Origin of the sequence: Caballeronia sp. EK (genome assembly GCF_014384845.1) — a bacterium.
Taxonomy (GTDB): domain Bacteria; phylum Pseudomonadota; class Gammaproteobacteria; order Burkholderiales; family Burkholderiaceae; genus Caballeronia; species Caballeronia jiangsuensis.
This window is the reverse complement of record NZ_JACSUE010000005.1, coordinates 394,661-622,688: the sequence shown is the minus strand read 5'-3', so window position 1 is coordinate 622,688 and position 228,028 is coordinate 394,661. Positions and strand designations below refer to the sequence as shown.

The following is a 228,028-nucleotide window of genomic DNA, read 5'->3' as shown; positions in this document are numbered from 1 at the left end:
TCTTCGCGCTGACGGTGTGCGGGATGCTGACGATCCGGACTGGTGGCCTGGGCGTGCTGATCCCGAATCCGCGCGATATCGCCGGGACCATCAAGGAATTGAAGGGCATTCCCATCAACACGTTCCCGGCGGTGAACACGCTCTACAACGCGCTGCTGAATCATCCCGATTTCGGCAAGCTCGATTTCTCCAAACTCATCGCGGCGAACGGCGGAGGCATGGCGGTTCAGGAGGCCGTCGCAAAACGCTGGTTTGCCGCGACCGGTGTGCCGATCATCGAGGGTTATGGCCTGTCCGAGACTTCGCCGTGCGTGACCTGCAATCCGGTGACCGCGACCGAATATACGGGGACGATCGGCTTGCCGCTTCCATCGACGGAAGTCTCCATCCGCGACGATGACAACCGCGAAGTGCCGCTCGGCCAACCCGGCGAAATCTGCATTCGCGGGCCGCAGGTGATGGCGGGCTACTGGAACCGTCCCGACGAAACGGCGAAGGTGATGACGCACGACGGCTTTTTCCGCTCGGGCGATGTGGGCGTGCTGGACGAGCGCGGCTACGTGAAGATCGTCGATCGCAAGAAGGACATGATCCTCGTGTCGGGATTCAACGTGTATCCGAACGAAGTCGAGGATGTCGTCGCCATGTTGCCGGGCGTGTTCGAAGTCGCCGCGGTCGGGGTGAAGGACCAGGCGTCCGGCGAGGCGGTGAAGCTATTCATCGTGCGCAAGGATCTGAGCCTGACGGAAGCCGACGTCATCGCATTCTGCAAGGAGCGGCTCACCGGCTACAAACGCCCGCGCATGATCGAATTCCGCGACGAGTTGCCGAAGAGCAATGTCGGCAAGATTCTGCGACGCGAATTGCGCGACGGCCGCGCGTAGCGTTCGAATCGTCCGAAGCGAAAAAGCCATCGTGTCGTGAGACGCGATGGCTTTTTTGTTGGGCGCGCGCGACGCGCCGATGCGCAATGTCGCGGTCCCGAACGAAAAAAAGGCGCCCGAAGGCGCCTTTCAGAGGATACCGCTTTGTTACGACTTATTAGAACTTGTGACGGATACCGACAACAGCAGCAACCTGGTTCGACGTCGACGACGGCGACAGACCGTTGATGTTTGCAACCGCCGTGCGGTTCGTCGAGTCCGTGCCGCTTGCGTGCTGATAGATACCGTCGATGTACACGTCGGTGCGCTTCGACAGGAAGTAGTCGGCGCCGAGCATGCCTTGATGGTACTTGGCATCGGTCAGGCCGTAACCCTTCGTGTAGTCGTATGCGACGCCGAGCAGCAGGGCCGGGGTCAGCTGATACTTGAAGTTGATTTCGGCGTTGTGGAACTTGCCCGAGCCGCCCGTGAAGCCAGCCGGGTTCAGGCCAGCGCCTGCTTCGTTGTTGACGTCCTTGAACTGCGTGTTGCTATACGTTGCGCCGATGGTCGCTGCGCCGAACGTGTAAGCACCGCCAGCCGAGATGACTTGCTGCGTCTTGGCCGATGCGAAGCCCGAGTACACGCGGCTCGTCATGTTCGAAGCCGTAGGCGTCGTGGCTGCGTTGCGGCTCGTCGCGTTGTTGCCGAAGAACGAGTAGTTCGGATCCTTGACGTTCAAGTAGCCCGCGCCCAATTGCAGGGGACCTTGCGAGTAGCCGAGACCAACCGACCAGATCTGGTTGCGGTTGAACTGACCAGCCTGGCCGCCGAGGCTATACAGGCCGCCGAACGTGAAGCCGGCGTAGTTTGCGCTCGTGTACTTGACCGCGTTGTTCACGCGATTCGAGTTGTTCATGTTGTCCAGGTCGCCCGGGTGCGCGCCGAAGTACGACGCCCACTGGCTACCGACTTCGAATGCGCCGGTGTAGTCAACCACGGAGTCGTACTGGCGACCCAGGGTGACCGTGCCGAATTGCGCCGTCGACAGACCGACATAAGCCTGACGGCCGAACATGTCGCCGCCTTGGCCCAGCTGACCGTTGAACACGTTGAAGCCGTTTTCCAACACGAAGATGGCCTTCAGACCGCCACCGAGGTCTTCCGTGCCGCGCAGGCCCCAACGGCTACCTTGCAGGTTGCCGCTGTTCATTGCATACAGCTTCTGGCCGTTGCTGTTGTTGTTGTAGGCGAAGCCTGCGTCGATGATGCCGTACAGCGTCACGCTGCTCTGCGCATGTGCGGCGCCTGCGAATGCGCCCAATGCGGCGAGAGCGAGAAGCGACTTTTTCATTGAATAGATCTCCAGGGAGTGTTTGCGACTTTGTGGCAAGGTCACTGTTCTAGCGCCAGTGTGTTGACGGTCCCTGCCGGGCTTCTAAATTGAAGTTGAGACGTAATGTAACAAAGAGACTTTGGCGGACAAAGGAAAAGGGGGTGATCCGCCGGACTAATGTGACGTTTACGCAACAGCGCTAAAATGTTGGTTTTGCAGGAGTTTTGCGACTCGTGTTTGCCCTAATTACCAAAACTGGTGCTTGCGAAGGGGCGATTTGGGTGCAGTTGCGTGGGCGGAAAGTGCTTCGTCAAAATTTGTCGGCACGCTGAACCGCGATGCATTCGCAACGGTTTCCATCAAGAAACCTGCACGATCTCCAGACTGCCGCAAACCTGTTCTGGCAAGCCTGGGCGGCGTCGCGGCCTGTCGATGTGCGCTAGAATCCGCGTTTTCCCTCGCATGCTCGCTCGGCCATTGGTCGCAGCACGAAATCAGTTTCGACGAGCCTGCGACTACGGTTTGCCGCAACGTGCAAACGCCGTGACCACGGACTATGAAGAGAGGTGACAACATGACGCTCGATGAAGTCATCAGCGAGTTCGATCGAGGCTTGCGCTCCATGACCGGCGTAAGTCGCATGTCGCGGCCGATTCCCGAATCGACGATCTCCGGCTCCGACCTGCAAGGCGGAGATCTCGCCGAAGAATCGCAACTCACCGAGAAAGAGCGCGCTCATTCGGCCGGCTTGATGCGTGTGAACCACGTGGGGGAAGTCTGCGCACAGGCGCTTTATCAGGCGCAAAAGCTCGCCACGAACTCGCCCGAGCTCAAGGCGGGCTTCGAGCGAGCGGCTCGCGAGGAAGAAGATCATCTCGCGTGGACGTCGACGCGGCTGAAGGATCTGGAGTCGCGGCCAAGCTTGCTGAACCCGCTGTGGTACGCGGGCGCGCTCGCGATCGGTTTCGTCGCGGGCCGCTTTGGCGATCGCGCGAGTCTCGGCTTCATGGCTGAAACCGAGCGTCAGGTCGAGCAGCATCTCGATGGCCACATGAAGACGCTGCCGGCGAACGATCACGCGTCGCGCGCGATCGTCGAGCAGATGCGTCTCGATGAAAGCGCGCACGCCGCCGCGGCGATCGGCGCGGGTGGAAGCGAAGTGCCGTTTCCGGTTCGCGCGCTGATGCGCGCGGCTTCCAAAGTGATGACCGGCACGGCCTATTACATATAGAGCATTGAACGCCTCGACCGATCGCGCAGCCGGTCGGCCCGAGGCGCATCCCGCCGGAACCCGACAGCAGACCACGAAACGGCTCGAAGAACCGTTACATTTCCCTCATTTCGCCTGCTCATTTCACGTACTACCTTCACATCCCGCACTAGCTCTCTAATTCATAACGGTTTTCTCTTTCACCGTCACTTCAAGCTCCCGCGCTAAGTCCTTGTTCTAGCGAATAAAAAGCACTCGAAAAAAAGTTACGCGTCTTGACCGAGGAAATGCGTTCCTCTAAAGTGGGAGACAGTGTGAGAAAGTGGTCTTTTGTGTGATTCAGAAGCCATTTTCGAGCAAAACTGGGTGGGACGGGCGTCAGGGTGGGCGTCCGAAACGGGGAGAGGGTGAGTGTTCCAAGGGGCGTCGGCGCTGACGCTCGATGCGAAAGGACGGATGTCGGTTCCGTCTCGCTATCGGGAAGCGCTGCAAGGGCAGGCAGAAGGCCGGGTGACGCTCACGAAGAGCCCGGATGGATGCCTGTTGCTCTTTCCTCGCCCGGAGTGGGAAGTCTTTCGCGCCAAGGTCGCCGCGCTTCCGATGGAAGCCATGTGGTGGCGGCGCATCTTTCTCGGTAATGCAATGGATGTCGAACTCGACAGCGCCGGGCGCGTGCTGGTCTCGCCCGAGCTGCGCGCTGCCGCGTCGCTGGAAAAAGAAGTGACCTTGCTCGGCATGGGCGCGCACTTCGAGTTGTGGGATTCGCAGACATACGCGGCGAAGGAAGCAGCGGCGATGGCGCAGGGCATGCCCGACGCGCTGAAGAATTTCACTTTCTGACGCGGCGCTGAAGAACATGGCGAAGTCGGGAAATGAGCTGCAGCACCGGACGGTGTTGCTGAACGAAGCGGTGGACGGGCTGATCACGCGCACGGATGGCATCTATATAGATGGCACGTTCGGGCGCGGCGGTCATAGTCGGGCGATCTTGCAGCAGTTGGGGGAAGCGGGGCAGCTCATCGCCTTCGACAAGGATCCTCTTGCAATCGCCACGGCGCAACAGATTCAAGACTCGCGTTTTTCGATCGTGCACGACAGCTTCGCGGCGTTGCGCGATGCGGCGAGCGAGCGTGGGATCGGGCGGGTGTCGGGCGTGTTGCTGGATCTTGGCGTGTCGTCGCCGCAGGTGGACGACCCGGAGCGCGGCTTCAGCTTCCGCGCAGAAGGTCCGCTCGACATGAGGATGGATCCGACTCGCGGCGAGTCGGCGGCTGAGTGGCTCGCACGGGCCACGGTGCAGGAAATCACGGAGGTCATCAGAGATTATGGGGAAGAACGGTTTGCTTTTCAGATTGCAAAGGCGCTTGTTGCTCGCCGGGCAGAGTCCGACCGTCTTGGGCCTCTCGACAGCACGAGCGAGCTTGCCGAAATCGTGGGTCACGTCGTCAAAACCCGTGAAAAGGGCAAGGACCCGGCAACTCGCACCTTTCAGGCTATACGGATTCACGTCAATCAAGAGCTTGCGGAGCTGCAGGTAGTACTTGAGTCGGCATTGGCATTGTTGGAGCAAGGGGGGCGGCTGGTCGTGATCAGCTTTCATTCACTCGAAGACCGGATCGTCAAGCGGTTCATGCAGGCGCACGCGAACGCGCCGGCGGTGGATCGTCGCTTGCCGATCCGTGCGGTCGATCTTCCCAGCCCGCCGCTGCGCGTGGTGGGACGCGTGTTTCCGAGTGATGCCGAAGTCGCCGACAATCCGCGCGCGCGGTCCGCTGTGATGCGTATCGCTGAGCGGATCGCGCCATGAACCGTCTCAATATCTTCCTGCTGATCATCGTGCTCGGGTGCGCGCTGTCGGTCGTCAGCTCCACCAATCAGCAGCGGGAGATATTCATCGACCTGCAGCGCGCGCAGTCGCACGAGCGTCAGCTTCAGCAGGATTACGCGCAGTTGCAGTATCAGCAGAGCGCGCTTTCGAAGACGTCGCGCATCGAGCAGTTGGCCACTAACTCACTGAAAATGCAGCCCGTGACGACCGGCCGCACGCAATATCTCACCTACGACACGGCGACCGGCAAGGCCGCCGACGCACCCATGCCGCCGCCGCTGCCGGCGTCGGCGCCGCCTGCCCGCGGAGCCAAGCGATGAAAAAATCCGCGAAGCAGAAAGACATCGCTCATACGCCGAACCCGCTTCTCGCCGTGCGCCTGCCGATGTGGCGCTCGAAGTTCGTCGTGTTCCTGCTCTTCATGGCGTTCGTCGCGCTCGCCGCACGCGCGTTCTGGATTCAGGGTCCGGGCAACGCGTTCTTCAAAAAGCAGGGCGAGAGCCGCTATCAGCGCACGCTCGAAATGCCGGCGACGCGCGGCCAGATCCGCGACCGCAACGGCCTCGTGCTCGCGACGAGCCTGCCGGTGAAGGCCATCTGGGCGATTCCCGAAGCCGTGCCGAACGATCTCGGCGCGGACAAATTCGCGCAATTGTCCAAGCTGCTCGAAATGCCGGAAAAAGAGCTGCGCGCGAAGCTCTCGATGGACAAGACCTTCGTCTACGTGAAGCGCCAGGTGTCGCTCGAAGTCGCGCAGAAAGTCGCCGCGCTCGATATTCCCGGCATTTATTCGCGCGGCGAATACAAGCGCTTCTATCCGGAAGGCGAAATCACCGCGCACCTGATCGGCTTTACTAATATTGAAGACAAGGGCCAGGAAGGCGTCGAACTCGGCGACCAGAACGTCCTCGCCGGCACGCCGGGCATGCGTCGCGTCATCAAGGACCGCATGGGCCACATCGTCGAGGACGTCGACGAGCAGGTCGTGCCGCACAACGGTACGGATGTCGAACTCTCGATCGACAGCAAGATTCAGTACATCGCGTACACGAACCTGAAGGCGGCCGTCGAGAAGTCGAAGGCGAAGGCAGGCGCGGCGATCGTGATCGACGTGAAAACGGGCGAGGTGCTCGCGCTCGTCAACTATCCCACTTACAACCCGAACGACCGCGCGCGCATGACGGGCGAGCAGTTGCGCAACCGCATTCTCACGGACACATTCGAGCCGGGCTCGATCATGAAGCCGTTCACCGTTTCGCTCGCGCTCGATCTGCACCGGGTGACGCCGAATACGCTCGTCGAAACGGGCGGCGGTGTCTTCGTGCTCGACGGCGCGCGCATCACGGACGATTCCGGGTTCGGCACGCTCACGGTCGGCGGCGTGATTCAGAAGTCGAGCAATATCGGCGCGACCAAAATTGCGATGCAATTGCGCCCCGAAGAAATGTGGAACATGTACACGAGCATCGGGCTCGGTCAGGCGCCGAAGGTCGGTTTCCCGGGCGCGGTGACGGGGCGTTTGCGGCCGTGGAAAAGCTGGAGGCGTATCGAGCAGGCGACGATGTCCTACGGTTACGGCTTGTCGGCGTCGCTGTTCCAGCTCGCGCGCGCGTACACGGCGATCGCCAACGACGGCACCATCCTGCCGGTTTCGATTTTCCGCACGCCCGGCGATCAGCCGCCAATCGGTCAGCAGGTGTTCGCGCCCACAACTGCGCGTCAAGTGCGCGCGATGCTCGAAACCGTGACGGCGAAGGGCGGCACGTCGCCGGATGCGGCCGTGCCGGGCTATCGCGTCGGCGGCAAGTCGGGCACGGCGTACAAGCACGGCGGTCACGGCTACGACCATTCGAAGTACCGCGCATCGTTCGTCGGCATGGGGCCGATGCCGAATCCGCGCATCGTCGTGGCGGTATCGGTCGACGAACCGACGGTCGGCAGCCACTTCGGCGGTCAGGTGTCGGGTCCGGTGTTCTCGGGCATCGTCGGCGATACCTTGCGCGCGCTCAACGTGCCGCCCGACATGCCGGTCAAGCAGATGGTCGTGACGGACGACTCGAATTCCGCAGCACAACCGGCCGCCCAGCAGCCGGCGAACAGAAACACCGCGAACACCGCGAAGAAAGTGGCGGTGTCGAGCAACACGAAGACGCACCCGGGAGTCGTGCGATGAGCGCGCAAGCCCGACAGAGCAAGATGCAAAAGGACGTATCACATGCCGTTCAATGGCTGCGCGCGCACGCGCAGCCCGAGGCGCAACTGCACGCCGACACGCGCTCGCTCAAAAGCGGCGACGTGTTCCTCGCCTATGCGGTCGACGGTGCGGACAACCGCCGGTATCTCGACGCCGCGCTCGCCGCGGGCGCGGCTGCGGCGCTGTATCAGCCGGAGAAGTTCGCGGGCAAGCCCGATGCATCGAAGACGCTCGCCGTGAAGGCGCTGAACGAGCTTGCGGGCCCGATCGCGTCCGCGTGGTACGGCGAGCCCACGGCATCGATGCTGACCGTCGGCGTGACGGGCACGAACGGAAAGACCTCGTGCAGCCAGTGGATCGCCACGGCGTTGACGGCGCTCGGCCGTCCGTGCGCGATCGTCGGAACGCTCGGCATCGGCATGCCGGGCAAGCTCGTGCATAGCGGTTTCACCACGCCCGACGCGCCGCAGTTGCAGCGCAATCTCGCGCAACTGAAGGTGCAGGGCGCGGAAGGTGTCGCGATGGAAGTGTCGTCGCATGCGCTGCATCAGGGCCGCGTGAATGGCGTCGATTTCGACATCGCCATTTTCACGAATCTCACGCAGGATCATCTCGACTATCACGTCACCTTCGACGCTTATGAAGCCGCGAAGGCGCGTCTCTTCTCGTGGCCGTCGCTCAAGACCGCGATCGTCAATCGCGACGATGCTGCGGGCCGACGTCTGATCGAATCGCTGCGCGGCAACGTGCGCACGATTGCCTACGGCGTCGAAATGCCCGTCGATGCCGTGCCGAGCGCCGACGCGATGCTGCTCGCGACGCAAGTCCGCGCGACCGCGACGGGCACCGCGTTTCATCTGTCGTCCGACTGGGGCGAGGCCGATGTCGAAGTGGGCACGCTCGGCACGTTCAACGTGAGCAATCTGCTTTCCGTGCTCGGCGTGCTGCTCGAAGTCGGCGTACCGTTTGCCGCCGCCATCGCGCGCATCGAGAAGCTCGAATCCGTCAACGGCCGTATGGAGCGTCTCGGCGGACGCGTTCAGAGCGATGAACCGCTCGTCGTGATCGACTACGCGCACACGCCCGATGCACTCGACAAAACGCTCAGCGCGCTGCGCCCGATCGCTCAGGCGCGCGGCGGCGAGCTCGTCTGCATGTTCGGCTGCGGCGGCGATCGCGATGCGACCAAGCGTCCGTTGATGGGCGCAATCGCGGAGCGCCTCGCTGATCAGGTCGTCATCACGAGCGACAACCCGCGCAGCGAAGACCCGCAAGCCATCATCGATCAGATCGCAATCGGCATGACCGATGCCGCCAAGGCACGCCGCATCGAAGACCGCGCGAGCGCGATCCTGCAGGCGATCCGCTCGGCGGCGCGCGAGGATGTCGTCGTGCTCGCGGGAAAAGGACACGAAGCGACGCAGGAAATCATGGGCAAGAAGCGCGCGTTCTCGGATCAGGATCACGCGAGGCTCGCACTTGCCGCACGCGCCACGCAACAGCGCGGAGGTGGCGAATGACGATGTTCACCTTGCGCGAAGCCGCCGCGATGATTCCCGGCGCCGTCCTGAAGGGCGAAGAAAACGTGGCCATCGAGCGCGTCGTCACGGACAGTCGCGGTGTTCAGGCCGGAGACCTGTTCGTCGCGGTGCGGGGCGATCGGTTCGATGCGCATGATTTCCTGGATCAGGTAGCGAAGAGCGGCGCGGCTGCGGCGCTCGTGTCACGCGACCCGAGCAACGTCGATGCCTGGTCGCTTCCTGTCATCAAGGTAAAGGACACGCGCGCCGCGCTCGGTGCGCTGGCGCACGGCTGGCGCAAGCGCTTCACGATGCCGCTCGTCGCTGTCACGGGCAGCAACGGCAAGACGACAGTCAAGGAGATGATCGCGTCGATTTTCGCGGCTGCGGTCGGCGAGGAATCGCGTCTCGCGACGGCTGGCAACTTCAATAACGACATCGGCTTGCCGCTCACGCTGTTCCGTCTGAATGCGTCGCACAAGCTCGCGGTGGTCGAGCTCGGCATGAATCATCCGGGCGAAACGGAAGCGCTCGGCAAGATCGCCGCGCCGGATGTGGCCGTCGTCAACAATGCGCAGCGCGAGCATCAGGAGTTCATGGCGACGGTCGAAGCGGTCGCGCTCGAACATGCGTCGGTGATTCACGCGATCGGCGAAACGGGGACCGCCGTGTTCCCCGCCGACGATCAATACGCCGTCTTCTGGCGCACGGCCGCGACGGACAACGCAATCATCGACTTCGCGCTGACGGACGACGCGTCGAAAGCAGCCGTCACCGGCACGCTCGAAGGCACGACGGTGCGCATGCAGACGCCGCAAGGCGCGCTCGACGTCGCGTTGAACGTGCTCGGCGAACACAACGCGCGCAATGCGATGGCCGCGACCGCAGCCGCGCTCGCCGCGGGCGTCTCGCTAGATGCGATCAAGCGCGGCCTCGAATCGTTTCAGCCGGTGAAGGGCCGCCTGCAGGTGAAGCGCGCGATCCTCGGCGCGCTCGCGGGCGCGACCGTCATCGACGACACGTACAACTCCAATCCCGATTCGATGCGCGCTGCAATTGACGTGCTCGCATCGCAGGCAGCGCCCCGCGTGCTCGTGATGGGCGACATGGGCGAGGTCGGCGAAGAAGGTCCGGCGTTTCATCGGGAAGTCGGCGCGTATGCAGCCGAGCGCGGCATCGATGCGCTCTTCGCGCTCGGCGCCGCCAGTGTCGATTCGGTGAACGCATTCAACGCGCAAGCATCGAAGCAAACCGCGCAGCATTTCGGTGACGTCACCGAAATGGTCGCAGCGCTCGAACGCGCAGGTTACGGCAACAACGCAACGTATCTCGCCAAAGGCTCGCGCTTCATGAAGATGGAGCGTGTGGTGGACGCCTTGACGACTCCACAACAACCCGCTGCGGGCAATGCGCCCGCGGCACATTGATTCACTGAAAGAGAAGGACCCGTATGCTACTCGCACTCGCGCAATGGCTTCAGAATGACGCCAGCTTCATGCGCGTGTTTACCTACATCACGTTCCGCGCCGTGGGAGCCACGGCGACGGCGCTTTTGATCGGCCTCGTTTGCGGCCCGTGGGTCATCCGCAAGCTGACCTCGCTCAAGGTCGGCCAGGCTGTGCGCAAAGATGGCCCGCAGACGCACCTCGTCAAATCCGGCACGCCGACGATGGGCGGCGTGCTGATTCTCATCGGCATCGCGGTATCGACGCTGCTTTGGGCCGATCTCACGAACCGCTTCGTGTGGATCGTGATGCTCGTCACTTTCGGCTACGGCGTGATCGGCTGGGTGGATGACTATCGCAAGGTCGTGCATAAGGATCCGCGCGGCATGTCCTCGCGCGAGAAGTATTTCTGGCAATCGGTGATCGGCATTTTCGCGGCCGTGTATCTCGCGTTCAGCGTCTCCGAGGCGAACAACGCGCGCGTGTTCGATCTCTTCATGGCATGGGTGAAGAGCGGCCTGTCGATGGGCCTGCCCGCGCGCGCGGACCTGATGCTGCCATTCCTCAAGTCGATCACCTATCCGCTTGGGGTGTGGGGCTTCATCGCGATGACGTATTTCGTGATCGTCGGTTCGAGCAACGCGGTGAATCTCACCGATGGCCTCGACGGCCTCGTCATCATGCCCGTCGTGCTCGTGGGTGCGTCGCTCGGCGCGTTCGCGTACGTGATGGGCAGCTCGGTCTACTCGAAATATCTGCTGTTCCCGCACATTCCCGGCGCAGGCGAACTTTTGATCTTTTGTTCCGCAATGGGAGGCGCGGGTCTCGCGTTTCTCTGGTACAACACGCACCCCGCGCAAGTCTTCATGGGCGATGTCGGCGCGCTCGCGCTCGGCGGCGCGCTCGGCACGATCGCGGTGATCGTCCGTCAGGAGATCGTGCTCTTCATCATGGGCGGCATTTTCGTCGCGGAAACGCTCTCCGTGATGTTGCAGGTCTTCTGGTTCAAGTTCACGAAGCGCCGCTACGGCGAAGGCCGACGCTTCTTCAAGATGGCGCCGCTGCATCACCACTACGAGTTGTCCGGCTGGACCGAGACGCAAGTGGTCGTGCGCTTCTGGATCATCACGTTGATGCTGTGTCTCTTCGGCTTGTCGACGCTCAAGTTGCGTTGATCTTTTTGCGTTTTCGCGGTTTCAGGTTTTTGGGAAAGGTAAAGCGATGTTTGGCGAGAAGTTTGTCGGTCGGCAAAGTCCGATGGTGCTCGTGCTGGGACTGGGTGAATCCGGTCTGGCGATGGCGCGCTGGTGCGCCAGGCACGGTTGCCGCCTGAAGATCGCCGATACGCGCGAAACGCCGCCGAATCTTTCCGAGCTCGCGATCCACAAGATCGATGCGGATTTCATCGGCGGCGCGTTCACGCCCGCATTGCTCGACGGCGGCATCGAACTCGTCGCGATCAGTCCGGGGCTTTCGCCGCTCGCGCCCGATCTCGCGCCGTTGATCGCCGCAGCGAACGAACGCGGTATTCCCGTGTGGGGCGAACTCGAACTCTTCGCGCAGGCGCTCGCCGGATTGAGCCTGAACGGTTACGCGCCGAAGGTCATCGCGATCACCGGCACGAACGGCAAGACCACGACCACCGCGCTCACCGGCCTTTTGTGCGAGCGTGCGGGCAAGTCGGTCGCGGTTGCGGGCAACATCAGCCCGTCGATGCTCGACAAGCTGACCGAAGCCATCGATCAAACCGCGCTCCCGGATGTCTGGGTGCTCGAACTGTCGAGCTTCCAGCTGGAAACCTCGCATACCTTCGCTCCGCACGCGGCCGCGGTGCTCAACATCACGCAGGATCATCTCGACTGGCACGGCGGCCTGGACGCGTATGCCGCCGCCAAGGGACGCATCTTCGGTCTGCGCACGACGCGTGTGCTGAACCGTGACGACGCCCGCACGATGGCGCTCGCGAAAAACATCGCGCAGGACCGCGTCGTGACGTTCGGGCTGAACGAGCCGTGTCATGTCGGCGATTATGGTTTGCTGCGCGACAACGGCATGACGTGGCTCGTCATCGGTGTCGATCGAGATGCCGCCGACGAACCCGCGCCGTCGCGCCGCCGCAAGCAGGAATTCAGCGAGCCGAACGTCGTCTCGAAGCGGCTGATGCCGGTCGATGCACTGCGTATCCGCGGTCTTCATAACGCGGCGAACGCGCTTGCGGCGCTCGCGCTCGCGCGTGCGATCGATCTGCCGCTCGCCGCGCTGTTGCACGGCCTGCGCGAGTATCGCGGCGAGCCGCATCGCGTGGAAGTGATCGCGCAAATCGATGGCGTCGATTACGTCGACGACAGCAAGGGCACCAACGTCGGCGCGACGGTTGCAGCGCTCGATGGCCTCGCGCAACGCATCGTGCTGATCGCCGGCGGCGACGGCAAGGGCCAGGACTTTTCGCCGCTCGAAGCGCCTGTCGCACGCTGGGCGCGCGCGGTCATGCTGATCGGTCGCGACGCGCCGCGCATCCGCGAAACACTCGCGTCTACAGGTGTCGTGCTCGAAGACCACGCGACGCTCGAAGCCGCGACGAACGCCGCTGCGCGCATCGCGGAAGCCGGCGACGCCGTGCTGCTCTCGCCCGCGTGCGCGAGCCTCGACATGTTCAAGAACTACGCACACCGCGCCGATGTGTTTCGCGGCGCGGTCGAAGAAATCGCCGCCGCGCGGGGAGTGATGCTATGAGCTGGTCGGACCGCTTCGGATCGAAACTCACGGGCCAGCGCAACGCGATGCCGGGCGACTCGCTCGCGGGCCGCTCGAATTCCGGCTCCGGCACGCGCGGCGGCATTTCGAGCGCGGTGAACGGCGTGCGCCCCGCGCGCTCGCGCATGCTCGACTACGACTATTCGCTGCTGTGGGTGATGATCTCGCTGCTCGGCCTCGGCATCGTGATGGTGTATTCGGCGTCCATAGCAATGCCGGATTCTCCGAAGTACGCGAGCTATCGGGACTATCACTTCCTCGTGCGCCACCTGGTCTCGATCACGACGGCGCTCGTCGGCGCGATCATCGCGTTCAAGATTCCGATCAAGACCTGGGAGAAGTACGCGCCCAAGCTGTTCCTGTTCGCGCTGGTGCTGCTCGTCATCGTGCTGATCCCGCACGTCGGTAAAGGCGTGAACGGTGCGCGCCGCTGGATTCCGCTCGGCATCACGAACATGCAGCCGTCGGAAATCATGAAACTCGCGGTGACGATCTACGCCGCGAACTACACCGTGCGCAAGCAGGAATTCATGCACAGCTTCGGCAAGGGCTTTCTGCCGATGGCCGTCGCGGTCGGCGCGGTCGGCGCGTTGCTGCTGCTCGAACCCGACATGGGCGCGTTCATGGTGATCGCCGCCATCGCGATGGGCGTGCTGTTCCTCGGCGGCGTCAACGGCAAGCTGTTCGGCGGACTGGTGGCGACGGCGGTCGGCACGTTCACGCTGCTCGTGTGGGCATCGCCGTGGCGCCGCGAGCGGATCTTCGCTTACCTCGATCCGTGGGACGACCGTTACGCGCAAGGCAAGGCGTATCAGTTGACGCACTCGCTGATCGCGTTCGGACGCGGCGAGTGGCTCGGCGTCGGCCTCGGCGGGAGCGTCGAAAAGCTCAACTATCTTCCGGAAGCGCATACCGACTTCATTCTCGCGGTGATCGGCGAGGAGCTCGGATTCGTCGGCGTGATCTGCGTGATCCTGCTGTTCTACTGGATCGTGCGCCGCGCGTTCGAGATCGGCCGCCAGGCGCTCGCGCTCGATCGCACGTTCGCCGGTCTGATGGCGAAGGGCGTCGGCATCTGGTTCGGCGCGCAGACCTTCATCAACATGGGCGTGAATCTCGGCCTCCTGCCGACCAAGGGTCTCACGCTGCCGCTCGTCAGCTACGGCGGCTCGGGCATTTTGCTGAACTGCGTCGCGCTGGCTGTCTTGCTGCGCGTGGATTACGAGAACCGGGTGCTCATGCGCGGAGGAAAAGTATGACCGCGCAACGCGACCGCACCTTGATGGTGATGGCGGGCGGCACCGGGGGCCACGTGTTCCCGGGGCTCGCGGTCGCGCACTGGATGCAGGCGCACGGCTGGCGCGTGGTGTGGCTCGGCAATGCGAACGGCATGGAAGCGACGCTCGTGCCGAAGCACGGCATTCCGATGGAATACGTGCGCTTCGGCGGCGTGCGGGGCAAGGGCATCAAGACGAAGCTGATGCTGCCGGTAAATCTGCTGCGCGCGTGCTCGCAGAGTCTCGCCGCGCTGCGTCGCGTGAAGCCGGATGTCGTGCTCGGCATGGGCGGCTACATCACGTTTCCGGCGGGCATCATGACGAAGCTCGCGGGCTGCCCGCTCGTGCTGCACGAACAGAATTCGATCGCGGGACTCGCGAACAAGGTGCTCGCGCATCTCGCCAAACGCGTGCTCGTCGCGTTCCCGAATGCTCTGCCGAATGCCGAATGGACGGGCAATCCGATCCGCGCGGAACTAACGAGCGCGTTGCCACCCAAAGTACGCTACGCCGCGCGTTCCGGGCGTCTGAATGTGCTCGTCGTCGGCGGCAGTCTCGGCGCGGCCGCATTGAACGAAACCGTGCCGAAGGCGCTCGCGATGCTCTCTCCGGAAGAGCGTCCGCGCATCGTTCATCAGGCGGGCGCGAAGCATATCGAAGCATTGGAAGCGAACTACGCAGCGGCCGGTCTCACACGCGGTGAAGACCTGCAACTCGTGCCGTTCATCGAGGACATGGCGCTCGCGTACGCATCGGCGGATCTCGTCATCTGCCGCTCGGGCGCGATGACGGTGTCGGAGATCGCCGCGGTCGGCGTGGCCGCGCTCTTCGTGCCGTTCCCGTTCGCCGTCGACGATCACCAGACGACCAACGGCGCCTTTCTCGCGAAGAACGGCGCGGCTGAATTGATACAACAACGCGATTTGTCGGCGCAGAAGCTCGCCGACTGGCTACGCGCACAGTCGCGCGCATCGCTCGAGCAAATGGCCGAGCGCTCGCGCGCACTCGCGAAACCGGACGCGACCGAGAAGGTCGCGAGCATATGCGCCGACGTGGCCGGCGCGCGTGTGAACGCGCAAGCTCGGGAGGCACATTAAATGAAACATATCGTCAAGCATATTCACTTCGTCGGGATCGGCGGCGCTGGCATGAGCGGCATCGCCGAGGTGCTCCTCAATCTCGGCTATCACGTGAGCGGTTCGGATCTCGCGAACGGCGCCGTGACCGAGCGGCTGCGTGCGCTCGGCGCGCGTGTCGAAATCGGCCATCACGAGCAGAACATCGAGGGCGCTAATGCGGTCGTCGTGTCGACGGCCGTGCGTTCCGACAATCCCGAAGTGCTCGCCGCGCGTCATCGTCGTGTGCCGATCGTGCCGCGCGCCGTGATGCTCGCGGAGCTGATGCGTCTGAAGCAGGGCATCGCGATCGCCGGTACGCACGGCAAGACCACGACGACTTCGCTCGTCGCAAGCGTGCTCGCCGCGGGCGGGCTCGATCCGACCTTCGTGATCGGCGGCCGCCTGAACAGCGCGGGCGCGAACGCACGGCTCGGCACGGGCGATTTCATCGTCGCGGAAGCGGATGAATCGGACGCATCGTTCCTGAATCTCTTCCCGGTGATCGAAGTCATCACGAACATCGACGCCGATCACATGGACACCTACGGCCACGACTTCGCGCGGCTGAAGCAGGCGTTCATCGAGTTCACGCATCGTCTGCCGTTCTATGGCATCGCGGTGTTGTGCGTCGACGATCCGAACGTGCGCGAGATCCTGCCGTTCGTGTCGAAGCCGATCATCCGCTACGGCCTGGGCGCCGAAGCGGAAGTGCGCGCGGTGAACGTCGAGGCGCGCGATGGCCGCATGCATTTCACGACGCTGCGCGCGGATGCGCCGTCGCTCGACATCGTGCTGAACCTTCCGGGCACGCACAACGTGCAGAACGCGCTCGCGGCAATTGCGATCGCGACTGAACTCGAAGTCGCCGATGCCGATATCCAGCGTGCGCTCGCCGAATTCAACGGCGTGGGCCGGCGCTTCCAGCGTTACGGCGAAGTGAACGCGAGCACCGGCGAAGGCGCATACACGCTGATCGACGACTACGGTCATCATCCGGTCGAAATGGCCGCGACGATCGCGGCGGCGCGCGGCGCATTTCCCGATCGCCGTCTCGTTCTCGCGTTCCAGCCGCATCGCTATACGCGCACGCGCGATTGCTTCGAGGATTTCGTGAGAGTGCTGTCCACCGTCGATGCGCTCGTGCTCACCGATGTCTACGCGGCAGGCGAAGCGCCCATCGTCGCGGCGGACGGCCGGGCATTGGCGCGTGCGATTCGCGTCGCGGGCAAGGTGGAGCCGGTGTTCGTCGAAACGATCGACGAAGTGCCCGACGCGGTGACGACGATCGCGCGCAACGGCGATGTGGTGATCACGATGGGCGCGGGTTCCATCGGCGGTGTGTGCGGAAAGCTGGCCAATGTGGCCAACGGCCAGAACTGAAATGACAGACGTAACGAGCAATCAAGTGAATCAAATCGATCCGGCCGTGTTCGGCAAAGTCGCGGTGCTGCTCGGTGGAAATTCCGCCGAACGCGAGGTCTCGCTCAATTCCGGGCGCCTCGTGCTCGAAGGTCTGCGCGACGCGGGCATCGACGCGCATCCGTTCGATCCGGCCCGGCATCCGCTTTCGGATCTGAAGGCGCAAGGCTTCGTGCGCGCGTTCATCGCGCTGCATGGCGGCTACGGCGAGAACGGGCAACTGCAAGGCGCGCTGGATTTCTACGGCATCCGTTATACGGGCAGTGGCGTGCTCGGCTCGGCGCTCGGCATGGACAAGCTGCGCACGAAGCTCGTGTGGCAGCAGACCGGCATTCCGACGCCGCCGTTCGAAACCGTGTTCCGCGGCGAAGACTACGCGGCGCGCGCGCAGGACATCATCGCGAAGCTCGGCCTGCCGCTCTTCGTGAAGCCGGCCAGCGAAGGCTCGAGTGTCGCGGTCATCAAGGTGAAGAGCGCGGAAACGCTCGTGCCCGCGCTCGCCGAAGCGGCGAATTTCGACAAGATCGTGATCGTCGAGAAGAGCATCGAGGGCGGCGGCGAGTTCACGTGCTGCATTGCGGGCGATCTCGACTTGCCGGTCATCAAGATCGTGCCGGCGGGCGAGTTCTACGACTATCACGCGAAGTACGTCGCCGACGACACGCAGTACCTGATTCCGTGCGGCCTGACCGAAGCCGAAGAAGCGCGCATGAAGCAACTGACCAAGCGCGCGTTCGAGATTCTCGGCTGCACCGACTGGGGCCGCGCCGACTTCATGCTCGACTCGGACGGCAACCCGTATTTCCTCGAAGTGAACACGGCGCCCGGCATGACCGATCACTCGCTGCCGCCGAAGGCCGCGCGCGCGGTCGGCATTAGCTACAAGGATCTCGTCGTGAAGGTGCTGTCGCTCACGCTGAAGAATTAGGTCGATCACACACAGGACACGAAGAAGCGAAACCATGTGGAACAACGTTCGCCAACTCAACCTCGCCGCCAATGCGCTGCACGTCGTGCTCGTGCTGCTGCTTCTGGGCGCCGCGGGTTACTGGGCGATCCAGCGTCCCGAGTTTCGCCTGCGCGAAATTCAGATCGACGGAGACACCACGCACGTCAGTTCGCCGGTCGTGCGCGCGAGCGTGGTCGGTCATCTGAAGGGCAACTTCTTCACCGTCGATCTCGATGCGGCGCGCGCCGCGTTCGAGCAGGTGCCGTGGGTGCGCCACGCGAGCGTGCGGCGCGTGTGGCCGAACGCGCTCGCGGTGACGCTGGAGGAATACAAGCCGCTCGGCACGTGGGGCAACGATCAACTGGTGAGCGTCGACGGCGATCTCTTCACGGCGAATCAGGGCGAACTCGACGACGATCTGCCGGCCTTCGACGGTCCCGAGGGCACGGCGAAGGAAGTGGTCGCGCGGTATCGCGATTTTCAGAAGTGGTTCGCGCCGCTGGACGCGAAGCCGGAGGAAGTGACGCTGTCGCCGCGCTTCGCGTGGACGGTCAAGCTCTCGAACGGCACGCAGATCGAACTCGGCCGCGAGCGCAATCCGGACACGCTGAATGACCGTTGCAAGCGTTTTGTCGCGTCGTGGACGTCCGTTACGGGACGATGGGGGAAAGACATCGAATATGCGGATTTGCGGTACCCGAACGGCTTCGCCATACGAGCCGCGAACATGCGCTTCATCAACGACACCGATAAGGCCAAGAAGTAAGCAGACATCACAGGCATGAGCACGCTATGAGCAAAGACTACAAAGACCTGCTGGTTTCCCTCGACATCGGAACGTCGAAGGTGGTCGCGATCGTCGCCGAACTGAAGGGCGAAGGCCACTACGAGGTGATCGGACTCGGTCAGAGCGACTCGAAGGGGTTGAAGAAGGGCGTCGTGGTCAACATCGAGGCCACGGTGCAGTCCATCCAGCGCGCGCTGGAGGAGGCCGAACTAATGGCCGATTGCAAGATCACGAACGTTTTCACCGGGATCGCGGGCAGCCATATCCGCAGCTTCAATTCGAGCGGCATGGTCGCGATCAAGGACAAGGAAGTCACGCAGGCAGACGTCGCGCGCGTGATCGAGACCGCCAAGGCGATCAACATCCCGACCGATCAGCAGGTGCTGCACATCCTGACGCAGGAATTCATCATCGACGGTCAGGAAGACGTGCGCGAGCCGATCGGCATGAGCGGCATCCGCCTCGAAGTGAAGGTGCACATCGTGACGGGTGCGGTGAGCGCGGCGCAGAACATCGTGAAGTGCGTGCGCCGCTGCGGGCTCGAAGTGAACGACCTGATCCTGCAACCGCTGGCGTCGTCGCTCGCGGTGCTGACCGAGGACGAGAAGGAACTCGGCGTGGTGCTGGTCGATATCGGCGGCGGCACGACCGACATCGCCATCTTCAGCGAAGGCGCGATCCGTCATACGGCCGTGATTCCGATCGCTGGCGACCAGATCACGAGCGACGTCGCGATGGCGCTGCGCACGCCGACGCCCGACGCGGAAGACATCAAGGTGAGCTACGGCATCGCGAAGCAGGCGCTCGCCGATCCGGACGAAATGATCGAAGTGCCGGGCCTCGGTGAGCGCGGTCCGCGCACGCTGTCGCGCCAGGCGCTGGCGGCGGTCGTGGAGCCGCGCGTCGAAGAGCTGTTCTCGCTGGTGCAGCAGGTCGTGCGCGAGTCGGGCTACGAAGAGCTGCTGTCGAGCGGCGTCGTGCTGACCGGCGGCGCGGCGATGATGCCCGGCATGGTCGAGCTCGGCGAAGACATCTTCCTGAAGCCGGTGCGCATCGGCGTGCCGGAATACGCGGGCGGTCTCGCCGACGTGGTGCGCAATCCGCGCTACTCGACGGCAATGGGCTTGCTCGCGGAAGGACGCTCGCAACGCATGCGCGGCCGCAAGGTCGCGGTGCAAAACGGTTCGATGGGACAAGTCTTCTCGCGGATGAAGGACTGGTTCCTCGGAAACTTTTAAGCAACAGGCAATAAAAAGAATTACGCGCTGGTACCGGCGGCTGGCGCGCGACGAGAGGTTGCCCGATCTTTCATCGAATAACGCCGATCTTCATTCTTGACGGAGGCAACATGGATTTCGAAATGCTGGAAACGGAAACCAACGGAACGATCATCAAGGTCGTGGGCGTTGGTGGTGCTGGCGGCAACGCGGTTCAGCACATGATCAACCGTGGTGTGCAGGGCGTCGACTTCATCGTGATGAACACCGACGCTCAGGCGCTCGCGCGTTCCCGCGCGCCGGCAGTTCTGCAACTCGGCATGACTGGTCTCGGCGCAGGCGCGAAACCGGATAAGGGCAAGGAAGCCGCGGAAGACGCGCGCGAGCGCATCGCCGATGCACTGCGCGGCGCGCACATGGTGTTCATCACCGCGGGTATGGGCGGCGGCACGGGCACGGGCGCGGCGCCGGTGGTCGCGCAGATCGCCAAGGAAATGGGCATTCTGACCGTCGGCGTGGTGAGCAAGCCGTTCGAGTTCGAAGGTGGCCGCCGCATGCGCGTCGCGGAAGCCGGCTCGCAGCAACTGGAGGATCACGTCGACTCGCTGATCGTCGTGCTCAACGACAAGCTGTTCGAGGTGATGGGCGATGACGCCGAGATGGACAAGTGCTTCCAGTGCGCGGACGACGTGCTGAACAACGCAGTGGCCGGGATCGCGGAAATAATCAACGTCGATGGTCTCGTGAACGTCGACTTCGAAGACGTGAAAACGGTGATGGGCGAGCAGGGCAAGGCGATGATGGGCACGGCGACGGTCGCCGGCGTCGATCGCGCGCGACTCGCCGCCGAGCAGGCTGTCGCAAGCCCGCTGCTGGAAGGCGTGGATCTGTCGGGCGCGCGTGGCGTGCTGGTGAACATCACGTCGAGCCGTTCGCTGCGTCTGTCGGAAACGCGTGAAGTGATGAACACCATCAAGAGCTACGCAGCCGATGACGCAACCGTGATCTTCGGCGCCGTGTACGACGACGCAATGGGCGATGCACTGCGCGTGACGGTGGTGGCAACTGGTCTGGGCCGCGCGGCCAAGAAGCAGCAGCAAGCGCCGATGACCCTGCTGCGCACGGGCACCGACAATCAGCCGATCGCGCACGGCCATCAGCCTTCGCACAACACTTACGGCGCGCAGCATGGGCAATCGACGACGGATTATGGTCAGCTCGACACCCCGGCCGTGTGGCGTTCGACGCGCGAAACCGCGGCATCGCACGTGCAGGCGCTGCAGGAAAAGGGCGTCGATACGTATGACATTCCGGCGTTCCTGCGCAAGCAAGCGGACTGAGCAGGCGCACGTTATTTGCTGCTGAGTGAGGTATGACGACGCGGCACACCGCGTGCACGCGCTGAACATGTCGTGCGGATGATGCAGGCTTCGCGTGGGGCGACTGTCCAAGGCCGCGTCCTGGATGCACAATGGACGCCGGGCCGTGGCCAGCCGACCCCCACGATTCTGCCCCTGACGTCGAGGAAGGCAGATTGAAGCCGAAATCGCCGCAATGATGTTCGGCACGGTTGCGGGACGATGCAATCGCGAGGATGTCCGCGAGCACTGATGAGGGAAGGACCGAGCATGATCAAAGTGGGTGATACGTTGCCCGACGTGCGTCTCTTCGAGTTCATCGAGGAGGCCACCGAGGGCTGCGCCGTGGGACCGAATGCGTTCCCGGTGCGCGAGCGGTGCGCCGGCAAGCGCGTGGTGATCTTCGGATTGCCGGGCGCGTTTACGCCGACATGCTCCGCCAGACACGTGCCTGGCTACGTCGAAGCCGCTGCGGATCTGTCCGCCGCGGGAATCGACGAAATCTGGTGCGTTTCCGTCAACGACGCGTTCGTCATGAGCGCGTGGGGACGCGATCTTCAAGCCTCGGGCAAGGTGAAGATGATCGCGGACGGCAGTGCGCGTTTCACTCAGGCACTCGGACTGGATCAGGATTTGTCCGAGCGTGGCATGGGAATTCGTTCCCAGCGCTACGCGATGGTGGTCGACGACGGCGTGGTCAAGACGTTGTCAGTCGAAGCGCCTGGCAAGTTCGAAGTCAGCGACGCTCAAAGCATCCTGGCGACGTTGCGCTGATTGCAGCGGCGCGGCGTTGCCTTTGCGCAACGCCTGAAGCGCCCTCGCATTGAGTTGCAGCTTGGGGCCGATGACCGGAAATGCCTCCATTCCGGGCATCGGCCCGTTCTACTTCATAATCTGGCCGCCGCGACGTAACACAGGGAAACAGTTGATACCACCTGGATCAGGACGACGCGCGACGAATGGAGTATACTTCGAGCTATTAGAATTTAACGCACGATTGATTCTCTTTATAGGGAACATAAATCGGAAAGAACATCATGTTGAAGCAGCGAACAATCAAGACCGTCGTCAAAACCGTGGGGATCGGGCTCCACTCCGGTAGCAAGGTCAATCTGACTCTGCGCCCCGCACCCATTGGCACGGGCATCGTATTTTCGCGCGTCGACCTGCCGGAACCCGTCGACATTCCGGCGTCCGCAATGGCGATCGGAGATACCCGTCTCGCGTCCGTGTTGCAGAAGGACGGCGCGCGCGTGTCGACCATCGAGCACTTGATGTCGGCGTGCGCGGGTCTCGGCATCGACAACCTGTACGTAGATGTGACCGCCGAAGAAATTCCGATCATGGACGGCAGCGCGGCTTCGTTCGTGTTTCTGATCCAGTCGGCGGGTATCGAAGAGCAGAACGCACCGAAGCAGTTCATCAAGGTAACGAAGCCTGTCGAAGTGCGCGACGGCGACAAGTTCGCGCGTCTCGAACCGTACTTCGGTTTCAAGCTGAGCTTCACAATCGATTTCCGCCATCCGGCCGTCGACAAGACCGGTCAGGCGCTCGAAGTGGACTTCGCGACGACTTCCTACGTGCGCGAGATCGCACGCGCCCGCACGTTCGGCTTTGCGCACGAAGTCGAGATGATGCGCGAACTCGGACTCGCGCGCGGCGGCAGCATGGACAATGCGATCGTGCTGGACGAATACCGCATCCTGAACAATGACGGCCTGCGTTACGACGACGAGTTCGTGAAGCACAAGATGCTCGACGCGATCGGCGACCTTTACGTGGTCGGCCATCCGTTGCTGGCGTCGTACAAGGCGTACAAGGGCGGCCACGCGATGAACAACATGCTGCTGCGTGAATTGCTCGCGAACGAAGACGCGTATGAAATCGTCACGTTCGAGGACACGCAAAAGGCGCCGCGCGGTTTCGCATTCGATACGCAGACGGCATTTGCCTGATAAAACGCAATTATTCGGCAGTCAGAGATGAGCGGCAGCGAAAGCGCCGCTCATTTTTTTTGCGCGCGCCCTTGATGACGCGATGCCATTCGCGCGAGCGCTTCCTGCAGCGGCGACGGTTCCAGCGATTCGGCCAGTTCCTGTAGCGCGGACGCGCCCGCTGGCGACATGCGCGCCTGCTTGGGCGGCACGGGCTCTTTCATCGATTGGGGACGCACGCGAATTTTCAGCGCGTTGACGGCCCAGCCGCGCTGCTGAAGATCCGAAAGCAGACGCGGCTCCAGATGCCGCAAACGCGCGGCGAGCGCGTTATGCGCCGCAAAGAGCGCGAGTACGCCGTCCTTGATGAATCCCGGTTCCACGTTCGACGCCAGATAATCCGGCAGGAGCGAGCTCAAATCGCGCTGCAGCGCCGCCACCTGCTCGACCCCGGCACGCAGCGCGCGAAATGCATCGGTGCGATCGAGCACGTCGGCGACGGCTTGCGGCTTGCGTGGATCGAAACGCGACCTTGAATTTGTAGAAAAGCGGCTCATTTTTGCTTAGGCGGACGCCCGATGGAACGGCTCGATTGTACGCGAGGAGAGCCGCAGTGCCCGGTCGTTGGCCGTTTCGGGCGATGTTTGCCGAAAAGCTTTCACCCCGTTGACTGTCGCGCCGCGCCGACGCCCGCGCGGGCACGCCAACGCAAGGTCTGCCAAACTCGCGTGCTAAAATTCCCGATTCGAATTTCACCTTATGGACTTAAGTCGCCGAGGTTCTCCGAGCCCGGACGCAGCTTGCACATGCGCCCGTCCGAAGCCGCGACGCAGACACTGATCCGATGACGACCGGTTTCCTTCAGAAGATTTTTGGCAGCCGCAATCAGCGGCTGGTCAAGCAGTATCAAAAGACCGTTGTGGCGATCAATGCCCTTGAGCCGACCGTCGAGAAGTACTCGGACGACCAGCTGCGCGCCAAGACCGACGAGTTCCGCCAACGTGTCGCGGGCGGTGAATCGCTCGACGTGATCCTGCCCGAGGCGTTCGCCGTCTGCCGCGAAGCGAGCAAGCGCGTCCTGAAGATGCGCCACTTCGACGTCCAGCTCATCGGCGGCATGGTCCTGCACTACGGCAAGATCGCCGAAATGCGCACCGGCGAGGGCAAGACGCTCGTCGCGACGCTCGCCGCGTATCTGAACGCGCTGTCGGGCCGTGGCGTGCACGTCGTCACGGTGAACGACTACCTCGCCCAGCGCGACGCCGAATGGATGGCGCGTCTCTACAACTTCCTCGGGCTCTCGTGCGGCGTGAATCTGTCGCAGATGGAGCACTCGCAGAAGCAGGAAGCGTATGCGGCGGACATCACTTACGGCACGAACAACGAGTTCGGCTTCGACTATCTGCGCGACAACATGGTCTACGAGACCACCGCGCGCGTGCAGCGGCCGCTCAATTTCGCGATCGTCGATGAAGTGGACTCGATCCTCATCGACGAGGCGCGTACACCGCTCATCATCTCCGGCCAGGCCGAAGATCACACCGACCTCTACGTGCGCATGAACGCGCTGCCGCCGCTGCTCGAACAGCAGATCGGCGAAGAGAAGGCGGACGGCACGGGCGTCGAGAAGCCGGGCGATTACACGCTCGACGAAAAGGCGCGCCAGGTGTTCCTGACGGAATCGGGCCACGAGAAGGCCGAGCGCCTGCTCGCGGAGTGGGGCCTGATCGGCGAAGGCGAGAGCCTCTACGCGCCGCAGAACATCACGCTGATGCACCACATCTATGCCGCGTTGCGCGCGCATACGCTCTTCCTGCGCGATCAGCACTACGTGGTGCAGAACGGCGAAGTCGTGATCGTCGACGAATTCACGGGCCGCATGATGAACGGCCGGCGCTGGTCGGACGGTCTGCATCAGGCCGTCGAGGCGAAGGAACACGTCCAGATTCAGGCGGAGAACCAGACGCTCGCGTCCATCACGCTGCAGAACTACTTCCGCATGTACGCGAAGCTGTCCGGCATGACCGGCACCGCGGACACGGAAGCGTATGAATTCAACGAAATCTACGGCCTCGAAACGGTCGTGATCCCGACCAACCGTCCGCCGAAGCGCGTCGACAAGCAGGACCAGATCTACAAGACGTCGAAGGAACGCTATGACGCGGTGATTCGCGACATCCGCGATTGCGTCGAGCGCGGTCAGCCGACGCTCGTCGGCACGACGTCGATCGAAGCGTCCGAACTGCTGTCCGGCCTGCTCGGTCAGGCGGGCGTGAAGCACGAAGTGCTCAACGCGAAGCAGCACGCGCGCGAAGCGGCGATCGTCGCCGAAGCGGGCCGTCCGGGCGTCGTCACGATCGCGACGAACATGGCCGGCCGCGGCACGGACATCGTGCTCGGCGGCAACGTCGAGAAGCAGGCGTCGTTCATCGAGGCGGATCTGTCGATCCCCGAGGACGAGAAAGCCACGCGCATCCAGAAACTGCACGACGAATGGCAGACGCTGCACGATCACGTGAAGGCCGCGGGCGGTCTGCATATCATCGGCACCGAGCGTCACGAGTCGCGCCGTATCGACAACCAGTTGCGCGGCCGCGCGGGCCGTCAGGGCGATCCGGGTTCGTCGCGCTTCTATCTGTCGCTGGATGATCCGCTCCTGCGCATTTTCGCGGGCGACCGCGTGCGCGCGATCATGGATCGCCTGAAGATGCCGGAAGGCGAGCCGATCGAAGCGGGCATGGTCACGCGTTCGATCGAAGGCGCGCAGCGCAAGGTCGAAGCGCGCAACTTCGATATCCGCAAGCAACTGCTCGAATACGACGACGTCGCCAACGATCAGCGCAAGGTGATCTACCAGCAGCGCAACGAACTGCTCGAAGCGAACGACGTGCAGGAAACCATCGCCGCGATGCGCCAGAGCGTAATCGGCGACGTGGTGCGCACGTTCGTGCCGGCAGGCAGCATCGAAGAGCAGTGGGAAGCGCCGGAACTGGAAGAAGTGTTGCGCAACGACTGGTCGCTCGATCTCGCCGTTCAGGAGATGATCAACGAGTCGAACTCGATCGACGCCGAAGAGATCTGCGAAGCCGTGCTCGCCGCCGCCGACGAAGCGTACGAAGCGAAGGTCACGCTCGTGGGCCGCGAGTCGTTCAGCGCGTTCGAACGCTCGATCATGCTGCAGACGCTCGACAGCCGCTGGCGCGAGCACCTCGCCGCGCTCGATCACCTGCGTCAGGGCATCCACCTGCGCGGCTATGCGCAGAAGAACCCGAAGCAGGAATACAAGCGCGAGGCGTTCGAACTTTTCGCCGCGATGCTCGATGCCGTCAAGCAGGAAGTCACGCGCGTCGTGATGAACGTGCAGATCCAGTCGCCCGAACAACTCGAGGAAGCCGCCGAGCAGTACGAAGAAAAGGGCAGCCATCTCGAGAACGTGTCGTTCACGCACGCGGACTTCAACGCGCCGGCCGCGGAGCCGACGCCCGCCACCGCGGCGGCGAGCGCCACGGCACAGATGGTCAGTCAGGCGATGGCCGCCGGTGACGATATCAGCGTCGCGACGCGCCCCTCGGATGACGTGCCGAAGGTCGGCCGCAACGATCCGTGCCCGTGCGGCAGCGGGAAGAAGTACAAAAACTGTCACGGCAAGCTGGCTTAATCGGCTACTGACAGATGAACAGGCGACGCAGCGATGCGTCGTTTGTCTTTGCAGGTCTCACTTTTCACGGCGCCGGTCTCGCTCAGCGAAAGCGGCGTCAGTCTTTCAAAGCGTGCCGGTTCGAAAACCGGCACTCGCCACCTTCAGCGAGACGCGAACATGGCCGTCAACTTCCCTTCGATCGATCCCGCAGCGCTTCATCCCGTCGCCGGCGTCACGCTTGGCTGGGCCGAGGCGAATATCCGCAAGCCCAATCGCAAGGACGTGCTCGTCATTCGCGTCGATGAAGGCGCGAGCGTCGCGGGCGTGTTCACGCAGAATCGCTTCTGCGCCGCGCCCGTCACCGTGTGCCGCGAGCATCTCGCGGCTGTGGGCAAGGGCGGCAAGGGCATTCGCGCGCTCGTCGTGAACACCGGCAACGCGAACGCCGGCACGGGCGAGCCGGGCATGGCGCACGCGCGCGAGACTTGCGCGGAGCTCGCGCGCCTCGAAGGTCTCGATGCGCAACAGATTCTGCCGTTCTCGACGGGCGTGATTCTCGAGCCGCTGCCGATCGATCGTCTCAAGGCCGGCCTGCCCGCCGCGCTCGCGAATCAGCAGGCCGCGCACTGGTTCGACGCAGCGCAAGCCATCATGACGACGGACACGCTGCCGAAGGCGTCGTCGCGTCAGGTGACCATCGATGGTCACGTCGTCACGCTGTCGGGCATCAGCAAGGGCGCGGGCATGATCAAGCCGAACATGGCGACGATGCTCGGCTTCCTCGCTTTCGATGCCAAAGTCGCGCAGCCGGTGCTGGACCAGCTCGTGAAGCATGTCGCGGATCGCTCGTTCAACTGCATCACCATCGACGGCGATACGTCCACCAACGATTCGTTCATCCTGATCGCGTCGGGCAAATCGAGCCTGCCTGCGATCACGTCGACGGATTCGCCCGCGTACGCCGCACTGCGCGACGCGGTGACCGACGTGGCGCAGGAACTCGCGCAGCTCATCGTGCGCGACGGCGAGGGCGCGACCAAGTTCATGACGATTACGGTCGAAGGCGGCAAGGACGCGGCGGAATGCCGCCAGATCGCGTACGCGATCGGCCATTCGCCGCTCGTGAAGACGGCGTTCTACGCATCCGATCCGAACCTCGGCCGCATTCTCGCGGCGATCGGCTATGCGGGCGTGACGGATCTCGACGTCGGCAAGATCGATCTTTATCTCGATGACGTGCTCGTCGCGAAGGCGGGCGGACGCAATCCCGAGTACAAGGAAGAAAACGGCCAGCGTGTGATGAAGAAGAGCGAAATCGCGATTCGCGTGCTGCTCGGACGCGGCGACGCGAACGCGACGATCTGGACCTGCGATCTCTCGCACGACTACGTGAGCATCAACGCCGACTATCGCTCGTAAAAGCGGCGCGCATCGATACGAACATGGACAAGCTCGAACAATTTCTCACGCGCGCCGAGGCAGTGCTCGCGCGCATCGAAGGCATGTTGCCGCCGGCGGCGCCCGATATCGACTGGGAATCCGCGGTGGCGTTTCGCTGGCGCAAGCGTCAGGGGCGCGGTTTCCTGCAACCCGTGCCGGCGATCTCGCCAATCTCGCTCGACGACCTTCGGAACATCGACCGTCAGAAAGGCCTGATACAGCAGAACACGCAGCAGTTCGTGAACAAGCTGCCCGCGAACAATGTTTTGCTGACGGGCGCGCGTGGCACGGGCAAGTCGTCGCTGATCAAGGCGTGTCTGAACGCGTATTCAAAGGATGGTCTGCGTCTCATCGAAGTCGACAAGGACGATCTGCACGATCTCGGCGATATCGTCGATCTGATTTCGACGCGGCCCGAGCGCTTCCTCGTGTTCTGCGACGACCTTTCCTTCGAGGAAGGCGAGTCGGGATACAAGGCGCTGAAGGTCGCGCTCGACGGTTCGGTCGCGGCGCAATCGGACAACGTATTGATCTACGCGACGTCGAACCGCCGTCATTTGTTGCCTGAGTACATGAGCGACAACGAGACGTACAAGCACACCTCCGACGGCGAGATTCACCCCGGCGAAGTGGTCGAGGAAAAGATCTCGCTGTCCGAGCGCTTCGGCCTGTGGGTCAGCTTCTATCCGTTCAAGCAGGACGACTATCTGTCGATCGTCGGGCATTGGCTGAAGCACTTCGGCTGCGATGAAGCGGAAGTCGAAAGCGCGCGCGGCGATGCGCTCGTGTGGGCGCTGGAACGCGGGTCGCGGTCCGGACGCGTCGCGTGGCAGTTCGCGCGTGACTGGTCGGGACGCAAACAATGACCGAATCGCAGACCGACATCGCGCCCGACGGCCGCAAGGTGACGGAAGTGGCCGTCGGCGTGATGGTGCAGCACGACGGGCGCTATCTGCTCGCGCAGCGGCCCGCCGGCAAACCGTACGAAGGTTACTGGGAGTTTCCCGGCGGCAAGCTCGAGCCGGGCGAAAGCATCGAGGCGGCGCTCGGGCGCGAATTGCACGAAGAACTGGGTATCGACGTCACCGCGTGTCAGCTCTGGCGCACGCTCGAACACGATTACCCGCACGCGTACGTGCGTCTCTTTTTCTGCAAGGTGACGGACTGGAAGGGCACGCCGCTCGGACGTGAAGGTCAGGCGATTGCCTGGCAGACGCTTCCCGTCGACGTCGCTCCGCTGCTGCCCGCGGCGATTCCGATCCTCGAATGGCTCGAAGAGGAAGAGCGCGAATAAGCGCGAGTGAAAGTCAGTTCAGGCCGCCGTGCGAATCGTCGTCCGGCGGCGTTTCCTGTGAATTACCCGAAATCTTGTACTTCTCGGCCGCCCACGCGCCGAGATCGATCTGCTTGCAGCGTTCGGAGCAGAACGGGCGAAAGCGGTTTTCCGGAACCCAGCGGACATCCTTGCCGCAGGTCGGGCATTTGACGACAGTGGTCATGACGGTAAGACGTGGCGAATCGCGCCGGCGTTGATCAACATCTGATCCATATTGGGCCGGCTGATTCTATTCAAAGGCTGCAAAGCGTCAGATGAAACGGGACGTCCACATCGACGGCGCGCGGCTTCAGATCGCCGTCCTGCACCGTGAAGCGTACCCACAGCATGTACTTGTTCGCGCTCGCTTCGGGAATCACGCGCGTGTCCGGTGAAACGCGCACCTGCATCAGTTGATAGGTGCGGCCGGACAACATCTGCTGATAGCTGCCCTGCATGGCCATCACTTTCGATGCCTGACCCGATTCACGCGCGAGCCGCAATACGATGGCCGCCGCGTCGCGCAACGCGAGCATCGGCATGACCCATTTCGCGATGTCCTGACGCCGTTCTTCCACAGGCAACTGCTGCCAGGCGTAATACGACGGCAGATCGAACTTGCACGTGCCGCCGGGAATGATCGTGCGGCTGCGGATGCTCGCGAGCCATTCGTTGTCGGCGAGATGCTGACCGGTTTTGCCGTGCATGTCGGTGAGGCCGCCGAGCGTCTGCTCGATTTCACCGAGCACGGCTTCGAGCGCTTCCTGTTCGATTCCTGGATTGCCACGGAACGGCGCGAGCGTCTGACGCTGCCGCTCCAGTTCCTTCATGAGGTCGGCCTTGAGATCCGTGCGGCCTGCGACTTCGGCGATCTCAAAGAGCGTCGTGAGCGCGACGTGGTGTTCTCGCGCGTCTTCCTGAGTCAGAAAGAACGTGAAGCGCTCGAACAGGTCTTCGAGGCGCAACAGCGTCCGGATTCGCTCGTTGAAGGGATACTCGTAAAGGATCAAGCGCGCTCGCCTCAGCGTGGGTCGGTTGCTTCCATGAGCGGAAGTGAGCACATTCTAATGCCGCATCCTCACCCTAGCAAATCGCGGCATAATCGCTCGCCAAACTGCTTGTTTCGGCGCAAATCAGGGAACTTTTCGACGATTTGGCCAACTCAGGCGATCAAGCCTTTTCATGCCGATGACAGCGACAGATAACGGGCGTGCAACGCGTCGACTTGCTGCGCGAGGGCGTCGTGCGTGGCGGTTTCGTCGTTGATGACGATATCGTCCGCTGCCGCAAGCCGCGCTTCGCGGGACGCCTGCTTAGCGATGATCGCGAGCACCTGTTCGCGCGTGAAGCCATTGCGCCGCATGACGCGCGCAATCTGCGTTTCGACCGGACAGTCCACCACGAGCACGCGTGACACGCGCGCGGCCCATTCGCCCGATTCCACCAGCAGCGGCACGACCACGATGTGATACGCGCCTTGCGCCGCAAGTCTCTGGCGCTCCGTTTCGGCGCGAATCAACGGATGGACGATGCGTTCGAGGCGCGCTTTCGCGGTGTCGTCGGCGAAGACTAGCGCGCGCATCTTCGCGCGATCGAGCGAACCGTTTGCTGCGATGAAGTCGTCGCCGAATTCGCTCGCGATGAGCGGCATCGCGACGCCGCCCGGCGCAGTGATCCGGTGCGCGATCAGGTCCGTGTCGATCAGCGGCACGCCGCGCGCCGCGAACAGATCCGCGACCGTGCTTTTGCCGCTGCCGATGCCGCCGGTGAGACCAATGCTGAACATCCGTTGCTCCCTTCGGTCATCCCAACAAAGAATAAAGCGGTGTGCCGACGAAGAGCGTGAGCGCGCCGCCCGCCGCGAGAAACGGCCCGAAAGGCAACGGCTCCTCGAAACGCATGCGCTTGCGCCACGTCGCTACGATGCCGAACGCAGCGCCCGCGACGGCCGCGATCAGAACCACTTGGGCGAGCGCGGACCAGCCGAGCCACGCGCCGATCGCGGCGAGCAATTTGAAGTCACCGTAGCCCATGCCTTCCACGCCGCGCACGAGCTTGAAGAGCCAGTACACGCACCACAGAAAGAGGTAGCCGACGATCGCGCCTGTCACGGCGTCGTGCAGCGTCGCGAATCCGCCTTCGCCGAAATTCACGATCAGCCCCGCCCACAGCAGCGGCAGCGTCAGCACATCGGGAAGATAGCGCGTGTCGTAGTCGATGAGACCGGCAGTCAGCAAGGTCGCGCACAGTCCGAACGCCGCCAGCGCGGGCCAGGTGGGACCGTAGGCGTACAGCGAGAGCGCCGCGAGCGCACCGCTCGCGAGTTCCACCAGCGGATAGCGCGGGCTCACGCGCGCGCCGCACGCCGAACATCGCCCGCGCAACGCGAGGTAACTGATCACGGGAATGTTTTCCCACGCGCGCAGCACATGCTTGCAATGCGGACACGCGCTGCGCGGCACGGCGAGATTGAAGCGTTCGGGGTACGGATCGGCAGCGGGTTTCGGCGCCTCGGGCATGGCCGAATCGACTTCCGCGCGCCACGCGCGTTCGAGCATGACAGGCAGGCGATGCACGACGACGCTGAGAAAACTGCCGATCACGAGACCGAACACGACGGCGAACCCGTACTGCACGGCGACGGGAAGCGTGGCGAACGTCGCCAGATAGCGGCTCGCGAAATGCGCGGCGGACGGATCGAACGAAGGCTGCATGATGGACGAACGGTTGCTTTGGCCCGCGATGCTACACCACGTTGCCGAGCTGAATGATAGGAAGATACATCGCGATGACGAGTCCGCCCACGAGCGCGCCCAGCACTGCGATGACGATCGGCTCGCAGAGGCTCGCGAACACGCCGATGCGCTCGTCCACCTGACGATCGGCTAGCGTGGCGAGATCGAGGAGCATCGCATCGAGCGAGCCCGATTCTTCGGCGACCGCAATCGGCTGCACGACGTCTTGCGGAAAGCAGCCGGCGGCGCGCATGGCGACCGCGAGGCGCTCGCCGTTGCGCAGCCGCGCGGCGATGTCGACCGTGGCGCGGTCGAATACGCGATTGCCCGTCGCGTGCGTGAGCGAGTCGAAGGCATCCGACAGCGACGTGCCTGCCGAGAGCAGCGTGCCGAGCGCGCGGCTCCATCGGGCGACAGCGAGGGAGCGCAGCAGCTTGCCTGCGAGCGGCATGCGCAACGCGGCGCGATCGGCGGACTGGCGGGCATCGGGTGATCGCTTCATCCAGCGCGACACGACGATCACCGCGCACGCACACGCGATGACGAACGGCACGCCGGCATGCGCGACGCCGTCGGACAGCGCGAGCACGAAGCGCGTCGGCGCGGGCAGCGCGGCGCCGAAGCCATCGAAGATCGTCTTGAAGGTCGGCACGACGCCGATCAGCAAACCCGCGGTGATCGCGAGCGAAAGCAGCAGCACCATGACCGGATAGGTGAGGGCGGCGCGCAGTCGGGCACGTTGCGACGCCGCGCGCTCGCGATCGTCGGCGAGGCGGGCGAGCACGGCCGGCAGTGCGCCCGCCACTTCACCGACCGAGACCAACTGGCAGTACAGCGCACCGAACGCCGCGGGATGCTGCGCGAGTGCGGCTGAAAACGACACGCCGCGCGTGATGTCGCGGGCGAGCGCGCGCACGATGCGCGGCAGTCCGCCGCCTGTCGCGCTGCCAGCCAGCAATTCGAGCGCGCCCGCGAGTGGCAGGCCCGCTCGCAGCAGCCCGGCGAGTTGCCGTGTGAAGACGGTTACATCGGCGGTCTTCGCTTTCGGCAACGGCGCGGCGCCGAGCGTTTCGAGTCCGGTGACGATTACGCCTTCCCGACGCAGCGAAGCGCGAGCCGAAAGCGCATCGGCGGCGATGATCTTTCCCTGCTTCGGCCGGCCTTCGGCGTCCATTCCGCGCCAGGCGAATCGCAATTCGAGCGCGTGACTCATCATTCGATCTCCGTTGCTTCGGCTGCCTCGGCGACGCTCGTCACGCCCTCGCGCACGCGGGCGAAGGCCGCATCGCGCAATGAGGGCATGCCACGTGCCTGCGCCGCTCGCGAGATTGCATGCGTTGCCGCGCGCGAAACGATCAGTTCGCGTAGTTCATCGGATACCGGCATCACCTGATGCACGCCGACGCGCCCGCGATAACCGATGCCATGACAAGCCGCACAGCCGCGCGCTTCGAACGGATGAAACCCGTCCGCGAGCGGCAACGCCGACGGCGCGCGGCAAATCTCGCACAGCTTGCGCACGAGCCGTTGCGCGGTCACGAGCCTCAGCGCGGACGCGAGGTTGTAGGGCGCCACGCCGATATCGATGAGCCGCGCGATCGCGGCCGGAGCGTCGTTGGTGTGCAAGGTCGAGAGCACGAGGTGTCCCGTCTGCGCCGCCTTCACCGCGACATCGGCGGTTTCAGCGTCGCGAATTTCGCCAACCATGATGACGTCCGGATCCTGTCGCATGAACGCGCGCAGCGCCACGGCGAACGTCAGCCCCGCTTTTTCGCGCACGCTCACCTGATTGATGCCCGCGAGCTGAATCTCGACGGGATCTTCGACGGAGCACACGTTGCGCGCTTCGGCATTGAGCATCTGAAGGAAGCAATAGAGCGACAAGGTCTTGCCGCTGCCGGTCGGTCCGGTCACGAGGATGAGACCGTGCGGCGCGCGAATCGCCGATTCGACCGCGCCGCTTTGCAAATCGTCGAGGCCGAGCGCGGCGAGCGACAGGTCGGGCGGCAGCGCGTCGAGCCGTCGCAGCACGAGCTTTTCGCCGAAGAGCGTCGGCAGCGAATTGACGCGATAGTCGCCGATGCGCCCGCCCGGAAGCTTCAGACGCAGCCTGCCGTCCTGCGGCACGCGCCGCTCGGCGATATCCATGCGCGCCAGCACCTTGATGCGCGTGATGAACGCATCGCGCAAGTGCGGCGGCGGACGCTTCAACACATGCAGCGCGCCATCGACGCGCAGCCGGATGCGCCAGTCGTGCTCCGACGGCTCGACGTGGATATCGGATGCGCCGCGCTCGGCGGCTTCGCGCAAGGTTTCGGCGAGCAGCGAGACGGCGGGCGTTTCTTGATCGGATGCGTTGTCGCGTGCGGATTCGGCCGCACGGGCCGGGCGTGCGAAGGTGTCGAAAGCGTCGCGGGAAGGGGCGGTCATGGGCGTCGGGACGTCGGAGTCGAGATGATCCGATCATCGCGCCCGCGATCGCTCGCGCCCAGTCGTCCGAATGGCTAACGCAGCGCGCGTTTCGGCGGCCCGAGCGGCTTGAAAATCTTGACGGTGCGGATCGCCTGATCGTCGCTGCGCATGACTTCGACGGTCACGTCCGCGATGCGCACCGACACGTCGCCGTCCGGAATATCTTCGAGCGTTTCGAGAATCAGGCCGTTGAGCGTCTTCGGGCCGTCCGTCGGCAGCGTCAGATGCAGCCAGCGGTTCAGTTCGCGCAGCGGCATGCTGCCCGCGACGATGCACTCGCCATTCTCGTCCCAGCCGCCGCGCGAGCCGGCGCCACGCGGAATCGTCGTCGTGAACTCGCCGATCAGTTCCTCGATGATGTCCTCGGGCGTCACGAGCCCCTGCAACTCGCCGTACTCGTCGACCACGATCGCGATGCGGTGACCGCTTTCCTGGAAGTACTGCAGTTGCTGGAACACCGGCGTGCCGGCCGGCACGAAATAAGGCTCGGTGAGCAGTTCGCGCAGCGTATCGCGCTCGAGCTCCTGGTTATGCAGCGCCGACAGCGTCTTGCGCACATGCAGGATGCCGAGCACCCGGTCGATATCGCCCTGAAAGACGACGAGCTTGTTGTGATAGCACGTCTCGAGTTGATGCAGGATCTGCTCGAAGGGCGCGTCGAAATCGAGCGCTTCGATGCGCCTGCGCGGGATCATCACGTCATCGACGGTGATGTTTTCCAGATCGAACAGATTGAGCAGGATGCTGCGGTGCTTGGTCGGCATGAAGCTGCCGGTTTCCAGCACGATGGTGCGCAGTTCTTCGGGCGAAATCCGCTGATCGCGCTTGTTTTTCGTGTTGATGTGGAGCGCTGCGAGAATCGCGTTGGCAAACAGGTTGACGAACCAGATCAGCGGCCGCCCGATGCGCATGAGCGGCGCGAGCACGAGGCTCGCGGGAAGCGCCACTTTCTCGGGATACGTTGCGCCGACGATCTTCGGCGCGATTTCAGCGAACACGATGATCAGAAACGCGATGACACCCGTCGTGATCGAGAGGACGAGATTGTTATGACCGAAGGTGCGCAGCGCGATCGATGTCGTGAGCACCGGGATGATCGTGTTGATCAGGTTGTTGCCGATCAGGATCACGGAGAGAAGCTGGTCAGTCTTTGCGAGCAGCCCTTGTGTCGTGCGCGCGCGTAGCGACCCCTGGCTCGCAAGATATTTCAAGCGATGGCGATTGAGCGCCATCATCGACGTTTCGGAAATCGAGAAGAAGCCGGAAAGGAAGAGAAGCAGAAAAATGGCGCAAATTTGCGCCCATAAGGGAAGGTTGTCCACGCGGTGATCGAGTAGGGGCGGAGATGGGAGGCAATATATCAGACGGGGCAGGAAAGCCCGCTCTGGCCGTTCGGCAAGCGTACGCGGTTTCGTTGCCGGAAATAAAAAACCCGCATGGCGGACCATGCGGGTTTTTGCAATTCTGGTCGGGGTGAGAGGATTCGAACCTCCGGCCTCTACGTCCCGAACGTAGCGCTCTACCAGGCTAAGCTACACCCCGAATTCGACCAACTTGGACTCTTACGTTGTTTCAGTCCCGTTTAAGACTGCCTCGACGTCGAGTAAGAACATAATTCTAGCAGGCTCTCTTTATAGATGGAAGAGGGAAATAAAGAAATCGCCTTCGCCGCTGCCTCGGCTTCCGTTCGCGCGCGTTCCAGCGTGTGATCGAGCGCGCCGGACGTGGTGATCGCGTCGAAGATCGTTTCGAAGCGATCCGTGCCGCCCTGTTCGATCGCCTCGCGCGCGAGCGCCGCCTGTTCCGGCGTGCCGTGCTCCATCAGATAGATGAGCGGCAAAGTGGGTTTGCCTTCGCGCAGATCGTCGCCGGCGTTTTTTCCCATCGATTCGGGCGTGCCCGTGTAGTCGAGCCAGTCGTCCATGATCTGGAACGCCGTGCCGATGCGCCGGCCGAATTCCGCCGCCGCCGCTTCGGTACGCGCATCCGCGCCCGAGAGCACCGCGCCGAGCTGCGCGGCCGCTTCGAACAGCTTCGCCGTCTTGTAGCGGATCACCTGCATGTAGCGCGCTTCGTCGACGTCCGGATCGTGCATGTTGAGCAACTGCAGGACTTCGCCCTCGGAAATGATGTTGGTCGCGACGGAGAGAATTTCCATCACGCGCATCTTGCCGACGCTCACCATCATTTCGAACGAGCGCGAGTACAGGAAGTCGCCGACCAGCACGCTCGCCGCGTTGCCGAACAGCGCGTTCGCCGTCTTGCGGCCGCGGCGCAGATCGGATTCGTCGACGACGTCGTCGTGCAGCAAAGTCGCCGTATGGATGAACTCCACCACGGCAGCCAGTTCGTGGCGATGTCCGGTCGTGTCGCCCAGCGCGCCGGAAACCAGGAGCAGCAGCGCCGGACGCAGCCGCTTGCCGCCCGCGCCGATGATGTACTCCGAAATCTGGTTGATCAGCATCACTTCTGATGCCAGGCGCTGCCGGATGACGCGATTGACGTGCTGCATGTCCTCGGCAATCGGGGCGAGCAGCGCGGCGGCGTTGGGGGAGGAAGTGGCGGTGGACGACATGATCGGCAGTAAAGGTAATCCGGCGGATTATAAGGCGAATCCGACAGACGACGGGACTCGGCTGTGTCGATTCGCGCGACGTCGGCGGAATTCGGACACGATTCGCTTCGTTTTCGCCGAGGTTGGGATCCGGATCGCGCGCCGCTCCCCGCGCGCGGGAGACGTCACAGGACTTTGACGTCGAGCGTAACCCTATGTATAATCGCGTGTTTTCCCCGCGTGGTGCGTGGAAAAAGAATTTTGAGTGAGGTTCTCAATGTACGCGGTCATAAAAACCGGCGGCAAGCAGTATAAGGTTGCCGTTGGCGAAAAATTGAAAGTAGAACAGATACCGGCAGACATTGACGCTGAAATCACGCTCGACCAGGTTCTCGCAGTAGGCGAAGGCGAATCGATTAAGTTCGGTACGCCGCTGGTGGGTGGGGCTTCCGTCAAGGCTACCGTCGTGTCGCAAGGTCGTCACAAGAAAGTGACCATCTTCAAGATGCGTCGCCGGAAGCACTATCAAAAGCACGCTGGCCATCGCCAGAACTACACCGAACTGCGCATCGACGCGATCAACGCCTAAGGCGTGATCGGGTTCGCACAGATATCGGTTAAGGAGCTAATGAAATGGCACACAAAAAAGCAGGCGGGTCTTCCCGCAACGGCCGCGACTCCGAGTCGAAACGCCTCGGCGTGAAGGTGTACGGCGGCCAGGCAATCAACGCGGGCGGCATCATCGTTCGCCAGCGCGGCACGCGCATGCATCCGGGTGAGAATGTCGGCATCGGCAAGGATCACACGCTGTTCGCGCTCGCCGACGGTCACGTCAAGTTCGTGACCAAGGGCGCTGCGAAGAAGCACACGGTCGTCGTCGTCCCGGCAGCGTAAATTTTACGCACGGGCTTCAGGACCGAAAAAAGGCCCCGCGAAGTTCGCGGGGCCTTTTTCATTTGATGCACTGAAAAGAAGCGCATCGGGTGAATTCAAGGATATCGGTGACCGGCAACGTCAGGTCACGGCAAAATAGCTGCAATACACGGGACGGAGCAACGCATGAAGTTCATTGACGAAGCGAGGATCGAAGTCATCGCCGGCGACGGAGGAGATGGCAGCGCGTCGATGCGCCGCGAAAAGTTCGTCCCGTTCGGCGGGCCGGACGGCGGCGACGGCGGCCGCGGCGGCAGCGTCTACGCGGTCGCCGATCGCAATATCAATACGCTGATCGACTATCGGTTTTCCAAGAAGCATCAGGCGCGCAACGGCGAAAACGGCCGCGGCGCGGATTGCTACGGCAAGGGCGGCGACGACATCACGCTGCGCATGCCGGTCGGCACCATCATTTCGGATCAGGAAACGGGCGAAATCATCGCCGATTTGACCGAGCACAATCAGCAAGTGCTGATCGCGCAGGGCGGCGCGGGCGGCCTCGGCAACCTGCATTTCAAGTCGAGCACGAACCGCGCGCCGCGTCAGAAGACCGACGGCAAGCCGGGCGAGCGCCGCATGCTCAGGCTCGAACTGAAAGTGCTCGCCGACGTCGGCCTGCTCGGCATGCCGAACGCGGGAAAATCCACGTTCATCTCGTCGGTGTCGAACGCGCGGCCGAAGATCGCGGATTATCCGTTCACGACGCTCGCGCCGAATCTCGGCGTGGTGCGCGTCGGGCCGAGCAAGAGCTTCGTGATCGCGGACATCCCCGGCCTGATCGAAGGCGCGGCGGAAGGCGCGGGACTCGGGCATCGTTTCCTGCGTCACCTGCAGCGCACCGGCGTGCTGCTGCATCTCGTCGACATGGCGCCGTTCGATGAAAACGTCGATCCGGTCGCGGAAGCGAAGGCCATCGTCAACGAACTGCGCAAGTACGACGAGGCGCTCTACGAGAAGCCGCGCTGGCTCGTGCTGAACAAGCTCGACATGGTGCCGGAGGATGAGCGCGAAGCGCGCATCGCCGATTTCGTCGAGCGCTTCGAGTGGGACGGTCCGGTCTACGAGATTTCGGCGCTGACGGGCCAGGGCTGCGAGGCGCTTACGTACGCCATCTACGACTACATCTCGCAGCATTCGGACGCATCGCGTGCGGCGGAAGCGGAAGATCTCGCAGCCGACGTGCGCTTCCGCGACGACGCAGCGAAGGAATAAAAGCAACCACGAGGAGAAAGCGCACGATGCGTTCCGTCATCGCCGCTGCGAAGCGAATCGTAGTGAAAGTAGGGTCCAGCCTCGTCACCAACGACGGACGCGGACTCGACCATGCGGCCATCTCGCGCTGGGCGTCGCAGATCGCGGCACTGCGCGAGCAGGGCAAGGAAGTCGTGCTCGTGAGTTCGGGCGCGATCGCGGAAGGCATTCATCGGCTCGGCTGGACCAAGCGGCCGCGTGAAATCGACGAATTGCAGGCCGCGGCCGCCGTCGGACAGATGGGCCTCGCACAGGTCTACGAAAGCAGCTTCGGCGCGCACGGCATCCGCACCGCGCAGATTCTGCTGACGCACGCCGATCTCGCCGATCGCGAACGCTACCTGAACGCGCGCTCGACGCTGCTCACGCTGCTGCGCCTCGGCGCGGTGCCGATCATCAACGAGAACGACACGGTCATCACCGACGAAATCAAGTTCGGCGACAACGACACGCTCGGCGCGCTCGTCGCGAATCTGATCGAAGGCGATGCGCTCGTCATCCTCACCGATCAGCGCGGTCTCTTCACCGCCGATCCGCGCAAGGACCCGAACGCGACGCTCGTCGAGCAGGCAGATGCCGGCACGCCCGAGCTCGAGCAGATGGCCGGCGGCGCGGGTTCAAGCCTCGGACGCGGCGGCATGCTGACCAAGATTCTCGCGGCGAAGCGCGCGGCGCACAGCGGCGCGAACACGGTGATAGCGAGCGGTCGCGAAGCCGATGTGCTCACGCGCCTCGCATCGGGCGAGATGATCGGCACGCAGCTCATCGCACGCACCGCGCGCATCGCGGCGCGCAAGCAGTGGATGGCGGATCACTTGCAGGTGCGCGGCCACGTCGTGATCGACAACGGCGCGGTCCAGAAGCTCACCGCCGACGGCAAGAGCCTTTTGCCGATCGGCGTGATCGACGTGAAGGGCGCGTTCGATCGCGGCGAGGTGATCGCCTGCGTCAACGATCAGGGGCAGGAAGTCGCGCGCGGCATCACGAATTACAGCAGTTCGGAGGCGCGGCTGATTCATCGGCGGCCGAGCGGCGAGATCGAAACGGTGCTCGGTTATATGCTGGAGCCCGAGCTGATCCATCGCGACAACCTGGTGCTCGTCTGATACAAAAAAGCCCGCTGATCCAGCGGGCTTTTGCATTCTGGCGCGACCTGAAATCAGCGCAGATTGATCGAGGTCTGCGTGCGCTTGTACTGGATGTTGTTGACGATCTGCTTCGCATCGCCGGCCGGCAGCTTGCTTGCGCAGAAGTAGTCCTGATAGAGCGCCGCCTGATACGCGTTCAGCTCGCCGTTCTCGATGCGCTTGAAGTCGAACGCGGAACCCTGATCCCAGCCGTTCTGATCGTCGTTGATGCTCGCGTAGCGGCGCCATTCATAGGTGTCGCAACGAATGCCTTCGTAGTTGACGTTTCGCGCGCCCGCCGGACTTGTCGCGACGATCACATAACGCACGACGCCATCCTTGCCGACCGTGAGCGTCGTCTTGTCGACGGCGAACGTGAGCGGCGTGTTCTGCGATACGTTGAACGCGATCAGATTCGACGTTTGCGGCAGAGGCGGCATCGTGTCGATCTTATCTTCGGCCCAGGTCGACTTGCGGTCGAGCAGATAGGTGAAGACGCCGTCGTCCTGCGTGGACGGGCTCTTGTTGCTGGAGCAGCCGGCGAGCACGGCAAGCGCTGCCGCGGATGCCGCGATTACCGCGAGTGAGGCATTCACTTTCAATTGGGTCTTCCCGGAAACATGCGCGCGGGACGCGAAGCGCCCGCCCGGCGGAACAAAGCGAGACGGCACGGCGAGAAGTTCGCCGTGCCATCGATCGAAGTCGTGCTGAGTGTCAATGTGCGCGATAGACCGCAGCGATCAGTCGTACGCCCGGTTTCACGATGAGCGCTGCACGATCAGATGCACTTCTTCGCTGACCGTGCATTCTGCCTGAACCGCCGCGCCGGAGGCAGTAACGGCAGGTGCTTCGATGGTCATCGTCTGGAGCACGCGTGGATAGCGCGGCCCATGATGCGTGGCTCGCTCGCCGCGTTCGCCGCGGGAGTTGGTTCGCCGCAGAAAGCGGGACAGCTCGGTGAGAGCCATTTGATAAACGTCGCGCTTGAACTCGATGACCGCGTCCAGCGGCACCCAATACTCGTTCCAGCGCCAGGCATCGAATTCCGGATGGTCCGTCGCACGCAGGCAGATGTCGCAATCGCGTCCAACCATGCGCAGCAGAAACCAGATCTGTTTCTGACCGCGATAGTGTCCGCGCACCTCGCGCTTGATGAACTTGTCCGGCACCTCATAACGCAGCCAGTCGCGCGTGCGACCGACAACTTTCACATGCTCCGGTAACAGGCCGGTTTCTTCGTGTAACTCCCGATACATCGCTTGCACAGGGGTCTCACCGTATTTGATGCCCCCTTGCGGAAACTGCCAGGAATGTTCACGCAGCCGCTTGCCCCAAAACACTTCGTTGCGCGCGTTCAAGAGGATGATGCCGACGTTCGGGCGAAAGCCTTCACGATCCAGCATACAGCCACCTTCAAATCCTTTAAAATTGCTTTGATTATAAACAGTTAACGGACCCCGCGCACCGGCACGAACCCGAATTCGGGGCACGTTTCCCGAGCAGGGTGCAAGGCGCTTTGCCAGGCCACGAGGAAGACGGCAAAATCTTCTTCCTTGCATAGCCGTCGACCGTTTCCGTCGTTCACCCTCGTTTGGCCTGCTCCGGCGCCGCAACGGCTCCGAAGCGCGCGCCGCATTTGGAAAATTTGAATGAAAGCATCCCGTTTCTTCATCGGCACCCTGAAAGAAGCTCCCGCCGACGCCGAGATCGTCAGCCACAAGCTGATGATGCGCGCCGGCATGATCCGCCGTGTCGCGGGCGGCATCTACGATTACATGCCTATCGGGCTGCGCTCGGTGCGCAAGGTCGAAGCCATCGTGCGTGAAGAGATGAACCGCGCGGGCGCGCTCGAACTGCTGATGCCCGCCGTGCAGCCCGCCGAACTGTGGCAGGAGTCGGGCCGCTGGGAGCAATACGGCCCCGAACTGCTGCGCTTCAAGGATCGCCACGAGCGCGATTTCGTGATGGGCCCGACGCACGAGGAAGTCGTCACCGATATCGCGCGCCGCGAGATCAAGAGCTATCGCCAGTTGCCGGTGAACTTCTACCAGATTCAAACGAAGTTCCGCGACGAGATCCGCCCGCGCTTCGGCGTGATGCGCGGCCGCGAGTTCATCATGAAGGACGCCTATTCCTTCGATAAGGACCGCGACGGTCTCGCCGAGTCGTATCGCAAGATGTACGAAGCCTATGTCCGCATCTTCACGCGCATCGGCCTGGAGTTCCGCGCGGTGGCGGCGGACAACGGCTCGATCGGCGGCAGCGGCTCGCACGAGTTCCACGTGATCGCGGACACGGGCGAGGACGACATCGCCTATTGCCCGAGTTCGGACTTCGCGGCCAACGTCGAGGCCGCGGATGCGTTGCCGCTCATCGCGCAGCGCGCCGCGCCCACGGAAGAACTGAAGAAGACGCCGACGCCCGGCGCCGCGAAATGCGAGGCGGTCGCGCAGCTTCTGAACATTCCGCTCGAAAAGACCATCAAGTCGATCATTCTCGCAACTGACAACGAAGGCGCCGAGCCCACGATCTGGCTGCTGATGCTGCGTGGCGATCATTCGCTCAACGACATCAAGACGGGCAAGCTGCCCGGCCTCGCGGGCTATCGCTTCGCGACGGAAGCCGAGATCATCGAATGGTTCGGCACGCCGCCGGGCTATCTCGGTCCGATCGGCACGAAGAAGCCGGTGCGCGTGATCGCGGACCGCACGGTCGCGAACATGAGCGACTTCGTCGTCGGCACGAACGAGGTCGATTACCACACGACCGGCGTGAACTGGGGCCGCGATCTGCCCGAGCCGGAAGTGGCGGATATTCGCAACGTCGTCGCGGGCGATCCGTCGCCGGACGGCAAGGGCACGCTCGAAATCTGCCGCGGCATCGAAGTGGGCCACGTGTTTCAGCTCGGCACGAAGTATTCGGATTCGATGGGCGCGACGTTCCTCGACGAAAACGGCAAGCCCGCGCCGATGCAGATGGGCTGCTACGGCATCGGCGTGACGCGCGTGCTGGGCGCGGCGATCGAACAGAACTTCGACGACAAGGGCATCATCTGGCCGGAAGCCATCGCGCCGTTCGAAGTCGTGATCTGCCCGATGGGCTACGATCGCAGCGACGCCGTGCGCGAGCAGGCCGACAAGCTCTACGCGACGCTGCAGCAAGCGGGCATCGACGTGATCCTCGACGATCGCGGCGAGCGTCCGGGCGTGATGTTCGCGGACTGGGAACTGATCGGCGTGCCGCATCGCATCGTGATCGGCGATCGCGGGCTGAAGGAAGGCAAGCTCGAGTATCAGAGCCGTCGCGATACCGAAGCCACGCTGCTGCCCGTCGATGAAGCGGCCGACGTCGTGATGGCCAAAGTGCGGGCCGCGCTCGGGAAGTAATGCAGTACAACTTCCTGTCGGCGACGATCCTTCTGCTGCTGATCACCGATCCGCTCGGCAACATTCCGATCTTCATCAACGCGCTGCGCGGCGTCGCCAAAGAGCGGCGCCGCGTCGTGATCCTGCGGGAAGTCGCGATCGCGTTCGTGATCCTGCTGGTGTTCATGCTGGCGGGCGATCGCTTTCTGCGCGCGATGAACCTCACGGATCTGTCGTTGCGCATCGGCGGCGGGATCGTGCTGTTTCTCATCGCGCTGCGGATGATCTTTCCGCATCCCGACGGCCCGATGGGCGGCGATTCGCGCGGCGGCGAGCCGCTGATCGTGCCGCTCGCGATTCCGGCGCTGGCGGGTCCGTCCGCGCTCGCGACGGTGATGCTTCTGACTTCGCAAGCGCCCGGCAAGATGCTCGAATGGATCGGCGCGCTGACGGTGACGATGATCGTCTGCGCGATCGTGCTGATCCTCGCGGAGAAGATTCAGCAGTGGCTCGGCGAGCGTGCGGTCACGGCGTTCGAGCGGTTGATGGGACTCGTGCTCGTGGCGATTTCCGTAGAGATGATTCTCACGGGAATACGCACTTTCGTGCATCAACTATGAAAAAAGCGGCCGAGGCCGCTTTTTTTACGTCGCTTCGAAGAGCGATTACGCGCCTTCCGTCAGCGCGCGAATCGTCGGCAAATTCCGCCAGTAACCCTTCGCATCCATCCCGCATCCGAACACGTAGCGATCCGGCACCTCGAATCCGCAGAAATCCGGGCGCAGCGGCTTCGCCTTCGGGATGATCTTTTCGCACAGCACCGCGGACAGGAACGTCTTCGCGCCCATCGCCATGATGCGGTCGCGGATCGCGGCCATCGTTTCGCCTTCGTCGAGGATGTCGTCGAGCACGAGCACGACGCGATCCTTCACCGATTCCGCCGGCGCCACGCGCCATTGCATCTCGCTGCCGCCCTTGATGGCGTTGCGATAGCGCGTCAGGTGGATGTAATCGAACTCGAGCGGGAAGTCGAGATGCGGCAGCAACATGCCGGTGAACACGGCCGCGCCTCCCATGACCGAGAGCACGAGCGGGAAGTCGTCTTGCGTCGCCGACTTGATGGCCGTGGCCATCTTGCCGATCGATGCGTTGACTTCGTCAGCCGTCACGATCTCTTCGGAGTGGCTGAAAATATGGAGAGCTTCTTCGCGATTCATAGGGAAAGCGGGGGAGAGGCTGACTTCTTAGTGTGGAAAAAAACGGCGGCGTGCGCCATATGATAAACCCGCGCTTCCTTCGCGTCGGGCGACGCGCGAAAACGCGGGTTCGAGGTACTACGATCAGCGCATGCCAGGCAACATGCCCTTCATGCCGCGCATCATCTTCTGCAGATTGCCGCCCTTGAGCTTCTTCATCATGCCGCGCATCTGTTCGTACTGATTGAGCATGCGGTTGACTTCCTGAACGTGCACGCCCGCGCCCGCGGCGATGCGGCGCTTGCGCGCGGCCTTGATGAGTTCCGGCTTCGCGCGCTCCTGGAGCGTCATGGAGTTGATGATGCCTTCCATGCGGCGCATCTGCTTTTCCGCGTTGTTCATGTCCGCGCCTTGCGCGGCTTGCTGAAACTGCGCGGGCAGTTTGTCCATGAGCGACGAGAGGCCGCCCATCTTCTTCATCTGCGAGAGTTGTGCCTTGAAGTCGTTCAGGTCGAAGTCGCCGCCTTTCTTGACCTTGTCGGCGAGCTTTTGCGCCGCCTGGCTGTCGACGCCGCGTTGCGCTTCCTCGACGAGCGCGAGAATGTCGCCCATGCCGAGAATCCGGTTCGCCATGCGATCCGGATGGAAGACTTCGAGCCCGTCGAGCTTTTCCGCGACGCCGACGAACTTGATCGGCTTGCCGGTGACGTGCCGCACGGAAAGCGCCGCGCCGCCGCGCGAATCGCCGTCGAGCTTCGTGAGCACGACGCCGGTGAGCGGCAGCGCGTCGTTGAACGCCTTCGCGGTGTTGACCGCGTCCTGGCCGAGCATGGCATCGACGACGAAGAGCGTCTCAGCGGGCTTGAGCAGCGCGTGCAGTTCGCTGATCTCGTTCATCATCGCTTCGTCGATACCGAGACGGCCGGCCGTATCGACGATCACGACATCGTGATAGTGGCGCTTCGCCCAGTCGATCGCCGCGCGCGCGATGTCGGCAGGTTTCTGATCCGGCTCCGACGGGAAGAAGTCCGCGCCGACCTGCTCGGTCACGGTCTGCAACTGACGGATAGCGGCGGGGCGATACACGTCGACGGAAACGGTGAGCACCTTCTTCTTGCTCTTCTCGCGCAGAAGCTTGGCGAGCTTGCCGGTCGTGGTGGTCTTGCCCGCGCCCTGCAAACCGGCCATCAGGATGACGGCGGGCGGCGCGACGGCGAGATTCAGTTCGGCGGCCTTGCCTTCGTAATCGCCGCCGATTACCGCCGTCAGTTCCTTCTGGACGACGCCGACGAGCGCCTGACCCGGCGAGAGGCTCGACACGACTTCTTCGCCGAGCGCCTTTTCCTTCACCTTCGCGATGAACTCGCGCACGACCGGCAACGCCACGTCCGCTTCGAGCAGCGCGAGCCGCACTTCCCGCAACATCTCTTGCGTATTGGCCTCGGTGAGCCGGGCCTCGCCGCGCAGCGTCTTGACGACGCGCGCCATCCGTTGAGTGAGATTATCGAGCATGGGGGAAAGGTAGAGAATGCGGCCCTTTTTCAGCGCAAAACGACTCTGCGCCCCGCGTCGCCGCAAGGGGGAAAACGTCGCGATTCAAGGGCCTAGTGTAAACTTCGAACATGGATATTGTACTGTATGCCCTCACTGCGCTTCTCTACGGCGGACTTGCCGTAGCGGGGTGGCGCGCGCATCGCCACACGGCCGTGGAGCCGGCGCTGGCGGGCGTGCCTTCGGGCATGGCGCCGGCGCGGAAAATGTCGCCGGACATGGGCGGACTGGGCCGCGCTCTATTATTAGTAGCGCTGCTCGTCCACGGCCTCTTGCTGCACACGACGATCTTTCCCCAGAACGCGATGGTCTTCGGCTTCGCGTTCGCGCTCTCCGCGATGTTCTGGCTCGGCGCGGGCATCTATTGGATCGAAAGCTTTTTCTTTCCGCTCGACGGCCTGCGGCTGCTCGTGCTGCCGCTCGCGTGCGTTGCGTCGCTGCTGCCGCTCGTCTTCGGCGGCGTGCGCGTGCTGTCGTACTCTGCCGCGCCGATGTTCAAGCTGCACTTCCTGATCGCGAACGTCGCGTACGGACTCTTCGCGATCGCCGCGCTGCACGCCGTGCTCATGCTGATGCTCGAACGCCGTCTGCAGCGCATGCGCGGCATGGCGACGCGTCATACGGGCAACGGCTGGCTCACGAGCTGGCTCGATACGCTGCCGCCGCTCCTGACGCTCGAAAAGCTGCTGTTCCGCCTGATCGCGGCCGGCTTCGTGCTGCTCACGCTCACGCTCGTGTCGGGTATCGCGTTCAACGAGCAACTGGTCGATCGCGCGCTGCGCTTCGATCACAAGACCGTGTTCGCCTTCGTCTCCTGGCTGATGTTCGGCGCGTTGCTCACGGCGCGCCGCATCTCGGGATGGCGCGGACGCGCGGCATTGCGCTGGGTGCTGGCCTCGTTCGCCGCGCTGCTGCTCGCGTATGTCGGCAGCCGCTTCGTGTTCGAAGTGCTGCTGCATCGCGCGGTCGTCTGAGCGCGTACTTTCTATCGGCATGAATCGATGCGAAATTTCTTCTTTCTGATCGTCCTCTTCTTCGTGAGCCAGTGGCTCCTGAAGAAGCTGCGCCGCGCCAACGAGCGCGCGCAACAGGGCGAGGCCCAAGCCGGCGGTGCGACCGCGGGCGGCGCCAGCGGCGCGCATCGGGCGCGCAATGGCAACGGCAACGACAATGGCGCGGCCGCGAGCGCGCCGCAACTTGCTGATCCGCTCATCCGTTGCGCGCAATGCGGCGTGCACACGCCGCGCAGCGAGTCGATCGTCGTCGCGGGCGAGCGCTTCTGCTGCGCCGATCACGCGCGCCATTACGCGAGCCGTCCGACAGGCCGCGACGCGCGATGAACATGCACGTCGTCAGGAAAGGCGATCCGCATATCGACGCGCAAGGCTGGCTGACGAGCGCGACGCGACTGCCGTCGCCGAACTTCGAGGCGCGTCCCGGCGACGCGGTGCCGACGCTCATCGTCGTGCACAACATCAGCCTGCCGCCCGACGATTTCACGACGAACTCGATCGCCGATTTCTTCCTCAACAAACTCGATCACGATGCGCATCCGTACTTCGATCATCTGCGCGGCATGCGGGTGTCGGCGCACTTCGTGATTCGTCGCGACGGCGCGGTCGAACAGTTCGTCTCCTGCGACGAACGCGCGTGGCATGCGGGCGTTTCGTCGTTCTGCGGACGCGAGCGCTGCAATGATTTTTCGATCGGCATCGAGCTCGAAGGCAGCGATCGCATGCCGTTCGAAGACGCGCAGTACGACGCGCTCGTCGCGCTCGTGCGCATCGTCGTGAAGCGTTATCCGATCGACGCGCTGGCCGGACATTCCGACATCGCGCCGGGCCGCAAGACGGACCCCGGTCCGCACTTCGACTGGCCGCGCCTGCGCCACGACAGCGCGCTGCCGCCTTCATTCTTCCCGTTTCAGTCCAACATCTGAGCGCTGCGTAAGGTCTTTCTCGTTGCGGCGCAGCAGGGTCGCGCGCGATGCCTTGCCGTGCTTTGCGCTAGCAAAAGTCAACCCCGCAACGCCGGACTCGAGGCAAATAAACCTTTTTGAGACTGCGCGGATGTCCACTATACTTGGTGCCGAAAGACGTACTTTGCACTATATCTTGTGTTGTTGAAGCGGCGCCCGCTCCCATGAGCCGGCGCCGCCAGCTTTCCGGCGTAGAGAAGTTTGGCTGGCCCGGGGCGATGCGCGAGACGGTTTCTCTTTGCGAGGAGAGAGGCGTCGGGCGCATCGGGCGCCAGCGAGCAGCACCGTGAAGAAGGCATGCAAGCAAGCGCGAATTGCGTCGACCGACACCGCGCGCCAACGCGGGCACCGCATGAGACGCCAAAAACAATGCGGGCCGTAAGCGCCGCGATTCGTGTTTCCAGCCTGCTGTATTCACAGCCTGGCTTACCGCCAAAACACCGCGTGACCTTCACGACGAACTCGTGACGCGCGCGGCATAAGTGATAAATCCGCGGATCATCCGCACCATTCGAACACCAGGAGTTTTGCACATGCAAACCACCGACAACGCCACGACTTCATTCGAAGGCGCATCCGCACAGCCGATGGGCGGTGCGCAGGCCACGGGCGCAGCACAAGCGCTCGCGCCGAACACGACGTATGCCGACTACAAGGTCATCCGTCGCAACGGAAGCGTGGTGTCGTTCGAGCCGACGAAAATCGCGATCGCCGTGACGAAGGCGTTCATCGCCGTGAACGGCGGCCAGGGCGCGGCTTCGGCGCGCGTGCGCGAACTCGTCGAGCAACTGACGCAAGCCGTCGTGCGCGCGCTCGTGCGCAGCCGTCCGCATGGCGGCACGTTCCATATCGAAGACATTCAGGATCAGGTCGAGCTCGCGCTGATGCGCGGCGGTGAGCACAACGTCGCGCGGGCGTACGTCCTGTATCGCGAGAAGCGCACGCAGCAGCGTTCGCAAGAGCGCTCGGAAGCGCAGAACGCGCAGCCGCACGAAGGCGCGATCAACGTGACGGACAACGGCGTCACGCGCCCGCTCGATCTCGACGCGCTGAAGGCGCTGATCGTCTCCGCGTGCGCGAACCTCGGCGACGCGGTGTCCGCCGAGCCGATCGTCGCCGAAACGGTAAAGAACCTGTACGACGGCGTGCCAATGAGCCAGGTCTACGACTCGGCCATCCTCGCCGCGCGCACGATGATCGAAAAGGATCCGGCGTACAGCCAGGTCACCGCACGCATCCTGCTGCACACGATCCGCCGCGAAATTCTCGTCGATGAAGTGACGCAAGCCGAAATGGGCGAGCGTTACGCCGAATACTTCCCGCTCTTCATCAAGCGCGGCGTGGAAGCCGGCCTGCTCGACGACAAGCTCCAGCAATTCGACCTGAAGCGCCTCGGCGCCGCGCTCGACGCGAACCGCGATCTGCAATTCGGCTACCTCGGCCTGCAGACGCTCTATGACCGCTACTTCCTGCACGTCGAAGGCACGCGTATCGAACTGCCGCAGGCATTCTTCATGCGTGTCGCGATGGGCCTGTCGCTCAACGAAATCGACCGCGAAGCGCGCGCGATCGAGTTCTACAACGTACTCTCGTCGTTCGACTTCATGTCGTCGACGCCGACGCTGTTCAACTCGGGCACGCATCGCTCGCAGTTGTCGTCGTGCTATCTGACAACCGTCGCCGACGATCTCGACGGCATCTACGAAGCGCTGAAGGAAAACGCGCTGCTCTCGAAGTTCGCGGGCGGTCTCGGCAACGACTGGACCCGCGTGCGCGCCCTCGGCTCGCACATCAAGGGCACGAACGGCAAGTCGCAGGGCGTCGTGCCGTTCCTGAAGGTCGTGAACGACACGGCTGTCGCGGTGAATCAGGGCGGCAAGCGCAAGGGCGCGGTGTGCGCGTACCTGGAGTCGTGGCACCTCGACATCGAGGAATTCCTCGAACTGCGCAAGAACACGGGCGATGACCGTCGCCGCACGCACGACATGAACACGGCGAACTGGATTCCCGATCTGTTCATGAAGCGCGTCGTCGAAGGCGGCGACTGGACGCTGTTCTCGCCGTCGACCTGCCCGGACCTGCACGATCTGTTCGGCGCGGACTTCGAGAAGGCCTATGTGGCTTACGAAGAGAAAGCCGCACGCGGCGAGATCAAGCTGTTCAAGAAGCTGCCGGCCGCGCAACTGTGGCGCAAGATGCTCGGCATGCTGTTCGAGACGGGCCATCCGTGGATCACGTTCAAGGATCCGTGCAATGTGCGCTCGCCGCAACAGCACGTCGGCGTCGTGCATTCGTCGAACCTGTGCACGGAAATCACGCTGAACACGAGCGAGACCGAAATCGCCGTCTGCAACCTCGGCTCGGTGAACCTCGTCGCGCACATGGTGAAGCAGGCCGACGGCAGCTACGCGCTGGATCACGCGAAGTTGAAGCGCACCATCAGCGTGGCGATGCGCATGCTCGACAACGTCATCGACATCAACTACTACGCGGTGCCGAAGGCGCGTAACTCGAACCTGAAGCATCGTCCGGTCGGCATGGGCATCATGGGCTTCCAGGACTGCCTGCATCTGCTGCGCACGCCGTATGCGTCGGGCGAAGCGGTCGAGTTCGCGGATCGTTCGATGGAAGCCGTCTGCTACTACGCGTACTACGCGTCGACGGAACTGGCGGAAGAGCGCGGCCGTTACGCGACGTATCGCGGCTCGCTGTGGGATCGCGGCATTCTTCCGCAGGATTCGCTGAAGCTGCTGGCGGACGCGCGCGGCGGCTACGTCGAAGTGGATTCGTCGGAGTCGATGGACTGGGCGCAACTGCGTTCGCGCATCTCGACGTACGGCATGCGCAACTCGAACTGCGTGGCGATCGCGCCGACGGCGACGATCTCCAACATCATCGGCGTGTCGGCGTGCATCGAGCCGACCTTCCAGAACCTGTACGTGAAGTCGAATCTGTCGGGCGAATTCACGGTCGTGAACGACTACCTCGTGCGTGACCTGAAGGCGCGTGGGCTGTGGGACGAAGTGATGGTGTCGGATCTGAAGTACTTCGACGGCACGCTCTCGCGCATCGACCGCATTCCGGCGGATCTCCGCGCGATCTACGCGACGGCGTTCGAAGTCGATCCGAAGTGGCTGGTCGAAGCGGCGTCGCGCCGGCAGAAGTGGATCGATCAGGCGCAGTCGCTGAACATCTACATGGCGGGCGCGTCGGGCAAGAAGCTCGACGAGGTCTACAAGCTCGCGTGGATTCGCGGCCTCAAGACCACGTATTACCTCCGTACGATGGCGGCGACGCACGTCGAGAAGTCGACCGTGGCGCACGGTGCGCTGAATGCTGTGCCGTCGGGCGATGGCGGGTCGGGCGCATCGGGTGCGCAGGGCGGGTTCGGTGGCGTGTCGGGCGGTGCGTCGAACGCGGGTGGCTTCAATGCAGCGGCGGTGGAGGCAGCGCCGGCTGCCGAAGCGGATGGTCCCGTTTGCATGATGCGTCCGGGGGATGCTGGCTTCGACGAGTGCGAGGCTTGCCAATAAGCGTGGGTTGAAGCGGTCTCTGAGGACCGGTGCCGGGTGCTTTCTTCTTCGTGAAGGGAGTGGTCGGTGCCGGTTTTTTTTCGCCGTTGGTTTCGGTGTTGTTTTCGCTGTTGTTTTCGCCGGATCCCGTTTTCGTGTCGGTCTATTAGCACTGCCCCTGTGCGGGGCGGCAGTCACTTTCTTTGCTGCTGCAAAGAAAGTAACCAAAGAAAGCAGCTCGTTCAGGCCCGCGGTCACACGCAGTTTGGCCATGCTTGCCAGCCGGAAGTGGCACTCGCCTAAATGTCGCCCCCAAAGGCCCAACCGGGCTTGGCTCGCGCACGGTCTGCCGCGCCAGTTGTTTTAGGGCGCTGGTTCAGCACCAAATAGCTTCGGCACAGCGCTGCGCGCTGCCGTTGGGTATGCGAGGGCAACCGACGAAGAAGAAGCACGCGCAGACCCGACTAACCCATCGGCCGCGAAGCGGGCTGGAGCTATTTGGTGCTGAACCAATGAAGCACGCGGCGCGATGAGTCAGACCGTGCGCGGTCCAAGCCCCGCGAGACCTACGAGGGCACTCGCTACTGCCGGGCCATTAGGCCAATCGCCTGTGCCGCGGCCGGTGTGAAGTGCTTAGGCTGGGGATAGCTGCTTTCTTTGGTTACTTTCTTTGCAGCAGCAAAGAAAGTGACCCCTCCGCCGGGGAGGCGGCTACTGAACAAGCGGCGAGATAACGGAAGAAGCAGGACAGCAGAAGCAACAACCTCACCCCCGCGTGCCACGCGAAATCTCCGTCCCTGCATCATGCGCGAGCCGCGCGGTAATCGGCATCGAAAGAAAAGAGAACAACCCGACGACAACGAACGCAGGCCAGAAGTCGGACCATTGCACGCTCGCATGACCGTTCAGATATTGCGAGAGTTCGAGCGTGATCCCCGCGATCGTCACGCCAAGACCAAGCGACACCTGTTGCACGAAGCTGGCAAGGCTGGTCGCGCGCCCGACATCGCGCGTTTCGATCTCCGCATACGCGAGCGAGTTGAGGCTCGTGAACTGCAACGCAGGGAAGAAGCCTCCGAGCAGCACGACAGCCCAGATCACCCAGGTCGGCGTGCCGGGAAAGAACGAGCCGCACGCCGCGATGGCGATGCCCGACAGCGCCGCGTTATAGAAGAGCGTCTGACGGAAGCCGAAGCGATGCAGCACGCGCGACGCGAGCGAGCGCATGAACATGCCGCCGAACGCCGACGCGCAGGTGATCGCGCCGGACTTGAACGCGGTCATGCCGAGACCTTCCTGCAGCGCGAGCGGCAGAAGAAACGGCACCGCGCCGAGCCCGATGCGAAACATCGAACCGCCGAGGACGCTCGCCTGAAACGTCGGCACGCGGAAGAAGCGCAAGTCGAGCAGCGGCTTCTCCGAGCGGCGCGCGTGGATGCAGTACAGCACGACCATCAGCGCGCCGGCCACGCACATCGCAAATGCCGTGCGTTGCGGAATCAGTTCGCCGCCGACGAGCGAGAGCCCGAGCAACAGCAGCACGCCCGCGCTCGCGGAGAGGAAGAAGCCGAACCAGTCGAGCCGGCCCGGATGGTCCTCGTGCGAGTTGGCAATGTAGCGGTTGGTCAGATAGATGCCGGCGATGCCGATCGGAATGTTGATGAAGAAGATCAGGCGCCAGTGCAGATAGGTGGTGATGAAGCCGCCGAGCAACGGACCGACCGCGGGTCCGAGCATTGCGGGCACCGAGAGGTAGTTCATCGCGCGAATGAACTCCGAGCGGCGCACCGAGCGGAAGATGATGATGCGGCCGACCGGCACCATCATCGCGCCGCCGACGCCCTGGATGAAGCGCGCGACGGTGAAGGGGCCGAGCGACGTGGAGGCCGCGCAGAGCAGCGAGCCGACGACGAACACGCCGATGGCCGCGCGGAACACGGCGCGTGCGCCGAAGCGGTCAGCGACCCAGCCGCAGATCGGTATGAAGACGCCGAGCCCGAGCACATAGCTCGTGACGGCGACTTTCAATGTGACGGGATCGCGTCCGAAGGCACGCGCCATTTCAGGAATCGCGGTGACGATCACGTTGGCGTCGACGCTTTCCATGAACATCGCGCACGCGACGATGAGAGGGGCAATGAAAGCTTTGACGGCAAGCGGCATGGTGAATCGCGATCAACTCTTGGCGGCAAGAGCGGCGATTATGGCACCGATATGGAGCAGTCGCTGAGCGATCGAAGCGCGTTGCGTGCTGCGATGAACATTGAACGAGGAGTGAAGAAACGATGGACCCGCAGGATCTGCAACGGCTCGTCACGCAGACGATGCCCTATGGCAAGTACAAGGATCGGCTCATCGCGGATCTGCCCGGTCACTATCTCGCGTGGTTCGCGCGTGAGGGTTTTCCAGAGGGCAAGCTCGGCAAGCTGCTCGCGTTGATGCATGAGATCGACCATAACAACCTGCGCTCGCTGCTCGATCCGTTGCGAGGTCGATGAGTTTTTTTGTCGAAACGGAACGCCGCGTAAACGCGCTATAGGTTGTATCGACACGTTTTGCAAGCACAAGATATTGTGGAAACAAGAGACGCCAAATGCTAAACTTCGGCAACGAATTCGAAGCACGCGGCAGGCAAGAGCAGGCGCCTCGACGTACTCGTCCGAGGGTGTTTCGAGTGACGCGGCGCGTGTTCGATGAACAGCATCGAAGCTCATCGAAGAGCGCGAGTGAACGTAGCAAGCCGCTCGCTTCTCGACACATGTTTTGCATCGCATCGAGTGTCGTCGAGAGACATCGATCGATGAGCGAAGCGAGCCACGCTTCGATGCGTTCGAGATCGCACACTCGTCATCGCGCTCATGCTCGCAGCAAAACACGACGTGCTTCGCATCATGCATCGCACGTCGGCCGCAAAGCACCGTGGGACAAGGCTTTCAAGACATCGATGAAGTCACGCGCAAGCACGTTGCGATGCCTTCGAAGTCACTCGATCAGGACCGCTTCACACACGATTCAACAGATGCCGCATCGAGCTTCACACACACGGCTGCGAGCCAAGTGTTGTATGCAGGTAGCAACGTCGAATCTAAATCGCATGAAAACGAGAATTTTCATGAGCAAACTCTTTTATCGCTCATGAAAAGATGGTACAAACCGATCTAAATTGATGGTGAGAATTTATGCTCAACTGGGATGACGAGACCACTGCCGTAGCTCCCTCGAGCGCTTCGCAACAGAACACGTTGCGCAACGCTCAAGGCACGGCGCAATTCGCGCAAGCTCATCAAGCTACCCATCAGACTGCTCAGGCTAACTCGACGAACATCTTCTCCGATGGCTTCGTTCCGCCCGCAGCCGCTACACCGTCCGCCGGCGTGATCGCCGCGCAGAGCGAAGCGCGCGTCAATGTCGCCGACAAGCGCATCATCAACGGCAAGACCGACGTCAATCAGCTCGTGCCGTTCAAGTACAAGTGGGCGTGGGAGAAGTACCTCGCCGGCTGTGCGAACCACTGGATGCCGCAGGAAGTGAACATGTCGCGCGACATCGCCCTGTGGAAAGACCCGAACGGTCTCTCGGACGACGAGCGCCGCGTCGTCAAGCGCAACCTCGGCTTCTTCGTCACGGCGGACTCGCTCGCCGCGAACAACATCGTGCTCGGCACGTACCGTCACATCACCGCTCCGGAGTGCCGCCAGTTCCTGCTGCGTCAGGCCTTCGAAGAGGCGATCCACACGCACGCGTATCAGTACATCGTCGAATCGCTGGGTCTCGATGAAAGCGAGATCTTCAACGCGTATCACGAGGTCAAGTCGATTCGCGACAAGGACGAGTTCCTCATTCCGTTCATCCAGACGCTGACCGATCCGGCATTCACCACCGGCACGCTGGAAGCGGACCAGAAATTGCTGAAGTCGTTGATCGTGTTCGCCTGCATCATGGAAGGTCTGTTCTTCTATGTCGGCTTCACGCAGATTCTGGCGCTGGGTCGCCAGAACAAGATGACGGGCGCGGCGGAGCAGTATCAATACATCCTCCGTGACGAGTCGATGCACTGCAACTTCGGCATCGACCTCATCAACCAGATCAAGCTCGAAGAGCCGCAACTGTGGACCGCCGAATTCAAGGCCGAGATCCGCGAGCTCTTCAAGGAGGCGGTGGAGCTCGAATATCGCTACGCTGAAGACACCATGCCGCGCGGGGTGCTCGGCCTGAACGCGTCGATGTTCAAGAGCTACCTGCGCTTCATCTGCAACCGGCGTTGCCAGCAGATCGGGCTTGACCCGCTCTTCCCGAACGAGGAAAACCCGTTCCCGTGGATGAGCGAAATGATCGACTTGAAGAAGGAACGCAACTTCTTCGAGACACGCGTGATTGAGTATCAAACCGGCGGCGCGCTGACCTGGGAATAATAAAAATCCAGGACGTGTTGCAGACGAAATCGATGGGACGGTCAGGCAGCAGCGTGTCGCTCACGCGCGCCTGATCGACAAGGTTTAGGAGAACGGTCGCCCGATGCAAAGTGCGCCTACTGACTTGGCGAGCCGATTATCGGCACGAATGAAAGACAGGCGTTTTGCGATCCCTTCAATGGGATGGGCAAACTTCCCCCCGGAAAATGCCAGCGGCATGCGCGCTGGCTCGATCAAGCGATGGCCGGCGCCGCGAAGATGCGGTGCTGACTCAATTTGGCGCGCGGTGCCTCGGGGCACGGCGCGCCTTGCCGTATTCATTAGCGTAAGCAGGTGGGATCAGCGTACGCCGATGAATAATCCGCTTCGTAGCGTGCGCTGTGAGAGGCGACGCGTGGGAAGCGGGTTTTGACGAAGGGTGTAGTTTGAACTGACTCTCATCTGAAAACCTGAAGGAGAAAAACCATGGCAGTTGCCAAGAAAAAACCCGCCGCCAAAAAGGCTGCAGCGAAGAAAGTCACCGCAAAGAAGGCCGCACCGGCGAAGAAGGTTGCCGCCAAGAAGGTCGCTGTGAAGAAGGTTGCAGCGAAGAAAGTAGCGGCCAAGAAGGTCGCGGCGAAGAAGGTTGCAGCAAAGAAAGTGGCAACCAAGAAAGTCGCAGCAAAGAAAGTAGCGGCGAAGAAGGTTGCAGCGAAGAAGGTCGCGGCGAAGAAGGCGCCCGCGAAGAAAGCCGCTGCGAAGAAAGTCGCGACCAAGAAGGTAGCCGCGAAGAAGGCCGCAGCCAAGAAGGCGCCTGCGAAGAAGGCCGCGGCGAAGAAGGCGCCCGCGAAGAAGGCCGCAGCGAAGAAGGCCGCTGCGAAAAAGGCTCCTGCGAAAAAGGCTGCTGCGAAGACCGCAGCCGCTGCGCCTGCCCCTGCTGCCGCTCCTGCTGCGAAGAAGGCCCCCGCGAAAAAAGCTCCGGCCAAGAAGGCCGCTGCTGCGAAGAAGACTACGGCTGCTGCTCCTGCAACGACGGCAACGACCGTATCGGCGCCTGCTCCGGCTCCGGCCGCTGCAGTCAAGACGGCGTTGAACCCGGCAGCGGCATGGCCGTTCCCGACGGGCAGCCGTCCGTAAGCTCTCGCAGTACGCGACACCCAGGCACAGTGCGCTGTGCCCTTAGTCCGGGTAAGCCTACCCGGCCTGAACCCGTCGCCGGAAATCTGGCGGCGGGTTTTTCGTTTCGGCGAACGAATTTCATCGCGCGCCTGCCGCTCGTTTCGCGCGGCCAAAGAAAAAGCGCATGCATCTTTCGATACATGCGCTCGCGCCGGACGAAGTGCTCGCCTTGCGGCGGCTATTCGTCCGCCGATTACGTCAGTGCCGCCTCAGTTCAGTGAGTCACGCGCGTGACGCCGCCGCTCGACAACAGACGCACCCGCTCGCCCGCCTGGAAGACTTCGCCGTTCGCGGTCTGCGTGATCGCGCGCATGTCGCCGTTATCGAGGCGCACGGTGATCTCCAGACCGTTCTTCATCGCGACGCTGTTCTCGACCGCGTTACCCGCAACAGCGCCGGCCAGCCCGCCGATGATGCCCGCGATGATCGAGCCATTGCCACCGCCGATCGCGCTGGCCGCCGCGACGCCGCCGAGCGCGCCGCCGCCGATCGTGCCGAGGCCGGTCGGCTGGCCATTGTTCGAACTGATCTTCACGCCGCGCACGCTTTCGACGGTGGCCATACGCACCGTTTCCTCGCGCTGCGCCTGCGACGCCGTATAAACGTCCGAAGAACTGCTGTTGTAGGCGCAGCCCGTCAGCGCGACCGAGCCGACGAGCGCCATTGCCAGCGCGATACGACTTACCGTTTTCATTCCTTCACTCCAATCACTCAGAACAGGCTGTTTCCGAAGGCCTGTTTGAAACGTTCTTCGATTTCGGCGCGCGTCGGCGCGTAGGTTTGCGGTCCCTGATGTTCGATTTTCAGCGAACCCATCAGACTCGCGAGACGACCCGTTTTCTCCCAGCCAAGCTTGTTCTCGATGCCGTACAGCAGGCCGCCGCGGAACGCATCTCCGCAGCCGGTCGGATCGACCACCTGATGCGCCTTCACGGAGGGAACGTCGAGCACGCCATCGTCATGATAGATCTGCGCGCCGTGTTCGCCACGTGTGACGACGAGGGCATCGACACGGCTCTTGATGTCTTCGATCGACCAGCCGGTCTTGTTGCTCAACAGCTTGGCTTCGTAATCGTTGACCGCCACGTAGGTGGCGAGTTCAATCATGCGACAAAGTTCGACACCGTCGAGAATCGGCAATCCCTGGCCCGGATCGAACACGAACGGCACGCCGGCGCGGGCCAGTCCTTCGGCGTGTTCGCGCATGCCTCGCGCACCGTCGGGGGCGACGATGCCGAGCGAGATGCCGCGCGTTTCATCGGCGCGGTTCAGGTGCGATTCCATCATCGCGCCGGGGTGGAACGCGGTAATCTGGTTGTTCGCGAGATCGGTGGTGATGAAGCATTGCGCCGAGTGCTGATCGGGCAGCACGCGCACGTATTCTGTCGACAGACCCAGCGCGTCGAGCCGGTCGACGTAGAGCTGCGAATCCGCCGCGCCGAGCGTGGCCATGATCTTCGGATCGCCACCCAGGAGCTTCAGCGCATAGGCGATATTGCCCGCGCAGCCGCCGAAGTTGCGCCGCATCGTCGGCACCAGGAAGCTGATGTTCAGCATGTGCACCTGATCCGGCAGGATATGGTCGCCGAAGCGGCCCTGGAAGGTCATGATGTTGTCGTAGGCGAGCGAGCCGCAGATGAGCGTAGCCAAGGCGAACGTCCTTAAGAATAGGTGCCGAGGAAAAAAATGCGCATACGAGGCGCGGCGAGCTTTTCCCCGCGCCTCGTATGCGCGGACCGCTCCGGTCGAGAGCGGTCCGCCGAAAGAATTACTTCAGTGCGGCGAGCGCTGCGTCGTAGTTCGGCTCGTTCTTGATTTCAGGCACGAGCTCCGAGTGCAGCACTTTGTTGTTCTCGTCCAGAACGACCACCGCGCGGGCCGTCAGGCCCTTGAGCGGGCCGCTTGTCACGTCGACGCCGTAGGCTTGTGCGAACTCGTGGCCGCGGAACGTCGAGGCCGTCACGACGTTTTCGATGCCTTCGGTCGTGCAGAAACGCTTCGCCGCGAACGGCAGATCGCCCGAAACGACGACCACCACCGTGTTGTTCAGGCCGGCGGCTGCTTCGTTGAACTTGCGCGTCGACGTGGCGCAGGTCGGCGTGTCGAGGCTCGGCACGATGTTCAGCACCTTGCGCTTGCCCGCGAAGTTGGCGAGCTTGATGTCGCCGAGATCGGCGCCGACGAGCGTGAATTCGGACGCTTGCTGGCCTGCGCCCGGAAAGGTGCCGCTGACGTCGATGGGATTGCCGCCGAGGGTAACTTGACTCATGTTGCGCTCCAGAGAATTGTCAGATGCTGACGGGAAAATCGCGCGTGCCGAGCCGTGAGGACAGGGACGCGCGTCGTGTGGCACTCGGTTCGGAGCCTTGCGCGTGATGAACGGCGCGAGGCCGTGATCACGGATAAAAGACCTGAACCCGGTAATTCGCGGCGACTGCGTCGCCGGTATCCAGCCGGACGACGACCGGCTGCGCGCTTTGCGGCGGAAGGCCGACGGCGAATATCGTACCCGCTCGCGCGTAATCTTGCGGCCAGAGCACGCGACGGATCGCGACGTTGTTCTTGTCGTCGAGCAGTGTGAGTTCGAGCGCCGGATACGCAAGCGCGACATCCAGCCGATTGCGCAGCGACAACTTCAGTTCGAGCTTGTGCGGACCGTCGACCTGACGCAGACCGGAGCTCTCGATCTGCAATCCGTCGATGTCGCGCGGCGGCGAGATCGTGCAGCCGATCTGATCGCAGACGTCCGAATAGAGCGCGTGCGAGGCGGGCACGAAGACCATCACGGATTCGCGTTGCCACCACGCGAGCTGCACGAGCAACAGCAACGCCAGCAGCACGGCGACGATGATGCCCACGACGCGCATGGCTTTCCCCGAGCCGACACGCGCCGGCGCGCGCAACTCTCGCTGCTCGCGCGATTCGCGGATGACCGGAAACGCTTCGTTCGCGCTGACACGGCGAACCGGCGCGGGCGGTTTCTTGCCGACGAAGCCCGGTTCCGCGTCGTCGCGCCATGCGGGTGCCGCGGGCGGTTCCGGCGTCGGCTGCACGGGCGGTGTGTCCTGCTCATGAACCGGTCCGATGAACGGCTCGGCGCGATCGTCTACAGGAGCGAACGGCGCAACGGGCGCGACGGGCGGCTCGCCGAGCGGCGCATCGACGCCGGCTTGCGCGGAATTCGCGGCATCGGCATGCGGCGCCCCCACGCGGATGAACTGCTTCAGGCGTCCCGCTTCGCCGGGCAGCGCGGACGGCTCGTTCGCGGCATCGGATTGCGCCGGCTCCGTGCGCGGCGGTGTGGGCCGCGTCTGCCCCGAGGCACCCGCGAACGCGGGGGAATCGCCGTAGATCGTGCGTTCGCTATCCGCGCCGGAGGGTTTGGCGCCCGCCGGCAGAGAAGGCGTAGCGGCATGTCTCGCCGGCCCGGTTGCGCCGAGATCGAGATTGCGCGGTGCGAACGGCCGCGGTTTCAGCGGAGCGTCGGGCAAGGCCGTCACGTGCGTCGGCACATCGGGAGCGGGGCCGGCGCCCGAACTGGTCGTGGGGCCGACGGCGACATCATCGTCGATGATCGCGGCATGCTGAGCGACACTTGCCGCAGCCGTCTCATCAGGAAGCTCGAAGCGATGATGCGCGGCATCGAAAACTTCCTGGCAGTGGCCGCAGCGCACGCGGCCGTCGTGCGGCGCGAGCAGGTGCGGGTCCAGCTTGAACACGGTTTCGCAGTGAGGGCAGCGGGTTGCCAGCGCCATATAGAAGTGCCGTTGGCCTGACGGCCTATTCGTGGAAGATGGCGCTATTCTAAAGGCTTTCGCGCCGCGTTCCCGCGAGGCATACCCAGCCTTCGTGCTCGCGCCAGACGCCGATGTCGATCCACTTGGCGTAGACCGCCGCGACCTCGTCGGCCTGCCGTGCGAGCACGCCCGACAGCGCGATTTTGCCGCCCGGCTTCACCTTCGCGGAGAGCATCGACGCCATCAGCTTGAGCGGATTCGAGAGGATGTTCGCGACGACGATATCGAATTCGCCGGCGGGGCACGCGTCGGGCAAACCGTAGGTCACGTCCGCGCGATTGCGCTCGCTGTTCTGACGCGCGGACTCGACCGCCTGAGGATCGATGTCGATGCCCACGACCGGATCCGCGCCGCACTTCTTCGCGAGAATCGCGAGGATGCCCGAGCCGCAGCCGTAATCGAGCAGCGATTGCCCCGGACGCACGGATTGCTCCAGCCATTCCATGCACAGGCGCGTGGTCGGATGGCTGCCGGTGCCGAATGCGAGCCCCGGATCGAGTTCGAGCACGAGCGCGCTCGGGTCGGGCGCGTCGTGCCACGAAGGCACGACCCAGATACGCTCGCCGATGGAAATCGGATCGAACTGCGCCTGCGTGAGACGCACCCAGTCCTGTTCCTCGACGTCGCGCACGGTGAAAGAGGGCGTCGCCGCCAGGCTGATTTCGTTCGCGGCCGCGGCGAGCAGCACGTCGGGATCGGCGTCCTCGGCGAGCAACGCCACGACGCGCGAGCGGTTCCACGCACGCTTCTCGGGCACGAGCCCCGGCTCGCCGAAGAGCGGCTGCTCGTCGGGCGTGTCGGCGTCAGCGTCCTCGACGGACACCGACAAGGCGCCGACGTCAAGCAGCGCGTCCGACAGCGCTTCCGCGTGCTCTCGATCCAGCTCGGCGATCAATTCCCGGTAACTCATGCTCGTGTCTCGTGCTCTCTTGCTTCGCTGTACTTCAGGACTCTTCGGCGACCGCCGCCTGACGCGCGGCCAGCTTGTTCTCGAGATAGTGGATGCTCGTGCCGCCTTCGACGAACTTCGCGTCGATCATCATCTCGCGATGCAGCGGGATGTTGGTCGAGATGCCTTCCACGACCATTTCCGACAGCGCGATGCGCATGCGGTTGATCGCCTGCTCGCGCGTCGCGCCGTAGGCAATCAGCTTGCCGATCATCGAATCGTAGTTCGGCGGAACGAAATAGCTCGCGTACGCATGCGAATCCACGCGGATGCCCGGGCCGCCCGGCGTATGCCACGACGTGATCCGTCCCGGCGACGGCGTGAACTTGAACGGATCTTCCGCGTTGATCCGGCATTCGATCGCGTGGCCGCGGAACTGGATGTCCTTCTGGCGGATCGACAGCTTTTCGCCCGCCGCGATGCGAATCTGTTCCTGAACGATATCGACGCTCGTGATGAGTTCCGTCACCGGATGCTCGACCTGAACGCGCGTGTTCATCTCGATGAAGTAGAACTCGTTGTTCTCGTACAGGAACTCGAAGGTGCCCGCGCCGAGATAGCCCATCTTCTTGCAAGCGTCGGCGCAGCGGTCGCCGATACGCTCGATGAGACGTCGCGCGATGCCCGGCGCCGGCGCTTCCTCGATCACTTTCTGGTGACGGCGCTGCATCGAGCAGTCACGCTCGCCTAGCCAGATCGCGTTGCGGAACGAATCCGACAGCACCTGGATCTCGATGTGGCGCGGGTTCTCGAGGAACTTCTCCATGTACACCTGCGGGTTGCCGAAGGCGCGGCCCGCTTCCTCGCGCGTCATGTTGACCGCGTTGACGAGCGCCGCTTCCGTGTGCACCACGCGCATGCCGCGCCCGCCGCCGCCGCCCGCCGCCTTGATGATGACGGGGTAGCCGACCGTGCGCGCAATCTTCACGATCTCGCGCGGATCGTCTGGCAATGCGCCTTCCGAACCCGGCACGCACGGCACGCCGGTCTTGATCATCGTTTGCTTGGCGGTGACCTTGTCGCCCATCAGGCGGATGGTCTCGGGACGCGGACCGATGAACGTGAAGCCCGATTGCTCGACGCGCTCGGCGAAATCCGCGTTTTCGGAGAGGAAGCCGTAGCCGGGATGGATGGCTTCGGCGTCGGTGACTTCGGCCGCGCTGATGAGCGCCGGCATGTTCAGGTACGAGAGGTTGGACGGCGCCGGTCCGATGCACACGGCTTCGTCGGCCAGCCTGACGTACTTCGCTTCCTTGTCGGCTTCCGAGTAGACGACGACTGTCTTGACGCCCAGCTCGCGGCACGCGCGCTGGATGCGAAGCGCGATTTCGCCGCGGTTCGCAATGAGAATTTTTTCAAACATAGTGGGTCGGCTCATCAACGGGCTCGCGCGAGCGGCCCTCGGGGATCCAATCGGCGGCGCGCTTCTCGACGGATCGATGCTGCTCTGCGCGCCGGCGCGGTGAAGCTGTGCGACGGCGATGCAGACCGCATCCGCCGCACGGCCCGATGCGCCTTCAGTCGCCGATCACGAAGAGCGGCTGGCCGTATTCGACCGCCTGTCCGTTCTCGACGAGGATTTCCTTCACGACGCCGGCCTTATCCGATTCGATTTCGTTCAAGAGCTTCATCGCTTCGATGATGCACAGGGTCTGGCCTTCCTTAACCGTATCGCCGACCTGGATGAACGGGTCCGCGCCCGGCGACGGCGCGCGGTAGAACGAGCCGACCATCGGCGAGGTCACGATGTGACCTTGCGGCACGGCTGCCACCGGCGCGGCCGCTGCGGCCGGCGCACCTTCTCCCGCGCCCGCGAAGTGCGGCGCGGCCGGCGCCTGCATTTGCGGCGCGTACTGTTGCGGCGCCTGCATGTAGACAGGCGCGGCGTTCTTGACGATGCGAACCTTGCCTTCGCCTTCCGTCACTTCCAGCTCCGAGATGCCGGATTCCGAGACGAGGTCGATCAGCGTTTTCAGTTTACGAAGGTCCATCGAAAAATCCCCTTTCAATACTTGGAGACCGGGGTTGCCCGGTGCTTGACTTGATTTGTGGGTGTTCTGAACTGCTCAGCCGCGAGGCTGCGCGGCCAGCAGGCCGACGCGCGCACGCACTCCCGCGCCCGTGCAAGCGCCGACGGAAACGACGGCGGCGGAATCGGTCGGCACACCGCGGGCGTTCATGTCGAACGCTTCGGCGTGGTCGCTTTGATGTGCGCGCCCGAACTGCCAGCGCACGACGCCTGCGGATGCCCTGCGGCGACCGTCATCGTTTTCACGGATGTCGGACTTGACGGCGAGGTGGCCACGCGGCACCGGCAGAGTTGTCATAGTCGCTTCGGGTTGTGCGGAATTCGGCGCACTTTAGCGCCGTTTAGAGAATTTTGTCTAGTTTTACCGTGCGGCGCGTTCCGAAACTGTGGGACAAATTACCGCTCCACGCCGCATGACCGACTCAATTTCCCGCAAGATCGGTGTACTGTACCCTAACTTGCGGCTTACTCAATGCAAGTCGCAGCCTACAGACAGCGAATTTTTACAGGCTGTCGAGTGTGTGCTTCAACTCCGCCGGATCGACTTCGCCCAGTTTTGTCGAGCGGATCTGCCCTTTGGCGTCGATCACCACCGTAAAAGGCAGGCCACCCGCGTTATTGCCGAAGCTACGCGCAAGATCCGCGCCGCCGAAACCGGTGACATAGACGGGATACGCGACCTGTACCTTCTTCAGGAAGTCGTTGACGTTCTTCTCGCTATCCACGCCAAGTCCGATGAACTTAATGCCTTTCTTCTCGTAGTCGCGCTGCATGGCGGAGAGTGTGGGCATTTCCTTCACGCACGGTCCGCACCACGACGCCCAGAAATTGACGACGACCGGTTTGCCCTTGAACGACGCGAGCGGCACGGACGTGCCCGAAGCGCCCGGCGGCGTTGCTTTCCAGAGTTGGTCGACGGCGTTCCCGCTCGCCGGGGTCGCGGCGACGCTATCGCCGCCGGTAAATACGTGACCCGCGTAAAAGCCGCCGACGGTCGCGACGACCGCGACCACGAGGGCCGCCAGAATGCGTGTGCTTTTCATGAGCGTCCAAAAGAAAGATCAGCCGCCGATTTCCAGCGGCGGGGCATCATCGCGATGATCGAGCAGCGTGCGCACCGCCGCGGCGTTCGCGCGCGCAAGGCGTCCGCGACCGTCCGCGCGCACGGCGCCACGGAGATCATCGGTGCCATAGAGCGCGATGTGTACGCCAGTCGGCTCCTCGTTGCGCACCCGATGCAGAAAACTCAGCGTCTCGACATAGCCGCGACCGGCGAAATGCCGCGTCTCCGATACGTCGTACTGTATGTTCGCGTTCAGCAGGTAAATCGCGACTTCCTTCGGATTGTCGCAGAAGCATTGCAGATGGACGTCGGAATGCTCGCCCGCCGTGCCGTTGAGCACCGCGCCCGTCAGATACGGGTCGAAGGGTTTCAGGCGTTCCATCCATTCGAGTGCGACTTCGCGCATGCGCCGCAGCACGACCGGCTGGCTCTCGCTCTGGAAAATGGCCTGATATTCGCGGATTTCCTCTTCGATCTGATCGTTATCGGGCAGAAACTCGCCGCCGATCTTCGCCTCCCCGACGACCTGCCGCGCAGCCTTGCGCTTGGCGGTCGAGTAGTCGAGCCCGTCCTCGGCGATCATTCTCGCGGCGGCAATCGCGATTTCCTCGCGCACGCGCTGCGGATCGAAATGTGATTTGCGAACCATGCCGGAATGATACTAGATAAGCTCGGACGGCCCTTTTGCGGACTCGGTGCGGCACGCTCGCGCCAGCGAAAGAGCGCCAGGCGTGCTCGGTTACAATATGCGCCTTCAGGCGCCTTTCTGCACGGGTTTGCCCACGAACGGCGCCGTTCCTGTTTTTGCCTCTCAATCGCCCGCGCGGCGCGACACGGTTTATGCACATCCACATCCTCGGCATCTGCGGCACCTTCATGGGCGGACTGGCCGTTCTGGCGCGCGAGGCGGGCCACAAGGTCACCGGCTGCGACGCAGGCGTCTACCCGCCGATGAGCACGCAGCTCGAAGCGCAGGGCATCGAGTTGATCGAAGGTTACGGCGTCGAGCAACTCGCGCTCGAACCGGACTTGTTCGTCATCGGCAATGTCGTGACGCGCGGCAATCCGTTGATGGAAGCCATTCTCGATCGCGGGCTGCCGTACACGTCCGGCCCGCAGTGGCTCGGCGAGCACGTGCTGAACGGCAAATGGGTGCTCGCCGTCGCGGGCACGCACGGCAAGACCACGACGAGTTCCATGCTCGCGTGGCTGCTCGAAGACGCGGGCATGAACCCCGGCTTTCTGATCGGCGGCGTGCCGCTCAACTTCGGCATCTCGGCGCGTCTGACCGATTCGAGCTTCTTCGTCATCGAAGCCGACGAATACGACACCGCATTCTTCGACAAGCGCTCGAAGTTCGTCCACTATCGGCCGCGCACGGCGGTACTCAACAACCTCGAATTCGATCACGCCGATATCTTCCCCGATCTCGCCGCCATCGAAACGCAATTCCATCACCTCGTTCGCACCGTGCCGGGCGTCGGGCGCATCGTCACGAACGGGCGCGAGACCGCGCTCGAGCGCGTGCTCACGCGCGGCTGCTGGTCGGGCGTCGAGCGCTTCGGCGTCGACGGCGGCTGGCAGGCGTTGCCCGTCGAGCAGGGCGCGCCCGTCGATGAGCATTTCGCCGTGTACTGGGAGGGCGAGCGGCAGGGCGTCGTCGACTGGCAGGTCCAGGGCGAGCACAACCGCATGAACGCGCTCGCGGCGATCGCGGCGGCGCGCTCGGTCGGCGTGCCGGCGGCGCAATCGGTCAAGGCGCTTTCTAGCTTCCGCAACGTGAAGCGGCGCATGGAAGTGAAGGGCAGCGTGGACGGCGTCACCGTCTACGACGACTTCGCGCATCACCCGACCGCGATCGACACCACCGTCGCCGGACTGAGGACGCGAATCGGCGATGCGCGCATCCTCGCCGTGCTGGAGCCGCGCTCCAACACGATGAAGCTCGGCACGATGAAGGCGCAATTGCCCGCGAGTCTCGCAAGCGCGGATCTGGTATTCGGCTACGGCGCGCGTGAAGGCCGCGACAAGCTCGGCTGGGATCTCGCGGAGGCGCTGTCTCCGCTCGGCGACAAGGCGCGGGCATTCAACGAGATCGAACCTCTGGTGAAAGCGGTCACGGCCGCCGCGCGCCCCGGCGACCACGTGCTCGTGATGAGCAACGGCGGCTTCGGCGGCGTCCATCAGAAACTGCTCGACGCGCTATCCGCGCGTGGCGCGGGAGGACACTCGTGATTCTCTATCTGCACGGCTTTCGCTCGTCGCCCGGATCCTTCAAGGCGCGCGTGATGCACGCGCGTCTCGCGGAACTCGGGCGGCTCGGCGAATGGCAGTGCCCGATGCTGCCGGTGTCGCCGTTCGATGCCGTCGCGCTGGCGGAATCGCTCGTCGCGGACGAGAAGCCGGGCGATGTGACCGTCGTCGGCAGTTCGCTTGGCGGCTATTACGCGACGTATCTCGCCGAGAAGCACGGCTGGCGCGCCGTGCTGCTCAATCCGGCGGTGATGCCCGATCGCGATCTGAGTCACTATCTCGGCGAGCAGCCGTTGTGGCACGGCGACGGCAGCATCACCGTATTGCCGAGCCATCTGGATGAACTGCGCGCGCTCGCGATCGCGTCGATCACGCGGCCGGAGCGCTACTATCTGATCGCGGCGACGGGCGACGAAGTGCTCGATTACCGCACGATGCTCGACCACTATCCCGGCGTGCGGACCACGCTGATTCAGGGCGGCGATCACGCGATCAGCGACTTCCCGGCCTATCTCGCCGATGTCATCGCGTTTTGCGATCAGGCGCCGCCACCGCTCGTCGCGCCGGCGGCGGCGTGAGCGCGCGGCGTCACACCAATTCAACCACCGGCGCAAATCACGCGGCCCGGTCCACCGTCTTACGAGAGTATTGAGTGAACGTTTTCTTCGAGGAATCGGGTAGTTTCAAGGCCGGATCGGTGTTGTCCAAGCAGGGCGACGCGTTCCAGGTCGAGTTGCCGGGCGGGCGGCGCGCCAAGGTGCGCGCGAAAGACGTGCTGATCGAATTCGACAAACCCGCAGCCGGCGACCTGATGCAGGAAGCCGACGCCATCGCGCAGGAAATCGATCTCGACTTTCTGTGGGAATGCGCGCCCGAAGACGAGTTTCCGTTCGCGGCGCTCGGCGCGGATTACTTCGGCGACAAATTCGGTCCGACCGAACGCGCGGCGCTCGTCCTGCGCATGCACGGCGCGCCGGTCTATTTCCGGCGCAAGGGGCGCGGCCAGTATCAGCGCGCGCCGCAGGAACAATTGCAGATGGCGCTCGCAGGGCTGGAGCGCAAGCGTCAGCAGGCGCTCGTGCAGCAGGGTTACGAAGACGACCTGAAGGCGGGCAAGCTGCCCGACGCGCTGAAGGACAAGGCGCTCGGCCTGCTCACGAAGCCCGACAAGAATTCCATCGAGTACAAGGCGCTCGAAGCAGCGGCGGCCGCGCGCGGCATTTCGCAGGCGCGGCTGATGCTCGAATGCGGCGGCATCGCGTCGCCGCGCGCGTTGCACGAAGCGCGCTTTCTGTCGGAATACTTTCCGCATGGCACCGGCTTTCCCTCGGTGCAGCCGGGCCCGTTGCCGGAAGATCTGCCGGAAGCGAATGTCGAAGCCTTTTCCATCGACGACGTCACCACGACCGAAATCGACGACGCCTTCTCCGTCCAGCATCTCTCCGACGGCCGCGTGCGCGTGGGCATCCACATCGCGGCGCCGGCGCTCGGCATCACGCGCGGCGACATGATCGATGCGATCGCGCGCGGGCGTCTCTCCACGGTCTACATGCCCGGCGACAAGATCACGATGCTGCCGGACAACGTCGTGGATGTGTTCACGCTCGGCGAAGGCGGTCTGCGCCCGGCGCTGTCGCTGTACATCATCGTGAAGCGCGAGACGCAGGAAATCGTCGCGACGGAAACGCGCGCGGAACGCGTGTTCGTGAAGAGCAACCTGCGCCACAACCATCTCGATGCGTTCGTCACCGAGGAAAGCCTCGCCGCCGGCACGGGCGATTACGCGCACAAGGACGACATCGCGGTGCTGTGGCCGCTCGCGCAGGCGCTCTTCGAAAAGCGTCAGCAGGCGCGCGCGAGTTACGGTCTCAAGCGCGAAGTGCAGCGCAACAACGACTTCAACTTCTATGTCGATGGCGAGCACATCACGATCACGCCGCGCCGTCGCGGTTCGCCGCTCGATCTGATCGTCGCGGAACTCGCGATTCTCGCGAATTCGTCGTGGGGCGCATTCCTCGACGATCACGGCGTGCCGGGCATCTATCGCTCGCAGCGCGGCTTCGGCGGTCCCGGTCCGAAGCGCACGCGCATGCAGACGACGCCCGCGCCGCATGAAGGGCTGGGCGTCGCGCAATATGCGTGGAGCACGTCGCCGCTGCGCCGCTACGTCGATCTCGTCAATCAATGGCAACTGCTCGCGTGCGTGCAGCATGGCGTGACGGCCAAGCTCGCCGCGCCGTTCAAGCCGAAGGACGCGGATCTCTTCGCCGTCGTGCAGGGCTTCGACGACACCTACACCGCGTACGCCGATCATCAGCGCCGCATGGAGTATTTCTGGTGTCTGCGCTGGCTGAAGCAGGAGAACCGGAAGCAGGTTCCTGCGTCGGTCATCAAGGACGATCTCGTCCGGCTCGAAGAAATTCCGCTGATCTTGCACGTGCCGGGGCTCGGCGTGCATGCGCGCGGCACGCGTCTGATGCTGGAAGTCGTATCGATCGATGAACTGACCGTCGAAGCGTCCTGCCGTCTGCTGCATGTCATCGATGCGCCGTCCGCGAGCGCGCCGGTCGAGGAAGAGGAAGCCGAAGAGGAAATCATCGAGACCGACGATCTTTCCGCGGAAAGCGAAGCCGAAGCGCAGGCGGAAGCGTCGGTGGAACAGCCACAACCGGAAACGCCGGACAACGCGCAGGAACCGACGCCATGAAAGACCAGTACGCGGTGATCGGCAATCCGATCGAGCACAGCAAATCGCCGTGGATTCACGCGAAGTTCGCCGAGCAGACCGGCGAGCCTGTCGAATACGGGCGCATTCTCGGGCCGCTCAACGGCTTCGAGCGTGAGGTGAAGAACTTCGTCGCGTCGGGCGGACGCGGCATGAACGTCACGGTGCCATTCAAGCTCGAAGCGCACGCGCTCGCGGATTCGCTGTCGCCGCGCGCGGCGGCGGCGGGCGCGGTGAACACGCTGGCCTTCGGTCCCGACGGCGTGCGCGGTGACAACACCGACGGCGTCGGCCTCGTGCGCGACATCGAGGTGAATCTCGGCGTGAGCCTGAAAGGCGCGCGCATTCTGCTGCTCGGCGCGGGCGGCGCGGCACGCGGCGTCGTGCTGCCGATCTTCGATCGCGCACCGGCGGCGCTCACCATCGTCAATCGCACGGCGGCGAAGGCGAATCAGCTCGTCGAGCAGTTCGCGCAAAACGCGGCCGAATGCGGCGTGCGCTTCGCGGGCGGCGGCGCCGACAGCGCGGAAGCGGGCCGCTACGACGTGATCGTCAACGCCACCGCGGGCAGCCTCGACGCCGCCTTGCCCGATTGCGACGACAGCGCGTTCGGCGCGGGCACGCTCGCCTACGACATGATGTACGGCGCGCAACCGACCGTCTTCATGCAGCACGCGTCGAAGCTCGGCGCGCGCGCATCGGATGGCCTCGGCATGCTGGTCGAGCAGGCCGCCGAATCGTTCTTCATCTGGCGCGGCGTGCGCCCGGACGGCGGCGCGGTGCTGCGCGAATTGCGCCAGACGCTCGCAGCCAAAGCCTGATATGACCACCGCGCCGATCGGGAGCCGCGCGCCACGCGTGCACAAGGCGGTGCGGCTCGGCCCGGCGCGATGGATCCTGTACGGCGTGTCGGTGCTCGGCATCGCATTCATTGCGACGCAACTCTACTTCTTCGCGCAGATCGGCATCTGGACGGTCGTGAATCCCGGCCCGACGGCCTTCATGCGCTCCGATGCATGGACGCTCGCGAAGACGCATCCCGGCGTGTCGCTGCAGCGCACCTGGGTGCCGTACGACCAGATTTCGCGCAACCTGAAGCGCGCGATCATCGCGTCGGAAGATGCCAACTTCGTCAACAACAACGGCTACGAAACCGACGCCATTCTGCAGGCGTGGGAGAAGAACAAGGCGCGCGGAAAAATCGTCGCGGGCGGTTCGACCATTTCGCAGCAGCTCGCGCGCAATCTCTTTCTGTCGCGCGAGAAGAGCTATGTGCGCAAGGCGGAGGAGCTCGTCATCACGTGGATGCTCGAATTCTGGATGGACAAGGAACGCATCTTCGAGATCTATCTGAATTCGGTCGAGTGGGGCAACGGCGTGTACGGCGCGCAGGCGGCGGCGCAGTATTACTACAAGACGTCGGCGGCGAATCTGTCGGTCGGGCAGAGCGCGCGGCTCGCCGTGATGCTGCCGCGGCCCAAGTATTTCGACGACCATCGCAACGCGCCGTATCTGTCGCAGCGCTCACGCGTCATCGCGCGCCGAATGGGTGCGGCGGAGTTGCCGCAATGAGATTCAGTTTGCGAAACTAAACAATGTAAAGCCCTGATATATCAGGGCTTTTTTGTGTTTGGAGTGCTTTTGGCGGTCAGGTTTTCTCCCATTATCTGAGCATGACGATCACATATTGAATAATTCGAAGAGCCCGAACTACAATCCGACCAAAGCCTGAACGGCACATGCGAGCGACGACCGGAGAGACTCTGCGGCGCGCACGACCAGAACAACGGAGACACGTCATGCACTCGATCGCCTGTCCGCGCTCGCGGGCCTCTTCACACGATTCGCACGTTCGTCCGGCAGTGCGCGCCACGGCGCCCGCTAGCGCCAGCCGACGCGCATCGTGATCGAGAACCGCGCCATGACCAAATTCCAGAACCCTGAAACCGATGCCGCCGAAGCGCAATCCGCGCACGCGAGCGGCCCGAACGTGAAGCGCAACGGCGCAAGCGGGACGAAGCACACGCCCGATCCCGATGCGATCGCATTGCCGAGCGCGCTTGTCGACGTCACACCGCAGCAGGCCGGCACGCAAACGCTCCTGCGCGGTCTCGCGATTCTCGAAGCCGCCGCGAACGGCGCGCGCGATCTGCGCTCGTTCGGCGCGGCGCTCGGCACGACGCGCAGCACGACGCATCGGCTCGTGAGCTCGCTCGTGCAGGCGCGCTATCTGCGCCAGGTGCAGGGCGGCTATCTGCTCGGGCCGAAGCTCATCGAACTGGGCACGATCGCGCTCGAACAGATGCCGCTCACGGCGGTCGCGCGGCCGCACCTTCAGGTGCTCGCTGAACACACGCACGACACCATTCACCTCGGCGTGCGCGACGGCGACGACGTCCTCTATATCGACAAGATTCCCGGCACGCGCGGCCTGGAGATGCGCTCGCGCGTCGGGCATCGCATGCCGCTCGCATCGACGGGCATCGGCAAGGCGATGATGCTCGACCTCGAATCGAACACGTGGAAGAAGCTGCTCGAAGCGTCGCATCGCGTGCTCGCGAAAACGAGCTTCAAGCCCGACAACCGCCCCGACTTCGACACCTTCCTGCAGCGCATGACGCGTTATTCGCAAGGCGGCTTCACGTTCGATCTCGAAGAAAACGAGGCATCGATCCGCTGCGTCGCCGCGCCGGTGCGCGATGCGTCGGGCGCGATCGTCGCGGCCTTGTCGGTGGCGAGCACGATTCCCTATATGCCGCATGAACGCATGGAAGAACTGATTCCGGTCGTGCAGCGCGAGGCGCGCGCGATTTCCGAGGAACTTGGCTGGCGCGCCCCGCTGGCGGCCCGCAGGATCAAGCGATGAACGCATCTGTTTCCACGCCCGCGCTCATCGCGCTCGACTGGGGCACGACATCGCTGCGCGCCTATCTGCTGGGCGCGGACGGCGCCGTGCTCGACACGCGCGCATCGCCGGCCGGCATCATGAATCTGCCCGCGGGCCGCTTCGATCAGGCGTTCGAGGAAACCTGCGGCGCGTGGCTCGATGCGCATGCGACGCTTGCCGCGCCGTTGCCCGTCATCGCGGCGGGCATGGTCGGCAGCGCGCAGGGCTGGGTGGAAGCGCCGTACGTCGAAACGCCGGCCGGCGCGGATGCGCTCGTCGCGGGCATCGTCACGGTGAAGGCGGCGCGCGGCGTCGAGGTGCATGTCGTGCCCGGCGTGCTGGAGCGCGGCGTGTTGCCCAACGTGATGCGCGGCGAAGAGACGCAGATTTTCGGCGCGCTGGCGAGCGAGCCGTCGCTCGGAACGTCGGGCGGCGCGCTGATCGGCCTGCCGGGCACGCACGCGAAATGGGCGTTCGTGAGCGACGAGCGCATCGAGCGCTTCTACACCTTCATGACGGGCGAGACCTTCGCCGCGCTGCGCGATCACTCGATTCTCGGCCGCACGATGCAGCCGGGCGCGACGCACGACGAACAGGCGTTCATTCGCGGCGTCGATACGGCGCGCGATGCCGGTCACGCAGGCGTGCTCGCGACGATCTTCACCACGCGCACGCTCGGCCTCACCGGTCAGCTGACGGGCGAGCAGCAGCCGGATTATCTGTCGGGACTGTTGATCGGCCACGAGCTGCGCGGCCTGAACGAAGTGCTCACGCGCGAACGATCCGCGCTCGCGGGCAAGACCTTGCGCCTGATCGGCAACGACGCGCTCTGCGACCGCTACCGCGCCGCGCTCGCGCGCTTCGGTTGCCACGACGCGCCGACCGTCGCGCAGGCCACCGAGCGCGGTCTTTATCGAATTGCAGCGCGTGCCGGGCTCGTCGCCGCGCCCGTGCGCACGGCCTGAGAAGGAGCCAACACAATGCAGCCTCCCATCAATTTGCCCGCGCCGTACGGCATGCACGGCGGTCTCGCGAAGGCGTTCGCCGCGTGCCCGCTGATCGCGATTCTGCGCGGTGTCACGCCGGCCGATGCCGCCGATCAGGGCCGCGCGCTGTACGAAGCGGGCTTTCGCATCGTCGAAGTGCCGCTCAATTCGCCGCAGCCGTTCGACAGCATCGCGGCGATCCGTCAGGCGCTGCCCGCCGATGCGATCGTCGGTGCGGGGACCGTGCTGCATCCGAGTTACGTCGACAGCGTGAAAGCCGCCGGCGGCGAACTCATCGTGATGCCGCACAGCGACGCCGATGTCGTGCGCGCCGCGAAGGCGCAAGGTCTCGCGTGCGCGCCGGGCGTCGCGACGCCGAACGAGGCGTTTCTCGCGCTGAAGAACGGCGCGGACGTGCTGAAGATGTTCCCCGCCGAACAACTCGGCCCGAACGTGACGAAGGCATGGCGCGCGGTCATCGCGCAGCAAGTGCCGCTCGTGCCGGTCGGCGGCATTTCTCCGGACAACATGGGCCCGTTTTTGAGCGCGGGCGCGAACGGCTTCGGCCTCGGCTCCGCGCTGTACAAGCCGGGCCAGAGCGCGGAGGTGACGGCGTCGCACGCGAAGGCGTTCATCGACGGACTCGCGAAAGCGCGAGGCGAAATCAAATGAACCGGCTCGCCGGCAAAGTGACGATGGTCACGGGCGCGGGACGCGGCATCGGCGCGGCGATCGCGCTGGCGTTCGCGCGCGAGGGCGCGTCGGTGGCGCTGGCGGAACTCGATATCGATACGGCTCGCGCGACGGCCGAGCGCATTTCGTCGGAAGTGGGCGGCGCGCGTGTGATCGCGGTGCAGACCGACGTCACGCAGAGCGCGCAGGTGAAAGAGGCCGTCGGGCATATCGAAGCTTCGCTGGGACCGCTCGACGTGCTCGTGAACAACGCCGGCATCAACGTGTTCTGCGATCCGCTCACGATGACCGACGACGACTGGCGTCGCTGTTTCGCCGTCGATCTCGACGGCGTGTGGAACGGCTGCCGCGCGGTGCTGCCGGGCATGATCGCGCGCGAGCGCGGCAGCATCGTGAATATCGCGTCGACGCACGCTTTCAAGATCATTCCCGGCTGCTTTCCGTATCCGGTGGCGAAGCACGGCGTGATCGGACTGACGCGCGCGCTGGGCATCGAATACGCGCCGAACAACGTGCGCGTGAATGCGATCGCGCCGGGTTACATCGAAACGCAATTGACGCTGGATTGGTGGAATTCGCAAGCCGATCCGAAGGCCGCGCGCCAGGCGACGCTCGATCTTCAGCCGATGAAGCGCATCGGCCAGCCGCAGGAAGTCGCGATGACGGCGGTGTTCCTCGCATCGGACGAGGCGCCGTTCATCAACGCGAGTTGCATCACGGTCGATGGCGGGCGCTCCGCGCTCTATCACGACTAGGCACAAAAGAATGACGCACTGGCCGCGGTGCGACATCACGACAACAAGACGCGGCCACACACCTTCGTAGCGCCCGCATACGGGCATCTTTGAGATAACGGAAAAAGTCGGGAGACAAAAGATGAAACGCAGACTGTTCCTCACGCTGATCGCCGCGGCCACGGCCACGAGCGCGTCCATGATCGCGGCGCCCGTCGCGCAGGCCGCAGACGACGTCAAGATCGGCTTCCTCGTGAAGCAGCCGGAAGAACCGTGGTTCCAGGACGAGTGGAAATTCGCCGAAATGGCCGCGAAGGAGAAGGGCTTCACGCTCGTGAAGATCGGCGCGCCGTCGGGTGAAAAGGTGATGAGCGCGATCGACAACCTCGCCGCGCAGAAGGCGCAGGGCTTCATCATCTGCACGCCGGATGTGAAGCTCGGGCCGGGCATCGTCGCGAAGGCGAAGGCCGACAAGCTCAAGATGATGACGGTCGATGACCGCCTCGTCGACGGTTCGGGCAAGCCGATCGAAGCCGTGCCGCACATGGGCATTTCGGCCTACAACATCGGCAAGCAGGTCGGCGACGGCATCGCCGCCGAAATCAAGAAGCGCGGCTGGGACATGAAGGATGTCGGCGCGATCGACGTGACCTACGAGCAGCTGCCGACCGCGCATGACCGCACGAGCGGCGCGACCGATGCGCTCGTCGCCGCCGGCTTCCCGAAGGCGAACATCGTCGCCGCGCCGCAGGCGAAGACCGACACCGAGAACGCGTTCAATGCCGCGAACATCGCGCTCACGAAGAACCCGCAGTACAAGCACTGGGTTGCTTACGCGCTCAACGACGAGGGCGTGCTCGGCGCCGTGCGCGCGGCGGAAGGCCGTGGCTTCAAGGCGGACAACATGATCGGCATCGGCATCGGCGGTTCGGACTCGGCGTTGAACGAGTTCAAGAAGCCGAATCCGACGGGTTTCTACGGCACCGTCATCATCAGCCCGAAGCGCCACGGCGAAGAGACGTCCGAGCTGATGTACGCGTGGATCAAGGACGGCAAGGCGCCGCCGCCGCTCACGCTCACGACCGGCATGCTGGCTACGCGTGAGAACGTGGCCTCGGTCCGCCAGCAAATGGGTCTGGCGTCGAACTAAAAGTGCAATGGCGGGCCGCGTCTCGACGATGCGGCCCGCAAGAAACCAGGAGGCGATGTGTCAGCGACGCTGCGTTTTGACAATATCGGCAAGGTGTTTCCAGGCGTGCGCGCGCTCGACGGCGTGTCGTTCGACGTCAACGCCGGCGAAGTTCACGGCTTGATGGGCGAGAACGGCGCGGGTAAATCGACCTTGCTCAAGATTCTCGGCGGCGAGTATCAGCCCGATTCGGGGCGCGTGCTCATCGACGACAACGAAGTACATTTCGCGAGCGCGGCGGCTTCGATCGCGTCGGGCATCGCGGTGATTCACCAGGAATTGCAGTACGTGCCGGACCTGACCGTGTCCGAGAACCTGCTGCTCGGCGCGCTGCCGAACCGGCTCGGCTGGGTCGACAAGCGCGCGGCGAAAGCGCACGTGCGCGAGCGGCTGACGGCGATGGGCGTCGATCTCGATCCGAACGCGAAGTTGCGCAAGCTGTCGATCGCGCAGCGGCAGATGGTGGAGATCTGCAAGGCGCTGCTGCGCAATGCGCGCGTGATCGCGCTGGATGAACCGACGAGTTCGCTGTCGCATCGCGAGACGGAAGTGCTGTTCAAGCTCGTGCGCGATCTCAAGGCGGACAACCGCGCGTTGATTTACATCTCGCATCGCATGGACGAGATTTACGAGTTGTGCGATGCGTGCACGATTTTCCGCGACGGCCGCAAGATCGCGTCGCATCTGGCGCTTGCGGACGTGCCGCGCGAGACGCTCGTGCAGGAAATGGTCGGCCGCGAAATCAGCGACATCTACGACTATCGCGCGCGGCCGCTGGGCGAGGTGCGTTTTGCGGTGAAGAACGTGCTGGGTGACGCATTGAGCGCGCCCGTGAGCTTCGAGGTGAAGCGCGGCGAGATCGTCGGATTCTTCGGTCTGGTCGGCGCGGGCCGCAGCGAACTGATGCATCTCGTCTACGGCGCGGACAAGAAGAAGGACGGCACGATCACGCTCGACGGCCAGCCGATCAAGGTTCGCAGCACCGGCGAGGCGATCCGCCACGGCATCGTGCTGTGTCCGGAGGATCGCAAGGAAGAAGGAATCGTCGCGATGGCGACGGTCGCGGAGAACATCAACATCTCGTGCCGCCGTCACTATCTGCGCGGCGGGTTGTTTCTCGATCGCAAGAAGGAGGCGCAGACGGCCGAGCGCTTCATTCAGCTTCTGAAGATCAAGACGCCGAGCCGCAAGCAGCGCATCCGCTTTCTGTCGGGCGGCAATCAACAGAAGGCGATTCTTTCGCGCTGGCTCGCGGAGCCGGATCTGAAGGTCGTGATACTCGACGAACCGACGCGCGGCATCGACGTCGGTGCGAAACATGAAATCTATAACGTGATCTATCAGCTCGCCGAGCGCGGCTGCGCGATCGTGATGATTTCGTCGGAGTTGCCGGAAGTGCTCGGCGTGTCCGACCGGATCGTCGTGATGCGGCAGGGGCGGATCGCGGGCGAACTGCCGCGCGACAAGGCGAATGAACAGGCGGTGCTGAGTCTCGCGCTGCCGCAGAGCGATAGCGTCGCCGAAGCGGCGTAAGGACAAGAGGAGCGAATCATGGAAGCAAGAGAAAACATCGTGGGGCAGGCGACCGAGACCGTCGCGAACGCGCTGATCCCGCAGAAGAACGACAAGCAGAAGTGGTGGCAGCAGATCACGGAATACAGCCTGATTGTGATCTTCGTCGTCATGTTCCTGACGATGTCGCTGACCGTCGATCACTTCTTCTCGATCGAGAACATGCTTGGTCTGGCGTTGTCGATCTCGCAGATCGGCATGGTCGCGTGCACGATGATGTTCTGTCTCGCGTCGCGCGACTTCGACTTGTCGGTCGGTTCGACGATCGCGTTCGCCGGCGTGCTCTGCGCGATGGTGCTCAACGCGACCGACAACACCGCGATCGCGATCGTCGCGGCGGTGGCGGCGGGCGCGGTGATCGGCTTCGTGAACGGCGCGGTGATCGCCTATCTGCGCATCAACGCGCTGATCACCACGCTGGCGACGATGGAGATCGTGCGCGGGCTCGGGTTCATCGTGTCGCATGGGCAGGCGGTGGGTGTTTCGTCGGATACGTTCATCGCGCTCGGCAGTTTGTCGATGGTCGGGATTTCCCTGCCTATCTGGGTGACGCTTGCGTGCTTCATCGTTTTTGGCGTATTGCTCAACCAGACGGTGTATGGACGTAATACATTGGCGATCGGCGGGAATCCTGAGGCGTCGCGGCTCGCGGGTATCAATGTCGAGCGCACGCGCGTGTGGATCTTTTTGATTCAGGGCGCGGTGACGGCGCTGGCGGGTGTCATTCTCGCTTCGCGGATCACTTCGGGGCAGCCGAATGCTGCTCAGGGTTTTGAGCTGAACGTGATTTCGGCTTGCGTGCTGGGGGGCGTTTCGCTGCTCGGCGGGCGGGCGACGATTTCGGGCGTCGTGATCGGGGTGCTGATTATGGGCACGGTCGAGAACGTCATGAATCTTCTGAATATCGATGCGTTCTATCAGTACCTCGTGCGGGGGGCGATCTTGCTTGCTGCCGTGTTGCTCGATCAGTTGAAGAATCGTGGGTCGAGGGATTGAGGGTTTTTGGTTTTAGTGTGCTTCGGGTTTCGTGGAAGCTTGCTTTCGTGTCGGTCTATTAGCGTTGCCCCTGTGCGGGGCGGCAGTCACTTTCTTTGCTGCTGCAAAGAAAGTAACCAAAGAAAGCAGCTTCTCACCGCCCGCGGTCACACGCAGTTTGGCCACGCTTGCCAGCCGCCCGTGGTACTCGCCTAAGTGTCGCCCTCGAAGGACCCATCGGGCTTGGCTCGCGCACGGTCTGACAAGCTAGACGTTTAGGCGCGCTGGTTCAGCACGAAACGGCTCCGGCACAGCGCTGCGCGCTGCCGCTGGGTTTGCAAGGGAAACCGTCGAAGAAGAAGCGCACGCAGACCCGATTGACCGGTCGGCCGCGCAGCGGGCTGGAGCTATTTGGTGCTGAACCAGTTTGTTGTGTGGTGCGATGAGACGGACCGTGCGCGATCCAAGCCCGGTGGGGCCTACGAGGGCGACACTTAGGCGAGGGTCACCGTGGGCTGGCAAGCATGGCCAACGTGCGTGTGACCGCGGGCGGTGAGAAGCTGCTTTCTTTGGTTACTTTCTTTGCAGCAGCAAAGAAAGTGACCCCCGCCCCGGGGAGGGGCAGTGCAAATAGACCGACACGAACGCAGGACTCCACAGAAGCGCAAGCAAAGAGACGAACCCCAAATGGCATCCATCAACAAGTCATTAGCAAGATACCCAAGCCTGGAAGGCAAAACAGTCCTGATAACGGGCGGAGCAACCGGCATCGGCGAGGGCTTCGTCGAACATTTCTTCGATCAGGGCGCGAAAGTCGCCTTCTTCGACATCGACACTGACGCGGGCGAAGCGCTGGCCGACCGTCTGGGCGCAGCCCTGACACCAAACCAGACCCGCCCGATGTTCCTGCGCGTCGACCTCACCGACATCGACGCATTGAGAAAAGGCATCGCCGACGTCCGCGCAGCATTCGGCCCAATCGGCGTGCTCGTCAACAACGCCGCCAACGACAAGCGCCACGCGATCGAGGATGTCACGCCCGAATCGTACGATGCAGCCATCGCGGTCAACATCCGCCATCAGTTCTTCGCGGCTCAGGCCGTGATCGAAGACATGAAGCACCTCGGCGGCGGCTCCATCATCAATCTCGGCTCGATCAGCTGGATGCTCAAGCAAGGCAACTTTCCCGTTTACACGACGTCGAAATCGGCGGTGCAGGGCATGACGCGCGGCCTCGCGCGCGATCTCGGCAAGTTCGGCATCCGCGTAAATACGCTCGTGCCGGGCTGGGTGATGACCGAGAAGCAAAAACGTCTGTGGCTCGACGACGCCGGCAAGGAAGCGATCAAGCAGGGCCAGTGCATCGGCGGGGAACTGCTGCCCGTGCATCTCGCGCGCGCGGCGCTCTTCCTCGCTTCGGACGACAGCAGCATGATGACGGCGCAAGACATCGTCGTCGACGGAGGATGGGCCTGATGAACTCGACTCTCGCGCAGCTTCTGATCGACAGCCAATGCTCGCTCGGCGAGGGCGCGACATGGTGCGCCGCGAGCGACACGTTCTGGTGGACCGATATCGAAGGCGAGAAGCTGTGGCGCTACGATCCGCGCGACGGCGCGAGCGAATCGTTCGCGATGCCCGAGCGGCTCGGCTGCTTCACGCCCTGCGCCGATGCGCGTTTTCTGCTGCTCGGCCTCGCGTCGCGGCTCGCGTTCTACGAGATCGCGACGGGTAACATCGACACCATCATGGAAGTCGAAGCCGATCTGCCGACGCGTCTCAACGATGGCCGCTGCGACCGCGAAGGGCGCTTCGTGTTCGGCACGAAGCACGATATCGACGATGCGCAGGCGGTCGGCGGGTTTTATCGGCTGAACGGGGATCTGTCGCTGGAGCGCCTGCCGCTCGGCAATTGCGCGATTTCGAACAGCATCGGCTTTTCGCCCGACGGCGCGACGATGTACTACTGCGATTCGCCGACGCGCCAGATTCGCGTCTGCGACTATCCGACGTTCGCCAACGACCGCGTGTTCGTCGAGCTGACGGATGCCACTGGCGTGCCCGACGGCTCGATCGTCGATGCCGATGGCGGCCTGTGGAACGCGCAGTGGGGCGGCGCGCGCGTCGTGCGCTATGGACCCGATGGCCGCGAGACCGCGCGCATCGATGTGCCGACCGCGCAGCCGAGTTGCGCCGCGTTCGGCGGCGCGGACTTCGGCACGCTGTTTATCACGAGCGCGCGCATCGGACTCGCCGATGACGCGCTGAAAAGCGATGCGCACGCAGGCGGCGTGTTCGTCGCGACGCCCGGCGCACGCGGCATCGCCGAAGCAGTATTCGCAGGCACGGCGTAACGAAAAATAGCGAGGCGGCGCGCGACCGACGCGCCGCCCGGCACACCCCGGCGACGCCGGGTTCTTCGCCTCTCGATGGAGCACGAGTCATGGCTGTTGCGCGCACAGAGCAAAGACCGAATCCTGCATCGAAGTCCAAGGCACAGGCGAACGCACGGCGTTCGAGGCTCGCCGCCGCAACCGAACCACCGATCCGCCCCGGCCCCGGCACCGCGATGGTCGCAATGGGCGGCCGCGATGTCGATGGCTGCATCACGCTCGCCAACGCGCATCTGCGGCTCGAACTCGCGCCGTCGCTCGGCGGCGGGATCACGCGTTTCGACTGGCGCCATCAGGGCACGCTGGTGCCGATCTTCCGGCCGTGCGTCGATCCCGGTCCGGACACGGACCCGAATCAGCTCGCGTGCTATCCGCTTCTGCCGTACTCGAACCGTATCGGCAACGGGCACTTTCAGTTTTCAGGACGCTCGATCGACGTGCCGTGCAACCGCGCCGGCGAACCGCTGCCGCTACATGGCGATGGCTGGCTCGGCGCGTGGGAAGTCGCGGAGGAAACGTCCGCGCGCGTGCGTCTCACGCTCGATCGCAGCGACGGCAAGCCGTATGCCTTTCGCGCCTCGCAGACTTACGCGCTCGACGAAGCCGCGCTCGCCGTGACGCTCGACGTGGAAAATACCGGCGACGAAGCGCTGCCGTTCGGCCTCGGGCTGCATCCATTCCTGATGCGCGAGGCGGACACGGAGTTGTCCGCGGCGGCGGGCGGCGTGTGGCTCTGCGGCGACGACTGGCTGCCGGTGCGGCACGTGCCCGCGCCGCCCGCGTGGCAATTCGGCGTCGCGTATCCGATGCCATCGGAGATGGTCAACAACGCGTTCACCGGCTGGAGCGGCCGCACGAGCGTGCTGTGGCCGAAGCGCCGCCTGTCGCTCACGATCGCCGCCGACACCGATTACTACGTGCTCTACGCGCCGCCCGGCGAGAGCTTTTTCTGCTTCGAGCCGGTCGATCATCCGATCAACGCGGTGAATCTGCCCGGCGGCGGCGAAGCGCACGGGATGACCGTGCTCGAACCGGGCGAGCGGCTGTCGCGCGAGTTTCGGTTCACCGTCGAGCGCACCGGGGAAGCGGCGCGGCGCTCGAGGCCGCGCACGCGAGCCGGAGCGAAGGCGCGGGCGCGGGACGCTGCGCGCTGATCGCGAAAGGGAAGCGATGCCGCGCACGTTAAAATGCGTGGCATCGACGTTCAACGAAATCCCGCCATGTCCTTCATCCAGACCCTCAACGCCGCGTGGTCGCGGACGCAATCGCTTCTTTGCGTCGGCCTCGACCCGGAACCCGCCAAATTCCCTGGCGCCCTGAACGGACGCGCCGATGCGATCTTCGAGTTCTGCAAGACCATCGTCGATGCGACCGCGCCGTATGCGTCGTCGTTCAAACCACAGATCGCGTACTTCGCGGCGCATCGCGCGGAAGATCAGCTCGAAGCGCTGATCGCGCACATCCACGAGAAACACGCCGGCATTCCGGTGATTCTGGATGCGAAGCGTGGCGACATCGGCAGCACGGCCGAGCAGTACGCGAAGGAAGCGTTCGAGCGCTACGACGCGGATGCCGTGACGGTCAATCCGTATATGGGCTTCGATTCGATCGAGCCGTATCTCGCGCATGAAGGCCGTGGCGTGATCGTGCTGTGCCGTACGTCGAACGCGGGCGGCTCGGATCTGCAATTCCTCACGACCGATGGCAAGCCGCTGTATCAGGTCGTCGCGACGCTCGCGGCGCAAAAGTGGAACGCGAGCGGCCAGCTCGGGCTGGTCGTCGGCGCGACGTTTCCGAAGGAAATCGAAACGGTGCGCGGGATCGTCGGCGATATGCCCTTGCTGATTCCGGGCGTCGGCGCGCAAGGCGGCGATGTCGAAGCGACCGTGCGCGCGGGCCGCACCGTGAGCGGCGCGGGCATGCTGATCAACTCGTCGCGCGCGATCATCTACGCGGGCAAGGGCGACGACTACGCGCAAGCCGCCGCCGAAGCGGCGAAGAAGACACGCGACACGATCAACGCCTACCGCTGAGCGCCGGTTCAGGCATCGGGAATCGGCGCGAGCAGCGCGTCGATGTCCTCGGCTGAGAACTTCTCCACGGCGCGCGCGTCCTCTGACAGGATGCCCGCCGCGAGCGCTGCCTTGCGTTCCTGCATCGACAGTATCTTTTCTTCGATGCTGCCGGTCGCGACGAGCTTGTACACGAACACCGGCTTGTCCTGCCCGATGCGATGCGCGCGATCCGTCGCCTGATTCTCGGCGGCAGGATTCCACCACGGATCGTAGTGGATGACGGTATCGGCGGCGGTCAGGTTCAGTCCGACGCCGCCTGCCTTCAGGCTGATCAGGAAAATCGGCGCCTCGCCCGCCTGAAAGCGCTGCACGGGCGTCTTGCGATCGGCGGTCTCGCCGGTCAGCGTGACGTACGTTAGCCCGGCTGCATCGAGCGCCGCGGCGATGATCGCGAGCATGCCCGTGAATTGCGAGAACACGAGCACGCGCCGCCCTTCCTCGATGAGATTCGGCAGCATATCGAGCAACAGCGCGAGCTTGGCCGATTCCTGCGTCTTCTTCGCGCCCGGCAGCTTGACGAGCGACGGATCGCAGCACACTTGCCGCAGCTTCAGGAGCGCGTCGAGCATCAGGATATGGCTGCGCGCGAAACCCTGCTTCTCGATGGCGTCCCGCACTTTCTTCTGCATCGCCGCGCGCACGGTCTCGTAGAGATCGCGCTGCGCGCCTTCCAGTTCGACGCTGCGCACGATCGTGGTCTTCGGCGGCAGTTCGGTGGCGACATCGTCCTTGCGGCGACGAAGCACGAAGGGGCGAATCCGGCGCGCGAGCAGGTCGCGGCGCGTCGGGTCGTTGTACTTCTCGATCGGTTTGCGCCAGCGGGCCGCGAAGTCCTTTTGCGTGCCGAGAAAACCGGGCAGCAGGAAATCGAATTGCGACCAGAGCTCGCCCAGATGATTTTCGAGCGGTGTGCCGGTAAGACACAGGCGATGCCGCGCGCGTAACGTGCGAATCACGCCCGCCGCCTTGCTCGAAGCGTTCTTCACGTACTGCGCTTCGTCGAGTATCAACAGGTGATAGTCGTGCGCGGACAGCGCCTCGTGATCGCGCCAGACGAGCGGATACGTCGTGACGATGAGATCGTGCTCGGCGATGCTCGCGAAACGTTCGTGCCGCTGCGGCCCGTGCAGATCGAGCACCTTGAGTCCGGGCGCGAAACGCCGCGCTTCTTCCTGCCAGTTGTTGACGAGCGTGGTCGGGACGACAATCAGCGCCGGCTGCGTAAGCCGGCCGGCTTCCTTTTCGACGAGGATGTGCGCGAGCGTCTGCACCGTCTTGCCGAGGCCCATGTCGTCGGCGAGCACGCCGGCGAGTTCGTGCTCGCGCAGGAACTGCATCCAGTCGACGCCCTCGCGCTGATAATCGCGCAGCGTCGCTTGCAGGCCGCGCGGCACGTCGATCCGGCGCGGGCCAGCGGCTTTGCGCAGCCGTTGCACGAGTCCGACCATCGATGCGTCGCCGTCGAATTGCCAGCGCAGCTTTTCATCGGCGTCGGTGAGACGGCCGGCTTCGAGCGCCGAGATCCGCAACGGCGTATCCGCGTGAAAGTCGGCGCGGTCGAACAGATCGATCAGCGCGCGCACGAGCGGCTTGATCCGCGCGGCGCGCACGCTGAAGCGCCTGCCCGCGTGCGTGCGGAATTCGACGGCGTGCGCGTCGTCGATCTTGTCGATCGCGCCGTCGAGCCAGCGGCGGTCGCGGGCGAAGAGTTCCGCGAGGAGCGGTTCGAGCCGCACGCGTTCCGCCTCGACCATGATGCCCAGTTCGAGATCGAACCAGCCGTTCTCGGCGGCGCGCGCGGCCGCCTCGATCTCGTCGATCTCGACGACATCGAAACGCGAATTAGGCACGATGACGACACGCCAGCCCGCCTCGCGCATTGCGGGCAACTGTTCAGCGACAAACGCGGGCCATGCGTCGCGCGCGGGCATGATGAAGCCGCCGGCGTCGGGCGAATCGTCGTGAAGGTCTTGCACGCCACCAATGAACTTCAGCCCGGCCTTGGCCAGACGATTCCAGCACGCGTTCTCGAAATCGTCCCGGCGCGCGACGTGAACGCGCTGGCCGTCCGGCAGCCTCAGGATCTTCTCGGAACTGTCCGCCGAAATCGTGATGCCGTCGTAGTCGAAATCCAGTCGTGCGATGTCGAGTTCCGCCGGCGGCGCGTTCAGCCTGCGAGGCGCGTCGAGCAGAAGCGTGGCGAGCGTGAGCACGGGCACCGGCGCGACGTCGATCATGCGGGTTCCCGTGTCGCCGTCGCCGGGCGGCGCGGGCAACTCAGGCGCGAAGTCGGCGAGCGTCGCGCGCACGATGTTCGCTTCCTCGAGCGTCAGCATCGGCATCGCCAGATAGTCGGCGAGCAGTTCATCGGGAATCTGCGTTTCGACGAGTCCGCTTTCCTTCGCGATGCCGTCGAAATACCACGGCGGTTCGGTCGGCAGCACGATGCCGCCTTCCGGCTCGGTTTCGAGCGCCGCGAAAATCATGTCGTCGTGGCGCGGAATCCATTCGACGGTCCCGCGACGGCGCGCGCCTTCGCGCAAGGGCTGTTTCAACTGCAGGGCATTCGCGTTCGGCTCGAAGTAGAGACGGCCCGTCGCGAGCATCATCTGCCAGACCACCGCGCCGCGCTTCCCGAGTAGTTCGTAGCAGTTGCTCGAAAAGCCGCGCTCGGTTCTGAGCGCGCGAATGATCGCTTCGTCTTCCGCGTTCACGAATTTCGGCGGGCTTTTCCAGGCGGCGTAGTTCGGGTACCAGCTTTCCGTCGCGCGAATCTCACCATTGACGTTGAGCCGCGCCTTGAGCGTCACCAGTTCGAAACCGAAGCTACCGCGCAGGGACGGCACGAGCGCGTAGACAATCTGATACACCGCGCCGGTTGCGGGCCGCGCCGCTTTCGCCTGCGCCAGCCGCGTCGCCTCGACCTTGGCGCGAACGCCCGACAGCCACCGCTCGACGCCCAGGCTCAAGCCGCTTCGCTCGGCGGCTTCCTTTCGCTCCAGCCAGGCGAGCAACGTCGCCGCGATATGCTTGCACTCGTATCCGACCGGGCAGGAGCAGTAGCCGTACGGCCGGCTCTTCCTCAATTCGATCTCTACCTGATACGGCTCCGGTTGCGTCCCCTGTACCTTCGCTTGCAGGACGTTCCCCATCAAGACGATATCGCCGACATCGCGGACATAGCCGAGCGCCTTGCCGATGGTCTTCGGGCCCATCCAGCGGGCCACTTGGTCTCTGGTGTATGTGGCCGGATCGGCCATCTCGCTGTTTGATCTTGTCATGCGATGTCGCTGCGTTTCACCGTTCGTTTCGATCCAGAAACTCCAGCAGCTTGCGCAGCGCATGCGCCGCCGCCTGCGCGCGCACCTGTTCGCGATCGCCCTTGAACAGTTGCGTTTCGACGCCGGTGTCCAGCCGGTTGCTCCACGCGAACGACACCGTGCCCACCGGCTTCGCTTCGCTTCCTCCCGCCGGACCCGCGACGCCGGTGATCGCGACCGACACCTGCGCGCGGCTGTTGCGCAGCGCGCCTTCGGCCATCGCTTTCGCGACGGGCTCGCTCACCGCGCCGTGCTGCTCGATCAACGCGGCCGGCACGCCGATCATCTCGACCTTCGCGAGATTCGAATAGGTGACGAAGCCGCGCTCGAACCACGCGCTGCTGCCGGAAATATCGGTGATGGCGGTCGCGACCATGCCGCCCGTGCACGACTCGGCGGTGGCGAGCATCAGCCGTTCGTCGCGCAGCTTGTTGCCGACGCGAATCGCAAGTTGGTGAACGACGGTGTCGGTTGGCATGGCGGTCTTCTCGAAAAATTGAAATATCAGGCGGTCATGCGCCAGAGCGCGATCACGAGCAGCGTGAAGAACGCCGCGACGAGGTCATCGAACATGATGCCGAAACCGCCTTTCAAATGGCGGTCGAAATAGCGGATGGGCGGCGGCTTCACCATGTCGAAGAAACGGAACACGATGAACGCCCACAACTGACCGGTGAAGGTCGCGGGCGTGACGAGCAGCAGCACGAGCCAGAACGCGACGATCTCATCCCACACCACCGGCGACGGGTCCGCGATCCCCATCTTCTTCGCGGTGAAGCCGGTGAACCAGCATCCGGCGATAAAACCGGCGACGATCAGCGCGCCCCACTCGGCGACCGTCAGATGCGGATTGAACACGACGAACGACACCCACGCGAACAGCGTGCCGACCGTTCCGGGCGCGATGGGAGACAGGCCGCTGCCGAAGCCGAGCGAAAGAATATGAAGCGGATGGGTGAGCATGAAGCGCGCGCTCGCCTTGCGCGGCGCGGCGCGCGGCGGGTTGCGCGAATCGTTCGATTCGCCCGCGAGTGTCGGGTCAGTCTGCATGAAAATGATCGAAGCCTTGCAACGTCAGAGAGAGCGGGGCGCCCGAGGCATCGCGCCAGGCGATACACGCGTTACCCGGCGCACCGGATGATTCGATTGTACCGATGCGGGTCAGCGGCACTTTCACGCTCGTCGCGATATTCGCGAGCGTGTCGCGCCCATCGACGGGCGCGGTGAAGCAGAGTTCGTAGTCGTCGCCGCCCGCGAGCGTGCAGGCGCGGCGCGCGGTGTCGGGCAGCGCGCGCACGGCGTCCGAGCACGGCACGGCATCGGCATCGACGACGGCGCGAACGCCCGAGCGCTTCAGGATGTGCATGAGATCGCCGGCGAGGCCATCGGAGATATCGAGCGCCGCGTGCGCCACGCCGCGCAACGCGAGGCCCAGCGCGACGCGCGGCTCGGGCCGCTCCAGCGCGCGCTTCCAGTCCGCGGCGGCGGCGCCGTCGGGCGCGCGCCATTCGCCGCGAATCGCGCCGAGTCCCGCGCGCGCATCGCCCAATGTGCCCGACACCCAGATGTCGTCGCCGGGCCGTGCGGCGTCGCGGCGCAATGCCGCGCCATGCGGCACGTCGCCGAACACGGTGATGCAAAGGTTGAGCGGACCGCTCGTCGTATCGCCGCCGATGAGCGCGCAATCGTGACGTTCCGCGAGCGCGAAGAGGCCGTTGCTAAATGCTTCGAGCCACGCTTCATCGGCGCGCGGCAACGCGAGCGCGAGCGTGAATGCGTGCGGCTTCGCGCCCATCGCGGCGAGGTCCGACAGATTCACCGCGAGCGCCTTGTGGCCGAGCGAGTATGGATCGACATCGGCAAAGAAGTGGCGGCCTTCGACCAGCATGTCCGTCGAAATGGCGAGCTGATGGCCGGCGGGCGGCGCGATGAGCGCGCAGTCGTCGCCGATGCCGAGCGGAGTCGCGGCCTCGTCGTCATGACGTGGCGAGGGCGCCGTCGCGCGGCGTGCGAAGAATCGGTCGATCAGTGAAAACTCGGAGAGCATCGTCGGCGATGGATAGGTTTTTTGTGCGCTGCAAGAGAAAAGCGCGGGACGTGCAGGAAAGCCCGAAAGCCTCCGTCCCGCATCTCGAAAAAATCGAACGATGTGCCGCGAGCCTTGCCCCACGAGGCGATCAGACCTTTTCCGGTCATGGCACTTGTAGCCGAAATGCATGGAGCGCGGTCCGAAACCGTCTCTGAATGGCGCTACAATGCGTTCGAACTTCCATTCTAAATCCCGCACTGCTAGCCCGCCTTATGACGACTGACGCCAATACCAAGTTGCGCGAAGCTGCACTCGACTATCACGAATTCCCGGTCCCGGGAAAGATCGCGATCGCGCCCACCAAGCAGATGATCAACCAGCGCGACCTCGCGCTGGCCTATTCGCCGGGCGTCGCGTTCGCGTGTGAAGCGATCGTTGAAGATCCGCTGAACGCCGCGCGTTTCACCGCGCGCAGCAACCTCGTGGGCGTCGTGAGCAATGGCACGGCCGTGCTCGGTCTCGGCAACATCGGGCCGCTCGCGTCGAAGCCGGTGATGGAAGGCAAAGCCGTGCTCTTCAAGAAGTTCGCGGGCATCGACGTGTTCGATATCGAGCTGAACGAAAGCGATCCGCACAAGCTCGTCGATGTGATCGCCGCGCTCGAACCGACCTTCGGCGGCATCAATCTGGAAGACATCAAGGCGCCGGACTGCTTCATCGTCGAGCGGGAATGCCGCAAGCGCATGAAGATTCCCGTGTTCCACGACGACCAGCACGGCACCGCGATCGTCGTCGCGGCAGCGGTCACCAATGGTCTGAAGGTGGTCGGCAAGAACATCGGCGAAGTGAAGCTCGTCGCCTCGGGCGCGGGCGCGGCGGCGCTGGCCTGCCTGAATCTGCTCGTCGATCTCGGCATGAAGCGCGAGAACATCTACGTGACCGATCTCGCCGGCGTGGTCTACAAGGGCCGTGCCGAACTCATGGATCCGGACAAGGAACTGTTCGCCCGCGAAACCAGCGCGCGCACGCTCGCCGAAGTGATGGAAGGCGCGGACGTGTTCCTCGGTCTCTCGGCTGGCGGCGTGCTCAAGCAGGACATGGTCAAGCAGATGGCCGCGAAGCCGCTGATTCTCGCGCTCGCGAATCCAACGCCTGAAATCCTGCCGGAGCTTGCGCTCGAAGTTCGGCCGGACGCGGTGCTGGCCACCGGCCGCACGGATTATCCGAACCAGGTCAACAACGTTCTGTGCTTCCCGTTCATTTTCCGCGGCGCGCTCGATGTCGGCGCGACCGTGATCACGAAGGAAATGGAAATCGCGGCGGTGAATGCGATCGCGGAACTCGCGCGTCAGGAGCAGAGCGATATCGTCGCGACCGCGTACGGCATTCAGGATTTGTCGTTCGGTCCGGAATATCTGATTCCGAAGCCGTTCGATCCGCGCCTCATCGTGAAGATCGCGCCGGCGGTGGCGAAGGCCGCGATGGATTGCGGCGTGGCGACGCGTCCCATCGAGGACATGGAAGCCTACGAGCAGCATCTGCAGCAGTTCGTCTATCACAGCGGCACGACGATGAAGCCCGTGTTCCAGCTCGCGCGCAGCGTCGAGTCGGAGAAGAAGCGCATCGTGTTCGCGGAAGGCGAGGAAGAGCGCGTGCTGCGCGCGGTGCAGATCGCCGTCGATGAAAAGATCGCCAAGCCGATTCTCATCGGGCGGCCGGCGGTCATCGAGCAGCGCATCCAGAAGTTCGGGCTGCGTCTTGCGCCGGGCGTCGATTTCTCGGTCGTCGATACGGATCACGACGAGCGTTACCGCGACTTCTGGCAGTCGTACGCGAAGATGATGGCGCGAAAGGGCATCAGCCAGCAGATGGCGAAGCTCGAAATGCGCCGCCGCACGACGCTCATCGGCGCGATGCTGGTGCAAAAGGGCGAAGCCGACGGCATGATCTGCGGCACGGTGAGCACGACGCATCGCCATCTGCACTTCATCGATCAGGTCATCGGCAAGAAGGAAGGCGCGAAGGTCTACGCGGCGATGAACGCGCTGGTGTTGCCGGGCCGCCAGATTTTCCTGGTCGACACGCACGTGAACGTCGATCCGACGCCCGAGCAGCTCGCCGAAATCACGATGCTTGCGGCGGAAGAAGTGAAGCGCTTCGGCATCGTGCCGAAGATCGCGCTGTTGTCGCATTCGAACTTCGGCACGAGCAACGCGCCGACCGCGCAGAAGATGCGCGACGTGCTCGCGATCCTGAAGGAGCGCGCGCCTGACCTGGATGTCGATGGTGAAATGCACGGCGACGTCGCGCTCGATGCGCGGCTGCGTAAGGAGGTGCTGCCGGAATCGACGCTCGAAGGCGACGCGAACCTGCTGATCCTGCCGAACATCGACGCGGCGAACATCTCGTACAACCTGCTGAAGACGGCGGCGGGAAGCGGCATCGCGATCGGGCCGATCCTGCTCGGCGCGGCGAAGCCGGTTCACGTGCTGACGTCGTCGGCGACCGTGCGGCGGATCGTCAATATGACGGCGTTGCTGGTGGCGGATGCTTCGGCGGCGCGCTGATCGGGGCTCGGGTAAGAGATGAAACGCGGCGGGCTTGCCCGCCGCGTTCTTTTTGACTGGGCGAAAAAGAAGCGTGCCGTGTGTCCACGGCACGCCCGAGAAAAAGCAAAAGGGGGTATCTGCTTTAACCCGCGAAACGCGGGATCGTCGGCGGAGCGCAATGCCGTGAAGCTGGCGATGAGTGAGGCGGCTCATCCAGAGGCTTCAAGATCCCACGAGCAAAGTATTATCCTATTTAAGATAAAAATCTCTCAGATTTGGGCTAAATTGTCGAACGGCAGATTGGCCGGAAATGGCAGGCTTCCGCCAAACTGAGAAAAAAATTCCGATTTTCCGCCCAACGTTGCTTCGCCCTGTCATTAGCGATACCCTTACATCTTTCATGGTCGCCGGATTCTGGTGCAACGCGAGGGCAGCCGTTTGGTGACACGCGCGCGAGGACTCTCCTTTTTCGTCGCTCTAAGCGTCCTTTTGGGCGCGTGCGGCAAGGATGAACCTCGAAGCGGCGATCAGGAACCGGTTGCGTCCACGAGTGCGGCGCCGGTTTCGCCGGCAGAGCCGGTCCGGGAGGCGCAGGTACGGCAACCGGACGCGACCGGCGAGCGCAAGCGTGACGGACTGGCCACCGTCCAGATTGCGCAGTTGCCGAGGCAGGCGGTCGCGACCTTGCGGCTGATCGAAACGGGTGGCCCATTCCCTTACGAGAAGGACGGCGTCGTGTTCGGCAATCGCGAGCGTTTGCTTCCGCGGCATCCACGCGGCTACTACCACGAATACACGGTTCCGACGCCTCGCGCGAGGGATCGCGGCGCGCGCCGGATCGTGTGCGGCGGCCCGAAGAAGCAGGTCGATGACTGCTACTACACAGACGACCACTACGCCACTTTCAAACGGATTGCGGATTAACTACAGGATTTACGGCATGAGCGACAACATCTACGCGCACGACCACAGCGTCGCGAGTGATCTTTTCGCCACCGGCGATGGCAACCTGTTTCAGCGAGTACTGCGGCTACGCATGACAGAACACGACAACAGACCGGACGACGAGACAAGGCCTGAGGAGGGCCATCCGCACGAGGATCCGGAAACGATGTTCGCCACGGTGAGGCCGAATATCGTTCAGTCGATTCGCGCGTTCCGCGTGCAGGATCTCGCGGACGAGGCGAACCGCCTCGGCCAGCATTTCCTCTACGCGTATCTCGGGCAGGCGCAGAGCAAGCAGGAAGTGCTGGAGACCATCGCCACGTCGTTTCTGTTTCCGAAGCACTTTGGCAAGAACTACGACGCGCTCTACGATTCGCTCACCGATCTCGTCCACAAGGCGGGCTCGCAACCGGGTTTCGTGATCGTGCTCGAACAACTGCCTATCGCGCAGAAGTTCGATAAGGAAGGCCGCGAAGTCCTGCTCGACGTCTTCCGCGACGCGGCGGAATTCTGGGCCGAACGGAAAGTGGCTTTCCGCGTTTTCTACTCATTCGTCTGACCAGCGCGGCCGGCGCGAGCGCGCTGGTCGAGACAAGCAACAGCCCGATGGACGCGGCGACGCGCGTCCATCGGGCTGTTTTCGTTTGTGTGCGCCGGGCGGATCACCATCCGCCCCAACGCGCGGCCAGCGCCGCGAGCACCGCGATGCCCGCCGTTTCAGTGCGCAGCACGCGCGGGCCGAGTCCGAGCGCGGAGAATCCCGCATCGATGATCGCGCTTTCTTCACCGGGCGAGAAACCCGCTTCCGGTCCGATCAGTAACGTGACGGGGCCGCGCGGCGCATCGGCCGGCAGCGAGGCGAAGCTCACGTCGGCGCGCGGCGAGAGCAGCAGGCGCAGTTCGCCATCGATGGCGGCGGGGAGATCGGCGAGCCAGGCGTGGAGATCGCGTGGCGGCGCGACATCGGGCACGCGGTTGCGTCCGCACTGCTCGCATGCCGCGCGCGTAAGCGCCTGCCAGTGAGCCTGGCGCTTGAGCGCGCGTTCGCCGGATAGGCGCACGACACCGCGTTCGGCGGTGATCGGCGCGATGGTCGCCACGCCCAGTTCCACCGCCTTCTCGATGAGCCAGTCCATCTTGTCGCCGCCTGCGACACCCTGCGCGAGCGTCAGGCGATACGGCGGCTCGGCTTCGCGATCGCTGTGTTCGTCGATGCGCGCGGTCGCGGCGCGCTTCGCGATATCGATCAGCTCGCCGCGATATTCACCGCCGCGTCCGTCGAAGAGCGTGACGGGATCGCCGATTTGCAGGCGCAGCACCTGCACGTGACGCACGACGTCATCGGGAAGAGAGAGGGTTTGGCCCACGAAGAGCGGACCGTCGACATGAAAACGTGGCATGAATGGTCGATCGCGAACGTTCTGTCCGCGGATAGTGGTGACGCCTGCCGGCGACGCGGCGCTTCAGCGCAGATGCCGCGCGATCGCCCAGCGATAGCCGTCCGGGTCTTCGATCTGCGCGAAACGGTCGCCCCAGAACTGATCCTGCGGCTCGATGAGCGGCTTCGCGCCGACGGCGAGCGCCTGCTGAAAAGTGGCGTCGACGTCATCGACATAAAGATAGAACGACTGTGGCGCCATCTGCCCCGAGCTCTTTGGCGTGCGCGCCTGCGAACCGTAGGCGCCTTCGGGCGCGAACATCACGATCAACTGCCCGCGATACGTCATCTCGACATGGATGACAGTGCCGTCGTCGTTCACGCTGTCGCGCACCGCGAAGCCGAGCGCCTTCTCGTAGAACGCGATGCTCAGGCGTGCGTCGCGCACGGTGAGATACGGAGTCAGCCAGGGGACGTCGGCGGGGCGAGGGTCGGTCATCGAAAGCACTCCTTGAAGCCTTGCTGCACATGGGAAACATTTTGCCATGAAGCCGTACGAACAATGGAGCGGCAGGCAACTTGCAAAAAGTCGGCGCGCCGGACGGATTTCGCCGGATGAACGTCCGTTGGCGGCGCGCGTTACCGTGTAATGTCACGCGTTGTCACGATGTCGTGACACTGTGGTTTCGCTTGCGACGCACGCGACGCGCAGCGGTTCCCGCAAATCGCCGACGGTGTTTTGCACGGAACATGCCAGCGCGCCGGGCCGTCCGGCCGCACCGGACTCGCGCCTTACAGGCGCGTGTCAATCGGACCGGTCTGTTAGAATGACGGCCTCCCGATCCTCGTCGTTTCTCGTCGTTCCGGTCCTGAAAACGTTGTGTCCTGCGGGTCCGGCTCGTGTGAGAAGTACTGCCAGAGAAGCACCGCGGATCATTTCAGGACCTGCCCAGACTCGACATGACGCTCCCGACCTCCAGCCAGACCGCCCTCATGGCCAACGCAATCCGCGCGCTCGCCATGGACGCCGTTCAACAAGCCAATTCCGGTCACCCCGGCATGCCGATGGGCATGGCCGAAATCGGCGTCGCGCTGTGGTCGCGCCATCTGAAGCACAACCCGACGAACCCGCACTGGTTCGATCGCGACCGTTTCGTTCTTTCGAACGGTCACGGTTCGATGCTGCTGTATTCGCTCCTGCACCTCACCGGCTACGATCTGCCGCTCGCCGAACTGAAGAACTTCCGCCAACTGCATTCGAAGACGCCGGGCCATCCGGAATACGGCATCACGGCCGGCGTCGAGACGACCACCGGCCCGCTCGGCCAGGGCGTCGGCAATGCGGTCGGCATGGCGCTCGCCGAAGCGCTGCTCGCCGCTGAATTCAACAAGGCTGACGCGAAGATCGTCGACCATTACACGTATGTGTTCCTCGGCGACGGCTGCCTGATGGAAGGCATCTCGCACGAAGCCTGCTCGCTCGCAGGCACGCTCAAGCTGAACAAGCTGATCGCGCTTTACGATGACAACGGCATTTCGATCGACGGTCACGTCGAGCACTGGTTCCACGACGACACGCCGAAGCGCTTCGAAGCCTACGGCTGGAACGTGATCCGCGCGGTGGACGGCCACAACGTCGATGCGGTCGATGCCGCCATCGCCGCCGCGAAGAAGTCGGACAAGCCGACCTTGATCTGCTGCCGCACGGTCATCGGCAAGGGCGCGCCGACGAAGGCGGGCGGCCACGACGCGCACGGCGCGCCGCTCGGCGACAAGGAAATCGCGGCGACGCGCGCGGCCATCGGCTGGAACTATGGTCCGTTCGAAATTCCGCAGGAAGTGTATGCGGCGTGGGACGCGAAGGAACAGGGCACGCACGCCGAAGCCGAGTGGAACAAGGCATTCGACGCATACAAGGCGAAGTACGCCGGCGAAGGCGCCGAATTCGCGCGTCGCATGACCGGTGAGCTGCCGGCGAACTGGGCGGAAGCGGCGGCGAAGATCATCGAGGATGCGAACCAGAAGGGCGAAACGATCGCGACTCGCAAGGCGTCGCAGAACACGATCGAAGGGCTGGCTGCGGCGCTGCCGGAACTGCTTGGCGGCTCGGCCGACCTGACCGGCTCGAACCTCACCAACTGGAAGGCTTCCAAAGCGGTGCGTGCCGCAGGAGACGCGGAAAACGCGAATCCTTCGGGCATCCAGTGGGGCAATCACATCAATTACGGCGTGCGCGAGTTCGGCATGAGTGCGGCCATCAACGGCATCGCGCTGCATGGCGGCTATCGTCCGTTCGGCGGCACGTTCCTGACGTTCTCGGACTACAGCCGCAACGCGCTGCGCGTCGCCGCGCTGATGAAGTCGCGCTCGATCTTCGTGTACACGCACGATTCCATCGGCCTCGGCGAAGACGGCCCGACGCACCAGTCGATCGAGCACGTGTCCAGCCTGCGCCTGATCCCGAATCTGCAGACGTGGCGCCCGGCCGATACCGTCGAAACGGCTGTCGCGTGGACGCATGCAATCGCGCATCACGGTCCGTCGACGCTGATCTTCAGCCGCCAGAATCTGCAATTCTCGACGCGCAACGACATTCAGATCGCCAACATCGCGAAGGGCGGCTACGTGCTGCGCGACTGGAACGACGATATCCCCGCGCGCAAGATCATCCTCATCGCGACCGGCTCGGAAGTGCAGCTCGCGATGGAAGCGGTCGAGGCGCTGGCGAAGGAAGGCATCGGCGCGCGCATCGTATCAATGCCCTGCACGAACGTCTTCGACAAGCAGGACGCCGAATACCGCGAGCGCGTGCTGCCGAAGGGCGTGGCGCGCGTGGCGATCGAGGCGGGCGTGACGGATTTCTGGCGCAAGTACGTGGGCCTCGAAGGCGGCGTGGTCGGCATCGACACGTTCGGCGAGTCGGCCCCGGCGGGTGCGCTGTTCAAGCATTTCGGCTTCACGGTGGAGAACGTGGTCAAGACGGCAAAGGCCGTTCTCGCCGCGTAAGCATTGATCTCAGCGAAGCAAGGTTTTTTTAAGCCAAGGAGATAGACCATGACGATTCGCGTTGCAATCAACGGCTACGGCCGTATCGGCCGCAACACGCTGCGCGCCCTCTATGAGAACGGCAAGAAGCATGACATCGAGATCGTCGCCATCAACGACTTGGGCGATGCCAAGACCAACGCGCACCTGACGCAATACGACACGGCGCACGGCAAGTTCCCGGGCGAAGTGTCGGTGGACGGCGATTACCTCGTCGTCAATGGCGACAAGATCCGCGTGCTGGCGAACCGCAACCCGGCCGAACTGCCGTGGGGCGAGTTGAAGGTCGACGTGGTGATGGAGTGCACGGGCTTCTTCACGACGAAGGAAAAGGCGAGCGCGCACATCAAGGGCGGCGCGAAGAAGGTCATCATCTCGGCGCCGGGCGGCAAGGATGTGGACGCGACCATCGTGTACGGCGTGAACCACAACGTGCTGAAGGCGTCCGACACGGTCATCTCGAACGCATCGTGCACGACGAACTGCCTGGCTCCCTTGGTCAAGCCGCTGAACGACAAGATCGGTCTGGTGAATGGCCTGATGACCACGATCCACGCCTACACGAACGATCAGGTTCTGACCGACGTGTATCACGAAGACCTGCGCCGCGCGCGCTCGGCCACGCACAGCCAGATTCCGACGAAGACGGGCGCGGCTTCCGCGGTCGGCCTCGTGCTGCCGGAATTGAACGGCAAGCTGGATGGCTACGCGATCCGCGTTCCGACGATCAACGTGTCGGTGGTCGATCTGTCGTTCATCGCCGCGCGCGACACGACGGTCGAGGAAGTCAACAAGATCATGAAGGAAGCGTCGGAAGGCGCGCTGAAGGGCGTGCTCGGCTACAACGATGCGCCGCTCGTATCGATCGACTACAACCACAACCCGGCTTCGTCGACGTTCGACTCGACGCTCACGAAGGTCTCGGGCCGTCTCGTGAAGGTGTCGAGCTGGTACGACAACGAGTGGGGCTTCTCGAACCGCATGCTGGATACGGCTGTCGCGCTCGCCAACGCCAAGTAAGGCCAGGTAAGTTTCAGCCCGCTGAAGCGACAAAGCCGCTCTTCGGAGCGGCTTTGTTTTTTGCTGCGTCAGTTTGCGTTACGCCAGTTTTTCCCGAAGGAACGACACGACATACGGCGTCGCCGCTGCTGCAACCGTCGATGCCGTGCCGGGATCGATTCCCATGCGCGCCGCGATCGATTCGGCGATGCGACCCGTGAGCACGCCCTCGCCACCTTCTTCCATCGATTTCAGAAAGCCGTCGCCCCGCACGAGCCCTGCGGCGAACGCGGCGAAAAAGCTCTTGCCGGGATGATCGCCCAACAATCCTTGGCTCTGCTCTTCGGCGTGCGCGTGCGCGGTTTCCGCAGCCGTGCCGAGCATTTGCTGGCTGTCTTCGGGGCTGAAGCCCTGATCGGTCAGCGCTTGTGTGGCCTGCGCGCCGTGCTCTGAAGATAGAAATTCTGAAACGAGTTGTTGCATGTCCATCGACGCTGCTCCTCTTGATGTTCGCCAATTGCAGGGCAGCGCAAGCGGATAGAAACCTCCATCACGCACGGCCCTTGCTGAGACCGCGAACCCATCGGGAAGTGCCGTGCTTTATCTGTTCGGCACAGGAAAATGCACGCCCGCACGCTGCGCCGCATTGACGATGTGCCCTTCGATCGCGCGGCCGGCCTTCTCTCCGTCGCGCGCCTTCAACGCTTCGATGATGATCGCGTGCTCGTGATACGTCGACAGCACCAGTTCGCGCCGATAAAACGGCAGGCGCTGGCTCTCTTTCATGATGTCGGCGCTGCCGCGCAGGATCGATTCGATCGCCGCGTTCCCCGCGAGGCTCACGATGCGCATGTGGAACGCGAAGTCCAGTTGCGCGGCTTCCTCGAGCGCCGATTCCGTTAGCGCAGCGTGCAACGAATCGAGATTGTCGTCGAGCCAGTCGATGTCCGAATCGCCGATCGAATGCGCCGCGAGCCGCGCGACAAATCCTTCCAGCGCGAAGCGCATCTGATACGTGTCGGGCAGCGATGCCTGATCCGCGAAACGCCACGGATGCGCGGTGCTCGCCTGCGCGTTGTTGACATACACACCCTTGCCCGGCCGGATATGCAGCATGCCGAGCGCTTCGAGCGTCGAGAGCGCTTCGCGCAGGGACGCCCGGCTGATCGACAGTTCCTCGGATAGTTGCCGTTGCGCCGGCAGCAAGCTCCCGACCGGGTACATGCTCGATTCGATGCGCTCGCGAATGGTCGCGATCGCGGCGTCGGTCACGGTATGCGGAACGTTTTTCATAAGAGGAAAACAGTATTGGCCGGTCTGACCGCCATTGTATGCGCGTGCCGCGCGCGCGTGTGAACGACCGTTTCGCGCGCATTTTCGTGCCCGGATCGAACAGGGTATACCGCTACGAATGCTTCCTTGACGGGGATATATCGGCTTTCTAATATTCCACATCACAGCACTGGTCCGACCAGTCGGAACAGTTGCTCGGGTCCTGAGACATTACACGAGGAGACGGTCGTGTCGAGATTTCTAAATTCGCTGTTCGGCAGGGTAATGATTGCGCTGGTTATCGGCATCGTGGTGGGCGCGCTGTTTCCGCAGTTCGGCCAATCGTTGCGGCCCTTGGGCGACGGCTTTCTGAAGCTCATCAAGATGGTGATCGGGCCGATCGTGTTCTGCGTGGTCGTGAGCGGCATGGCGAGCGCGGGCGATCTGAAGAAGGTCGGGCGCGTCGGACTGAAGGCGGTCATCTACTTCGAGATCATGACGACCATCGCGCTCGTGATCGGCGCGATTCTCGCGTGGGTGACGCGTCCGGGCGTCGGCATGAATATCGATCTGCATACGCTCAACGCGGCGTCGCTCGCCACGTACACGGAGCACGCGAAGAGCCTGAAGGACACCGCGGGTTTCCTGCTGAAGATCATCCCCGACACCGCGATCGATGCCTTCGCCAAGGGCGACATCCTGCAAGTGCTCGTGTTCGCCATCCTGTTCGGCGCGGCGCTCTCGATGCTCGGCGACAAGGCGCAACGCGTGACGGTTTTCATCGACGAACTGTCGAACGTGTTCTTCCGCATCATGGCGTTCATCATCAAGCTGGCGCCGCTCGGCGTGCTCGGCGCGATCGCGTTCACGACCGGCCAGTACGGTGTCGCGTCGCTCAAGCAACTGGGTCTGCTCGTCATCGTGTTCTACGCGAGCTGCTTCCTGTTCGTGTTCGTCGTGCTGGGCGTGGTGATGCGCCTCGCGGGCTTCTCGATCTTCAAGCTCATTCGCTATCTGCGTGAAGAACTGTCGATCGTGCTCGGCACGGCTTCGTCGGATGCCGTGCTGCCGCAGATCATGCGCAAGCTCGAATGGATGGGCGTGAAGGATTCGACCGTCGGTCTCGTGATTCCGACCGGCTACTCGTTCAACCTCGATGGCTTCTCGATCTATCTCACGCTCGCGGTGATCTTCATCGCGCAGGCGACCAACACGCCGCTGTCGCTGCATGACCTGATCGTCGTCGTGCTCGTGTCGCTGGTAACCTCGAAGGGCGCGCACGGCATTCCCGGCTCGGCCATCGTGATCCTGGCCGCGACGCTCTCCGCGATTCCCGCGATTCCCGTGCTCGGCCTCGTGCTGATTCTGCCGGTCGACTGGTTCGTCGGCATCGCGCGTGCCGTGACCAACCTGATCGGCAACTGCGTGGCGACGGTGGTCGTCGCCGTGTGGGAGAAAGACATCGACCGGGCGCGCGCCAAGCGCGTGCTCGACCAGGACGCCGAATACCGCTTCGTGCCCGCCGCGCCGGAACCCGCGCACGGTCACGGTCATGAAAACGCACACGCAGTTTGATTCACCGCAACCGAAGGAAACTGAAATGGCCAACCCGATTCTCGACGCAGACGCTCCCGCTTTCGCCCGCCGCTACATGAACCTCGCGGACCCGCGGCTCGGCGCGCAGGCGCTCTTCGCCACCGACGAATTCTTCGCGCCGAAGGAGCGCATGCTGGAGCCGCAGCCCGCGGTGTTCATTCCCGGCAAGTACGACGAGCACGGCAAGTGGATGGACGGCTGGGAGACGCGCCGCAAGCGCACGACGGGCTACGACTACTGCATCGTCAAGCTCGCGCGCGCGGGCGTGATCCACGGCATCGATATCGACACGAGCCACTTCACCGGCAATTTCCCGCCGGCTGCGTCGATCGAAGCGTGCTACAGCGAACGCGGCAATCCGCAGGAAGACGGCGACTGGCGCGAGATCGTGCCGGCGACGACGCTGCAGGGTAATCATCATCACTATGTCGAGATCGGCGATACGCGCGCATACACGCATCTGCGCGTGAACATCTATCCCGACGGCGGCATCGCGCGGCTGCGCGTCTACGGACAGCCGAAGACGGATTTCTCGCGCGTCGAACGCGGCACGCTGCTCGATCTCGCGGCGATCGAAAACGGCGCGTATCTCGTCGCGGCGAACAATCAGCACTTCGGTCCCGCGTCGCAGATGCTGATGCCGGGACGCGGCGTGAACATGGGCGACGGCTGGGAAACGCGCCGGCGTCGCGAGCCGGGCAATGACTGGGCGATCGTCGCGTTGGCGAATCCCGGCGTGATCCGCGCGATCGAAGTCGATACGGCGCACTTCAAGGGCAACTATCCGGACCGCTGCTCGCTACAGGCGGCGCGCGTGGAAGGCGGCACGGATGAGTCGCTCGTCACGCAGGCGATGTTCTGGCCCGTGCTGCTCGGCGAACAAAAGCTTTCGATGGACAGCGTGCATCGCTTCGAGAACGAGATCGCCGCGCTCGGACCGGTGACGCACGTGCGCTTCAATATCTATCCGGATGGTGGGGTGTCGCGGCTGCGCATCTTCGGGGAGATCGAATGAGAACGCTGACGCTGGAACCGCTGACGCGCGAAGCCTTCGCCCCGTTCGGCGATGTCATCGAACTCGAAGGCGCGCGCCATTTTCCGATCAACGCTGGCACGACCGAGCGCTTTCACGATCTTGCCAACGTGGAGGTCGGTTTCGAGAGCGGAGGGCGGCCGCTCATCAACGTGTTTCGCGGGCAACCGCGCCCGCAGCCTGTCGTGATCTCGATGATGGAGCGGCATCCGCTCGGCAGCCAGGCGTTCGTGCCGCTCGCGGACGTGCGCTATCTCGTGGTCGTCGCGCCCGCGGGCGAGTTCGATCCCGCTGCGATGCGCGCGTTTTACGCACGGGGCTGGCAAGGCGTGAACTATGCGCGCGGCGTCTGGCATCACCCGCTGATCGTGCTCGACAAGGCGGCGGATTTCATCGTCGTGGATCGCGGCGGCGATCTTCCGAATTGCGACGAGATCGATCTGCCGGAGCGATACACGCTGATCGAACACGAAATGCACGCCGCTTGAGGCAGGTCGCGCGAATCGTAATGCAACTGCGAATCGATCGCAGACGCAGGACACGAAACGTATAGACGAAACGAAACCGCCGCCCATCGAGCCGATGGACGGCGGTTTTTGCATCCACGCGCCGAAGAGCGGCGCGCGAACCTCAATGCTTGCGGTGCGGACAGTTTTCCTTCGTGCATGCGCCGTACAGCGCGAGCGCATGCTCGTGGAGCTTGAAGCCGCGATCCTTCGCGATCGATTGCTGACGGCGTTCGATCTCGGCATCGAAGAACTCTTCCACGCGGCCGCAGTCGATGCACACGAGGTGATCGTGATGCGATCCCTCGTTGAGCTCGAACACGGCCTTGCCCGATTCGAAATTGCTTCGCGACAGCAGGCCGGCTTGCTCGAACTGCGTGAGCACGCGATAAACCGTCGCGAGACCGATATCGAGCTCTTCGTTGAGCAGGCTTCGATACACGTCTTCGGCGGTCAGATGGCGCACCGGACTATGCTGAAAAATTTCGAGAATCTTGAGGCGGGGCAGGGTCGCCTTGAGCCCGATATTTTTGAGATCGGCGGGATTGGTCATGGCTAGGCATCCCTAGAGTACAATTCAAGGTTCTCATAGTAATGCGTTTTTCCAATTCCCGACATCCCGTGCGGACGCAAGGCGAATTGGATGAAAAGAGCGCGACCTCGGAGCGCCTCGCGTGAAAGGTGAAATGTTTTCCAAATCTTTATCGAATTGCAGGGAGAGCCGTCGCATGCGGGGAACCGTGATCGCAGCAACCTTGGCCGCATTGCTCGCCGGCTGCTCGGCGTACGACAGCGTCACGCAGAAGATCGCGCAAAGCATCACACCGTATCGGATCACGGTCGTGCAAGGCAATTTCGTTTCGCAGGAAGCGGCGAGCCAGATGCAGGTCGGCATGTCGCGGGATCAGGTGAAGCAGCTTCTGGGCACGCCGCTTCTGACCGACATGTTCCACGCCGATCGCTGGGACTATGTGTTCTATTTCAAACGCGGATCGACATCCATCGTCCAGCAGCGTGACTTCGTCGTGAACTTCGCGAGCGATCGCGTCGTGAGCTGGTCGGGCGGCGAAAATCTGCCGTCCAACCTCGAACTGCTCGCGGAAATCGACGGCGACAAGGGCGTCAAGGTCGCGAAGGCGGCCGCGCCCGCGGCGGCATCGGCGGCGGTGGCGTCGACGGCGGCGGTGACCGCGCCTTCCGGCGAGCCGTCCACGCAGCCGAATACCGCGGCCGCGTTTGCGGGCGACGCCAATCAGCAAGCCGCGCAGGCAGCCAATCGCGCAACGGCGCAGATCGACACGCCGACGGGCCGCACGCAGTCGTCGGTGCGCGTGAACGTGCCGCAGACGGCGGGTGGCGCGCCCGGATCGAGCGGCCAGAGCGGCAGCAACTCGCAGATTCAATTGCAGCGCCGCCCGCAGACGATCAACATTCCGGACAGCAGCGCGGTGGGTCCGGCGGGTACATCGCCGGCGCCGGCCAACGCGGGCGGCCAGGCGCAGTTTTATCTGCCGCAGCAAAGCCAGTAAGCAGTTCAGCCGTTTGAAGCTGAAGCCGCGCTACGCGTTTTCACGCCGCGCCGCTTCAGCCGCATCGCCAATCCGCATCATCCATCGCGCGTGTTGCGCGCGGTTCAACACGAGACTGCCATGAAGATCGCCATCGCCGGGGCGTCGGGCCGCATGGGCCGGATGCTGATCGAAACCGTTCTCAACGATTCCGAAGCGCAACTCGCCGGCGCGCTCGACCGGCCCGGCGTGCCGCAACTCGGGCAGGACGCGGGCGCTTTCCTCGGCAAAACCACGGGCGTTTTGCTGACCGACGACATCGAGCGCGTGTTCGCCGACGCCGATTATCTGATCGACTTCACGCGCCCCGAAGGCACGATGGCGCATCTCGAAGCCGCGCTGCGCCACAGCGTGAAGATGATCATCGGCACGACGGGTTTCTCGGACGAGCAGAAAGCGCAGTTGAAGCAGGCGGGCGAGAAGATCGGCGTCGTGTTCGCGCCGAACATGAGCGTCGGCGTGAACGTCACGCTGAAGCTGCTCGAATTCGCCGCGAAGCATTTCGCGCAGGGCTACGACATCGAAGTCATCGAGGCGCATCACCGGCACAAGGTCGACGCGCCGTCCGGCACCGCGCTCGCGATGGGCGAGGTGATCGCCCACGCGCTCGGCCGCGATCTGAAGGACTGCGCCGTGTATGCGCGCGAAGGCGTGACGGGCGAGCGCGATCCGTCGACCATCGGCTTCTCGGCGATTCGCGGCGGCGATATCGTCGGCGATCACACGGTGCTCTTCGCGGGCATCGGCGAGCGTATCGAGATCACGCACAAGTCGGCGAGCCGTCTGTCCTATGCGCAAGGCGCGCTGCGCGCCGCGCGCTTCCTGCAAGGGCACGACAAAGGCTTTTTCGACATGCAGGACGTCCTCGGCCTGCGCTGATTCATCTTCGCGACGATGGCCGCAACGGGCGTAATCCACTATCTGCAATCCGGCGATGCCGTGACGCACGCGGTCGCGGGCTTGCTGCTCGCGATGTCGCTCGCGAGCTGGTGCTTCCTGCTCGTGAAGGCGTGGATTCTCGCGCGTGCGAAATGGCAAGGCCCGCGTGCGCTGCAGCGTTTCTGGCAGGCGCCCAGTCTGAAAGACGGGATCGGCGCATTGCAGCGCGCCGATCGCGAGCGCGTGTTTCTGCCGCTCGCCGAAGCCGCGTGGCGCGCATCGGAAGCTGAAATGCCGGGCGCGCTGCTCGCTCGCGTGGAGCGCAGCGAACGCGTCCTGCGCGCGCTGCGTCACGCGTTGCTCCGCTCGCAACGCAGACTCGAATTCGGCCAGGTTCTGCTCGCATCGGTGGGCAGCACGGCGCCGTTCGTCGGCCTGCTCGGCACCGTGTGGGGCATTTATCACGCGCTGGTCAGCATCGCGTCGAGCGGGCAGGCGATGATCGAAAACGTCGCCGGGCCGGTCGGCGAGGCGCTCATCATGACGGCGTTCGGGCTGGTCGTCGCGATTCCCGCCGTGCTCGCGTACAACGTGCTCGGCCGCTACGTGCGGCAGATTTCCGAGGAGCTCGACGGCTTCGCGCACGATCTGCACGCGTTCGTCTGCGGTTCGGCCGACTAGGAGCGCGCGGCGATGGCCTTCGGCGGACTCGACAAGAAATCCAACGGCCAGCCGATGGCCGACATCAACATGACGCCGCTCATCGACGTCATGCTTGTACTGCTCGTCATCTTCATCATCACGGCGCCGCTTTTCACGCACGCGATCCGGCTGGATCTGCCGAAAGTCGCGTCGCAGCCCGCGCGCGAGACGCCGCAAACCATCACGCTTTCCATCGACGACGCCGGCAAGCTCTTCTGGAACGACACGCCCGTCAGCTTCGATCAGATGCGCGCGCGTTTCGCCGATGCGGGCAAGACGGCGCAAAAGCCCGAGTTGCATTTGCGAGCGTCGAGCGCGACGCGCTACGAAATCATCGCGCAGGTGATGGGCGCGGCGCAGCAGGCGGGGCTGGAACGCATCGGCTTCGTCACGCAGCCCGCGCGGTCGCAGGCACAGGCGCCCGCGCGATAAGCGCGCGAGTTGCCGCGCATCGAACGGTATAATCGCGTTTTTCCCCGTTCGGCGGGCCTTGCAGAAGCCGGCAGACCCGAATTCCGACGCCGCGCCGTGTCAGCAATGCCGCAGCGCCTGGACTCGCCGCTCATATCGATGCGGCTGATTCCAATGTCCGTTCCCAGCATTTGCCGAAAGCCAAACCACACCATGCACGATAAATACGTACCCGCCGACGTCGAATCCGCCGCGCAGAGCAACTGGCGCGCGAACGACGTCTACCGGACGACCGAGACGTCGGCCAAGCCCAAGTTCTATTGCGTCTCGATGCTGCCGTATCCGTCGGGCAAGCTGCACATGGGTCACGTGCGCAACTACACCATCAACGACGTGATGTACCGTTACCTGCGCATGAACGGTCACAACACGCTGATGCCGATGGGCTGGGACGCGTTCGGCATGCCCGCCGAGAACGCGGCGATGGCGAACAACGTGCCGCCGGCGAAGTGGACGTACGAGAACATCGCGTACATGAAGAAGCAGATGCAGTCGATGGGCCTCGCCATCGACTGGTCGCGCGAAGTCGCCACGTGCTCGCCCGACTACTACAAGTGGAACCAGTGGCTGTTCCTGAAGATGCTTGAAAAGGGCATCGCGTACAAGAAGACCGGCACGGTGAACTGGGATCCGGTCGATCAGACCGTGCTCGCGAACGAGCAGGTCATCGACGGGCGCGGCTGGCGCTCGGGCGCGCTCGTCGAAAAGCGCGAAATCCCGATGTACTACCTGCGCATCACCGATTACGCGGACCAGTTGCTCGACGATCTCGAAGGCCTCGGCTGGCCGGAGCGCGTCAAGATCATGCAGCAGAACTGGATCGGCAAGAGCTTCGGCGTGAACTTCGGCTTTCCGTATGAAATCGACGGCGAAGCGAAACTGCTGCGCGTCTTCACCACGCGCGCCGACACCATCATGGGCGTCACGTTTGCGGCAGTCGCGGCGGAACATCCGCTCGCCACGCGCCTCGCGCGCGACAACGCGGAGTTGCAGGCATTCATCGACGAATGCAAGCGCGGCGGCGTGGCGGAAGCCGATGTCGCCACGATGGAAAAGAAGGGCGTGCCCACCGGCTTTTTCGTCACGCATCCGTTGACGGGCGCGCAGGTCGAAGTGTGGATCGGCAATTACGTGCTGATGTCCTACGGCGAAGGCGCGGTGATGGGCGTGCCGTCGCACGACGAGCGCGATTTCGCCTTCGCGAAGAAGTACAGCCTGGCCATCAATCAGGTGATCGACATCGAAGGCAAGACCTATTCGACCGATGCCTGGGAAGAGTGGTACGGCGACAAGACCGCGGGCCGTCTCATCAACAGCGGCAAGTACGACGGCATGACCACCGAGGAAGCGATCGACGCGATCGCCGCCGATCTCAAGGCGAAGGACTTCGGCGACAAGCAGATCACCTGGCGCCTGCGCGACTGGGGCATCTCGCGCCAGCGTTACTGGGGCACGCCGATTCCGATCATCCACTGCCCGAGCTGCGGCGATGTGCCGGTGCCAGAAAAGGATCTGCCCGTCGTGCTGCCGGAAGACCTCGTGCCGGACGGCTCGGGCAATCCGCTCGCGAAGTCCGAAGCGTTCCTGAACTGCGCGTGCCCGAAATGCGGCGCGGCGGCGAAGCGCGAAACCGACACGATGGACACCTTCGTCGATTCGTCCTGGTACTTCTCGCGCTACAGCGCGCCGGACGCGCAGACGATGGTGGACGAGCGCACCGATTACTGGATGCCGATGGATCAGTACATCGGCGGCATCGAGCACGCGATTCTTCACCTGTTGTATTCGCGTTTCTGGACGAAGGTCATGCGCGACATGGGCCTCATCAAGTTCGGCGAGCCCGCGAAGAATCTGCTCACGCAGGGCATGGTGCTGAACGAAACGTTCTATCGCGAAGACGCGGCCGGCAAGAAGACCTGGTACAACCCGCTCGAAGTCACCGTCGCGCACGATGACAAGGGCCGTCCGACCGGCGCGACGCTCAACGCCGACGGTCAGCCGGTCGTGCTCGGCGGCGTTGAGAAGATGTCGAAGTCCAAGAACAACGGCGTCGATCCGCAAACGCTGATCGATCAGTACGGCGCGGATACCGCGCGCCTGTTCGTGATGTTCGCAGCGCCGCCGGAGCAGTCGCTCGAATGGTCGGGCGCGGGCGTGGAAGGCGCGAGCCGCTTCCTGCGCCGCGTGTGGCATTTCGCGCACGACAACGCCGATGCGCTGCGCCAGCACGCGAAGCTCGATGCATCGGCGCTCAATGATGCGGACAAAACGCTGCGCCGCGAAATCTACACCGTGCTCAAGCAGGCCGATTTCGACTACGGCCGCCTTCAGTACAACACGGTGGTGTCCGCGGCGATGAAGATGCTCAACGCGGTCGATGGCGCGAAGAACGCGGGCGTCGGCGTGCTGAATGAAACCTTCGGCGTGCTCCTGCGCGTGCTGTATCCGGTCGTGCCGCACGTGACGTTCCAGTTGTGGTCGGAACTCGGCTACGAGAAGGAATTCGGCCCGCTGCTCGACGCGCCCTGGCCGAAGGTCGACGAGGCCGCGCTCGAGCAATCGGAGATCGAGCTCGTGCTGCAGGTCAACGGCAAGGTGCGCGGCGCGCTGACGGTCGCGAAGGATGCATCGCGGGAAACCATCGAGAAGGCCGCGATCGCGCACGAAATGTTTGCGAAGTTCTCGGAGGGCCGCGCGCCGAAGAAGGTGATCGTGGTGCCGGGGCGTCTCGTCAACGTGGTCGTCTGATGCGCAAAACCAGGGGAGTCGATGTGACCGGGAAAGCCGTCGAGAAAGGCGTAAGCAGGCGCTCGTTCCTTGCGCTCGTGGGCGGCGCGGCCGCGCTGTCGGCATGCGGCTTCCAACTGCGTGGGCAGCAGGACTATGCGTTCAAGCGGCTCGCGATCACGGGCGGCGCGCCGCAGATGGTCGCGCGCCTCGAACGCATGGTTCAGGGCGGCAGCGACACGGTGATCGTCAAGCCTTTCGAGAAGCCGGACGCGACGCTCAATTTGTCCGAAGGGACGGGCCTGCGTACGCTGAGCCTGAACGCGCAGGGCGTCGTGCAGGAATATGAGCTCGTGTACAGCGTGAATTACTCGCTGATGGGCGCGGACGGCACGCTGCTGATTCCGCCGAGCGCCATCGTATTGAATCGTTCGATGACCTACAGCGACCAATACACGCTTGCAAAGGGCCAGGAATCCGTGCTGCTGTACAACGACATGCGCAACGACGCCGTCGACCAGTTGACCCGCCGTCTCGCGACGGTGCGCTCGCTGCATCCGGCGCCGGGCGAGCAGACGCCGGGCGTCGCGCCGCGCGCGCCGCTGCCGGTGCCGCCACTCTGATCGCGCGCTCGTCAGCATCATGCAACTGAAGCTCGACGCGCTCGAAGCGCACCTAGCGAAAGGCCTGAAGGGGCTGTACGTCGTCTACGGCGACGAGCATCTGCTCGCGCAGGAAGCGTGCGATCGCATCCGGGCCACCGCGCGCGCGGGCGGCTTCACGGATCGCACAGTGTTCACTGTCGAGCGCGGTTTCGACTGGAGCGCGCTCATCGGCGCAACGCAGTCGATGTCGCTCTTCGGCGACCGTCAGCTGATCGAACTGCGTATTCCGACCGGCAAGCCCGGCAAGGAAGGCGCGGAAGCGCTGAAGACGCTCGCCGGCGCCGATAATCCGGACGCCGTGACGCTCGTCACACTACCGCGTCTCGACGGCGCGACGCAGAAGTCAGCGTGGTTCACCGCGCTGCTCGGCGCGGGCGTCGCGCTGAAGATCGATCCGGTCGAACGCGCGCAATTGCCGATGTGGGTCGGCCAGCGGCTCGCGCAGCAAGGGCAGCGCGTCGCGCCCGGCGAGGAAGGGCGGCGCGCGCTGTCGTTCATCGCGGAACGGGTGGAAGGCAATCTGCTCGCCGCGCATCAGGAAATTCAGAAGCTCGGTCTGCTGTATCCCGAAGGCGTGCTCACGTTCGAGCAGATCCACGACGCCGTGCTGAACGTCGCGCGCTACGACGTGTTCAAGCTCAACGAAGCGATGCTGACGGGCGATATCGGCCGCCTCGCGCGCATGCTCGACGGACTGAAGGGCGAAGGCGAAGCCGCCGTGCTCGTGCTGTGGGCGCTCGTCGAGGAAGTGCGCACGCTGTTGCGCATCAAGCGCGGCGTCGCGGCGGGCAAGCCGCTTGCCACGCTCATGCGCGAGAACCGCGTGTGGGGGCCGCGCGAACGGCTGATCGGCCCGGCGCTTTCGCGCGTGACGGACGAAGCGCTGGAAAAGGCGCTTTCGCTCGCGGCGCGGCTGGACCGTCAGGTGAAAGGGCTTTCCGGAAGCACCGGAAAGCGCGGCAGCGAGCCACCGCCGGACCCGTGGGCCGGCATGTTCGAACTCGCGATGGCGGTCGCCCACGGCGGCAAGCCGGGGCAGGCCGCGCCAGCGCCACGACCGCGTCGCTAGAACGCTTCTGTCACACGCTGTTGCAATCCGCGCAACAGCTTAGAATGAATGCACTCACGCTTCGGCCCTGAAAGCGGCGCAAGAAAGCGGATCACGGAAGAGACTCACGATGAACATCGATCAATACATGACCGACCTCGGCCGACGCGCGCGCACGGCGTCGCGCGCGATGGCGCGGGCGTCGACGGCGGCGAAAAATGCGGCCCTCAACGCGGTGGCGGACGCCATCGAACGCGAGCGTGAAGCGCTCAAGGAAGCGAACGGCCGCGACCTCGCGCGCGCGAGAGAGAAGGGCCACGATGCGGCGTTCATCGACCGTCTGACGCTCTCGGATAAAGCGCTCGATACGATGGTCGAAGGCTTGCGGCAAGTGGCTGCACTGGCTGATCCGATCGGCGAAATCAGCGGGCTCAAATTCCGTCCGAGCGGCATTCAGGTCGGTCAGATGCGCGTGCCGCTCGGCGTGATCGGCATCATCTATGAATCGCGGCCGAACGTGACCATCGACGCGGCCGCGCTGTGCCTCAAATCGGGCAACGCGACCATTCTGCGCGGCGGCTCCGAGGCGCTCGAATGCAACACGGCGCTTGCGAAGCTGATCGGCGTCGGGCTGGAAGCGGCGGGCTTGCCGCAGGACGCGGTGCAGGTCGTCGGGACAGCGGATCGCGCGGCGGTCGGCAAGCTCATCACGATGACCGAATTCGTCGATGTGATCGTGCCGCGCGGCGGCAAGAGCCTGATCGCGCGACTGATGGAAGAATCGCGCGTGCCGATGATCAAGCACCTCGACGGCATCTGTCACGTGTACGTGGACGATCGCGCGGATCTTGCGAAGGCTGCGGTCATTTGCGACAACGCGAAGACGCATCGCTACGGCACCTGCAACACGATGGAAACGCTGCTCGTCGCGCGCGGCATCGCGCAACAGTCGTTGCCGCAACTCGCCCGCGCTTATCAGGCGAAGGAAGTCGAACTGCGCGTGGACGGGCAAGCGCGCGCCGTGCTCGAAGCGGCGAAAATCGGCGGGCTCGTCGATGCGACCGAAGACGACTGGAGCACGGAATATCTCGCGCCGGTGCTGTCGATCAAGATCGTCGGCGGCCTCGATGAAGCGATCGACCATATCAACGCCTACGGCTCGCATCACACCGACGCGATCGTCACCGAAGATCACGACCGCGCCATGCGCTTCCTCCGCGAAGTGGATTCGGCGAGCGTGATGGTGAACGCATCGACGCGCTTCGCCGATGGCTTCGAATTCGGCCTCGGTGCGGAAATCGGCATTTCGAACGACAAGCTGCACGCGCGCGGCCCGGTCGGTCTCGAAGGGCTGACATCGCTCAAGTACGTGGTACTGGGGCGCGGCGAAGTCCGTCAATAAGCGCGAGTCGACAAGAAGAACGATGCTCTGGATCAAATCGCTGCATATCGTGCTGGTCGCTTCGTGGTTCGCGGGGCTTTTTTATCTGCCGCGTATTTTCGTGAACCTCGCGATGGAAACCGATTCCGCCGCCACCGCGCGTCTGTTACTGATGGCGCGCAAGCTGTTTCGGTTCATGACGTTCATCGCGGTGCCCGCGCTCGCGTGCGGGCTGTGGCTGTGGCTCGTCGTCGGAATCGGCGCGGGGCAGGGCTGGTTGCACGCGAAGCTGACGATCGTCGTGTTGCTGATCGCCTATCACGCGTATTGCGGGCGCTTGCTGCACACGTTTCAGCGTGGCGAAAACAAGCGCTCGGACAAGTGGTATCGAATGTTCAATGAACTGCCGGTGCTTGGACTGCTGGGCGCGACCTTGCTCGTGGTGATCAAGCCGTTTTGAGGCGTTGTTCGTTGACCAGATCAAGCACCATTTCACCGAAGACTTCGGGACGCCCTTCGAAGAATCGCTGCACCACGTTCTTTTCGAGCATGTAGCGGCGCAGCGATTCGCGCTCTTCGTGATTGTTCGCGAGTCGCACAGCGGCTTCGACGTATTCCTCGACGGTTTCCGCGACCATCCAGCCGGGCATATAGGCGCGCATGAACATCGCGCCGTCGATCCGCTCGAACACTTCACGGCCCGTCTTGCAGATGCCCGGCAGTCCCACTGAGAACGCGTCCACGATGCCGTTCGTATTGCCGAAAGGGAACGGGCTCAGGAACATGTCCATGTCGTTGAGATAGTTCACGTAACCCATGTAGTCCTGATGTGGCACGACAGTTCCATTGTTCGTGAGGATCGCCTGCCTGGCCACCTTCGCCAGATGCAGCATCGTGACGGCGTCGCCGCCGCTCGTCAGAAAATGGAAGTGAAGCGGCACGCTGCTGCGTGCGGCAATCTGCCGGCACGCCTCCATAAAGCTCGGTGAGAGTTTCATCAGGCTCGCGGCGATGCCGATATCGACGCGTCCTTCCGCCTTCTTCTTCCGGGGCGCGACAGCTTCCATCAACGGCGAAGGCCGGTAGGGTTGGCCATCTTTCGGAAGCCTAAGAAGGGCTTCGCTGAAACACGCTGGGTCGCCGACGTAGTCGTCCTCGACGCTCACATAATCGATGCATTCCGAGTGCGTGGTGGCGGGATGGCCCAATCCTGCGATCTGCAACGGCGCGAGGCGCATGTTGGACACACAGTCCGACAATAATGACATGCCCACGCTGGGCATGTAGAGAACGTCGGGGCATTCCGCCTCCGCGAATTTGCGAACGGCGGCGAGCTTGGGCACGAAGCCCTGGTCCTTAGGCAAGTCGATCACGCGCGTGAAAGCCTCGCGTCCGAGACTACCGATAGCGTCCGCTTCGCACATCGCCACCACGTCGAAATGGGTGCGTGCGGCCGACAACGTGCGGGAATGAGTGCGCATGATCGAATGGCCGTCCGAAAAGTATTCCAGCACGACGAGCATGAGCGGCCGCGCTCGGGCGGCGCGTCGAGAGCCGCTGAGTTCCGTGTCCAGATCAGCCAGTCCTGTGCTCGCGAGCGTCCTGCGCATGAGCTTATTGATGCTTCGTTTGATCGCGTGCCGGTGTTCGATCTCGGCATAGGTGCAATACATGTAGAGGTTGATCAATGCACCCAACTCGATGCACCGGAGATCGTTCAGTTCGTCGAGAACTCCGACGAGCCAGTCAAGAAGTGCTTCGCGCTTGCGGTGCGCGTGGGCACTGCCGGGAAGAATCTCACCGGCCGTCGCGATAGCCAGGTTGAGCGTGGCGACCGGATCCACCTGCATGCATGCGGAATAGTCGATTGGCAGGAGGGATTCGGAATTGCACAGAAGACCGAGCCTCTTCACCGCGTCGGGAAACGGGAGCCGAATGGTTCCGTCTTCTTCAATGGCCGGAAGGAATCGGCGCGCGACATGATCCGCATTCTTGAGGGGAGCGGCGCCGAGCAAGTGCTGGATGAGTGATCGAGAACCTGACAGACGCGCGAGTTGCGCTTCCGTTAGCGAAAATTCGGTATTCGCGAGAAAGGTGGTGATGGCCGCCGCCATGCGAGAGGCGAACCGTTCAAGCAACGACTCTCTACTCGGACGTGGCCATGCCTTGGAAGGCGCTGTCAAAGTCAGCAAATCAACGGACGGTGTTTTATGAAGCAATGCATTGAGCTCGGAAAGCTGCGCGATGGCTTCATCCGGCTTACCGCCGTGGACGCAAGATTCGAAACGCTCGACGGAGAACGAACTGTTCATGGGGATCCAGATAAACGATCGAGATTATGGACAGCATAGGCCATCATTCGCCCCTCATTTGAAGGGGACGCAGCCTTCGCTGCCTACGCTCCCACCCGCCGTCCTTCGAGCACGTCCTTCGCTTCGGCAAGCTTGTCCGCCAGCGCGGGGCCGCGGGCCAGCGCCAGACCGACCGCCAGAATGTCGCCGATCGCGAGATGCGATACGCGCGATGTCATCGGCGAAAAAATGTCGGTGTCTTCATCGACATTTGCGAACAATCCGACCGTGGCCATGCGCGCGAGCGGCGAGTGGCCGTGCGTGATCGCGATGACCCTTGCGCCGCCGTTCAACGCAGATTTGCACGCGTCGAGAATGTCTCTCGTGCGCCCGGTATTGGAAATCGCGACGACGACATCGCCCGCGCCGAGCAGCGCGGCGGAAGTGGTGTACGTATGCGGATCGGAGTATGCGACAGACGGTACGCCCAACCGAAAAAATTTGTGCTGCATATCGAGCGCGGCGATGCCCGATCCGCCCGCGCCGTAGAACTCGATGCGGCGCGCTTCGGCGAGGATCGCAATGGCCGCCGCGACGCTGTCCGACGACAGTGAATTGCGCACGGCAATCAGCGCGCCGATGGTCCGGTCGAGCACTTTCGCGGCGACGCCCGCGGGCGGCTCGTCCGTGCGCACATCGCGATAAACGGTGGGAACGTCCGCTGCTATGTTTTGAGCGAGGCGAATCTTGAATTCCCGGAAGCCCGAAAAGCCGAGCGCCTGGCAGAACCGCGCGATGGTCGGCTGACTGACGCCGGCACGCGCGGCGAAATCGGTCATCGACAGGTCGAGTACCTCGCGCGGTGCTTCGAGCACGTACTCGGCCAGCTTGCGCTCCGACGGCCGCATTTGCTCGCGCTTCGCTTCGACTTGAGACAGCAACATCGGAAATCTCGCCTATGCTGAAAATTGCTTGGACTATATCCGAAGATCGATCATGTACAAATACTACAGAACGTGTCGCCGAAAACTAAGGGAATTCCCGTAGATCGTTTCTGAATAAGTGATTCGATCCATGCGATCACTTAATAAGGAAGCACGAATCCTCATTGTCAGCGTGTAGTTTTTCTACTAATATCGCGAAACACGGCAATATCGCACGACGACGATTCGAACGCCGTTCCCCGCAACATTCCACCCAACCTCGACGGCAGGCGCGCCGGGCGTTAGACGAAGGAGCTTCGATGGTTTCCCCGCATTCGCAACTCAAAAAAGTCACCGACCGCATCATCGAGCGCAGCAAGCCGACGCGTTCCGCATATCTGGCGCGCATCGATGCCGCGCACGGCAAGTTTCCGGCGCGCGGCGCGCTTTCGTGCGCGAATCTGGCGCATGGTTTCGCCGGGCTCGAAGGCGAGGAAAAGATAGCGATCAAGACGATTCGCGAGCCGAACATCGGCATCGTGTCGTCCTATAACGAAATGCTGTCCGCGCATGCGCCGTACAAGAGCTTCCCCGACATCATCAAGCAGGCGGCGCGCGAGCACGGCGGTGTCGCCCAATTCGCGGGCGGCGTGCCCGCCATGTGCGACGGCATCACGCAAGGCAACGCCGGTATGGAACTGTCGCTCTTTTCGCGTGAAGTCATCGCGATGAGCACCGCCGTGGCGCTCACGCACAACATGTTCGACGCGGCGCTGTGCCTCGGCATCTGCGACAAGATCGTGCCGGGCCTTGCCATCGGCGCGCTGCAGTTCGGTCATCTGCCGACCATTTTCGTGCCCGCCGGCCCGATGACGAGCGGCCTCACCAATGACGACAAGGCCAAGGTGCGTCAGGAATTCGCGACCGGAAAATGCGATCGCGCCGCGCTGCTCGAAGCGGAATCGGCGGCGTATCACGGCCACGGTACCTGCACGTTTTACGGCACGGCCAACAGCAATCAGATGCTCATGGAAGTGATGGGCCTGCATCTGCCGAGCGCGGCGTTCGTGCACCCGCACACGCCTCTGCGCGACGCACTCACGGCCGAGGCCGCGCGTCGCGTGCTCGATATCACGCTGGAACGCGGCAACTACACACCTATCGGCCATGTCGTCGATGAAAAGGCGATCGTGAACGGCATCGTCGCGCTGCTGGCGACAGGCGGCTCGACCAACCACACGCTGCATCTCGTGGCGATCGCGCGGGCGGCGGGCATCATGATCGACTGGAACGATTTCGACGAGCTTTCGCAAGTAGTGCCGCTGCTCGCGAAGATCTACCCGAACGGCAAGGCCGACGTGAATCATTTCCACGCGGCGGGCGGCGTCGCGTTCCTCGTGCGCAATCTGCTCGAGGGTGGCTTGCTGCACGAAGACGTGCAGACGGTCGCGGGCAAGGGGCTTTCGCACTATACGAAGGAGCCGAAGCTCATCGACGGCAAACTGCAATGGGTCGACGGCGCACCCGAAAGCCACGACACCAAGGTGCTGCGCGGCATCGGCGAGCCGTTCCAGCCGGACGGCGGGCTGCGTCTGATGCAGGGCAAGCTCGGGCGCGGCGTCATCAAGATTTCGGCGGTCGCGCCGGAGCATCGCGTGGTGAAGGCGCCGGCCATCGTGTTCAATTCGCAAGAGGAAGTGCAGGAAGCGTTCGACAAGGGCGAGCTGAAGCGCGATTTCGTCGCCGTGGTGCGCTTCCAGGGCGCGCGGGCGAACGGCATGCCCGAGCTGCATCGTTTGACGCCGCTGCTCGGCGTGCTGCAGGATCAGGGCTTCCATGTCGCGCTGGTCACGGACGGGCGCATGTCGGGCGCGTCGGGCAAGGTGCCGGCCGTCATTCACGTGTCGCCCGAGGCGCTTCTGCACGGCCCGCTCGGGAAGGTCCGCACCGGCGACATGCTCGTGATCGACGCGCCCGCCGGCGTGCTCGACATCGAGATCGATGCGAACGAGTGGGCATCGCGCGAAGTGCAGGCGCCGCTGCATCAGGCGGACAACGAAGCAGGATTCGGACGCGAGCTGTTCGGCGTGTTCCGTAGCGCGGCGCTGCCGGCGGAAGAGGGCGCATCGGTGTTCGGCGCGCTGATCGGCGCAACGTCTGCGCACGAAGGGGCGAACGGCGCGGCGGCCCCGCAGGAGAGGAATCCGCTTCGCGATAACGCGCGCGCCGCGGCATCGGCGCTGAACAAGGCGCACGCCACGCATCATTGAACATCGCAACGTCGAGAACCCGCGGATAGACCACAAGGCGCCGCACCAAAAACAGGAGTCGCATCAAATGAAATCGGTAAGCGAAATCGTGCGTCTGGGCCCGGTGATTCCGGTGCTGGCGTTCGAAACGGTCGAGCAAGGTGAACAGGTGTCGCGCGCGCTGCATGCGGGCGGTGTGAAAGTGCTGGAAATCACGCTGCGCACGCCAGCGGGCATCGGCGCGATCGAGCGCGCGAGCCAGTTGGCGGACGATATCGTCGTCGGCGTCGGCACCATCACGAAGCCCGAGCATTGCGCGCAGGCGAAGAAGGCGGGCGCGCAGTTCGGGGTGTCGCCCGGTCTCACGAAGGACATGCACAAGGCGGCGCAGGACGCAGGGTTGCCGCTGCTGCCGGGCGTGATGACGCCGAGCGATATCATCGCCGCGATGGAGCTGGGCTACGAGATCGTCAAGTTCTTCCCGGCACAACAGGCGGGCGGCATTCCGATGTTACAGGCGTTTTACGGACCGTTCCCGAATCTGAAATTCTGTCCGACAGGCGGCATCACGGCTGAAACCGCATCCAACTTTCTCGCGCAGCCGAATGTGGTGTGTGTCGGCGGTTCCTGGCTGACGCCGAAGGCCGCACTCGCCGCGCAGAACTGGGAGGAAGTCACGCGTCTTGCACGCGCAGCCAGCGAGTTGGCGCCGCACCAGTAAGCTTTCCGTCTTGGCATCAGAAGGCGCGTCGTGACCGTGTGAGCGGTCCGGCGCGCTTTTTTCGGCCTGATTTCCTGTTCGACTCCAGTCCCTCACTCACTCTGCATGAAGCCTCGGAGTTCGCTCACCATTTTTTTGTTTTGCGAATCGGATTAATTCGAATTGCAAAAATCACGGCGATTAAGACGGTTTGAATTTCTTTAAGACTGAGATAAGAAGGTTCTCAATTGTCTTGGATGTGCTGGGAATTTCAACGCTTCTTCTATATATTTAGGTTTCGGAAGTTCCCCGATATATCAAGACGCGGAAGCGTTTCAATTAGGAAATTTCAGCGCGCTTTGCGCGAAACTCCTTACTTCCGCCGCTGCTGCATATGTCCAGCAACGCCACGCCGCCCGCTGCCTCAGTCCTTGCGGGTCGCCGCGATCAAGTTACCGCGGAACCTCTTTTTCCAAAAGCGTAGTTTCGTCTTCTTTCAGGATGCCAATCCGATGACCATTCGAGTCGGAATTTCAGTCGTCACGCATCAAGGCCAAAACATCTGGCAGAACGGCCTGGGCCAGAACGTGATTTTTTTGTCGGAAGCACTTCAGAAGCTTCCTTTCGTCGAGAGTGTTTCACTGATCGACGTGGGCGACCAGAATGCATTGCCGCCGCAAGTCGACGCCGCGTCGAAAGGGCTGCGCATCATGCGCACTCCGGATGCGACCGATGCCGTCGACGTCATCTTCGAAATGGGCGGCGCGCTCGACACGCAATGGCTCGATCTGATGCGGGCCCGAGGCAAGAAAGTCGCGTACTACTGCTGCGGTCAGCCGTACGTCGGACTCGTGGAGGCGCCGGTGTTCGACAAGCCCGTCCATGTCATGCGTCCCGACCGTTACGACCAGATCTGGCTGATGTCGAAAGACCGTCTGTCCGTCCCGATGATGCGTACGCTGCATCGCTGCCCTGTGCATCTCATTCCGTTCATCTGGCATCCGCAGTTCATCGAAAAGCGTATCGCGGAGGTCGAAGAGCATGGTCTGCGCTACGGCTATGAGCGCCGCTCGGACGCGTCGGCGCAGCCGGCCATCCAGCCGCAAGGGTTTCGGGTTGCAATGTTCGAGCCGAATATTTCGGTGGTGAAAACGTCGAGCATTCCGATGCTCGCCTGCGAGGAAGCCTATCGTGCGGATCGTTCGAGCGTATCAGCCATGCATGTGCTCAATTCGATGCACATGAAGGATCACCCGACGCTCATGTACATGGCCAACTCGCTGGATCTCGTAAAGGATTCCAAGGCGACGTTCCACGGCCGCAACGACATCGCGGGCTTCATGGCGCAATACGCCGATGCAGTCGTGTCGCATCAATGGGGCAACGATCAGAACTATCTGTATCTCGATGTGCTCTACGGCGGTTATCCGCTGATCCATAACTCGCCGTGGCTCAAGGACGCGGGCTACTACTTCCCAGGATTCGACGCGCAAGAGGGTGGTCGTCAATTGCTGCGCGCCTTCCACGAGCACGACAGCAATCTGGATGCATATCGCGCGAACGCGCAGCGCGTCATCGATACGGTGAATCCGTTCAATCAAGCAAACCTGGATGCGTTCGCAGACCGGTTGATCAATCTTTGCCAGGGAAGCAAGCTCGAGGTAGGCGTATGAATAAGCAAAGCAAGTCTCGCATGCCGGAGCGGATCAATGTCGGCGTTTCCATTTACATCCGCAAGGGCGAGCAATCGCTTTGGGAAAACGGCATTTTTCAGAATTGTCTTTATCTCGTGATGTTGTTGATGCGCTCGCCGCGCGTGAAGTCGACCTATCTGGTGACGGGCGGCGGCGACGGTGGTCCTGAAGACGCGAAGCGCTTCCTTTCAGATTCGCCGGTGCCGCTCATCGACATGGAAACGGCGCAGTCGAAGCTCGACGTGATGATCGAAATGAGCGCGCAGCTCAACAAGGAATGGTCGGTCAAGTTCCGCGAGCGCGGCGGCAAGATCATCACGATGCGCGTGGGCAACGACTACGTCATCGACATCGAACGCATGGTGTTCAACCTTCAGCACGCGTTGCTCGTTTCAGGCGCGCCTTACGATGAAGTCTGGACGCTGCCGGAATACGAAGTCAGTTGCAAGCCGTATTTCGAAACGCTGTTCCGAGCCCCGGTCAAGCTCATGCCACACCTGTGGAGCCCAGTCGTCCTCGATCGCGAAGCCGCGAAGCTGCCGAACGGGCTGAAGTTCGGTTATCAGCCCGGTCGCCGCCGCTGGCGAGTGGGCATTTTCGAGCCCAACGTCTGCATGGTGAAAACGAGCTACATTCCGATGCTGTCTTGCGATGTGGCGCATCGTGAGAATCCGGACATGCTCGAACGTGTGTGGGCGTACAACACGTTCAAGCTGAAGGATCACGCGGCGTTCGCAGGCTTCGCGCAGAGCCTCGATTACGTGAAGCACGGCCTCGGCAACTTTGAAGGGCGTTTTCCGTTTGCGCAGATCGTGCCGAGTGCCGTCGACGCGGTGGTCAGTCATCAGTGGGAAAACCCGCAGAACTATGTGTATTACGAGGCGCTCTACGGCGGCTATCCGCTGATCCACAACTCGCATCTGATCGGTGACTGCGGATACCGCTATCACGATTTCGATTGCGAAGAGGGCGGTCGCGCGTTGCTTCGCGCCTTTGCCGAGCATGACGCCAATCTCGACAGTTACCGCGCGACGGCGAAGAAGTTCCTTCACACGCTCGATCCGGAAAACGAACAGAACGTGCGGACCTATACTGAGGCGATCGAAGCGGTCTACGCGAGAGCGTGAGTTCGAGATTCAGGCATTTTGCTGCAAGGCAATGGAGTTACTTGGAATGAAAAAGCTGCGAATTGGCATCACCATCGGTCTGTTTCACGAGGCCGAGACGCTCTGGAACAACGGTATCAAGCAGAACGCGGTCTTTCTCGCTGAAGCACTTAAGAACTGTCCGAACGTCGAGAGCGTCGTGCTCGTCAATACGACACATTTGGCAATCACGAAGCAACTGCCGTGGGACCTGGAGCGCTGGCCCACAGTCACTTTCGATGGCGCGAAAGACAATATCGACGTGCTGGTCGAGCTCGGCGGTCAGATCGATTCGAACGCTACGGAATACCTGAAGCAGCGCGGCGCGCGCCTCGTTTCGTATTGCTGCGGTTTCGAATACGTCCATGCGATGGAGTCGATTCTGTTCAACAAGCCGAGCTTCGGCGACAACCTGTTCGTGAACCAGCGCTACGACGACATCTGGATGATTCCGCAGGTAGCGAACATCAGCGCGCCGTATTTCGAGGTGATGCGTCGTCAGACGGCGCAGGTCGTGCCGTTTATCTGGAGCCCGATGTTCCTCAACGCTCGCGCCGCTTCCTTACCGCATTCGGGCGAGTATCAGCCGAAAGCGGGACCGCGTCGCCTGAGCGTGATGGAGCCGAACATCAATGTTGTGAAATTCTGTCTTTATCCGACGATGATCGCGGAAATGGCGTATCGAGAGCGGCCGAACGACATTCAGTTGCTTCAGGTGACGAACGCGCAACACCTCGCCACAGAGTGTCGTGAGTTCATCGCGCTGATGAACCAACTGGACATCGTGCGCAATCACAAGGCGGTGTTTCTCGGCCGCTTCGACACGCCGACGTTTCTGGCCGAGAACACGGACATCATCGTGTCGCATCAGTGGGAAAATCCGCTGAACTATTTTTATCTGGAAGTGTGCTGGCAGGGGTATCCGCTGGTTCACAACGCCACGTTGTGCCCGGATCTCGGTTACTACTATAAGGACAACGACGTGAGCGACGGCGCGCGACGGGTCGTCGAGGCCATCGACCAACACGATTCGCAGCTCGCACAATATCGGGATAAGCAGCGTTCGCTGATCGCGCGTTATCTGCCGGATAATGCTGCCCTGGTCGGTGGCTACACCGGATTGCTCGACGCACTCATCAAAAAGCCGATGCGCTAGACCGACGTTTTTCTAAGCAACCGTTCAAAGTTGTCTATGCGCCATGTCTGATCGGACGATCAGACATGGCGCATTTTGTTCTTCGCGGACCCGCTTCGTAATAAAGCGATTCACCTCTTTTGCCGGATTCATTGGGAAATTGTGAATCTGGCGAACCGAGAGCAGAGATTTGTTAGTCGAATAGTAAGTTATGCAAATTAACTGCCGTAAATAAGTTTTATCCTAAAAAATGTGTCGCAGTTTTGCTGCACAGATGCTGCGGTCTATTGAATTTAGGACATGTCCGCTTCATTGACGTTGTGCTCCCGAATATTCTGTGCCGTGGTCAAAGGTGCTTCCTTTTTTGTTTTGTAAAAGACGATCGTTTTTTTGTGGGTCAATTCGGTTTATGAATAAGTCATACCGCAGTATCTGGAATGAGAAGGTAGGGACGTTTGTCGCGGTCGCGGAGACCTCGATGGCGCGTGGCAAAAAGAGTTCTGGCGGCGCGGTATGCGACCCGGAAGGCGGTCAAGAAGCCCTTGACGCGTTCGTCCGTAAGGGCAGAGACACTGGCCCGAAGCTTGCCTTGCTTGCGGCGGTCTGGTCAACGTCAACCAACTGAACGATGCGGTCGCGCAGTCCAACAGCTACACGGACAGCATGGTGAGCGGCATGCAAGGTGCGGTCGCCGAAGTGGGCCGTAGCGCCTACTCGGGTATCGCGGCGGCCACCGCCCTCGCGATGATCCCGAACATCGATCAGGACAAGTTGATGTCGGTCGGTGTGGGCGGTGCAACGTACCAGGGCTATGCGGCTGCAGCCGTCGCACTGAATCTGCGCGTCACCCAGAACCTGGTGCTGAAGGCTGGCGCGGGTTCGAGCCGCAGCGGCACGGTCTACGGTGCCAACGCGTCGTATCGGTGGTAAGGCGAACGTCCCGGGCTCACGCTCGGGACTGCCCGGGCGACCGCGAAGTCATGCGGTCGCCCGGAAGCCGAGCTCTTTGAACCGATTTAGGTAGCTAATCAAGATGTCCAAACTTCTTCTCTCCGTTTTTACCGCCATCGGCGTGCTGTCCGCTTGCACGACGGATACGGGTATCACTTACACGGCGCGCAAGCTGAATGTCGCCCAGCAGCCGCAGGCATATCGCGTCACTTGCTCGGGCATATTCGAGTCGCAAAAATCGTGCATGTCAGAGGCTTCACGCATCTGCAAGAATCAACAGGTCATGGTCGTTGAGGCGCTCAACAATCCGAAACTCAGACCGGGTGGCAGCAGCGCGCGCGAGCTTAACTTCACATGCGCGGGCGGATCGCCATCGAAGCCGGCGGCTTGATGCGTATCGAATGATCGAGCCGCTGCGGCTCGCATCGTCCTTCTGAAAACCGACGTTCGTTGAACGTCGGTTTTTTTTCTTCGCGTGTCCCGTACTTCGAGCGAATAGCCGTGCGAGTCGCGCATAATTTCGCGAAGGCCATTTCCCCGGCCAATCGCCTCGCTTACAAGTAGAATTCCGTTGCCCAGCGCCGTGTTCGCGCTTGCCGGACATTGCTCGTATGTGCAGTGCAGCGACGGCAAACGCATACATAGCGCAGAAAACCTCAACAAAATCAAGGAGGCGTTATGCCAGCCGTCCACGGGAGCATGCTGCTGCTCTACGCGGTGATCGCGATCGCGGTTCTGATCCTGATGATCGCACGCTATAAGGTTTACCCGTTCCTCGTTCTCATGATCGTGTCCGTGTTGCTGGCCCTGGCGGTCGGCATGCCGATGGACAAAATCGTCAAGTCGTTCGAAACCGGCAACGGCAACACGCTCGGCCATATTGCCGTCGTCGTGGGTCTCGGCACGATGCTCGGCAAGATGATGGCCGAATCGGGCGGCGCCGAGCGCATCGCCAATACGCTGATCAATCTGTTCGGCGAAAAGAACATCCACTGGGCGATGATGGTCGTCGCGATCATCGTCGGCTTGCCCGTGTTCTTCGAAGTGGGCTTCGTGCTGCTGATTCCGATCGCGTTCAACGTCGCGCGACGCACCGGCAAGTCGCTGCTGCTGATCGGCTTGCCGATGGTCGCGGGCCTTTCGGTCGTGCACGGTCTGATTCCGCCGCACCCGGCCGCATTGCTCGCGGTGCAGGCGTATCACGCGGATATCGGCAAGACGATCGCTTACGGTCTGATCGTCGGTGTGCCGACGGCAATCGTCGCGGGCCCGCTGTTCGCGCTGATGATCCACAAGTACATCAAACTGCCGGATGCCAACGCGCTCGCTGACCAGTTCACCCAAAAACACGGTGACACTGAGAAAAAGCACGATCTGCCGAGCTTCGGCATCACGCTGTTCACGATTCTGCTGCCGGTGATTCTGATGCTGATCGGAAGCTGGGCGGATCTGGTCTTCACGCCGAAAACATTGCCGAACGATTTGCTGCGCTTCATCGGCCAGTCGGATATGGCGCTTCTGATCGCCGTGCTGGTCAGCTTCTGGACCTTCGGCGCGAGGCAGGGCTTCAACCGCGAGCAGATTCAGAAGTTCTGCGGCGAGTGTCTTGCGCCGATCGCGGGCATCACGCTGATCGTCGGTGCGGGTGGCGGTTTCGGCCAGGTTCTGCGCGATAGCGGCATCTCGCAGCAGATCGTCGCGACGGCGTCGTCGGCAAGCCTCTCGCCGCTCTTGCTCGGCTGGTTCGTCGCCGCGCTGATCCGTCTCGCGACGGGTTCGGCGACGGTCGCGATGACGACCGCATGCGGCATCGTCGCGCCGATCGCCGCCGCGGCGGGCGGCCATACGAGCCCGGAACTGCTGGTGCTCGCCACCGGCTCCGGCTCGCTGATCTTCTCGCATGTGAACGATGGTGGCTTCTGGCTGATCAAAGAGTATTTCGGGATGACGGTCGGACAGACGTTCAAGACCTGGTCGCTGCTCGAAACCATCATTTCATTGATGGGACTCGGTTTGACCTTCGTGCTTGCGGCGTTCGTGTAAGGAGAGTTCGATGATTCTGATCGCAATGGGCGTGTCGGGGGCCGGCAAGTCTCTCATCGGCGAATTGCTGGCGGAGCGCTTGCACTGCTCGTTCACCGACGGAGACGCGTTTCACAGCGCCGCCAACAAGGAGAAGATGCACAAGGGCATACCCTTGACCGACGAAGACCGCTGGCCGTGGCTGAAGACGATTCGCGCCGCGATCGAGGAGAAGCAGGGCGCGGGCGAAACGGCGGTGTTTACGTGCTCGTCGTTGAAACGCTCGTATCGCGACGTCCTGCGTGAGAACGACAAGGATGTGTGCTTCGTCTATCTGGAAGGCTCGTTCGAGGTCCTGCATGATCGGCTCGGGTCGCGCACGGGCCACTTCTTCGATCCGTCGCTGCTCAAGAGCCAGCTCGAAACGCTCGAACCGCCGGGCGAGGACGAGGCGATCATCGTGAGCATCGAGCACACGCCCGAGGAAATCGTCGATATCGTGATTGAAGAACTGAAGACGCGCTGAACGCGCGATTCAGCAAGAGAAAAGGCCCCACGTCGCAAAACGTGGGGCCTTTCTCATTGCCGGGACGTGGCGGACGTCAGGCGATCCGCTTCGCCAACTCGACCGCCTTGCCGATGTACGAACCCGGCGTCATCTCCAGCAGCAGCTTCTTCGCGTCGGCGGGAATCGCGAGACCCGCGATGAACGTCTGCAGCGCCTCGCGCGTGATGCCCTTGCCGCGCGTCAGCTCCTTGAGTTGCTCGTACGGATTCTCGATGCCGAAACGGCGCATCACCGTCTGCACCGGCTCGGCAAGTACTTCCCACGTGTTGTCGAGGTCCTCGTTCAGGCGCGCGGCGTTCACTTCGAGCTTGTCGAGGCCACGGATCAGCGCGTCGTATGCAAGCAGCGAATAGCCAAACGCGACGCCGATATTGCGCAGCACGGTCGAATCCGTCAGATCGCGCTGCCAGCGCGAGACCGGCAGCTTCTCGGAGAGATGGCGCAGCGTCGCGTTTGCGAGGCCGAGATTGCCCTCCGAATTCTCGAAGTCGATCGGGTTGACCTTGTGCGGCATCGTCGACGAGCCGATTTCGCCGGCCTTTAGCTTCTGTTTGAAATAGCCGAGCGAAATATAGCCCCACACGTCGCGATCGAGGTCGAGCAGGATCGTATTCGCGCGTGCCACCGCGTCGAACAGTTCGGCCATGTAGTCGTGCGGCTCGATCTGGATCGTGTACGGATTGAACGTGAGCTTCAGCCGATTCTCGACGACATCCTTCGAGAACGCTTCCCAGTCGAATTCCGGATACGCCGACAAATGCGCGTTGAAGTTGCCGACCGCGCCGTTCATCTTGCCGAGCAGTTCGACCTTCTCGATGCGCTGGATCGCGCGCGCAAGACGCGCCGCAACATTGGCGATTTCCTTGCCGAGCGTCGTCGGGCTCGCGGGCTGGCCGTGCGTGCGGGAGAGCATCGGCTGTTCGGCTTGCGCGTGCGCGAGCTTCACGAGGCGCTCGTACACCGAGCGCAGCGCCGGCAGGATCACGTGTTCGCGCGCGCCGGCAAGCATCAGGCCGTGAGACGTGTTGTTGATATCTTCAGACGTGCACGCGAAGTGGATGAACTCGCTCGCGCGTTCCAGTTCCGGCTGGCCCTTCACCGACTCCTTGAGCCAGTATTCGACCGCCTTCACATCATGATTCGTGACGCGCTCGATGTCCTTGATGCGCGCGGCGTCGTGCGCGGTGAAGCGCTCGGCGAGGCTCAGCAGGAATTGCTCGGACGCTTCGGAAAAGCGCGGCACTTCGGCGAAACCGGCACGCGACAGCGCGATCAGCCAGTGAATCTCGACCGTCACGCGATGCCGCATGAACGCGGCTTCGGAGAGCCATTCGCGCAGGGCTTCTGTCTTGGCGGCATAGCGGCCGTCGAGCGGCGAGAGCGCGGTGAGCGCGAAGAGGGTATCGGGACGGGTATCGGACATGATTGCGGGCGCGGCCGGAAGGAAAAGACGGGAGAACCGCGCATTTTACCATCGGATGCGTCCCAATCCCCGACGCGCGCCGTCGTTCAGCGGGTTCGCAGTTCGTCGTTGAGTGCGCGAAGTTGCGCGGGCGTGCCGACGTTTTCCCAGCGGCCTTCGTAGCGTTCGCCGCTCGCGCGCCCGGCCGCGATCGTTTCGCGGTAGTACGGCGTCAGCGCGCGGCGCGTTCCGGGCGCGAGATCGCGGAACATGCGCGTGTCATACAGGCCGATGTTGCCGAAGGTGTAACGGTGCTCGCCTTCGAGTGCGAGCACGCCGTCGCGCAAGGCGAAATCGCCTTTGGGGTGAAACGGCGGATTCGGCACCATCACGAGATGCATGCCGGGTTCCGCGCGCGCCCTCAGTGCTTCGGCGTGGTCGCGCAAGGTCGAATAATCGAAATCGCAGAACACGTCGCCGCTGACCGCGATAAACACGCCGTCCCCGATCAGATGCCGCGCCTGTGCGATGCCGCCCGCCGTCTCCAGCGCCTCGGTCTCGGGCGAATACCGCAGCTCGACGCCCCAGCGCGAACCACGCCCAAGCGCGGCCTCGATCTGCTCGCCGAGCCACGCATGATTGATGACGATCGTCCCGACGCCCGCTGCCGCAAGGCGCTCGATCTGCCACACGATGAGCGATTTGCCGGCAACTTCGAGCAACGGTTTCGGACACGTATCGGTGAGCGGGCGCATGCGTTCGCCACGGCCGGCGGCGAAGATCATCGCCGTTTTCAAAGCGTGCGTCATCGTGAACTCAAAAGGTGTAACCGACTTCGATCGCGCGGCCTTCCAGCGAATCGAGCAGACGCGCGAACGGCCACAGCGGCGCGTAGCGCTCGGCGACCTTGCGCGCATAGCCGATGAAGCGCGGCAGATCGGCGAGATATTGCGGCTTGCCGTCGCGATAACGAATGCGCGCGAACAGCCCGAGCACCTTGATGTGCCGCTGCAGGCCCATCCATTCGAGCTGACGGTAGAACTCGCCGAAATCCGCGTCGACGGGAAGTCCGGCCTTCTTCGCGCGTTCCCAGTAATAGGCGACGCAATCGAGCTGAAAGGCTTCTTCCAAGCTGACGAAGGCGTCGCGCATCAACGACGCCATGTCGTAGGTGATCGGCCCGTACACCGCGTCCTGAAAGTCCAGCACGCCCGGATTCGGCTCGCACACCATCAGATTGCGCGGCATGAAATCGCGCAGCATGAAGGTCTGCGGCTGAGCGAGAGCGCTCTGGACGAGCAGCGTGAAGGTGTGGTCGAGGGTCTTGCGTTCGTCGGCGGTGACTTCGCGGCCCAGATGGCGGCCGATGAACCACTCGGGCATCAACTCCATCTCGCGGCGCAGGAACGCCTCGTCGAAAGGCGGCAGCACGCCTTCGCGCGCGGTTTGCTGGAAGCGGATCAGCGCGTCGATCGCGGCGCGCATCATCGGACGCGCGTTTTTTTCGTCGAGAACGGAAATGTAAGTCGTGGTGCCGAGATCCGTCACGAGCATGAAGCCGGCGTCGAAATCGGCTTCGAGGATTTTCGGCACGTGCACGTTCGCCGCTTCGAGCAGCCCGGCGACCTGCACGAACTCGCGGCATTTCTCGGGCGGCGGCGCATCGACGGCGATGAGCGTCTTGCCATGCTCCGAATCGCTCTCCAGCCGGAAATAGCGACGGAAGCTTGCATCGGCGGAAGCGGGGGCGAGACTGGCGACATTCAGCCGGTAGCGTCCGGCGAAATTTTCAAGCCATGAGCGGAGCTGATTCAGGCGGGCGTCGGAAGGAATATGCGTCATAAATTCGAGGGGCCAAACATCTTGCCATATAATACCCCACGACTTTTTTAAGCGATCCGTTTCACGCCTGGCGCCAGGCCCCCGACGACTGTGAGCGTCACCGTTCGATCGAGTGTCGTCCCTGCTTAGCAACGGACCGTCAAGTTCGTGACTGCGGAAAGGGCGCGGCCGCCTGCCCGGCGGCATCGGCGCGTGGGACGCGAACGGGATCGAACCGCCACCCATACATGCCGCCACGACAGTTTCCCGTATCGAAAATCCAAGGCGACGCTCAGCCACGCAGGCGGCGGCTCGTCGTCGCGCTTCTATCCGTTCCGGGCCTGATGCCGGCTCTCGCGCACGCCCAGCTCTCGGGCGACGCCGCGTATCCTCAGCCGCTCGACGGCCCCGGCAGTCTGCGCCTCGCGCCGCAACTCGAAGAGCGTCCGCTGCAGAACGGCCAGCAGCCTTCGACGTTCCTCCTGAGCGACAAGGCGACGGGTACCACCGACGAAGACATGGCGGCGAAGGGATCGGCGGAGATCCGGCGCACGGTGACGGTTATCAAGGGCGACGCGCTGCATTACGACCAGGATACGGACATGGCCGATGCTTTCGGCAATGTCAGGCTGATCAACAACGGCGTGTCGTTCATCGGTCCGGAAGCGCATCTGAAGGTCGAGGCCAACGAAGGGTTCATGACGAACCCGAAGTACCATTTCAACGTGACGGGCGGCTCGGGCAGCGCCGAGCGCGCCGACATGATCGACGACGAGCGCGCGCGCATCGATCACGGCACGTATACCGCCTGTCAGTGCGAATCCGATCCGGCGTGGTACATCAAGGGCACCTCGTTCGATTTCGACACCGGCGCCGAAGAGGGCGTCGCGCATAACGGCGTGCTGTTCTTCCAGGGCGTGCCGGTTTTCGGCAGCCCGTGGCTGTCGTTTCCGCTCACGAGCGATCGTCGCAGCGGCCTGTTGCCGCCGACCTTCTCGCTCAGCTCGACGACCGGCTTTGAAGCGACGATCCCGTACTATTTCAATATCGCGCCGAATCGCGATCTGACCGTCACGCCGCGCATCATGACGCGGCGCGGCGTACTCGGAGAGGCGACGTACCGGTATCTGTCGCCTACGTATTCCGGGTCGTTCACCGGCGACTATCTGCCGGACGACCGCCAGACGCACACGAATCGCTATGCGATCTTCTGGCAGCATCGCCAGAACTTCGGCAATGGCTTCGGCGGCTATGTCAATTACAACAAGGTTTCGGACGATCAATATCCGGAAGACCTGGGCAACGCGTCGAATCAGTTCCTGAACGGCACGCAGTTGCTGTATCAGCAGGAAGCAGGGCTCACGTACAACAACGGCCCGTGGTCGGTGATCGCGCGCGAACAGCGCTGGCAGACGCTGCAGCCGTCGGTTCCGCCCTACGCGCGCGAGCCGCAGGTGAACGTTCAGTACAGCAAGTACAACGTCGGCGGCTTCGACTACGGCGCGGAACTGGACGCGACCCGCTTCACGATCACGACCGACGGCGCCACCGACGGCAACCGCCTGTACTTCAACCCGTATCTGAGTTACGGGATCAACGCGCCGGGTTACTTCGTCACGCCGAAGGTGCAATGGCACTTCGCGTCGTACGACCTGAGCCATATCGCGACGACCCAGGTGGCGGGCTCGTCGCCGCCGGTGACGGGGCAGCCGAAGAATTTCACCGAGTCGATTCCGACCGTCAGCTTCGACACGGGCCTCGTGTTCGACCGCTCGGTGCGGCTCTTCGGCCAGGATTACATCCAGACGCTGGAGCCGCGGCTCTACTACGTCTACACGCCGTATCACAATCAGGACTTCGCGCCGATTTTCGATACCGCCGAAGCCGACTTCGGCCTCGCCGAGATCTACACGCCGAACACATTCGTCGGCAACGACCGCATCGCGGACGCGAACCGCATCACGGCAGGCCTGACGACGCGCTTCATCAATCCGGCGACGGGCGATGAGCGCGCGCGTTTCGTCATCGCGCAGCAGTATTATTTCCAGAGTCAGCGCGTCACGATCACGCCGGGCCAGTTGCCCGAACAGGCAAAGCACTCGGACCTGATCGCGGGCGCGGCCATCAAGCTGGGCGCTGGTTTCGCCTCGGAAACCGCGTTCCAATATAATGTGGACAACAACCAGCTCGTGCGCTCGAGCGTCGGTTTTGCGTTCAGTCCGGCGGAACGCAAGGTGATCAACATCGGCTACCGCTACACGCGTTCGAACCAGACCACGCTGGTGAACGAGCCGATCAACCAGATCCTGCTGTCGGCCGAGTGGCCGCTCACGAATCGACTCTATGCCGTCGGCCGCGTAAATTACGATCTCGCGAGCCATCGTCTCGTCGACGGGCTCCTGGGCTTCCAGTACGATGCCGACTGCTGGGCGTTGGGCTTCGGCATGCAGCGTTACGCCAACGGCGTGAACACGCAGGGCCAGCCTTCGTCCGGCACGCGCGTGCTCGCGCAATTGACGTTCAAGGGCTTGTCGAACGTCGACAACGGTCTCGTCAGCGCGTTCCGCGCGAGCGTCCAGGGTTATCAGCCGCCGCCGCCAGCGGCGCCGCCGCTCTCCCGGTACAGCGATTACGAGTAAGGCCGGAACGGGCGGCCGCGTGCGGCATCCAACGTCAGGCGGTGAAGAGCGGCCAGGAGCCGCGCAGTGCAGCACATTCAAGCAGGACACGAACGGGTGAAGCCCGTATTTGATGGAGTATCTGTGGCAAACGTGAATATGTTTCGATCGACGGCAATCGCAGCGGGCGTGCTCGCTGGCGCGCTGATCCTGAGTTCGCCGGCCGGTGCGCAGGCGTTGTCGAATCGCAATGCGCAGGTCGCCGATTCAGTCGTCGCGGTGGTGAACGACGGCGTCATCACGCAGCGCGAGCTGCAAGACCGCACGACGCTCATCGTCAAGCGTCTCCAGCAGCAGAACGCGCCCGTGCCGCCCGCGGACCAGATGCAGCGGCAAGTGCTCGATCAGATGGTGCTCGAGCGCATTCAGCTTCAGAAGGCGAAGGAAGACGGCATCGCCATCGACGATGCCACGGTCAACCGTACGCTCGCGCGTCTCGCGCAGCAAAACCAGATGACGCTCGACGTGTACCGCTCGCGCATCGAGGCGCAGGGCGTGCCCTGGTCCACCTTCACGCGCGACGCACGCACGGAACTCACGCTTTCGAAGCTGCGCGAGAAGGAAGTCGACAGCAAGATCACCGTGTCCGACGGCGAAGTGGCGAACTACATCGCCAGCCAGCGCGGTCCGGGCGCGCGCAATACGAGCGATCTGCGTCTTCAGCACATCATGTTCAAGCTCCCGTCGGACGCGCCTCAGGGCGAAGTTGCGAAGGTGCAGGCTCAGGCCGACGCCGTGCTCAAGCAGGCGCAAGGCGGCGAGGATTTCGCGAAGCTCGCCAAGCAGAACTCGCAGGACACCGACGCCAGCAAGGGCGGCGATCTCGGTTTCCGCACGCCCGGCACGTTGCCGGCGGGCATCGTGAATGCCGTGTCGACGTTGCGTCCGGGCCAGGTCGTCCCCACGCTTTTGCGCACCGACGGCGGTTTCGAAATTATCAAGCTGGTGGACCGCCGCGCGAGTCAGGGCACCGCCGCCGACGCGCCCAAGCTCGTGCAGACGCACGTGCGCCACATCCTGCTGCGCGTGTCGGACGGCATGTCCGAACAGGCCGCGCGCCAGAAACTGCTCGACATCAAGCAGCAAGTCGCGTCGGGCGGCGATTTCGCCAATTTCGCGCGTACCTATTCGCAGGACGGTTCGGCATCGCAGGGCGGCGATCTCGGCTGGATCAGCCCGGGCGAGACCGTGCCCGAGTTCGAGCGCGCGATGAACAATCTCCAGGACGGCGCCGTCAGCGATCCGGTGCGAAGCGAGTACGGCTATCACCTGATTCAGGTGCTCGGCCGTCGCGAAGCGGAAGGATCGGCGTCGCAGCAGCTCGACATCGCGCGTCAGGCGATCGGCCAGCGCAAGGCCGAGCAGGCGTATTCCGACTGGCTGCGCGAACTGCGCGACACCGCGTACGTGCAGTACAAGGGCATCGCTGCCCTGCCGCAGTAACAGCATGAGCACCGCCGACGCCCGGCCGCTGGCCATCGCCATCACGACTGGCGAGCCGGCCGGCGTCGGCCCGGAACTGACGGCGGCGGCGCTCAGGCAGGCGCGCGAGCGCTGGCCGTCGGTGCACTTCACGGTGCTCGGCGATCGCGCGCTGCTCCAAGCGCGCGCCGGCGCGGGCTGGCCCGAGGCGCACGGCACGGTCGAAATCGAGCATCACGCGCTCGCCGTGCCCGCCGAACCCGGCAAGCTGAATGCGGCAAACGGGCGCTACGTGCTGAGTCTGCTCGATGCCGCGATCGACGGCGCTGTCTCCGGCCGTTTCGACGCCATCGTCACCGCGCCGCTGCAAAAGAGCACGATCAACGATGCCGGCGTTCCCTTCACCGGCCATACCGAATACCTCGCCGAGCGCACGAACACGCCGCGCGTCGTGATGATGCTGGCGGGATCGAGCGAGCGTCCGTTGCGCGTTGCGCTCGCGACCACGCATTTGCCGCTGAAGGATGTGTCCGCGGCGCTCAGCATCGACGGCCTCGTCGAAACGCTCGCCATCATCGATCACGATCTGCGCGCGCATTTCGGCTTGCGCGCGCCGCGTATTCTCGTCACCGGTCTCAATCCGCATGCGGGCGAGAACGGTTATCTGGGTCGCGAGGAAATCGACGTCATCACGCCCGCGCTCGAACGCGCGCGTGCGCTCGGCATCGACGCGCCCGGGCCGTATCCCGCCGACACGCTGTTCCAGCCGCGCTATCTGAAAGACGCCGATTGCGTGCTCGCGATGTTCCACGACCAGGGCTTGCCGGTGCTGAAATACGCGACGTTCGGCGAGGGCATCAACGTAACGCTCGGCTTGCCGATCATCCGCACGTCGGTGGATCACGGCACCGCGCTCGATCTCGCCGGCACGGGCCGCGCCGATCCGGGCAGCATGATCGCCGCGATCGACGCCGCCGTCACCATGGCGCGTCACAAACGCGCGGCGTGATTTCGCGCCGCGCGGCCGCTTCATTCAAACGAGTATGTCGACCAAACATCAAGGCCATTTCGCGCGCAAGCGCTTCGGGCAAAACTTCCTCGTCGATCAGGGCGTGATCGATTCCATCGTCGATGTAATCGCGCCGAAGCGGGGCGAGCGCATGGTGGAGATCGGGCCGGGACTCGCGGCGCTCACGGAGCCGCTGATCGAGCGGCTGGCCACGCCCGAGTCGCCGCTGCACGCCGTCGAACTGGACCGCGATCTGATCGGCCGTCTGGAAAAGCGTTTCGGCGACAGGCTCGTCGTGCATTCCGCCGATGCGCTCGATTTCGATTTCGCGTCGCTCGCGCTCGAAGGCGAGGACAACGACAAGCCGACGCTGCGCATCGTCGGCAATCTGCCGTACAACATTTCCAGTCCGCTGCTGTTTCACCTGACGGCGTTCGCGCACAAGGTGATCGACCAGCACTTCATGCTGCAGGACGAAGTGGTCGATCGCATGATCGCCGAACCCGCGAGCAAGGACTACGGACGTCTCTCGGTGATGCTGCAATACCGTTACGTGATGGACAAGCTCATCGACGTGCCGCCCGAGTCGTTCAATCCGCCGCCGAAGGTGAATTCCGCGATCGTGCGCATGATTCCGTTCGCGCCGCACGAGTTGCCCGAAGTGGATGAAGCCGTATTGAGCGATGTCGTGAAGGCCGCGTTCGCGCAACGTCGCAAGGTGTTGCGCAACAACCTGGGCGCGTATCGCGACACGATCGATTTCGACGCGCTCGGTTTCGATCTCACGCGCCGCGCCGAAGAAGTGCCGGTGGCGGAATTCGTCACGCTGGCGCAGACGGTTCAGCGCTCGAAGGCCTGAACGCAGCCCACATCCGACAGCAATTTCATCAGCCGTTCCAGTCGCGCGCGCTGCCCGTGTTGCAGGCCGCGCGTCGCGCTCACCTGCTGCACGCGCGTGCGCCAGTAGGTCTGGCCGAACAGCGAATTCGCGCCTTCCGCCGACAGCACGCGCTCCAGATGCACGATCGCGGCATCGACATTCCTGGGCGTGTAAGGGCTCGTGATCGTGGCGTGCCGCTCGAGTGTTTCGTTCATCGTTATCCTCGTGTCGCGTTGAATCCGAATGGCCGATTCTGCGAGCGGCGCGGGACATTCGGCGTCCCGGATGCGCAACTTCGATCGGGACGCGATGTGTCCGGATCGGCTGCTATGATCGTCGTCCCATCGTCCGGGCAGAAAGACATCCTTTGACGGAGACAGCATGCGCTTCATTCACGCCGCGGATATTCACCTCGATAGCCCGCTGCACGGCCTTTCCGCCTACACGGACGCACCCGCCGACATGCTGCGCAACGCCACGCGCGAGGCGTTCTCGAAGCTCGTGTCGGTGGCGGTCGATGAACAGGTCGACTTCATGGTGATCGCCGGCGATCTGTACGACGGCACCTGGCGCGATCACAACACGGGCATCTTCTTCTGCCGCGAAATGGGCCGCCTGCGACGCGCGGGCGTTCCTGTCTACGTGCTGTTCGGCAATCACGATGCCGAAAGCGAAATGACGAGCCAGCTTCAATTACCCGACAACGTCCACACGTTCTCGACGAGAAAGCCGCAGACCTTTTGCATCGACAATCTGAAGGTCGCGCTGCACGGTCATAGCTTCAAGGAAAAGGCGGTCACGACGAATCTCGTCACCGCGTATCCGGCTCCTGTCGCGGGGTACTTCAACATCGGCGTGCTGCATACCGCGCTCGAAGGCGGCTCGATGCACGCGAGTTACGCGCCGTGCTCCGTCGCTGAATTACACGCGAAGGAATATCACTACTGGGCGCTCGGCCATGTCCACGATTACGCGATCTGGCAGGATGCATCGACCATCGTGTTTCCGGGCAATCTGCAAGGACGCAACATCCGCGAGACTGGTCGGCGCGGCGCGGTGCTCGTCACGGTGTCGGACACGGAAGAGGTGAGCGTCGAGCGGCTTTTCATCGACGTGCTGCGCTGGGAAGCGGTCACGGTGGATGCATCGTCGGCGAGCACGCTCGATGAAGTCGCGCTCGCGGTCGGACGCGCACTTGAGGCGCTCGTCGAAGCGGCGGCGTCGTCCGTGCCGCACGCGGTGCGCGTGACGATCACCGGCGCAACCGGCGCGCACGGCGAACTGTTCGGACTGGAGACGCAGCTGCGCGCCGAAGTGCTCGCGCAGATCGCAGCGATCAGCCACGACCGTCTGTGGCTCGAAAAAGTGAAGATCGCGACCGAGCCGCTCGCGCACAGCGAACCGTCGACGGGCCGCACCGATGCGCTCGCCGATCTTCACGGTCTGCTGATCGAAGCCGAGTCCGACCCGGAGTTTTTGAGCATGCTGAAAGATAGACTCATCGCGCTGGCATCGCAGGCTCCGAGCGAATTGCAGAAGTCCGTGCCCGAGCTCGAATACGTGCGTAACGGCGAGCTCGCGAAGCTCGTCGGCGAAGTGCGTTCCGGCCTGATCGCGCAACTGGCGGACGCGGAGTAAGCGATGCGCATCGGCAAGCTCGAACTCATTCGCTACGGCAAGTTCACCGATCACGCCGTCGAGTTTCCGGCGGCGGAACATGACTTTCACTTCGTCGTCGGTCCGAACGAGGCTGGCAAATCGACCATCAAGAACGCGATTTCCGAGCTGCTCTTCGGCATGCCGCACAGCTCACCGCTCGCGTTCGTGCATCCGCAGAGCGACTTGCGGCTCGGCGCGTCGATCGAAGCGGGCGATGAAGCTTTCGCGTTTCATCGCACGAAGAGCCGTAAATCGTCGCTCAGTGCGCCGAACGGCGACGCGCTTCCCGCCGACGCGCTCGCGACGTTTCTCGGCGCGGCCGACAAGAGCTTCTTCGAGCAGATGTACTGCCTCGATCACACGGCGCTGATTCGCGGCGGTCAAAGCATTCTCGATGCGTCGAGCGATGTCGGGCAGGTGCTGTTTCAATCGGCGGCAGGCATCGCGAGTCTCGGCGACGTGCGCCAGCGTCTCGCGGACGAAGCCGACAGCCTGTGGGCGAAGCGCAAGTCGGGCTGCGCGTACAACATCAGCCGGAAGCAATACGACGAAGCCACCGACGAACTGAAGCTCGCCAGCGTGCGAACCGCGAAGTGGACGCGCGCGCATGTCGCCGTCGAAGAGGCGGAAGAAAAGCGCCGCGAACAGGACGCACATCGCGCGGCACTCGAAGCGCAGCGCGGCAAGCTGGAACGTGTGCGGCGCGTCGCGCCATTTCTGAACGTGTGGCGCGAGAAGGCGGCGGAGTTGCGCGAACTGGGCGAAGTCGTCGATTTGCCCGCGAACGCCGAGGCGACCTTGCAAAACGCGCTCACGCGGCTCGCGACGGCGCAAGGCGCGCTCGACGTGCACGCGAAAGCGGCCGGGCAATTGCACGCCGAACTGAGCGCGATTCACATCGATCACGCGCTGCTCGCCGCACAGGCGCGCATTCGTGCGCTCGACGCCACGCAGCAGCGCTGCACGCATCACGCGACCGATATTGCCCGGCTCGAACAGGAAGTCGCGATGCGTCTGCGCCAGATCGCGCAGGACGGCGCGCAACTCGGATGGCCGGGCGATGAAGCGGGCGTGCGCCGTACGATGCCCGGCGCGCTCGCGCTCCAGACGGTCACGAGCCTGATGCTCGAACGCGGCGAACTCGAACTCGCCGCGCGCAACGCGGATCAGGCCGCCGACGAATGCGCCGCGCAGATCGACACGCTGAAAGCGAAGTTCGCGGCGATCGCGGGCGGCGATGTGCCGCCGGGTCTGCGTGCCGCGTTGCGTGCCGCGCAAAAGTATCGCGATTCGGACGCGGCGAAAGAGCGCCTCGAAGACGCGACGCGCGACGCGCAGCAGACGCTCGACGCGGGCATCGCCTCGCTTGGCCGATGGTCGCGCCCGATCGCCGAATTGAAGTCGATGACGCTGCCGGCGGCCGAGCGCATTGCCGCGTTGCGCACGCAGCGTCAGGAACTCGCGTCCCGACTGACCCTCGCCACGGATCGCGCGAAGGAAGCGCAGGACACGCTTCACGCGACGCGCAGCGAACTGGATGCGCTCGTCGAAGCGCACGATGTCGTGACGGGCGATCAGGTTCATGCCGCACGCGCGTCGCGCGATGCGGCGTGGACCGCGATCCGGTCCGGCGATATCGCGCTCGATGAAGGCGCGTCCGGCTTCGAAAGCACGATGCACGCGGCCGACGACCTCGCCGATCGTCAGCTTGGATCGGTCGGTCACGCGACGCAGCTCGCGGCGCTGAAACGGCGTGTAGCTAGCGAGGCATCGACGCTCGCGCGGCGCGAGGAAAGCGTGCGCGAAGCCGAAGCGGCGCTGGCGACATTCGACGACGCGTGGCGCGCGCTCGCCGCGCAATCGCAGATCGCGGACATGCCGCTCGACGATGCGCCGTCGTGGATCGCCGCGCGCGACAAGGCGCTGCTCGCGGCGCAGACGCTCGACGCGCGCACCGAGGAACTCGCGCGCGAATCCGCCGATGCCGATACGCGCCGCGACTTGCTCGCGCGACATCTTTCCGAGGCGGGCGCGCCCACCGACGCGCACGCCGCTCTCGGCATGCTGTGCGACATGGCCGAGGCGCATATCGCGGCCATCGACGAAGCCACGGTGACGCGCCGCAATGTCGCCGCGCAACTCGATGAAGCTCGGGTTGAACAAATCGCGCGGCAGGGCGTCGCGAAAGCGGCCCGCGAATCGTACGCGCGCTGGCAGCGCGAGTGGTCGGCGGCCATCGCGAAGGCGGGCCTTGCGTACGCGTCGGATTCGCTGGCCGCAGCCGAAGCGGCCATCGATATCGTGAAGAAGATCGGCGAGCAATTGACGCAGATCGAAACCACGCGCACCGGCCAGATCGACGCGATGCGCGCGGCGCTCGCCGCACTCGACGCCGATGCGTCGCAACTCGCGCGCGAACTCGATGAATCGCTCGCGACGCAAGGCGCGAAGACAATCGCGACGGAACTGTCAGCGCGTCTCGATCGCGCATCCGCGGCGCATGCCGAGCGGGAGCGGTTGACGAAGGCGCATGCGTCGGCGAGCGAGCAGGTGAACCAGACGCGTGCCGACGTCGAACAGGCGAAGGAGACACTGCGTCCGCTCTATGATCTGGCCGGCGTCGATACGCCGGACGTGCTCCAGGCGCTGATCGCGCAATCGCAGAAAAAGCGCGCGCTGATCGCGGCGGTGGACGACGCGCGCGCCGCGCTCATCAAGGGCGGCGATGGTCTGTCGCTCGACGAGCTCGTCGCGGAAGTGGAGGGCGCCGACATGCCGAACGTGCCGGCCGAGCTTTCGCGCATCGGGGCGGCGCTGTCCGAGTCGGTGCGAATCGCGAACGAGACCACGACCGCGTTCGATGCCGCGCGTCGCGAACTCGACGCCATTTCGGGCGAAGCGAATGCCGCGCGCGCCGAAGCGAAGCGCCAGGAAGCGCTAGCCGCAATGGCCGATGCCGCCGAGCGCTTCGTGAAAGTCGAGACCGCATCGACGCTGCTCAAGTGGGCGATCGACCGTTATCGCGAGCGTCGGCAGGGCCCGATGCTCTCACGCGCGAGCGCGATATTTTCGGCGCTCACGCTCGACACCTTTTCGCGGCTCGTCGTCGATTACGACCGGCAGCCGATGGCGCTGTCGGCGGTTCGTGCGAGCGGCGAACATGTCGATATCGCAGGAATGAGCGAGGGCACGCGCGATCAGTTGTATCTCGCGCTGCGGCTGGCGGCGCTGGAAGAACACGGTGAGAAGGCGTCGGCGCTGCCGTTCGTCGCCGACGATCTCTTCATCAATTTCGACGATGGCCGCGCGCGCGCCGGGCTGCGCGTGCTCGCGCAGATCGCGAAACGCACGCAGGTGATTTTTCTGAGCCACCACGATCATCTGGTCGATATCGTGCGCGACGTGTTCGGGCCGCAGGTCAACGTGCGTTACATGGGCTGAAGCATGCGGTCGAGGCGCATCAGCGTCTCGCGTGCGCCACCGGCGATGCCCACGCCCGAGCCCGGCGCAATCGCGTGCTCGCGCGGATTGATGCGGATGACGCGCGGCCCGTTGCGCTCGCTGAAGCGCCGGACCGTCGGCAGCGCGCGGCCTGCGCCGAGTTCGACGATCACGAGGTTTTCCACGTCATGCAGCCACGCGGCCAGCCTCTGCTCCTGCCGCGCCGAATGCGTGTCGATCCAGTTCCAGTCGCCGAACATGAGGATGTTCGGACGCGCGAGCGCGTGGCAATGCGGACAGCGCGGCATCGCGTTGACGAGCTCGCAGCGCGTCTCGTCGACGATCGGATCGAAGCTGTCGGCGGACCAGATTTCGTTCGTGCAGGCGTCGATGCATTGCAGCGAGTCGATCGCGCCGTGACACTCGGCAATGCGCTCGGGCGCAAAGCCCGCGCGCTGGAACTGGCCATCGACGTTGCTCGTGAAGACGAACGCGCCCTGCGACATGCGCGCGGCCCAGCGCTTCAGCACGTGAAAGCCGTCATGCGGCGCGGTCGCGCGATACAGCGCGAGCCGATGCCCGTAGAAGCCCCACGCGAGCCGCGGATGTCGAACGAAGCCTTCGGGATTGGCCATCTCCTCGAACGAAAATCCGTGATGCCGCAACGCCGGATAGGCGCGCCAGAAGCCTTCGGGACCGCGATAATCCGGCAGTCCGGAATCGACGCCCATGCCTGCGCCGGCGGTGATCAGCAGACCGTCGGCATGACGAATCCATTCGGCCGCCTGCTCGAAAAACGCGGCGTCGTTCATTGCGCGTCTCCCTGACCATAGCGGCTCGCGAGCTTGCGATAGTCGTCCGCGAATTCATCGCGCAGACCTTGCGGCGCGAGAATCTCGACGCCCGCGCCCAGCGCGCGCAGCCACCAGCGCAGCTTGAGACTCGGCGTGACCGTGCCCGTGACTTTCATGCGGCCATCGGGAAGGGCGTCGATCTGCTGATCCTTCGACATCGGCGATTCGCGCAACTGATTGCCCGCATTGCCTTCGAAAGCGAGTTCGAGCAGCACGGGCGGCTCGGGCAAGAAGTCGAAGACCTGCTGCGTTTCGATGTACTTGCGCAGCTTGAAATCTTCGGGGTACGTGAAGGATTCGCCGGACTCCGTCACCGAGCGAATGCGATCGAGCCGGTATAGCGTGCGCATCCATTCCGTCTCGCCTTTCTCCGGACGCGGCGCGCGACTCGGATCCTGCGCGACCATGTACATCACGCCGGCCGATTCGACGAGCGCGAGCGGCCAGAGTGTTTTCGTCTTCGGATCGTTGCCTTGTTCGGACTTTTGCTCCGCCTTGTATGCGGGGCGATACTGCACGAGCAATTCGCGCTCGAAGAAAGTGGCGGTCGCGACAGTCTGAAAGATCTCCGGACGCAGCTTCGGACGGATCAGCGTGAACGAGCCGTCGACGGAATCGATCTTGTCCGCCCACGCGCGATAGATACGGCTGTCCGCCTTTTCCTGCGACAGCCGCGATTCGGCCGCTTTGAAGAGCGGATCGATATCGCGCGTCACGGCGTTGGGCAGCTTGTTGCCCGCGAAGCGCTGAAGGATGTGAAACGCCACCGCTTCCGACGCGCTCATCAGGCCGCTGACGCCTTCCTGCAGGCCGTGCAGCCACGGCTTGCGCTGCCAGAGCAACTCGCGGCCGTTGAGCATCGACACGACGCGCGCATCGGCTTCGAGCGCGGTCAGATGACGCTGCACCTTCTTCGTATAGCCGACGCGATGGCCGCGCTCTTCGAGACGCCTGCGGATTTCGGGCGTCGAGAGCCAGGCGGTTGCGTCCCGTTCGGTGGGCAACACGCGGAGGATGGCTTCGTCGAGGCTGGAGGTCATAGCGCGCGGGGATAGGCGGGAATGACTCCGATTATAGGAAGGGTTGAGACATTTCGTGTCTCGATGAACGAGGCATGAACCCTCGTGAAGCAAAGGCACAAAAACAAAAAGCCCAGTCGCAATGACTGGGCTTTCTGCCTGATTCTTTGGTAGGCCGTACGGGATTCGAACCTGTGACCAACGGATTAAAAGTCCGCTGCTCTACCAGCTGAGCTAACGACCCGGAAGAGGCAAAATTATAATCTCAAATTCCGAGAACCGTCAACCCGGTTCGTCGAAGAACAGCCTGATTCTCGAAAGAAAAACGCCCGCGGCTTCATTGCCCGCGGGCATTCTCCTCGAGAGGCGCGAAACGATGACGCTTCGCTTACTTCACCTGCGACATCTTGCTCTGCGCGGTCTGCGCGACTTCCGTACCGGCGTACTGCGAGATGATCTGCTGAAGCGTCTGCTTGGCAGCCGCCTTCTGACCTTGCTCGATCTGGTTGTTCGCGATTGCGAGCAACGCCTCGGGCGCTCGCGGATGCGTCGGATAACTCTTCACCAGGTCTTGCCAGATCGCCGTCGATCCCTTGTAGTCGCGCTGCGCGTAGAGCGCATTGCCGAGCCAGTACCGCGCCGTCGGCTGATACGGGCTCTGCGGATACTTCGCCACGAACGCCTTGAACGACGCCGCGGCATTTTTGTAGTCACCGTTACGGAATTGAGTCGACGCTGCGTTGAACGCTTCCGTCTCGCCGGGCTGCACTGAACCGGTCACGCCGTCGACAGTCTCTTGCTGCGGCTCAAACTTTTTCAAGCGCGCGTCGAGATCGGCGTAATAGTCCTTCTGCTGCTTCTGCAGCGTTCCGACCTGATTGGCCAGATCCTCGTTCTGGCCGCGAAGCGTGGCGACCTGCTGATTGAGCTGGTCGATACGGTTCGATTGATCGAGGATCGTGCGCTGGGCCGCTTGCAACTGACTGGACAGGCTATCAGTTTTCGTGCGCAGATCGAGCACGGCTTTACGCGCTTCGGTGTCGTCGAAGACGCCGGCGTGCGCGGGCACGCTCAGCATCGTTGAACCGAGTACGCACGCGGCTGCGGCCAGGCGCAGCAAGGGAAAGCGAGACAACATAGGGCGACTCACCCGTGACTGGTTACGTTAAGTTGATTACTGCTGGTACACGAGGTCCGCACGGCGGTTCTGTGCCCACGACGATTCGTCGTGACCCGTCGCCGTCGGCTTTTCCTTGCCGAGGCTCACGGCTTCCATCTGCGTATCGGCGACGCCCATCAGCGACATCGCGCGACGCACGGCTTCCGCACGCTTCTGGCCGAGCGCCAGGTTGTACTCGCTCGTGCCGCGCTCGTCGGTGTTGCCCTGGATCAGGACGTGACGCTCCGGATGGCTCTTCAGGTACGACGAGTGTTGTTGCAGCAGCGGCTGATAGTCGTCCTTCACGGCGTAGCTGTCGAAGTCGAAGAAAATGCTGCGCTTGGCGAGCGGGCTGTTCGGATCGTTCAGCGGGTCGATGTTGACCTGCTTCACGTCCGTCGGGTTCGGCTGCGTGCCGACTGCACCCTTGTTCTGGCCTTCGTCGAGCTTCACGCCCGAGTGACACGCCGCCAATGCGCCGACCATCGCAACTGCCAGGCCGATACGAAGTTTCGACATCATGGTACCTCTCCTTGTGTTGTAGCTGAACGTTGTTTGTGAAACGTTATTGCTGGACTTATTGCATGAACGGACCCCAGGACGGCTCGCGCACCACACCGCCCTGTACGGACAAGACTTGCCGCGTACGACCGTCGGTCGAAACGGCTGCCAACACGCCACGTCCGTTCACTTGGGTGGCGTAGAGGATGTACTGACCATTCGCCGCGAAGCTCGGCGATTCGTCATGCGTCGTGTCGGTCAGCCCCGTCGCCGTGCCGGACGCGAGGTCCTGCAGATACAGCTTGAAGCCGCCGCCAGTGCGCGAAATGTACGCGAGTTGCTTGCCGTCCGGACTCACGCGCGGGCTCGTGTTGTACGCGCCTGCAAACGTGACCCGCTGGGCCGCGCCGGCGCTTTCACCCCCCGCCGGCATCTTGTAGATCTGCGGTTGGCCGCCGCGATCGCTCGTGAAATAAATCGAGTTGCCATCAGGAGAGTAGTACGGCTCGGTGTCGATGGAACTGCCTTGCGTCAGACGGCGCAGGCCGGAGCCGTCTGCGTTGACTTCGAAAATCTGCGTGTTGCCGGTGCGCGAGAGCGCGACCGCGAGCTTGCGGCCATCGGGCGACCACGCCGGGGCACTGTTGTTGCCCTTCTGATTCGACACGACCACGCGACGTCCCGTCGGCAAATCGTGGATGTACACCACCGGCTTCTTCTTTTCGAACGACACATATGCGACCTTCGTGCCGTCCGGCGACCACGCCGGCGAGATGATCGGCTCCGGGCTGGACAGGGCGATCTTCGCGTCCTGTCCGTCCGAATCCGAAATCTGCAATTGATAGCGGCCGCCCGTCTGAATGACATAGGACAGACGCGTGGCGAATACGCCGCGGCCGCCGAGCAGCTTCGCGTAAATGTAGTCAGCGATCTTGTGCGCGCTCATGCGCAGGCCGCTTTCGGCGCTGACGAGCGACAGGCCGCCGAGATTCTGCTGCTTGACGGTGTCGTAGAGGCGGAAGCGCACTTCGTACTGGCCGTTCGGCAGCTTGTTCACGCTGCCCGACACGAACGCGTCCGCGCCTTTTGCCTTCCAGGCGCCGAGATCGACCGAATCGGTCTCCGACACCGGCGTGCTGCCCGCGTCGATATTCGTGAACTTGCCGCTTCTCTGCAGATCCTGGCGAATGATCGCGCTGACCTGCTGCGGAGAACTCGCTTCGTTGGCGAAATTGGCTGTCGCGATCGGAAACTGGGTCGAACCGACGCCGGTCACGAGTACGTTCAACTGGGCGTGTGCGGCGGTGCCGGCTGCGATCAGGCAGGACGCGACCAGCGTTTTCAGGCCAAGCTTCGTCATCAAACTCATGCTGTATAGGTTCCAGATAAAAGCGTTTTCAAGTGTCCGCGGACTGCAGAACAGACCCGCGCTCGCACAATTCGTTCCCGCTGCTGAATGCCGGCTTGCAGTGCGGCTTTTCAAGCACGATCAGCCTCCTGCGGGACGCAGCGTAATCGTGAAACGGTCGGGAGCCTTGCCGTCGATATCCACCGGCATCGGATCCGAGCGCTGCACTGCGCGCAAGGCCGCCTGATCCCACTGCTCGTTGCCGCTGGAGCGGGTGATGGTCGCCGACAGCAGCGTGCCCGTCGGCGAGCAACGCACCGACACGACAGTCTCGAGCCCGGCTGTTTCGCCCGCCCACACGATATTCGGCCGCACGCGGCGCTGCACCTTCTCGGCGTATCCCGGCGAGGTCGCATTGCCGCCCGCGCCCTTGCCCGTGCCGCTCTTCGCGAGGCCTTCGCCGCTGCCCGCAGTTCCCCCGCCCAACTGACCTTGCAGTTGCGCGAGACGCGCCTTGCGCTCGGCATCGACCTTGGCCTTCGCTTCCGCATCGGCCTTGGCTTTCGCCTGCGCAGCCGCCTTCGCCTTCGCGTCGGCTTCAGCCTTGGCCTTGGCTTGTGCATCGGCCTTCGCCTTGGCTTCCTGCTGTTCCTTCTGATCCTTGAGCTGTTCCTGCTTCTGCGCTTCGGCCTGCTGTTGTTGACGCTGCTTGTCCTGCTGCGCCTTCTGTTGCTGCTGCTTCTGCAGTTCGGCCTGACGCTGCTGCTCGATCTGCTTCTGCTTGTCCTGCATGGCCTTCTGGGTAGCGGCCGCGGCGGCGAGTTGCTGCTGGCGCTTCTCTTCCGCTTCCTGACGCGCCTGCTCCTGCTGACGACGCTGCTCCGCGAGCTGCGCTTCACGCGCGGCCGCTTCCTGCTGCTTGCGCTTTTTCTCCTGCAACGCGATATCCGCGTCCTCGTCCTTCGCAGGCGGCGGCGCGGGCTGCACCTTCACCGGCGTGGGCGGTGGCGGAGCGGGGCGGGGCGTCGGCGCGGAGGTGTCCGGAATCTCGGTCCAGATTTCGGCTTCCGAGCCCGCGGGCGTGTTGTTCTGCCAGTTGATGCCGTGGTACAGCAGCCAGCCGAGCAGCAGGTGCATCAACGCCGCGAGCGCGAACGCCTTGCCCGTGCCGCGCTCGCGCGGCGGGCGAATCGGTCGCGCGGACGATGCGCGTGTCTGCCTGTGCAAAAGGGTCATTGCGATTTGACGAGCAATCCGACGCGCTTCACGCCGCGCGCCTTCATATCGGACATCACGTTCATCACGACTTCATACTTCACGGTCTTGTCCGCCGCGATCACGACGGGCTGATCCGGATGCGATTCCTGACGATTGAGCACGAAGGTGTTCAGCTCTTCCTTCGACATCTTCTGCTCCTGCGTCGCGCCGCCTTCTTCCTTGTAGCGGACGTTCATGCTGCCGTCCGCCTTGATGTTGATGACGAGCGGCGGCTGCTGCTCCTGCGGCTGCGCATTGCCGACTGTCGGCAAATTGATGATGGACGGCGAAACGAGCGGCGCCGTCACCATGAAGATGACGAGCAGCACGAGCATCACGTCGATATACGGCACGACGTTGATATCGGACATCGCGCGGCGCGAGCTGCCGCGCATGCTGGAACGAATGGGGCCTGCCATCGCGGACTCCTTGCTTAGTGCGCCTGACGCTGCAGAATGTTCGAGAACTCTTCGATGAAGGTTTCGAAGCGGATCGCCAGACGGTCGATATCGTGCGCGTAACGGTTGTATGCGACCACCGCCGGAATCGCGGCGAAGAGGCCGATCGCGGTCGCGACGAGCGCCTCGGCAATGCCCGGCGCCACATTCGCGAGCGTCGCCTGCTGCACGTTGGCGAGTCCGCGGAACGAATTCATGATGCCCCAGACGGTGCCGAACAGACCGATATACGGACTCACCGAGCCGACCGACGCGAGAAACGCGAGATTCGCCTCGAGCACGTCCATTTCGCGCTGAAACGCGGCGCGCATCGCGCGGCGGGAGCCGTCGAGGATCGCGCCCGGATCGGTGATGCGGCGCTCCTTGCCCTTCAGAAATTCGCGCATGCCGGATTCGAAGATACGCTCCAGCGCACCGATGGTGTGGCGATTATTCGCCGCGCTCTGATAAAGCGCCTGCAGGTCGCCGCCCGACCAGAAATCGCGCTCGAAACGCTCGGTTTGCGCCCGCGCGCGACGAATCGCGAACCACTTGCGAAAGATGAAGGTCCACGACAGCAGCGACAGCAACAGCAGCAGCGCCATCACCGCCTGCGCGAGCAGGCTCGCGTGAATGACGAGAGAAATGATCGACAGGTCTTGTGTATTGTTCATAAAGGTCCGCTGTTACGTCCCGCAAGGGGCGTCCGCTCAAAGCATCATGCTTTCGTGAAAGGGATGTGAATCAAACGAAAGCCGCGCCTTGACCGGCTCATGCTCGTTAGTGCTTCCTCTGTTACCGATGCCCTGGTTCGCTTCGGGGTGCGATGCGTTCATCGTTCAGGCCCGATCCGGATTCGTGCCGCATGACGCGGTGACGGGCGCGGCGTTTGGGCCGCGCTTCAACCCGTCGAGCACGCCGTCGGGAATGGCAGCCGGACGAATCGACGCGCGATCCACCGAAGCGACGCGAATGTCGCCGCTCGCGAGCAGCACGCCGTCGCGCCACGCTTCCTGATGAAAATCCACCGATGCACGCCCGAGCCGCTCGATGCGGCTCACGACGCGAATGACGTCATCCAGACGCGCCGGCGACGCGTATTCGACGGACGTGCGTCGCACGACGAACACGATGCCGTTCGACTCTGCGAGACGCTGCTGGTCGATGCCGCACGCGCGCAGCCATTCGGTGCGCGCCCGTTCGAAGAACTTCAGGTAGTTCGCGTAGAAGACGATGCCGCCGGCGTCGGTGTCCTCGTAGTACACCCGAACCGGCCAATCGAAAGTCAACGAATCACTCACCTTTGCGCCGCTCCGCTCGCGCGGAGGCTGATCGGCCCGCTCCGGCTCGCTTTTTGACAAATATTCATCGGCGGCATTTTACCGGAACCGGAAGCACGACTGCCAAAACCTTGGGCATATACCCGAATCAGCCGCGGTGAATTTGCAACGGTGCGAAGGTCTGCGCGACCGGCATCATCTCGATTGCATTGATATTCACGTGCGCCGGACGCGTGGCGATCCAGTAGATCGCATCGGCGATATCTTCGGGCGTCAGCGCCTGCACGTCCTTGTATACGGTCGCCGCCTTGGTGTCGTCGCCCTTGAAGCGCACGTTCGAAAATTCGGTGCCGCCCACGAGCCCCGGTTCGATATCGGTCACGCGCAGGGCGGTGCCGGCGACGTCGGAACGCAGGTTCAGGCTGAACTGCCGCACGAACGCCTTGGTCGCGCCGTACACGTTCCCGCCGATATACGGATACGTGCCGGCCACCGATCCCATATTGAACACATGTCCGCGATTGCGCTCGATCATGCCGGGGAGGATCGCGTGCGTGACGGTCACGAGTCCCGTGCAGTTCGTCTCGATCATGCCTTTCCAGTCGTCGAGGTTCGCGCGCTGCGCGGGTTCGAGACCGAGCGCGAGGCCGGCGTTGTTCACGAGCACGTCGATCTGGGCGAACGCCTCGGGCAGCGACGCGATGGCGTTGCGCACCGCGTCTTCGTCGCGCACGTCGAGCTCGACCGGCAGGAGCGCGTCGCCGAGCTCGTTCGACAGCGCGACCAGGCGCTCCTTGCGACGCGCGGCAGCGATTACGCGATGGCCGCCCTTCACGAAAGTGCGGGCGATGGCGGCGCCGAATCCGGCCGACGCGCCGGTGACGAAAACGATCATGAGCGGACTCCGAACGGGGTGAAATGAGTAAAGCCGGAGCGCATCCGGCGACGGCGCAAAGGGTACTTCCATTGATGCGGCGCGGCAAGCAATCGCGAGCGCGAACGATCGTGCTTTAAGCGCGGTTCCAGACGTGCCCGATCGCGCCGGAAGCCGGTTGCCTAAAGCCTGCCCGCCCATTAAACTACAACGCTCAAACCCCGCGTGACTGGCGATAGAATCTTCGGATTCAAGGTGGAGCGACCCACCAGGAAGCGCGGAGCGTCGTTTTGCCGTTCGCCTGGGCAGCTGAGATCCGCACGCCGTCGTTGCGTTGCCGGTGGCTGTCCGTTCCGCGAAACCGGATTCATCCTCTATCCGTCGCGCCTGGACTCCATCGGTTTCCAGCGTCTTTTGCGTCTGCATCAAACGTGGCGCACGCGCGATCCGGTCAACCTGTTTTGAACTCACGGAAAACGTATGTTTGACAGAGCCGAAAGTACCCTCGCCAATGTCGATCCCGAATTGCTCAAGGCGATCGAGCAGGAAAACCGCCGCCAGGAAGATCACATCGAGCTGATCGCGTCGGAAAACTACACGAGCCCGGCCGTGATGGCCGCGCAGGGCTCGCAACTCACGAACAAGTACGCCGAAGGTTATCCGGGCAAGCGCTATTACGGCGGCTGCGAATATGTCGACATCGTCGAGCAACTCGCGATCGACCGCGTGAAGCAGCTCTTCGGCGCCGAAGCCGCGAACGTGCAGCCGAACTCCGGCTCGCAAGCCAATCAGGGCGTGTTCTTCGCCGTGCTCAAGCCGGGCGACACGATCATGGGCATGAGCCTCGCCGAGGGCGGTCACCTGACGCACGGCTCGCCGGTCAACATGTCGGGCAAGTGGTTCAACGTGGTGAGCTACGGACTGAACGAAGCCGAAGACATCGACTACGAAAAGACCGAAGCGCTCGCCAAGGAACACAAGCCGAAGCTGATCGTCGCGGGCGCGTCGGCGTTTGCGCTGAAGATCGACTTCGAGCGTCTTTCGAAGATCGCGAAGAGCGTCGGCGCTTACTTCATGGTCGACATGGCGCACTACGCGGGTCTCGTCGCGGCGGGGGTGTATCCGAACCCGGTGCCGCACGCGGACTTCGTCACCACGACCACGCACAAGAGCCTGCGCGGCCCACGCGGCGGCGTGATCCTGATGAAGGCCGAGTTCGAGAAGCAGATCAATTCGGCAATTTTCCCGGGCATTCAGGGCGGGCCGCTGATGCACGTGATCGCTGCGAAGGCTGTCGCGTTCAAGGAAGCGTTGTCGCCGGAGTTCAAGACGTATCAGCAAGCGGTGATCGACAACGCGCGCGTGCTGGCCGAAACGCTGGTGAAACGCGGCCTGCGCATCGTGTCGGGCCGCACGGAAAGCCACGTGATGCTCGTCGATTTGCGCGCCAAGAAGATCACCGGCAAGGCCGCCGAAGCCGCACTCGGTGCCGCGCACATCACGGTCAACAAGAACGCCATTCCGAACGATCCGGAAAAGCCGTTCGTCACGAGCGGCGTGCGACTCGGCTCGCCGGCGATGACCACGCGCGGCTTCGGCGTGAAGGAAGCGGAGACCGTGGGCAACCTGATCGCCGACGTGCTCGACAATCCGGAAGACCAGGCGACCATCGAGCGCGTGCGCGCGCAAGTGGCCGATCTGACCAAGCGTTTCCCGGTCTACCGTTAATTCGCGAGCCCAACGCCGATGCGCTGCCCATTCTGCCGACACGAAGATACCCAGGTCGTGGATTCTCGCGTGTCGGAGGATGGCGCGGCCATTCGGCGGCGCAGGCGCTGTCCCTCGTGCGACAAGCGCTTCACAACGTATGAGCGTGTCGAACTGGCGCTGCCGTCCGTCGTCAAGAAGGACGGCAGCCGCACCGAGTTCGACCGTCGCAAGATCGTCGCGAGCATGCAGCTTGCGCTGAGAAAGCGCCCGGTCGCAGCCGACGCGATCGACGCCGCCGCGTCCCGCATCGAGTATCAGTTGCTCGGCAGCGGCGAGCGCGAAGTGCAGAGCGAACGTCTCGGCGAACTCGTGATGAACGAGTTGCGACAGCTCGATACCATCGCCTACGTGCGTTTCGCCTCCGTCTACAAGCGTTTCGAAGACGTCTCCGAATTCGAAGACGTGCTCGATGAATTCCGGCGTGCCGCGCCGAAGAAATCGACTTCGCGCAAGCGCTGATCCTTTCCGCATCGTTTCTCTCCCAAGCCTGAATTCCTGCACTTCGCTCGCGCAGTGTGCCGGGCATCGGATCGCGTGAACACTCGGCCATTCGGCTAATGGCGGCGCGCATTCCTTCTCGCTAGATTGCGTCTTTCGGCCCGATCAGATCGATGAGGAATGCAGATGTTCAACGCTTCAAACCAAGGTTTCACGCTCGTCGAACTGTGCGTGGTGCTCGCCGTGATGGCGATCCTCGCGATGTTCGCCGCGCCGTCGTTCGTCGCGTGGCAGGTGCGCGATCAGGTCGATGCGCGGGCGCGCTCGCTTTTTTCCACGCTTTCGCTTGCGCGTGCCGAATCGGTCAGGCGCGGCGCGCGCGTCACGCTATGCCGGATCGACGCGTCGCGTCATTGCCTCGCGGCGGGGCGAAGCTGCGAGGCCGGCGTCACGGACTGGTCGTGCGGATGGGGCGTGTTCGTCGATCGCGACGGCGTTTCGACGCTTCTGCGCATGCAGCCGGCGATGACGTCGGTGGCAATCGCCGCGACATCGACCGAACTGTCTTTCACGCCGCCCGCCGGGCAGGTGATCGGCGGATTCCGCAGCTTCGATTTCGCCCCACGCGGCGCCGATTCCGCCGCGAATTCCGCGTCGCGCCGATGCATACGGCTCGCGGCAGGCGGCCGGGCGCGCATGACGCCGGGCGGTTGCGGAGCGTCGGCATGAAGCGCGCGGAATTTGGCGACTCGCTGATCGAAGTGATGATCGCGCTTGCGCTCACGGCCGTGACCGCGCTCGGGCTGGTCGCGGTGCAGAGCGCACTGGCGCGCGGCGAGCGTGCGGCGCTGCTGCGGGAACGCGCGGCGCTCATCGCGGATTCGGTCGCGGAGGGCGTGCGCGGCGATGCGGACCGCGCGGCTATCGTGCCGCAATGGCAGGCGAGGGCGTCGTCGATGCTGCCGGCAGGCGACGTAGCCGTGTTCGATCGCGCCGACGGCGTGCGCATCGCCACGGTAAGCTGGCGCGCCGACGACCGGTCCGATCCGTGTCCCGAACCGCTCGCCAGGCCGCTCACGTCGTGCATTTCGGTGGCGTTCGCGCGATGACTCCACGCATCTTCGGATCGCGCGGCCATACGCTGCTGGAGATGACGATCGCGCTCGCGCTCGGCATTGTGATCGTGAGCGCATCGCTGGCGCTTTATCGGGCGCAGCGCGTCGCGTTCGAGCGCGCCACTGACGCCGCGCGCATCCACGACGCCGGATCGATCGCGCTCGACATGCTCGGCCAGCAGATTCAGATGGCGGGATTTGCATCGAACCTTGGCCCCAACGCCGACGCACCGATCTTCGGTTGCGCGCAAGGCCGCGTCGTCGGCGCGGACACGGCTGCCTCGTGCGAAGCGCTTGCGAGCCATTCGGACGGCGTGCAGATCCGCTATTCCGCCGACGTCGTGTCCACGTGGGCGTCGAGCGGCGGCGTGCCGACGGATTGCATCGGCCAGACCGTCGCCGATGCTTTCGTCACGAACCGCTTCTACGCGAAGGCCAGCAGTTCGTCCGGCGAACCCGAGCTTTACTGCGAGGGCGGCGGCAGGCAGGCGCAACCCGTCGTCGAAGGAATCGAGCGGCTTCGGGTGACGTATTGGCTGACGGGCTCGCCATCGGCGCTGGACGCGTCGGCGGTCGCGCGCGAGCGCTGGCGCGATGCCTACGCCGCCGACATTTGCGTGCTCGTTCGCGGTTTCGCCACGCAGACGAAGCGCAGAACGAATTACGTCGATTGCACCGGCGCGCCCGCTTTCGCCGACGACGGCCGCGCGCGCCAGACATTCTGGCGGCGCGTCGCGATTCGCAATGCGCCGGCGAATGCATCCGGAGACGCGCCGTGAAACGCCGTTCACGTTCAAGCGGCGCCACGTTGCCGATCGTCCTGATTCTCGCCGCGATGATGCTGGTCACCGCAAGCGCCTGGCTCCAGGCGTCGCTTGTGGCGACACGCGCGGCCGTCGCGACGCGCGAGCGCGTGCAGGCCTTCCATGCAGCGGACAGCGCGCTCACCCGATGCAGCCGGATGCTGGCGCTCGCGTTGCCCGCGACGAGTCCCTCGCCGAACGACGAACCATCGCGATGGCGCATGAAGACATCGTTCGAAGGACCTTCCGCCGCCGCGATCGCGCCGTTCGCCTCATGGCCGTACGCGCGCCGCGCGCCGCAGTGCCTGATCGAAGCATGGACGGCCACGTCCTATCTGATCACCGCGCGCGGTTTCGGCGCGACGCCCGATTCCGAAGCCTGGCTACAGCTTCGGATCGAGGTTGCGGACGGCACCAGCACAAGTCACTGGCGGCGCGTCGTCGGCCGGCCGTTTTGAAGGATCGACATGAAAGAGAAAGGCTTCAGCCTGCTTGAATTGATGATCGCGTTGGCCGTCGCGGCGATCATCGCGACTTTCGCCGTTCCCGCGTATCGGACTCATGTGGCGAAGGCGCATCGCGTCGATGCCGCGTCGGCGTTGACGCGGGCCGTTCAGTTCGTCGAAACGGCGCGGCTCGCGCAGACATCGGAGAGTGTCGATGCCATCACGCTGAGCGCAGGACTAGATCAGGCGCCTTCGAATGGCGCGCCGGTGTATCGCGTCGCCGTGCTGCCGGAATCGCCTACGAACGGCGGCTACGCGATCGAAGCCGTGCCTATCGCGGCGGGCCCGATGTACGAGGACGGCTGCGGCGCCTTCGTCATCGACGCCACCGGACTACGCTGGAATCACGCGCCGGGCACGACCGATCCGCTCGATGCAGCGCAGTCGGCGGCGTGCTGGGCGGGAAAGGGCTGATGCCGATGTCAGAACACGGTTGGATCGGCCGCGTCACTAGGCGCGTCGGGCGTGGCGGTCTTCATCTGCTGATAAATGCGCCAGCCTTCCCAGCCGGCGAGCGCGAGGCCGCCCCATTTGAGCACGGGCTTCGCGCTGCGCAGCAGCTTCGTTCGCACCGGCTTGGTGAGCACGAGCGAGGCGACCGAGCCGACGATCGGATACTGCTTGAGCAGCACGCCGATATTGCCCGAGCCGAGCAGCGAACTGATGATGCCGCCGATACCGCCCGGAGACGCACGGCGTTTGCCCCACCGGCGCGCGCCGCCGCCCGGCATCAGAAAGCGCAGGAAACTGAAGTGCGTGACCGACGCGCGAAGGTCAAGCGTGGCTTGCCGCATCTCCATGCGCTCGACATCCGCACGGGCGATCAGCAGTTCCTTGCGCAGCGCGCGCATGTGCGGCGTGCGCAGTTTCTGCATCTTGTCGCGCTTGGGCGATCTGAAGGTGTCGTCGTTTTGGCTCATGGCTTATGTCGGGCGCGGAGATCAGCGGAACGTGTCGCGGTCTTTGCGGAATTCGGCGAGCGTGTCGTCGAACATGTTCGGCGCATCCAGCAGATTGCTGCGCGCGCGCAGACCGCATGCGATTGCAATCAGCGCATACAGAAGGGTGATGCCGCCGAGCGCCTGCCAGCGATACGTGTCCCAGAAGAAGATGGCGATCAGCACCGTCAGCGAGATGAGCGCCATCATCGCGAGCATCATGGCGGCGAGTCCGAGGAAAAGCACGCCGATGAGCCGCTCCTTTTCCTCCTGAAGCTCGATGCCGATGAGTTCAAGGCGCGTCTCGAAGATGGCGAAGGCGGAGCTCAGAATTCGTCGCAGCGGTCCGGGGGACGATTGCTGCGTGGGCCGATCGGTCGTCATGGCTTGAATGCGAGGAGCGCGTTGGTGCCGCTTTTTTGTGGGTCCGGTCGGCGCGTGAAGCGGCCGGCCGGTGCGAGTGTCGAGCCGCGCGCCCGGGCAGGGCGCTCGCGGTTCAGTCCAGCGGGGACCGCGACAAGAAGCGGGTTAGCAATCCGCGGGCCATTGACCCGGCAAGACGGCTTTATTTGCGGTTGATCAGAAGCCCGATCACCATGCCGAGTCCCGCCGCAATGCCAATGGACGCCCACGGATGCTCGTGCACGTAATCGTCGGTGGCGCGCGCGGCTTTCTTGCCTCGTTCGATCACGACAACCTGTGCGTCCGCGGCTTTTTCCTTCGCTTGCTTCAGGCGGGTAAGGGCTGTCTCGCGCAATTCGGAAGCGCGTTCACCGGTGGCGGTAGCCGCTTGCTTCAAGAGATCTTCGGCGTCAGCGAGTACAGATTTGATATCCGACATGAATCGCTCCTTGTTGATTTCTGACATAAAAGGCTCCAATCGGTAAGGCTACGGGCATCGTAACCAAAGATGGGATCGCTGACGAGGAGGCGTGCATCCTGCCGCGTGGATTTACGCAGGTTCCGTTCCAGTCGCTCGCGCCTCGACGATGCATGGACATCGTCTGGAATGGATACGATCTGACCCGTAAAAGTTTCAGGCGCGAATCGAAAGTTACAAACGACGAAAAGCAAGAGGGCCGACGCAACCGCGCCGGCCCTCCCCGATCGTGAACTACGTTCGTTCAGAAAAACGCCTGAATGCCCGTCTGTGCGCGGCCGAGAATCAGCGCGTGTATATCGTGCGTGCCTTCGTACGTATTGACCACTTCGAGATTCACGAGGTGACGCGCGACGCCGAATTCATCGGAGATGCCGTTGCCGCCGAGCATGTCGCGCGCGAGCCGGGCGATATCGAGCGCCTTGCCGCACGAATTACGCTTCATGATCGACGTGATCTCGACAGCCGCCGTGCCTTCGTCCTTCATTCGGCCGAGGCGCAGCACGCCTTGCAGGCCGAGCGTGATTTCCGTCTGCATGTCGGCGAGTTTCTTCTGGATCAACTGGTTCGCCGCGAGCGGCCGGCCGAACTGTTTGCGATCCAGCGTGTATTGCCGCGCCGTGTGCCAGCACGCTTCGGCCGCGCCGAGCGCGCCCCACGAAATACCGTAACGCGCCGAGTTCAGGCAGGTGAACGGACCTTTGAGCCCGCGCACGTCCGGCAGGATGTTCTCTTCGGGGACGAACACTTCGTCCATCACGATTTCGCCGGTGATCGACGCGCGCAAGCCGACCTTGCCGTGAATCGCCGGCGCCGACAGACCCTTCCAGCCTTTCTCGAGGATGAAACCGCGAATCTCGTCGCGGCCGTCTTCCTCCAGCTTCGCCCAGACGACGAACACGTCCGCGATCGGCGAGTTCGAAATCCACATCTTCGTGCCGGACAGCGAAAAGCCGTTCTGCACTTTCTTCGCGCGCGTCGTCATGCTGGCCGGATCGGAACCCGCGTTCGGCTCGGTGAGGCCGAAGCAGCCGATCCATTCGCCGCGCGCGAGCTTCGGCAGATATTTTTCCTTCTGCGCCTCGCTGCCGAAGGTGTTGATCGGCACCATCACGAGCGACGATTGCACCGACATCATCGAGCGATAACCCGAATCCACGCGTTCGACTTCGCGTGCGATCAGGCCGTAGCACACGTAATTTAGGCCCGGACCGCCGTATTGCTCGGGGATCGTCGGTCCGAGCAGACCCAGTTCGCCCATTTCACGGAAGATCGCCGGATCGGTCTTTTCCTCGCGAAACGCCTGCATCACGCGCGGCTGTAGCTTGTCCTGCGCGTAAGCGCGCGCGGCGTCGCGCACCATGCGTTCGTCTTCGGTCAGTTGCTGATCCAGCAAGAGCGGGTCTTCCCAGTTGAATCGGGCGGCGTCGGCCATGTGCTATCTCCTGATTTCATCGAAAAGCGCCGGGAGCGTGTCGGGATCCATGCAGGTCTGTCCGTTCCGCCGGCGCGCGGGGCGCTTGACATGAGTTCCGCTAAGCGAAACAATGTTTTGCAAATCCAGTTTGGAGTTTATCACTCGATGCCAGCCGATTCCAACCGAAATTCAGCGTCGATTTCATCGCGCCATTTATCGTCCGAGGAGATCGACGAGCGCAAGTTCGTCGTCGCACTCGCGCGCGGGCTCGATTTGCTGCGCGCGTTCCGTCCGGGCGAGTCACTGTTGGGCAATCGCGATTTCGTCGATCGCACCGGTTTGCCGAAGGCGACCGTGAACCGTCTTGCCTACACGCTGACGACGCTCGGCTATCTGCGCTTCGACGAACCCGCGGGCAAATACGCGCTCGACACGGGCGTGCTGTCGCTCGGATTCACGTTGCTCGCGGGCGCCGACACGCTCGAACTCGCCCGCCCGCACATGCGCGCGCTCGCGCGGGAGATCGGCGCGGCGGTATCGCTCGGCTGCCGCGACGGGCTCGACATGATCTATCTCGAAACCATCCGCAGCGAGACGGCGCTGACGCTCGGGCTTGCGCCCGGCTCGCGCCTGTCGATGCTCACGAGTTCGATGGGCCGCGCGTATCTCGCCGTGCAGGAACCGGCGGCGCGCGAGGCGCTGTTCGACGAACTCGGGAAAAACGAAGGCGAGGCGAAGGTCGATGCCGCCCGCCGCGCGATCGAGGATTTCGCGCGCGACGGCTGCTGCTATTCGTTCCGCGACTGGCACGACGACGTCAACGCCATCGCCGCGCCGTTTCGCGATCTGCGCAACGGACGCTGGCTCGTGCTGTCGAGCAGCGGGCCGGCGTCGTCGATGGACGAGGCGTATTTTCGCGAGACGATCGGCCCGAGGCTGAAGGCGCTGGCCGCGCGTCTCGCCTGAGGCGTCAAAGCACCGTGCGGACGTGCCAAAGCTCCGGAAACAGCACGACATCGAGCATCTTGCGCAGGTAAGACGCGCCCGCCGTGCCGCCCGTGCCGCCCTTGAAGCCGATGATGCGCTCTACCGTCGTCACATGCCGGAAGCGCCATTGCCGGAACGCGTCTTCCAGATCGACGAGCTCTTCGGCCATCTCGTACAAGTCCCAGTGATGCGACGGATCGCGATACACCGCGAGCCACGCCGCCTCGACGGACGGATCGTGCGTCGTCGGCTGCGACCAGTCGCGATTCAGCCGCGCCGGATCGATCTCGAAGCCGCGCCGGGCGAGCAGGCGGATCACTTCGTCGTAGAAGGAGGGCGCTTCGAGCGTCTCGCGCACCTGTTCGAGAATTTCCGGGCGATGCTCATGCGGCTTGAGCATCTGTGCATTCTTGTTGCCGAGCATGAACTCGATCTGCCGATACTGATGCGACTGAAATCCCGACGACTGCCCGAGATACGGGCGCATCGCGGTGTATTCGGAGGGCGTCATCGTCGCGAGGACGTTCCACGCCTGCACCAGTTGCTCGAAGATGCGCGACACGCGCGCGAGCATCTTGAACGCGGGCGGCAGTTCGTCGCGATGCACGGCCGCCAGTGCCGCGCGCAACTCGTAGAGCGCGAGCTTCATCCACAACTCGCTCGTCTGATGCTGCACGATGAACAGCATCTCGTTGTGATCCGGCGAGAGCGGATGCTGCGCGTTGAGAATCGAATCGAGGCCGAGGTAGTCGCCATAGCTCATCGAATCGGAGAAATCGAGCTTGGCGTCGTGCCAGCCTTTTTCCTGCGTTGCGGCCGGTGCGCCATGTCCGAAAGGGCAGCCTTGTGTATTGCTCATATCGACGTTCCTCTCAGGTCACCGATGCGCGCTCGGCGAACTCGGGCGCGCGCCAGCTTTCGGTCGCGAGCACGTCGCGCAGGACTTCGACGGCGTCCCACACATCGACGAAGCGCGTGTAGAGCGGCGTGAAGCCGAAGCGCAGAATGCGCGGCTCGCGATAATCGCCGATCACGCCGCGCGCGATCAGCGCCTGCATCACCTCATAGCCGTTCGGATGCTCGAAGCTCGCCTGCGAGCCGCGTTGCGCATGTTCGCGCGGCGTCGCGAGCGAGAGCGGGAATTCGCCGCAGCGTTCCTCGACCAGTCTGATGAACAGATCGCTCAACGCGAGCGACTTGCGGCGCAGCGCCTGCATGTCGGTTTGCAGGAACACGTCGAGCCCGCATTCGACAAGCGACATCGACACGATCGGCTGCGTGCCGCAAAGAAAGCGGCCGATGCCGTCGTCCGGGCGATACACCGGGTTCATCTCGAACGGCTTCTTGTGCCCCCACCAGCCGGAGAGCGGCTGCGAGAACGCGTTCTGGTGACGCTTCGGCACCCACACGAACGCGGGCGAGCCCGGTCCGCCGTTCAGATACTTGTACGTGCAACCCACCGCGTAGTCCGCGCCGACGCCGTTCAGATCGACCGGCACCGCGCCCGCCGAATGCGCCAGATCCCAGACGGCGAGAGCGCCCGCGCGATGGATGGTCTGCGTGAGCGCGGCCATGTCGTGCATGTAGCCGGTGCGGTAGTTGACGTGCGTGATCATCGCGATCGCGGTGTTTTCGTCGATGGCGGCGGGCAATTCCGCGGGATCGTCGACGAGACGCAGCTCGTAACCGCGATCGAGCTGCTCGATCAAACCCTGCGCGATGTACAGATCGGTCGGAAAGTTCGAACGTTCGGAGACGATCACGCGCCGCTTCGGATCGCGTTCGTTCGCGAGCTTGAGCGCGGCCGACAGAATCTTGAAGAGATTCGCGGAAATCGTGTCCGTCACGACCACTTCGTCTTCGCCCGCGCCGATCAGCGGGCCAAGCTTGTTGCCGAGGCGTTTGGGCAGCGCGAACCAGCCGGCCGTGTTCCAGCTACGGATCAGGCCTTCGCCCCATTCGGCGGCGATCACGTCGGCGGCGCGCGCGGCGGACGCTTTGGGCGGCACGCCGAGCGAATTGCCGTCGAGATAGATCACGCCGTCGACCAAGGCGAACTGGTCGCGCAGGCCGGCGAGCGGATCGTCGCGGTCGAGCGCCGCTGCTTCGTCACGATGTTTCATCGAAAAGTCCATATATTTGAAGATCATCAGGAAAGCGGACGCAGGACGGCCCGAACCGGACTCGCATCGAGCGTCGAGAATTTGAGCGGCAGCGCGATCAGTTCGTAATCGCCGGGCGCGACGACATCGAGCACGAGGCCTTCGAGGATCGCCATGCCGTGAGCGCGGATGCGCTTGTGCGCATCCATCGTCTTCGAGTCTTGCGGATCGAGCGAGGGCGTGTCGATGCCGACGAGCTTCACGCCTTTTTCGGCCAGCAAGTCGATGGTTTCCGGCGCGACGGCGGCGAAGGCGCTGTCCCACGCGTCGAGCGGCGCGTTCGCATACGTGCGAAGCAGCACGCGCGGCGGAATGCCGTCGAGATGCGCGGCGACGTGCTCGGGTATGACGAGCGGCGAAGCACCGATGCAGTGCAGAACGCGGCACTCGCCGATGTACGTATCGAGCGCGACTGCGCCGATCGGCTTGCCGTGCTCGTCGTAGTGAAGCGGCGCGTCGGCGTGCGCGCCGGTGTGCGGCGAGAGCGTGAGTCGTGCGACATTGACGGGCGAGCCCGCCTCCATGCGCCACACGCGCTCGATGCCGACCGGCGTGTCGCCCGGCCAGACGGGCGTGGCGGTGTCGATCGGCGGAGAAATGTCCAGAAGCGTCATGACGCGCCCTAGCAGAATTTGTGAAGATGCGTCAAATCATAGTCGCGTTATCTCGAAACGTGCTTGCGAAATAACCACCCAAAAGTGGCGCGCTTAGAACATAATTCGATGAAACGGGCTAGGGGACTCAAAAATGACCGGCTTCACGCTCGATGCAACAGATTGCCGAATTCTGGCGGTACTGCAGGAAGATGGACGGATCAGTAACCTGGACCTGGCGGAGCGCATTTCGCTCTCGCCGTCAGCGTGCTTGCGCCGAATGCGGCTGCTGGAAGAGGAAGGGGTGATCGCGAGCTATCGCGCGTGCCTCGACCGCGAGCGGCTCGGCATCGAACTGGAGGCGTTCGTCCACGTCTCGATGCGCAACGACCAGGAAAACTGGCACGAGAAGTTCGCGGCAGCCGTGCGCGAATGGCCGGAAGTGGTCGGCGCGTTCGTCGTCACCGGCGACACGCATTACGTGCTGCGCGTGCTCGCGCACAACCTCAAGCATTACTCCGACTTCATTCTGTCGAAGCTCTACAAGGCGCCCGGCGTGATCGACATCCGCTCGAACATCGTGCTTCAAACGATGAAAGACGACGCGGGCGTGCCGGTCGCGCTGATCGAGCAGCCGGGACGCCCGCACACGCCCTGAGCGTTTATTCCAGCGTTCCCAGCGTGTGGAAGCCGCCCGCGTGGAAGACGAGCGGCGCGGTTTGCGTCGCGTCTTCGCGCACGCCGCATCGCTCCACTTCGCCGACGAAAATCACGTGATCGCCTTCGTCGTAGCGGCTGCGGTTGTGGCATTCGAACCACGCGAGCGCGCCGTCGAGCACCGGCATGCCGGTGTCGCCGGCGGCGTGCGAGACGCCCGCGAAGCGGTCACCCTTGACCGTGGCGAAACGCCGGCACAGGTCGAGTTGCGACGACGCGAGCACGTTCACAACGTAGTGGCTGTTCGCGCGGAATACCGGCATCGACGCCGATTTTGTCGCGAGGCTCCACAGCACGAGCGGCGGATTGAGCGATACCGAGTTGAACGAGCTCGCGGTGATGCCGATCAACTGGCCTGACTCGGTGCGCGTCGTGATGACCGTGACGCCGGTCGCGAACTGGCCGAGCGCGGCGCGAAACGCGGTCGGGTCGAAATTAGGGCTTTTGGCGCGTGTCATTTGGCAGATGAGCAGGCAAATGGGCGGTCGAGTGTGTCGTGTGCTGCCGAGCCGGCCGCGCGTCGCGCTTCAGTCGGAAGAACCTTTTCAGAAGTCATGTAAAAGCTGGAGATTTGTCTCGATTCTATCGGAATCGGCAGTCGCCGGCCGCCAAATGACCGTATTCCAGCAGCAAGTTTTCTGCGGCGAGGGGGCATTCTGCGCCCTGCGGCCAAACCCAGTAAGCTCGACTCATCGTATCCGGAAGGTTGAAGAATCGGCCGGATGCATCCATATGCATGATCCGCGGCATGGCCGCATGCACTTGATGAGGAGTTGCGCCTTATGACCCAAACTAGCCAACAAGCGAGACTTGAAACCGCGACGCTCGGCGGCGGATGTTTCTGGTGCACCGAAGCCGTGTTTCTCGCGGTGCAGGGCGTGGAGTCGGTCGAATCGGGCTATGCGGGCGGCAAGGTGGTGAATCCGTCGTACGAGCAGGTCTGTGACGGCGAAACCGGTCACGCGGAAGTCGTGAAGGTGGTGTTCGATCCGTCGGTTATCAGCTACCGCGAAGTGCTCGAAATCTTCTTCGCGACGCACGATCCGACCCAGCTCAACCGGCAGGGCAACGATGTCGGCACGCAGTATCGCTCGGCCGTGTTCACGCATTCGGACGAGCAACGCAAGATCGCGCTCGAAGTGATCGACGAACTGCAGCGCGAGGATGTCTTCGGCGGCAAGATCGTCACGCAGGTCGTGCCGCTCGCCGACGACTATTATCCTGCCGAGGCGTATCACCAGAACTACTTCGCGCAGCATCCGAATCAGGGCTATTGCGCGGCGGTCGTCGGACCGAAAGTCGCGAAGTTTCGCAAGAAGTTCGCGCATCGGCTGAAGGCGTGATGCGCTTCTAGTCGCTCCGCGCGCGCTCGCATTCCTCCGCGATGCCGCGCGCGAGCTCGAAGCACGTGAGCGGCGCCGAGCCTTCGGCCTTGTTGTTCGCCGCGATCACCACCGGCTGGCCCGCGATCGCATAGCGGGCCGCCAGTTCGGCGAGCGCCTCGCGCGTGTCGCGGTCTTCATCGACGATTCTGTCGAACGGCTCGTATTTCGCCTTCGCCTGTTCATAGCGAAAGCCGCTGTGCAGACTCCAGCGCACGATGAGCGGTCCCATTTTTTCTTCGTCCAGCAACGCGAGCGCCTTCGCCTGACGGCGCACATCCGGCATGCGCGCATGCACGCCGATGCAATAGCGTACGTTCGCCTCGCGCAGCGCGCGGATGAAGCGCGGCGTCAGCATGACCGCGTCGCGGATTTCGACCGCATAGCACGACTCGCCTTCGAGCGGCGGCAGCGCTTGCAGAAACGCCGAGAGCCGTTCGATGAAGCTCGCCGGATCGACAATCATCGCATCGGGCAGCGGCGAGAACTGGAACACGAGCGCGCCCGCTTTCGCGCCAAGCCCGCTGATGCACGGCGTCACGAATTCATCGATGGCGATCCGCGCGTTCAGAAACGCGGGGTTCTCCGCGTCGGGCGTGCCGCGTTCGCCGCGGATGAAGGCATCGGTGACGGAGGCGGGCGCCTTGACGATGAAGCGAAAATGCTCCGGCACCTGCGATGCGTAGCGTGCGTACTCGGCCAGCGACAGCGGCGCATAAAACGAGCGGTCGATCGACACGCTTTTCAGGAGCGGATGCACGCTGTAGGCGGTGAGGCCGTCGCGGGAAAGCTTCGTGTTCGAATACTCGTCGCCATAGACGATGCCGCGCCAGCCCGGAAACGACCATGTCGATGTGCCGAGGTAAATCGCGTCGGGCAGACGCTTAGCGATCGATTCGAGTTCGGGCTGCACAGGCGCGGGCAGGACGCCGCGCGGTTTCGCTTGCTTCGGAGCCTTTACAGGCTCCGCCGAAGCGACTGCGGGCGCGCCGAAAAGATCGAACTGATCTTCCGGCTCGCCCGTTTCGATGTGTAATGGCTCGTGGTTCAGAGCGCCTTCTCGTAGATATATCGGCGCGACCAGGGCAGCGTGGTCGCGCTGCGCCCCGCCTTGCGGCAGATCACCTGATAGATCGACACGTCGTCGTTTTCGAACGCATACGCGCAGCCCGCGAGATACACGCGCCAGATGCGGAAGTGCTCATCGTCGACGAGCGTCTTTGCTTTCTCCGCGTGCTCCTCGAACCTGTCAGCCCAGATGTCGAGCGTACGTGCGTAATGGCGCCGCAGACTTTCGACGTCGAGCGCTTCCAGCCCGCCGCGCTGCATGCATTCGAGCGCGAGGCTGATGTGCGGCAGCTCACCGTCAGGGAACACGTATTTGTCGATGAACTCGCCGCCGCCGAGCGAAGTCTCGCCGCTGTCGGCATCCGACGACGTGATGCCGTGATTCATCGCGATGCCGTCATCGACGAGCAGTTCGCGGATTCTCGCGAAGTAGCCCGGCAGGTTCTTGCGCCCGACATGCTCGAACATGCCGACGCTTGTGATGCGATCGAATTGCCCCGGAATGTCGCGGTAATCCTGCAGGCGAATCTCGATCCGGTCTTCGAGTCCCGCCGCCCTGACGCGCTCGGTCGCGAGCCTGAACTGGTTCTCGGAGAGCGTGACGCCCACGCATTGCGCGCCGAACTTCTGCGCCGCGCGGATCACGAGCGCGCCCCAGCCGCAGCCGATATCGAGCAGACGATGCCCCGGCTGAACCTGAATCTTCGTCAGGATGTGATCGATTTTCTTGATCTGCGCGGTGTCGATGTCTTCGTCGCCATTCTCGAAGTACGCGCAGGAGTAGACCATGTTCTTGTCGAGCCAGAGCTGATAGAACTCGTTCGACACATCGTAGTGGTACTGAATGGCTTTCTTGTCCGACGTCTTCGAGTGATTGAAGTAGCGCCGTACGCGCGCGAGCTTGCTTGCGCTCGTGACCGTGCTTTTCGCGAGCGAATAGCCGATGTTGATGATGTCGGACAGCTTTCCCTCGATGTCGATCTTGCCCTTCACATAGGCTTCGCCGAGATTGTCGAGACTCGGTTCGAGCAGATAGGGCAGCGCAGTCGCGCTCTTCACATGCAGCGTCACCTGAGGCGCGGCGAACTGGCCGAAATCGTGCTGCTGGCCATCCCACAGCACGAGCCGCGCGGGCAGATTGGCCCGGTCGCGCACTTCCTCAACCCACTGCGTCAGCTTTTTCTCCCAGAACATGCTTGTTTCTCCGCGCTAAAGAAAATCAAGGGAAGGCTCGTGCCTTCATGTTCGTTGCCGTTGCGATCTCGGTTGCTTCCTGTGCTCGCGCTCTTTTGCCTTACGGCGCGAGTCTCATGATTCGCCACGGTGCGCCCGCGTCATCACGCGTATAGACGATGCGGTCATGCAGCCGAGACGGACGTCCCTGCCAGAATTCGATGCTGTCGGGCACGAGGCGATAACCGCCCCAGTGCGGCGGGCGCGGCGGCGCGTCGCCATATCTGGCGATCATCTCGCGTTCGCGCGCTTCCAGTGCCTCGCGGCTTTCGAGCGGCTGACTCTGGTCCGATGCCCATGCGCCGAAGCGCGAGCCGAGCGGACGCGACGTGTAATACGCATCGCTTTCCTGATCGCTCGTCTTTTCGACGCGGCCCTCGATGCGCACCTGGCGCTCGAGTTCGATCCAGTGGAACAGCAGGCTCGCCGCCGGATTCGCGGCGAGTTCGCGGCCCTTGCGGCTATCGTAATTGGTAAAAAAAACGAAGCCACGTTCATCGACGCCCTTGATGAGCACGATGCGGGCAGACGGACGGCCTTGCGAATCGACGGTCGCAAGCGTCATGGCATTCGGTTCGGGCAGCTTCGCATCGAGTGCCTGGGCGAACCACGTCTGGAACTGGCTCACCGGATTCGGATCGACGTCGGTCGCGTCGAGCGAATCGCGCGAATAGTTTTTGCGAAGGTCTGCGAGAGTGGTCATTTTATGCAAGCGCTACAGTCGGGTCAGTATAGCCAAGGTGAAACGATCTTGCCCTGATTACCCATGGACCTGTTGCGTGCCGGCGGTGCGGCGCTTGCAGCTATCACGTCCAGGGTTTCGATAAGGCAGAATACGCAATTCGCCCGCATTTTGCATGATCGACCACCCAACTTTGCACACTCGACAGCCGCCTGTAAGCGTTGATTGACGCCGCACAACGGCGCTGCATTTTTCCGGCTTTTAGTTTGCTTTCAACGTACCCGGTTTCATCCACGCACGCCATGAACGCTTCATCCGAAACTGCTGTAACGCCGTCCGCCGAAGACGCCGCCGACCGCGACCGACGCTTCGGCGGCATCGCGCGCCTCTACGGCGCACCCGCGCTCGCCGCGTTCGAAAGGGCGCATGTCGCGGTGATCGGCATCGGCGGCGTGGGCTCTTGGGTGGCCGAGGCGCTCGCGCGCAGTGCTGTCGGCAAGCTGACGCTGATCGATCTCGACAATGTCGCCGAAAGCAACACCAACCGGCAGATTCACGCGCTCGACGGCAACTACGGCAAGGCGAAAGTCACGGCGATGGCCGAGCGCATCAAAATGATCGATCCGGCCTGCGACGTGCGGCAGATCGAGGACTTCGTCGAGCCCGGCAATTTCGATGCGACGCTCGGCGGCGGCTTCGATTACGTGGTCGATGCGATCGACAGCGTGCGCACGAAAACCGCGCTCATCGCGTGGTGCGTGGCGCGCAAGCAGGCGCTCATCACCGTCGGCGGCGCGGGCGGACAACTGGACCCGACGCGCATTCGCATCGACGATCTCGCGCTCACGATTCAGGACCCGTTGTTGTCGAAAGTGCGCGGCCAGTTGCGCAAGATGCACGGCTTTCCGCGCGGGCCGAAGGCGCGTTTCAAGGTGAGCGCGGTCTATTCCGACGAACCGCTGATCTATCCCGAAGCACCCGCGTGCGATATCAGCGAAGGCGCGGAGCATCTCGAAACGGGCGCAGGCTACGTCGGGCCGGTCGGCCTCAATTGCGCGGGATTCGGATCGAGCGTGTGCGTGACGGCGAGCTTCGGCTTCGCGGCCGCCGCGTTCGTGCTGCGCAATCTGGCGAAGCGCGCGGCCTGAAACGAAAACGGCCAGCTTCGAAAGCCGGCCGTCTTCAATTGAAGCAGACGATCAGTTGATCGCCGCGCTCAGCTTGCGCCGCCATTGCGACACGAGATCGGGCTGATTCGCGGCAAGCTCGAACACGGAAAGCATCGTCTTGCGGCCGACATCGTCCATGAAGGCGCGATCGCGCACGACGATCGCGAGCAGATGCTCCAGCGCTCCCCCGTAATCGCGGCCCGCGATCAGGCGGTTGGCGAGCGCGAAGCGCGCGTCGAGATCGTCGGGGTTCGCGTTGACCGCGTCGATGAGCGCGTCGGCGGGCGGCAGATCCGCGGCCGCATCGGCGGCGTCGAGCTCGGTCTTCAGCGCGTTGTAGCGTGCATCGATGCCTTGCGTCGTCTTCGGCGACAGCAGCTTGTCCTCTTCCTTCGCCTCATCGATGCGGCGCTCCGCGATCAGCCATTCGATCAGGTCGAGACGCGCGTCGTCGTAACCGGGATCGAGCGCGAGCGCGGCCTTGATCGTGTCGATCGCTTGCTTGCGATTGCCCGCGGCCCATGCGCTCTGCGCGGCGTGGCGCTCGGCGTCGGCGCCATCAGGCACGAGCCGGTCGAGAAACTCGCGCAACTGGCCTTCCGTCAGCACGCCGATGAACTGATCGACCGGGCGGCCATCCGCGAATGCGACCACGTGTGGAATGCTGCGCACCTGAAAATGCGCGGCCAGCTCCTGATTCTCATCGACGTTCACCTTGACGAGCTTCCACTTTCCCGCGGCTTCGGCTTCGAGCTTCTCCAGCATCGGCCCGAGCGTCTTGCACGGGCCGCACCAGGGCGCCCAGAAATCCACGAGCACGGGCGCGAGCATCGACGCGTTGATGACGTCGTGCTCAAAGGTGGCGAGGGTCGTATCCATGCGTTTTCTCCTAATGCTTGCGGTCTATCCCAAACAGGTGGGGACGATCCGCGTGACTCTCAAGCGCGCACGCACGCGTCATGCCTCGGGCGCGCGATTTTCGCGGCGCTGTGGCGGCAGCGGAATGAATTCGGTCTCGCCGGGCACGTGGCCCATGCGCTGCTCGCTCCATGCGATTTTTGCAGCGTCGATCTTCTCGCGCGAGCTCGACACGAAATTCCATTCGATGAAGCGCGTGCCGTCGAGCGGCGCGCCGCCGAGCAGCATCGCGACCGCGCCGTTCGTGCTGTGCAGCTTCACGTCCGCGCCCGGCGTGAGCACGGCCATCTGCTGTTCGGGCAGCGCTTCGCCGTCGATCGACAGATCGCCGCTCACGAGATAGACGCCGCGTTCCTCGTGCTCCGTGTCGAGCGTGATCGCGCTGCCGGCCGCGAACTGCGCGGCGACATAGAGCGTCGGCGAGAACGTGCGCGTGGGCGCCTTCGCGCCGAACGCCGTGCCCGCGATCACGCGCAGCGTGACGCCATCGCGCTCGATCTGCGGCAGCGCTGACGCGGCGTGATGCTCGAACGCAGGCTCGATGTCTTCGCTCGCCGCCGGCATCGCGACCCAGGTCTGGATGCCGTGCATCGTCTGGCCGGACGCGCGTTCTTCATCGGGCGTGCGTTCGGAATGAACGATGCCACGGCCCGCGGTCATCCAGTTCACGTCGCCGGGCACGATCTTCTGCACCGAGCCGACGCTGTCGCGATGCATGATCGCGCCGTCGAAGAGGTACGTGACCGTCGCCAGTCCGATATGCGGATGCGGGCGCACGTCGAGACCCTTGCCGGGCACGAGCGTTGCGGGACCAATGTGGTCGAAAAAAATGAAGGGTCCGACGGTGCGCGCCGCGAGCGCGGGCAGCACGCGACGCACCATGAGGCCGCCGACGTCGTGTTCGTGAGGCTTGAGCAATGCACGGAGCGGCGATGGCATGGCGGATTCCGATGGAACGATCGCGCGCCGGAATGGCGCGAGTGTCATCGTCGATTTTACCGGCCGATTCCGAGCGGCGCAGGCGTGCCGCCGAGGCTCTCGTTTTTTACTTCGCCGCGCTCATCAGTCCGCGTGCGGCTTCACGCAACTTTCGCAACCTCGATAGGAGCTTCGCCATGAACAGGAACAAGCTGTTGATCGCCATTACCGCGGGTCTCGTCGCCGCTACCACCGCGACGGGCGCATTCGCGCAGACGTCGTCGGGCAATTCGTCGGGCGCGATGGGCAACGATGCCACCGATAATTCGGCGGCTCCCATGACGCAGAAAAAGCACAAGATGCACAAGCAGTCGGCGAAAGCAGGGACCAAGAAGACACCGGCCGCGGAAACCGGCAACAACTCCGCGACGGACAGCGGCCAGAGCAAGTAAGCGCCCGTTCCGGCACGCCGAAGAAAGCGCTCGCGCCGATACCGGCGCGGGCGCTTTTTTGCGTCCTTCGTCATGTCGCGCGGCATCCAACAAGCCTGCCGCCGCGCGCTCCGCTACACTTTACGACTCGCCAACATGCACATGACACGAGGGGAAGGGCGATGTCGCCAAAGGATTTGCTGATCGCATCGGTGGTCATTGTCGCGTGGGGCGTCAATTTCGTCGTCATCAAACTCGGATTGCACGGTGTCCCGCCGATGCTGCTCGGCGCACTGCGCTTCGCGTTCGCCGCCTTACCGGTGGTCTTCGTCAAGCGCCCGCAAATCCCGCTGCGCTGGCTGTTCGCTTACAGCCTCACCATTTCGCTCGGGCAATTCGCGCTGCTCTTCTACGGCATGTACGTGGGGATGCCGGCCGGGCTCGCGTCGCTCGTCTTGCAGGCGCAGGCGTTTTTCACGCTCATCTTCGCGTCGATATTTCTCGGCGAGCGTATCCGCGCGGCGAATATCGCCGGACTCGTGATCGCGGCGGCAGGGCTCGCGCTGATCGGCATGCGCGGCGGCCACGCGATGACCCTCGCCGGTTTTCTCTTCACGCTCGCCGCCGCCGCAATGTGGGCGCTCGGCAATGTCGTGACGAAGCGCATGGGCAAGGTCGATCTGCTTTCGCTCGTCGTGTGGGGCAGCCTGATTCCGCCGCTGCCGTTCCTCGCGCTCTCGCTGATCTTCGAAGGGCCGGCGCGCATCGAAGCGAGTCTCGCGTCGATCCCGCTCGTGTCCGTGTTCGCGATTCTCTACCTCGCGTTCATCGCGACGATCGTCGGTTACAGCCTGTGGGGGAAGTTGCTCGCGCGCTATCCGGCGGGAAGCGTCGCGCCATTTTCGCTGCTCGTCCCGGTGATCGGACTCGCGTCGGCGGCGGTGTTTCTCGGCGAGGGGTTGAGCGTTGCGCAGGTGGTCGGCGCGGCGCTCGTGATGGCGGGACTCGCGGTGAACGTGTTCGGCGCGCGGCTCGTTCAGCGCATCCTGCCGGCGCGCTGAACGAGCACGGCACGCGTCTTACGTCATGCGGCTCTTCGCGAGCGGCGGATTCGCCGCGAAGTAGCGCTTGATGCCCTTCATGATCGCGTTGGCCATCTTGTCGCGATACGCGTCATCGTTCAGGCGCGTTTCCTCGTCCGGATTGCTGATGAACGCGGTCTCGACCAGGATCGACGGAATGTCCGGCGCCTTCAGCACGGCGAAACCCGCCTGTTCGACCGAACCCTTGTGCAGCTTGTTGATGCCGCCGATCTCGTTGAGCACGAAGCTGCCGTAGCGCATCGAATCGCGGATCTGCGCGGTCGTCGACATGTCGAAGAGCGCGCGGTTCACGCTCGCGTCCTGCGACTTCACGTTGATGCCGCCGACCTGGTCCGACGAGTTCTCCTTGGCCGCCATCCAGCGCGCGGCCGCGCTCGACGCGCCGTGCTCGGACAACGCGAACACCGACGAGCCGCGCGCGTCGGGCGACGTGAACGCATCCGCGTGAATCGACACGAACAGGTCGGCGGACACGCGCTGCGCCTTTTGCACGCGCACGTTGAGGGGCACGAAGAAGTCGGCGTCGCGCGTCATCATTGCGCGCATGTTGGGCTGGGCGTCGATCTTCGCGCGCAGCTTCTTCGCGATGTCGAGCGCGATGTGCTTCTCGTACGTGCCCTGGCCGCCGATCGCGCCGGGATCCTCGCCGCCGTGGCCCGGATCGATCGCCACCGTCAACAGACGCGTGGTGCCGGACTGCTTCGGCGTGGAGAAGGTGTACTGGTCATCGTCGTCGTTCTTCTTCGCGATGACGGGCGGCGGCGTCGGCACGCGCTGCGGTTTCACCGAAGGCTTCGGCGCGGGCGCGGCTTCGGCCGGCGCATCGTTCTGCGCGTACTTCTGGAAGAACTCGTCGGTGGAATCGGGCGTCGTCGGTTTCTGCGCAGTGGACGGGCCGGAGAGCGTCGCGGGCGGCGGCACCGACGGGTTCGGATTCGCGCGGTCGAGCGCCTCCTGCTTGCGCTCGGTCTGGGCGAGCAGTTCCATCAGCGGATCGGGCGCGACGGCCGGATACAGGTCGAACACGAGCCGATATTTGTAGCTGCCGATAGGGCCCAGATTGAACACCTGCGGCTTCACCGATCCCTTCAGGTCGAACACCATGCGCACGACATGCGGCTGATATTGCCCGATGCGCACCGCCTGAATCTGCGGATCGTTCGGCGTGATCTTCGAGACGAGATCCCGCAGCGCCTGATCGAGATCGATGCCGGAGAGATCGACGACGAGCCGGTCCGGTCCCTGCAACAACTGGTTCGCGTTCTGGAGCGGCTGGTCCGATTCGATCGTCACGCGGGTGTAATCGCGCGCGGGCCACACGCGCACGCCGAGCACGCTGCTCGCGTGCGCGAGCTTCGGTCCGACGAGCGCGAGCACGAGCGTCGAGGCGCCCGCGCGCAGCACCTGGCGGCGGCGCCAGTTGTGCGGCGCGACGGCGCCCGCTTCAATCGAATGAAATGGCTTGATCAACATCTTTCGAGACATGACTTTCCTGTTTCGCTGAACGCCCGCGCGGTCAGAACGCGGCCTTCTTCTTCGTTCGAATCGCCCGGCGAGCCGTGCTCGTCCGGCAGCGATAGCTGGAACACGAGGTCCGGCACGCCGAGCAGGCCGCCCGCTTGTTGCGGCCACTCGACGAGGCACAGCGCGCCCGCATCGAAATATTCGCGGAAGCCGGCATCGGCCCATTCGGCCGGATCGGCGAAGCGATAAAGATCGAAGTGATAAACGTCGAGCGGGCCGCTTTCGATGACGAGCGAGTACGGTTCGACGAGCGTGTAGGTCGGGCTTTTCACGCGGCCGGCGTGGCCGAGCGCGCGCAGCGTGGCGCGCACGAGCGTGGTCTTGCCCGCGCCCAGATCTCCGATCAACTGGACCTGGAGACCGTGAAATCGTTCAGACGACGGTTGCGATGCATGAAGGCGCGTGGCGTCGAAGGCGCGCGCGAAGCGTCCTCCGAAAGCGAGCGTCGCGGCCTCGTCGCGCAGGTCGAAGCGGCGTTCGAGAAGCGCGTGATGAAGGTCTTGCGTCGTTCGTGCGGGGCTTTCGGGCATTGCTCGTAAAATGTCGTGATGAACCGATTGCCGGAACATTCCGTTGAAGTCACGACCGCGTCCAGCGACGCAGCCGCTGAATCCGTATCAGAGTCTCGCGTTTTCGATATCGACGAAAACGCGCTGGCAGAACTCGCGCAACGCATCAGGAACTGGGGGCGCGAGTTGGGGTTCGGTGCGGTCGGTATCAGCGATATCGACCTGACGGATGCCGAGAAAGGCCTCACTGATTGGCTCGAAGCAGGCTATCACGGCGAAATGGATTATATGGCCAAACATGGGATGAAACGCGCAAGACCGGCCGAGCTTGTGGCCGGAACGCGACGTGTCATCACCGTGCGCATGGCCTATCTGCCGGCGCAGACGCTCGCGAAAACGGGCGATGAAAGTGTCGCGACAGCCGATGGTCAGAAGAACGACTGGCGCGCGATCGAATGGACGCGGCTCGCGAAGCCGTCGCAGGCGATGGTCTCCATCTACGCGCGCGGCCGCGATTATCACAAGGTCATGCGCAATCGTCTTCAGCAACTGGCCGAGCGCATCGAGAAGGAAATCGGGCCGTTCGGGCATCGCGCGTTCACGGATTCCGCGCCGGTTCTGGAAGTCGCGCTCGCGCAGAAGGCGGGCACTGGCTGGCGCGGCAAGCATACGCTGCTGCTCGATCGCGATGCCGGATCGCTCTTCTTTCTCGGCGAAATTTTCGTCGATGTGCCGTTGCCCGTCGATCCGCATCCCGAGCGCGAGGGCGCGCATTGCGGACAGTGCACGCGCTGCATCGGCGCATGTCCGACGGGCGCGATCGTCGCGCCGTATCGCGTGGATGCGCGGCGCTGCATCTCGTATCTGACGATCGAACTGCACGGCAGCATTCCCGAAGACATGCGTCCGCTGATCGGCAATCGCGTCTATGGCTGCGACGACTGCCAGCTCGTCTGTCCGTGGAACAAGTTCGCGCAGGCCGCGCCCGTCGCGGATTTCGATGTGCGGCATGGGCTCGATCGCGCGACGCTCGTCGAACTGTTTGCATGGAGCGCGGGGGATTTCGACACGCGCATGCAGGGCAGCGCGATCCGGCGCATCGGGCATGAGCGCTGGCTGCGCAATATCGCGGTCGCGATGGGCAACGCGTTGCGCGGGTCGGGGCTGGATGCGGGCGAGCGCCAGGCTATCGTCGATGCGTTGCGTGCGCGTGAAGACGACGCGTCCGAACTCGTCCGCGAACACGTTCGCTGGGCGCTGGAGCAATCATGAAGAACATCGCATTCGATGCCGTGATCGACGCGCCGTTCGGCAAAGTCGGCATTCGCGCCGATGCTCAGTCGGTGCGCGAGATCGTCTATCTGCCCGATGACGTCGAAAGTATCGAGCCGCAAACGCCGCTCGCCAGGGAAGCCGCCGCGCAGATCCGCCGTTACTTCGACACTCCGTCGATGCGCTTTAACCTGCCGCTCGCGATCCGCGGCACCGAATTTCAGCAGCGCGTGTGGCGGGGCATCAGCGGCATCGCGGCGGGGCATGTCTGGACCTACGGCCAGCTCGCGCGCGAGATCGGCAGCGTGCCGCGCGCGGTAGGGCAGGCGTGCGGCTCCAATCCGCTGCCGATCGTGATACCGTGCCACCGGGTAGTGGCATCGGGCGGGATCGGCGGCTTCGCGCATCATCCCGGCGAAGGTTTTTATCGCAACGTGAAGCGCTGGCTTCTGACGCATGAAGGTGTACGGATCGCATGACGAGCGCAACGACTGAAGAACTACAAACGCCGCAACCGAGCGCGAGTCAGGACGCGATCGATCTCTTCTGCGATGCGCTCTGGCTCGAACACGGGCTCGCGAAAAACTCGCTCGAAGCGTACCGGCGCGATCTCAAACTTTTCGCCGAATGGCTCGGCAAGACGCGCGGCGCATCGATCGACGCCGCCGGCGAAGCCGACATGAACGGCTACATGGCGGCGCGCCGCGGCGACAAGGCGACGTCCGCGAACCGGCGCCTGTCGGTCTTCCGCCGATACTACGCGTGGGCGTTGCGCGAACACCGCGTGTCCTCCGATCCGACGCTCAAGCTGCGCTCGGCCAAGCAGCCTCCGCGCTTCCCTTCGACGCTCAACGAGACGCAAGTCGAAGCGCTGCTCGGCGCGCCGGACATCGAGACGCCGCTCGGCCTGCGCGATCGCACGATGCTCGAACTGATGTACGCGAGCGGCCTGCGCGTGACCGAGCTCGTGACGCTGAAAACGGTCGAGGTCGGCCTGAACGAAGGCGTCGTGCGCGTGATGGGCAAAGGCTCGAAGGAACGCCTGATCCCGTTCGGCGCGACGGCGCACGACTGGCTCGAACGCTATCTGCGCGAAGCGCGTCCGGTGCTGCTCGGCGCGCGGTCCGCCGATGCGCTCTTCGTCACCGCGCGCGGCGAAGGCATGACGCGTCAGCAGTTCTGGAACATCATCAAGCGCCATGCGCTGAAGGGCGGCGTGCATGCGCCGCTCTCGCCGCACACGCTGCGTCACGCGTTCGCCACGCATCTGCTCAATCACGGCGCGGACTTGCGCGTCGTGCAATTGCTGCTCGGCCACTCGGACATCTCGACGACGCAGATCTACACGCACGTCGCGCGCGAGCGTCTGCAAAAGCTGCATCGCGAGCATCATCCGCGCGGGTGATGCGCTTCGTTCGCGAACGATCGTGCCACGGCGGCGCGTTGCTGCGCAATCGGCCGGATGGCCAATGGTGAGCGACCCGGCGCGCCGCTACAATGCGTCCATGTCGAAAGCCAAACACGTGTCCGAAACGCCGGCGACGCAGTTCCTGCGCCGTCACAAGGTCGAGTTCGGCGAGCATCCCTATGATTACGTCGAGCGCGGCGGCACGGAAGAATCCGCGCGGCAACTGGGCGTGGACGAGCACGTCGTCGTCAAGACGCTCGTGATGGAGGACGAGCACGCGAAGCCGCTCATCGTCCTCATGCACGGCGACCGCACCGTGTCCACGAAGAACCTCGCGCGACAGACGGGCGCGAAGCGCATCGAGCCGTGCAAGCCCGACGTGGCGAACCGGCATTCGGGTTTTCTCGTCGGCGGCACGTCGCCGTTCGGCACGAAGAAAGCGATGCCTGTGTACGTCGAATCGAGCATTCTGGAGCTCGACCGGATCTATCTGAACGGCGGGCGGCGCGGCTATCTCGTGAGCCTGAAGCCGTCCGTTCTGACCGAGTTGCTCGACGCGAAGCCCGTGCAGTGCGCGAGCGTCGATTAGAATGCGTTCCGCTCTCGCCATAACTGAAAAGACACCATGATTTTTCTGATCGTCGCCGTCGTGTCCTATTTGATCGGCTCGATTTCATTCGCCGTCGTCGTGAGTCACGCGATGGGACTGGCCGATCCCCGCTCGTACGGCTCGGGCAATCCCGGCGCGACCAACGTGCTGCGCACCGGCAACAAGAAGGCCGCGATCTTCACGCTGATCGGCGACGCGTTCAAGGGCTGGCTGCCCGTGTGGATCGTCGCGCACTTCGGCGCGAGCTTTGGCTGGGATAGCGCCGGCATCATCACGGCCACGGCGCTCGCGGCCATCGCGGTTTTTCTCGGCCATCTCTACCCGGTTTTCTTCAGGTTTCAGGGCGGCAAGGGCGTCGCGACGGCGGCGGGCGTGCTGCTCGCGATCCATCCGGCGCTCGGCATCGCGACGCTGCTCACCTGGCTGATCATCGCGTTCTTCTTCCGTTATTCGTCGCTGGCGGCGCTGGTCGCGGCCGTGTTCGCGCCGTTTTTTCAGGTGTTCCTGTTCGGGCCGAGCCGCATCTCGCTCGCTGTTCTCGCGATGAGCCTGCTTCTGATCTGGCGGCATCGCGCCAATATCTCGAAGTTGCTGGCGGGGCAGGAAAGCCGCATCGGCGAAAAGAAGAAGGCGGCGCAAGCGCCCGAATAAAGCAAAAAGCCGTTCCGGCGCAAACCGGAACGGCTTTTTCACTTCTTGCGGCAAAGAATCAGTCGCGGAAGTTGTTGAAGTCGAGCGGCGTGTCCGTGACTTCCTTCTTCAGCAGCGCGATGGCGCTTTGCAGGTCGTCGCGTTTCGTGCCTTGCACGCGCACCGCATCGCCCTGAATGCTCGCCTGAACCTTGATCTTGCTGTCCTTCACGATCTTGACGATTTTTTTCGCCAGATCGCCCGACACGCCTTTCTTCACCGTGACGACCTGCTTCAGCTTGTCGCCGCCGATCTTCTCCTGCTTGCCGTAGTCGAGAAAACGCACGTCGACGCTGCGCTTGGCCAGCTTGTTCAGCAGCACGTCCTTCACCTGGCCGAGCTTGAAATCGTCGTCGGCGTAGAGCGTGAGTTCGCGCTCTTTCTGCTCGACGCGTGAATCCGAACCCTTGAAGTCGAAGCGCGTCGAGATTTCCTTGTTCGACTGCTCGATCGCGTTCTTCACTTCGATCATGTTTGCTTCGCTGACGACGTCAAACGATGGCATCTGTCTTTCTCCTTCATTGAGGCGAGCGCGCTCAGGAAGCGCGGCTCGCGCAATCGCTATAATCACGGACCTGTCGTCATTCTACCGACGCGCCTCGCTCATGTCGCTCCAGCTTCTCTCCGATTTCTCTCTGCTCGCTCACAACACGTTCGGCTTCGATGCGCGCGCGCGTCATGCGATGCGCATCGATTCCGTCGATGCGGCCGTCGCGCTCGCCACCGATGCGCGCATCGCGAACATGCCGCAACTCGTGCTCGGCGGCGGCAGCAATATCGTGCTGACGCGCGATTTCGACGGCGTCGCGCTGATCGTCGGCATCGCGGGCAAACGCGTGATCGGCGAAGACGACGGCGCGTGGCTCGTCGAAGCCGGCGCAGGCGAAAACTGGCACGATTTTGTTGCCTGGACGCTCGCACAAGGCATGCCGGGCCTCGAAAACCTCGCGTTGATTCCGGGCACGGTCGGCGCGGCGCCGATTCAGAACATCGGCGCATACGGGCTGGAAATGGGCGAGCGCTTCGAGCGGCTGAGCGCGGTCGAACTCGCGACCGGCGAACGCGTGGACTTCGATCGCACCGCATGCGCCTTCGGTTATCGCGACAGCTTTTTCAAGCGGGCAGGGCGCGGGCGCTTCATGATCACGTCGGTGGTGTTCAGGTTGCCGAAAGCGTGGACGCCGCGCGCCGATTATGCCGACGTCGCGCGCGCGCTCGACGGCGCCGCAAAACCGGATGCACAGGCCATTTTCGATGCGGTCGTCGCCGTGCGGCGCGCCAAGCTGCCCGACTGGACCGTGCTCGGCAATGCGGGCAGCTTCTTCAAGAATCCGGTCGTGAGCGCGGTGGCATTCGAGACGCTGCAACGGCGCGAACCCGGCGTCGTCTCGTATCGCCAGGCGGACGGGCAAGTGAAGCTCGCGGCGGGCTGGCTAATCGACCAATGCGGCTGGAAGGGGCGCGGCATCGGCGGTGCGGCGGTGCACGACCGTCAGGCGCTCGTCCTCGTGAATCGCGGCGGCGCGACGGGCGCGCAAGTGCTCGAACTCGCTGAAGCCATCAGGCGTGACGTGCTCGTGCGCTTTGACGTCGAACTGGAGATGGAACCGGTCTGCCTCTGATTCCAGCATGCAGAAAAAAACCCGCCGAACGAAAGTCCGGCGGGTTTTTTACGTCCAGAAACGCGCGAATTACGCGCCGCGCTTGCGGCGTGCGTTTTCCGCGATGCGCATGCGCAGTGCGTTCAGCTTGATGAAACCGCCGGCGTCGGCCTGGTCGTAGGCGCCGCCGTCGTCGTCGAAGGTCGCGATGGTCTTGTCGAACAGCGTTTCCTTCGAATCGCGCGCGACGACCGACACGCTGCCCTTGTAGAGCTTCACGCGCGTCCAGCCGTTGACCTTCTCCTGCGTGTGGTCGATCAGCACCTGCAGCGCGCGGCGCTCCGGGCTCCACCAGTAGCCGTTGTAGATCAGCGATGCGTAACGCGGCATCAGATCGTCCTTGAGATGCGCCACTTCGCGATCGAGCGTGATCGACTCGATGCCGCGGTGCGCCTTCAGCATGATCGTGCCGCCCGGCGTTTCATAGCAGCCGCGCGACTTCATGCCGACGTAGCGGTTCTCGACCAGATCCAGACGGCCGATGCCGTGCTTGCCGCCGAGACGGTTCAGCTCGGTCAGCATCTCGGCGGGCGACAGGCGCTTGCCGTTCAGCGCGACCGGATCGCCCTTCTCGAATTCGACATCGACGTATTCCGGTTGATCCGGCGCCTCTTCCGGCGACACGGTCCAGCGCCACATGTCGGCTTCGGCTTCGGCCTTCGGATCTTCCAGATGGCGGCCTTCGAACGAGATGTGCAGCAGGTTCGCGTCCATCGAGTAGGGCGCGCCGCCTTGCTTGTGCTTCATTTCGATCGGAATGCCGGCCTTCTCGGCGTACGCGAGCAGCTTTTCGCGCGAGAGCAGGTCCCATTCGCGCCACGGCGCGATCACCTTGATGCCGGGTTCGAGCGAGTAGTAGCCGAGCTCGAAGCGGACCTGGTCGTTGCCCTTGCCGGTCGCGCCGTGCGAGACGGCTTGCGCGCCGGTCGCCCGGGCGATTTCGATCTGGCGCTTCGCGATCAGCGGACGCGCGATCGACGTGCCGAGCAGATACTCGCCTTCGTAGATGGTGTTCGCGCGGAACATCGGGAACACGAAATCGCGGACGAACTCTTCACGCAGGTCTTCGATGAAGATGTTGTCCTGCTTGATGCCGAGCTGGAGCGCCTTCTTGCGCGCGGGCTCCAGTTCCTCGCCCTGGCCGATGTCGGCCGTGAAGGTCACGACTTCGGCGTCGTAGTTGTCCTGCAACCATTTCAGGATGACGGAGGTGTCGAGACCGCCCGAATAGGCGAGCACGACTTTCTTGATATCGCTCATGGTGAACTCGTGTGCTGAAAAGCCAGGTGCGGCGGTTGTGCGCCGCTTCGCGTCCGTCGGGCGCGCGACGGGCATGAAGTGCGCGGAAAAAACGCTATTTTGACATCAAAAAGCCGCGCTTCCGCAAATTCGGGATGCGCGGCTCATCGGCAGCGCCGATTTGCTCAGTGATTGAGTTTGCCGAGCAGGAGATACTCCATCAGCGCCTTCTGGACATGCAGACGGTTCTCCGCCTCGTCCCAGACCACGCTCTGCGGGCCGTCGATGACTTCCGCGCTGACTTCCTCGCCGCGATGCGCGGGCAGGCAGTGCATGAAGAGCGCGTCGGGATTGGCGCGCGCCATCATCTCCGCGTCGACGCAATAGTCGGCGAACGCCTTCATGCGCGCCTCGTTCTCGGCTTCGTAACCCATGCTGGTCCAGACGTCCGTCGTGACGAGATCGGCGCCCGCGCACGCATCGTTCGGATCGTCGAACTCTTCGAAGAACGGCTTGCTTTCCTCGGAGACCAGCGCGGGGTCGAGCTTGTAGCCGAGCGGCGTCGAGAGGCGCAGCTTGAAGCCGAGGATGTGCGCGGCCTCGATCCACGTGTAGAGCATGTTGTTCGCGTCACCGACCCACGCGACAGTCTTGCCGTGAATCGGACCGCGATGCTCGTAGAACGTGAAGATGTCCGCGAGCACCTGACACGGGTGATATTCGTTGGTCAGCCCGTTGATGACGGGCACCCGCGAGCTTTCGGCGAAGCGCTGAATGATGTCCTGGCCGAACGTGCGGATCATGATGATGTCCACCATGCGCGAGATGACCTGCGCCGAATCTTCGATCGGCTCGCCGCGGCCGAGCTGCGTGTCGCGCGTGTTCATGAACACCGCGTGGCCGCCGAGCTGGAAGATGCCCGCTTCGAACGAGAGACGCGTGCGCGTGGAGCTCTTCTCGAAGATCATCGCGAGCGTGCGATCGTGCAGCGGATGATAGGTCTCGTAGTTCTTGAACTTGCGCTTCAGGATGCGCGCGCGTTCGAGCAGATACTCGTAGTCGTCGAGCGAAAAATCCTTGAACTGAAGATAGTGGCGAATTTTTTTGGCGGTCATGAAACGCAGGCGGCGGCTTCGAACCGGCTGCTTCGCCATGAGGCGTCAGGGCCGGACGGCGCCGCCGTCGTGAGTGGTATCGCATTTGAGCATAAAGGATTTTGCGATGTTTGACGAGGCTGGCCAAAAGGACGATGCCGAGCGCGCAGGCCCCGCCCGTGGCTTCGTAATAGCCCTGATGGACGCGCCCGATGTCTGTGTGCGCTGCGGAAAAGAGGTCGCTGCGGTATAATTGCGCTCGCTCGTTTTTCAACAGTTCTGCAACATTCAGCACCGTTTCACGCGCATTTGCGGCGAAGGGTTCGAAAGAATCCGGTCGGCGTGGCTTCGTGCGTTTCGATTTCGCGGTGGATTGCGCAGTGCTGTCGAGTCCGCCATTCCTGCCGCGGGCGCGGACGGTTCTCACAGAATCGATCTCCTGCGCCGGCCCATGCGGTTCCCTGCGTCAGGCATGTGCGTCCCGGTGCGCGTCACCGGCCGTCAAAAGGTATTTCTACATGGCTGAAACATCTCCGACCGAATACTTCATACAAGGCATCACCAGGAACGGGAGGAAGTTTCGGCCGAGCGATTGGTCCGAGCGCCTGTGCGGTGTGATGTCAGGCTTCGGCCCCAAGGCGAAAGGGCCCAACGCCCGTCTGCAATACTCCATCTACGTGCGTCCGACGATGATCGGCGACATCAAGGTCGTGATCGTCGATTCGCGCCTGCGCGACATCGAGCCGATGGCTTTCGACTTCGTGCTGAACTTCGCGAAGGACAACGATCTGCTCGTGACCGAGGCGTGCGAACTGCCGCCGCATCACGGCACGCAGACCCAGCAGCACCAGCCCTGATGAATCGACAGTAAGCGACAGCAAGAGACAGAATTCGCAGACGCAAAAAAGCCCGCCGAAGCGGGCTTTTTCGTTACTGCGCAGCGGAAACAGGAAGCTGCTTCGGCGAACGCCCCGACCGCGAAAACTCGCGATGACCGGAAGCGCCCGCCAGAAGCGAGCCGGAATTACTGGGCAGCGGGGGCCTGCAGGCCCTTGATTGCTGCAGCCAGGCGGCTCTTGTGACGAGCTGCCTTGTTCTTGTGGACGATCTTCTTGTCCGCGATGATGTCCAGCGTCTTGACCGACGACTGGAACACTTCGGCGGCCTTGGCCTGATCGCCGGCTTCGATAGCCTTGCGAACTGCCTTGATGGCCGTGCGGAACTTCGAGCGCAGCGCCGAGTTGTGCGAGTTTGCCTTGGCGGCCTGACGGGCGCGCTTGCGAGCTTGAGCGGAATTTGCCATGACGGTTTCCTTGTCCTGTTTCTGCTGTTACTTGTCCGGAGCGCGCGGCCGGCGAAGGCCTTGAAAAACCCTGACACGGGCACTCGATCGCGCTGCCTTTTGATCTGAACTCCCGGGAACGATTGCCCGAGAACCTCTAAAACATCGCCGGCCTGAGCCGGAAAAGACGCGAAGCTGCATCATCCACCGATGATCCAATAGAATTTTGGAGCTTCGAAACCGGAAATTATAGCAAGGGAATATGAGACGTGACAAGCGGCGCGTGGATCGCGCCGTCCCGGGGCGATTTGGTGCATTTGGTCTGTAGGACGCGGAGTCTCGTGGGCGCGTAGCACGCGGCCCGTATAATAAGCGCCCCATGAATCTATTCCGAGCCCTCCTGACGGTCAGCGGCTTCACGCTGCTGTCGCGCGTGACCGGCCTGATCCGCGAAACGCTGATCGCCCGAGCTTTCGGCGCAAGTGTCTATACCGACGCGTTCTATGTCGCGTTCCGCATTCCCAATCTGCTGCGGCGTCTCTCCGCGGAAGGCGCGTTCGCGCAGGCGTTCGTTCCGATCCTCGCCGAGTTCAAGAACAGCAAGGGCCACGATCCGACCAAGGCGCTCGTCGATGCGATGTCGACCGTGCTCACGTGGTTCCTCGTCGTGCTGTCGCTCGCCGGCATGGCGGGCGCGAGCTGGGTCGTCTACGCGGTGGCGTCGGGGCTCAAGCACGAAGGCATCGGATACACGCTTGCGGTCGAGATGACGCGCATCATGTTTCCGTACATCGTCCTCATTTCGATGACGACGCTCGCCTCCGGCGTGCTCAACACGTACAAGCAGTTTTCGCTGCCCGCGTTCGCCCCCGTGCTGCTGAACGTCGCGTTCATTTTCGCGGCGGTGTTCGTCGCGCCGCATCTGAAGGTGCCGGTCTATGCGCTCGCGTATGCGGTGATCGTCGGCGGCGTGCTGCAATTGCTCGTGCAGCTGCCCGGCCTGAAGAAAATCGACATGACGCCGCGCGTCGGGCTGAACTTCCGGCGCGCGCTCGCGCATCCGGGCGTCAAGCGCGTGTTGCTGAAGATGGTCCCGGCGATGTTCGCGGTGTCGGTGGGGCAGTTGAGCCTCATCATCAACACGAATATCGCGTCGAATATCGGCGCGGGCGCCGTGTCGTGGATCAACTACGCCGACCGCCTGATGGAATTCCCCACCGCGCTGCTGGGCGCGGCGCTGGGCACGATCCTGCTGCCGAGCTTGTCGAAAGCGCACGTCGACGCCAACCACGACGAATACTCCGCGCTGCTCGACTGGGGCTTGCGCATCACGTTCCTGCTGGCCGCGCCCAGCGCGATCGCGCTCTTCTTCTTCGCCGAGCCGCTTACCGCGACGCTCTTTCACTACGGCAAGTTCGACAGCCATTCGGTCGTGATGGTCAGCCGCGCGTTGGCGGCGTACGGAATCGGGCTGATCGGGCTCATCCTCATCAAGATTCTCGCGCCGGGCTTCTACGCGAAGCAGGACATCAAGACGCCGGTGAAGATCGCGATCTTCGTGCTGATCATGACGCAGGTGAGCAACTACATCTTCGTGCCGATTTTTTCCCATGCGGGCCTGACGCTTTCGATCGGCCTCGGCGCGCTCGCCAATGCGCTCCTGTTGTTCGCGGGTCTGCGCCGCCGCAAGATCTATGCGCCTTCGCCGGGCTGGCTGCGCTTTTTCGTGCAACTGATCGGCGCGTGCCTGATTCTTGCGGGCACGATGCATTGGGTGGCGATCAATTTCGACTGGATCGGCATGCGCGCGACGCCGTTCATGCGCATCGCGCTCCTCGGTGCGAGCCTCGTCGTGTTCGCCGCGCTATATTTCGGTATTCTGTCCGCAATGGGCTTCAAGTACGCCTATTTCAAGAGACGCACGCTTTGATGACGACAACGCGTATCCTCGACTACTTCTCTTCGCTGATGGCGGACGACGAGAGCCTTCCGCTCACGGAAGCGGCTTTGTCGCTCGCGCAGGACGCGTATCCCGATCTCGACATGCAGGCTACGCTCGCGGAGATCGACGAACTCGTCGTGCGCGCCCGTCGCCGCATGCCCGACGACGCGAGCGTCGAGCACAAGGTCGATGCGCTCAACCGATACTTCTTTCGCGAGCTGGGTTTTTCCAGCAACCTCAACGATTACTACGATCCCGACAACAGCCATCTGAACGTGGTGCTGCGCCGGCGTCGCGGCATTCCGATTTCGCTCGCGGTGATCTATCTGGAAATGGCCGAGCAACTCGGTTTGCCGGTGCGCGGCGTGTCGTTTCCGGGGCATTTCCTGCTGCGTGTCGCCACGCCGGGTCAGGATCTGATGCTCGATCCGACTACCGGTCAAACGCTTTCCGAAGCGCAGATGGTCGAGATGCTGGAGCCGTATGTGCAGCGCGTGGGCGAATCGATCGGCAGCGCGCTGCGCGTGCTGTTGCAGCCCGCGACGCGCCGCGAGATCGTCGCGCGCATGCTGCGGAATCTGAAGGGCACCTACTTGCAGACGGAACGCTGGCAGCGGCTGCTCGCGGTTCAGCAGCGGCTCGTGATCGCGCTGCCGAACAGCATCGAGGAAGTGCGCGATCGCGGCTTCGCGTACGCGCGCCTGGATTATCTGCGGCCGGCGCTCGAGGATTTGCAGCGTTACATCGAGATACGACCGGATGCCGAGGACGCGACGGTCGTCGAGACCGAATTGCACGAGTTGCGACAGCGCACGCAGCACAACGGCGACTGAATGAAAACGGCGGACTTCGGAAGAAGCCCGCCGTCTTCACATCCAAAGCGTCATTTCGGCTGCATGCGGATCGCGCCGTCGAGACGGATCACTTCGCCGTTGAGCATCGGGTTATCGAAGATCTGCTTGACGAGCATCGCGTATTCGTCCGGCTTGCCGAGGCGCGACGGGAACGGCACCATCGCGCCGAGCGCGTCCTGCACTTCCTTCGGCATGCCGAGCAGCATCGGCGTTTCGAACAGGCCCGGCGCGATCGTCATCACGCGGATGCCGCTCTTGCTCAGATCGCGCGCGATCGGCAGCGTCATGCCCGCCACGCCGCTCTTCGACGCTGCATAGGCCGCCTGGCCGATCTGCCCGTCATACGCCGCCACCGATGCCGTGTTCACGATCACGCCGCGCTCGCCCGCATCGTTGGCTTCATTCTTCGACATCACGCTGGCCGCGAGCCGGATCATGTTGAAGGTGCCGATGAGGTTCACCGAAATCACTTTCGAGAACAGATCGAGCGCGTGCGGACCGTCGCGACCAACCGTCTTCGCCGCCGGCGCGATGCCTGCGCAGTTCACGAGGCCGCGCAACGTGCCGAGACTCGTCGCGGTTTCGACGGCGCGCTGACCGTCGCTTTCCTGGCTCACGTCGCATTTGACGAAGGCGCCGGACAGCTCGTTCGCGAGCGCGACGCCCGCCGCCTCGTTCATATCGGCGAGCACGACCTTGCCGCCTTGCGCCGTAATGAGCCGCGCCGTCGCCGCGCCGAGTCCCGACGCGCCACCGGTAATCAGAAAGACATTGCCTTGCATCTCCATGCTGCTTCTCCGTTATGTGATTCGTGCGTGCATGCGAGGGCAGGGGTAAGTGCCGCTCGCGCCGATGTAGTCCTTTTGGGAAACGCGTCGATTGTAGCGAAGCCCGTGATCGCAAAATCGCACATCGATCATGCGGATTTAAAGGCGTAAAAAAACCCGCTCGTCGAGAGCGGGTTTTTTTCGGGCCTTAAGCGTAGCGCGCTTTACTTCAGCGCGTCGAACACGCGCGTGCGGATTTCATCGACGGTGCCGGTGCCCGCGATCTTGCGATACGCCGGCGCCTTCAAACCGTTCGGCGCTTCGCCGCTCTTCGCCCAGTCGTTGTAGTACGCGATCAGCGGCTTGGTCTGCGCGACATACACGTCGAGACGCTTCTTCACGGTCTCTTCCTTGTCGTCGTCGCGCTGGATCAGCGGCTCGCCGGTGACGTCGTCGGTCATGTCGACCTTCGGCGGATTGAACTTGACGTGATACGTGCGGCCCGATGCGGCATGCACGCGGCGGCCGCTCATGCGGGTGATGATTTCGTCGAAGGGAACATCGATCTCGAGCACGTAGTCGATCGCGACGCCTGCGTCTTTCATGGCTTCGGCTTGCGGCAGCGTGCGCGGAAAGCCGTCGAAGAGATAGCCGTTCTGGCAGTCGTCGGCCTGCAGACGTTCCTTCACGAGATTGATGATGAGCGAATCCGGCACCAGCTCGCCCGCGTCCATGTAGCGCTTCGCCTCGACGCCGAGCGGCGAGCCTGCCTTGACGGCTGCGCGCAGCATGTCGCCGGTCGAAATCTGCGGAATGCCGAATTTCTCCTTGATGAAGTTTGCCTGGGTGCCCTTGCCCGCACCGGGTGCGCCCAACAGGATCAAACGCATGGTGATCTCTCCGAATCGTCTATAAACCGCTTCAAGCCGCGAGGCTGATTTGACATCCGGTGGCTTGGCTCGTGCGGCGTCGACGACAGGGCGCGCGGCCGAAAGGAGACGGCGGGCACCTGCGGACAGCGGCGCAACGTTGAGCGTGGCGCTGACCGGAAGGCTCGCGCAATCGCTTGATTATGCCACGGCTCCTTACGATCGCGACCGTAATAACGCGGATAGAAATCGCCAAAAACCCCCGCCAATCGGGCGTCGGCGGGGTTTACACGGGTTGTGCGGCAGCGCTCAGTCGGCTGTGGGGAAGAGCGCCTGGACGCGCTCGAGATCGGCGGGTGTATCGACGCCCGGCGGCGGCGCGTCCTGCGTCACGCGCACCGCGATGCGCTCGCCGTGCCACAGCGCGCGCAGTTGCTCGAGCGCTTCGGCGGCTTCGATCGGCGCTTGCGCGAGCGTGGGAAAGTCGCGCAGAAACTTCGCGCGATAGGCATAGAGCCCGATGTGGCGCAGCACGTTCTCCGGCACTGAAGGCAGTTTCCCGAGCGCGGCGACGTCCGGCCAGTGCGGCTGCCAGAGATCGCGCGTCCACGGAATCGGCGCGCGCGAGAAGTAGAGCGCGACGCTCTTCGCATCGAGCACGACCTTCACCACGTTCGGATTGAAGACGTCGGCGGGATCGTGAATCGGATGCGCGGCCGTGGCGATCGCGCATTCGGGGCGCGCGGCGAGGTGCGCGGCGACATCGCGCACGAGTTGCGGATCGATGAGCGGCTCGTCGCCCTGCACGTTGACGACGATCGCGTCGTCGTCCCAGTTCAGGCGCGTCGCGACTTCGGCGAGACGGTCCGTGCCGGTGGGATGATCCGAGCGCGTCATCATCACTTCGATGCCGTGATCGCGCACGGCCTCGACCACACGGTCGGAATCGGTCGCGACGAGCACCTGGCTCGCGCCGGATTCGCGCGCGCGCTCGGCGACGCGCACGACCATCGGCTTGCCGCCGATATCGGCGAGCGGCTTGTTCGGCAGGCGGGTGGAAGCGAGACGCGCCGGAATGACCGCGATGAACGGAACGGACATGTCAGCGCTCAGGCGTCGCCGTTCGGCTTGATCGGCTCGACGGGCGTGCCTTCGACCGTCTGCCGCGCTTCGTCGACGAGCATCACGGGAATGCTGTCGCGGATCGGATAGGCGAGCTTGTCGGCGCTGCAGACGAGTTCCTGCGCCGCGCGATCGTAACTGAGCGGGCCTTTGCAGATCGGGCAAACGAGGATTTCAAGCAGACGTGCGTCCACGGAGTTTCTCCACAACAAGAGCGATGAGGCGCGGTCTGAGCACGGCTTGAACCGGAACGACCCAGATGCGTGCGTCGCGCCAGGCCCCAAATTTTACTGCATCCTTTTCGGTGATCAGGATCGCATCGGCTTCGATGCCCGCGAACGGATTCTCGCGATACGAATAGTGATCGGGGAACGCGCGTGTCGCGGGCGTGATGCCCGCCGCGCGCAGCGTCGCGAAGAAGCGCTCCGGCGAGCCGATGCCCGCCGCCGCGACCACTTTCTCGCCCGCGAACTGATCGAGCGGACGACGCTGATGCGGATCGTCGAGCAGCCATGCGTCGCCGGATTCGAGTTCGAGCGCGAACGTGTCCGGCCACGGCGGCAGCGTGCGCTCGTACGGACTGTTGATGAGCGTCGCGTCCCGGCGACGCGACATCGGCTCGCGCAACGGACCCGCGGGCAGCAGAAAGCCGTTGCCGCCGAGGCGGGCATCGAACACGACGAGCTCGAACGCGCGCGCGAGGCGGTAGTGCTGCAGGCCGTCGTCGGAGACGAGGACATCGACGTTCGGATGCGCTTCGATCAGCGCCTTCGCGGCGGCGACGCGATCCGGGCAGACGAACACCGGCGCGTGCGTGCGCCGTGCGATCAGGAGCGGCTCGTCGCCGACCTGCGCGGCGGCGGACGTCGGCGTGACGCTCGTCGGCTTCGCGACCTTCGCGCCGTAGCCGCGCGAGACCACGCCCGGCTGAAACCCGGCGGCGCGCAACGCCTCGACGAGCGCGATGACCGTCGGCGTCTTGCCCGTCCCGCCGACGGTCACGTTGCCCACGACGACCACCGGCACGCCGACATCGACGCGCTTGATCCAGCCCAGTTCGAAAAAGGCGCGGCGCGTGGCTGCGATCGCGCCGAAAATGCAGGCGAAGGGCGTCAGCGCCCAGGCGACGGGACCGCGACGGCGCCATTCGCGGGCGAGAAAGTTCTCGATCGGCGGCTTGAAATCAGACATGGACCGCCTTCGCGCTGAACGCTGGCGGGCGGCAGGTCGGGTACGGCATGGCGTGCAACGGCAGCTCCTCGGAGTACGGTTGGCGGGTGCTGGAACCCGGCACTCTAGCGCGCGTGAGCCGTGGGCGCCAGTCGCGAGCATGGGTGAGGATTCGGCCCGGTGCAATTCGAGCGCCTGTGGATAAGTCTGTGAAGAACTTGCGGCGCGTCGGGCGCATCGCCGCGTCAGGAAAGAGTTGCTTCGGGGATTACAGTGTTCATGAAAATAAATCGTCAAAGAATCAATGGCTTGTAACGAAGTCAGGGGCCTCTGGCGATGATCCGGCGCGCATTGCGGTAAGTCTTTCTGTGTGGACACTTGCTACACTTGCGTACCTCGTTCAGCGGCATTTGTCCATCGGACACGGCGGCCGCGGCGCAAATATTTTTCCCATCAGACATGACTCCCGATTCCCTGCCGTCGCAAAGCGGCGATGCCGTCATCCCCGTTTCAGCACTCAATCGCGCAATCAGCTCGATGCTCGAACGGTCGTTCCCGCTCGTGTGGGTGTCGGGCGAGGTGTCGAACTTCACGCGTGCGGCGAGCGGCCATTGGTACTTTTCGATCAAGGACGCGAATGCGCAGATGCGCTGCGTAATGTTTCGCGGCCGTGCGCAATACGCCGAGTTCATGCCGCGAGAAGGCGACAAGATCGAGGTGCGCGCGCTCGTCACGATGTACGAACCGCGCGGCGAGTTGCAGCTCAACGTGGAAGCGGTGCGGCGCACGGGGCAGGGCCGGCTCTACGAGGCGTTCCTACGGCTGAAGGCGCAACTCGAAAGCGAAGGACTCTTCGCGGCCGAGCGCAAACGCGCGCTGCCGACGCATCCGCGCGGCATCGGCATCGTGACGTCGTTGCAGGCCGCCGCTTTGCGCGACGTGCTCACCACGCTCGCGCGTCGTGCGCCGCATGTGCCGGTCGTCGTGTATCCGGCGCCGGTGCAGGGCGCGGGCGTCGGCGCGAAGCTCGCGGCGATGGTCGAAGCCGCGAATGCGCGCCGCGAAGTCGATGTGCTGATCGTGTGCCGTGGCGGCGGATCGATCGAGGATCTGTGGGCGTTCAATGAGGAAGTGCTCGCCCGCGCGATCGCGGCGAGCGAGTTGCCGGTGGTGAGCGGCGTCGGTCACGAAACGGATTTCACCATCGCCGATTTCGCCGCCGACGTGCGCGCGCCGACGCCGACCGCCGCCGCCGAACTCGTCAGCCCGCAGCGCGTGCTGCTGTTGCGCGAGCTGGATCATCGGCATGCGGCGCTCGCGCGCGGCTTCGGCCGGATGATGGAGCGGCGCGCGCAGCAACTCGACTGGCTCGCGCGCAGACTCGTGAGTCCGGCGGAGCGGCTCGCGCGGCAGCGTGCGCATCTGCGGCAACTGGCGAGCCGTCTCAGTACCGCGGGCGCGCGGCCCGTGCGCGATGCGCGCGCGCATTTCGCGCTGGTGCAGTATCGCTGGCAGCGCAGGCGTCCGGACGTGGCTACAGAACGCGAGCATCTGCTGCGGCTTGCGCAGCGGATCGGCGGCGCGCATGAGCGACGCGCGGAGCGCGAGAAAGCGTGCGTCTCGGAACTGGCGGCGCGCTTGCAGGTGCTCAGTCCGCAGCGCACGCTGGAACGCGGCTATGCCGCATTGATCGACGCTCAAACCGGCCGCGCCGTGCGTGCGCCGAACGCGTTGAAACCGAGGCGGCCGCTCACCGTTCATCTCGCGGAAGGCTCCGCGGACGTGTTGCTCGCCGATGTCCAGCCGCGTCTGTCAGACGAATTCTGAAGTCGACGCGACACGAGAAATCGGCGTACATTTGACGTGCCCGACGAGGCTCGCCAGAGCACTTTTTACGCCGTGTGAGGCATATGGAAAGCAATCTTTCTCATAAAGGGCACACGGTTTGCTGGGTTATCCCAACTCGCCTACAATCCATTGCTCCACGCTTCAATCCTCACAATCCCACAATCCACATAGAAAGGAAGCTCGCATCATGGAACATACGCTCCCGCCGCTGCCGTTCGACAAGAACGCGCTCGCTCCGCACATGTCGGAAGAAACGCTCGAGTATCACTATGGCAAGCACCACCAGACCTATGTGACGAACCTGAACAAGCTGATTCCCGGCACCGAATTCGAGAACCTGCCTCTCGAAGAGATCGTGAAGAAATCGTCGGGCGGCGTGTTCAACAACTCCGCGCAAGTCTGGAATCACACGTTCTTCTGGAACAGCCTGTCGCCGAACGGCGGCGGCGCACCGACCGGCGCGCTGGCTGACGCGATCAACGCAAAGTACGGTTCCTACGACAAGTTCAAGGAAGAATTCGCCAAGGTCGCAACCGGCACGTTCGGTTCGGGCTGGACCTGGCTCGTGAAGAAGACCGACGGCACGGTGGATATCGTGTCGACGAGCAATGCCGCCACGCCGCTCACGACCGACGCGAAGGCGCTCGTGACCATCGACGTGTGGGAACATGCTTATTACATCGACTATCGCAATGCGCGTCCGAAGTTCATCGAGGCTTACTGGAATATCGTGAACTGGGATTTCGCAGCGAAGAATTTCGGTGCCTGATTGCGCGTGAAAATCGGTTGCGGCGTTCTTTGGTTTTCAGAGCGCCGCAAGCGAAAAGAAAGCCCTCGAAAGAGGGCTTTTTTATTGGTGCGCCCGGCAGTTTAAGTATGCCAGCGTTTTTTGGGGAACGTCGAAGTCTCACTCAGTCTAACGGGATCGGGGTCGCCGAACTGGCTTCCGATTCTGCATATTGGCCCGGCCAACCAAGACGCGAGCTGAACATTGACGACACGCTATCACCAACTCGATTCATTGCGCGGCATTGCCGCTTTGACCGTCGTATTCAATCACTATTCGCAAATCACACTGACACGATGGCTTCAGCATGTCCCGTGGCGCGTAATCGCGGAGGGACATTCCGCCGTGATTCTGTTCTTCGCGCTGAGCGGCTTTGCGCTGACTTTGCAGGTCACCGGAGAAAGCAGGCCAGGTTTCGCCGAGTTCGTCGTCAAGCGCGTCTGCCGGATTTATATACCTTACTTGTTTGCGGTACTCGCCGCATATGCAGCGTATTGCGTGCTTTACCGGTCGAATCTGTCGTGGACCGGCGAGTGGGTCAACGAGGCATGGCATGCAGGTATCGATCGGCATGATCTGCTGAACCATATCTACTTTCTGATTCCATTCAGCAACAGCACGCTGGACCCGGTGCTCTGGTCGTTGGTCTACGAGATGCGTATCTCGCTCATCTTTCCGATTCTGATAGTCGTAGTGTTTGCCATGCCGCTCTGGTTTTCCATAGCGCTGAGTGCCGGCCTGTCACTCGCGGCGTTCGGTTATTACTTCCCTCTGCACCGGACGCTCATGGAAGCGAGTCTTCGGGGCGAGTGGATTCCAACCATTCACTACATGTCGATGTTCGTGCTGGGCGCCCTGATTGCGCGATATCGCAACGCCATCGTGTCGAAACTTGCGCCGATTTCTCCGCGCTGGCTTTTCGGCGCATTGGTGATTTCTCTCGCTCTATATGTCCTCGTTGGCTCGGTGAATCGCCATTTGATATCCAACGATGTGCTGCGCGGTTTTGCCGACGATTGGGTCGTCCTTCCTGCCGTGACCGGCATTTTGATTCTCGCGATTTCGCTCAGGCCGTTTGCCGATTTTCTGGCTGCGCGGCCATTGGTATTTCTCGGCAAGATTTCCTTCAGCCTGTATCTGCTGCACTGTATCGTGCTGCTGGGCGTGCTGCATTATTTCGGCGAGACGTATCACGGCATGTCGATGTTGATCGCCGCCGTGCTGATTCTTCCGGTCAGCATCGCCGGATACTATGCGATCGAAAAGCCGTCGATTCGACTGGGCCGGTATCTGAGCCGGAGCAAGCACCGCGGCAGGGCGACGCTCGGCGCCTGAGCGCATGCCGTCGCTGCACGGGCTGGAACGCGAGCCTAAAATGTCGGCTTGTCGTCATGTTCCGAATCGCATCGCCATGAAACGCTTCGCAGGCCTGTGCCTCGCGGCCTGGTCGGCGGCCGCGTTGCTGTATTTCGGCCGCCATTCCGCCGCGCTCATCGTGCTCTCCGGCGTGCTGGTACTCGCCGGTTTCGATCTGCTTCGTCCCGATTCCGGCAACGGCGCGTAGCCCTAGCGCTGCTTCGCGCCTTCCCAGTTGATATCCACGCACAGCACCTGTAATCCATAAGGCGTCTGCGCCGCGATAGACGCCGTCACGCAAAGGTGCGCATCGTTGATCGAGAGATACGGCGCCGTCAGATGCACACGTCCCGGCGCGCGCAGCGCCTCGATGAAATAAGGCCGGCGTTCCCAGCTCGCGCCCTCCGAATGCAACAGCGGGCTGAAGCGCTTCGCGCGTTGCGAGGTGCGCACGATCGGCACGACGTTGTCGCCGATCTGCCGTCCGGCCTGATCGAGCAGGAAGCATCGGGCGGTGTCGGCGAGTTGCAGCAACTCGCTCGTCGCGGTGACGAGCGATTCGCCTTCCATCAGCTTGACCGATGCGCGCTCCAGCCCGCTCACGTACGGTCCGAGACGCGTGACTTGCGCCCGCTCGCGCGCCGCGACGCGTTCGCGCGATGCCGCCGACAGCGCGTCCATCACGCCCGCCGCGACTTCGCTGTGAACCGCATCGACGCTCGGCTGCGCGAAATACGCGCCTTGCACGAAGTCGACGTTGCATTCGAGTGCGATCAACGCGTCGCGCTCGGTCGCGAGGCCGCCCATCAAGACGAGCTGGCCGGATTCGTGGAGCAGCGACACGAGACGCGGCAGCACGCGCTCGATATGCGAATGCTCGGTCGCCTGCTGCAGGATGCAGCGGTCGAGCGTCACGATATCGGGCCGCAGATGCCACACGCGATCGATGTTCGAATGCTTCACGCCGAAGCCGTCCAGCGCGATCAGAAAGCCCGACTTGCGCAGCGAATCGACGATTTCGGCGAATCGCGTCGTCTCGCCGCCCGCCTGCTCGGGGACTTCGAGCACGACGCGCTGCGGCGGCAGGCCGATATCCTTGAGCGATGCGAGCAGGGCGTCGCCGTAACTCGTATCCATCAGCGCGGCGGGATGCAGGCTGAGGAAAAGCCATTCGTCGTGGCTGTCGAACGCGTTGAAGTTGCCCAGATGCAGCGACTCAGCGAGCCGGCCGAGTTCGAGCAGATCGCCGCGTCGAGCGGCTTGCGTGAAGACTTCGTGAGACGGAATGTGGCGATGCGCGTCGTCGCGGGCGCGCAAGGACGCGTGATAGCCGATCGCGCGCCGGTGCGACACGGAAAACACGGGCTGGAACACGCTGAAAACGGTGTACTCGCCGTACAGCACGGTGCGACGCGATCCATCGTCGCCGGCGACGGGCCGGGGCGGCTGGAAGCGTGGAGGGTCGAGATCAACCATGCTCATGGTGTCGGGGCGCAAGGCGGTGAATTTTATCGAGATAGTTTACCGGATCGGCATCCGGCAGTTCGAGCAAAAAGCGTGCAAATTCAATATCCAGGCGGGCCGCAGCGGTTATCGGGTGCGTCGGGCGTGCCTATTCGTGTGCGGATTGGACGGTCGTGCCGCAGACGCGGGAACGCGCGCCGCGCAATCGTGCGCAGGGGGCACCGCCGTGGTGCGCGATCCTTTGCCGAACCGATCGGATTCAGTTCGATTCGGACGGATCGGGCTTCCTGCGCGTTGCCCGTACCTCCGGCGCGAGTTGCCCGAAGATCCACGCCGTCGCAGCTGTAATGATGCCGACGCACATGAATGTCGCGTGGAACGCGGGCAACGAGTTCGTTTCGGTGACTTGCGGCAAGAGTCCCGTGAACGTCGACAGTATCGCCCCCGCGACGGTCACGCCGAGACTCATCGAAAGCATCTGCACGAGCGAGAACAGGCTGTTGCCGCTGCTCGCGCCGCCGGTGCCGAGATCCTTCAGCGTGAGCGTGTTCATCGCGGTGAACTGCATCGAATTGACTGAGCCGAAGACCGCCAGTTGCGCGAGCCGCAGCCAGAGCGGCTGGTGCGCGCTCGCGAGTCCGAAGCTCGCCATCATCAACCCGACCAGCACCGTGTTCACGACCAGCACGCGCCGATAGCCGTGCTTTTCGATGAGACGCGTGACCGCGCGCTTCGACGCCATGCCGGCGGCCGCGACGGGCAGCATCATCATGCCGGCCTGGAACGCCGTGTAGCCGAGGCTCACCTGCAGCAGCAGCGGAATCAGATACGGCATCGCGCCGCTGCCGATACGCGCGAACAGATTGCCGAGCAGCCCGACGCTGAAGGTGTGAATCTTGAAGAGATCGAGCGAGAAGATCGGCTGGGCGGCGCGCGTCGCGTGCAGGCCGTAGGCGACGAAGCAGCCGAAGGAGAGCACGAGCAGCACGATGACGATCGCATGCTGCAGGCCGAGATCGGCGAGACCGTCGAGGGAGATCGTCAGCGCGACCATGCCGACGGCGAGCAGCAGATAGCCGGCGAGATCGAAGGGCGCGGTCGCCGGATTGCGGCTGTCCGGCATGTACAGATTCGTCGCGATGCAGCCGATCACGCCGACCGGCACGTTGATGAGAAAGATCCAGTGCCACGACGCGATCTGCACGAGCCAGCCGCCGAGCGTCGGGCCGATAAGCGGGCCGATCAGCCCCGGAATCGCGACGAACGCGAGCGCCGAGAGATACCGTTCCGCTGGAAACACGCGCAGCACGGCGAGACGTCCGACCGGCAGCAGCATCGCGCCGCCCACGCCCTGAACCACGCGATACGCGACGAGCGCCTGCAACGACTGCGCTTTCGCGCACAACAGCGAGCCGATCGTGAACACGAGAATCGCGCTGAAGAACACGCGCTTGGTGCCGAGCTTGTCGGCGAGCCAGCCGGAGACGGGGATCATCATCGCCATCGTGAGCGAGTAGGCGATCACGACGCCCTGCATGCGCAATGGCGCTTCGCCCAGGCTTCGGGCCATCGCGGGGAGCGCGGTATTGACGATCGTCGAATCGAGCGTCTGCATGAAGAAGCCCGTGGCGACGAGCCACAGCATGATGGAAAGCGATCGGTCGGACGGCTGGGCTGCGGCGGTGTCGGTCATTGGGCGGAGATCACTTTCGCAGCTCGGCGACGAAATCGTAGTAGTCGTTGCGGCAGTAGGTATCGGTGAGCTCGATCGCGCGCTGATCGGCCGTGTAGCCGACGCGCGTGATGAGCAGAAGCGCGTCGTGCGGCGCGATGCCCATTTGCTGCGCGATTTCCGGGCTCGCGTTCACCGCGCGAAAATGCTGAAGCGCGCGCACGATGGAGAGCCCGCGCGCATCGAGATAGCTGTACAGCGAATCGCCGATGGCCTGCGGATCGGGGATGCACGACGCGGGAAACGTGGAGTTCTCGACGGCCATCACGATGTCGTCGGCGAGGCGCAGCCGTTTCAGGCGCGTGACAGTGGCCGCGGGCGAGAGGCCGAGCTGGATGACTTCATCGCGATTGGCGGGCTCGATGGTGCGCGAAAGCCATTTCGAGCTGGGCTTGAAGCCGCGCCGCCGCAGCATCTCGGAAAAGCTCGACAGACGCGAGAGCGGATCTTCGTAACGCGGCGTGATGAAACTGCCCGCGCCTTGCTCGCGGCGAATCAGCCCTTGCTCGACGAGCAGCGCGATCGCTTTCCGTGACGTGATCCGCGAGACGCCGAGCGCTTCCGACAGCACGCGCTCCGAAGGCAGCGCTTCGCCGGCGTTCCACCGATTGTCGTGGATGGCGTTGGCGAGCTTGCGAGCGAGTTGAAGATAGAGCGGAGTGTCGCTGTCCGGGTCCGGGCGCAAGTCGCACCAGCGGTCTTCCGAGGTCGGGTTCATAAAGCGGACGCTAATGGGCCAAGCGGGGATTTTAAGACATGCGGCCCGATCCGCGTAACGGCGCGGCGTTTCGTGCCTCGCAATGATACGTGCGACCGTGGCCCCACCGGCGATATACGCACACCGGTCTTTTTGAGACACTGGCCGTACCGCTCATTCCGGGGAGAGGGCTTGTTCGATCGTGCGAGACATCGTGGCGGCGATGCGCGGGGCGCGCGCGTGCAATGGCGCGCGTGCATGGGCGTCGTCGTCGTCGTTCTGACCTGGGCGCTGTGCGCGACGGCGGCGGGCGCGAAGGAGCGCATCGTCGTCGGCGCGGCGCCGGGCGTCGCGCCGCCGCTCGACATGGCGTACCCGCATGACACCGCGCCGCGCGGGATCTCGGCTGATTACGTGGATGCCATCGCCCGCGCGCTCGACCTCGACACGCAATGGCGTATCTATCCGAACCGCGCCGCGCTGATGGCGGCGCTCGCGCGCGGCGACATCGACATGGCGACGGGCGCGACCGGCGTGGACAGCGGCGCCGCGCTCGCATACACCCGCCAGTACCTGCCGATCAAGCAGATCTACGTCGAGCCGCTCGCGAAACGTCCGTCGAGGCACCGACTCGCTTACGTCGACGCGCAGGTTTCGCCGGCGCGCCTGCAGTCCGCTTATCCGTCGATGCGGCCGGTCGCGTATCCAGACCTGATCGGCGCGCTGCTCGCCGTCTCGTTGGGCGACGCCGACGCGTTCGTGGGCGACATGATTGCTTCCGGCTACGCGATCACCCATTACTACCTGCCGAATCTGACCATTACCGACCTTGCCGCCTTCGATGGAGACGGCTACCGCTTCGCCTTCGCGGCGGATCGTCAAAGCGCGCTCGCGCTGCGGCAGCGGGTCGACGGCGCCCTTGCGGGGCTGCCGCCCGAGTTCATTCTTCTCGCGCGCGCACGCTGGAATCCGGGCGCCTTCGCGGTCACGCGGGAGAGGCCGATCGAGCTCACGGCGCAAGAGCTTGCGTGGGTGCGCGCGCACCCGGTGGTGCACTATTCGATGCTCGTGCAGGGCGCGCCGTGGACGTTTCGCGATGCGCGCGGGGAGCCGGCGGGCATCGCGGCCGATATCCTCGACGCGATCTCGCGCGTGACCGGCCTGCGCTTCGAGCCCCGCATGCGCGATACGCCCGAACAACTGGTGGCCGACCTGCGCAGCGGCGCCTCCGCGATCCTGCCCTACGGCGTGGGCGAGACGTCGGCGCTGCCCGGCGCCGTGCTCAGCAAGCCGACCGGCGACGGCATCTTCATGATCGTGACGTCAGCCAGCCAGCCGCCACTGCGCGACGCTGCCGCGCTCAAGGGCAAACGCGTCGCGCTGCCGGCCTCGTCGCTCCTGGAGCCGCTCCTGCGGCAGAGCGCGCCCGATGTGCGGATCGTCAACACGCAACCGTTCGAGGGCCAGTTTCGCGCGGTGGCGAATGGCGATGCCGATGCGACCATCGCCGATCTGGCCATCGCCAACTATGCGGTAGAAAACCCGTTTCGCGATTCGCTCGTGCTGAGCGGCACGCTGTCGACTCAGCCGGTCCCGCATGGCCTGTTCGTCGCGGCGAGCGAACCGGTGCTGCTCGGCATCGTCAATCGCGCGATCGAGAGTCTGCCGCCGCCCGAGCTGGAGACGATCCGCGCGCGCTGGAAGCTCTCCGAGCATCCCGAGATGCTTTGGGAGCGGCATCGTCCGCAAGTCGAGCTCGGCGCGCTGCTCGGCGTGGCGCTCGTGCTCGTGCTCGCGGGCTGGGCGCTGACGATGCGCGTGCAGGTGGCGCGCCGGATTGCCGCCGAAGGGGCGATGCGCGCCGCGAAGGAAGAAGCGGAAACGGCGAATCGCGCGAAATCCACTTTCCTCGCGACGATGAGCCACGAAATCCGCACGCCGATGAACGCCGTGCTCGGTCTGCTGGAGATGGAACTGCGCGCCCCGGGCGAGCGCGCCGCGACCGAGCGCGCGCTGTCGATCGCGCATCGCGCCGCGCGCGATCTGCTCGGCATGATCGACGATCTGCTGGATGTCGCGAAGATCGAGGCCGAGCGCCTCGTGCTCGCGCCCGCGCCGCTCGAAATCGACGCGTGGGTCGCGGGCGTCGCGGCGATCTACGAGCCGGCCGCGCGCGCGAAGGGGCTCGCGCTCGTCGTCAGGCGCCGCTCCGATGCGGGCCCGCTCTGGCTGCTCGCCGATGGCCAGCGTCTGCGGCAGATCGTCGGCAATCTGCTTTCGAACGCGATCAAATTCACCGATGTCGGCGCGGTCACCCTCGAATACCGGGTCGCGCCGCCACAGGGCGGCAAGCGTGCGGTGACGCTCACGGTGAGCGACACGGGCATCGGCATCGAGCCCGAGAAGCAGGCGATGCTGTTCACGCCATACGTGCAGGCCTACGATGGCCGCGCGCGCAACCTCGGCGGCACCGGGCTCGGCCTCACCATCAGCAAGCGGCTCACCACGATGATGGGCGGCACGATCGAACTGTCGAGCGAGTCGGGGCGCGGCACGCGCTTTACCGTGCGCATCGATTTTCCGGAGACGGAGGCGATGGCGTCGACGGGCGAGACGCCGTCCGCGCCGGCGGGCGCGCTTGCCGGATCGCTCGCGGGGCTGCGCGTGCTCGTCGTCGACGATCATCCCGCCAATCGCATCGTGCTCGAAGGACAGATCAGGCTGCTCGGCGGCAGCGCGCAAATGGCCGTCGACGGCAAGAGCGCACTCGCACGCTGGCGCGCCGCGCGGCACGCGTTCGACGTGATTCTCACCGACTGTTCAATGCCCGAAATGAGCGGAGAGGAACTGGCGCGCACGATCCGGGAGGACGAGGCGAAAGAGGGATCGGGGCTACGCGCCGTGCCGATCGTCGGCCTGACGGCGAACGCGCAACCCGACGCGGCGATGCGCGCGGTCGCATCGGGCATGACGGCGTGTCTCGTGAAGCCGCTCGGTCTCGACGGTCTGCGCGCCGCCTTGCTCGACGCGACGCGCGACGGCCGCGTGCCGGGCGTTTCGACGGCGGCTGCGCAGGCGTCCGCAGTTGAGCCGGATTCGGACGCACCGGTGTTCGACCGCGCGTTGCTGGCCGGTTTCGGCGATCAGGCCGGGACGCTCATCGATACGTTGAAGGCCGCCAATGCGCAGGATCTGGCCGACGCGCGCGCCGCCTTCGACGCGTGCGACCACGCGCACCTGCGCGATATCGCGCATCGCATGAAGGGCGCGGCGGCGGTGATCGGCGCGACGCCGTTCATGCGCGCGTGCGTCACGTTGCAGCACGACTGCGATCTTGCCGTCGATGAAGATCGCAACGGCGAGGACGACGCGCGCATCGCGGCTTCGTTTGCGGCATTCATTGCGCAAGCCGAAGCGCTCGATGCCGCGCTCGCGGGTCCGCTCGCGTGTATTGTTTCGCCCGCATCCGATGCATCGCGATGACGCGCCGGCGGGCAAACCGCATCAGGCCGTAGCCGGCCCGCCCACCCCGCGCCCCGCGCGCATATAAAGCGCAACCGACAGCGCCACCGCCGCGGCCGCCGCCAGCGCGGCAAACAGAAACACCGACCCATATCCGAACTCACCCGCGACATAGCCCGCGAGCGGCCCGGTCAGGCCGAGCGACAAATCGAGAAACACGGAATACGCGGAAAGCGCCGCGCCACGGCTCGCCGGCGGCACGAGTCCGACTGCCTCGACGCCCAGCGCGGGAAACACCAGCGCAAAGCCGAAGCCGGTCAACGCCGCACCCGCAAGCGCAAAAGTGGGCTCTGCGGCAAGCCACAACATCAACAGCCCGCCGCATTCGAAGGCAAACGAGACGATCGCGACGCGAAACCCGCCATACGCCTTGATGGTGTTGGCGAACAGCAGCCGCGCCCCGATGAACATCGTGCCGAACACCGTGAGCGACAGCGCCGCGTTCGGCCAGTTGTGCGCGGCGTAGTAGAGCGTGATGAATGTCGCGATGGAGCCGAAGCCCGCCGAACCGAGCGCGAGTCCCAGCCCGTGCGGCAACACGCGGAAGAACACGCTGCGATAGGACATGCGCTCGCCATGCACGATCGGCACGCTCGCCATGCGGGTCGCGAGCCAGTAGCCGAAGCCGCCGAGTGCGATCACGATCACCCCGAGCGATGCGAACCCGAGCGAATGATCGATCGCGACGCCGAGCGGCGCGCCGATGGCGAGTGCGCCATAAGTCGCGATGCCGTTCCACGAAATCACCTTCGCGTTATTGGTCACCCCGACGCGCCCGATGCCCCACGTGATCGATCCCGTGCCGACCCAGCTTTCGCCGAAGCCCAGCACGAGCCGCGCGATCACCAGCAGCACGAGGCTCACCGCGTGCCATTGCGCCGCAAGTGCCGAGGCGAGCAGCAGCACGCCGCTCGCCGCGCACGCCGCGAGACCGTACAGCACGGTTTTCTTGGGGCCGAGCGTATCGGCGGTGCGGCCCGCGAGCGGCCGCGACATCAGCGTTGCGAAATACTGGACGCTGATCGCCGCGCCCGCCATGACCGAGCCGTAGCCCAGATCCGTATGCACGTAACCCGGCAGCACCGCGAGCGGAATGCCGATCGTCAGGTAGCAAAGGAACGTGTACAGCACGACAGGCAGAATCCGCAGCGTGACTGCGAAATCGCCCTGCGGCTTGGTGCGAGGCTCGGAGGACATAGGGAAATTGCGGGGTTGTATTTGGCGCGAAGGCGTGATTGTCCCATATGTCGCGACGCAGCATCGCACGCGTTTTGTAACCAGGTGGAACAAATAGCCTGCCAGAACGATCGGACGGCAGCCTTCGGAGGCTTGCTGCACAAGGCTCAGCGCACATATCGGACGAAGAATATGTCGTTCATGCAATGCCGGCTATGGGTTGTGGTTTTTGGTGGTGATAGCTTTCGAATCATCGAAGCGACAGGACCAGTCCGAAAAAGTCCCCGAAGTCGCGAATGCCACCGGCTGCGTATCCCGCGCAACCAGCAAAAAAGCATCGAAGAGCCCCGAGACATCCCATGACCCAGCCGATCCGCTTCTATCACCGCAATGCGATCCAGGAAGTGAGCGGCGCGTCGACGACGCGCACCGTCCTGCAATACCTGCGCGAAGACGCGCGCTGCACCGGCACCAAGGAAGGCTGCGCGGAAGGCGACTGCGGCGCGTGCACGGTCGTCATCGGCGAGCCGGACGGCGCGGGCGGCGTCGCGTTCAAGGCCGTGAACGCGTGCGTGCAGTTCCTGCCGACGCTCGATGGCCGCGCGCTCTTCACCGTCGAAGACCTGCGCCAGCCGGACGGCACGCTGCATCCGGTGCAGCAGGCGCTCGTCGATTGCCACGGCTCGCAGTGCGGCTTCTGCACGCCGGGTTTCGCGATGTCGATGTTCGCGCTCTACGAAAAGCACGGCCATGCGACGACCGGCTGCGCCGGCAAGTGCGAGAAGACGAAACCGTCGCGCCAGGAAATCAGCGACGCGCTGACGGGCAATCTGTGCCGCTGCACGGGTTATCGGCCGATCATCGAAGCGGCGGAGCAGATGTTCGATCACGCGCCGCTCGCGCCCGTCAACGTGCCGGCGCTGGCCCGCACGCTCGAAAGCATCCGGCGCGACGATACGTTCCACTACGAGCACGCCGGCCGCCAGTTCGAGGCGCCGCGCACCGCCGAGGCACTCGCCGCGATCAAGGACAAGAACCCGAACGTGCGCATTCTCGCGGGCAGCACCGACGTCGGTTTGTGGGTGACGAAGCAACTGCGCGATCTCGGCGACATCGTCTATGTCGGGCAGATCGAATCGTTCAAGCACGTCGAGACGACGGACGAGTGGGTCGAGATCGGCGCGGGCGTGTCGGTCGATCGCGCGTACGACGAACTCGTGAAGATCTATCCCGAACTCGAAGAAACGCGTCTGCGCTTCGCGTCGCTGCCGATCCGCAATGCGGGCACGCTCGGCGGCAACGTCGCGAACGGCTCGCCGATCGGCGATTCGATGCCCGGCCTCATCGCGCTGAATGCACGCGTCGTGCTGCAAAGCGTCGACGGCACGCGCGAGATGCCGCTCGAAGACCTGTACATCGCGTATCAGAAGAAGGACATGCACCCGAACGAGTTCGTCGCCGCCATTCGTGTGCCGACGCGTCACGGCAAGCGCGTGAATCTTCAGTTCCGCGCATACAAGCTGTCGAAGCGTTTCGACTCCGATATTTCCGCCGTGTACGCCGCGTACAGCTTCATCGCCGATGGCGACATGATTCGCGAGCCGCGCCTCGTCTACGGCGGCATGGCCGCGACGCCGAAGCGCGCATCGCACGCCGAAGCCGTTCTGACGGACGCGCACTGGCACGAAGCCACCGCCCAGGCCGCGATGATCGCGCTCTCGAAGGATTACCAGCCGCTCACCGACATGCGCGCGAGCAGCGACTATCGGCTCGACACCGCGAAGAGCCTGTTGTATCGCTTCTGGCTGGAGACGCGTCCGCACAATCCGCTCGATAAATCGAAGCTGGATGTGCGTGCAATCGAACTGGTCGAAGCGAAGTAAGCGAAAGGGAGAACAAGACAATGAATCAGCAAGCCGAAGCCTTTCTCGCCGAAGCCCAGTCGCTCGCGAACGAAATCGACGCGTTCAAGCAGGTCCACGTGTCGCGTCCGCACGAGTCGGCGCATCTGCACGTAAGCGGCCGCGCGAGTTACACCGACGACATTCCGCCCATCGCGGGCACGCTGCACGCCGCGCTCGGCACGAGCCCGAAGGCGCACGCGAAGATCGTGTCGATGAACTTCGACGCCGTGCGCGCGACGCCGGGCGTCGTCGCCGTCTTCACCGCCGAGGACATTCCCGGCGTGAACGATTGCGGCCCGATCATCCACGACGATCCGGTGCTCGCGCAGGGCATCGTGCAGTTCGTCGGCCAGCCGATGTTCATCGTCGTCGCGACGTCGCACGATACGGCGCGTCTCGCCGCGCGCCGCGCGACGATCGAGTTCGAAGACCTCGTGCCGGTCCTGACGCCGGAGGACGCGCGCAAGGCCGAATCGTACGTGCTGAATCCGCTGAAGCTGTCGCGCGGCGATGCCGAAGGGCGCATGGCAAAAGCCTCGCATCACGAGCGCGGCGCGATGAAGCTCGGCGGCCAGGAACAGTTCTATCTCGAAGGCCAGATCGCGTACGCCGTGCCGAAGGACGACGACGGCATGCACGTCTACTGCTCGACGCAGCACCCGACGGAAATGCAGCATCTCGTCGCGCACGTGCTCAACGTGCATTCGCACAACGTGCTGGTCGAATGCCGCCGCATGGGCGGCGGGTTCGGCGGCAAGGAATCGCAGTCGGGCATTTTCGCGTGCTGCGCGGCGCTCGCCGCGTGGAAGCTGCTGTGCCCGGTGAAGCTGCGTCCGGACCGCGACGACGACATGATGATCACCGGCAAGCGCCACGACTTCGTGTACGACTTCGAAGTCGGCTACGACGACGACGGCAGGATCGATGGCGTCGCTGTCGACATGACTTCGCGCTGCGGTTTCTCCGCCGACCTCTCCGGCCCGGTGATGACGCGCGCCGTGTGCCACTTCGACAACGCGTACTGGCTGTCGGACGTGAAGATCGAAGGCTATTGCGGCAAGACGAACACGCAGTCGAACACCGCGTTCCGCGGCTTCGGCGGGCCGCAGGGCGCGTTCGCGATCGAATACATCATGGATAACGTCGCGCGTTCGGTCGGCCGCGACTCGCTCGACGTGCGCCGAGCGAATCTCTACGGCAAGACGGAGAACAACAAGACGCCGTATGGCCAGACGGTGGAAGACAACGTCATCCACGAACTGATCGCCGAGCTGGAAGAGACGAGCGATTATCGTCGGCGGCGCGCGGCCATCAACGAATTCAACGCGAACAATGAAATCCTGAAGAAAGGCCTCGCGCTGACGCCGGTGAAGTTCGGCATCGCGTTCAACGTGACGCACTTCAATCAGGCGGGCGCGCTGGTTCACATCTATACCGATGGCTCAATGCTCGTGAATCACGGCGGCACCGAGATGGGCCAGGGCCTGAACACGAAGGTCGCGCAGGTCGTCGCGCATGAGCTCGGCGTGAACTTCGAGCGCGTGCGCGTGACGGCCACCGACACGAGCAAGGTCGCGAATACTTCGGCGACGGCGGCATCGACGGGAACGGACCTGAACGGCAAGGCCGCGCAGGACGCCGCGCGCCAGTTGCGCGAGCGCCTCGCCAAGTTCGCGGCGGAGAAGTTCGGCGGCGGCACCGTGACGCCCGCGCAGGTGCGCTTCGCGAACGATCGCGTGATCGTCGGCGACGATGCGATTCCGTTCGGCGAAGTCGTGCAGAAGGCGTATCTCGCGCGCGTGCAGTTGTGGTCCGACGGCTTCTATGCAACGCCCAAGCTCTACTGGGATCAGGCGACGATGCAGGGCCGCCCGTTCTTCTACTACTCGTATGGCGCGGCGGTGTCGGAAGTGGTGATCGATACGCTGACCGGCGAAATGCGCGTGCTGCGCGCGGATGCGCTGCATGACGTGGGCGCATCGCTGAATCCGGCGCTGGACAAAGGCCAGGTCGAAGGCGCGTTCGTGCAGGGCATGGGCTGGCTGACGACGGAAGAACTTTGGTGGAATGACAAGGGCAAGCTGATGACGCACGCGCCGTCCACCTACAAGATTCCGACGACGAACGATATGCCCGCCGATTTCCGCGTCGATCTGTTCAAGAACCGCAACGTGGAGGACAGCATCCATCGCTCGAAGGCTGTGGGCGAGCCGCCGCTCTTGCTGCCGTTCTCGGTGTTCTTCGCGATCCGCGACGCCGTTTCCGCGGTCGGCGATCACAAGGTGAATCCGCCGCTGAACGCACCCGCGACGGCGGAAGAAATCCTGAAAGCGGTCAACGCGGTGAGGGGCGCACGGTCATGATGCACGTCGTTCTGTTCGGCGCGGGTCACGTCGGCCACGCGCTCGTGAAGGTGCTCGGCACGCTGCCGTGCGTCGTGCAGTGGGTCGATGCGCGCGACGAACTCTTCCCCGACGAAGTTCCGGCGAACGTGCAGATCGAAGCGACCGATCTGCCCGATGCGATCGTCGACGAGGCGCCGGCGGGGGCGTACTTCATCGTGATGACGCACGATCACTCGCTCGACTTTTCGCTCACGCAACGCATCATGCGGCGCGACGACTTCGCGTACTTTGGGTTGATCGGCTCGAAGACCAAGCGCGTGAAGTTCGAGCGGCGGTTGATGGAGCGCGGCGTGGCGGCGGATCGGCTGGCGGAGATCACGTGTCCGATCGGCGTTGAGGGAATCGTCGACAAGGCGCCGTGGTCGATCGGGCTGGCGGTCGCGGCGCAGTTACTTAGAGTGAGGGAGATGACGGCGCGGTTGGGGATGTCGGCGGTAAGGGCCGCGCGCTTGGTGGCGTGAGGTTTTTGTTCGCTTGGGCTTCTGTGGATGGCCTGTATTCGTGTCGGTCTATTAGCACTGCCCCTCCCCGGGGCGGGGGTCACTTTCTTTGCTGCTGTGTATAGACCGGGGACATGGTTGACACTTTCGTCGGGGACATAGTTGACACTTTGATCATCGGGTATCGGGCTGGTTCGGGTCAAACGTCATGAGTCGGTGATGCGCGAAATAGAGGTCGTAGGCATCGGCAATCGTGCTGCTCGGTCGCGCCGCGATGTGCAGTCCGTGCAGTGCGCTGGATACGCGCAAGCGGTGCTTTCCAAACGTCACCTTGCCGTTCCAGCCCACCAGCAGGACCTGATCATCCGGTCCGTATTCGAACGGTGGCAGGCGGCTGGGCATCGCCCGTGCACTGGGCCGATAGCGCGAGATCGGCGTCGCCATGCCGATGCCCGCGTGCGGGCGCTCGAAGTTATAGCTTTGCCGCCAGCGGTCGAATTCAGCCTGCACCTGATCGGGCCCGGTGAAGCTGCGGTGGTTCAGCACCTCGGCCTTGAGCGAGCGATGAAAGCGCTCGTCCTTGCCGTTGGTCTGCGGGTGATAGGGACGGCTATGGCTCATACGAATACCCAGCCGAATGCATCGGATGGCCAACTCGGTCAATTCGCCAGGCTTGCTCGGCGTGCCCCACGGCGCGCCGTTATCGGCATTGATCTGTTGCGGCAGCCCGTAACAGGCGAAAGCGTTTCGCAGGTGCGTGTACACCGTCTCGGTGTCCTGGCTGCAGCACGCCTGCAGCACGAGGTTGAAGCGCGAATGATCGTCGATCACGGTGAGCGGGTGGCAGCGCCTTTGATCGAGCATGCCGAAGTGGCCCTTGAAATCGATTTGCCATAGCTCGTTAGGCTCGGCGCGCTCGAAACGGGTCCAGGCGGTGGCCGCCTCCGAGGCCTTCTCGCCGATGCATCCATGGCGCTGCAAAATGGCATTGACCGTGCTGTGCGAAGGCACGCCTTGCAGGCCTTGATCCTTCAGGCGCCGGCTGATCTTGTGCGCGCTCCAGGCCGGATGCTGGCTTCGCACCTCGAGCACCCGCGCTTGGAGTTCGTCGCAGGTCCGATTCGGGCTGCTGTGCGGACGTCTGGAGAGATCGCCCAGCGCCTCGCGGCCCCCGGCCTGATAGCGGTTGACCCACTTGTATCCGGTCTGCCGGCTGATGCCAAAGCGTTGGCACAGCTCGCTGAAAGCAATCTCTTGTTGCAGGGCCAGGGTCACGAATTCAAGGCGAAGTTGCATGGTGTCCTGCGGGTTCCAAGGCATGGTCGGGTCCAGGCATCGAGATGCCCAAAAGTGTCAACCATGTCCCCGCGGATCTGTCAGCTATGTCCCCGGTCTATACACTGCTGCAAAGAAAGTAACCAAAGAAAGCAGCTCGTTCAGGCCCGCGGTCACACGCACGTTGGCCATGCTTGCCAGCCCGCGGTGGCACTCGCCTAAGTGTCGCCCCCAAAGGCCCAATCGGGCTCGGCTCGCGCACGGTCTGTCACATCGCACTACACCACAAACTGGTTCAGCACAAAATGGCTCCAGCCCGCTTCGCGGCCGATGGGTCAATCGGGTTTGCGTGCGCTTCTTCCTCGACGGTTTCCCTCGCATACCCAACGGCAGCGCGTAGCGCTGTGCCGAAGCTCTTTGGTGCTGAACCAGCGCGCTGAAACGTCTCGGGCGGCAGACCGTGCGCGATCCAAGCCCGATAAGTCCTTCGAGGGCGACACTTAGGCGAGTGCCACGAGCGGCTGGCAAGCATGGCTAAACTGCGTGTGACCGCGGGCTTAAACGAGCTGCTTTCTTTGGTTACTTTCTTTGCAGCAGCAAAGAAAGTGACTGCCGCCCCGCACAGGGGCAGTGCTAATAGACCGACACGAAAACGGGATCCGGCAAAAAGCTGGAAGCGCGCCAGCGAAGTGTAGACACCCACTATCCCAACCCGTTGACCGCCCTGAAGCGCCCCGGCGCGACCCCATAAAGCTCCTTGAACCGCTTCGAAAACGCCGCCTCGGATTGATAACCCACATCCGCCGCCACATCCGCGATACTCTTTTTCGTATGCGTGAGCATCGTGCTCGCGAGCTGCATGCGCACGTGGCTCAGCAACGCGAGCGGTGAGCTATCCGAATGCGCGGAGAACGCGCGCATGAACGTCGCGCGCGACATCGCCGCTTCCTTCGCCAGCATTTCCAGCGTCCACGGCTCGGCGGGCCGCTCCAGCATCGCGATGATCGATGCGCCGAGCCGTCGATTCGCCAGCAAGCCGAGAACGCCCGCGAGCGAGGGCTGTCCGTCGAGCCACGCGCGCAGCACCATCGTGAAAAGCGCGGTCGACAGCGCCGTGACGATCGACGGCGCGCCCAGTTGCGCTTCTTCCGCCTCGCGGCGCATCGTCTGGACGAGCGGCGCAAGGTAGGTCGCCGATGCATCGGCAAACGACACATGCACGACATTCGGCAGCACATCGATCAGCAGCGCGCGCGGGGCATAGAGGAATCGCCCGCACAGCAAGTCCACGCCCGGCTGCCGCCCGCCGCAATTGCTCTCCACCGTGACCGCGCCGTTGTGGCGCACTTCCATCTCCGTCTTCGCCGCGCCTTTTTCGCGAGGCTGAATGCTCAGCACGTGCGCGTCTCCGCGCGGCAGAAAGAAAATATCTCCCGCCCGCAGTTCCAGCGGCGCATGGCCTTTCCGAAGCACCATGCACGCGCCATCGAGCACGACGTGGTACACCGCTTCCCCGGCGGGCGCGGGCGCGTGATCGAGCTCCAGCGGGCCGCTCAACAGGCAGCGCAGATCGAGCGTGCCGGAGAGGCTCGCGAGCTGGATCAGTTTGTCGAGTGCGTCCATGAGAGCAGGTCGGGCCGAGGATATCGTTCCGGATAGTACCGAAGTCCCGCCAGGCGTGCGTTACTTCGCGACTTCGCCCAGTTCGCGGGTTTCGTCTGCCGAAGGCGCCGCGACGGCCTTCTTGCCGGTGAGCGAATCGGACACGGTCGACATCAGCGTGCGCAGCCACGCGACATCCGTCGGCTGATCGGGCTGCGGCACCGAAAGCTGATAGCACTTGATGCGCGGAAACGGCACCGGCGAGTCAAGCACCGCGAGCGGCAGCATCGCCGCATAGTGCTGCGCGAAGCGGCGCGGCGCGGTGAAGATGAGGTCCGACTGCAACAGCACCTGCGGCACGAGGCCGAAGTAGGGAATCGTCGTGACGATGCGACGCTCGATGCCCGCGCGCGCAAGGCCGATGTCGATCGGATGTCGCCTGCCGCCGCTATATGGCGTCGGCGCGAGATGCGCGGCGAGCGCATAGCGTTCCGCCGTCAGCGGCTCGCGTGCGAGCGGATGGTTCGCCCGCATGAGGCAGACGAATACGTCGGTGAACAGATCCTGGCGCTCGAAGCGCGGCTCGGGCTTCGTCCAGTTGGCGACCATCAGATCGATTTCGCCCTCGTCGAGCATGCGCTCGTGGTCGCGCATCGGCGTCAGCGACTCGATCTCCAGACGCGCATTGGGCGCCGCGTCGCGAAAAGCCGCGACGAGCGTCGGCATGAAGAAATCGTTCAGATAATCGGGCGCGGCGACGCGAAAGGTGCGGCGCGAGCTTTCCGGATCGAAATCGCCATGCGGCGTCGCGACGAATTCCACTTCCCGCAATGCGCGTTGCGCGGGCGCGAGCAGCGACTCGCCGTACTCGGTCGGCACCATGCCCTGCTTGCCGCGCACGAGAATCGGATCGTTCAGGATTTCGCGCAGGCGCCGCAACGCGGTGCTGATCGCCGGCTGCGTCTGGTTCAGCCGCTGCGCGGTCTGTGTCACGCTGCGCTCCAGCAACAGGGTGCGCAATACGCGGATGAGCCAGATGTCGAGTGAGTCGGCGGGATCGTTCATGGCCTGCGAAGCGGTTGTATTCAGGACGCGCGGGCGCGAACTCGCGATCCCTCACCCGAAGTTAAACGCTTATCCATTTTTGACGCCATAGCGAGCGCGCTATGCACGGCATAGGCGCGCCCGCCAGCCCTGCGGCATTCAGCCGAAATCGGCGTCTCGCGGCGCGATCGGCAGCGCGCTGATGCGCTTCACTTCCGCGCCGTCGAGCCAGTTCGGCGAGCGCGCGACGTAGAGCACCATCGGCAGCGTGTCCTCGCCCCAGAAGATCTGGTCGTTGACGAGGAAGGTCGGCACGCCGAATACGCCCATCGACACGGCGCGGTCGTTGTTGTCGCGCAGCTTCGCCTTGATGTCCTCGTCCTCGATGCGCGTTTCGCCTTCCGGCATGCCCACGCGCTCGCATAACGCACGAAATCCCTCCGGCGTCGCGGGATCGCGCCCCTCGCGCCAGATGTAGCGGAAGATTTCGCGCACGCGAGCGATCTCGCCGTTCGCCAGCACAGCAAGCCGCAGCGCTTTGGACGGATCGAACGGATGCGCGGGCGGCATCTTGAACGGAATGCCCAGTTGCTCCGCGCGGAACAGCGCGTGCCGGTAAGTAAATACGCGTTTGGAGGGAATCGTCGCGGCGTGCGGCTGGCCCCAGCGGTCGAGCAGCTTCATCAACTGGACGGGCACGAGCTCGAACGGCATGTCCGGCCACTTTTCATGCTGTTCCAGCAGCAAGTACGAAAACGGCGAAATGAAGTCGAAGAAAAAGTACGGCTGACCTTGACTGGTCGAATGCGGGGCACTCATGTTCCCTTCTCCCTGAGATTCCTTGGCTCTGCTCGCGCCAGCGCTCGCCCGAGCCTCATCTGTTCGTTTTTTGTCGTGTCCTGCATGGCGGATGCGACGCGCGCGGCGTTGCTTCCCTTCAATAGATATTACGTGCTGCCTTGTTCCGTGTCTGCCCGCGCAGCGACACCGGACGTATCCGGTTGCGCCACGTTGCGCGTAGGGGCTTGATCGGCCTGCGCGACGGGCGCGTGCGCGAGTCGCTGCCGCACGAAGCCGATGTGCTCGCGCAACACGTAGAACTGATCCGCGAACGCGAGCGGCATCTTCATGCGATTCACCGCCGATTCGATCGCGTCGATGCGGTCGAGCAGGGCATCGCGCTGGGCGGTATCGGGGCCGCTGATCGCTTCGCGCTCTATCGCAATCAGCGCGCCATACCAGCGATAGATACGCGATTTCACGCGCCAGCGGTACAGCCCCGGCACCAGCCGCAAGCCCGGAATCAGCACCACGATCAGCGGCACCAGCAGCACGAGCACGCGATCGGCGAGACTCGCGAGCCAGAACGGCAGCGTGCGATACAGGAAGCTCTTGCCCGATTTGTAATACCGCTCGGCGTTGTCGCTGATGCGGAATTCGTGGACGAGTGGCGCAGGGAATTCGTTGGCGCGCTGCAGCAGATTGGCGCGCCCGTGCACCTCGCGCGCGGCTTCGATCAGCAGGTCGGAGAGCGCCGGGTGCAGGCTGTCGCGCGCGACCAGCTCGGCCGTCGGCGCGATCATGTGGACCGGGCGCGGCGGCAGGTTGCGGGAGAAATCGAACGCGCCCATCGGCAGCTCGATTTCCGTCAGGTACGGAAAGCGGCGCGCGTAAGCATCGGCCTGAACGAAATCCATGAAGCGGATGCCCGTCGTGCGCAGAAGCTTCGCCATCGTCGGCGGCTGGGCGGAGTCGCCGGTCAGAAAGACGGCGTCGATCCGGCCGTCTTCGAGCGCTTTCGCGGCTTCGTCGCCGGCGAGCGGCAGCAGTTCCGTGTCGCCGCCCGGTTCGATGCCGTTCGCCTTCAGCATGTTCAGCGCGAGCACGCGCGTGCCGCTGCCTTCCGCGCCGATCGCGAGCCGCTTGCCCTTCAGCTCCGACAATCGGGTGACGGCCGTCGCGCCGCGATAGAACACCGCGAGCGGCACGTAGGACACGCTGCCGAGCGATTCCAGATTGTCGTGCGTCGCGCCGGGCTTGGTCAGGCCGCCCTGCACGAAACCGACATCGACATTCGATTTCGGATCTTCGAGACGCGTCAGGTTGTCGAGCGAGCCTTGCGTTTCCAGCACGTTGAGCGTCACGCGGTTGCGCGCGAGGATCGCCTTGTATTTCTGCGCGCTGGACCAGAACGAACTGCCTTTCGGCCCGGCGGCGATGGTCAGCGTGCTCGGCGGCGCGGGCTGGATCAGCCGCACGGCCACATAGAGCGCGACCGCGCAGACGAGCAGGATCGGGCCGAAGGTGAGCGCGAGGTCGCGCCAGGAAATCGCGACAAAGCGCGCGACGATCCGCTGCTGCGGCTTGCCGCGCGGTGGGACGTCCGGATCGGTGCCCGGATTGTTTCCTGAAGGGTGGGTCATCTCGTCGGTAATTGCAAAACTGTGTGCCCGCGAGCTTACCCGATCGCGATGCGCGGACATCTCCTCGAACGGCTTCTGCATGACGCGCGAGCGGCGCGTCCGGGCGGCCGGCATGGCGTCGATGGTACATGAGATCGATGGGCGTCCGGACGCGCCGCCCGGCGCGCATCGCGTGTGACGGATGTGTGTCCGCGCCGGCGATGCTGTTGCGCGGGCGCGGCTTCGCGCAGGGCCGCGTCGTTAAAAGCTTTGCGCTTATTGCCGCGCTGGGCTAAATTGACGTTCGCCACCGCACGACAAGGCTTCGCGCGCCGCAACCCGGAATGTGGGTTCGTGAGTCGCGCCGGGAAGCCGCCATGCGGCAGGTCATATTCGAGCCGACGGGTTTTTTCGCCCGACCAACCGGCCGCAGTTTGTTTCTTTCGCCAGTCTCTCGCAGCACCGTGAGCCGCATTCGCCGGCTTGCCGCCGTCATGCCTGCGCCTTTTCGGGCCTCGGGCGCGCGTGGCCACGGGCAGTCGCTCGAAGTCGTCGCCCTGCCGCTGGGAATGCGGCCCGGTTTTGAAGTGCAAACCGAGCGAAGTAGCAACTGTGCGAAGTCAACAAGCGAAACAAAAGGAGAAATCATGAAAGCAGTCGATCTGTTAAAGGCGCTGGGTGTCGTGGTGTGCGTGGCCGTGGCTTCGAGCGCCTACGCCCAATCGAGCGACGCGGCGGCCACGAGCGCCGATTCGGCGGCGCAGGCGAAAGCCCAGAAATCCGCGACCAAGAAGACCGACCGCAAGCTCGGCTACGACGTGCGCCGCGCGTTGTCGAAGGCGCAGGGCTTCGATGTGTCGAACGTGTTCGTGCGCGCACGCAGCGGCGCGGTCACGCTGACCGGCACGGTGCCGGAAGGCGGCCAGATCGCCCAGGCCGAAGAAGTGGCGAAGGGCGTGCCGGGCGTGAAGTCGGTTTCCAACAAGATCACCCTCGGCGTGCAAGGCGGCGGAGGTTAATAGCACGAGTCAATAGAAGCCAGCGGCGTCGCGCGACTGCCGCTGGCTTCGCTCGTCACGCGGGTGCTTGAAACGGGCTCCGGCTTTCCCGCCGGAGCCCGTTGTCGTTTGGCGCTTTCGTTCGCTACGGCGAGCGACGATAACGCGCGATACTTGCACTATCGGACGCGTTGCAGTCATCAGGTTGCACCACTCATCGGAACGTATGGCGGAGACCCACAATGAAAAGATTCGCGCGTACCCAGAGGTTGCAGACTTTGCAGAACGTACCGCGCACGGCCGCGCTCGGCGCGCTGGCGGTGCTCGTCGCGGTGACGCTCGCCGCATGTCACGGCGGCGACGACGATAACGGCGGCAGCAGCCAGCCGACCAACACCTTGCCGAGCTTCGTCTCCGGCTCGGTCAACACGCAGACTTACGACGGCGTATCGGACGACCTGCTCACGGCGGGTCTCGGCAAGACGGGCCTCGCGTCGGCGACTGCGCCTTCGTTCGCCAAGCCGGCAGCGCCGACGGCAGCCGAATTGCGCCGTCTCGCGATCTATTCGAACTACCGCGCGCTCGTCGATATGTCGGCGAACGGCGGCTATGGTCGCTTCTGGGGACCGAATGTCGATCTGAACGGCAACGACACGCTCGGCGAAGGGAAGATCGCGGGCAAGGAATACATCGCTTACGCGGACGACGGCAGCGGCATGCAGAACGTCAGCATGCTCGTGCAGATTCCGCAGAGCTTCAATCCCGATCAGCCGTGCATCGTCACGGCGACGTCATCGGGGTCGCGCGGCGTCTATGGCGCGATTTCGGCGGCGGGCGAGTGGGGACTGAAGCGCGGCTGTGCGGTGGCTTACACCGACAAGGGCAGCGGCAACGGCGGCCACGAATTGGCCACCGATCTCGTCACGCTGATCGACGGCACGCTCGCCGGCGCCAGCATCGCCGGGACCAAGGCGATCTTCAAGGCGAACGTGAGCGCGTCGGCGCTGTCTTCGTTCAATTCGGCGTTCCCGAATCGCTACGCGTACAAGCACGCGCATTCGCAACAGAATCCGGAAAAGGACTGGGGCAAGAACACCTTGCAGGCGATTCAGTTTGCGTACTGGGCGCTCAACGACATGTTCGGCGCGGTCAGCGGTTCGAGCCATCAGGTGCGCTACAACAAGGGCAGCATCACGACGATCGCGGCGTCGGTGAGCAACGGCGGCGGCGCGTCGCTGGCGGCGGCGGAGCAGGATACCGATGGCTGGATCACGGCGGTCGTCGTCGGCGAGCCGCAGATCAATCTGAATCTGCCGTCGCAGGTTTCGGTGCGGCAGGGCGGCTTGCCGGTCGGCTCGTTCGGGCGGCCGCTCGCGGATTACATGACGCTCGCCAATCTGCTGCAGCCCTGCGCGGCGCTCGCGCCCGCCGCGGCCGGCGCGCCGTATCTGACGGCGCTACCCCTGGCGACCACCAACGCGATCCGCACGGCGCGCTGCGCGACGCTCGCCGCGAGCGGGCTGATCACGGGCGGCAATACGGTCGCGCAGGCCACCGACGCGCTCAACCAGTTGCATCAGGCGGGCTACGAGACCGACTCCGACACGCTTCATGCGCCGATGTGGGACTCGCAGGCCGTGCCGGCCGTCGCCGTCACCTATGCCGACGCGTACATGACCGCGAGCGTGCTCGATAACCTGTGCAACTTCAGCTTCGGCACGACCAACGCGGTGACGGGCGCGGCGGGCGTGGCGCCGCTCGTCTCGCCGATGCCGACGCTCTTCGGCAACGGCAACGGCGTGCCGCCGACGAACGGCATCAACCTGGTCTACAACGCGGGGACGACGGGCGCGGCGGATCATCGGCTGGCGACGCCCGATGCCAGCTACGCGGGCGCCGCATGCCTGCGCTCGCTGTGGACCAACGGCAATGCGACGATGGTGGGCAGCGTGAACGCGATCCGCGTGAACGCGAACCTGCGCGGCAAGCCCGCGATCATCGTGCAGGGCCGCGCCGATGCGCTCGTGCCGATCAACCATGCGTCGCGGCCGTATCTCGGGGCGAATCGCGTGGCGGAGGGCAACAACAGCCAGCTTTCGCTCTACGAGATCACGAACGGTCAGCACTTCGACGCGTTCCTGAGCGTGGCCGGCTTCGACACGCGCTTCATTCCGGTCCACTACTACAACATTCAGGCGCTCAACCTGATGTGGAATCACCTGAAAAACAACGCGCCGCTGCCGCCTTCCCAGGTGGTGCGCACGGTCGCGCGGGGCGGCGCGGCGGGATCGGCGCCCGCGCTCACGACGTCGAATCTGCCGCCGATTGCCACCGATCCGGGCGCGAACGCCATCACGACGGCGGGCGGCATCGTCAACGTGCCGAACTGACGCGGCGTGGCTTATTGAGTCGCGGTGGTTCGCGGCGCGGCGGGCGTCGTGGCCGCCGCAGCCGCGGGAACGTCCGACGCACCGGCCGCAACCGCATCCGACGCCTGGATCGCCGTTGCGGCGGCCGGCGTCTGCACGACGATCGGTGTCGGCGTGAGCTCGGGCGAGCTGACGATGAGCGACGGAACGAGCGGCTTGCTCTTCACTTCGTCGGCTGCGACGGGCGCGCTGCGCGGCACCGTGTTCAGATAGTGACCCATCAGGTTGAAGAAGCGGTCGTAGAACTTGCCGGCGGGCACGGTCTCGCTCGAAATCTTGACCATCGCGTCGCTATTCGAGCGGATCGGCAGCGACAGTGAGCCGAGCACGCTCAACCCGACGCTCGCCGACGTATCGCTTTTCTTGAGCGCATAGCCGTCCTGCACGGCGTTCACATACGCGATGCTCTGATTGGTCGCGTTCTCGCCGGGCGTGCACACCACATGGAAGGACACGACGACGTGCGTTTCGGCGCTCGGCTGGAAGTTCTTGGTCGCGTCGACGGTGTCGGGCTGGCCCATCGTCGTGAGAAAGCCTTGCGACAGCAGCGCGCGGCGCGCGGCCTCGCAGGTTTCGTTCACGGTGGCGTCGAAATTACGCGCGAATGGGCTCGCGCCAGTGTTGAAGAGTTCCTGCTGATAGCTCGGCGCGACCGAGCCTCGGCCTCCGCAGGCAGCGAGGGAGATGAGTCCGAGGGAAGCGAAAACGAGGCGCAGCGACGGCATGGGCATGAGGCAGCGGATCCAAAATTTGTGTCAACGGCAGACACAAATTGTAGTGCCGCCGGACTGGCCGATGAAAAAGCGCAGTCTGAAAACATCGTCGAATCCGAGGTTTACAGCGTGATGAAAGGGAGCCGGACGGGTCGATCATCGGTCTGGAAAGCGCAAAGCCCGGCGCGCGGCCGGGCGTTCGTTACTGCGGGACAAGAGTCTTACGGACGATTGAAGTCGACCGGATTCGCGGCCTCCGGGCGGACGATCCGATTGAGAAAGCCCGACCGGCTAGCGTGACCCGACGCCGATGCGCCTTCGCTCGCACCGCCGTAGGACGACGCGGCGGCGCCTTGCTGCGCGGCGACGCGGGCTTCGGCGCGTTGGATATCGGCCGGGTAGGTGGTCTGATCGGCCGCCGGGTTGTAGCCCGCGCGTTCGAGTTGGACCAGTTCGGCGCGCACCTGCGCGCGGGTGACCGGGCCGTCTTCACGCGCCTGGGCGAACCCGGGAGCGGCGAGAACGGCAACGATGGCGATGGCGGGAACGATGGACTTGAACATGATGACCTCCGAATGCTGACTTGGGGAACGTCGCGGTGTGGTGAGGTTTCTCTCCACTTGCTTCGTCGTTGAGAGGCAGTGTAGGACGCGATTTTGTAGGTAAAAACCCTGATTCACCCAAATCAGAATTCCCGGATTGACATTAATCGCTTCAATCAAAACGGTCCGTCGATTGACGGCAGGCCGACATGCTATCTTTGAAGTGAACTCGGATTCGTTCGCCCGGAGATATCGTGGACGTCGCCGCCTGGCTGCGCAGCCTCGGAATGGAACGGTACGAAGCGGCGTTCGTCGAGAACGCCATCGACGCCGATGTGCTGCGCAGCCTCACCGCCGACGATCTGAAGGATCTCGGAGTCGCGTCGGTCGGGCATCGCCGGAAGTTGCTCGACGCGCTCGACGCGTTGCGCGCGCAAACGGCACCCGCAGGCGCTGTCACGAGCCCGAACGAGGCGACGGGAGAACGGCGGCAGGTCACGGTGCTCTTCGCCGATCTGTGCGGCTTCACGAAAATGAGCCGGGAAGCCGATCCGGAAGAAATTGTCGCCGTGCTCGACCGGTACTTCGAAAAGGTCGATCGCATCGTCGAGCAGCACGGCGGCTACATCGACAAGCATGTCGGCGACTCGATCATGGCGGTATTCGGCGCGCCGGTTTCGCATGGGAACGATGTCGAACGCGCCGTGCGGGCGGCCCTTGCGATCGGCGACGCGATGCCCGCGCTATCTCGCCTGCTCGCTCGTCCGCTCTCGGTGCATATCGGCATCGCGGGTGGCGAGGTCGTCGCGAGCGGCACGGGGAGCGCCGCGCATCGCAAGTACACCGTGACCGGCGATACGGTCAATCTCGCCTCGCGTCTCACCGACGCGGCCGGGCAGTCGGAGATACTGATTTCCGCGGCGGTGCGACGCTCTCTGGCCGGGCGCGTCGTGTGCGTCGAACGCGGCGCGCTGGCCGTCAAGGGTTTCGCGGAGCCGGTTTCGGTGTGGTGTATCGCGGGTCTTCGGCACGGCGCGCCGGATCGTCCTTTCATCGGCCGCATCGACGAACTGCGCGAGTTTCGCGCGATGCTGAACGCGTGCCGCGACGCCGGAACCGGACGCACCGTTCTGCTGCGCGGCGAGGCAGGAATCGGCAAGACGCGCCTTCTCGATGAATTCAAACGCGAGGCCCACGATTCAGGCTTACTTTGCCACGGCGGCCTCGTGCTCGATTTCGGCGCGGCCACCGGACGGGGCGCGATTCAGTCCATCGTGCGCGGGCTTCTCGCGCTCGACGATTCGACCGATGCAAATGCCTGTGTCGAGCGTGCGATCGGCGACGGCCTGATCGATCGCGGCGACGCGCTTTTTCTCAAGGATCTGGTCGATGTGCCGATGTCGCTCGACGACCGCACGATCTACGAGGCAATGGACAACGCGATGCGCGTCAGCGGACGGCGAAATGTCGTGACGCGGCTCGTCGAGCGCGCGAGCCAGCGGCAGCCTCGACTGCTTTCGGTCGAGGACATCCACTGGTCGGATGGATCGACGTTCCGCGACCTCGCCGGACTGTCGGCGACGGTGGCGGCGTGTCCGGCAATGCTGGTGCTGACCGCGCGGCCGTCGGATGCGATGTTCGATGAATCATGGCGCGCGGCGGGCGGCGCAGCGCATTCGCTCGTCGATCTGGGTCCGCTCAGCGCCAACGAGGCGCACGTGATGGCCGCATCGTTTCCCGGTGCGGCGGCGGATCTGGCGGCGCGCTGCATCGCGCGGGCGGCGGGCAATCCGCTGTTTCTGGAGCAACTTCTCGGCAATGCGGAGGAAAGCGACGAAACCGGCGTGCCGGGCACGGTGCGAAGTCTCGTGCAGGCGCGGCTGGACCGGCTCGATGCCGTCGACAAGACCGTCCTCCAGGCGGCCTCGGTACTCGGTCAACTCTTCGATAAGGGCGCGGTCGAATATCTCGTCGATGGCGCCGGCGCCGCAATGGAGCCGCTCGTGATGAGTCTCTTGTTGCGACGTCAGGGCGCCGGATTCATCTTCCATCACGCACTCATTCGCGATGCCGTCTATGACGGCCTGCTGAAAAGCCGGCGACGCGAACTGCATCGTCGCGCCGCGCAGTGGTACGCCGGACGCGACCCGCTCCTGCGGGCCGAACATCTCGATCGCGCGGCGGACAGCGAGGCGGCGCGCGCCTATTGCGACGCGGCGCGCTCGCAGGCGAGCGCGTATCGCCATGAATCCGCGCTGCGGCTCGTCGAACGCGGGCTTCAGCTCGCGAACGAAAGCAGCGACCGCGTCGAACTCGAATGTCTTCGCGGCGATATCCTGCATGACGCCGGCGACATGCGATCGGCGCTCGCGGCATTCGAAGCCGCGCTCGAAGTCGCGGAGTCGGATGCGCAACGTTGCGCGGCCTGGATCGGGTGCGCCACCGTCAAGCGCGTCACGGACGATCTCGACGGCGCATGGGCCGATCTTCACCTCGCCGCCGACGCCGCCGCGGCCCACGGCCTTCAGCGCGACGCCGCGCGCATCCACTTCCTGCGCGGCAATCTATGTTTTCCGCGCGGCGATATCGACGGCTGCGTGCGCGAACACGGACGCAGCCTCGCACTCGCGCGCGAAGCGGACGACCCCGAGCAGGAGGCGGCGGCGCTGGGCGGCCTCGGCGACGCGGAGTACATGCGCGGCCGTATGATCAGTGCCCACGACGCGTTCAGCCGATGCATCGAGCTGTGCAAACGCCACGGGTTCGGACGAATCGAGGTGGCCAATCTTCCGATGCGCGCCATCACGGCGTGGTTCGCAGGCAAGACGGCGGCCGGGCTCGATGCCGCGCTCGCGAGTGTCGCGGCGGCGGAGAAGGCGAGGCATCTGCGGGCGCTCGCGGTCGCTCATCACGCCGCGTGGCATTGCCTGCACGATCTCGCCGAATGGGACCGCGCCTCAGAACATGTCGATCCTGCGCTGCAATGTGCGCGCGAGTTGAAGTCGAGAAGGTTCGAAGGCGAAGCGCTCGCGCTGCGTGCGGAGTTGCATCGAGTCGCCGGGCGAAGCCGCGAAGCGCTGGACGATATCGCAGAAGCGCTGTCGATCAGCCGAGAGACCGGCATGGCTTATCTGGGCGCACACTATCTCGGCATCCTCGCGCGCGCGACAGACGACATCGATGTATTCGAAGACGCGCTGGCGGAAGGCGAGGCGCTGCTCGCGGCCGGCGCGGTCAGCCACAATCACTTTCTCTTTCGACGTGACGCGATAGAAGCATGCATCGACCGGCGTCGCTGGGACGCCGCCGCGCATCACGCCGCGGCTTTCGAGGAATATGCGTGCCGTGAACCATCGCTCTTTTCGCGGTTCTACGTGGCGCGCGCACATGCGCTCGTCTCGTATGGAAGGGGTGATCGGGACGCTGCGCTGATGAAGGAGCTTCAGCGGATCGGGCACGAGGGCCGGAAGTCCGGTTTCATTTACGCGCTGGAAGCAATCGATGGCGCGCTCTCGGGCGAGTCGAATCTTCATTGATCAACGAGTGTGGGACGTCGATCATGTCAATCGAGTTGAAGCGTCGGGTCAAATTGTTCGTGCAACGCTTCTGGCAGCCGACCAGCGCGTGCATGACCTGCATGCCGGGAAGCTGGAGCAATATCGCGAGCATGGCGCACTGGTCGGTAGCCTTCAAGACCGGACTTCTCACGGGCCTTCTGGCGGTGCTTCTGACCTTCACGCCCGCCGCGAAGCTCTACGAAAACCGCTATGGCAATGCGGCGATCGTCGGTTTGCTGACTGCAATCGGCGATACCTACGCGCACGCGAGCCATTACCGTTTGCCGTACGTCGAGCATCTACTGACGGGCGTCGTCTCGGGACTTCTGGCGCTGCTCGCTTCGTATCTTCTCGAAGATCGGGCGCGCCGCATTCGGGTGGCATGGGCGCGCGTCTTCGGGTAGCGCATCACCAGCGCAGAAGCCTTGGGCCCAGCCATGCGCCGATGAGCGCCGGCATCAGCATGCCGATTGCGTACCACACGCCCCAGAACGCAGGGCTCATTTCGGGGCAATGCAGGCAATAGACGATCGTCGCCGTCGAACTTGCCAGCAACCCGGCGACGGCGCCCGCGAGCCGCAACCGCGTCGGCGCGAGCGAGCGCATGGCCCAGAACGCGGCGGGGAAGGTGGGTATCGAAAGAAGCAGGATATTGAACGGGCAGGTGCGCCACGTCTGGCCGAGCACCAGCGCTGCACGCGCGTTCGAGCCGGCGCTGTCGACGGCCATCCAGCCCGCGATCCACACCGCGGCGAACGGCAACGCGACGAGCGCCCACGAATAACCCGCGCGTGCACCGGGCCGGCCGATCCGGGCGATGGTGAACATCGCGCCGATTGCAACGGCCAGCGGAAACGCCAGCTTCGCCCAGAAAATACCCGTGCGCGCGACGCTGCCGAGATCGTGACGAACGCCGAACACGATGCTCATCAAAACCAGCGAGCCCGCCGCGCCGATCAGCAACGCCTGAACGAACCGGCGTGCGATGGCCGCACGGTCGACCTGTGTCACCTGATTCGAAAGGAGGGAGATGAGTTCGTCGGTCTTCATCTTAGTCCCCGGATTTTAGCCGCGAGCGCCTTGAGTCCGCGATGCACGCCCACCTTGACCGCCGATTCGGAAAGCCCGGTGAGGCGCGCGGTTTCCGTCACCGACAACCCTTCGAGCTTCATGTGAACGATCGGCAGACGCTGCTTGTCCGGGAGATGTTCGAGCAGCTTGCCGATGTCGTGCCGCGCCTCGGCGGGTTCATCGTCGGCGGCGGCGAGCAGTTCCTCGTGATCGTCGAGCGGGACGTTCAGCGACTCGCGTCGCGCGTGGGAGCGGAAGAAGTCCATCAGCTTGTAGCGCGCGATCGCGTGCAGCCAGGCCGTCAACGGCTCGTCCGGCCGATAGGTGTGACGCGCGTTATGCACGGCCAGCAGAATTTCCTGGACGAGGTCCTCGACATCGTCGAGACGATGCGGAATGCGCTTTCGCAGATAGCCCCGCAAATGCCGCGTGAGCGCCTGCAGAAAGCCGCGATATGCGTTCTGATCGCCATCGAGTCCGCTGATGAACAACGCTTTCAGCCGGCTTTCCGCGTCGTGCGACATGGTTCCTGTATGGGCGGGATTACGGGACGAAGTTTTGCGCGCCGCTGCCGGAGCGAGCGCCGCGCCGTGCTTTGGTTCGGTCGTCACACAGTATCCGAAGCCGTGGTGCGCTGCAATGACGCCGTCCTGATTCATGTTCGTCGGTTCCCTCCTGCCTATCGCTAGTTCGTTCTCCGCCCCCCACGGGTTACACACGGCCTGAAATTTTTCGCGCATCGAATTAATCGATCGAATGCTGTAACCGGCGACGTATCGGCGACGAATTAACTGGTAGTTCGAGATTCAGGGGACCGACATGGAAACGATGAAAGCGCCACTGGCGCCAGCGTCCGAAACGACACCGATCCATCCGCTGTGGCTGCGCGTCACGCACTGGCTCAATGCGGTCGCGGCGCTGATCATGATGCTGTCCGGATGGCGCATTTACGATGCGTCGCCCGTGTTCCGGGACATCGTCATTCCGCCTTCGATCACGCTCGGCGGCTGGCTCGGCGGCGCGTTGCAGTGGCATTTCGCGGCGATGTGGCTGCTCGTGTTCAACGGCATCGTCTATGTCGCGCTCAATGTCGCGAGCGGCCGGTTCTTCTCGAAGTTCTTTCCCTTGTCGCCGCGCGCGGTGCTGCGTGATTTCGTCGCGGCGTTGAGCGGCCGGCTCGCGCACGCCGATCTGCGCCAGTACAACGCGGTGCAGAAGCTCGCGTATCTCGTGGTCGTCGCCGATCTGATCGTGCTAGTGCTTTCGGGGCTCGCGATCTGGAAGTCCGTGCAATTTCCGCTCTTGCGCGAACTCATGGGCGGTTATGACAGCGCGCGCGTCGTGCACTTTTGCGCGATGGCGGTGATGGCGGCGTTCGTCGTCGTGCATGTGGCGATGGTCGCGCTCGTGCCGCGCTCGCTTCTGACGATGTTGCGCGGCCGCTGATGTGTTTCAGGAACATGCCATGAAATCCAACGACAAGCGAATCATCACGGTCGATCGTGCTTCGGTGCTGGCGGATGCGCGCCGCGAACTGGACATGCCGTCGCGACGGCTCTTCGGCAAGCGCATGCTGACCTTGGGCGGCCTTTCGCTCCTGACCGGCTGCTCGATCACGGACGACGATTCCGTCAACAAGTTTCTCACCGCCGTATCGCGCCTGAACGATCGCGCGCAGGCGCTTCTCTTCGATCCGAAGCAGCTCGCGCCGACCTACACCGAAGCGCAGCTCACGCGGCCATTTCCGTTCAACGCCTTCTACGGGATCGATGAGGTGCCCACGGTGAACGGCAGCGACTATCGCCTGAAGGTGAGCGGGCTCGTGACGGGACAGCGCGTGTGGACCTTGCCGGAACTGTATGCGCTGCCGCACGAGGAGCAGATCACGCGGCACATCTGCGTCGAAGGCTGGAGTGCGATCGGGCGCTGGGGCGGCACGCCGTTCTCCGAGTTCCTGCGGCGCGTGGGCGCGGACACGACGGCGAAGTACGTCGGCTTCCGCTGCGCCGACGACTACTACGAAAGCATCGACATGCCGACGGCGCTGCATCGGCAGACGCTCCTCACGTTCGAGTACGACGGCCAGCGTCTTCCGGCGAAATATGGCTATCCGATGAAGCTGCGCATGCCGACCAAGCTCGGCTACAAAAATCCGAAGCACATCGTCGAGATATTCGTGACCAACACCTATCCGGGCGGCTATTGGGTCGACCAGGGGTACAACTGGTTCGGCGGATCCTGAGCGCCGAATCGATCAACGGTTCCGGATTGTCCGGATGCCATTTTTGACTCACCAAGGAGAGAAACCATGAAGCAATTGATGACGGCAGTATTCGCAGCGGCGCTGGCAATGGGTGCATCGTCCGTGTTCGCACAGGCAAGCGGCGCGATGTCGAACGACGCGATGTCCCACGACACGATGAAGAAAGACAACATGTCTCACGATTCGATGAAGAAGGGCGCCATGTCCAAGGACTCGATGGGCAAGGGCGACAAGATGAAGAAGAACGATGCGATGGGCATGGACCATCCCGCATCGGGCGCGATGTCGCAGTAAGACGAAGGAGAGCGGGACCGGGCGTTGCACGTCCGGTCTCTGCACAAGAAGTTTGCATGACGAAACAAGCTTGCGGGCGCTGCTGGCCGCGAATCAAAACTAGGTATGATCCGCCGATATGATGTCGAATCAGGATCACCTATGTCATCGAGCACCAAACCCAAAACCACGCTTCCGGACAAGCACGATCTGGAAGCGATGTCCCTATTCCGCTACGAGCTGCGCAAGTTCCTGCGTGTGTCGGAAGAAATCTCCAATGTCGCCGGAATCACGTCGCTTCAGTATCAGTTGCTTCTGCATGTTCGCGGATTTCCCGAGCGGCAGTGGGCGACCGTCGGCGAACTCGCGGAACGTTTGCAGGCCGCGCCCAACGGAACCGCTGCCTTGGTGTCGCGTTGCGAGGCGGCGGGGCTCGTCACGCGTAAAACCGACAAGACAGATCGCCGGCAGGTGCAAGTGCATCTGACGGCAAAAGGCGAGCGGTGTCTGCTCAAGCTCGCGGCCGAACACAAGACGCACTACGGATCGTTCGGCTGGGTGTTCAACGAAAGACAGGAATGAGCCGATAGCGCACGCGCCGGGCCGCCCGCCGGGGCCGATTCGAATTTATGTCACAATGTGCCTTAAATTCAAGTTCGGCTATTTGTGATGCGCATTCCCGGATTCATCGACCGACGCACGATATTGCGCGGCAGGCGGCTATGGCTGCACTACGGCGTGTTCTGGCTCGGCGCGGTCGCGACCGGGCTCGTCGCGGTCATGTACGCGCGGCTGATCGACTTCGGGTACGACACGTTCCTGCGCTTCACGGCCATCTACTGGTGGCTGCCTTTGGTGATCACGCCTGCCATCGCCGCGTTCTGCGTCTGGCTCACGCGCCGTTTTTTCCCAGGTTCTGAAGGCAGCGGCATTCCGCAGGTCATCGCGACGCTGCATGAAGGGCGGGAACTCGGGCCGCGGCTGCTTACCATCCGTATTCTCGTTGGCAAGATCGCCATATCGTTTCTGTCGATTCTCGGGGGCTTCACGATCGGGCGCGAAGGGCCGACCATCCACGTCGGCGCGGCGCTCATGTACAGCCTGCGTCGTTTCTATCCGTCGCGCTTGCTCAGCATTCGCGGCGGCGCGATGGAGCGCAAGCTGGCGCTTGCGGGCGCGGCCGCCGGATTGTCGGCCGCGTTCAATGCGCCGCTGGCCGGCGTGGTTTTCGCCATCGAAGAGCTCACGCGCAGCTTCGAGCAGCGCACGAGCGGCGTGCTGATCACGGCGATCATCTTCGCCGGTATCGTGTCGCTCGCGCTGCAAGGCAACTACACCTATTTCGGCACGATCAGTCTGGACGGGCATTTCCCCGATTCGCTCGCGCTCGCGGTCATCCTGCTCGGCGCGGTGACGGGCGTCGCAGGCGGGATATTCTGCTGGCTATTGCTGAACACGCAGCGCTGGATGCCCGCGTGGCTCGTCGGCTGGCGTCAGTCGCATCCGGTGGCGTTCGGCGCGGCGTGCGGCTTGTTCATCGCCGTGATCGGCGTCGTCGCGGGCGGTCACACGTTCGGCAGCGGCTACGCGGAAGCGCGCGGCATGCTCGAAGGCAATTCCACGCTCGGCGCGAGCTATCCGCTGCTGAAAATGGCGTCGATGGTCGGTTCGTATCTTCCCGGCGCGCCCGGCGGGCTCTTCGCGCCGTCGCTCGCGATCGGAGCGGGCATCGGCAACGCGCTTCATCAGGTCTTCGGCGGCATGCAGTTGCCGATGCTGATCGCGCTCGGCATGGTGGGCTATCTCGCGGCGGTCACGCAGAGTCCGATTACGGCGTTCGTGATCGTCATCGAGATGATCAATGGTCATGCGCTCGTGTTGTCGCTGATGGCCACCGCGTTGATTTCGAGTCAGGTGTCGCGGCTCTTCGCGCCGCCGCTGTACGAGGCTTTGGCGCACAAATACATGAGCAAGTGAGGCGCGATTACCTTAGTTGCTCTTGCTGTGAGCGACCGCTGCCCGCAACGCCAGCAGATAGCTCTCCACGCCGAAGCCGCAAATCTGCCCGTCGACGACCTCGGCGAATACCGAGTGATGCCGAAACGCCTCACGCGCGTGGATGTTGGACATGTGGAGTTCCACGACCGGGCACGTGAGAATGGCCAGCGCATCGCGGATGCCGTAGCTATAGTGGGTCCATGCACCGGCGTTGATCAGCACGGCGTCGCAATGCTGTTCGAACGCCTGGTGAATGCGCTCGCACATCGCGCCTTCGCTATTCGTCTGAAACGATTCGACCTGCACGCCGAGTTCGGCGCCGAGCGCCCGCAGCCGCGTATCGATCTCAGCCAGCGTGATGGTGCCGTACTGCACCGGGTCGCGCTTGCCGAACATGTTGTGGTTGATACCGTGCAGCATCAGGATGTTCTTCATTCGTCGCTCCGTCGTACGCGTTAGTCCAGTGGCACCGTGAGCCGGTCGATTACGGTTCGCGTTTTCGGACGGACGCCGCGCCACCAGTCGAACGCTTCGGCGGCCTGTTCGACCAGCATGCCGACGCCGTCGGCGACCGTGCGCACACCGGCATTGCGCGCGAGCCGGAGAAAGGGCGTCAGCCGTTTTCCGTAGGCCAGTTCATAAGCCGCGCCTTCATGGCTGAACACGCTCGGCGGAACGGGCGGCAGGTCACCCGTGAGACTGGCCGATGTCGCGTTGACCACGAGATCGAAGCGTCCCATTGCTTCGAGATCGCCGTAGCCGCAAGCGACGATCGGACCGCGCGCGGCCACCTGCGCCGCAAGCGCCTGCCCCCTGTCCACGTGACGATTGACGATGACGAGCTCGGCCGGCCGCGCCGACAGGAACGGCAGCAACGCTCCGCGCGCCGCGCCGCCCGCGCCCAGCAGCAGGACGCGCCTGCCTGCCATCGGCAGTGCCAGATTGACTTCGATGTCCCGCACGAGTCCGATGCCATCGAAGTTCTCGGCGATGATGCGGCCGTCATCGAACTTCATCGCGTTGACGGCACCGGCGAGTTCCGCGCGCTCGCTGCGTTCGTCCGCCATCGCGAAGGCCTTCAGCTTGAACGGCGCGGTGACGTTCATGCCCCGGCCACCCGCCGCCGCGAACGCGCGCACGGTTTCGGCAAAGGCTTGCTCGGGTTCCAGCGGTCCTTCAATCGCCGTGTAAGCCATGTCCTGCTGCGTTTCCTCGGCGAAAAGGCCATGAATCAGGGGAGATTTGGTGTGTCCGATCGGATTGCCGATCACCGCGTACTGGTCCGTCATCGTCGCCTCACTTCGAAAATAGAACGCCTTCGGTCTGCATGGCGTCGATCTCGGCTGCGTCGAAACCGAGCGACGCCGCGACTTCCGCGTTGTGCTGACCGAGGTCCGGCCCGACTTCGCGGATCGTCGTGTCGCAATCGGAAAAGCGGAAGGGCAGGTTCGGCAGGCGCAGCGTGCCAAAGCGTGGATGCTGCTGCTCGATCACCATGCCGCGCGCGACGATCTGCGGGTCGGCCAGCACCTCGTCGATGCGCTGCACCTTGGCGCAAGGCACATCCACGCTGTCCAGCAACGCCAGCACTTGCGCGACCGCTCGCGCGGCCACCCAGGGCTTCACCACATCGAGGATTTCCACGCGATGCGCATTGCGCCCGTTGAGCGTGTGGAATCGCGCATCGGCGCCGAAGCCTGCGGGGCCGCCGTTCGCCTCGATCAGCGCGGCGAAACGCTTCCACGAATCGTCGACCTGAGCGGCGATCACGAGATCGCCATCGGCGGCGCGGAATACGCCGTAGAGCGTCGATGTCGGCATGTCGTGACCGGTCTGCTCGGGCAGCACGCCTTGCGTCGTGTAGCACTGCACGGCGTATTCGTGCATCGACACGAGCGTGTCGTACAGCGCCATGTCGATGTGCTGACCGCGCCCGCTTTTTACGCGGCCGAGCAGCGCGGCGTTGATCGCGGCCACCGCGTGAATGCCCGTGTACATGTCGCCGAGCGAGATGCGCATCAAGGGCGGCGGCTCGCCGGGATTGCCGATCATCTGCATGATGCCGCTCTTGGCTTCCGCGATCAGGCCGAAGCCCGCGCGATGCGCATCCGGTCCCGTATGACCGTAGGCCGAGATCGAGCAATAGACGAGCTTCGGATTGCGTTCCGACAACGCCGCATAACCGAGACCGAGCTTGTCGAGCGCGCCGGGCCGGTAGTTTTCGATGAACACGTCCGCCGAATCGCACAGACGCTGCATGAACGCCTTGCCGCGCGGGTCTTTCATG

At 63.7% G+C, this 228,028-nt stretch carries 214 protein-coding genes, 2 tRNA genes, 1 pseudogene and 1 riboswitch (2 of these 218 cut by a window edge); of the genes and pseudogenes, 125 read left to right on the top strand and 92 right to left on the bottom strand.

The features are described from left to right. A protein-coding gene (locus tag IAG25_RS18430; RefSeq protein WP_187606111.1) for a long-chain fatty acid--CoA ligase crosses the window boundary here: on the top strand, positions 1–884 show its 3' portion. 790 nt of this gene lie to the left of the window's left edge; 884 of the gene's 1,674 nt are visible here — the last part of the coding sequence; its start codon lies off the left edge, out of view; it ends in the stop codon at positions 882–884. Between the two features lie 157 nt (positions 885–1,041). Here IAG25_RS18430 and IAG25_RS18425 read toward each other — a convergent pair whose 3' ends face one another. Then, positions 1,042–2,217: a porin gene (locus tag IAG25_RS18425; RefSeq protein ID WP_187606110.1), complete on the bottom strand. Its 1,176-nt coding sequence runs from the start codon at positions 2,215–2,217 to the stop codon at positions 1,042–1,044. A 556-nt stretch (positions 2,218–2,773) separates the two neighbouring features. On the opposite strand from IAG25_RS18425, the gene coq7 reads away from it, so the two are divergent. The 18 genes from coq7 to lpxC all read left to right on the top strand — a co-directional run bounded on the left by coq7 (position 2,774) and on the right by lpxC (position 23,230). Further along, complete coding sequence (gene coq7, locus IAG25_RS18420; RefSeq protein ID WP_187606144.1) at positions 2,774–3,430, top strand: 2-polyprenyl-3-methyl-6-methoxy-1,4-benzoquinone monooxygenase; 657 nt, start codon at positions 2,774–2,776, stop codon at positions 3,428–3,430. A 390-nt stretch (positions 3,431–3,820) separates the two neighbouring features. Further along, entirely contained in the window at positions 3,821–4,249 is a 429-nt protein-coding gene (gene mraZ, locus IAG25_RS18415) for a division/cell wall cluster transcriptional repressor MraZ (protein ID WP_035510172.1), read from the top strand. A 16-nt stretch (positions 4,250–4,265) separates the two neighbouring features. Further along, positions 4,266–5,216, top strand: a complete 951-nt coding sequence (gene rsmH / locus IAG25_RS18410) for a 16S rRNA (cytosine(1402)-N(4))-methyltransferase RsmH (RefSeq protein ID WP_187606109.1) — start codon at positions 4,266–4,268, stop codon at positions 5,214–5,216. Then, positions 5,213–5,557, top strand: a complete 345-nt coding sequence (gene ftsL / locus IAG25_RS18405; protein ID WP_187606108.1) for a cell division protein FtsL — start codon at positions 5,213–5,215, stop codon at positions 5,555–5,557. Before rsmH ends, ftsL begins: the two co-directional genes overlap by 4 nt. Beyond that, entirely contained in the window at positions 5,554–7,410 is a 1,857-nt protein-coding gene (locus IAG25_RS18400; protein ID WP_187606107.1) for a peptidoglycan D,D-transpeptidase FtsI family protein, read from the top strand. The genes ftsL and IAG25_RS18400 overlap by 4 nt, the downstream gene beginning before the upstream one ends. Continuing rightward, complete coding sequence (locus tag IAG25_RS18395) at positions 7,407–8,951, top strand: UDP-N-acetylmuramoyl-L-alanyl-D-glutamate--2,6-diaminopimelate ligase (protein ID WP_187606106.1); 1,545 nt, start codon at positions 7,407–7,409, stop codon at positions 8,949–8,951. The genes IAG25_RS18400 and IAG25_RS18395 overlap by 4 nt, the downstream gene beginning before the upstream one ends. Then, a complete protein-coding gene (locus IAG25_RS18390) occupies positions 8,948–10,378 on the top strand; it encodes a UDP-N-acetylmuramoyl-tripeptide--D-alanyl-D-alanine ligase (RefSeq protein WP_187606105.1) in 1,431 nt (476 codons plus the stop codon). The genes IAG25_RS18395 and IAG25_RS18390 overlap by 4 nt, the downstream gene beginning before the upstream one ends. Positions 10,379–10,401: 23 nt before the next feature. Further along, positions 10,402–11,571, top strand: a complete 1,170-nt coding sequence (mraY, locus tag IAG25_RS18385; protein WP_187606104.1) for a phospho-N-acetylmuramoyl-pentapeptide-transferase — start codon at positions 10,402–10,404, stop codon at positions 11,569–11,571. 46 nt (positions 11,572–11,617) lie between these two features. After that, complete coding sequence (gene murD / locus IAG25_RS18380) at positions 11,618–13,129, top strand: UDP-N-acetylmuramoyl-L-alanine--D-glutamate ligase (RefSeq protein ID WP_187606103.1); 1,512 nt, start codon at positions 11,618–11,620, stop codon at positions 13,127–13,129. Then, a complete protein-coding gene (gene ftsW / locus IAG25_RS18375; protein WP_187606102.1) occupies positions 13,126–14,409 on the top strand; it encodes a putative lipid II flippase FtsW in 1,284 nt (427 codons plus the stop codon). Before murD ends, ftsW begins: the two co-directional genes overlap by 4 nt. Next, positions 14,406–15,524, top strand: a complete 1,119-nt coding sequence (gene murG, locus IAG25_RS18370; RefSeq protein ID WP_187606101.1) for an undecaprenyldiphospho-muramoylpentapeptide beta-N-acetylglucosaminyltransferase — start codon at positions 14,406–14,408, stop codon at positions 15,522–15,524. Before ftsW ends, murG begins: the two co-directional genes overlap by 4 nt. Continuing rightward, the gene (gene murC / locus IAG25_RS18365; RefSeq protein ID WP_187606100.1) at positions 15,525–16,925 is read left to right on the top strand and encodes a UDP-N-acetylmuramate--L-alanine ligase; all 1,401 of its coding nucleotides are present in this window, start codon (positions 15,525–15,527) and stop codon (positions 16,923–16,925) included. 25 nt (positions 16,926–16,950) lie between these two features. Then, entirely contained in the window at positions 16,951–17,892 is a 942-nt protein-coding gene (locus IAG25_RS18360; RefSeq protein WP_035510201.1) for a D-alanine--D-alanine ligase, read from the top strand. A gap of 34 nt (positions 17,893–17,926) precedes the next feature. Then, positions 17,927–18,679, top strand: a complete 753-nt coding sequence (locus tag IAG25_RS18355) for a cell division protein FtsQ/DivIB (RefSeq protein WP_035510203.1) — start codon at positions 17,927–17,929, stop codon at positions 18,677–18,679. Positions 18,680–18,705: 26 nt separating this feature from the next. Further along, complete coding sequence (gene ftsA, locus IAG25_RS18350; protein ID WP_008342980.1) at positions 18,706–19,938, top strand: cell division protein FtsA; 1,233 nt, start codon at positions 18,706–18,708, stop codon at positions 19,936–19,938. A gap of 110 nt (positions 19,939–20,048) precedes the next feature. Continuing rightward, positions 20,049–21,257: a cell division protein FtsZ gene (gene ftsZ / locus IAG25_RS18345; protein WP_035510206.1), complete on the top strand. Its 1,209-nt coding sequence runs from the start codon at positions 20,049–20,051 to the stop codon at positions 21,255–21,257. Positions 21,258–21,545: 288 nt separating this feature from the next. Next, complete coding sequence (locus IAG25_RS18340; RefSeq protein WP_035510237.1) at positions 21,546–22,049, top strand: peroxiredoxin; 504 nt, start codon at positions 21,546–21,548, stop codon at positions 22,047–22,049. Positions 22,050–22,312: 263 nt separating this feature from the next. After that, positions 22,313–23,230 (top strand): UDP-3-O-acyl-N-acetylglucosamine deacetylase, encoded by a 918-nt coding sequence (gene lpxC, locus IAG25_RS18335; protein WP_187606099.1) that lies wholly within the window; start codon positions 22,313–22,315, stop codon positions 23,228–23,230. Positions 23,231–23,280: 50 nt separating this feature from the next. Here the strand turns inward: lpxC and IAG25_RS18330 are convergent, their stop codons facing one another. After that, a complete protein-coding gene (locus IAG25_RS18330; protein ID WP_187606098.1) occupies positions 23,281–23,766 on the bottom strand; it encodes a DUF721 domain-containing protein in 486 nt (161 codons plus the stop codon). A gap of 287 nt (positions 23,767–24,053) precedes the next feature. On the opposite strand from IAG25_RS18330, the gene secA reads away from it, so the two are divergent. The 4 genes from secA (at position 24,054) to IAG25_RS18310 (ending at position 29,583) form a co-directional block, all read left to right on the top strand. Beyond that, positions 24,054–26,867 (top strand): preprotein translocase subunit SecA, encoded by a 2,814-nt coding sequence (gene secA, locus IAG25_RS18325; RefSeq protein WP_187606097.1) that lies wholly within the window; start codon positions 24,054–24,056, stop codon positions 26,865–26,867. Between the two features lie 159 nt (positions 26,868–27,026). After that, on the top strand, positions 27,027–28,268 hold the full coding sequence (gene argJ / locus IAG25_RS18320) for a bifunctional glutamate N-acetyltransferase/amino-acid acetyltransferase ArgJ (RefSeq protein WP_187606096.1): 1,242 nt from the start codon (positions 27,027–27,029) through the stop codon (positions 28,266–28,268). A 23-nt stretch (positions 28,269–28,291) separates the two neighbouring features. Next, positions 28,292–29,155 (top strand): ATP-binding protein, encoded by an 864-nt coding sequence (locus IAG25_RS18315; RefSeq protein WP_187606095.1) that lies wholly within the window; start codon positions 28,292–28,294, stop codon positions 29,153–29,155. Then, positions 29,152–29,583, top strand: a complete 432-nt coding sequence (locus IAG25_RS18310) for an NUDIX domain-containing protein (RefSeq protein ID WP_187606094.1) — start codon at positions 29,152–29,154, stop codon at positions 29,581–29,583. The genes IAG25_RS18315 and IAG25_RS18310 overlap by 4 nt, the downstream gene beginning before the upstream one ends. Positions 29,584–29,596: 13 nt before the next feature. On the opposite strand, the gene yacG is transcribed toward IAG25_RS18310, so the two are convergent. From yacG to IAG25_RS18265, 9 genes are all read right to left on the bottom strand, one after another. Further along, positions 29,597–29,788: a DNA gyrase inhibitor YacG gene (gene yacG, locus IAG25_RS18305; RefSeq protein WP_187606093.1), complete on the bottom strand. Its 192-nt coding sequence runs from the start codon at positions 29,786–29,788 to the stop codon at positions 29,597–29,599. A 70-nt stretch (positions 29,789–29,858) separates the two neighbouring features. Beyond that, positions 29,859–30,614 (bottom strand): cell division protein ZapD, encoded by a 756-nt coding sequence (gene zapD, locus IAG25_RS18300; protein ID WP_035510226.1) that lies wholly within the window; start codon positions 30,612–30,614, stop codon positions 29,859–29,861. Positions 30,615–30,784: 170 nt separating this feature from the next. Beyond that, positions 30,785–31,390 (bottom strand): dephospho-CoA kinase, encoded by a 606-nt coding sequence (gene coaE, locus IAG25_RS18295; protein WP_187606092.1) that lies wholly within the window; start codon positions 31,388–31,390, stop codon positions 30,785–30,787. A gap of 16 nt (positions 31,391–31,406) precedes the next feature. Next, entirely contained in the window at positions 31,407–32,318 is a 912-nt protein-coding gene (locus tag IAG25_RS18290) for a prepilin peptidase (RefSeq protein ID WP_187606091.1), read from the bottom strand. 31 nt (positions 32,319–32,349) lie between these two features. After that, entirely contained in the window at positions 32,350–33,555 is a 1,206-nt protein-coding gene (locus IAG25_RS18285; RefSeq protein WP_375336526.1) for a type II secretion system F family protein, read from the bottom strand. Further along, a complete protein-coding gene (locus tag IAG25_RS18280; protein WP_187606090.1) occupies positions 33,552–34,769 on the bottom strand; it encodes a GspE/PulE family protein in 1,218 nt (405 codons plus the stop codon). Before IAG25_RS18280 ends, IAG25_RS18285 begins: the two co-directional genes overlap by 4 nt. A 74-nt stretch (positions 34,770–34,843) precedes the next feature. Next, positions 34,844–36,133 (bottom strand): HlyC/CorC family transporter, encoded by a 1,290-nt coding sequence (locus IAG25_RS18275; RefSeq protein ID WP_035511302.1) that lies wholly within the window; start codon positions 36,131–36,133, stop codon positions 34,844–34,846. Positions 36,134–36,276: 143 nt separating this feature from the next. Beyond that, positions 36,277–36,353 (bottom strand) — tRNA-Pro (locus IAG25_RS18270). 40 nt (positions 36,354–36,393) lie between these two features. Beyond that, the gene (locus IAG25_RS18265) at positions 36,394–37,386 is read right to left on the bottom strand and encodes a polyprenyl synthetase family protein (RefSeq protein WP_187606089.1); all 993 of its coding nucleotides are present in this window, start codon (positions 37,384–37,386) and stop codon (positions 36,394–36,396) included. Positions 37,387–37,642: 256 nt separating this feature from the next. On the opposite strand from IAG25_RS18265, the gene rplU reads away from it, so the two are divergent. The 4 genes from rplU (at position 37,643) to proB (ending at position 40,655) form a co-directional block, all read left to right on the top strand. After that, the gene (gene rplU / locus IAG25_RS18260; RefSeq protein ID WP_035511298.1) at positions 37,643–37,954 is read left to right on the top strand and encodes a 50S ribosomal protein L21; all 312 of its coding nucleotides are present in this window, start codon (positions 37,643–37,645) and stop codon (positions 37,952–37,954) included. Positions 37,955–37,998: 44 nt separating this feature from the next. Then, the gene (gene rpmA / locus IAG25_RS18255) at positions 37,999–38,259 is read left to right on the top strand and encodes a 50S ribosomal protein L27 (protein WP_008342952.1); all 261 of its coding nucleotides are present in this window, start codon (positions 37,999–38,001) and stop codon (positions 38,257–38,259) included. 165 nt (positions 38,260–38,424) lie between these two features. Beyond that, complete coding sequence (gene cgtA, locus IAG25_RS18250; RefSeq protein ID WP_035511296.1) at positions 38,425–39,510, top strand: Obg family GTPase CgtA; 1,086 nt, start codon at positions 38,425–38,427, stop codon at positions 39,508–39,510. Between the two features lie 26 nt (positions 39,511–39,536). Next, positions 39,537–40,655, top strand: a complete 1,119-nt coding sequence (proB, locus tag IAG25_RS18245; protein WP_187606088.1) for a glutamate 5-kinase — start codon at positions 39,537–39,539, stop codon at positions 40,653–40,655. A 53-nt stretch (positions 40,656–40,708) separates the two neighbouring features. Here proB and IAG25_RS18240 read toward each other — a convergent pair whose 3' ends face one another. Both IAG25_RS18240 and IAG25_RS18235 read right to left on the bottom strand, forming a co-directional pair. Next, positions 40,709–41,272 carry a CNP1-like family protein gene (locus tag IAG25_RS18240; RefSeq protein ID WP_187606142.1) on the bottom strand — a complete coding sequence of 188 codons (564 nt, stop codon included), beginning with the start codon at positions 41,270–41,272 and terminating at the stop codon, positions 40,709–40,711. A 162-nt stretch (positions 41,273–41,434) separates the two neighbouring features. Beyond that, entirely contained in the window at positions 41,435–42,079 is a 645-nt protein-coding gene (locus IAG25_RS18235; RefSeq protein WP_187606087.1) for an RNA pyrophosphohydrolase, read from the bottom strand. A 246-nt stretch (positions 42,080–42,325) separates the two neighbouring features. Between IAG25_RS18235 and IAG25_RS18230 the strand changes: the two genes are divergently transcribed. Both IAG25_RS18230 and IAG25_RS18225 read left to right on the top strand, forming a co-directional pair. Further along, complete coding sequence (locus IAG25_RS18230; RefSeq protein ID WP_035511288.1) at positions 42,326–44,062, top strand: proline--tRNA ligase; 1,737 nt, start codon at positions 42,326–42,328, stop codon at positions 44,060–44,062. Then, the gene (locus IAG25_RS18225; RefSeq protein ID WP_187606086.1) at positions 44,062–44,661 is read left to right on the top strand and encodes a MarC family protein; all 600 of its coding nucleotides are present in this window, start codon (positions 44,062–44,064) and stop codon (positions 44,659–44,661) included. The genes IAG25_RS18230 and IAG25_RS18225 overlap by 1 nt, the downstream gene beginning before the upstream one ends. 45 nt (positions 44,662–44,706) lie before the next feature. Here IAG25_RS18225 and IAG25_RS18220 read toward each other — a convergent pair whose 3' ends face one another. Next, entirely contained in the window at positions 44,707–45,258 is a 552-nt protein-coding gene (locus IAG25_RS18220; RefSeq protein ID WP_035511284.1) for a hypoxanthine-guanine phosphoribosyltransferase, read from the bottom strand. A 123-nt stretch (positions 45,259–45,381) separates the two neighbouring features. Beyond that, on the bottom strand, positions 45,382–46,749 hold the full coding sequence (gene ffh, locus IAG25_RS18215; RefSeq protein ID WP_035511281.1) for a signal recognition particle protein: 1,368 nt from the start codon (positions 46,747–46,749) through the stop codon (positions 45,382–45,384). Between the two features lie 110 nt (positions 46,750–46,859). On the opposite strand from ffh, the gene IAG25_RS18210 reads away from it, so the two are divergent. From IAG25_RS18210 to IAG25_RS18195, 4 genes are all read left to right on the top strand, one after another. Continuing rightward, on the top strand, positions 46,860–47,762 hold the full coding sequence (locus IAG25_RS18210) for a cytochrome C assembly family protein (RefSeq protein ID WP_187606085.1): 903 nt from the start codon (positions 46,860–46,862) through the stop codon (positions 47,760–47,762). A 27-nt stretch (positions 47,763–47,789) separates the two neighbouring features. Next, entirely contained in the window at positions 47,790–48,128 is a 339-nt protein-coding gene (locus IAG25_RS18205) for a PP0621 family protein (RefSeq protein WP_187606084.1), read from the top strand. Further along, entirely contained in the window at positions 48,125–48,727 is a 603-nt protein-coding gene (ampD, locus tag IAG25_RS18200; RefSeq protein ID WP_187606083.1) for a 1,6-anhydro-N-acetylmuramyl-L-alanine amidase AmpD, read from the top strand. The genes IAG25_RS18205 and ampD overlap by 4 nt, the downstream gene beginning before the upstream one ends. Positions 48,728–49,299: 572 nt before the next feature. Beyond that, positions 49,300–52,299: a ribonucleoside-diphosphate reductase subunit alpha gene (locus IAG25_RS18195; RefSeq protein ID WP_187606082.1), complete on the top strand. Its 3,000-nt coding sequence runs from the start codon at positions 49,300–49,302 to the stop codon at positions 52,297–52,299. A 744-nt stretch (positions 52,300–53,043) separates the two neighbouring features. On the opposite strand, the gene IAG25_RS18190 is transcribed toward IAG25_RS18195, so the two are convergent. Beyond that, on the bottom strand, positions 53,044–54,441 hold the full coding sequence (locus tag IAG25_RS18190; protein ID WP_187606081.1) for an MFS transporter: 1,398 nt from the start codon (positions 54,439–54,441) through the stop codon (positions 53,044–53,046). A 122-nt stretch (positions 54,442–54,563) separates the two neighbouring features. Between IAG25_RS18190 and IAG25_RS18185 the strand changes: the two genes are divergently transcribed. From IAG25_RS18185 to IAG25_RS18175, 4 genes and pseudogenes are all read left to right on the top strand, one after another. After that, positions 54,564–54,776 carry a DUF3820 family protein gene (locus IAG25_RS18185; protein ID WP_035507762.1) on the top strand — a complete coding sequence of 71 codons (213 nt, stop codon included), beginning with the start codon at positions 54,564–54,566 and terminating at the stop codon, positions 54,774–54,776. 681 nt (positions 54,777–55,457) lie between these two features. Further along, positions 55,458–56,690, top strand: a complete 1,233-nt coding sequence (locus IAG25_RS18180) for a ribonucleotide-diphosphate reductase subunit beta (RefSeq protein WP_187606080.1) — start codon at positions 55,458–55,460, stop codon at positions 56,688–56,690. Positions 56,691–56,793: 103 nt separating this feature from the next. Further along, positions 56,794–57,124 (top strand): annotated as a pseudogene (locus IAG25_RS41455) (hypothetical protein). A 31-nt stretch (positions 57,125–57,155) separates the two neighbouring features. After that, complete coding sequence (locus IAG25_RS18175; RefSeq protein WP_035507757.1) at positions 57,156–57,806, top strand: histone H1-like DNA-binding protein; 651 nt, start codon at positions 57,156–57,158, stop codon at positions 57,804–57,806. Between the two features lie 256 nt (positions 57,807–58,062). Here IAG25_RS18175 and IAG25_RS18170 read toward each other — a convergent pair whose 3' ends face one another. From IAG25_RS18170 to IAG25_RS18125, 10 genes are all read right to left on the bottom strand, one after another. Beyond that, positions 58,063–58,542, bottom strand: coding sequence for a glycine zipper 2TM domain-containing protein (locus IAG25_RS18170; RefSeq protein ID WP_035507755.1), 480 nt, complete (start codon positions 58,540–58,542; stop codon positions 58,063–58,065). Positions 58,543–58,559: 17 nt separating this feature from the next. Then, on the bottom strand, positions 58,560–59,498 hold the full coding sequence (locus IAG25_RS18165) for a carbohydrate kinase family protein (protein ID WP_035507752.1): 939 nt from the start codon (positions 59,496–59,498) through the stop codon (positions 58,560–58,562). A 118-nt stretch (positions 59,499–59,616) separates the two neighbouring features. Further along, on the bottom strand, positions 59,617–60,117 hold the full coding sequence (gene tpx, locus IAG25_RS18160) for a thiol peroxidase (protein ID WP_035507749.1): 501 nt from the start codon (positions 60,115–60,117) through the stop codon (positions 59,617–59,619). Positions 60,118–60,244: 127 nt separating this feature from the next. Beyond that, entirely contained in the window at positions 60,245–61,603 is a 1,359-nt protein-coding gene (locus IAG25_RS18155; RefSeq protein WP_187606079.1) for a DUF3426 domain-containing protein, read from the bottom strand. 49 nt (positions 61,604–61,652) lie between these two features. After that, complete coding sequence (gene prmA, locus IAG25_RS18150; RefSeq protein WP_187606078.1) at positions 61,653–62,555, bottom strand: 50S ribosomal protein L11 methyltransferase; 903 nt, start codon at positions 62,553–62,555, stop codon at positions 61,653–61,655. A gap of 34 nt (positions 62,556–62,589) precedes the next feature. Then, positions 62,590–63,957, bottom strand: coding sequence for an acetyl-CoA carboxylase biotin carboxylase subunit (gene accC, locus IAG25_RS18145; RefSeq protein ID WP_035507740.1), 1,368 nt, complete (start codon positions 63,955–63,957; stop codon positions 62,590–62,592). 154 nt (positions 63,958–64,111) lie between these two features. Further along, the gene (accB, locus tag IAG25_RS18140) at positions 64,112–64,585 is read right to left on the bottom strand and encodes an acetyl-CoA carboxylase biotin carboxyl carrier protein (RefSeq protein ID WP_187606077.1); all 474 of its coding nucleotides are present in this window, start codon (positions 64,583–64,585) and stop codon (positions 64,112–64,114) included. Positions 64,586–64,660: 75 nt separating this feature from the next. Further along, positions 64,661–64,921, bottom strand: coding sequence for a hypothetical protein (locus IAG25_RS18135; protein ID WP_187606076.1), 261 nt, complete (start codon positions 64,919–64,921; stop codon positions 64,661–64,663). A gap of 205 nt (positions 64,922–65,126) precedes the next feature. Further along, positions 65,127–65,666, bottom strand: coding sequence for a TlpA family protein disulfide reductase (locus IAG25_RS18130; RefSeq protein WP_187606075.1), 540 nt, complete (start codon positions 65,664–65,666; stop codon positions 65,127–65,129). A gap of 18 nt (positions 65,667–65,684) precedes the next feature. Further along, the gene (locus IAG25_RS18125; protein ID WP_187606074.1) at positions 65,685–66,335 is read right to left on the bottom strand and encodes a UDP-N-acetylmuramate--alanine ligase; all 651 of its coding nucleotides are present in this window, start codon (positions 66,333–66,335) and stop codon (positions 65,685–65,687) included. 149 nt (positions 66,336–66,484) lie between these two features. Here IAG25_RS18125 and mpl point away from each other — a divergent pair, with 149 nt between their 5' ends. The 16 genes from mpl to pyrF all read left to right on the top strand — a co-directional run bounded on the left by mpl (position 66,485) and on the right by pyrF (position 84,126). Next, the gene (gene mpl, locus IAG25_RS18120; RefSeq protein WP_375336528.1) at positions 66,485–67,921 is read left to right on the top strand and encodes a UDP-N-acetylmuramate:L-alanyl-gamma-D-glutamyl-meso-diaminopimelate ligase; all 1,437 of its coding nucleotides are present in this window, start codon (positions 66,485–66,487) and stop codon (positions 67,919–67,921) included. After that, a complete protein-coding gene (locus tag IAG25_RS18115; protein WP_187606072.1) occupies positions 67,918–68,517 on the top strand; it encodes a YqiA/YcfP family alpha/beta fold hydrolase in 600 nt (199 codons plus the stop codon). Before mpl ends, IAG25_RS18115 begins: the two co-directional genes overlap by 4 nt. Positions 68,518–68,591: 74 nt before the next feature. Next, positions 68,592–70,646, top strand: coding sequence for a ribonuclease catalytic domain-containing protein (locus IAG25_RS18110; RefSeq protein ID WP_187606071.1), 2,055 nt, complete (start codon positions 68,592–68,594; stop codon positions 70,644–70,646). Then, positions 70,643–71,485 carry a shikimate dehydrogenase gene (aroE, locus tag IAG25_RS18105; RefSeq protein ID WP_187606070.1) on the top strand — a complete coding sequence of 281 codons (843 nt, stop codon included), beginning with the start codon at positions 70,643–70,645 and terminating at the stop codon, positions 71,483–71,485. Before IAG25_RS18110 ends, aroE (IAG25_RS18105) begins: the two co-directional genes overlap by 4 nt. Position 71,486: 1 nt before the next feature. Continuing rightward, positions 71,487–72,236, top strand: a complete 750-nt coding sequence (gene mtgA, locus IAG25_RS18100; RefSeq protein WP_187606069.1) for a monofunctional biosynthetic peptidoglycan transglycosylase — start codon at positions 71,487–71,489, stop codon at positions 72,234–72,236. Between the two features lie 349 nt (positions 72,237–72,585). Further along, on the top strand, positions 72,586–73,530 hold the full coding sequence (locus IAG25_RS18095) for an IclR family transcriptional regulator (RefSeq protein WP_187606068.1): 945 nt from the start codon (positions 72,586–72,588) through the stop codon (positions 73,528–73,530). Continuing rightward, on the top strand, positions 73,527–74,516 hold the full coding sequence (locus IAG25_RS18090; RefSeq protein WP_187606067.1) for a 2-dehydro-3-deoxygalactonokinase: 990 nt from the start codon (positions 73,527–73,529) through the stop codon (positions 74,514–74,516). The genes IAG25_RS18095 and IAG25_RS18090 overlap by 4 nt, the downstream gene beginning before the upstream one ends. A gap of 15 nt (positions 74,517–74,531) precedes the next feature. Then, positions 74,532–75,209: a 2-dehydro-3-deoxy-6-phosphogalactonate aldolase gene (locus tag IAG25_RS18085; RefSeq protein WP_187606066.1), complete on the top strand. Its 678-nt coding sequence runs from the start codon at positions 74,532–74,534 to the stop codon at positions 75,207–75,209. After that, on the top strand, positions 75,206–75,985 hold the full coding sequence (locus IAG25_RS18080; protein ID WP_187606065.1) for an SDR family oxidoreductase: 780 nt from the start codon (positions 75,206–75,208) through the stop codon (positions 75,983–75,985). The genes IAG25_RS18085 and IAG25_RS18080 overlap by 4 nt, the downstream gene beginning before the upstream one ends. 121 nt (positions 75,986–76,106) lie before the next feature. Further along, complete coding sequence (locus IAG25_RS18075; RefSeq protein WP_035507702.1) at positions 76,107–77,114, top strand: arabinose ABC transporter substrate-binding protein; 1,008 nt, start codon at positions 76,107–76,109, stop codon at positions 77,112–77,114. 57 nt (positions 77,115–77,171) lie between these two features. Next, positions 77,172–78,686, top strand: coding sequence for an L-arabinose ABC transporter ATP-binding protein AraG (gene araG, locus IAG25_RS18070; RefSeq protein WP_187606064.1), 1,515 nt, complete (start codon positions 77,172–77,174; stop codon positions 78,684–78,686). 18 nt (positions 78,687–78,704) lie between these two features. Beyond that, positions 78,705–79,721 (top strand): L-arabinose ABC transporter permease AraH, encoded by a 1,017-nt coding sequence (araH, locus tag IAG25_RS18065; protein WP_187606063.1) that lies wholly within the window; start codon positions 78,705–78,707, stop codon positions 79,719–79,721. 666 nt (positions 79,722–80,387) lie between these two features. Continuing rightward, on the top strand, positions 80,388–81,176 hold the full coding sequence (locus IAG25_RS18060; protein ID WP_187606062.1) for an SDR family NAD(P)-dependent oxidoreductase: 789 nt from the start codon (positions 80,388–80,390) through the stop codon (positions 81,174–81,176). Beyond that, positions 81,167–82,054, top strand: coding sequence for an SMP-30/gluconolactonase/LRE family protein (locus IAG25_RS18055; RefSeq protein ID WP_187606061.1), 888 nt, complete (start codon positions 81,167–81,169; stop codon positions 82,052–82,054). The genes IAG25_RS18060 and IAG25_RS18055 overlap by 10 nt, the downstream gene beginning before the upstream one ends. An 89-nt stretch (positions 82,055–82,143) precedes the next feature. Continuing rightward, positions 82,144–83,247 carry an aldose 1-epimerase gene (locus tag IAG25_RS18050; RefSeq protein ID WP_187606060.1) on the top strand — a complete coding sequence of 368 codons (1,104 nt, stop codon included), beginning with the start codon at positions 82,144–82,146 and terminating at the stop codon, positions 83,245–83,247. A gap of 66 nt (positions 83,248–83,313) precedes the next feature. Further along, the gene (pyrF, locus tag IAG25_RS18045) at positions 83,314–84,126 is read left to right on the top strand and encodes an orotidine-5'-phosphate decarboxylase (protein ID WP_187606059.1); all 813 of its coding nucleotides are present in this window, start codon (positions 83,314–83,316) and stop codon (positions 84,124–84,126) included. Positions 84,127–84,134: 8 nt separating this feature from the next. Here pyrF and IAG25_RS18040 read toward each other — a convergent pair whose 3' ends face one another. Genes IAG25_RS18040 through thiL form a run of 4 tightly spaced genes read right to left on the bottom strand, consistent with a single transcriptional unit; the run spans position 84,135 to position 89,535 of the window. Then, entirely contained in the window at positions 84,135–87,449 is a 3,315-nt protein-coding gene (locus IAG25_RS18040) for a DEAD/DEAH box helicase (protein WP_255503776.1), read from the bottom strand. Positions 87,450–87,465: 16 nt separating this feature from the next. Beyond that, positions 87,466–87,966 (bottom strand): CinA family protein, encoded by a 501-nt coding sequence (locus IAG25_RS18035; RefSeq protein ID WP_187606058.1) that lies wholly within the window; start codon positions 87,964–87,966, stop codon positions 87,466–87,468. A 26-nt stretch (positions 87,967–87,992) separates the two neighbouring features. Further along, positions 87,993–88,538 (bottom strand): phosphatidylglycerophosphatase A family protein, encoded by a 546-nt coding sequence (locus IAG25_RS18030; protein WP_187606057.1) that lies wholly within the window; start codon positions 88,536–88,538, stop codon positions 87,993–87,995. Then, positions 88,528–89,535: a thiamine-phosphate kinase gene (gene thiL / locus IAG25_RS18025; protein ID WP_187606056.1), complete on the bottom strand. Its 1,008-nt coding sequence runs from the start codon at positions 89,533–89,535 to the stop codon at positions 88,528–88,530. The genes IAG25_RS18030 and thiL overlap by 11 nt, the downstream gene beginning before the upstream one ends. A 254-nt stretch (positions 89,536–89,789) precedes the next feature. Here thiL and IAG25_RS18020 point away from each other — a divergent pair, with 254 nt between their 5' ends. The 3 genes from IAG25_RS18020 to IAG25_RS18010 all read left to right on the top strand — a co-directional run bounded on the left by IAG25_RS18020 (position 89,790) and on the right by IAG25_RS18010 (position 93,570). Continuing rightward, a complete protein-coding gene (locus IAG25_RS18020; RefSeq protein WP_187606055.1) occupies positions 89,790–92,084 on the top strand; it encodes an NADP-dependent malic enzyme in 2,295 nt (764 codons plus the stop codon). 423 nt (positions 92,085–92,507) lie between these two features. Beyond that, the gene (locus IAG25_RS18015) at positions 92,508–92,990 is read left to right on the top strand and encodes a ribonuclease domain-containing protein (protein ID WP_187606054.1); all 483 of its coding nucleotides are present in this window, start codon (positions 92,508–92,510) and stop codon (positions 92,988–92,990) included. A 16-nt stretch (positions 92,991–93,006) separates the two neighbouring features. Then, positions 93,007–93,570: a barstar family protein gene (locus tag IAG25_RS18010; protein WP_187606053.1), complete on the top strand. Its 564-nt coding sequence runs from the start codon at positions 93,007–93,009 to the stop codon at positions 93,568–93,570. Between the two features lie 103 nt (positions 93,571–93,673). Here the strand turns inward: IAG25_RS18010 and IAG25_RS18005 are convergent, their stop codons facing one another. Next, positions 93,674–94,411 (bottom strand): 16S rRNA (uracil(1498)-N(3))-methyltransferase, encoded by a 738-nt coding sequence (locus tag IAG25_RS18005; RefSeq protein WP_187606052.1) that lies wholly within the window; start codon positions 94,409–94,411, stop codon positions 93,674–93,676. A gap of 63 nt (positions 94,412–94,474) precedes the next feature. Beyond that, the gene (locus IAG25_RS18000; protein ID WP_187606051.1) at positions 94,475–94,888 is read right to left on the bottom strand and encodes a VOC family protein; all 414 of its coding nucleotides are present in this window, start codon (positions 94,886–94,888) and stop codon (positions 94,475–94,477) included. A 461-nt stretch (positions 94,889–95,349) separates the two neighbouring features. Between IAG25_RS18000 and tkt the strand changes: the two genes are divergently transcribed. Beyond that, the gene (gene tkt / locus IAG25_RS17995; protein WP_187606050.1) at positions 95,350–97,395 is read left to right on the top strand and encodes a transketolase; all 2,046 of its coding nucleotides are present in this window, start codon (positions 95,350–95,352) and stop codon (positions 97,393–97,395) included. 48 nt (positions 97,396–97,443) lie between these two features. After that, positions 97,444–98,454 carry a type I glyceraldehyde-3-phosphate dehydrogenase gene (gap, locus tag IAG25_RS17990; RefSeq protein WP_035507658.1) on the top strand — a complete coding sequence of 337 codons (1,011 nt, stop codon included), beginning with the start codon at positions 97,444–97,446 and terminating at the stop codon, positions 98,452–98,454. A gap of 78 nt (positions 98,455–98,532) precedes the next feature. Here gap and IAG25_RS17985 read toward each other — a convergent pair whose 3' ends face one another. Next, positions 98,533–98,922 carry a hypothetical protein gene (locus tag IAG25_RS17985; RefSeq protein ID WP_187606049.1) on the bottom strand — a complete coding sequence of 130 codons (390 nt, stop codon included), beginning with the start codon at positions 98,920–98,922 and terminating at the stop codon, positions 98,533–98,535. A gap of 111 nt (positions 98,923–99,033) precedes the next feature. Further along, positions 99,034–99,726 carry a FadR/GntR family transcriptional regulator gene (locus IAG25_RS17980; protein ID WP_187606048.1) on the bottom strand — a complete coding sequence of 231 codons (693 nt, stop codon included), beginning with the start codon at positions 99,724–99,726 and terminating at the stop codon, positions 99,034–99,036. A gap of 228 nt (positions 99,727–99,954) precedes the next feature. Here IAG25_RS17980 and IAG25_RS17975 point away from each other — a divergent pair, with 228 nt between their 5' ends. Genes IAG25_RS17975 through IAG25_RS17965 form a run of 3 tightly spaced genes read left to right on the top strand, consistent with a single transcriptional unit; the run spans position 99,955 to position 102,822 of the window. After that, positions 99,955–101,280, top strand: a complete 1,326-nt coding sequence (locus IAG25_RS17975) for a C4-dicarboxylate transporter DctA (protein WP_187606047.1) — start codon at positions 99,955–99,957, stop codon at positions 101,278–101,280. Between the two features lie 25 nt (positions 101,281–101,305). Beyond that, on the top strand, positions 101,306–102,316 hold the full coding sequence (gene alc / locus IAG25_RS17970) for an allantoicase (protein ID WP_187606046.1): 1,011 nt from the start codon (positions 101,306–101,308) through the stop codon (positions 102,314–102,316). Beyond that, positions 102,313–102,822 (top strand): ureidoglycolate lyase, encoded by a 510-nt coding sequence (locus tag IAG25_RS17965; RefSeq protein ID WP_187606045.1) that lies wholly within the window; start codon positions 102,313–102,315, stop codon positions 102,820–102,822. The genes alc and IAG25_RS17965 overlap by 4 nt, the downstream gene beginning before the upstream one ends. Before the next feature lie 142 nt (positions 102,823–102,964). Here IAG25_RS17965 and fur read toward each other — a convergent pair whose 3' ends face one another. Then, positions 102,965–103,393: a ferric iron uptake transcriptional regulator gene (gene fur, locus IAG25_RS17960; RefSeq protein ID WP_035507641.1), complete on the bottom strand. Its 429-nt coding sequence runs from the start codon at positions 103,391–103,393 to the stop codon at positions 102,965–102,967. A gap of 175 nt (positions 103,394–103,568) precedes the next feature. On the opposite strand from fur, the gene IAG25_RS17955 reads away from it, so the two are divergent. The 9 genes from IAG25_RS17955 (at position 103,569) to IAG25_RS17915 (ending at position 112,741) form a co-directional block, all read left to right on the top strand. Then, the gene (locus IAG25_RS17955; RefSeq protein WP_187606044.1) at positions 103,569–104,369 is read left to right on the top strand and encodes an outer membrane protein assembly factor BamE; all 801 of its coding nucleotides are present in this window, start codon (positions 103,569–103,571) and stop codon (positions 104,367–104,369) included. Between the two features lie 120 nt (positions 104,370–104,489). Continuing rightward, positions 104,490–105,287: a 4-hydroxy-tetrahydrodipicolinate reductase gene (dapB, locus tag IAG25_RS17950; RefSeq protein ID WP_187606043.1), complete on the top strand. Its 798-nt coding sequence runs from the start codon at positions 104,490–104,492 to the stop codon at positions 105,285–105,287. Positions 105,288–105,302: 15 nt separating this feature from the next. Then, positions 105,303–105,968 carry a MotA/TolQ/ExbB proton channel family protein gene (locus IAG25_RS17945; RefSeq protein WP_187606042.1) on the top strand — a complete coding sequence of 222 codons (666 nt, stop codon included), beginning with the start codon at positions 105,303–105,305 and terminating at the stop codon, positions 105,966–105,968. A gap of 12 nt (positions 105,969–105,980) precedes the next feature. After that, positions 105,981–106,421 (top strand): ExbD/TolR family protein, encoded by a 441-nt coding sequence (locus IAG25_RS17940; protein ID WP_035507629.1) that lies wholly within the window; start codon positions 105,981–105,983, stop codon positions 106,419–106,421. Between the two features lie 192 nt (positions 106,422–106,613). Further along, positions 106,614–109,208, top strand: coding sequence for a leucine--tRNA ligase (gene leuS, locus IAG25_RS17935; RefSeq protein WP_187606041.1), 2,595 nt, complete (start codon positions 106,614–106,616; stop codon positions 109,206–109,208). Further along, positions 109,208–109,810: an LPS-assembly lipoprotein LptE gene (locus IAG25_RS17930; RefSeq protein ID WP_051627115.1), complete on the top strand. Its 603-nt coding sequence runs from the start codon at positions 109,208–109,210 to the stop codon at positions 109,808–109,810. Before leuS ends, IAG25_RS17930 begins: the two co-directional genes overlap by 1 nt. Positions 109,811–109,829: 19 nt before the next feature. Next, positions 109,830–110,921, top strand: coding sequence for a DNA polymerase III subunit delta (gene holA, locus IAG25_RS17925; protein ID WP_187606040.1), 1,092 nt, complete (start codon positions 109,830–109,832; stop codon positions 110,919–110,921). A 109-nt stretch (positions 110,922–111,030) separates the two neighbouring features. Beyond that, complete coding sequence (locus IAG25_RS17920) at positions 111,031–112,302, top strand: glutamate-5-semialdehyde dehydrogenase (RefSeq protein WP_187606039.1); 1,272 nt, start codon at positions 111,031–111,033, stop codon at positions 112,300–112,302. 22 nt (positions 112,303–112,324) lie between these two features. Continuing rightward, positions 112,325–112,741, top strand: a complete 417-nt coding sequence (locus IAG25_RS17915) for a CopD family protein (RefSeq protein ID WP_187606038.1) — start codon at positions 112,325–112,327, stop codon at positions 112,739–112,741. Here IAG25_RS17915 and IAG25_RS17910 read toward each other — a convergent pair. Both IAG25_RS17910 and IAG25_RS17905 read right to left on the bottom strand, forming a co-directional pair. After that, on the bottom strand, positions 112,728–114,593 hold the full coding sequence (locus IAG25_RS17910; RefSeq protein WP_187606037.1) for a glycosyl transferase family 1: 1,866 nt from the start codon (positions 114,591–114,593) through the stop codon (positions 112,728–112,730). The two genes, IAG25_RS17915 and IAG25_RS17910, sit on opposite strands and share 14 nt — an antisense overlap. Before the next feature lie 83 nt (positions 114,594–114,676). Further along, the gene (locus tag IAG25_RS17905) at positions 114,677–115,516 is read right to left on the bottom strand and encodes a MurR/RpiR family transcriptional regulator (RefSeq protein WP_187606036.1); all 840 of its coding nucleotides are present in this window, start codon (positions 115,514–115,516) and stop codon (positions 114,677–114,679) included. Between the two features lie 299 nt (positions 115,517–115,815). Between IAG25_RS17905 and edd the strand changes: the two genes are divergently transcribed. From edd to IAG25_RS17855, 10 genes are all read left to right on the top strand, one after another. Further along, complete coding sequence (gene edd / locus IAG25_RS17900; protein ID WP_187606035.1) at positions 115,816–117,765, top strand: phosphogluconate dehydratase; 1,950 nt, start codon at positions 115,816–115,818, stop codon at positions 117,763–117,765. A 67-nt stretch (positions 117,766–117,832) separates the two neighbouring features. Then, positions 117,833–118,465: a bifunctional 4-hydroxy-2-oxoglutarate aldolase/2-dehydro-3-deoxy-phosphogluconate aldolase gene (gene eda / locus IAG25_RS17895; protein ID WP_187606034.1), complete on the top strand. Its 633-nt coding sequence runs from the start codon at positions 117,833–117,835 to the stop codon at positions 118,463–118,465. Positions 118,466–118,956: 491 nt separating this feature from the next. Beyond that, on the top strand, positions 118,957–120,117 hold the full coding sequence (locus IAG25_RS17890; RefSeq protein WP_222946539.1) for a DUF2827 domain-containing protein: 1,161 nt from the start codon (positions 118,957–118,959) through the stop codon (positions 120,115–120,117). Then, a complete protein-coding gene (locus tag IAG25_RS17885) occupies positions 120,114–121,265 on the top strand; it encodes a DUF2827 domain-containing protein (protein WP_187606033.1) in 1,152 nt (383 codons plus the stop codon). Before IAG25_RS17890 ends, IAG25_RS17885 begins: the two co-directional genes overlap by 4 nt. Before the next feature lie 46 nt (positions 121,266–121,311). Beyond that, positions 121,312–122,439, top strand: coding sequence for a DUF2827 domain-containing protein (locus IAG25_RS17880; RefSeq protein WP_187606032.1), 1,128 nt, complete (start codon positions 121,312–121,314; stop codon positions 122,437–122,439). A 388-nt stretch (positions 122,440–122,827) separates the two neighbouring features. Beyond that, entirely contained in the window at positions 122,828–123,043 is a 216-nt protein-coding gene (locus tag IAG25_RS42255) for an ESPR domain-containing protein (protein ID WP_187606031.1), read from the top strand. A 38-nt stretch (positions 123,044–123,081) separates the two neighbouring features. Further along, positions 123,082–123,348, top strand: coding sequence for a YadA C-terminal domain-containing protein (locus IAG25_RS17870; RefSeq protein ID WP_187606030.1), 267 nt, complete (start codon positions 123,082–123,084; stop codon positions 123,346–123,348). Positions 123,349–123,451: 103 nt separating this feature from the next. Continuing rightward, positions 123,452–123,760, top strand: a complete 309-nt coding sequence (locus tag IAG25_RS17865; protein WP_187606029.1) for a hypothetical protein — start codon at positions 123,452–123,454, stop codon at positions 123,758–123,760. Positions 123,761–124,047: 287 nt separating this feature from the next. After that, a complete protein-coding gene (locus IAG25_RS17860; protein WP_187606028.1) occupies positions 124,048–125,412 on the top strand; it encodes a GntP family permease in 1,365 nt (454 codons plus the stop codon). 10 nt (positions 125,413–125,422) lie between these two features. Further along, positions 125,423–125,917 carry a gluconokinase gene (locus IAG25_RS17855; RefSeq protein ID WP_187606027.1) on the top strand — a complete coding sequence of 165 codons (495 nt, stop codon included), beginning with the start codon at positions 125,423–125,425 and terminating at the stop codon, positions 125,915–125,917. Positions 125,918–125,993: 76 nt separating this feature from the next. On the opposite strand, the gene purB is transcribed toward IAG25_RS17855, so the two are convergent. From purB to IAG25_RS17840, 3 genes are all read right to left on the bottom strand, one after another. Then, entirely contained in the window at positions 125,994–127,382 is a 1,389-nt protein-coding gene (purB, locus tag IAG25_RS17850; protein WP_187606026.1) for an adenylosuccinate lyase, read from the bottom strand. A gap of 86 nt (positions 127,383–127,468) precedes the next feature. Further along, positions 127,469–128,170, bottom strand: a complete 702-nt coding sequence (gene murU, locus IAG25_RS17845; protein WP_187606025.1) for an N-acetylmuramate alpha-1-phosphate uridylyltransferase MurU — start codon at positions 128,168–128,170, stop codon at positions 127,469–127,471. A 7-nt stretch (positions 128,171–128,177) separates the two neighbouring features. After that, positions 128,178–129,203 carry an aminoglycoside phosphotransferase family protein gene (locus IAG25_RS17840; RefSeq protein ID WP_187606024.1) on the bottom strand — a complete coding sequence of 342 codons (1,026 nt, stop codon included), beginning with the start codon at positions 129,201–129,203 and terminating at the stop codon, positions 128,178–128,180. Positions 129,204–129,430: 227 nt separating this feature from the next. Between IAG25_RS17840 and IAG25_RS17835 the strand changes: the two genes are divergently transcribed. The 4 genes from IAG25_RS17835 to rsmA all read left to right on the top strand — a co-directional run bounded on the left by IAG25_RS17835 (position 129,431) and on the right by rsmA (position 135,150). Next, positions 129,431–131,821: an LPS-assembly protein LptD gene (locus IAG25_RS17835; protein WP_187606023.1), complete on the top strand. Its 2,391-nt coding sequence runs from the start codon at positions 129,431–129,433 to the stop codon at positions 131,819–131,821. Positions 131,822–131,959: 138 nt separating this feature from the next. Continuing rightward, positions 131,960–133,303 (top strand): peptidylprolyl isomerase, encoded by a 1,344-nt coding sequence (locus tag IAG25_RS17830; RefSeq protein ID WP_187606139.1) that lies wholly within the window; start codon positions 131,960–131,962, stop codon positions 133,301–133,303. A 4-nt stretch (positions 133,304–133,307) separates the two neighbouring features. Further along, entirely contained in the window at positions 133,308–134,291 is a 984-nt protein-coding gene (gene pdxA, locus IAG25_RS17825) for a 4-hydroxythreonine-4-phosphate dehydrogenase PdxA (RefSeq protein WP_187606022.1), read from the top strand. Between the two features lie 34 nt (positions 134,292–134,325). Beyond that, positions 134,326–135,150 carry a 16S rRNA (adenine(1518)-N(6)/adenine(1519)-N(6))-dimethyltransferase RsmA gene (gene rsmA, locus IAG25_RS17820; RefSeq protein ID WP_187606021.1) on the top strand — a complete coding sequence of 275 codons (825 nt, stop codon included), beginning with the start codon at positions 134,326–134,328 and terminating at the stop codon, positions 135,148–135,150. On the opposite strand, the gene IAG25_RS17815 is transcribed toward rsmA, so the two are convergent. Further along, positions 135,132–135,386: a hypothetical protein gene (locus tag IAG25_RS17815; RefSeq protein WP_035500939.1), complete on the bottom strand. Its 255-nt coding sequence runs from the start codon at positions 135,384–135,386 to the stop codon at positions 135,132–135,134. The genes rsmA and IAG25_RS17815 overlap by 19 nt on opposite strands. Before the next feature lie 166 nt (positions 135,387–135,552). Between IAG25_RS17815 and IAG25_RS17810 the strand changes: the two genes are divergently transcribed. Continuing rightward, positions 135,553–136,809 carry a metallophosphoesterase family protein gene (locus tag IAG25_RS17810; RefSeq protein WP_187606020.1) on the top strand — a complete coding sequence of 419 codons (1,257 nt, stop codon included), beginning with the start codon at positions 135,553–135,555 and terminating at the stop codon, positions 136,807–136,809. 3 nt (positions 136,810–136,812) lie between these two features. Then, positions 136,813–140,271 (top strand): ATP-binding protein, encoded by a 3,459-nt coding sequence (locus IAG25_RS17805; protein ID WP_187606019.1) that lies wholly within the window; start codon positions 136,813–136,815, stop codon positions 140,269–140,271. Here IAG25_RS17805 and IAG25_RS17800 read toward each other — a convergent pair. The 11 genes from IAG25_RS17800 to ydfG form a co-directional block, all read right to left on the bottom strand. Next, a complete protein-coding gene (locus IAG25_RS17800; RefSeq protein WP_255503772.1) occupies positions 140,259–141,083 on the bottom strand; it encodes an SIR2 family NAD-dependent protein deacylase in 825 nt (274 codons plus the stop codon). The genes IAG25_RS17805 and IAG25_RS17800 overlap by 13 nt on opposite strands. Then, on the bottom strand, positions 141,080–142,165 hold the full coding sequence (locus IAG25_RS17795) for a helix-turn-helix transcriptional regulator (RefSeq protein WP_187606018.1): 1,086 nt from the start codon (positions 142,163–142,165) through the stop codon (positions 141,080–141,082). The genes IAG25_RS17800 and IAG25_RS17795 overlap by 4 nt, the downstream gene beginning before the upstream one ends. Positions 142,166–142,312: 147 nt before the next feature. Continuing rightward, a tRNA-Lys gene (locus IAG25_RS17790) sits at positions 142,313–142,388 on the bottom strand. A gap of 144 nt (positions 142,389–142,532) precedes the next feature. Next, a complete protein-coding gene (gene ybgF / locus IAG25_RS17785) occupies positions 142,533–143,282 on the bottom strand; it encodes a tol-pal system protein YbgF (protein WP_187606017.1) in 750 nt (249 codons plus the stop codon). 36 nt (positions 143,283–143,318) lie between these two features. After that, complete coding sequence (gene pal / locus IAG25_RS17780; protein WP_035500712.1) at positions 143,319–143,825, bottom strand: peptidoglycan-associated lipoprotein Pal; 507 nt, start codon at positions 143,823–143,825, stop codon at positions 143,319–143,321. Positions 143,826–143,880: 55 nt separating this feature from the next. Then, positions 143,881–145,173, bottom strand: a complete 1,293-nt coding sequence (tolB, locus tag IAG25_RS17775; RefSeq protein WP_187606016.1) for a Tol-Pal system beta propeller repeat protein TolB — start codon at positions 145,171–145,173, stop codon at positions 143,881–143,883. A 120-nt stretch (positions 145,174–145,293) separates the two neighbouring features. Beyond that, positions 145,294–146,388 (bottom strand): cell envelope integrity protein TolA, encoded by a 1,095-nt coding sequence (gene tolA / locus IAG25_RS17770; RefSeq protein ID WP_187606015.1) that lies wholly within the window; start codon positions 146,386–146,388, stop codon positions 145,294–145,296. Further along, entirely contained in the window at positions 146,385–146,828 is a 444-nt protein-coding gene (gene tolR / locus IAG25_RS17765; RefSeq protein ID WP_035500719.1) for a protein TolR, read from the bottom strand. The genes tolA and tolR overlap by 4 nt, the downstream gene beginning before the upstream one ends. A 14-nt stretch (positions 146,829–146,842) precedes the next feature. After that, positions 146,843–147,520, bottom strand: a complete 678-nt coding sequence (gene tolQ, locus IAG25_RS17760; protein WP_061121284.1) for a protein TolQ — start codon at positions 147,518–147,520, stop codon at positions 146,843–146,845. 165 nt (positions 147,521–147,685) lie between these two features. Next, complete coding sequence (ybgC, locus tag IAG25_RS17755; RefSeq protein ID WP_187606014.1) at positions 147,686–148,147, bottom strand: tol-pal system-associated acyl-CoA thioesterase; 462 nt, start codon at positions 148,145–148,147, stop codon at positions 147,686–147,688. Between the two features lie 127 nt (positions 148,148–148,274). Continuing rightward, complete coding sequence (gene ydfG / locus IAG25_RS17750; RefSeq protein ID WP_187606013.1) at positions 148,275–149,021, bottom strand: bifunctional NADP-dependent 3-hydroxy acid dehydrogenase/3-hydroxypropionate dehydrogenase YdfG; 747 nt, start codon at positions 149,019–149,021, stop codon at positions 148,275–148,277. Positions 149,022–149,215: 194 nt separating this feature from the next. After that, positions 149,216–149,314: riboswitch (ZMP/ZTP riboswitch) on the top strand. A 166-nt stretch (positions 149,315–149,480) separates the two neighbouring features. Here ydfG and glyA point away from each other — a divergent pair. From glyA to IAG25_RS17715, 7 genes are all read left to right on the top strand, one after another. Then, entirely contained in the window at positions 149,481–150,728 is a 1,248-nt protein-coding gene (glyA, locus tag IAG25_RS17745; protein WP_187606012.1) for a serine hydroxymethyltransferase, read from the top strand. 18 nt (positions 150,729–150,746) lie between these two features. Beyond that, the gene (gene nrdR, locus IAG25_RS17740; RefSeq protein ID WP_035500727.1) at positions 150,747–151,229 is read left to right on the top strand and encodes a transcriptional regulator NrdR; all 483 of its coding nucleotides are present in this window, start codon (positions 150,747–150,749) and stop codon (positions 151,227–151,229) included. Positions 151,230–151,388: 159 nt separating this feature from the next. Continuing rightward, on the top strand, positions 151,389–151,937 hold the full coding sequence (locus IAG25_RS17735) for a GspH/FimT family pseudopilin (RefSeq protein ID WP_187606011.1): 549 nt from the start codon (positions 151,389–151,391) through the stop codon (positions 151,935–151,937). Next, positions 151,934–152,317, top strand: coding sequence for a type IV pilus modification PilV family protein (locus IAG25_RS17730; protein WP_187606010.1), 384 nt, complete (start codon positions 151,934–151,936; stop codon positions 152,315–152,317). The genes IAG25_RS17735 and IAG25_RS17730 overlap by 4 nt, the downstream gene beginning before the upstream one ends. After that, a complete protein-coding gene (locus IAG25_RS17725; protein WP_187606009.1) occupies positions 152,314–153,102 on the top strand; it encodes a PilW family protein in 789 nt (262 codons plus the stop codon). Before IAG25_RS17730 ends, IAG25_RS17725 begins: the two co-directional genes overlap by 4 nt. Next, positions 153,099–153,584 (top strand): pilus assembly PilX family protein, encoded by a 486-nt coding sequence (locus IAG25_RS17720; RefSeq protein WP_187606008.1) that lies wholly within the window; start codon positions 153,099–153,101, stop codon positions 153,582–153,584. The genes IAG25_RS17725 and IAG25_RS17720 overlap by 4 nt, the downstream gene beginning before the upstream one ends. Positions 153,585–153,593: 9 nt before the next feature. Continuing rightward, a complete protein-coding gene (locus tag IAG25_RS17715; protein WP_187606007.1) occupies positions 153,594–154,046 on the top strand; it encodes a type IV pilin protein in 453 nt (150 codons plus the stop codon). An 8-nt stretch (positions 154,047–154,054) separates the two neighbouring features. On the opposite strand, the gene IAG25_RS17710 is transcribed toward IAG25_RS17715, so the two are convergent. From IAG25_RS17710 to IAG25_RS17695, 4 genes are all read right to left on the bottom strand, one after another. After that, the gene (locus IAG25_RS17710; RefSeq protein ID WP_187606006.1) at positions 154,055–154,552 is read right to left on the bottom strand and encodes a DUF3318 domain-containing protein; all 498 of its coding nucleotides are present in this window, start codon (positions 154,550–154,552) and stop codon (positions 154,055–154,057) included. Positions 154,553–154,573: 21 nt separating this feature from the next. Continuing rightward, complete coding sequence (locus IAG25_RS17705; protein WP_187606005.1) at positions 154,574–154,954, bottom strand: phage holin family protein; 381 nt, start codon at positions 154,952–154,954, stop codon at positions 154,574–154,576. Between the two features lie 181 nt (positions 154,955–155,135). Beyond that, positions 155,136–155,438: a DUF883 family protein gene (locus IAG25_RS17700; protein ID WP_035500744.1), complete on the bottom strand. Its 303-nt coding sequence runs from the start codon at positions 155,436–155,438 to the stop codon at positions 155,136–155,138. Positions 155,439–155,694: 256 nt separating this feature from the next. After that, complete coding sequence (locus tag IAG25_RS17695; RefSeq protein ID WP_035500746.1) at positions 155,695–156,885, bottom strand: acyl-CoA dehydrogenase; 1,191 nt, start codon at positions 156,883–156,885, stop codon at positions 155,695–155,697. Positions 156,886–157,032: 147 nt separating this feature from the next. Here IAG25_RS17695 and IAG25_RS17690 point away from each other — a divergent pair, with 147 nt between their 5' ends. Next, the gene (locus tag IAG25_RS17690) at positions 157,033–157,833 is read left to right on the top strand and encodes an IclR family transcriptional regulator (RefSeq protein WP_187606004.1); all 801 of its coding nucleotides are present in this window, start codon (positions 157,033–157,035) and stop codon (positions 157,831–157,833) included. Positions 157,834–157,837: 4 nt separating this feature from the next. Here the strand turns inward: IAG25_RS17690 and kynA are convergent, their stop codons facing one another. The 3 genes from kynA to kynB are packed head-to-tail and all read right to left on the bottom strand — an operon-like array spanning position 157,838 to position 160,630. Further along, on the bottom strand, positions 157,838–158,713 hold the full coding sequence (gene kynA / locus IAG25_RS17685) for a tryptophan 2,3-dioxygenase (RefSeq protein WP_187606003.1): 876 nt from the start codon (positions 158,711–158,713) through the stop codon (positions 157,838–157,840). A gap of 13 nt (positions 158,714–158,726) precedes the next feature. After that, positions 158,727–159,977 carry a kynureninase gene (gene kynU, locus IAG25_RS17680; protein WP_187606002.1) on the bottom strand — a complete coding sequence of 417 codons (1,251 nt, stop codon included), beginning with the start codon at positions 159,975–159,977 and terminating at the stop codon, positions 158,727–158,729. A 26-nt stretch (positions 159,978–160,003) separates the two neighbouring features. Continuing rightward, entirely contained in the window at positions 160,004–160,630 is a 627-nt protein-coding gene (gene kynB, locus IAG25_RS17675) for an arylformamidase (protein ID WP_187606001.1), read from the bottom strand. A 133-nt stretch (positions 160,631–160,763) separates the two neighbouring features. On the opposite strand from kynB, the gene IAG25_RS17670 reads away from it, so the two are divergent. Further along, positions 160,764–161,267, top strand: a complete 504-nt coding sequence (locus IAG25_RS17670; RefSeq protein ID WP_035500753.1) for an Lrp/AsnC family transcriptional regulator — start codon at positions 160,764–160,766, stop codon at positions 161,265–161,267. Between the two features lie 4 nt (positions 161,268–161,271). Here IAG25_RS17670 and IAG25_RS17665 read toward each other — a convergent pair whose 3' ends face one another. Continuing rightward, on the bottom strand, positions 161,272–161,784 hold the full coding sequence (locus IAG25_RS17665; RefSeq protein ID WP_187606000.1) for a flavin reductase family protein: 513 nt from the start codon (positions 161,782–161,784) through the stop codon (positions 161,272–161,274). Positions 161,785–162,108: 324 nt separating this feature from the next. On the opposite strand from IAG25_RS17665, the gene msrA reads away from it, so the two are divergent. Then, the gene (gene msrA, locus IAG25_RS17660; protein ID WP_187605999.1) at positions 162,109–162,669 is read left to right on the top strand and encodes a peptide-methionine (S)-S-oxide reductase MsrA; all 561 of its coding nucleotides are present in this window, start codon (positions 162,109–162,111) and stop codon (positions 162,667–162,669) included. 7 nt (positions 162,670–162,676) lie between these two features. Here the strand turns inward: msrA and IAG25_RS17655 are convergent, their stop codons facing one another. The 3 genes from IAG25_RS17655 to pdxH all read right to left on the bottom strand — a co-directional run bounded on the left by IAG25_RS17655 (position 162,677) and on the right by pdxH (position 165,712). Continuing rightward, entirely contained in the window at positions 162,677–163,738 is a 1,062-nt protein-coding gene (locus tag IAG25_RS17655) for a DUF72 domain-containing protein (RefSeq protein WP_309243945.1), read from the bottom strand. Between the two features lie 17 nt (positions 163,739–163,755). Next, positions 163,756–164,970 (bottom strand): SAM-dependent methyltransferase, encoded by a 1,215-nt coding sequence (locus IAG25_RS17650; RefSeq protein WP_187605998.1) that lies wholly within the window; start codon positions 164,968–164,970, stop codon positions 163,756–163,758. Between the two features lie 100 nt (positions 164,971–165,070). Further along, positions 165,071–165,712 (bottom strand): pyridoxamine 5'-phosphate oxidase, encoded by a 642-nt coding sequence (gene pdxH / locus IAG25_RS17645; protein ID WP_187605997.1) that lies wholly within the window; start codon positions 165,710–165,712, stop codon positions 165,071–165,073. Positions 165,713–165,993: 281 nt separating this feature from the next. Here pdxH and IAG25_RS17640 point away from each other — a divergent pair, with 281 nt between their 5' ends. Beyond that, positions 165,994–166,839, top strand: a complete 846-nt coding sequence (locus IAG25_RS17640; protein WP_187605996.1) for a tRNA threonylcarbamoyladenosine dehydratase — start codon at positions 165,994–165,996, stop codon at positions 166,837–166,839. A gap of 51 nt (positions 166,840–166,890) precedes the next feature. Here IAG25_RS17640 and trxA read toward each other — a convergent pair whose 3' ends face one another. Next, positions 166,891–167,739: a thioredoxin gene (gene trxA / locus IAG25_RS17635; protein ID WP_187605995.1), complete on the bottom strand. Its 849-nt coding sequence runs from the start codon at positions 167,737–167,739 to the stop codon at positions 166,891–166,893. A 78-nt stretch (positions 167,740–167,817) separates the two neighbouring features. Continuing rightward, a complete protein-coding gene (locus IAG25_RS17630) occupies positions 167,818–168,717 on the bottom strand; it encodes a pirin family protein (RefSeq protein WP_187605994.1) in 900 nt (299 codons plus the stop codon). Positions 168,718–168,893: 176 nt separating this feature from the next. Here IAG25_RS17630 and IAG25_RS17625 point away from each other — a divergent pair, with 176 nt between their 5' ends. Beyond that, entirely contained in the window at positions 168,894–169,148 is a 255-nt protein-coding gene (locus IAG25_RS17625) for a hypothetical protein (RefSeq protein WP_187605993.1), read from the top strand. Between the two features lie 161 nt (positions 169,149–169,309). Further along, positions 169,310–170,188 carry an EamA family transporter gene (locus IAG25_RS17620; RefSeq protein ID WP_187605992.1) on the top strand — a complete coding sequence of 293 codons (879 nt, stop codon included), beginning with the start codon at positions 169,310–169,312 and terminating at the stop codon, positions 170,186–170,188. Between the two features lie 18 nt (positions 170,189–170,206). Here IAG25_RS17620 and IAG25_RS17615 read toward each other — a convergent pair whose 3' ends face one another. Both IAG25_RS17615 and tsaE read right to left on the bottom strand, forming a co-directional pair. Beyond that, complete coding sequence (locus IAG25_RS17615) at positions 170,207–171,715, bottom strand: N-acetylmuramoyl-L-alanine amidase (RefSeq protein WP_187605991.1); 1,509 nt, start codon at positions 171,713–171,715, stop codon at positions 170,207–170,209. Further along, positions 171,697–172,284, bottom strand: coding sequence for a tRNA (adenosine(37)-N6)-threonylcarbamoyltransferase complex ATPase subunit type 1 TsaE (tsaE, locus tag IAG25_RS17610; protein WP_187605990.1), 588 nt, complete (start codon positions 172,282–172,284; stop codon positions 171,697–171,699). Before tsaE ends, IAG25_RS17615 begins: the two co-directional genes overlap by 19 nt. A gap of 18 nt (positions 172,285–172,302) precedes the next feature. Here tsaE and queG point away from each other — a divergent pair, with 18 nt between their 5' ends. The 5 genes from queG (at position 172,303) to plsY (ending at position 176,204) form a co-directional block, all read left to right on the top strand. Next, positions 172,303–173,535, top strand: coding sequence for a tRNA epoxyqueuosine(34) reductase QueG (queG, locus tag IAG25_RS17605; RefSeq protein ID WP_187605989.1), 1,233 nt, complete (start codon positions 172,303–172,305; stop codon positions 173,533–173,535). Next, a complete protein-coding gene (locus IAG25_RS17600) occupies positions 173,532–174,014 on the top strand; it encodes a methylated-DNA--[protein]-cysteine S-methyltransferase (RefSeq protein WP_187605988.1) in 483 nt (160 codons plus the stop codon). Before queG ends, IAG25_RS17600 begins: the two co-directional genes overlap by 4 nt. Then, the gene (gene xerD / locus IAG25_RS17595; RefSeq protein ID WP_187605987.1) at positions 174,011–174,940 is read left to right on the top strand and encodes a site-specific tyrosine recombinase XerD; all 930 of its coding nucleotides are present in this window, start codon (positions 174,011–174,013) and stop codon (positions 174,938–174,940) included. The genes IAG25_RS17600 and xerD overlap by 4 nt, the downstream gene beginning before the upstream one ends. Positions 174,941–175,040: 100 nt before the next feature. Further along, positions 175,041–175,532, top strand: a complete 492-nt coding sequence (gene ybaK / locus IAG25_RS17590) for a Cys-tRNA(Pro) deacylase (RefSeq protein ID WP_187605986.1) — start codon at positions 175,041–175,043, stop codon at positions 175,530–175,532. Positions 175,533–175,568: 36 nt separating this feature from the next. Next, positions 175,569–176,204, top strand: coding sequence for a glycerol-3-phosphate 1-O-acyltransferase PlsY (gene plsY, locus IAG25_RS17585; RefSeq protein ID WP_187605985.1), 636 nt, complete (start codon positions 175,569–175,571; stop codon positions 176,202–176,204). A 58-nt stretch (positions 176,205–176,262) separates the two neighbouring features. Here plsY and IAG25_RS17580 read toward each other — a convergent pair whose 3' ends face one another. Next, complete coding sequence (locus tag IAG25_RS17580) at positions 176,263–176,748, bottom strand: YajQ family cyclic di-GMP-binding protein (protein ID WP_014192189.1); 486 nt, start codon at positions 176,746–176,748, stop codon at positions 176,263–176,265. Positions 176,749–176,848: 100 nt separating this feature from the next. Here IAG25_RS17580 and murB point away from each other — a divergent pair, with 100 nt between their 5' ends. After that, entirely contained in the window at positions 176,849–177,865 is a 1,017-nt protein-coding gene (gene murB, locus IAG25_RS17575; protein WP_187605984.1) for a UDP-N-acetylmuramate dehydrogenase, read from the top strand. A gap of 69 nt (positions 177,866–177,934) precedes the next feature. Here murB and IAG25_RS17570 read toward each other — a convergent pair whose 3' ends face one another. Together IAG25_RS17570 and argF are read right to left on the bottom strand one after the other, a co-directional pair. Then, complete coding sequence (locus tag IAG25_RS17570; protein ID WP_187605983.1) at positions 177,935–179,164, bottom strand: argininosuccinate synthase; 1,230 nt, start codon at positions 179,162–179,164, stop codon at positions 177,935–177,937. Between the two features lie 164 nt (positions 179,165–179,328). Continuing rightward, on the bottom strand, positions 179,329–180,258 hold the full coding sequence (gene argF / locus IAG25_RS17565) for an ornithine carbamoyltransferase (RefSeq protein ID WP_187605982.1): 930 nt from the start codon (positions 180,256–180,258) through the stop codon (positions 179,329–179,331). A gap of 497 nt (positions 180,259–180,755) precedes the next feature. On the opposite strand from argF, the gene IAG25_RS17560 reads away from it, so the two are divergent. Beyond that, complete coding sequence (locus IAG25_RS17560) at positions 180,756–181,094, top strand: DUF3579 domain-containing protein (RefSeq protein ID WP_187605981.1); 339 nt, start codon at positions 180,756–180,758, stop codon at positions 181,092–181,094. Between the two features lie 167 nt (positions 181,095–181,261). On the opposite strand, the gene rpsT is transcribed toward IAG25_RS17560, so the two are convergent. After that, positions 181,262–181,540: a 30S ribosomal protein S20 gene (gene rpsT, locus IAG25_RS17555; protein ID WP_035500787.1), complete on the bottom strand. Its 279-nt coding sequence runs from the start codon at positions 181,538–181,540 to the stop codon at positions 181,262–181,264. A gap of 358 nt (positions 181,541–181,898) precedes the next feature. Between rpsT and murJ the strand changes: the two genes are divergently transcribed. Together murJ and IAG25_RS17545 are read left to right on the top strand one after the other, a co-directional pair. Then, positions 181,899–183,449, top strand: a complete 1,551-nt coding sequence (gene murJ, locus IAG25_RS17550) for a murein biosynthesis integral membrane protein MurJ (RefSeq protein ID WP_187605980.1) — start codon at positions 181,899–181,901, stop codon at positions 183,447–183,449. Next, a complete protein-coding gene (locus tag IAG25_RS17545; RefSeq protein WP_035500792.1) occupies positions 183,449–184,294 on the top strand; it encodes a SirB1 family protein in 846 nt (281 codons plus the stop codon). Before murJ ends, IAG25_RS17545 begins: the two co-directional genes overlap by 1 nt. 50 nt (positions 184,295–184,344) lie before the next feature. Here IAG25_RS17545 and IAG25_RS17540 read toward each other — a convergent pair whose 3' ends face one another. The 5 genes from IAG25_RS17540 to lpxK all read right to left on the bottom strand — a co-directional run bounded on the left by IAG25_RS17540 (position 184,345) and on the right by lpxK (position 188,264). Beyond that, the gene (locus IAG25_RS17540) at positions 184,345–185,103 is read right to left on the bottom strand and encodes a 3-hydroxyacyl-CoA dehydrogenase (protein ID WP_187605979.1); all 759 of its coding nucleotides are present in this window, start codon (positions 185,101–185,103) and stop codon (positions 184,345–184,347) included. Positions 185,104–185,306: 203 nt separating this feature from the next. Beyond that, on the bottom strand, positions 185,307–185,972 hold the full coding sequence (gene adk, locus IAG25_RS17535; RefSeq protein ID WP_187605978.1) for an adenylate kinase: 666 nt from the start codon (positions 185,970–185,972) through the stop codon (positions 185,307–185,309). A 288-nt stretch (positions 185,973–186,260) separates the two neighbouring features. Beyond that, on the bottom strand, positions 186,261–187,052 hold the full coding sequence (gene kdsB, locus IAG25_RS17530) for a 3-deoxy-manno-octulosonate cytidylyltransferase (protein WP_035500799.1): 792 nt from the start codon (positions 187,050–187,052) through the stop codon (positions 186,261–186,263). 8 nt (positions 187,053–187,060) lie between these two features. Then, entirely contained in the window at positions 187,061–187,267 is a 207-nt protein-coding gene (locus IAG25_RS17525; RefSeq protein ID WP_187605977.1) for a Trm112 family protein, read from the bottom strand. After that, entirely contained in the window at positions 187,248–188,264 is a 1,017-nt protein-coding gene (gene lpxK / locus IAG25_RS17520; protein WP_187605976.1) for a tetraacyldisaccharide 4'-kinase, read from the bottom strand. The genes IAG25_RS17525 and lpxK overlap by 20 nt, the downstream gene beginning before the upstream one ends. Positions 188,265–188,702: 438 nt before the next feature. Between lpxK and xseA the strand changes: the two genes are divergently transcribed. From xseA to IAG25_RS17500, 4 genes are all read left to right on the top strand, one after another. Beyond that, the gene (gene xseA / locus IAG25_RS17515) at positions 188,703–190,070 is read left to right on the top strand and encodes an exodeoxyribonuclease VII large subunit (RefSeq protein ID WP_187605975.1); all 1,368 of its coding nucleotides are present in this window, start codon (positions 188,703–188,705) and stop codon (positions 190,068–190,070) included. Between the two features lie 208 nt (positions 190,071–190,278). Beyond that, the gene (sodB, locus tag IAG25_RS17510) at positions 190,279–190,860 is read left to right on the top strand and encodes a superoxide dismutase [Fe] (RefSeq protein ID WP_035500805.1); all 582 of its coding nucleotides are present in this window, start codon (positions 190,279–190,281) and stop codon (positions 190,858–190,860) included. 222 nt (positions 190,861–191,082) lie between these two features. Beyond that, positions 191,083–192,213: an acyltransferase family protein gene (locus IAG25_RS17505; RefSeq protein ID WP_187605974.1), complete on the top strand. Its 1,131-nt coding sequence runs from the start codon at positions 191,083–191,085 to the stop codon at positions 192,211–192,213. Between the two features lie 76 nt (positions 192,214–192,289). Continuing rightward, a complete protein-coding gene (locus tag IAG25_RS17500) occupies positions 192,290–192,442 on the top strand; it encodes a hypothetical protein (RefSeq protein ID WP_035500807.1) in 153 nt (50 codons plus the stop codon). Positions 192,443–192,444: 2 nt separating this feature from the next. On the opposite strand, the gene IAG25_RS17495 is transcribed toward IAG25_RS17500, so the two are convergent. From IAG25_RS17495 to IAG25_RS17485, 3 genes are all read right to left on the bottom strand, one after another. Then, a complete protein-coding gene (locus tag IAG25_RS17495; RefSeq protein ID WP_187605973.1) occupies positions 192,445–193,716 on the bottom strand; it encodes an EAL domain-containing protein in 1,272 nt (423 codons plus the stop codon). 241 nt (positions 193,717–193,957) lie between these two features. After that, on the bottom strand, positions 193,958–195,391 hold the full coding sequence (gene mdtD / locus IAG25_RS17490) for a multidrug transporter subunit MdtD (RefSeq protein WP_187605972.1): 1,434 nt from the start codon (positions 195,389–195,391) through the stop codon (positions 193,958–193,960). Between the two features lie 10 nt (positions 195,392–195,401). After that, positions 195,402–196,148, bottom strand: a complete 747-nt coding sequence (locus IAG25_RS17485) for a GntR family transcriptional regulator (RefSeq protein ID WP_187605971.1) — start codon at positions 196,146–196,148, stop codon at positions 195,402–195,404. A gap of 171 nt (positions 196,149–196,319) precedes the next feature. Between IAG25_RS17485 and IAG25_RS17480 the strand changes: the two genes are divergently transcribed. Then, positions 196,320–199,610 carry an ATP-binding protein gene (locus IAG25_RS17480; RefSeq protein WP_255503769.1) on the top strand — a complete coding sequence of 1,097 codons (3,291 nt, stop codon included), beginning with the start codon at positions 196,320–196,322 and terminating at the stop codon, positions 199,608–199,610. 21 nt (positions 199,611–199,631) lie between these two features. Here IAG25_RS17480 and IAG25_RS17475 read toward each other — a convergent pair whose 3' ends face one another. Next, positions 199,632–200,846, bottom strand: a complete 1,215-nt coding sequence (locus IAG25_RS17475; RefSeq protein ID WP_187605970.1) for an MFS transporter — start codon at positions 200,844–200,846, stop codon at positions 199,632–199,634. Positions 200,847–201,184: 338 nt separating this feature from the next. Between IAG25_RS17475 and xdhA the strand changes: the two genes are divergently transcribed. The 3 genes from xdhA to xdhC are packed head-to-tail and all read left to right on the top strand — an operon-like array spanning position 201,185 to position 205,595. Further along, positions 201,185–202,708, top strand: coding sequence for a xanthine dehydrogenase small subunit (gene xdhA, locus IAG25_RS17470; RefSeq protein WP_187605969.1), 1,524 nt, complete (start codon positions 201,185–201,187; stop codon positions 202,706–202,708). A 20-nt stretch (positions 202,709–202,728) separates the two neighbouring features. Beyond that, positions 202,729–205,092 carry a xanthine dehydrogenase molybdopterin binding subunit gene (gene xdhB, locus IAG25_RS17465; RefSeq protein WP_187605968.1) on the top strand — a complete coding sequence of 788 codons (2,364 nt, stop codon included), beginning with the start codon at positions 202,729–202,731 and terminating at the stop codon, positions 205,090–205,092. Further along, positions 205,089–205,595, top strand: coding sequence for a xanthine dehydrogenase accessory protein XdhC (xdhC, locus tag IAG25_RS17460; RefSeq protein ID WP_187605967.1), 507 nt, complete (start codon positions 205,089–205,091; stop codon positions 205,593–205,595). Before xdhB ends, xdhC begins: the two co-directional genes overlap by 4 nt. Positions 205,596–205,748: 153 nt before the next feature. On the opposite strand, the gene IAG25_RS17455 is transcribed toward xdhC, so the two are convergent. From IAG25_RS17455 to IAG25_RS17435, 5 genes are all read right to left on the bottom strand, one after another. Continuing rightward, a complete protein-coding gene (locus tag IAG25_RS17455; protein WP_187605966.1) occupies positions 205,749–206,894 on the bottom strand; it encodes an IS481 family transposase in 1,146 nt (381 codons plus the stop codon). Between the two features lie 657 nt (positions 206,895–207,551). Then, entirely contained in the window at positions 207,552–208,472 is a 921-nt protein-coding gene (locus IAG25_RS17450; RefSeq protein WP_187605965.1) for an AraC family transcriptional regulator, read from the bottom strand. 60 nt (positions 208,473–208,532) lie between these two features. Then, entirely contained in the window at positions 208,533–209,516 is a 984-nt protein-coding gene (locus IAG25_RS17445; RefSeq protein WP_187605964.1) for a LysR family transcriptional regulator, read from the bottom strand. A gap of 138 nt (positions 209,517–209,654) precedes the next feature. Next, on the bottom strand, positions 209,655–210,314 hold the full coding sequence (locus tag IAG25_RS17440) for a 2-hydroxychromene-2-carboxylate isomerase (RefSeq protein ID WP_187605963.1): 660 nt from the start codon (positions 210,312–210,314) through the stop codon (positions 209,655–209,657). Between the two features lie 128 nt (positions 210,315–210,442). Beyond that, complete coding sequence (locus IAG25_RS17435; protein ID WP_187605962.1) at positions 210,443–211,918, bottom strand: TAXI family TRAP transporter solute-binding subunit; 1,476 nt, start codon at positions 211,916–211,918, stop codon at positions 210,443–210,445. A gap of 626 nt (positions 211,919–212,544) precedes the next feature. On the opposite strand from IAG25_RS17435, the gene IAG25_RS17430 reads away from it, so the two are divergent. Next, entirely contained in the window at positions 212,545–212,916 is a 372-nt protein-coding gene (locus IAG25_RS17430) for a BON domain-containing protein (RefSeq protein WP_187605961.1), read from the top strand. Between the two features lie 221 nt (positions 212,917–213,137). Beyond that, complete coding sequence (locus IAG25_RS17425) at positions 213,138–215,285, top strand: D-(-)-3-hydroxybutyrate oligomer hydrolase (protein WP_255503768.1); 2,148 nt, start codon at positions 213,138–213,140, stop codon at positions 215,283–215,285. 11 nt (positions 215,286–215,296) lie between these two features. Here the strand turns inward: IAG25_RS17425 and IAG25_RS17420 are convergent, their stop codons facing one another. Further along, a complete protein-coding gene (locus IAG25_RS17420; RefSeq protein ID WP_187605960.1) occupies positions 215,297–216,055 on the bottom strand; it encodes a DUF2242 domain-containing protein in 759 nt (252 codons plus the stop codon). Between the two features lie 203 nt (positions 216,056–216,258). Continuing rightward, on the bottom strand, positions 216,259–216,600 hold the full coding sequence (locus IAG25_RS17415) for a DUF4148 domain-containing protein (RefSeq protein WP_187605959.1): 342 nt from the start codon (positions 216,598–216,600) through the stop codon (positions 216,259–216,261). 233 nt (positions 216,601–216,833) lie between these two features. On the opposite strand from IAG25_RS17415, the gene IAG25_RS17410 reads away from it, so the two are divergent. Both IAG25_RS17410 and IAG25_RS17405 read left to right on the top strand, forming a co-directional pair. Then, positions 216,834–220,115 carry an adenylate/guanylate cyclase domain-containing protein gene (locus tag IAG25_RS17410; protein WP_187605958.1) on the top strand — a complete coding sequence of 1,094 codons (3,282 nt, stop codon included), beginning with the start codon at positions 216,834–216,836 and terminating at the stop codon, positions 220,113–220,115. Between the two features lie 23 nt (positions 220,116–220,138). Next, positions 220,139–220,540, top strand: coding sequence for a hypothetical protein (locus IAG25_RS17405; protein WP_187605957.1), 402 nt, complete (start codon positions 220,139–220,141; stop codon positions 220,538–220,540). A 4-nt stretch (positions 220,541–220,544) separates the two neighbouring features. On the opposite strand, the gene IAG25_RS17400 is transcribed toward IAG25_RS17405, so the two are convergent. Both IAG25_RS17400 and IAG25_RS17395 read right to left on the bottom strand, forming a co-directional pair. Then, positions 220,545–221,186, bottom strand: coding sequence for a DUF1109 domain-containing protein (locus IAG25_RS17400; RefSeq protein ID WP_187605956.1), 642 nt, complete (start codon positions 221,184–221,186; stop codon positions 220,545–220,547). Further along, the gene (locus tag IAG25_RS17395) at positions 221,183–221,731 is read right to left on the bottom strand and encodes a sigma-70 family RNA polymerase sigma factor (protein WP_187605955.1); all 549 of its coding nucleotides are present in this window, start codon (positions 221,729–221,731) and stop codon (positions 221,183–221,185) included. The genes IAG25_RS17400 and IAG25_RS17395 overlap by 4 nt, the downstream gene beginning before the upstream one ends. A gap of 295 nt (positions 221,732–222,026) precedes the next feature. Here IAG25_RS17395 and IAG25_RS17390 point away from each other — a divergent pair, with 295 nt between their 5' ends. The 5 genes from IAG25_RS17390 to IAG25_RS17370 all read left to right on the top strand — a co-directional run bounded on the left by IAG25_RS17390 (position 222,027) and on the right by IAG25_RS17370 (position 225,720). Further along, on the top strand, positions 222,027–222,653 hold the full coding sequence (locus IAG25_RS17390) for a cytochrome b/b6 domain-containing protein (RefSeq protein WP_187605954.1): 627 nt from the start codon (positions 222,027–222,029) through the stop codon (positions 222,651–222,653). Positions 222,654–222,672: 19 nt separating this feature from the next. Continuing rightward, positions 222,673–223,449, top strand: coding sequence for a molybdopterin-dependent oxidoreductase (locus tag IAG25_RS17385; protein WP_187605953.1), 777 nt, complete (start codon positions 222,673–222,675; stop codon positions 223,447–223,449). A gap of 66 nt (positions 223,450–223,515) precedes the next feature. Continuing rightward, positions 223,516–223,764 carry a pentapeptide MXKDX repeat protein gene (locus tag IAG25_RS17380; protein ID WP_187605952.1) on the top strand — a complete coding sequence of 83 codons (249 nt, stop codon included), beginning with the start codon at positions 223,516–223,518 and terminating at the stop codon, positions 223,762–223,764. A 141-nt stretch (positions 223,765–223,905) separates the two neighbouring features. Further along, positions 223,906–224,325 carry a MarR family winged helix-turn-helix transcriptional regulator gene (locus tag IAG25_RS17375; RefSeq protein ID WP_187605951.1) on the top strand — a complete coding sequence of 140 codons (420 nt, stop codon included), beginning with the start codon at positions 223,906–223,908 and terminating at the stop codon, positions 224,323–224,325. A gap of 87 nt (positions 224,326–224,412) precedes the next feature. Next, positions 224,413–225,720, top strand: coding sequence for a chloride channel protein (locus IAG25_RS17370; protein WP_187605950.1), 1,308 nt, complete (start codon positions 224,413–224,415; stop codon positions 225,718–225,720). Between the two features lie 12 nt (positions 225,721–225,732). On the opposite strand, the gene aroQ is transcribed toward IAG25_RS17370, so the two are convergent. The 3 genes in view from aroQ to IAG25_RS17355 are tightly spaced (at most 20 nt apart) and all read right to left on the bottom strand, a layout consistent with a single transcriptional unit that may run on beyond the window. Beyond that, positions 225,733–226,176, bottom strand: a complete 444-nt coding sequence (gene aroQ / locus IAG25_RS17365) for a type II 3-dehydroquinate dehydratase (protein WP_187605949.1) — start codon at positions 226,174–226,176, stop codon at positions 225,733–225,735. A gap of 20 nt (positions 226,177–226,196) precedes the next feature. Continuing rightward, a complete protein-coding gene (gene aroE, locus IAG25_RS17360) occupies positions 226,197–227,030 on the bottom strand; it encodes a shikimate dehydrogenase (protein ID WP_187605948.1) in 834 nt (277 codons plus the stop codon). 7 nt (positions 227,031–227,037) lie between these two features. Then, on the bottom strand, positions 227,038–228,028 hold the 3' portion of the coding sequence (locus tag IAG25_RS17355; RefSeq protein ID WP_187605947.1) for a CaiB/BaiF CoA transferase family protein. Its footprint extends 221 nt past the window's final position; the window shows 991 of its 1,212 coding nt (coding positions 222–1,212); its start codon lies off the right edge, out of view; it ends in the stop codon at positions 227,038–227,040.

Coding starts and splice junctions, on each gene's coding strand:
- IAG25_RS18425 (WP_187606110.1), bottom strand. CDS start 2,217: ATGAAAAAGTCGCTTCTCGCTCTCGCCGCATTGGGCGCATTCGCAGGC.
- coq7 (WP_187606144.1), top strand. CDS start 2,774: ATGACGCTCGATGAAGTCATCAGCGAGTTCGATCGAGGCTTGCGCTCC.
- rsmH (WP_187606109.1), top strand. CDS start 4,266: ATGGCGAAGTCGGGAAATGAGCTGCAGCACCGGACGGTGTTGCTGAAC.
- ftsL (WP_187606108.1), top strand. CDS start 5,213: ATGAACCGTCTCAATATCTTCCTGCTGATCATCGTGCTCGGGTGCGCG.
- IAG25_RS18400 (WP_187606107.1), top strand. CDS start 5,554: ATGAAAAAATCCGCGAAGCAGAAAGACATCGCTCATACGCCGAACCCG.
- IAG25_RS18395 (WP_187606106.1), top strand. CDS start 7,407: ATGAGCGCGCAAGCCCGACAGAGCAAGATGCAAAAGGACGTATCACAT.
- IAG25_RS18390 (WP_187606105.1), top strand. CDS start 8,948: ATGACGATGTTCACCTTGCGCGAAGCCGCCGCGATGATTCCCGGCGCC.
- mraY (WP_187606104.1), top strand. CDS start 10,402: ATGCTACTCGCACTCGCGCAATGGCTTCAGAATGACGCCAGCTTCATG.
- murD (WP_187606103.1), top strand. CDS start 11,618: ATGTTTGGCGAGAAGTTTGTCGGTCGGCAAAGTCCGATGGTGCTCGTG.
- ftsW (WP_187606102.1), top strand. CDS start 13,126: ATGAGCTGGTCGGACCGCTTCGGATCGAAACTCACGGGCCAGCGCAAC.
- murG (WP_187606101.1), top strand. CDS start 14,406: ATGACCGCGCAACGCGACCGCACCTTGATGGTGATGGCGGGCGGCACC.
- murC (WP_187606100.1), top strand. CDS start 15,525: ATGAAACATATCGTCAAGCATATTCACTTCGTCGGGATCGGCGGCGCT.
- IAG25_RS18355 (WP_035510203.1), top strand. CDS start 17,927: ATGTGGAACAACGTTCGCCAACTCAACCTCGCCGCCAATGCGCTGCAC.
- ftsA (WP_008342980.1), top strand. CDS start 18,706: ATGAGCAAAGACTACAAAGACCTGCTGGTTTCCCTCGACATCGGAACG.
- ftsZ (WP_035510206.1), top strand. CDS start 20,049: ATGGATTTCGAAATGCTGGAAACGGAAACCAACGGAACGATCATCAAG.
- IAG25_RS18340 (WP_035510237.1), top strand. CDS start 21,546: ATGATCAAAGTGGGTGATACGTTGCCCGACGTGCGTCTCTTCGAGTTC.
- lpxC (WP_187606099.1), top strand. CDS start 22,313: ATGTTGAAGCAGCGAACAATCAAGACCGTCGTCAAAACCGTGGGGATC.
- IAG25_RS18330 (WP_187606098.1), bottom strand. CDS start 23,766: ATGAGCCGCTTTTCTACAAATTCAAGGTCGCGTTTCGATCCACGCAAG.
- secA (WP_187606097.1), top strand. CDS start 24,054: ATGACGACCGGTTTCCTTCAGAAGATTTTTGGCAGCCGCAATCAGCGG.
- argJ (WP_187606096.1), top strand. CDS start 27,027: ATGGCCGTCAACTTCCCTTCGATCGATCCCGCAGCGCTTCATCCCGTC.
- IAG25_RS18315 (WP_187606095.1), top strand. CDS start 28,292: ATGGACAAGCTCGAACAATTTCTCACGCGCGCCGAGGCAGTGCTCGCG.
- IAG25_RS18310 (WP_187606094.1), top strand. CDS start 29,152: ATGACCGAATCGCAGACCGACATCGCGCCCGACGGCCGCAAGGTGACG.
- yacG (WP_187606093.1), bottom strand. CDS start 29,788: ATGACCACTGTCGTCAAATGCCCGACCTGCGGCAAGGATGTCCGCTGG.
- coaE (WP_187606092.1), bottom strand. CDS start 31,390: ATGTTCAGCATTGGTCTCACCGGCGGCATCGGCAGCGGCAAAAGCACG.
- IAG25_RS18290 (WP_187606091.1), bottom strand. CDS start 32,318: ATGCAGCCTTCGTTCGATCCGTCCGCCGCGCATTTCGCGAGCCGCTAT.
- IAG25_RS18285 (WP_375336526.1), bottom strand. CDS start 33,555: ATGATGAGTCACGCGCTCGAATTGCGATTCGCCTGGCGCGGAATGGAC.
- IAG25_RS18280 (WP_187606090.1), bottom strand. CDS start 34,769: ATGACCGCCCCTTCCCGCGACGCTTTCGACACCTTCGCACGCCCGGCC.
- IAG25_RS18265 (WP_187606089.1), bottom strand. CDS start 37,386: ATGTCGTCCACCGCCACTTCCTCCCCCAACGCCGCCGCGCTGCTCGCC.
- rplU (WP_035511298.1), top strand. CDS start 37,643: ATGTACGCGGTCATAAAAACCGGCGGCAAGCAGTATAAGGTTGCCGTT.
- rpmA (WP_008342952.1), top strand. CDS start 37,999: ATGGCACACAAAAAAGCAGGCGGGTCTTCCCGCAACGGCCGCGACTCC.
- cgtA (WP_035511296.1), top strand. CDS start 38,425: ATGAAGTTCATTGACGAAGCGAGGATCGAAGTCATCGCCGGCGACGGA.
- proB (WP_187606088.1), top strand. CDS start 39,537: ATGCGTTCCGTCATCGCCGCTGCGAAGCGAATCGTAGTGAAAGTAGGG.
- IAG25_RS18235 (WP_187606087.1), bottom strand. CDS start 42,079: ATGCTGGATCGTGAAGGCTTTCGCCCGAACGTCGGCATCATCCTCTTG.
- IAG25_RS18230 (WP_035511288.1), top strand. CDS start 42,326: ATGAAAGCATCCCGTTTCTTCATCGGCACCCTGAAAGAAGCTCCCGCC.
- IAG25_RS18225 (WP_187606086.1), top strand. CDS start 44,062: ATGCAGTACAACTTCCTGTCGGCGACGATCCTTCTGCTGCTGATCACC.
- IAG25_RS18220 (WP_035511284.1), bottom strand. CDS start 45,258: ATGAATCGCGAAGAAGCTCTCCATATTTTCAGCCACTCCGAAGAGATC.
- ffh (WP_035511281.1), bottom strand. CDS start 46,749: ATGCTCGATAATCTCACTCAACGGATGGCGCGCGTCGTCAAGACGCTG.
- IAG25_RS18210 (WP_187606085.1), top strand. CDS start 46,860: ATGGATATTGTACTGTATGCCCTCACTGCGCTTCTCTACGGCGGACTT.
- IAG25_RS18205 (WP_187606084.1), top strand. CDS start 47,790: ATGCGAAATTTCTTCTTTCTGATCGTCCTCTTCTTCGTGAGCCAGTGG.
- ampD (WP_187606083.1), top strand. CDS start 48,125: ATGAACATGCACGTCGTCAGGAAAGGCGATCCGCATATCGACGCGCAA.
- IAG25_RS18195 (WP_187606082.1), top strand. CDS start 49,300: ATGCAAACCACCGACAACGCCACGACTTCATTCGAAGGCGCATCCGCA.
- IAG25_RS18190 (WP_187606081.1), bottom strand. CDS start 54,441: ATGCCGCTTGCCGTCAAAGCTTTCATTGCCCCTCTCATCGTCGCGTGC.
- IAG25_RS18185 (WP_035507762.1), top strand. CDS start 54,564: ATGGACCCGCAGGATCTGCAACGGCTCGTCACGCAGACGATGCCCTAT.
- IAG25_RS18180 (WP_187606080.1), top strand. CDS start 55,458: ATGCTCAACTGGGATGACGAGACCACTGCCGTAGCTCCCTCGAGCGCT.
- IAG25_RS18175 (WP_035507757.1), top strand. CDS start 57,156: ATGGCAGTTGCCAAGAAAAAACCCGCCGCCAAAAAGGCTGCAGCGAAG.
- IAG25_RS18170 (WP_035507755.1), bottom strand. CDS start 58,542: ATGAAAACGGTAAGTCGTATCGCGCTGGCAATGGCGCTCGTCGGCTCG.
- tpx (WP_035507749.1), bottom strand. CDS start 60,117: ATGAGTCAAGTTACCCTCGGCGGCAATCCCATCGACGTCAGCGGCACC.
- IAG25_RS18155 (WP_187606079.1), bottom strand. CDS start 61,603: ATGGCGCTGGCAACCCGCTGCCCTCACTGCGAAACCGTGTTCAAGCTG.
- prmA (WP_187606078.1), bottom strand. CDS start 62,555: ATGAGTTACCGGGAATTGATCGCCGAGCTGGATCGAGAGCACGCGGAA.
- accC (WP_035507740.1), bottom strand. CDS start 63,957: ATGTTTGAAAAAATTCTCATTGCGAACCGCGGCGAAATCGCGCTTCGC.
- accB (WP_187606077.1), bottom strand. CDS start 64,585: ATGGACCTTCGTAAACTGAAAACGCTGATCGACCTCGTCTCGGAATCC.
- IAG25_RS18135 (WP_187606076.1), bottom strand. CDS start 64,921: ATGACAACTCTGCCGGTGCCGCGTGGCCACCTCGCCGTCAAGTCCGAC.
- IAG25_RS18130 (WP_187606075.1), bottom strand. CDS start 65,666: ATGAAAAGCACACGCATTCTGGCGGCCCTCGTGGTCGCGGTCGTCGCG.
- IAG25_RS18125 (WP_187606074.1), bottom strand. CDS start 66,335: ATGGTTCGCAAATCACATTTCGATCCGCAGCGCGTGCGCGAGGAAATC.
- aroE (WP_187606070.1), top strand. CDS start 70,643: ATGAAAGACCAGTACGCGGTGATCGGCAATCCGATCGAGCACAGCAAA.
- mtgA (WP_187606069.1), top strand. CDS start 71,487: ATGACCACCGCGCCGATCGGGAGCCGCGCGCCACGCGTGCACAAGGCG.
- IAG25_RS18095 (WP_187606068.1), top strand. CDS start 72,586: ATGACCAAATTCCAGAACCCTGAAACCGATGCCGCCGAAGCGCAATCC.
- IAG25_RS18090 (WP_187606067.1), top strand. CDS start 73,527: ATGAACGCATCTGTTTCCACGCCCGCGCTCATCGCGCTCGACTGGGGC.
- IAG25_RS18085 (WP_187606066.1), top strand. CDS start 74,532: ATGCAGCCTCCCATCAATTTGCCCGCGCCGTACGGCATGCACGGCGGT.
- IAG25_RS18080 (WP_187606065.1), top strand. CDS start 75,206: ATGAACCGGCTCGCCGGCAAAGTGACGATGGTCACGGGCGCGGGACGC.
- IAG25_RS18075 (WP_035507702.1), top strand. CDS start 76,107: ATGAAACGCAGACTGTTCCTCACGCTGATCGCCGCGGCCACGGCCACG.
- araH (WP_187606063.1), top strand. CDS start 78,705: ATGGAAGCAAGAGAAAACATCGTGGGGCAGGCGACCGAGACCGTCGCG.
- IAG25_RS18060 (WP_187606062.1), top strand. CDS start 80,388: ATGGCATCCATCAACAAGTCATTAGCAAGATACCCAAGCCTGGAAGGC.
- IAG25_RS18055 (WP_187606061.1), top strand. CDS start 81,167: ATGGGCCTGATGAACTCGACTCTCGCGCAGCTTCTGATCGACAGCCAA.
- IAG25_RS18050 (WP_187606060.1), top strand. CDS start 82,144: ATGGCTGTTGCGCGCACAGAGCAAAGACCGAATCCTGCATCGAAGTCC.
- pyrF (WP_187606059.1), top strand. CDS start 83,314: ATGTCCTTCATCCAGACCCTCAACGCCGCGTGGTCGCGGACGCAATCG.
- IAG25_RS18040 (WP_255503776.1), bottom strand. CDS start 87,449: ATGACAAGATCAAACAGCGAGATGGCCGATCCGGCCACATACACCAGA.
- IAG25_RS18035 (WP_187606058.1), bottom strand. CDS start 87,966: ATGCCAACCGACACCGTCGTTCACCAACTTGCGATTCGCGTCGGCAAC.
- IAG25_RS18030 (WP_187606057.1), bottom strand. CDS start 88,538: ATGCAGACTGACCCGACACTCGCGGGCGAATCGAACGATTCGCGCAAC.
- thiL (WP_187606056.1), bottom strand. CDS start 89,535: ATGCTCTCCGAGTTTTCACTGATCGACCGATTCTTCGCACGCCGCGCG.
- IAG25_RS18020 (WP_187606055.1), top strand. CDS start 89,790: ATGACGACTGACGCCAATACCAAGTTGCGCGAAGCTGCACTCGACTAT.
- IAG25_RS18010 (WP_187606053.1), top strand. CDS start 93,007: ATGAGCGACAACATCTACGCGCACGACCACAGCGTCGCGAGTGATCTT.
- IAG25_RS18005 (WP_187606052.1), bottom strand. CDS start 94,411: ATGCCACGTTTTCATGTCGACGGTCCGCTCTTCGTGGGCCAAACCCTC.
- IAG25_RS18000 (WP_187606051.1), bottom strand. CDS start 94,888: ATGACCGACCCTCGCCCCGCCGACGTCCCCTGGCTGACTCCGTATCTC.
- tkt (WP_187606050.1), top strand. CDS start 95,350: ATGACGCTCCCGACCTCCAGCCAGACCGCCCTCATGGCCAACGCAATC.
- gap (WP_035507658.1), top strand. CDS start 97,444: ATGACGATTCGCGTTGCAATCAACGGCTACGGCCGTATCGGCCGCAAC.
- IAG25_RS17985 (WP_187606049.1), bottom strand. CDS start 98,922: ATGGACATGCAACAACTCGTTTCAGAATTTCTATCTTCAGAGCACGGC.
- IAG25_RS17980 (WP_187606048.1), bottom strand. CDS start 99,726: ATGAAAAACGTTCCGCATACCGTGACCGACGCCGCGATCGCGACCATT.
- alc (WP_187606046.1), top strand. CDS start 101,306: ATGGCCAACCCGATTCTCGACGCAGACGCTCCCGCTTTCGCCCGCCGC.
- IAG25_RS17965 (WP_187606045.1), top strand. CDS start 102,313: ATGAGAACGCTGACGCTGGAACCGCTGACGCGCGAAGCCTTCGCCCCG.
- fur (WP_035507641.1), bottom strand. CDS start 103,393: ATGACCAATCCCGCCGATCTCAAAAATATCGGGCTCAAGGCGACCCTG.
- IAG25_RS17955 (WP_187606044.1), top strand. CDS start 103,569: ATGCGGGGAACCGTGATCGCAGCAACCTTGGCCGCATTGCTCGCCGGC.
- dapB (WP_187606043.1), top strand. CDS start 104,490: ATGAAGATCGCCATCGCCGGGGCGTCGGGCCGCATGGGCCGGATGCTG.
- IAG25_RS17945 (WP_187606042.1), top strand. CDS start 105,303: ATGGCCGCAACGGGCGTAATCCACTATCTGCAATCCGGCGATGCCGTG.
- IAG25_RS17940 (WP_035507629.1), top strand. CDS start 105,981: ATGGCCTTCGGCGGACTCGACAAGAAATCCAACGGCCAGCCGATGGCC.
- leuS (WP_187606041.1), top strand. CDS start 106,614: ATGCACGATAAATACGTACCCGCCGACGTCGAATCCGCCGCGCAGAGC.
- IAG25_RS17930 (WP_051627115.1), top strand. CDS start 109,208: ATGCGCAAAACCAGGGGAGTCGATGTGACCGGGAAAGCCGTCGAGAAA.
- holA (WP_187606040.1), top strand. CDS start 109,830: ATGCAACTGAAGCTCGACGCGCTCGAAGCGCACCTAGCGAAAGGCCTG.
- IAG25_RS17920 (WP_187606039.1), top strand. CDS start 111,031: ATGAACATCGATCAATACATGACCGACCTCGGCCGACGCGCGCGCACG.
- IAG25_RS17915 (WP_187606038.1), top strand. CDS start 112,325: ATGCTCTGGATCAAATCGCTGCATATCGTGCTGGTCGCTTCGTGGTTC.
- IAG25_RS17910 (WP_187606037.1), bottom strand. CDS start 114,593: ATGAACAGTTCGTTCTCCGTCGAGCGTTTCGAATCTTGCGTCCACGGC.
- IAG25_RS17905 (WP_187606036.1), bottom strand. CDS start 115,516: ATGTTGCTGTCTCAAGTCGAAGCGAAGCGCGAGCAAATGCGGCCGTCG.
- edd (WP_187606035.1), top strand. CDS start 115,816: ATGGTTTCCCCGCATTCGCAACTCAAAAAAGTCACCGACCGCATCATC.
- eda (WP_187606034.1), top strand. CDS start 117,833: ATGAAATCGGTAAGCGAAATCGTGCGTCTGGGCCCGGTGATTCCGGTG.
- IAG25_RS17890 (WP_222946539.1), top strand. CDS start 118,957: ATGACCATTCGAGTCGGAATTTCAGTCGTCACGCATCAAGGCCAAAAC.
- IAG25_RS17885 (WP_187606033.1), top strand. CDS start 120,114: ATGAATAAGCAAAGCAAGTCTCGCATGCCGGAGCGGATCAATGTCGGC.
- IAG25_RS17880 (WP_187606032.1), top strand. CDS start 121,312: ATGAAAAAGCTGCGAATTGGCATCACCATCGGTCTGTTTCACGAGGCC.
- IAG25_RS42255 (WP_187606031.1), top strand. CDS start 122,828: ATGAATAAGTCATACCGCAGTATCTGGAATGAGAAGGTAGGGACGTTT.
- IAG25_RS17870 (WP_187606030.1), top strand. CDS start 123,082: ATGGTGAGCGGCATGCAAGGTGCGGTCGCCGAAGTGGGCCGTAGCGCC.
- IAG25_RS17865 (WP_187606029.1), top strand. CDS start 123,452: ATGTCCAAACTTCTTCTCTCCGTTTTTACCGCCATCGGCGTGCTGTCC.
- IAG25_RS17860 (WP_187606028.1), top strand. CDS start 124,048: ATGCCAGCCGTCCACGGGAGCATGCTGCTGCTCTACGCGGTGATCGCG.
- IAG25_RS17855 (WP_187606027.1), top strand. CDS start 125,423: ATGATTCTGATCGCAATGGGCGTGTCGGGGGCCGGCAAGTCTCTCATC.
- purB (WP_187606026.1), bottom strand. CDS start 127,382: ATGTCCGATACCCGTCCCGATACCCTCTTCGCGCTCACCGCGCTCTCG.
- murU (WP_187606025.1), bottom strand. CDS start 128,170: ATGACGCACGCTTTGAAAACGGCGATGATCTTCGCCGCCGGCCGTGGC.
- IAG25_RS17840 (WP_187606024.1), bottom strand. CDS start 129,203: ATGACGCATATTCCTTCCGACGCCCGCCTGAATCAGCTCCGCTCATGG.
- IAG25_RS17835 (WP_187606023.1), top strand. CDS start 129,431: ATGCCGCCACGACAGTTTCCCGTATCGAAAATCCAAGGCGACGCTCAG.
- IAG25_RS17830 (WP_187606139.1), top strand. CDS start 131,960: ATGTTTCGATCGACGGCAATCGCAGCGGGCGTGCTCGCTGGCGCGCTG.
- pdxA (WP_187606022.1), top strand. CDS start 133,308: ATGAGCACCGCCGACGCCCGGCCGCTGGCCATCGCCATCACGACTGGC.
- rsmA (WP_187606021.1), top strand. CDS start 134,326: ATGTCGACCAAACATCAAGGCCATTTCGCGCGCAAGCGCTTCGGGCAA.
- IAG25_RS17815 (WP_035500939.1), bottom strand. CDS start 135,386: ATGAACGAAACACTCGAGCGGCACGCCACGATCACGAGCCCTTACACG.
- IAG25_RS17810 (WP_187606020.1), top strand. CDS start 135,553: ATGCGCTTCATTCACGCCGCGGATATTCACCTCGATAGCCCGCTGCAC.
- IAG25_RS17805 (WP_187606019.1), top strand. CDS start 136,813: ATGCGCATCGGCAAGCTCGAACTCATTCGCTACGGCAAGTTCACCGAT.
- IAG25_RS17800 (WP_255503772.1), bottom strand. CDS start 141,083: ATGAACGACGCCGCGTTTTTCGAGCAGGCGGCCGAATGGATTCGTCAT.
- IAG25_RS17795 (WP_187606018.1), bottom strand. CDS start 142,165: ATGACCTCCAGCCTCGACGAAGCCATCCTCCGCGTGTTGCCCACCGAA.
- ybgF (WP_187606017.1), bottom strand. CDS start 143,282: ATGTTGTCTCGCTTTCCCTTGCTGCGCCTGGCCGCAGCCGCGTGCGTA.
- pal (WP_035500712.1), bottom strand. CDS start 143,825: ATGATGTCGAAACTTCGTATCGGCCTGGCAGTTGCGATGGTCGGCGCA.
- tolB (WP_187606016.1), bottom strand. CDS start 145,173: ATGAGTTTGATGACGAAGCTTGGCCTGAAAACGCTGGTCGCGTCCTGC.
- tolA (WP_187606015.1), bottom strand. CDS start 146,388: ATGACCCTTTTGCACAGGCAGACACGCGCATCGTCCGCGCGACCGATT.
- tolR (WP_035500719.1), bottom strand. CDS start 146,828: ATGGCAGGCCCCATTCGTTCCAGCATGCGCGGCAGCTCGCGCCGCGCG.
- tolQ (WP_061121284.1), bottom strand. CDS start 147,520: ATGAACAATACACAAGACCTGTCGATCATTTCTCTCGTCATTCACGCG.
- ydfG (WP_187606013.1), bottom strand. CDS start 149,021: ATGATCGTTTTCGTCACCGGCGCGTCGGCCGGATTCGGCGCCGCCATC.
- glyA (WP_187606012.1), top strand. CDS start 149,481: ATGTTTGACAGAGCCGAAAGTACCCTCGCCAATGTCGATCCCGAATTG.
- nrdR (WP_035500727.1), top strand. CDS start 150,747: ATGCGCTGCCCATTCTGCCGACACGAAGATACCCAGGTCGTGGATTCT.
- IAG25_RS17735 (WP_187606011.1), top strand. CDS start 151,389: ATGCAGATGTTCAACGCTTCAAACCAAGGTTTCACGCTCGTCGAACTG.
- IAG25_RS17730 (WP_187606010.1), top strand. CDS start 151,934: ATGAAGCGCGCGGAATTTGGCGACTCGCTGATCGAAGTGATGATCGCG.
- IAG25_RS17725 (WP_187606009.1), top strand. CDS start 152,314: ATGACTCCACGCATCTTCGGATCGCGCGGCCATACGCTGCTGGAGATG.
- IAG25_RS17715 (WP_187606007.1), top strand. CDS start 153,594: ATGAAAGAGAAAGGCTTCAGCCTGCTTGAATTGATGATCGCGTTGGCC.
- IAG25_RS17710 (WP_187606006.1), bottom strand. CDS start 154,552: ATGAGCCAAAACGACGACACCTTCAGATCGCCCAAGCGCGACAAGATG.
- IAG25_RS17705 (WP_187606005.1), bottom strand. CDS start 154,954: ATGACGACCGATCGGCCCACGCAGCAATCGTCCCCCGGACCGCTGCGA.
- IAG25_RS17700 (WP_035500744.1), bottom strand. CDS start 155,438: ATGTCAGAAATCAACAAGGAGCGATTCATGTCGGATATCAAATCTGTA.
- IAG25_RS17695 (WP_035500746.1), bottom strand. CDS start 156,885: ATGGCCGACGCCGCCCGATTCAACTGGGAAGACCCGCTCTTGCTGGAT.
- IAG25_RS17690 (WP_187606004.1), top strand. CDS start 157,033: ATGCCAGCCGATTCCAACCGAAATTCAGCGTCGATTTCATCGCGCCAT.
- kynA (WP_187606003.1), bottom strand. CDS start 158,713: ATGAGCAATACACAAGGCTGCCCTTTCGGACATGGCGCACCGGCCGCA.
- kynU (WP_187606002.1), bottom strand. CDS start 159,977: ATGAAACATCGTGACGAAGCAGCGGCGCTCGACCGCGACGATCCGCTC.
- kynB (WP_187606001.1), bottom strand. CDS start 160,630: ATGACGCTTCTGGACATTTCTCCGCCGATCGACACCGCCACGCCCGTC.
- IAG25_RS17670 (WP_035500753.1), top strand. CDS start 160,764: ATGACCGGCTTCACGCTCGATGCAACAGATTGCCGAATTCTGGCGGTA.
- IAG25_RS17665 (WP_187606000.1), bottom strand. CDS start 161,784: ATGACACGCGCCAAAAGCCCTAATTTCGACCCGACCGCGTTTCGCGCC.
- msrA (WP_187605999.1), top strand. CDS start 162,109: ATGACCCAAACTAGCCAACAAGCGAGACTTGAAACCGCGACGCTCGGC.
- IAG25_RS17650 (WP_187605998.1), bottom strand. CDS start 164,970: ATGTTCTGGGAGAAAAAGCTGACGCAGTGGGTTGAGGAAGTGCGCGAC.
- pdxH (WP_187605997.1), bottom strand. CDS start 165,712: ATGACCACTCTCGCAGACCTTCGCAAAAACTATTCGCGCGATTCGCTC.
- IAG25_RS17640 (WP_187605996.1), top strand. CDS start 165,994: ATGAACGCTTCATCCGAAACTGCTGTAACGCCGTCCGCCGAAGACGCC.
- trxA (WP_187605995.1), bottom strand. CDS start 167,739: ATGGATACGACCCTCGCCACCTTTGAGCACGACGTCATCAACGCGTCG.
- IAG25_RS17630 (WP_187605994.1), bottom strand. CDS start 168,717: ATGCCATCGCCGCTCCGTGCATTGCTCAAGCCTCACGAACACGACGTC.
- IAG25_RS17625 (WP_187605993.1), top strand. CDS start 168,894: ATGAACAGGAACAAGCTGTTGATCGCCATTACCGCGGGTCTCGTCGCC.
- IAG25_RS17620 (WP_187605992.1), top strand. CDS start 169,310: ATGTCGCCAAAGGATTTGCTGATCGCATCGGTGGTCATTGTCGCGTGG.
- IAG25_RS17615 (WP_187605991.1), bottom strand. CDS start 171,715: ATGTCTCGAAAGATGTTGATCAAGCCATTTCATTCGATTGAAGCGGGC.
- tsaE (WP_187605990.1), bottom strand. CDS start 172,284: ATGCCCGAAAGCCCCGCACGAACGACGCAAGACCTTCATCACGCGCTT.
- queG (WP_187605989.1), top strand. CDS start 172,303: ATGAACCGATTGCCGGAACATTCCGTTGAAGTCACGACCGCGTCCAGC.
- IAG25_RS17600 (WP_187605988.1), top strand. CDS start 173,532: ATGAAGAACATCGCATTCGATGCCGTGATCGACGCGCCGTTCGGCAAA.
- xerD (WP_187605987.1), top strand. CDS start 174,011: ATGACGAGCGCAACGACTGAAGAACTACAAACGCCGCAACCGAGCGCG.
- ybaK (WP_187605986.1), top strand. CDS start 175,041: ATGTCGAAAGCCAAACACGTGTCCGAAACGCCGGCGACGCAGTTCCTG.
- plsY (WP_187605985.1), top strand. CDS start 175,569: ATGATTTTTCTGATCGTCGCCGTCGTGTCCTATTTGATCGGCTCGATT.
- IAG25_RS17580 (WP_014192189.1), bottom strand. CDS start 176,748: ATGCCATCGTTTGACGTCGTCAGCGAAGCAAACATGATCGAAGTGAAG.
- murB (WP_187605984.1), top strand. CDS start 176,849: ATGTCGCTCCAGCTTCTCTCCGATTTCTCTCTGCTCGCTCACAACACG.
- IAG25_RS17570 (WP_187605983.1), bottom strand. CDS start 179,164: ATGAGCGATATCAAGAAAGTCGTGCTCGCCTATTCGGGCGGTCTCGAC.
- argF (WP_187605982.1), bottom strand. CDS start 180,258: ATGACCGCCAAAAAAATTCGCCACTATCTTCAGTTCAAGGATTTTTCG.
- IAG25_RS17560 (WP_187605981.1), top strand. CDS start 180,756: ATGGCTGAAACATCTCCGACCGAATACTTCATACAAGGCATCACCAGG.
- rpsT (WP_035500787.1), bottom strand. CDS start 181,540: ATGGCAAATTCCGCTCAAGCTCGCAAGCGCGCCCGTCAGGCCGCCAAG.
- murJ (WP_187605980.1), top strand. CDS start 181,899: ATGAATCTATTCCGAGCCCTCCTGACGGTCAGCGGCTTCACGCTGCTG.
- IAG25_RS17545 (WP_035500792.1), top strand. CDS start 183,449: ATGACGACAACGCGTATCCTCGACTACTTCTCTTCGCTGATGGCGGAC.
- IAG25_RS17540 (WP_187605979.1), bottom strand. CDS start 185,103: ATGGAGATGCAAGGCAATGTCTTTCTGATTACCGGTGGCGCGTCGGGA.
- adk (WP_187605978.1), bottom strand. CDS start 185,972: ATGCGTTTGATCCTGTTGGGCGCACCCGGTGCGGGCAAGGGCACCCAG.
- kdsB (WP_035500799.1), bottom strand. CDS start 187,052: ATGTCCGTTCCGTTCATCGCGGTCATTCCGGCGCGTCTCGCTTCCACC.
- lpxK (WP_187605976.1), bottom strand. CDS start 188,264: ATGTCTGATTTCAAGCCGCCGATCGAGAACTTTCTCGCCCGCGAATGG.
- xseA (WP_187605975.1), top strand. CDS start 188,703: ATGACTCCCGATTCCCTGCCGTCGCAAAGCGGCGATGCCGTCATCCCC.
- sodB (WP_035500805.1), top strand. CDS start 190,279: ATGGAACATACGCTCCCGCCGCTGCCGTTCGACAAGAACGCGCTCGCT.
- IAG25_RS17500 (WP_035500807.1), top strand. CDS start 192,290: ATGAAACGCTTCGCAGGCCTGTGCCTCGCGGCCTGGTCGGCGGCCGCG.
- IAG25_RS17495 (WP_187605973.1), bottom strand. CDS start 193,716: ATGAGCATGGTTGATCTCGACCCTCCACGCTTCCAGCCGCCCCGGCCC.
- mdtD (WP_187605972.1), bottom strand. CDS start 195,391: ATGACCGACACCGCCGCAGCCCAGCCGTCCGACCGATCGCTTTCCATC.
- IAG25_RS17485 (WP_187605971.1), bottom strand. CDS start 196,148: ATGAACCCGACCTCGGAAGACCGCTGGTGCGACTTGCGCCCGGACCCG.
- IAG25_RS17475 (WP_187605970.1), bottom strand. CDS start 200,846: ATGTCCTCCGAGCCTCGCACCAAGCCGCAGGGCGATTTCGCAGTCACG.
- xdhA (WP_187605969.1), top strand. CDS start 201,185: ATGACCCAGCCGATCCGCTTCTATCACCGCAATGCGATCCAGGAAGTG.
- xdhB (WP_187605968.1), top strand. CDS start 202,729: ATGAATCAGCAAGCCGAAGCCTTTCTCGCCGAAGCCCAGTCGCTCGCG.
- xdhC (WP_187605967.1), top strand. CDS start 205,089: ATGATGCACGTCGTTCTGTTCGGCGCGGGTCACGTCGGCCACGCGCTC.
- IAG25_RS17455 (WP_187605966.1), bottom strand. CDS start 206,894: ATGCCTTGGAACCCGCAGGACACCATGCAACTTCGCCTTGAATTCGTG.
- IAG25_RS17450 (WP_187605965.1), bottom strand. CDS start 208,472: ATGGACGCACTCGACAAACTGATCCAGCTCGCGAGCCTCTCCGGCACG.
- IAG25_RS17445 (WP_187605964.1), bottom strand. CDS start 209,516: ATGAACGATCCCGCCGACTCACTCGACATCTGGCTCATCCGCGTATTG.
- IAG25_RS17440 (WP_187605963.1), bottom strand. CDS start 210,314: ATGAGTGCCCCGCATTCGACCAGTCAAGGTCAGCCGTACTTTTTCTTC.
- IAG25_RS17435 (WP_187605962.1), bottom strand. CDS start 211,918: ATGACCCACCCTTCAGGAAACAATCCGGGCACCGATCCGGACGTCCCA.
- IAG25_RS17430 (WP_187605961.1), top strand. CDS start 212,545: ATGAAAGCAGTCGATCTGTTAAAGGCGCTGGGTGTCGTGGTGTGCGTG.
- IAG25_RS17425 (WP_255503768.1), top strand. CDS start 213,138: ATGAAAAGATTCGCGCGTACCCAGAGGTTGCAGACTTTGCAGAACGTA.
- IAG25_RS17420 (WP_187605960.1), bottom strand. CDS start 216,055: ATGCCCATGCCGTCGCTGCGCCTCGTTTTCGCTTCCCTCGGACTCATC.
- IAG25_RS17415 (WP_187605959.1), bottom strand. CDS start 216,600: ATGTTCAAGTCCATCGTTCCCGCCATCGCCATCGTTGCCGTTCTCGCC.
- IAG25_RS17405 (WP_187605957.1), top strand. CDS start 220,139: ATGTCAATCGAGTTGAAGCGTCGGGTCAAATTGTTCGTGCAACGCTTC.
- IAG25_RS17400 (WP_187605956.1), bottom strand. CDS start 221,186: ATGAAGACCGACGAACTCATCTCCCTCCTTTCGAATCAGGTGACACAG.
- IAG25_RS17395 (WP_187605955.1), bottom strand. CDS start 221,731: ATGTCGCACGACGCGGAAAGCCGGCTGAAAGCGTTGTTCATCAGCGGA.
- IAG25_RS17390 (WP_187605954.1), top strand. CDS start 222,027: ATGGAAACGATGAAAGCGCCACTGGCGCCAGCGTCCGAAACGACACCG.
- IAG25_RS17385 (WP_187605953.1), top strand. CDS start 222,673: ATGAAATCCAACGACAAGCGAATCATCACGGTCGATCGTGCTTCGGTG.
- IAG25_RS17380 (WP_187605952.1), top strand. CDS start 223,516: ATGAAGCAATTGATGACGGCAGTATTCGCAGCGGCGCTGGCAATGGGT.
- IAG25_RS17375 (WP_187605951.1), top strand. CDS start 223,906: ATGTCATCGAGCACCAAACCCAAAACCACGCTTCCGGACAAGCACGAT.
- IAG25_RS17370 (WP_187605950.1), top strand. CDS start 224,413: ATGCGCATTCCCGGATTCATCGACCGACGCACGATATTGCGCGGCAGG.
- aroQ (WP_187605949.1), bottom strand. CDS start 226,176: ATGAAGAACATCCTGATGCTGCACGGTATCAACCACAACATGTTCGGC.
- aroE (WP_187605948.1), bottom strand. CDS start 227,030: ATGACGGACCAGTACGCGGTGATCGGCAATCCGATCGGACACACCAAA.